This is a genomic window from Pedobacter rhodius, assembly GCF_027213645.1.
Taxonomy (GTDB): Bacteria; Bacteroidota; Bacteroidia; order Sphingobacteriales; family Sphingobacteriaceae; genus Pedobacter; species Pedobacter rhodius.
Genome location: NZ_JAPWGL010000001.1, coordinates 519,044 through 749,729 on the forward strand (window position 1 = coordinate 519,044; position 230,686 = coordinate 749,729).

Below are 230,686 nucleotides of genomic sequence, written 5' to 3' on the forward strand. Positions count from 1 at the left end.
GTTTGTTTTACTATGCTCCGGATTCTTTACCGAAAGATACTTATGCTAAAGATATCAATTTTAAAACCTGGTCGGCATGGCCAAAAAAGGAGGCTGATAATTTAGGGCGTTCATACAATTATCCTCACGTTGCTGCGGCACACTGGATAATGTATCGCCTGGCTCGTAATTATAAAGGCTTTGTTAATGAAACAAGCTGGAAGCAACACCTGCTCGATGCCGCTGAAACAGGGTTGGCGATGGTTAATATTGCGCCTTACTATGCGCAGTTCGGGCAAATGGAAGGTACAATTTTTTACCTGATTTTAACAGATCTCAAAAATGAGGGTTTAACTGAAGAGGCCGTTAAACTTGAAAATGAAATGAAAAAACGCGCCAACCACTGGCGTTCGCTCGATTACCCTTTTGGCAGTGAAATGCCATGGGACTCTACCGGGCAGGAGGAAGTATATGTATGGTCTAATTATTTCGGTTACCAGGATAAGGCGAAGGTAACGCTCGATGCGATTTTAGCCTATATGCCTGTTGTTCCGCATTGGGCCTATAATGGAAATGCCCGCCGGTATTGGGATTTCTTATATGGTGGGAAACTAATGCGAATCGAACGCATGATTCATCATTATGGCTCGGCCCTGAATGCCATCCCGGTTTTAATGGATTACCGTAAAAATCCCGATGATTTTTATTTACTACGCACCGGTTATGGTGGTTTAATGGGTTCTATATCGAACATTACTAAAGATGGTTTTGCACCTGCAGCATTTCATGCTTATCCATCTACCTTAAAAAATGACGGCATCACAGGCGATTACGGCTCCGGGTTTTTCGGTTATGCCGTAAATACCTCATCCTATATTATAAAACATAAAGAATTTGGCTGGCTGGCCTTTGGCGGGAATTTAAGCGTTAAAAATAATATCATAAATGTTAAGCTAACAACAGCCGCAAAATCTTCCGTTTATATAGCACCTGCCGGACTTTGGATTACCCTGGATGCAGGAACGATTGATGAACTTAGTTATCACGCTGCGAATGGAGAAATTCATTTAAAGCTGAACAAAGCCGATGAACATACGCCAAAAGCAATATTAAGAATAAATCAACCGGCAAAATTAAATGGTATTGGCAAATATTCAGTTAAAGATAAAAGTATTGGTGAGCGAGGCGCATATGAGGTTCAGTTATCCAATCAAAATACAACTGAGGTAATATTATCTAGATAGATATCGAATGGTTTCGTTTTTCTACGACATTTTTTAAATTCCCTATAAATGTTATTTTAACGTTTATTATTTTATTTTTGTTCTAACCATTGTAAGCCTAACGCGACTTGTGCACATTTGTTCGGTATTGTTGGCAGTAAAGGCGAGTGAGCAGATATGGAAACCGTTTCCGGGAAATAACCGGGGTTACTGATAACCATATTTGCATTAATATGATTCCGTTAATTATACCTCAATAACCAAATAATGAAATTAAACAGTATAAAAATTTTAATTTTTACATTATTTTTTCTTCAGACCATTAACCTCTCCGCACAGCAAAAAACGAAAGCTTTTTTATGCGCTTATATGGATGGAAAGGCCGAAGATCTTCGCTATTTTGTAAGTTCCGATGGCTACCACTTTACGAATGTGAACGATGGAAAATCAATATTAAAATCGACAGTGGGCGGTAAGATTCTGCGAGATCCCCATATTATTCAAGACAAAAAAGGTGTTTATCACCTCATCGCTACAAATGCCTGGAAGGGAAGGACATTTTCAATCTGGGATTCAAATGATCTAATTGAATGGAAAAATGAAAGGGCTATTGAGGTAAGTCCTTTGGATGCTGACAAGACCTGGGCGCCAGAAGCTATTTATAACGAACAGGATAAAAATTATGTTTTTTACTGGACATCTTCATTAGCGGATAATAATAAAAGCTGGAGTATATATTACGCTACGACCAAGGACTTTCAACATTTTTCAAAACCAAAAATATTGATGCGTTCGGGAGGTATTATTCTTGATGCCAACATTGTAAAGTACAGTAACAAAAAATACTACATGTTTTACAGGTATGAAAACAAGATATGGAGAAAAACATCCGATCGGCTGCTTGGCGATTATCGGGATTCTACAATCGTGATTGATGCGAATGTGGAAGGCCCTTTCGTGTATAAAACTTCAGCTAAAAAGTGGAACATGATATGGGATTATTATGGAGGAAATCAAGGTAAATATGGTATGGCTGAATCTGTAAATCTAATCGATTGGAAATGGCTGACCGACAAGAATCCCCCATATTATAATAGTAATGTATCTTTTCCTGATGGCGCCAGACATGGTTCTGTTATCGCTATATCTACATTTCAAATGGATGCTATTCTTAAAAAATATCCCAATAATTCAGCGAGATAAAGAAATGTTGTGTTTGGGCGATGTTATTTTTCTGTGGCTGTCTGATAAATACGAAATGTCAATCCTGAGGGATAATTTATTTCATAAAAATGAATATAAGTGACGTCGTCATCCGATAGCTATCGGATTCGACCGCAGTAGAGAAATCTTTGTACCTGAAAAAATCAAATTTAAAGATCTCTCCATTCCGTTACGCTACATCCGATAGCTATCAGATCGAGATGACGACTTTTCTTTTGATCTGTCAATGGTCGCCTGTCGAAGGATTGGCTCGTCCTGAATTTTAAGGGTTCCCCTTTATCACCCTAACGCCATAAACCGGACCTGCACTGTTTCTGGTTTTGGGAAATAACTTAACCGTTACTTTGCTTTTTCCTTTGGTTACTTCTGTTGGGATTTTATAAGAAATGTCGTAAAAACGACTTTCCTTATACCGGTTTAAATCCTCTGTTGCGATGTTTACACCGTCTACCAGCACATCAAAAATTCGGCCTCTGTTATCCATTCCCCAATAGGAAGCTATAATCGTATTTTGTGCATTTGGATCTACCTTCACATCAAATTGTAAAAAACCTTCTTCTCCTGCCAAACGCCATTTGCGCCCATGCTCTTCACCCATAGATTCTTTTGCGGCGGTAAAATTGTGATCTCTTTCCGGCTGCATTTCACCAAAACGAAAAATATCAGTTGTTTTATCTTCGAGTTCTTTTTGTTTACGCTTCTGCTCGTCGTAGATTCTTTGCTGAACTACCCATTTTTCAGGTGTAAAAACATCCCAGTAAACACTGTAATATTGGTTTTTGGTTTGGTAAAAAGGAATCATGGTTACCTCCTGTGGTTGTGCAGTGTTAACCGTTTGAAACTTTAATTCCTGTTGATTTACCACGCTTAACCAATCTTTGGGATCGTTTGTGGCGCTTACAAACACGGGTACGCCCTTTACCGGGTCGGGCTCTGTTGCGCCTAAAACGCCTGCCAATAAAACCGGACCGTAAAAAACAGCTCTCCGGTCTGCATTATCGGGCATTGCTTCAGTGTGCAATTTTTCAGGTGTTATGTAAGTTATTTTATCATTGTTTTTCCAGTTGCGGTTGATTACATAATAGCCGGTTTCATCAGGATTAATTTTTTGTACCACACCATTTACGGCGATAGAAGTTCCTTCTGACCATTTTGGTTTCCTTAAACGGATGGAAAAGTTTGAAGCCTTTGTAATATTTATAGTTAGTTCTGTTTTATCTCCCTGAGGCAAAGCAGTTTGCTGTGTTATTTTAATGCCTTTTTCCTTCCAGTTTAAAATAGAGGGGATAAAAAGATTAACATATAAACTGCCATCACTTCCTCTGAAATAAATGCTTTCATTGTATTTAACATGGTTTTCCATGCCTGTACCTACGCAACAAGTAAAGGTGTTAAATTTATCGCTATATTCTTTTTTTCCACCCATACGCAGGGGTACGAAATAGCAAGTCATGCCATCATCGTGGTTTTGCGAAGCCAGAATATGATTGTATAATGCTTTTTCATAAAAATCGAACAATTCTGCAGAAGGATTTTCTGTGAATAAATGTCCCGTTAATTTGAGCATGTTATACGTATTACAGGTTTCGGTCGTGTTTTCGGTAAGTTTATCGTTTAATTTATCAGGCTCGCTTAAATATTCATAATTACTGTTGCCACCGGTTACATAGGAGTGATGGTAAACCACCGTTTTCCAGAAAAAATCGGCAATGGCCTTGTCATTTTTATCACCTGTGATTTCGTGTCTTCTGGCACTGGCAATAATTTTTGGTATTTGTGTGTTAGAATGTTTTCCCGGCAAAATATCCTGTTGCTTTGCCAGCGGATCAAGAATGCGCTTATCATAAAACTTGTACGATAAATCTAAAAACTTCTTTTCACCCGTTATTGCATAAAGATTTACCAATGCATCGGCCATGCCACCATATTCGCAGAACAGCATTTTTTGCAATAATTCATCATTCAGACCACCGATTGTTTTCTGCGTCCAGTTGGCCATTTCAATGCATTCATGGAGGGCTTTTTTGTTTCTGGTATAGAGGTAGGCATCAAGTAAACCGGCCATTACTTTGTGAACTGTATACCAGGGCGACCAGCCACCATTTAAATCGAAACCGCCTGATTTAATATTGCCTTTGGCTACTTCGCTCCAGATGGCATCTTCTTTGGGAATCGCACCAATATAACCCGTTTTTCTGGCCTTTTGGCATTCTTCCAGCTGGTCGACGATGTAGTTAACCTTTTGAAGAAATAGCGGGCTTTTAGTTGAAGCATACTGCATGGATAATGCTGAAAGGTAATGGCCTAAACTGTGGCCAGCCAGCCCGTCAGATTCCCAACCGCCATAAATCTCTGCCTTCGGCTGCAACCCTGCATTTTTCCTGAAACCGGATAATAACCTGTCGGGTTCTATTATCGTTAAATAAGCCTCGTCAGCTTTCATGGCTGTTTTAAATGTACTTTCCAATAAACTTACCTGCGATAAATCGAAAGCATAGGCATTAATTGGCGTAACATTTTTAACTTTCATCCTGCTGTCGCCGAATTGTGGCAAATAGTTTTGAGCCTGCATATTTATCGAATACAGTATGGAGCAGGCTAATAAACTTTTGGCAATAATCTTATTCATATTTTATAACGAATTCTTAATCTTCAGAAAAACTAAAATTATTTAAAAATGGATTCTTGGAACAACTTTTAATTTGCAGCTATTGTGCGGATTTTACCTTTATTTTCTTGGAAAAGGAGATTTTTTGCGATTTTTATACTATATACTAGCTTATAATTTGCAGATACCCCACATATTTTAGCCATTCATCTTAAAATTTATCGGATGAAGCACACTTTTGGGATATTTGTTTAACATCAAAAATATGTTTGATAAAGAAATTTACATCGAGAGAAGAAAAAAATTAAAATCTAAATTTGAATCGGGACTATTGCTCTTTTTGGGTAACGAGGATAGTCCGATGAATTATGCAGATAATGCCTACCATTTCAGGCAGGACAGCACTTTCTTATATTATTTCGGAATCAGCGAACCTGCGTTAGCTGCTGTTATTGATATCGATGAAGCGGAGGTAATTCTTTTCGGGAATGAAATGAGTATCGATGATATCGTTTGGATGGGCAGGCAGAAAACTTTGAAAGAGAAATCAGAAGATTCAGGTCTGACCAACGTTCAGTCTTCCGATAAACTGGAAACGTTTTTAAATCAATGCCAGCAAAAAAACAGGGCGATTCATTTCCTGCCACCTTATCGTCCGGAAAATAAAATAAAACTCTCTAAGTGGTTTGGTTTACCGGTTGATGCGCTTGAGCATTCGGCATCGTTATCTTTTATTAAGGCGGTGGTTTCACAACGTTCAGTTAAATCTACCGAAGAAATTGTTGAACTCGATAAAGCTGCGGCAGTATCTGCAGATATTCATTTAATGGTGATGCAGCAGGCAAAGCCGGGTATGTATGAACGGGAGCTTGCCGCAAAAATTCAGGAGGCTGCTTTAGCGTCCGGCGGAAACCTTTCTTATCCGGCTATTTTGACGATTCGTGGCGAAATATTGCACAACCATTACCATGGCAATATGTTAAGAGAAGGACAGATGGTGCTTAATGATTCCGGCGTTGAAACCGCTTTGGGTTATGCCGGCGATCTTACCCGTACTTTTCCCGTGAGTAAAAAGTTTAGCCCGGTACAGAAAGATATTTACGACATCGTACTTAATGCCTATACAAATGCTAAAAATGCGCTGGCGCCAGGTGTAAGGTATTTGGACGTGCATTTAACATCGTGTAAAACTTTGGCGCAGGGTTTAAAAGACATTGGTTTAATGCAGGGCAATGCAGATGATGCTGTGGAGGCGGGTGCGCATGCCATGTTTTTTCAATGTGGCACCGGCCACATGATGGGGCTGGATGTTCATGATATGGAAGATTTAGGTGAACAATATGTAGGGTATACCGATGAACTTAAAAAGAATACTTCACAATTTGGCTTAAAATCTTTACGCCTGGGTAAAGCGCTCGAAACAGGGTACGTTTTAACTGTAGAACCGGGTATTTATATCATTCCGGAACTAATCGACCGGTGGAAGGCTGAACAAAAATTTGCTGAATTTATAAATTACGATAAACTGGAGCAGTTCAGGAATTTTACAGGAATAAGGGTTGAAGATGATTTTCTCATCACCAAAAATGGCAATAGAATGCTTGGTAAACACCTTGCACAAAGCATAGAAGAAATAGAAGCCATAAGGGCTGAAGCTTATTAATAAAAATAAACATGAAAATTTTAACCCCTGCAGCGGCACTTTTAGTTTTTGTATTTTTCGCCAATACTGTTTTTGCGCAAAGTAAAAAGGTTTATACGTTGGCCGATACCCTTAGGGGAACACTAACACCCGAGCGTACCTGGTGGGATGTACAGCGTTACGAACTTTCGGTAAAACCTGATTATAACGATAAAAGCATAAGGGGTTCGAATCAGATTGTGTACAAAGTTGTTGGTGCCAATACTGGCAAAACCCGTATGCAAATCGATTTGCAGGAGCCGTTAATGATTGACAGCATTCTTTACAATGGTAAATCGAAGTTAAAATTTGAACATGTAGGTAGTGTCTGGTATGCACATGTTCCTGCTCAAAAGCTATCGGCAACAAACAACGTAAATATTTTTTACCATGGAAAAGTGCATCAGGCAAAACGTGCGCCATGGGATGGCGGCTTTATCTTTACCGCCGATTCGCTCGGCCGTCCGTGGATGACTGTTGCCTGCCAGGGTCTGGGTGCTTCAATCTGGTATCCGAATAAAGATCATCAAAGTGATGAACCAAATCTAGGCGCTTCGTTAACCATGACTGTTCCTGATACCTTAGTTGCCGTTGGTAATGGCCGTCTGGTTTTTAAGAAAAATAATAACGATGGTACGGCAACTTACAAGTATAATGTCGTAAACCCGATTAGTAATTACTGCATTATTCCATACGTAGGCAAATATGTAAATTTTAAAGAGCAATATGCCGGTGAAAAGGGACCGCTTGATGTAAACTACTGGGTACTTGATTACAATTATCCAAAGGCCAAAACGTACATGCCGGATCAGGTGCATAAAATGATGAAAAGTTTTGAGTATTGGTTCGGGCCATATCCTTTTTATGAAGATGGCTACCAGCTTATCGATGCCTCGCACACCGGAATGGAACATCAGTCGGCCGTATCTTATGGCAACTGGTATAAATTTGGCTATCGCGGAAGAGATATGTCAGGCGATGGCTGGGGTTTAAAATGGGATTTTATCATCATCCATGAAAGTGGTCATGAATGGTTCGGTAACAATATAACCAGTAACGATTTAGCGGATATGTGGGTTCATGAGGGCTTTACAAATTACAGTGAAACGCTGTTTGTTGATTATATTTTTGGCAATAAGGCCGGGAACGAATATAATTTCGGCATTAGAAAAGGCATCAAAAATGATTATCCTGTTATTCCGCCCTATGGTGTAAACGCACAGGGCAGTGGCGATATGTACCCGAAGGCCGGAAATATGCTGCACGCCATTCGCCATGGCCTCAATAACGATGAACTCTTCAGATCAATATTAAGAGGTTTGAGTAAAACTTTTTACCACCAAACGGTTACGACAAAGCAGGTTGAAGATTATGTTTCTAAGCAAGCGGGGTTTAATTACGGTAAAGTTTTCGATCAGTATTTACGTACCGTTCAGATTCCTTCTTTCGAATATTACCTGAAAGATGGAAAGGCATTTTACCGGTATGCAGATTGTGTTAAAGGATTTAACTTGCCGCTGGTATTAAAAAATGACGGGCTTAAAACAATCAAAATTATTCCGACCGAAAATTGGCAGGAACTTGCCTTAGCACCCGGACAGGATGCTTTATTCAGCACGAAGGCTATCGAATTTATGTATTATATCCAGGTAAAAAACGTAAAGTAGTTGTAGTGTTTTTCGGTATATTTTTAGCTTAAATCGGTTAAAATCTAATAATACTTCAGTTAACAGATGGCTTAACTTTGAATCCATAAATAAAAAGGAATAATTAAATAAAAAATACAATAATGAGTATAAAATGGACCGGGGTTTTTCCTGCTGTTACCACCAAATTTACAGCAAACGATGAATTGGATTTTGAAACTTTTGATCTCAATATAGAAGCTCAACTTGAAGCTGGTGCTGAAGGAATTATTTTAGGCGGTTCGCTTGGAGAGGCCAGCGTATTAACGGATGATGAGAAGTTCGGCTTGCTTTCTCACACTTTAAACTTAGTGAATGGTCGTGTTCCGGTTTTACTGAACATTGCAGAATCTACGACTAAAAAAGCAATTGAAGTGGCTAAAAAGGCCGAATCATTGGGTGCAAACGGGTTAATGTTACTGCCACCAATGCGCTATAATGCTGCTGCTGATGAAACTTTAGCCTTTTTTGGCGCTATTGCTGAAAGTACTGATTTACCAATTATGATTTATAACAATCCGGTTGATTATAAAATTGAAGTCACCCTTGATATGTTCGAAGTTTTAACGAAATATCCCAACATTCAGGCAATTAAAGAATCAACGAGGGATGTGTCAAATGTAACCAGGTTGATTAACCGTTTCGGCGATCGATTTAAAATATTTACCGGTGTAGATCCATTGGCAATGGAAAGTATCGTAATGGGCGCGCACGGATGGGTTGCGGGTTTGGTAGACGCTTTTCCAAAAGAAACCGTTGCCATTTTCAGGTTAATAAAAGAAAACAGAATTGCCGAAGCATTAACGATTTACCGTTGGTTTTTGCCTGTCCTTGAGTTGGATATTCATCCAAAACTGGTTCAGTACATTAAACTTGCCGAGGTAGCAACAGGTTTGGGTACAGAAGCTGTACGTGCACCTCGTTTGCCGATTCAGGGCGCAGAGCGTGAAAAAGTATTAAAAATTATAAACGATGCGTTGGCTACTCGTCCTGAATTACCTGCCGGTAGTTGGGGAAAATAGTGCCATGAAATAAATATGAATGGAAAAAATATAGTTGCTTCAACGTATGTAGATGCGAACGAAAAGAGCCTAAAAGCCATTGATGCGGCTTCAGGATTGGCTATAGAAGGCGATTTTTTTAAAGCAAATGAAAGCTTGGCAGATGAAGCGTTAAACCTGGCAACAGAAGCGTTTCAGTTTTACAGGCATGTAAATAAAGATTTAAAAGCGGCTTTTTTGAATGCCATTGCAGATGAAATTGCAGCCATAACGGATGAATTGGTTAAAAGGGCATCAGCAGAGAGTGGTTTGCCTGCTGCCCGTTTGCAGGGTGAGGTTGGTCGTACAACCGGCCAGCTCCGCTTATTTGCAAATCTGGTGGCGGAAGGCTCGTGGGTTAATGCAATAATCGATACCGCACAACCCGACAGGAAACCTTTACCCAAGTCAGATATCAGGAGGATGATGATACCGATTGGCCCTGTTGTTGTTTTCGGCGCAAGTAATTTTCCGTTGGCGTTTTCGGTAGCTGGTGGCGATACCGCTTCGGCACTTGCTTCGGGTTGTCCGGTTGTCGTAAAAGCGCATCCCGCACATTATGGAACAAGTGCTTTGGTTGCCGGGGCAATTATAAAAGCCGTTGAGAAAACAAACATGCCGAAAGGTGTTTTTTCCATGCTTTATGATAATGGATATGCCATTGGTTCAGCTTTAGTTAAACATCCGCTAACGAAGGCTGTAACTTTTACCGGCTCGTTTAAAGGTGGTATGGCTTTAATCAAACTTGCAGAACAAAGGGAAAATCCGATTCCTGTTTTTGCCGAAATGGGCAGTATAAATCCGGTGATTTTTCTGCCGCAGGCACTAGAAAATCAGGCAGAAGAACTGGCGAAAAAGTATGCGGCCTCTATAACCTTGGGTGCAGGGCAGTTTTGTACAAATCCGGGTTTAATGCTTGCGATACAATCTCCCGCACTTGAAAAATTTAAGCAAACTTTAGCTGAAGCCATTTCAGCAATTCCATCGGCAACAATGCTTACCGAAGGCATTGCACATAATTATTATAAGCTGACTACAGAAATCGTTAATGAGGATAAGGCCTCCATTCTTAGTATTTCAAACCTTAAAAATAAGGATCTGAAAAATCAATCGCAGGCTTTAGTTGTCGAAGTTAGTGCTGTGGACTTCATCAAAAATCCGAAATTCAAAGAGGAAATTTTTGGTCCTTATTCGTTATTGGTTGTGGCAAAAGATTTGGCTGAACTGGAAATTGTAATTTCTAATTTGGACGGACAGCTAACGGCGACATTAATGGCGGAAAAAGATGAACTCAAAAGCTATAACGCTCTGATAAATAAATTAACAGATAAAACCGGTCGAATAATTTTGAATGGCGTACCCACAGGTGTGGAAGTTTGCGCTTCCATGCAGCATGGCGGCCCTTTTCCGGCAACTAACGACAGCCGTTTCACGTCAGTAGGGTCAACAGCCGTTTATCGTTTTGTTCGCCCATTGGCTTATCAGGACTGGCAGCAGGATTTATTGCCTGATGAATTAAAAGATGGAAATCCATTGCAGATTTTCAGAACAGTTAATCAAAAATTAACAAAAACGGATGAGTAAAACTTTTTTCTGTGTAGATGCACATACCTGCGGTAATCCCGTTCGGCTGGTTGCAGGTGGAGGACCTCAGTTAACGGGCGCCAACATGAGCGAAAAGCGTCAGCATTTTTTGAAGGAATTTGATTGGATCAGAACCGGACTAATGTTCGAACCCCGCGGTCACGATATGATGTCGGGAAGTATTCTTTATCCACCGCATCATCCGGATAACGATGTTGCTGTTTTATTTATCGAGACCAGCGGTTGCCTGCCCATGTGCGGTCACGGAACAATCGGAACCATAACCATCGCTATTGAAGAAGGACTTATTCAGCCAAAAATCCCGGGTTTAATCCGAATGGAAGCACCGGCAGGATTGGTTTTAATTGAATACAAGCAAGAAGGAAAGAAAGTTAAATCGGTAAAATTAAAGAATGTTGCTTCTTATCTTGCTGCCGAAAACCTGGAAGTAGAATGTCCTGATTTAGGCTTACTCACTTTCGACGTTGCCTACGGCGGAAATTTTTATGCGATAGTTGATCCACAGGAAAATTTCCCGGGACTGGAAAATTATACCGCATCGCAGTTAATCACCTGGAGCCAGGTCATTAGAAAGCGCATTAACGAAAAATATAAATTTGTACACCCGCTTGATGAAACCATTAATGGTTGTAGCCATGTACTCTGGACAGGTAAAACACTCGATCCAACTTCTACGGCGAGAAATGCCGTTTTTTACGGCGATAAGGCAATTGATAGATCACCTTGCGGAACGGGTACCTCAGCGCGCATGGCACAATGGCATGCAAAAGGCAAGCTTAAAAAAGGTGAAGATTTTATCCACGAAAGCTTTATCGGAAGTAAGTTTACCGGAAGGGTAGAAGAGGAAGTAGATTTAAATGGGTTTAAAGCGATTATTCCGAGTGTGGAGGGTTGGGCGAAAGTTTATGGTTACAACACGATAAAAATAGATTCGGAAGATGATCCTTACGCTTATGGTTTCCAGGTTATCTAGTTAAAGAATTATAGCAGGTACGATTCATTGTTTTGAATCAAATTGTTAATATAAAAAAGAAATGTCGAAGGTTTTAATTATTGGTGGTGGTATTGTAGGTTTAAGTTCGGCTTATTATCTTCATAAAAAGGGATATGAGGTTACAGTATTGGATAAAGGCGATGTGGCAGATAATTGCTCTTTCGGAAATGCCGGTATGATTGTGCCAAGTCATTTTGTACCCTTGGCGGCACCGGGAATGATTAGCCAGGGCATTCGGTGGATGTTTAACAGTAAAAGCCCCTTCTATGTTCGTCCCGGTTTAAATTTAAATCTGGTAAACTGGGGTCTAAAATTTGTAAAGCACGCAACTTCGAAACATGTTGAGCAATCGGCAGAACCATTACGCGATTTATCTTTATTAAGCAAAAAGCTTTATGAAGATTTATCTAAAGAGTCCGGGTTCAATTTTGAACTGACAAATAAAGGTATCCTGGCCTTCTATAAAACAGAAAAAGCAGGCGAAGAGGAAGCGCATTTAGCTGAAAAGGCTAATGAACTAGGCTTGGATATGGCTGTTTTAGATGCAGCAGCTTGCAAAGCCCTGCAGCCGGAACTGGAACTTGATGTTTTAGGTGCCGTGCATTACCGCTGTGATGCGCACCTGTATCCCGGCAAATTAATGCAGGATTTACTCCGATACCTTGAACAAAACGATGTAAAAATTGTACGCAATAAAGAAGTTGATAGAATTGAATCTGATTTGAACCGGATTACAAAGGTTTTTACAGGCAGCGATGTTTGGGAAGCCGATGAATATGTTCTGGCAACCGGCTCCTGGTCGCCCGCAGTTGCCAAAATGGTGAACTTAAATATTTCATTAATGCCAGGTAAAGGTTATTCATTTATGGAGTCCGAACCCAAAAACCGGGTGACCATCCCGGCTTTGCTTTGCGAGGCACGAGTAGCGATAACACCGATGAACGGAAGTATCCGGTATGGCGGTACAATGGAACTTGATAAAATAAATACTAGGATAAATATGCAGCGGGTAAAAGGTATTGTACAATCTGTACCTAAATATTTCCCGGATTTAAAACCGGATTTGCCTGCCGAAGATAAGATTTGGTATGGTTTCCGTCCTTCATCGCCTGATGGCTTACCTTACATTGGAAGAAGTGCTCAAAAGAAAAATTTAATAGTTGCAACGGGCCATGGTATGATGGGATTAAGCTTAGGGCCGGCTACGGGGTTACTGGTTAGTCAAATTATTGCAGAACAACCAACCGAAATAAAAATTGATGCTTTTTCAATCCGCTAGGACATTACCTAGTTGATAAAGTTTGCTTTAAGATTTCCGCCTTCGCGGAAAAGACGGATAGAGTAGAAGTGGTTCGATGCTTACTGTTCGTATAAATAGGTCGTCATTCCCTGCCCGACAGAATCTTGATGTATTATTGCTTGCGCTCGTTTTTAATGAGTGCAGAATATAAGCGATTTTGCTAATCGCGGATTAATTATCGTGAAACACGATATACTATTACACGCTCGTTTGAAACGAGCGTGAGCTGGACATAATTGGTTCGATGCTTACCGGTCATATCAATAGGTCGTCATTCCCTGCCCGACAGAATCTTAATGTATTATTGCTTGTACTCGTTTTTAACGAGTGCAAAATATGAGCGGTTTTGCTAAATGCGGATTAATTATCGTGAAACACGATATACTATTACACGCTGTTTGAAACGAGCGTGTGCCGGAAACTAGAGCATAAGCGCTTTGATAGGCTTAATTGTTATCTCAATAGGTTTTCATTCTCCAACTGATTGGAAACCATAACATATCCTAATTTTCTACTATGCCGTGAATGAGCTAAAATTCTTTAAATATTATCAGCTATTGACCGTATTTTAACTCAATTTAAATATTATTGTGATTAATGGGTTAATATTTATACATTCAGTTGTGAATTGAAAATAATATAACCAAACATGAAGGTATTACCATTTACAATGCTTGTTCCTGATGATAAGAGTGTTATATCAGAACACATTGAACTTCCGTTTTTTTACCAGTACCTGCACAGACATGATGAATGGCAGATTACTTTTATTGAACGTGGTGAAGGGACATTAATTGCAGGGAATGACATGCATCCTTTTCGTTCCGGCGATGTTTTTTTAATCGGTGCAAAGTTGCCGCATCTTTTTAAAAGTAATCCTGAATACTTTTCTAACAATAAAGAAAAAACAGTAAAAGCCTGTTCGGTTTACTTTAACGCTAACGGTATTTTAAGTGCATTGTTTAATTTACCGGAGATGAAGCTGGCCAGTTCTTTTTTGCAAAAGAATAAGCATGGTTTTAAAATTCCGGAACCATTTAACAAGAACATCGTAAAAAAAATGTTTGATGTACACCAGGCGTCGGGCGCTGATGTACTTTTCAACTTTTTAAAGCTTGTTAACAGCTTACAGGATTTAAACGAAAATGTACTGCCGCTTTGTTCGGATATGTACTCATCAAACGTAACCGAAAATGAGGGCATGAGGTTAAGTAAGATCATTAATTTTATTACAGAAAACTATAATAGTCAAATCTCGCTTGAAGATGTTGCAAATGCTGCTTTTATGACTCCACAGGCATTTTGCAGGTATTTCAAAAAGCATACCGGCCATACTTTTGTTTCATTTTTAAATGAAGTAAGAATAAACGATGCCTGCAAAAGCCTCATCTCCGGAGAAAAAGCCGATTGTATTTCAGGCGTTGCCTATAAAGCGGGTTTTAATAGCATAACCAACTTTAACAGGGTATTTAAAAGCATTATTGGCCAATCGCCGAGAGCTTATATCGATACGTATAATCACGTAAGTAAAGTGAATTATACAAGCGCCTTATAGTTTTTAACTATTGAAACGGTATCTGGAATAAGAATTTTATCTACGTAACTCATATAAAACTGTATATTCGCTAATACCAAATATCTACCGCCTTTCTATACTATGTACTCCTCTAATCTCAAGGTTTTTAACTGTTTTATAACCTGTTTTTTGCTGAGTATAAATTTTAGTTTCTCACAAATACCTTCATTAAAATACCTGAGTGTAGAAAACGGCCTGTCAAACAATGTTGTCAATTCTTTATATCAGGATCATTTCGGTTTTATCTGGGCAGGAACCTATGACGGTTTAAACCGCTACGATGGTTACAACTTCAAAGTTTTCAGAAATAATTGGGATGAAGACAATTCCTTGATAAATAATCATATTACGGTTTTAAATGGTGATAACCTGAACAGAATTTGGGTTGGTACTCAAAAGGGCATTTCCTATTACAGTTATGCTGATTCTAAATTTCACAAGCTATTTTATGCCGACAGCGGCAAAAATCTCGTTCTAACAGCTTCCGTGAACTCTATAACAACAAATTCAGCCCTGACTGTTTTTGTAGCAACTGATGAAAATGGCCTTTTTGAGCTTAAAAAAGGAAAGTCTATAGCAAAAAGAGTACTGTTTAAAGAAAACAAAAATTACACCGTAAAAGCCTTATGTGTTGATGAGTCGGGAACCTTATGGCTTTTTATAAAGGATTTTGGATTATGCAGGTACGATGCTGTCGAAAGTGAAATTAAACTGGTAAAGCAAGCGGTTAAAAATGTAACCAGCATTATAACCGGTTCGAATAATTCGCTTTGGATTGGTACTGAACAAGGCCTTTATCAATTTGATAAAAAAAATAACTCAATTGCTAAACCCGGGCAATACCAGGATAACGACAACATCATGAACCTGATGTTGGATAAACAACAGAAGCTATGGGTATCTACAGACGGGGCCGGAATTGTTGTGTTTGATACCAGGAATAAAAACATTAACCGCTTATCAACCGGAACAGGAAAAAGCTTGTTGAGCAGCAATTCCGTTGCCCAGGTTTACGAAGATAATGCATCCAGAAAGTGGATAGCAACTTTGAGGGGCGGTATAAATATCATCGATCAGCAAAGTGCACAATTTCAAAGTGTAAGGCGGGATGCAATGAAAAGTAATTCTCTGGTCAACAATTTTGTACTTTCTTTTAGTGAAGATGAGCATCAAAACATTTGGATTGGAACCGATGGGGGTGGTTTGAGTTTATGGAACCGAAAAAAGAATACGTTTACCAATTATGTTAAAACAAGCGACCCAAACTCCCTCAAGAGTAATTTTATAACGAGTATTTTAAACGATTCTAACAGTAATGTATGGATTTCGAGTTTTAGTGGCGGTATCGACAGGTTTGATAAAAAGGCGCAGAAATTTATTCACTACACTTGTTATAATAGCATTAAGGGTGTAGATGATGTAAACATTTGGAAACTTTACCAGGATAGGGCGAAGAACTTGTGGGCAGGCACAACTAAAGGCGGCGCACTTTACCGGTATAATAAACTTAAAGATAAATTTGATCTTTTTGATAATAACCTTAAAGATATCCATACCATTTTCCAGGATGCAGCAGGTAATCTTTGGGCGGGTAATTATACCGAGTTAATTAAGGTTGATTTAACTAAAAAGAAACATGATTATATTAAAATTAATTATGCCATAAGGTCTATTAATGAAGATTCCAGGCATCAGCTTTGGATTGGCACGGAGGGCGGTGGGTTGATTGAATTTAATCCCAAAACCAGGAAAGCTAAACGATACCTTCAGCGTGATGGTTTACCAAGCAGTTCTGTATTGAACATTTTGGCCGATTTGGAAGATAATCTTTGGTGCAGCACATATAACGGATTGTCAAAGTTCAATATTAAGACACAAAAATTTAAAAATTACTATACATCAGATGGTTTGCAAAGCAACCAGTTTAATTACAACGCAGCTTTAAAACTAAAAGATGGCGCGTTTTTATTCGGCGGTATAAATGGCTTCAATCTTTTTTATCCAGATAGCATCAAAGAAAATAAAAGGATTCCGAAAATTGTACTGACCGATTTCAGGATTAATAATGTGCCGCTTGATGAAGATTCCAGCTACAGGAACACATCAATTGTTAATCTTCAAAAAATAGAAATTCCGTATAATGCCGCTGTAATATCGGTTAATTATGCAGCCATTGAGTTTTCATTTCAGGAACAGATTTCTTATGCCTATTACCTGGAAGGATGGGATAGAGACTGGAATTATGTGAATAAACTTAATACAGCTTACTATTCCCGGTTAAATGACGGAGAATATAAATTACATATTAAAAGTACTGATACTGAAGGTACCTGGAGCAATAATGAAAAGATAATTATAATCAGGATTTTGCCGCCCTGGTACAGAACCTGGTGGGCTTATGGAATTTATCTGTTTCTTTTTACAGGCGCATTTTATTTATTCCAGACATATAGAAACCGACAAAGAAATTTAAAACACGAGGTTGAAATTACCAACCTGAAAATGGAGCGTGAAAAAGATTTAAACGAAAAGAAATTAAATTTCTTTACCAATATTTCTCACGAATTGAGAACACCTTTAACATTAATTGTAAATCCGATTAAGGATATTTTAAATCATAAAGAATCGGGGCAGGAAAAAAACGATTTGAATGTTGTTTACCGCAATTCGAGGCGATTACTCAGCCTGGTTGATCAGCTGCTTTTGTTCAGGAAAACCGAAAGCGAGAACGATGCGCTGAATATCGTTAAAATTAACCTGTATAAATTTGCCAAAGAAATTTTTCTGTGCTTTGGCTACCTGGCAAAAAACAATAACATTGATTATACTTTCGAATGCGATAACGATGAAATTAACTTATATGGCGACAGGGATAAACTGGAAATCGTTTTCTTTAACCTGCTATCAAATGCGTTAAAATTTACGCCAAAAGGCGGTTTTGTCAGGTTAAAAATAACAAACTTCCAGGATGAAGTAAAAATTGAAGTAAGTGATAGTGGTCCCGGAATCCCTGAAAATATCGGGGAAAAACTGTTCGATAAGTTTTATAAAGTAATGAGTAAAGAATCGCTGAAAATGGGATTCGGAATAGGTTTATACCTGGTAAAAAGCTTTGTCGAATTACATAAAGGAAAAATCAGCTTCAAATCAGATAAAGATACAGGAACAAGTTTTTTCATAGAAATGCCTCTGGGCGAGCCGATTGGTTCAGTTGAAAACTGTGCAATTGAAAATGAATTAACTTATGTAAACGAATTAATTGCGCAGGAAGAACTCGAGGAAGAACTCGCTGATAAAAATAATGTAGGAAACCTTGAATTGCTGATATCAGATCTGAATTCCATTTTGGTTGTGGATGACAATGCGGATATTGTGGATTACATCAAACAGATTTTTCAGGATAATTTTAAAATATACAAAGCCACCAATGGCATTGAAGGTTTTAATACTTGCAAAGAATTTTTGCCCGATGTGGTTATTTCGGATGTGAATATGGATGGAATGAGCGGTATAGAGCTTTGTAAAGCTATTAAAGATGATACTACGCTAAGCCATATTCCGGTTATTCTGTTAACAGCCGATCCAACAGCAGAAATCCGTTTAAAGGGGATAGAAGTTGGTGCTTATGATTTTATAAGCAAGCCTTTTGATAAGGAATTGTTTACAGCAAAGATTAATAGTGTAATCAAAAACCGGACAAATCTGCAGGCGTATTTTTATAATGAAATTACCCTTAAATCTGATACGCATAAAGTGTCGCAGGAAGATAAAGGCTTTCTGTTAAAATGCATTACCATAATTGAGGATAACCTGACGGAAGATGATTTTAATGTAAAAACACTGGCTTCTGAATTGGGTATGAGTCACTCCAACCTGTATAAAAAAATAAAAGCGACCTCTGGTCAATCGGTCAACGGATTTGTTCGTTTTATAAGGTTAAGGAAAGCAGCCGAATTGCTTATCAACACGAATTTAAATATCAATGAAGCGGCTTTCAGGGTAGGTATAAACGATATAAAATATTTCAGAGAGCAGTTTCAGAAGCTTTTCAAATTAACACCTTCAGAATTTGTAAAAAAGCACCGCAAAACTTTTCATAAATACTACAGCATCAGCCCGGTTATTTAAAGCGTTATGTTAAATTATCCCCCTTTTTTTATGATTTGACCCCGCTTATAAGCGCATTAAATTTGGTATTTTAGGTGCTCAGAGCGATAATAAAGAAAACTTTACGGCAGTAAAATAATATGAAAACAGCAATTAAGATTATCCTTTTAACCATACTTTCAATTCCTGTTTTTGGACAACAAAAGCTTCAGGCATTCAAGTTAAATGAGTTGATTTTACTCGATGGACCATTTAAAAATGCACAACAAACCGATTTAAAATACATTCTGAAGCTTAATCCCGATAGATTATTGGCGCCATATTTAAGAGAGGCCGGCTTAAAACCCAAAGCAGCATCGTATGGTAACTGGGAAAATACAGGGTTAGACGGGCACATGGCCGGACATTATCTTTCTGCGCTTTCATTAATGTATGCTTCAACCGGAAATATGACGCTAAAAAACCGCATGGATTATATGCTATCTGAAATAAAAAGGTGTCAGGATGCGAATGGCAGTGGTTATGTTTCAGGCATTCCGGAAGGAAAGAAAATGTGGGCAGAAATTAAAAACGGAGACATCAGGGCTTCGTCTTTTTCATTAAATGATAAGTGGGTGCCGCTGTATAATATCCACAAAATTTACGCAGGCTTATACGATGCATATGCGGTAACCGGTAATTTAAAGGCGAAAAAAATACTCATCAAATTAACCGATTGGTGTGTGGATTTGGTTTCCGGCCTGTCAGATAAACAAGTTCAGGAAATGCTTAAAAGTGAACAAGGAGGCTTAAACGAAGTATTTGCAAATGTTTATGCGATAACAGGTGATAAAAAATACCTTCAGCTGGCAAGGAAATTTTCGGATAACCGCATTCTGGAGCCGCTCTTACAAAATAAAGATGCTTTAAATGGTCTTCATGCAAACACGCAAATTCCAAAAGTTATCGGCTATGAGCAGGTAGGTATCGTAGATAAAGATTCCAGCTGGAGCAATGCTGCGGCTTTTTTCTGGAATACGGTTGTTAATAACAGAACCGTCGCCATTGGAGGAAACAGTGTAAGGGAACATTTTAATCCCGCAAATGATTTTTCATCCATGATGGAGTCCAGGGAAGGACCCGAGACCTGCAACTCCTACAATATGCTGAAACTAACGAAACAGCTTTTTCTTTCGTCACCATCAGCAAAGTACGTCGATTATTACGAAGAAACACTTTATAACCACATCCTTACTTCACAAAACCCGAACGGCGGTTTCGTTTACTTTACACCGATAAGGCCTGGCCATTACCGTACGTATTCCAATCCGCAGGAAAGTTTTTGGTGTTGTGTAGGTTCGGGGCTTGAAAATCATGGTAAATATGGCGAAATGATTTATAGCCACGATACAAAAGCTTTATTTGTAAATCTTTACATCCCTTCGATTTTAAACTGGAAGGAAAAAGGCATACAACTTTCGCAACATACCGGTTTTCCGAATCAGGAAACATCAAAATTAACTTTAAAACTCAAAGAAAGCAGTCGTTTTGATATCAATTTCCGTTACCCATCATGGGTAGAAAAAGGTACAATGACAGTTTATGTAAATGGTAAAATGCAGGTTGTTAAATGTAATGAATATGGTTATGTAATTTTAAACAGGGTTTGGAAATCAGGCGATGTGATTGCGCTTAAGCTGCCCATGCATACAAAAGCCAATTTCCTTCCTGATGGTTCTGATTGGGTTGCTTTTACCCGTGGCCCGATAGTTCTGGCTGCTGAATTAGATACACTAAGCCAACCCAATCTTATCGCTGATGGCAGTAGAATGGGGCATATCGCAGTCGGACCTTTGTTGCCGCTGAACAATGCGCCGCTAATTGCAGGCAACAAAGCCAGTCTTGCAGATGCAATAAAACCGGATAATTCGGCTTCTATGACATTCAGCGCTGCCCAAATAATTTATCAGCCTAGGTATAAAAACCTAAAGCTTACGCCCTTTTATAACCTCAGCGGGAAGCGTTACGTAATTTACTGGCCTTACACGAGTAATGAGCACTTAGCAGAACGGATAAAAAACATTAGTGTTTACGAAGCAGAGAAAATAAAGCTCGAAACCGCAACCGTTGATTTAATTAATACCGGCGAGCAACAGCCTGAAACAGATCATAATTTTAAAGGCGAACAAACAGATAACGGCCTTTTTAAGGAACGCCATTACAGAAACGGAAAAGGGTGGTTTAGTTACCGTTTAAAGAATAACAATTTGCAGGGAAACAAACTCTCGATAACCTTGGCTAACGAGGATAAAAACAAGATATTTTCCATCTTTATCAATGGTAAGTTTATACAAAAGATAGAACTTGATGACACAAAAGACACCGGTTTTTATAATGAGCAAATCGAAATCCCAAAGGAACTGTTAACTGCTGACATGGAATTAAAATTTGTCGCCGAGCCGGGTTCATCAATTGCAAATATTTATGAGATAAGGCTGTTGAAATAGTTTTAATGGTGTTTAAAAGTTAACTGGAGAAGTTCAATCATATTAACCGCAAAGGACATTAAGATTTTCGCAAAAGCATTCAAAGTTTTTTATCATATAAGGCACAGAAGAATATAAGATAGTTATAATTATCGCTTGAAATCAGGTAACATATTTTCTTAGATAAATTAAGGTGTCTTAGGTGGTAAATTATTAACTGCAAAGACACTAAGATTTTTTGTAATCAAAGTAATCTGGCGTTTATCTATCGAAGGTAATCTTATTATTACCGACTTCGCCACAAGCCAAACCAACTAAAAACCTTAATTTGCATTATTAAATCACCCCCCTTTAATTATGATTTACCCCCCTAAGCAACTCTATGAAATTCCGGTACTTCGGCCAACCAAATATTTTAAATTGAACACCTTGAACTTTAAGCCACAATCTGCATTTGCCCTTCTATTATTTATATGCCTGTCCATTCTATCTGCAGATTTTGCTTCGGCACAGCAAACAGAAATCAGTACCGTTGCCGAAAATGGCTGGGCAAAAAATTCCGTTAATACCGTTATTTTTCGCAAAAATGCATTGGTTACATTTAATAATTACCAATACGCTGCGTATTATGATTCAGAACAATTTGTTGTTTTGGGCAAGCGAAAAACCGGAGGTAAAACCTGGCAAATTCAGAAAACCAATTATAAAGGTGATGCAACCGATGCGCATAAATCCATCAGCATTATTATTGATGGTTCCGGTGTTTTGCATGTTGCCTGGGGTCAGCACAACAATAATTTAAATTATGCCAAAGGCATTTCTTCCGGTTCGCTGCAACTTGGCGAAAAATTAGCTATGGTTGCCGAGAAAGAAAACAAAGTAAGCTATCCTGAATTTTATAAACTTCCGGGCGGCGATTTACTTTTCTTTTATCGCGATGGTGGTTCAGGAAATGGAAACCTGATGATTAACCGGTATTCCGTTAAAAGTAAATCGTGGCAACGCATACAGGATGGCATGATTGATGGGGAAGGCAAGCGTAATGCGTACTGGCAGGTGGCCATCGATAAATCTGGCGCGCTTCATCTTTCGTGGGTTTGGCGTGAAAGTCCTGACGTGGCCAGCAACCATGATATGTGTTATGCAAAATCTTTAGATGGTGGTATAACCTGGCAGAAATCTACCGGAGAAAAATATAATTTGCCTATCATCGAATCGAATGCAGAATATGCTTTAAAAATCCCTCAAAAAAGCGAATTGATTAACCAGACGTCGATGTATGCCGATGCAAACGGAAAAGTATTTATCGCCGGTTACTGGCGTGACAGGCCAGATTCAATTCCACAATACCATATCGTTTTTAATGATGGACAAGGCTGGAAAGTAAATGCTTTATCATTTCGAAAAACGGCGTTTAGTTTAAGTGGGGGCGGCACCAAGAAAATTCCCATTTCCCGACCGCAGATTATCGTCTGGCCAAATGGGAAGCAATATGCTGCAGGTATCTTATTCAGAGATGCGGAGCGTGGGAGCAAGGCTTCTATAGCCATAAATCAAAATATCCGCACCAATAACTGGCAAATTGAAGATTTAACAGTCGAAAGCGTAGGCGACTGGGAACCCAGTTACGATACCGAGCTTTGGAAAGATAAAACAATTCTGAATCTTTACCTTCAAAATGTAATCCAGGTAGATGGCGAAGGAAAAGCTGATACAAAACCAACTACAGTTAACGTTTTACAGTGGAAACCGAAACTGAAAAACTAGTATGAAAAATTTAACAATGCAAAAACAGTTTAAAGCCACTTTTTACTTATGGCTTTGCATAAACGTATTTTCATTTCAATTATTTGCAAAAAAAAGTGTAGCAACGGCGCAAAAAAATACGGGTTATCTTTTTGTGTATTTCACGGGGAATGATAAAAAAGAAGAAGCCATTCACTACGCCATAAGCAATAACGGTTATAATTTTTATGCTTTAAATCATGATGAACCAATTCTTGCGTCTGAAAAAATAAGCTCAACAGGTGGCGTTCGCGATCCGCATATCTTACGCGGTGCCGATGGCAAAACATTTTACATGGTGGTAACCGATATGGAATCTGCAAAAGGCTGGGACTCCAACCGGGCAATGGTGCTGCTAAAATCGACCGATTTAATCAACTGGACTTCATCAGTAATCAATATTCAAAAGCGTTTTCCAGGCAATGAGAGTCTGTTGCGTGTTTGGGCACCCCAAACCATTTACGATAAGACGAAGCAAAAATATATGGTTTACTGGTCTATGAAGCATGGAAAAGATCCTGATAAAATTTATTATGCCTATGCTAACGCAGATTTTACGGATTTGGAAACTGAACCCAAACAACTCTTTTTTAGTCCGACAAACGGCTCCTGCATTGATGGGGATATCATATACCACAATGGAAAATACAACCTGTTTTTTAAAACCGAAGGCAATGGGAATGGCATCAAAAAAGCCGTTTCTGATAAACTTACAGAAGGCTACGTTTTACAGGATAAGTATTTACAACAAACTACAGATGCTGTTGAAGGTGCAGGTGTATTTAAACTCAACAACAGCGACGAGTATATCCTCATGTACGATGTTTACATGAAAGGTAAATACCAGTTTACCCGAAGTAAAGATTTAGCACAATTTAAAGTAATCGACCAGGATGTTACGATGGATTTCCATCCGAGACATGGAACGGTTTTGCCAATCAATAATGCGGAAATGGAGCGGCTGGTTACAAAGTGGTATACTGCAGAATCTGTTTTAAAGTCTGCTCAAGCTGAGTCTATAAAGAAAAACAATATTGTTTTAGATAGTGTAAATAAAAGACTTTTTCTGCCGGTCGATTATGGCATCAATCTTAAAAGTTTCGACCCCGAATTTCCCGGGTTTCCTGGCCTTAACATTGCTCCGAAAGGTAATTTAGATTTCTCTGCCGGAACTAAGAAAATTAAAGTTACCATCGCCGGTAAACCTCCGGTAATTTACGAGGTTGAGGCGAGTGTGAATAACAACCCGGTTTTAAAAGGCTACTATGCCGATCCGGAAATATTGTATGCTAACAAGACAAGGAAATACTATTTATACCCAACAAGCGATGGCTTTACAAGCTGGAGTGGTACCTACTTTAAAACTTTCTCTTCTGTTGATTTGGTAAACTGGAAAGATGAAGGTGTACTATTGGATTTGGTAAAAGATGTAAGTTGGGGAAAGAGAAATGCCTGGGCGCCTACAATTACCGAAAAGAAAATCAACGGTCAATACAAATATTTCTATTATTTCACCGCTGCTCAGAAAATTGGTGTTGCCGTAGCTGATAATCCGGAAGGGCCATTTAAAGATAGCGGGAAAGCATTAATTGCTAAAAAACCATTGGGTATTAAAGGCGGACAAGAAATCGATCCGGACGTTTTTACCGACCCAAAAACCGGAAAAAGTTATTTATATTGGGGTAATAGTTATATGGCCGTTGCGGCTTTAAATCCGGATATGGTTTCCATCGATACCAATTCTATAAAAGTAATAACCCCAAATAAAGATTTCCGCGAAGGAACAGAGGTTTTTTATCGTAAAGGTAAATACTATTTCCTGTGGTCGGAAGATGATACGCGAAGCGAAAACTACCGGGTTCGCTATGGCTATTCCGATTCGCCAAACGGAAAAATTACCATTCCTGAAAATAACCTGATTTTAACTAAGGATGTACAAAAAGGTATTTATGGAACCGGTCATAACAGCGTGATCCAGGTTCCTGGAAAAGAGGAATGGTACATCATTTACCATCGTTTTACACGCCCTGAAGGCATCACTATGGGTAGTGCTGCAGGTTACCATCGCGAAGTTTGTATCGATAAAATGGAATTCAACGTGGATGGAAGCATCAGAAAAATAATACCAACACTTACCGGAATTAAATCTGTAAAATAATGATTAATAAAATTTCTATCAGTTTTTTGCCGCTGTTTTTTGCTGCAATTAGCTTAAAAGCGCAAAGCCTTCCTTCTAAAAAAGAAGTGCTTAGCATTATCGATAAAGCAAATACCTATTGGCAAACCAATAATAAGCCTGAAGTTCGTTCCTTTTGGGATCACGCAGCTTATCATACCGGAAATATGGAAGTGGTTGCACTTACAAAAAATGAAACCTATCGTAAATATTCTGAAGATTGGGCGAATTACAATAAATGGATGGGTGCGAAATCGACCGATAAAAGTCAATGGAAATATAAATATGGCGAAACGGATGATCATGTTTTATTTGGCGATTGGCAAATCTGCTTCCAAACCTATATCGATTTATACCATTTAAACCCGGAAGATTATAAAATTGCAAGGGCAAAAGAGGTGATGGAATACGAAATGAGCACCACACAAAACGATTATTGGTGGTGGGCCGATGGTTTGTATATGGTTATGCCGGTGATGACCAAACTCTATAAAACAACAGGAAACAAGCAGTACCTGAATAAATTATATGATTATTTTATGTATGCCAACAGCATTATGTACGATAAAGAAGCGAAGCTTTATTACCGTGATGCAAAATACGTTTATCCGCAGCATAAAAGCGTAAATGGTAAAAAAGATTTTTGGGCCAGAGGCGATGGATGGGTTTTTGCCGGTTTAGCCAAAGTACTTAAAGACTTGCCAAAAAATGATAAACACAGAGCAGAATATTTAACAAAATATAAAGGCATGGCCGAAGCGATTTTGAAAAGCCAGCAAGCGGAGGGTTACTGGACACGCAGTATACTTGATGCCGAACATGCGCCAGGGCCTGAAACCAGTGGAACAGCCTTTTTCACTTATGGACTGTTATGGGGAATCAATAACGGTTACCTGAACAAGAAAACTTATTTCCCTGCTGCATTAAAAGGCTGGAATTATTTAACCAAAACGGCTTTGCAGGAAAATGGTAAAGTTGGTTATGTTCAGCCGATTGGGGAGAAAGCCATCCCCGGACAAATTGTAGATGCAAACTCAACATCTAACTTTGGCGTTGGTGCTTTTCTTTTAGCCAATTGCGAAATGTATAGATATTTAAAGAACTGACCGAACAAATAAATGAAAATTTTTACCAAAACACTGTCGCTAACCTTTTTAATGTTGGCATTGAGTACCGTTTTTGCATCTGGCCAGAAAAAAAGGCATAATGCGAAACAGCAGGTTTTAACCGACCGGCAATTCTGGCTTCAGCAAATGGATAAAATGGTTAAACCTGTTTTATACAACCTGGCAAAAGACAGTCTGCGTATAAATATGCCCAAGGTTACGTCTATACATATTGATAATAAGGAACATCGGATTAAAGTGCAGTATGTTGAAGTTTTGGGTAGGGTACTCAGTGGTATTGCACCATGGCTGCAGCTGGAAGGCGGCGACGCAAAGGAAGTTACCTTGAGAAAACAATACCGTGAATGGGCCATTCAGGGTTTAAAAAATTCATTGGATTCGAACGCTAAAGATTTTATGAATTATGATATTGGCGGACAACAACTTGTAGATGCCTCCTATGTTGCGCTCGCCTTTATCCGTGCGCCCTGGTTATGGGAAAATCTGGATAAAAAGAACCAGGAATTAATGATGAAATCCATTATAACCACCAGGCGATTTAAACCGGTTTTTTCAAACTGGCTGTTGTTTTCGGCAATGAACGAAGCATTTCTGGCTAAATTCGGTTATACCTGGGATCCGATGCGTGTTGATTATGCCCTGCAACAACTTGAACAATGGTACGTTGGCGACGGCATGTATCAGGATGGCAGTACCTATGCTTTTGATTATTACAACAGCTACGTGATTCATCCATATCTAGCAACAATATCGAACATTATAGGCACTAAAACCAAGGATTACAACAGCATGTTCGAGAAAATAAAAAAGCGTAACGAACGCTATGCCATTATCCAGGAAAGGTTAATCAATGCGGATGGAACCTATCCGGCAACCGGTCGTTCAATTATTTATCGTGGTGGTGCATTTCATCATTTAGCAGATATGGCTTTCAGAAAAGCATTGCCAAAACAGTTGAGTGCCGAGCAGGTTCGCTGCGCTTTAACAGCTGTTATCAGAAAAACTTTAGAAAGCCCGACAACTTATAAAAACGGGTGGCTAACCATTGGTTTATATGGTGCCCAACCGAATTTAGGCGATTTCTATAACAATCAGGGTAGTCCGTACATTTGCACCAATATTTTTCTGCCTTTGGGTTTACCTGAAACAGACGCCTTTTGGGCAAATCCGGCGGCTAAATGGAGCGCGCAAAAAATCTGGAGTGGAGAAAACTTCGAAAATGACCATAGCGTAGGCTTAAGGTAGACCGAGCAGGCTTATATATTTAAATCAGGCTCTGCCCTATAATTGATGTTAATTAGTGCATGATAACAGTGATTAATTACCTGGTAAATTGGCTTTTTCTGAACCAATACCCCAATTTATACCCAGTATGGCAATCGATTTGCTTTGAGATTCGAAATTTTTACCAAAAGCACCGTTTAAAAAAATGTTATCGGCTATTTTATAATTTATAACACCAACCGTTCTGTTTTCGGCATTTCCTTTCCCGTTTACATAACGGTACAGGGTTTCTACACCGACAGATAGCTGGTCGAATTCTAAAGCAGCTTTGCCGCCAACATCGATGTTATTGTTTTTGGTAATTACACCTAAATCATTTTTACTGAAGTTATCCCTTAGGTAACGCAGGGAGGCGTTGAGGTTAAAGTAATTTTTAATGGCTTTAGCATTGGCTGAGGCCAAGGGAATGTATGTTGAAAGGGTTGTCCAGGCACCAACTCTACCCGTTTGCCAGTCTTGATCTTCGATTCCGTAGGTGGCATAAGCACCGGCAAAATCCCATGAAAATTTAGGCTTTTGCTGGATAAGTTCTGCAATTTCATCAGCAAGGGCACCACTCTTTTGGGCGTTTTTTTCAGCAAGTTTTTTGGCTTGTAGATCCAGGTTTTCCTGGCTCGCATCAATGGCAATAGCAAGTTGATAAGCTTCCAGATCTTTTTGAGCAGCAATATGCCATTCGTCAATCAAACCTTTCATTTTTTTTGCATAGCCATCTTGCTGAACTTTAATAAAAGTAGCTCTGGCACCTACGGCAAATACTTTCTGCGATAAATCTACACCATCGGGAATGAGATCTTTATTGATAAAACCTAAAGATATACTTGTAAATTTAAGGCCTGAAAATATATCTTCTTTATTTAAAATTTTAAAGTTTCCATCATCATCCGTTTTAGTTTTTAAACCCACCGCCGCATACACATTTTTACCCTCCGAACTGGTAAGCCAGTAAGGTGCAAACTCTGCAGCGTAATTTTCAGGAAAGCCTGATGACGACTTATCGAAAGATTGCGCCAAACCAAGCACAAATTTTTTAGGGCTGTTCGGATTTTGGATTAAAGTTGGTGTGATATCTGTTAAAATAAAAGCAGGTGAATTTGGAACAGCCAAATCTTTTAGTTTAATACTTTGCTGTGCTTTTAGCGTAACGTTAATAAGCAGAATGCCGAAAATCAGGGTTATTTTTTTCATACTCAAATCAAATCAATAGGTTGGTGGATTAAAGCAGTTTTATATTTGGCATCGACACTTTTTAACGGCGTATTAAATGTTACGGACCCATCTGTACCTCCACTAAGCACATAATTTGCTGTAATGTTATTATACTGCGCCTTACGCTGCTCTAAATCACTATCCAGTAAATCCACCTTGGTTAGAATTGACAGCCTACGGTTTTGCAAACCATTTGAAGTTCCGATAATTTTTTTTGCGATATCGCCCGTAGCATTTTCTGAATGCGCAACAGCTTTGGCAGAAGAAGGATCGCTGATTAGCAACACAATTGCTCTTGATGCGGCAAGCCCAAGTGTATTAATATCTACAGAAAGGCTGATTTCGGTTTGCCCATCCCCGGTTTTATAAGTACCCATAACAAAGAGAGATTAGTTTATTATACAAAGCTGGAATTAAAGCCGCTATTTTACAATACCTGATATCAGGTATTTTTATGCCTTCAGGCGTGTTTAAATTTTATGTGTTTTCCGGCTTAGTATCGGAACATACATCCGGCCAGGCATAATTTTCTTTTTTTACTTTAAAGCCTAAAATTCCAAACTAACCCTTTTAAATCGTTAAAATAACAATTTATCCCCTATTTATTACCGTATTACCCCTTACTTCACGTTCATTTTTTATGTTAATTTGCTTTGACCAAAGTATAAATAAGTATGAGCAAAAACGAAAACAAGAAGTTTATTCTATCCTAAGCAGCTGTTTCAAAACGAAGTTAAAACAAACAAAAATCAACAAACCAAAGCTTTTATAAGCCGCATCTTAAACCAACCAAATTTAATATGATTAAAAATTTACGCTTAAAGATTTAACTCAAATCTTTCACTTAGCCGGTTTCCGTTTCTTTAGCGTACCTATAGAAATAAATCAAACCATTACGGCAAACCCATTACAAACTAATTTTGGTTTAGCAGCAGTTTATCCAAAATTAACTAATCACAATCAAATTCATTTGGTATGCATGACAAACCATGTATATGCAAGTGTGACTAACCTTTATAACTGATTATGAGTGAAAAAAAATTATTTAAGAATTTAAGGCTATTCTTTACATTCCTGACCTTATTGTTTCTGAGTGCCCAGGGTTTTGCAAACCAGGCTACTCCGCCGTCAATACAAGACAGCAGCCAGTTAAAGTCCATCAAATTTATTGTCTTAGACGAAAATGATATTCCTGTAAAAGGAATACGTCTTAACAATCTCAGGGTTAATATTTCTGTACAGACAGACAGTTTAGGCATGGCCCAGATTAACGGGATATTGAACGATGAAATTCGGGTTAGTCTGAATGATGTTTTCTTAAGAAAGTACGTTGTTGGTACCAACCAATCGCAGATTATTCGTGTGGATGGAAAAAATCCGCTGATTATGAAACAAAAAGCTGTAGTATTAACTAATGATATACTGGTTTCGCCAAATATGACAACAGGGTCTACGCAGGCCGTATATAATAATGATTTAGTTAAATTTCCGGTAACCAGTGTAAAAAATGCACTTATCGGCAGGTTAGCGGGTCTTTACACCAATCAAACCAGCGGCAGGCCGGGAGCAGATGAAGTAAACGTATCTTTAAGAGGGCAGAACCCAATTGTCTTGGTAGACGGTATTCCAAGAGACTTAACCCGTATCGACCTTGAAGAAATAGAATCGGTAACGGTTCTGAAAGATGCCGTTTCTACCGCGATGCTTGGCATGCGTTCTTCGGGTGGCGTGTTGGCCATTACCACAAAAAAAGGTGTTGCCGGAATGCAGCAGATTACCTTAACCGCCCAAGGAGGAATTCAAAGCAATATTAAAACACCTAAAGTGCTCGATGCGTATAATTATAGCCTTTTGTATAACGAAGCAAGGGTAAATAGCGGCGATTTGCCGGTTTATACGCAGGCAGATCTGGATGCTTATCGCACGGGTTCTGATCCGATAGGGCATCCAAATGTAAACTGGCAGGATCAGGTTTTAAAAAATAAATCCTGGTTTAACCGCTACGACCTTAACTTTCGTGGCGGTGGCACCGTTGCCCGCTACTATGTTGGTTTAGAATATCAAAATCAAAAGGGACAATTTGTAGAGAGCGATATGAATGCCTATTCGACCAATAATAACTTCAGTAATTATACGGTTCGCTCGAATGTCGATATCAATTTAACGCCAAAAACCACTTTAGGATTGCATTTATTCGGGCGAATTATCAACAGTTCGCAGCCCGGAGCCAACGCTGATAATATTTTTACATCGATATTGAATACGCCAAACAACGCCTATCCCGTATATAATGAAAACGGCAGCTACGGCGGCACAACACAGTTTCAGAATAATATCTATGCACAAACTGTTAATTCTGGCTACCGCTTAAATTACCGGAGGGATATTATTACTGATTTAACGCTTCGCAGAAGTTTGGATGAGGTTACTCCAGGTTTGTGGGCGCAGGCACTCGTTTCCTTTTATTCAGGCCTTTCAGAAAATACCGACAGAAGTAAGTCTTTTGCCGTTTACAAACAAACGGGTTCAGGTTCAACAGCCACTTACCAGCTTTATGGTACAAATGGAACCCAGGCCAATTCAACAGGTACGGAATACCAAAACAGACAATCGTACCTGGAAGGCGCTATTGGCTACAAGAGAAGTTTTGGATTGCATAATATTGATGCTCAAATCAGGGCTACAAGCGATAATGTGAACAGTGGAAGCGAACTGGGTTTAAATTACTATGGCGGCTCAGGACGTGCTTCTTATAATTTTGACGAACGCTATACCGCTGAAATTGCTTTTGGACTAAACCGTACAAACCGGTATCCTAAAGGTTCCCCAATGGGATTCTTCCCTGCAGCAGGTTTAAGCTGGGACATTACCAAAGAGAAATTTATGCCAAAGTTATCCTGGCTTAATGATTTGAAATTGTTTACGAGTTATGGCCGTACAGGAAATGATGCAGCCGGTTATTTCGTTTTCCAGCAATTTTATGTGGGTAGCCCGAGTTCCTACTTTTTTGGCACCAGTGCATCAAGTAGTGCAGCACTACGTCAGGATGTTTTGGCCAATCCAAATGTTACCTGGGAAAAATCTGATAAATTTAACATCGGTTTAAAAACAAACCTGTTTAAAAACCATCTTTTTATACAAGCTGAATATTTTAATAACAAGTATTCTGATCTCTTAACATCAGCAAACCTATCCTCAATTGTAGGTACAACCGTAAGAAACCTAAATATTGGTATAAACCGTTATACCGGTTATGAACTTCAGTTAAACTTTCAACAATCTTTAGGCAAGTTCAGCTACTTTGTATCAGGTAATGCCAGTACACTTCAATCGAAAGTAATTTTCCAGAATGAGATTTTCCGAGAATACAGCTATCAAAGCAGAACAGGTTTACCGGTTGGGCAGCCTTTCGGGTACATAGCAGATGGACTTTTCCAATCACAGGCTGAAATCAATAGTTCAGCTAAAATTGCCGGCTATGCGCCTGTTCCCGGTGATATCAAATACAAAGATTTGAACAGTGATGGCATAATCGACCAGTTTGACCAAACCAAATTAGGCACTTCAAAACCACTGGTTTATTATGGAGCAACGTTAGGGTTCGCTTTTTCCGGATTTGATTTCAGTGTTTTACTTCAGGGTGTAGCAAATCGTAATTTATTGCTGACAGGTAACAGTGAATGGGAATTTCAGAACGGCGGATTCGGACAAGCTTATGAACACCATCTCGATCGCTGGACGCCCGCTACCGCTGCAACAGCAACTTATCCAAGACTTACCGTTGGTAATAATTTCAACAATGATATCGTATCATCGTTCTGGATGCATAGTGGTAATTACCTGCGTCTGAAAAATGTTGAATTAGGTTATACCATAGCATCTTCTTTTACCAGAAAGATTAAAGTTTCTTCCATACGCTTATTTGTGAATGGGACCAATTTGCTAACCAGCTCTTCCTTTGACCGGGTAGATCCGGAAACGTATGGTGGTGTATATCCGATTCAACGTGTCGTGAATGGTGGTTTAAGTGTTAAATTTTAATGTCTGAAAGATGAAAAATAAGGTAATAATTTTTATGATTGCCATGACCTTTATGGCATCATGTAAAAAATATGAAGAAACCCCGTTACAGGGATTGAAAAAGAATAATATTTATGATCCACTGGATAAAAATGGTGATTACGCCAGGCAGGTATTGTCTGATTTGTACACTTCACTGCCTGATGGTTTTAACCGCGTAAAGGCCGATGGCGATGGATCTGCTGGCGATTTTTTAGATGCAGGAAGTGATGATGCATTACCCTCCAGGTTAAATAAAGTTGTAGAATATTTTAGTAATGGCCGCTTAAACTCAACCAACAACCCGGATGATAATTGGGCCAATGCCTACAGGGCCATCCGTTCGGCAAATGATTTCCTGGCCAATGTTGATGTTGTACCCGTTGATGCAAATGCACCAAATACGATCAAATACTGGAAAGCGGAAGCCCGCTTTATCAGGGCAATGAACTATTTTGAAATGATTAAACGGTACGGTGGTGTACCTTTAATTGGCGACCAGGTTTTAAGCCCGGATAGCGATCTTCAGATACCTCGTAGCACCTTTGCCGAATGCGTAAATTACCTGATAAGTGAATGCGATGCGATAAAGGGACTTTTACGGACTGAACCAGTGGCCGATTCTGATTTAGGCAGAATTACCCGGGGCTGTGCCTATGCATTGAAAGCACGTGTATTGCTATATGCCGCAAGCCCATTGTACAACGGAGGTGGCATTGCTGCCGATCCGGTAAAGAAAGCGCTTGCAGGTTATCCTGCCTATGATGCTTCACGCTGGACTACAGCGTTGAATGCCGTTCAGGATCTGATTAATTTAAACGTTTATTCTTTAACAAGCACATTTAATGGTGTATTCATTGCCCGCAAGAATACAGAAGTAATTTTAGCCAAACAAAGAGCTAAAACATTTGATATCGAAACCAATAATGCGCCGGTAGGTTATACTACGCCTTTGAGCAATGGCTTTACAAGTCCGACGCAGGAACTTGTTGATGCTTTCCCGATGGCAAATGGTTTAAGTATTACCGATCCGGCATCCGGATATAGCGCAAGCAATCCATACGTTGGCCGTGACAAAAGATTGGACAACACAGTTTTCTATAATGGAATGAAATGGTTGAATACGAGGAATGTGGAAACGTTTGAGGGTGGAAGAGATAAGCCCGGAGGTGTTGCTGTTCAAACCCGGACCGGATATTACCTGAAGAAATATATGGCCGATTTTTCTACAGCTACCGCTTACGCTACGCAAGATCATAACTTTATTATTTTTCGTTACGGAGAAGTATTACTGGACTATGCTGAATGCCTGAATGAGGTGGGACGTACTGCAGATGCCTATGCACCGCTTATTGCCTTAAGAACAAGAGCAGGAATAACTGCCGGAACAGGCGCAAATGCTTATGGAATAAAAACAGGTTTGAGCCAGGCCGATATGAGGGCATTTATTCAAAATGAGCGCAGGATTGAAATGGCATTTGAAGAGCAACGGTTCTGGGATATACGACGCTGGAAAACTGCAGGCCAATTGCTTAATGGCGACTTACATGGAAACCGGATAACCAGGGCTACAAGCGGCGCTTTAACCTATGTGCCTTATACGGTGGCAACCACCACTTTCAGCCCTAAGTATTACATCATGCCAATTCCATATGCTGAAATTGTCAGAAACAGGAAGCTGGTACAGAATGAAGGTTGGTAACATTGTCGAATAATTAGAACTGAAAGAATTTATGAAACCATCATGGTTTTCCAAAACACATAGCGGAATAATAAAACCATGATGGCTTCATCGCCATTAAAAACAATTTTATACAGATGAAAAAAATTATATTTTTTTTAGCATTTACCATTTTGTCGAAGATGCTCTTTGCACAGAATGTTACCATCACTGGACAGGTTAGGGAACGGGATGGTGTTGTACCTGCTGCCAGCATTATTGAAAAAGATGTGCCTGGAAACGGTGTATCAACTGGAGTAGATGGAAAGTTTACACTAACGTTAAGGGGTAAAAGTCGTGTCATAATTGTTAAAGCTATCGGCTACCTTTCTAAAGAGGTTAGTGTTGGGCAATCAACAAAAATCGATGTTGTACTCGAATCAGATACCAAAGGATTAGAGGAAGTGGTGGTTGTAGGTTATGGCACAACCAAAAAAGCAACCTTAACCGGCGCAATAAGTTCTGTATCGGGTAAGGAAATTAGACGTAATCCTTCGGCAAGTTTACAAAATACATTGGCCGGCCGTTTACCGGGATTTAGTTCTCAGCAAACCAGCGGACAACCGGGATCTGACGGCGCTACGTTTTTCATCCGTGGTACAGGTTCATACACCGGCTCGAACCAACCTTTGATTATTGTGGATGATATCGAATTTACCTATGCACAATTTGCACGCTTGGATGCCAATGAAATTGAAAGCTTAAGTATCTTAAAAGATGCATCGACGACAGCAGTATACGGCATAAAAGGTGCTAACGGTGTTGTGCTGGTTACCACCAGACGCGGAACCGTTGGTCCGCCATCCATTACCTACAGAACAGAATATGCACTATCGCAGCCTACAAGATTACCGAAATTTTTAAATGCTTACGAATCCGCTAAATTATACAACCAGGCCAGGATAAATGACGGGCTTGCGGTTCAGTACAGCGATGCTGATTTGGAGCACTGGCGTACAGGCGATGACCCATACGGACATCCGGATGTAGATTGGAAAGAGGTACTTTTTCGTAAGTACAGTTACCAATGGCGTAATAATTTCGACATCAGCGGCGGTTCAGAAGTAATCAAATATTTTGCGTCATTAGGCGCCATAACCCAAAACGGTATCTTAAATGATTTTGGTAAAAATGAGGATGTAAACAACAATTTTTATTACAAAAGATATAATTACCGTTCTAATATCGATATCAAGGCAACTAAAACATTAAATATCAAAGTAGATTTATTTGGAAACATAGGGGAGAGAAACTCGCCGGTAATTCCTAATATAAATGGTATTCAGAACATCTTTTATTTTTACAATAGTTTCTTAACGCTTGCGCCTTTTGCCTATCCAATCACTAATCCTGATGGTAGTTATGGTTACAGTTACAATCAACCGAACCGTTACAGTTCTCCTAATATTGTTCAGGCCTTAACATTGGGTGGTTACAGCAGGGATTTTGAAAATAATATGAATTTTAATGCTGCCGGAACCCAGCAACTGGGTTTTATTACCAAAGGCTTATCTTTAAGGGCTTCCATTGCTTATGGCAGTACCTACACGTATACACGCGGCTTATCCAGAGGAACCTATCCGGCATTTATATATAACCCGGCTAATGGTACTTATACCCCAAAAGACCCGAATGTTTTCCGGGTTGGTACTTATACGTTAAATTATAGTCCAGAATCGACTACAAGAATTATTAATCCACAAGCCTCATTAAATTATGATAGGACGTTTGGCAGTCATCACGTTTCCGCACTTGCATTGTACAATTCACGCAGCTACTTCGGATATAGGGATGCTAACAATTATAATAGAATACTTAACTTCATTCCTATACCGACAAGTGGTTTCTCCGGTCGTGCAGGGTATGATTACAAAGGAAAATACCTTGCCGAATTTAACGTAGGTTATAACAAATCGGAAGTATTTGCATCAGGAAAGAAATATGGGTTTTTCCCGGCCGGTTCAATAGGCTATAATATTTCTGAAGAATCATTCTTTAAAGATAACATCAAATTTGTAGACCGGTTGAAATTCAGGGCATCATATGGTTTGGTGGGTACCGATGATATTGGAAATTATGCTTATGCTTACCTTCAAACTTATAACAACAGCGGTAACGTTTCTTTTGGTACTTCGCATAATGCATATGGAGCCATATATGAAGGGCGATTGGCCAATCAGGATGTAACCTGGGAAAAAGTTAAAAAGTTAAATATCGGTATGGATTTAAGTATGTTTAAAGGACGAATTACATCCTCTGTAGATGTTTTTAATGATGACAGGTATGATATTTTAACCACCAGAGGTACCGTATCTTATCTGTTCGGTCAGTCATTACCTCCGGTAAACCTGGGTAAAACAAACAACAAAGGTTTCGAGGTTGAGTTGTCTTATAATGATAAAATTGGTAATGATTTTAACTACAGGATAGGTGGAAACATATCTGTTGCAAAGAATAAAATTGTTTTCCAGGACGAAGCGATTCCCTTATTTCCATACCAGCAATACACTGGCAATGCGATAAATACGCCTAAGCAATATAAATTTGTTGGTTTTTACCAGGATGCTGCTGATGTTGCAAGCAGTGCCAAGCCGCTCAATGGTGCGAAACCGGGAGATATTAAATATGCCGATCTTAATGGCGACGGGGCCATTACCGATGCTGACCAGTCTTACTTCGGATATTCTAACACCCCGAACACAATTTTTGGTTTTAACTTGAGTGCAAACTATAAAACATTGAGTTTAAATGTTCTTTTTCAAGGGGCACTTAATTTTAATGTTGCCGGGGTACGTGAATCTATCCAGGCATTTGGCTCAAACCTGCAGGCGATACATCAGCAAAGCTGGACGCCGGAATTGGGGAATAATGCTAAATACCCGATTTTATCCACTTCACCAAATGCCATTTCCATTCCAACTTCTCCATCCGATTTTTGGAATGTCAGGGGAGATTATGTTCGTCTGAAATCGGTAGAACTTAGTTATGGTATTCCGCAAAACTGGGTAAATAAAGTGCATTTAAAAGGCGCCAGGATATATGTAAACGGTACAAATTTAATTACCTGGACAAAACTTGGTTCTTTGTATGAATATGATCCGGAAATATCGAGCAACAACACCAATACCAATTATCCGCCGCAAAGGCTTTACAATTTAGGCTTATCTGTAACATTTTAAGTATAAGGTTATGAGAAAATACATTTTAATCATTTTAATTTTTATAGGATTAGCATCTTGTAAAAAAGCAGGCAGTTATTTAGATCAGCAAAATGTTGGTCAGGATGCAAACGTCGTATTCACGGATAGTGTAAGGACTTTAGGTTTCCTAAACGGTATTTATGCGGGACGCGGTTTTTCTTTCAACAAAGGCCGTTGGGATAGTCATGGTAATCTTGAGGAAGCAACCGATGATGCAGAATACCGCTATAGCGGCGCCGGGCAATATGCGGTAATTCTGTATTCAGGAAATGTTAGTCCGCTTAATGTGGTGAAAGGCACAAATACCGATTTTTATGTTCAGCCATACTTACAGATTCGTGCTGTAAATTTATTCTTGTCAAAATTACCGACAACACCATTGGCTCAATCTACACAACGCCGTGTAGCCGCCGAAGCCCGCTTTTTGAGGGCATGGTATTATCATTATCTGGTGAAAACTTTTGGCGGGATTCCTATCTTGGGCGATAAGATATTTGATAAGGACGACATCATAGATATCCCAAGGAGTAATTACGAAGATTGTGTTAACTATATTGTAAGCGAATGTGATGCGGTTGCGGCAATTCTACCGGTAGACCAATTGGACCAGGACTACGGCCGCATTACAAAAGGGATGTGCCTGGCCCTGAAATCAAGGGTTTTACTTACTGCTGCAAGCCCTTTATTTAATGGTGGCGGCATTGTAAGTACAGGGCCGATAGCATCAATAATTGCCTATCCAACTTACGACGCGAGCCGTTGGGCAAAAGCCGCGCAGGCCGCTAAAGATGTAATTGATATGAATAAATATGCGCTGGTTGTAGATAACACGACTGCCCCGGGATATGGTTTTTACAAAACTTTTATCTCACGCGCAAACAGCGAAATGATATTCACTTTTACGCAGGCGCCTAATAAGGATTTTGAAGGTCATTTTTTACCTCCTTCACGCAGCGGGGGATTTTACTCCACCCCAACGCAAAACCTGGTTGATCAGTTTGATATGTTGAATGGCAAACAGATTACCGATCCCACATCCGGCTATAATCCGGCCAATCCATACATTAACCGCGATCCGAGGTTTGGCTATACTGTAATTTACAATGGTTCATCGTTCGCAAATAATAGTAATGCACAGGCGCCGGTTTTCACTTACGTAAATGCACCAAGTGATGGCAATGGAATCGGAACAACATCAGGTTATTACGGGCGTAAAATGTGTGATGTGAACGTATCGTATGGCGGTAGTGCAAATGCCGATAGAGGCTATCCATTACTCAGGTATGCCGAAATTTTGTTGAACTATGCCGAAGCACTTAATGAAATGGGACAAACGGCAGATGCCTTGGCCAACATCTTCAAAATAAGGGAACGGGCAGGTATTCTGGCCGGTAGCGATGGACGCTATGGCATAAAAACCGGCGTTACGCAAGCCGAACTTCGTACCTTGATTCAAAAAGAACGCCGTACAGAAATGGCTTTTGAAGATGTACGATTTTATGACGAACGCAGGTGGAAAATTGCGGAAATAACGGAAAATGGCTTCAATAAAATTATGCTTGTAACACCAAAAACAGGAACAACATCCACATCTACTGATGGAAGTACCTATAACTATCAGATTACATCTTCCATCCGTAAGCACAATTTTCGCCCGGCAAATTATTTAATGCCGATTCCACAAAGTGAGATTTTAAAACTTCCTTCATATTTACAAAACCCGGGTTATTAATACGCTTCTTAAATTTCGGGTCGTCTTCGGATGACCCGATTATTAATCTAAACACAATTTGCTATCTTACAGTCTTATTTAACAAATATTCAGGCGTTATGTACAATCGTTTATCCCTTATTTTTAGTTTAATTTTTATAGGTTGCCTGGCAGGTAGTCGGGTTGTTGCTCAGGAAACTTATCAGGATTTTACACCTGGTAAAATCTGGAAAGATAACAATGGTATCCATATCAATGCACACGGTGGCGGGATTGTTTACAGCAAAGGGTTGTACTATTGGTTTGGCGAACATAAAATTGAAGGCGAAAAAGGAAATACGGCACAGCTGGGTGTTCATTGTTATTCATCAAAAGATTTATATAACTGGAAAGATGAGGGAATTGCACTGTCGGTTTCTGAGGATTTAAAAAGTGATATTGCTAAGGGCTGCATTTTAGAACGTCCGAAAGTAGTGTACAATAAGAAAACCAAAAAATTCGTCATGTGGTTCCACCTGGAACTGTTGGGTAAGGGTTATGCTGCGGCCCGTGCCGGTGTTGCCATTGCTGATAAAGCAACCGGTCCATATACTTTTATTAAGAGTTACCGACCTAATGCCGGTATAATGCCTTTTTATGCAGTTGGAACCCCGGATGCTGAGAAAGTAAACTGTGAAAAACCTGCAAATAAAAGTGATGGTTTTTTCTGTCGCGATTTACCCGGCGGACAAATGGCAAGAGACATGACTGTTTTTGTTGATGACGATGGTAAAGCTTATCATATATTTTCATCAGAGGAAAACTTCACGTTGCATTTAGCAGAATTAACGCCTGATTACTTAAGCCATACCGGGAAATTCATCAGGATTTATGTTGGCCAGCAAACGGAAGCACCGGCCTTATTTAAAAAAGATGGAATCTACTACATGATTGGTTCAGGCTGTACCGGTTGGGCGCCAAACCCGGCAAGGTGGTTTAAAGCAAAATCTATTTTTGGTCCCTGGGAATTTATGGGTAATCCTTGTGTTGGGCCGGGTTCAGATAAAACATTTGGCGGGCAAAGTACTTATGTGCTTCCGGCGCCGGGCAAAAAAGGTTCATTTATTTTTATGGCCGATAAATGGGTGCCTAAAAATGCAATTGATGGCCGCTATTTGTGGTTGCCAATACAATTTGAAGATGATAAATTAAAAATCGAGTGGTCGGATAAATGGAACCTGAGTTTCTTTAAGTAAGTATAACAAACCAAAATTTTCAATATATACAGCATGAATAATCTGCGTTATCAATACGCTTATGCAGGTTTCTTTTGCCAAAAAAACGTTAAATCATCTGCCAAAAATTTTAAAATGAAAAAAAATATATTACTAATAATCTGCCTTTGCTGTGCATTAAATGGTTTTAGTCAGCAAATTAAGCATACTTTTGAGCTTGGTAAAAGCGCTTTTCTGCTTGATGGAAAACCGTTTCAAATTATTTCGGGCGAAATCCATTACCCTAGAGTGCCAAAGGAGGCGTGGCGCGATCGCATGAAAATGGCTAAAGCCATGGGACTTAATACCATTGGTACTTATGTGTTCTGGAATTTGCACGAACCTCAAAAAGGGAAATTCGATTTTTCGGGTAATAACGATATTGCAGAATTTGTAAAAATCGCAAAAGAAGAAGGGCTTTGGGTAATTTTAAGACCAAGCCCGTATGTTTGTGCCGAATGGGAATTCGGAGGTTATCCATATTGGTTGCAAACTGAAAAAGGCTTGGTGGTTCGAAGCAAGGAATCGCAATACCTCGACGAATACAGAAAATACATTAATGAAGTTGGTAAGCAGTTAGCTCCGCTACAAATTAACCACGGGGGTAATGTGCTTATGGTGCAGGTAGAAAACGAGTATGGTTCTTATGCGGCCGACAAGGAATACCTGGATATAAACAGAAAAATGTTTATTGCCGCAGGTTTTGATGGATTATTGTATACCTGCGACCCGGAAGCCGACATTAAAGGTGGCTACCTTGCCGGTTTATTACCTGCGATAAATGGCCAGGATAACCCGGAACGGGTTAAAAGCATGATAGATAAATACCATGACGGAAAAGGACCGTATTTTATTGCCGAATGGTACCCGGCCTGGTTCGACTGGTGGGGAACACCACACCATACCGTTCCGGCAGAAAAATATACGGGTAAATTAGATTCGGTTTTAGCAGCAGGAATTTCCATTAACATGTATATGTTTCATGGTGGTACCACAAGGGCATTTATGAACGGGGCAAACTATAAAGACATTTCGCCTTACGAACCACAAATCAGCAGTTATGATTATGATGCACCATTAAATGAAGCCGGAAATGCAACAGCGAAATTCAGGCAATTCAGGGCAGTAATTGAAAAATACCTTCCAAAGGGTAAAAGCTTACCGCCGATACCTGTGGCAAAACCAACCATAACCGTTAAACCATTTAAATTAACAAATAAATTCAATCTGTTTAGTGTATTGCCCGCTGCGGTTAAAAGCGAAAAACCATTAACCTTTGAAGATTTAAAACAAGATTATGGCTATATGTTGTACCGCACGAAAATAACAGGTGGCAAAAAGGGTTTACTTCAGGTTAAACAATTGAGAGATTATGCACTGGTTTTTGTTAATCAGAAAAGAGCCGGCATTTTAGACAGAAGGACACTTTCAGATAGCCTCGAATTACAATTACCCGAAGGAGAAGTTACACTGGATATTTTTGTTGAAAATATGGGCAGAATCAATTTTGGTAAATACCTGTTAGAAAACAAAAAAGGTATTACAGAGCAGGTTTTATTTGCAGGTAAAGAAATTAAAAACTGGGAAATGTTTAGTTTGCCGTTCAGCGATATTGCTGGCTTTACCGCAAAGCGATCGTCTTCGAAAATTGGCGAAGGGCCATCCATTCAAAAAGGTACTTTTACCCTTACAAAAGTTGGCGACACTTATCTGGATATGACCGATTGGGGAAAAGGCGTGGTTTGGCTTAATGGACATAATTTGGGAAAATATTGGGGAATTGGTCCGCAGCAAACACTTTATGTACCTAAAGAATGGCTGAAAATCGGAAAGAATGATATTGCTGTTTTAGAATTGTTAAAACCTCAGCATGATGTTTTAAAGGCAGTTAATACACCAATACTGGATAAATTGTCGAACTAAAATTCTACAAAATGAAACTGAAGTATTTTTTATCGTTTTCTGCGTTTATTTTATTCGTTGTAAATTCGGTAAATGCGCAGCAAGTTGCCGGAAAATATGCTAAAGAAGGTTATAAACTGGTTTGGTCTGATGAATTTGAGAAAGATGGCATGCCCGATGCAAAAAACTGGACGTATGAAAAAGGTTTTGTAAGGAACGAGGAGTTGCAATGGTATCAGCCCGAAAATGCTTTTTGTAAAAGTGGCTTGCTTATTATTGAAGCCCGTAAAGAACAGAAACCAAATCCTTTGTTTGAAGAAGGAAGTAGTAATTGGCGTAAAAAATCTAAAAATATCGAGTATACTTCTGCTTGTTTAATAACCAAAGGCTTGCAAAGTTTTCAATATGGAAGATTTGAAATGCGTGGCCGTATTGATATTTCAGCCGGTCTTTGGCCAGCCTTCTGGACTTTAGGCGACAATGGCAACTGGCCCGCCAATGGCGAGATAGACATTATGGAATATTACAGAGGTAAATTGCTGGCAAACATTGCATCACTTGGGGCCAATAAAAAGCCAAAATGGTTTAGCAATACAAAATCAACTGAGGCGCTGGGCGGCAAAAAGTGGGTAGCAAAATTTCATGTCTGGCGGATGGATTGGGATAGTGAAGCCATAAGTTTATATGTAGATGATTTGCTGTTGAATAAAACGCCAATGGCGCAATTGAAAAATGACGACAGCACAGGTATTAATCCCTTTATGCAAAAACATTACATCCTTTTAGATTTGGCAATGGGTGGTTTAAATGGCGGCGATTTAAATGATACCAAATTTCCTAACCGGATGGAAGTAGATTATGTAAGGGTATATCAAAAATAATTTAAACACATGGTAAGGATAGCATTTAAAATGAAGCTGTTTTCCGGTTACGAACAGGAATATAAAAAGAGACATCAGGAAATCTGGCCCGAATTAGCCGCATTACTAAGCGAGACTGGTATCATGGATTATTCAATTTTCCATGATGAAACCACAAACGATTTGTTTGCAGTTTTAAAAGTCGCAAATCCCAAACTCATGGAAAATTTACCTGCACAACCAGTTATGCAAAAATGGTGGGCATTTATGGGCGATATAATGGAAAGCAACCCGGATAATTCGCCGGTTACAATACCACTTGAAGAAGTTTTTTATTTTCCTTAGTGCTGAAATAATTTAATTTCTGTTTGGCAAAACAATTTCTCTGATAGTCGTGTTAAACCATTACATCTACCTTATTAATTAATTTTAGAACAGACGCTGCTACACAGGGTCTGTTTTCTTTTTAGCTTATTTCACTTTTTTTTGATGAACTAATGCTTAAAAAATTATAATCTTCACGCATATTCTTTTACCTGCAAATAAAATTGTTTGTACAGTAAAACCATCTCGTAATTTCTGTGTTACCTAGAATAATTGATAAACTAAGCAAATAAACAACCCGAATAATCAGCATTGTTTAGCCATTTATTTAATTATTCTTCTAATTTTAAAGGTTAGTAAATAGCACATTATATATTTCTCTTAAAATAAAAAAAATTGACAACAACTGAAAAAGCTGACAAGAAGCAAAATCCAATTTTGCCTAAATTTTTGTTAATACTGTTACTGACCATATTGTTATGTGGAGAAGGCTTTTTTGCTTACCGGTTACATATCCTTTCCGCTGAGCAGGAACAAATTAAAGAAGACTATTCAAACATCAATAACATCACCTTTGGACTCTTCTCTGTAGGCCAGTGGCATGATAAAGTAGCAGGAATCATCAACCACCAGGTGCGCAACTTTACCATGACACCCAGGCAGAAGAAGGAACTTCAAACAGAGGTTGAACAAATTATGCTAGCCTTAATTGATAAGGCAGAAGCAATGGTTAATAAACCTAAAAAAACGCTTGACGGAAAAATCAAGAAATTCGTGATTAATACTTTTGTAAATACCGATAAGATTAAAGCCCAGGTTCCGGTTTTTGCAAAAAATATTATTGCCCAGGTAGATAACCCCGCCAATAAAAAGAAGATGAGTAAAATGGCAATGGGCAAGTTTACCGAATTGGAAAACAGTGGCAGTATTGATAGTACTTTAAATATCACGAATATGGCGACGAATAATATGTATAAAAAATACAATGTTTCCTCGGCCGAAGAACTAAACAATAAGCTTACCTCTTCATTAGCCAACATCAGAAAAGCGACTTATACTTACTGCTTTGGAATGCTTGGCTGTATTGTAGTGGTTCTTTCCTTGTGGTGGTTATTCAGAAAAAGGGTTGAGTTGCATAGTACGTTATTTATCATGTCGTTACTTTTTGCCTTTATCCTGCTTGCAGTTGGTTTAACCGCATCGATGATAGAAGTTGATGCGAGAATTAAATCACTTGATTTTGTACTGCTTGGAGAACACGTGATATTTAAAGATCAGGTGTTGTTTTTTCAGAGTAAGAGTATTATGGATGTGGTTATGGTGCTGATAGGACAACCTGGGATAGATTCTATTCTGGTTGGCGTGTTAATCCTTGTTTTCAGTATTCTCTTTCCGATTATGAAGTTAAGTTCTACGGGAATACACCTGCTCGGCAACCGGAAACTGGCTGAAAATAAGTTTATTAAATATTTCGCTTTTCAATCGGGCAAATGGAGTATGGCCGACGTAATTGTAATCGCTATATTAATGGTTTACATAGGGCTCAACGGCTTACTGGAAAGCCAGCTTAAAAGTTTGAATATTAAGAGTGATTTATTAACAATTATTACCACTAATAACACAGCACTGCAACCGGGTTATATCGTATTTATCAGTTTTGTTTTGTATGGATTAACCCTGTCAACAATATTGAAGTTCATTACACCTTATGATTCCCATTAGGAAATTTAACACATTCATTTCAATCATATAATTTGCGCAGCATTGAAAAAAAATAATCAACACCCCGATAAAAGAAAAATAAGTTTTGCTAATATTCTGCTTATCGCAGGCTTAAGCCTTCTGCTTTGCGGAGAAGTCTATTTTGGCTATCGTCTGCATGTGTTATCGAATGAACAGGAACAGATTAAAGAAGATTATAGCGTGGCGAACAGCATCACTTTCGGTATTTTTTCGGTCGATCAATGGCGGGATAAATTATCGGATGTAGTTGGTCGCCAGGTTAATGGGTTCAGTATGACCCAAAAACAGAAAATTGAATTGCAGAAACAGGTACAGGATCAGCTTAATGGATTAGTAGACAAAACGGTTTCGCAAATTAATAAACCTCAGAAAACGTTGGGTGGGAAACTTAAGAAACTGGCTTTTAACAGTTTTGTAGATGAAGAGGAGTTACATGCCATGGTTCCGGCCTTCGCCAAAACCATTATTACCAGGATTAACAGCCCCGCCAGTACAAAAAGGCTGAAACGTATTGCGAATAGCAAAATGGATCAGCTTGAAGAACAAACATATGACAATACCTCTGAAGCCATTAATGCCATAACACGTCATATGTGCGCTAAATACCATGTTTCTAACGCAGCCGAATTTGATAAATCGATAAGTAAACATTTGGCTGATATCCGTATACAGACTTATAATTATGCTTATGCCATGCTGGGTTGTGTATTGTTTGCACTGGGTCTTTGGTTCTTAATGAGAAAACAAGTTTATTTTCAAACAACACTTTTTATCATGTCGATTTTATTTGCGCTGGTACTTCTGGCATCGGGTATAACCACAACAATCATTGAAGTGGATGCCCGCATACAATCATTGAATTTTAAGCTGCTTGGCGAAAATATTGTCTTTTCAAATCAGGTTTTATTTTTTCAAAGCAAAAGTATTTTAAGTATTGTCGAAACTTTGATAAGACAACCTAAGCCTGATGCGATTGTGATAGGCGCACTCATTATGTTGTTTGTTATCATTCTGCCTGTATTAAGGCTGCTTGGAAAAGGTATTCACGTATGGGGGAAAGATAGGTTTGCCGAAAATAAGGTCGTTCGCTATTTGGCTTTCGAATCCGGTAAATGGGATATGGCCGACGTTATGGTGGTAGGCATTGGCATGACTTATATCGGCCTTAACGGTATTTTGAAAAGTCAGCTTTCTAATTTAAATATGAACACCGATGTGCTGAAAACGGTAACTGAAAATAATAGCTCACTGCAACCCGGATTTATAATCTTTGTTGGCTATGTGGCATTCGCCATGCTCCTTTCTTTTATTCTGAAGCGGATTACCCATCCTCATGAAAAGAAACCTGATGTATTGGATGAAGAAAATGTTCCAGCCTAGCATCAGTTAGGGTTTTTAAGATATAACTGATGTTTTTAAAACCGACCATGAAGTTATCGTCAGTGTAAAAGAAGCATCACCATTATCAATAATTGACTATTTATGAATTGATGGTTAGACATAATTAAATTACTTGTTTGTAAATTGATAATGAAACCAGTCGAAATCTACAAAACCTTTATCATTTATATCGTTTAAACTAAACAAACCAATTTTAGCACCAAGATAATTTCCAAAATTGGTTATCTGATAGGGGTGGCCCAATGGAAAAAATTTTATCCCATCCGTGCTGAAATGAAAATTAGCCATACCAGAAAGATTCCATGATGTTTTTAACCAGATACTGGTGGCATCATTTTTTACAACAGGTCCTACATTAATTTTGCCAGTATCGTTAAAATAAAAACACGCTTGTTGTGGTTTTGTGAAATACCAATAAAGGCATACGTTTTACCAAATAAGGTCAATCCTGCAATCTGGCCATTAGCCATGTTATGAATATCTAATTTTAAAACGACAGTATTGTGTTTTTTTCTTAATGGCCGTTGCGTTAGTACATTAGGTATTTTATCTGGGCCTGTTTTAAATAATGGTTTGCTGGAATACATCCGTAAAAAGCCCGGGCGTTCTTTTAAAGACCATTTTTTATCGTCAGGCTGAAAATACCATTCCCATTGAGGGGCGATAACCTTTTGATTAAATTCATCGCTGGTTTGCAGTCTGTCTGTTTTACCGTCGGGAGTTATGCCCGACCATACCATATTACCAATACCATCCCGACCTGCATTGCCCCAAACCGGCCAGCCATCTATCCACGTCACAGGCAACAAACTGGCCTCACGCCCGCTCCAATAAGATTGCCCGTGATGGGTAACAAAATACCATTTCCCATCAGGAGTATTTATCATGCCCCCTTGATTAGGCTCCGCTTTTGCTTTGTGAATTAGTTGTCGCCTTTCCTGGTAAGGACCGTAAATATTTTTTGCCCTCGCCATAAAAGGTATACGCCCCTCCTTAGTTACTTCGCTGTAAAAATGATAATAGTAACCATTTATTTTATAAAGTTTATTAGCCTCGCTGCCTTCACTTTGATGGATTATTTTACCGCTATCGGTTAAAACTTTACCATCCTGACTTAAGCGGAAGAGATAAATTTTATAGTTATCTGCGAAATTGGTCATTGCCAGATAAGCTTTTCCATTATCGTCCCATAGCGGACAAGGATCATCCCAACCTGGCCCTTTTTTTAGTATTTTCAAAGGTGCCCATGGCCCGGCCGGATGCTCGGCGGTTGTAACAAATAATCCCTCGTCGGGATCCGTAAAGTATACATAAAACTTTTTATTATAATAACGGATGGCTCCGGCCCAAATGCCCCGGCTTTGTCCTTCCATTATATCATAATTATAGCGCGGGTTGATTTGTGTAATATCAGCTACTGCGTGACCAATAATTTTCCAGTTTACCAGGTTTTGTGAAGACATGATCATCATGCCTGGAGATAGTTCCTTGGTTGCTGAAATGTAGTAATACTTGGTTCCTACGCGTATTACATCTGTATTTTGAAAATCACCTGGTAATATTGGGTTGCTATAACGCTTCGATAGGTTATGTTTTTTTGTTTTTTTATAATTTTTATTAAGGTTGCCAGAAACCTGGGCAAATAAATTAACGCTCCAAAATACAGATAGAAAAATTATAAAATACCGTTGCGAAAAATTGTTTGGGTTCATTGTGTTGAATCAGCTAATGCTTTTATATCAATGCATCGTTTATAATCTTTAAATAGTCAAGCTATAATTTTGTGAGCATGGCTTTCCGGTTATTTGCCGTAAGTGTAGTGAAAATAGTCTACATCAATATAACCCTCATCTGCAAGGTTATTATAACTGTAAATCGCTATCCGGTCGCCACGATATGAGCCCCATTCCATTTGATAAGGCTTTCCGAAAGGCATGTATTTTTTACCGTTTATGCTATAATAGAACTGGCTTTTGCCGTCCAGCCCCCATGTCGATTTTAGCCAAAGTTTTTTACCCTTTAATACCGGGCCTTTTGTGATTTTTCCTTTTATATTAAATTCTAAATAGCTTATTTTATCTTCACATGCAATACCCAGCGTGGCATAAGCAGGTGATCCAAAGTGCGACAGTCCAGCTTTTTGGCCATTGGCGATTCCGCTGAAGTCTAATTTTATGATAACCTCATTTGTTTTTGTGCGATAGGTACGCTGTGTTAGGGTATTTCCGGCTTTTAACAGATTATTTGTCTCAATAGGCTTAAACGCGTGAAGCCTTAACCAACCGGCTCTTTCTTTTAACGACCATTTTTCTGTTCTTGGATGATAATTCCATTCCCATTGTTGCGGCAAATTAGATTGGCTAAACTCATCACTTGTTTGCGGTGCATAAAATACACCGGGGTTAACTGGTTTTTTGCCCGACCAAACCATTGAACCTATTTTATCCTGACCAACCTTTCCTATAATTGGCCAGCCATCAATCCAATTTACTGGCAGCAAACTCATAATCCGCCCCGACCAGTCGCCGGTACCATGATGGGTTAGGAAATACCAATCTCCATTCTGAGTCTGTACCATACCACCCTGGTTGGGTTCATTGAAATTTTTTTCAGCATGACTTAACTGTTTCTCCTCTGTATAAGGACCGTAAATATTATTGGCCCGCTCCATCATAATCGCCCGTCCTTCAGGTTTTACCTCACTAAAAAAATGATAGTAAATACCATTAATTTTATACAGTTTATTGGCCTCACTTCCTTCCGATTGATGAATAACTTTATCAGAACCTTCAATCAGTTCTTTGCCATCGGCTGTCATTTTAAAAAGATGGATTTTATACCCATCGCTGAAATTCGTTCCAACTAAATATCCCTGCCCATCATCATCCCAAAAAGGACTGCAATCATCCCAGCCCTTTTTAGCCAATACCTGATGAAGCGGTTGCCAGGGGCCTTCGGGTTTTTCGGCAGTCGTCATAAAATAGCCTTCATCGGGTGTGCCAAAATAAATCCAGAATTTTTTATTGTGGTACCGTATAGCACCTGCCCATATTCCCTTTCCATACCTGTTCATTTTATCCCAGTTCATTTCCGCAGAAATTGAAGTGATGTCGTTTACTGCATGGCTTATGATTTCCCAGTTCACCATATCTTTTGAGTGGAGGATTACAAATCCTGGCGAATACTGGAATGTAGATGACACCGCATAATAATCAGTACCTACACGAATACAATCGAGATCGCTGTAATCGGCAGGCAATACCGGGTTGTTATAAGTTCCATTTCCGGTATCTCCCCAATTTTCCCATTGCCCCCAAATGGGTGTCTGATTATTTATTTGGGCAAATGAATGTGTGTTGGCAAAAATAAATACGATGAAGTATATTAAAATAGTACGTTGCATAATTTATTGATGGTGTATTTTTAGGTTAAAATCAGTTTGATGTCCCGGTATTACGCTGTTATACTTAATAAAACAATCACCTGGAAAATTATGATATTTTTCAGATTTGTCATCTTTAATGAATCCCCATGATTTAATTCGGCACGATCATATTCGAAATGAATCGGGAGATGCTTAAAATCCATTTAATGCCTAAAGTTCTGCTAGCTTGACCTGTCTTTCAATAATGCTGTTGATTACCATACTCGCAACCCCCAGAATACAGGAATCCTGACCAAGTGCTGAAGTATCAATTCTGGTGTTTTCTCTGATTTCAGTCATGCTATAAGTATTAATTGCCTGTATGATTGGAATGGTGATGTATTGCTTTGCCTCAGCCATTTTGCCGCCTAAAATGATAAGTTCAGGATTAAATAGCTGTACCAATGTTGCGATACCTTTACCAAGGTTATTACCCACTACAGACAAGATACTAATTGCATATTGATCACCCCGGTTGGCTGCATCAATCACCAAATGAGGTTCAATTTTTTCAACTTCATAATCTGATAATTCATTCAGCAGGGAATGTTGGCCAGATTTTATGCCTTCTTTCGCCATTCTTGCGAGTGCAACACCCGAAGCGACAGTTTCCAGACATCCCTTTTTACCACAATAACACAATGCGCCTTCATCCATCAGTGGAATATGGCCAACTTCCCCGGAAAAGCCTCTGCTGCCCTTACGCATTTTACCATCCATGATTATGCCTAGTCCGACACCCCAATCCATCAATACCACAAGCGCATCGCTAATGCCCTTTGCCAGTCCATATTTACTTTCTGCAATGGCAGCACATTTCACATCATTTTGCAGAAATACCGGATAGCCGAAGGCTTCTTCCAGTACCTGTTGCAACGTTTTTTCTTTATGCTTTGGCTGTAAATAGGTATAGTTCGTTCCCCCTTCTGCATCAACCAATCCTGGCATTGAGATGCCTATGCCAACCAGCCTGCTTTTATCAATTTGAGAAGAAGTTATCAGTTCGTTAATAAAAGTATAAAGGTCTGTAAGCGTCGACTCATCTTTGCTGATTCCCTTACCCAAAGTATGTATTGTTGTGATGAAATTATTGTTATTATCCAGAATAACGGCCCTTGTCCTGAACTTTTCCATATCGATACTAACAATATAAAAGGTTGCGTCTTTCAACAAATAGATATCCGGCTTTCTGCCGCCTATAGATTCCCCTTTACCATTTTTTTCCAAAACATTATCCGCAATCAATTCATGAAGGAGAATTAAGCAAGTGGGTGAACTAATTCCGACAGCGTTGAAGATTTCACTAAGCGTTGCAACCTCATTCTGGTAAATATATTTGAGGATTTTAATTTTTTGAAGATATTTTTTTCTCTCCAGATTGCTTAATTGACGAAGCCGTTCTTCATCAACAGAAAAGTAGTTAGGCCGAAGTAATGTTCCCATATTGGTTGCGTAGTTAAATAACTATAACAAAAATAGCTTTCTTTTATTAAATTTTATAAAAAGAATTATTGTTTTTATAAAAAAATAGATAATAATAGTTTATTTTGATAAAAAAAACCAAATATTTTTATTTTATGTAATCTTTTTACATAACTTTAAAATAAGAAGTAATTTTTAACGAATAAATCGTACTGCCTTTTCAAATAAAATAAACTGTTGCAGGCAAATTAACTGTTTTTATCGACCACATCCATATATACAACTTTCAAAAATTAAAAACCAAACAATGAAAAAGACCTTCACCTCAGATTCGTAACCGGGCTTTGACAAGCCAGAAAGACATTGCGCTTTACAAGGAAAAAATAAAATTATTCATTATGCTGATGTGATAAATCAGGGCAGACTAAATGCTCTGTATATCGTATAGTATTCAAACAAACTATTTGATGAAACATTTACAAACGATTTCCGCATTTTTAAATGCCAGCCTCTCGTTTAAGTTCTACAAAACATTTAAGGTAGTAATCATATTATTGGTACTGCTTTCTTTACAGTTCCAAACTTCCTTTGCACAATCGCTAATAAAGGGAAAAGTTACGGATGCAAAAGGAGTTACGATTCCTGGAGTGAGCGTAAAATTACAAGGCGCTGCTATCGGAACAACCACTAACGATAATGGAGAGTTTTCGATTAGCGCTCCCGGTGATGGTGTTCTTGAATTTAGTTATATCGGTTACCAGAAAACAACTGTGCCGATTGGTGGTAAATCGGTAATTACGGCAATACTATCAGAGGATAATCAAAAACTGAACGAAGTAGTGGTAGTAGGTTACGGTACGACGAAAAAGGTGGATGTTACCGGATCTATTTCCAGTGTTAAAGGTACAGATATTCAGAACCTGCCTGTTGCTTCCGTTACACAAGCTTTAGACGGTCGTGCCGCAGGGGTTAACATATTACGTAATGATGGTTCGCCCGGGGCTGCGCCAAGTATCAGAATCCGCGGTACAGGAACCATTAACGATGCCAACCCTTTGGTGGTAATCGACGGCGTTCCGTCCAGCAATCCTGATGCACTAAGTGATGTAAATCCTAATGATATTGCCTCGGTAGAAATTTTAAAAGACGCATCTTCGAGTGCCATTTACGGTACAAGGGCCGCAAATGGAGTGGTATTGGTAACGACAAAAAAAGGCACCTATAGTCAGAAATTATCGACATCGGTAAACGCCTATACAGGTTTTTCCAATACTACCCGTTATATTGACCTGTTAACCGCACCAGAGTTATATATGCTAAAAAGGGAGCGCTATACTAATGATGGTGCTGCCATAGAGGCACCATGGGATGATCCATATTATGCTACACAACGTACCGACTGGCAAAAAGCAATTCTCGGCACAGGTAAAGTGAACAGCGGCGATGTAAATATACAGGGCGGAAACGAAACGTCTACCTATTATTTTGCAGCTTCCATGTATGATGAAAAAGGAGTTATTGATAAAGCGAGATTTAAACGTTACAGTACCCGCATTAATTCGGAACACAAAATAAAATCGTGGTTGAGGGTAGGAGAGAACATACAGGGTACTTATACAGAGAGTAATTCATTTAACAATAATGATTCTCAGGCTGGTTTAATTTTCTCAGCCCTACGTTTTAACCCGGCAATTCCGACGATAAATGATGACGGTAGTTTTGGGACTTCCAAGGCTTTTGCCAATCAACTTGGAGACATCAATAATCCCTACGCGACCATTCAGCAAACAGATGCTTACACCCGAAAATACAGGTTGATTGCGAATGCATTTGCTGAGGTAAATATCATGAAAGATTTGAAATTCCGTGCAAACTACGGCTTTGACGGAACGATTGGCAGAGGTTACAATTTTAGCGTTCTGGATGTAAACCAGGCAAGACCCACTACTAATTCGACTTTGACCCAATCCGAGTCTGAAACGTATTCAAATTTACTCGATCTATTCCTTACTTATGATAAAACGATTAATAAAAACCATATCACAATAACAACTGGTTATTCCAAACAAAACTTTCAGGGAAGCAATTTCAGTGCAGCAAGAATTGGATACGATAACACCAGTTTCGATCAACGCGTTTTAAATCAAGGCAATACCTTATTAACGGCATCTGGCACAGCAGATGACCCTACCGCTTTAGAATCGGTATTTGCAAGAGGTTTTTATGATTATGATGGCCGGTTTCTGGCTACCCTGACATTTAGAGCTGATGGTTCATCCCGGTTTGCACCAGGTAAACAATGGGGATACTTCCCGGCGTTCTCTGTGGGATGGAGAATCTCTAACGAAAATTTCATGAAAGATATAAGCTGGATCAGCAATTTAAAAGTAACAGGTGGATGGGGCGAATTGGGTAACCAAAACGTAACGCCATTTCAATATGTAAGTTCAATTCTGGTAGGAAATACATATGGAACCAACGGTTATACTTTTGGCGGTGCAGGCTATAATGGTGCAGCAATCATCAAAACAGCTAACCCTAATATTACCTGGGAACGTTCGGCAATGACGAATGTAAGTGTCGAAGCCGGGTTTCTCCAGAATAAATTGAATACAACCATAACTTATTTTAATAAAGATACCAAAGAAATGCTGATTCCGGCTGTACAAGTGGGTACGGCAGGTACAACAATTGCATCGGATGTGAATGCCGGAGAGATGAACAACCGTGGTATAGAGGCCGAAATTAATTACAGTGCCGGTGATGCGGTAAAATATTCTATTGGTGTAAATGGTGCTTTCATCAAAAACAAAATCACCAAACTTTACGGAGAAAGTGCCTATATTTCTTCTAAAGTTTACGGCCGTTCCAGCCAGGAAATTTCCAGAACATACGAGGGACAGTCAATTTCTTCTTTCTATGGATGGAAAACAAATGGCTTATATCAAACACAGGCTGAAATTGACAACGATGCCGCTTTGGCGAATGATTCGCGGAAAAGTTCCATCAAACCGGGCGATGTTCGTTTCCTTGATGTAAACGGAGATGGTTTAATTGATGGAAAAGACCGTACTTACCTGGGTAATCCAAATCCTAAAGCCACAATGGGCCTTCAGGGAAGTGTATCTTACAAAAACTTCGATTTATCGGCAAACTTTACCGGTGTATTTGGTATCGACTTGTACAATGCCGACCGGATGCAGGGTATAGATCCAACCTATTCTTTCAATTTATATGGTGAAACCATTGGAAGATGGACCGGGCCGGGAACGAGTAATACCATTCCAAGAATGTCACTCGACCGTTCGAATGATAACTATCGCACATCGGATTTATTCATTGAGAATGGTAGTTATTTCAGCTTAAAAAACATCACGCTAGGTTATACTTTCCCATCAACACTGATTAAAAAGACAACTTTCAGTAGCCTGAGACTATATGTAACCGGACAAAATGTATTTATGCTTACAAAATATACCGGCTATACCCCGGAATTGGGTTATACCGATGGCAACAGACAAAGAGGTGTTGACGTGGCGCAGTACCCATCAGTACGTTCATTTACATTTGGTTTAACCCTTAAATTATAATCCTATGAAAACGAAAATAAATATTCTTGTACTAACAGCGATTGTATTTTTAGCTACAGCCTGCAAGAAAAATCTTGATCTTGATCAGAAAGGTGTTTACAATACCGACAATTATTTTAGAAATGAAACCGACGCTGTAAATGCAGTTTCGGGAATATACAGCCTGCTGGAGCAGGAAGATTATATCAGCCACGCCGAAACTACTTTTGATGTGGCTTCTGATGACTACTGGCGTTCGGGCGACCATTCGGAAGATGAAGCGATAGAAAATTTAACTTACGATGCATCGAACCCTCAGGTAAGATACAGCTGGACCTATAAATACGAAACGGTTAACCGTTCTACCAATGCAATTATCAATATTCCTAAAATTGCAATAATGAATGAATCCGTTCGAAAGAGAAGTATGGGCGAAGCATATTTTATGCGTGCTTTTGGCTACTGGCGCCTGATGTTAATTTATGGAGACGTGCCTATCATTTCTGAATCGGATTTTACAAACAAAACCTTTAATAAACCAAAATCGAGTATTGAAGACGTAAGGAAACAGATTGAATCTGATTTATTAAAAGCGGTTGACATGCTGCCTGAATCTTACAGCGCAACGGATAGGGGTAGGGTGAGTAAAGGAACTGCTTTGGGATTGCTTACGAAACTTTACATGTACTGGGAAAAATTACCGGAGGCCATTACCACGGGTCAGCGTTTAATTGATAACCCGAATTATAATTTAGCAGCTACCTATAAAGAAAACTTTACCCGGGCAAACGAAAATAGCACCGAAATTCTTTTTTCTGTGCAAGGCTTACAAAATGTTGTACAGAACGATTATACTATTTATTACATCCCAAGAGCGTGGGGAGGTTACGGCTTTAGCCAGCCACTACAAGGTTTGGCCAACGAATTTGAAGCAAACGATTCACGCAAGGCGGCTACACTGCTTAGTGTTGGCGACAAAATCAACATTGGCGATGGTGTAAATGATCAAACTTTTACAAGCAGTTTATCTTCTACAGGATTTGCATTTCGCAAATATGCCGTATTCTATCCATTTGGTTCTACCGAAGGTAATGGTGTTGATCACAATTATGCTGTTCCGTTGATGCGTTCTGCAGATATTTACCTTTTGGTTGCCGAAGCCAAAATCCGTACGCAGGGTGCAGGCGCCGGAGATGCACTCATTAACCAGGTTCGCCGCAGGGCTTCAACGTTGTTACCACCTGTAAGTGGTGCCGGAATGACTCAATTGATTCATGAAAGACGTGTAGAACTGGCTGGTGAAGGGGAAAGACATCAGGATTTAATGCGCTGGGATAAAAAAGGTCTTGTTAATATTGCCGCAATCTATAACCTTGCAGTTTCAAAAGCACCGATAGACCAGGGAAAAACCGTTACATTTATTCGTCCTAAACATTATTATTATCCCATCCCACAAGTAGAAATCGACAAGGCTGGTGGTGTATTGGTACAAAATCCCAATTATTAGCAATTATGATGCACAGGTATCTTACTTTATTGTTTCTGGCAGTTGCAGCAGCTGGTTCAACAGCTATGGCCCAGGTAGACCAGCAAAATACGGCTGCTTTTTTAAAACGCATAGTATCCAACCGGGCAGAAGCATTTATCGTAGAAGAAATTCCAAAGGAAAATGATAAAGATGTATTTGAAATAGAATCCATAAACAACAAAATTGTGCTTCGCGGAAACAATGGATTATCCGTTGCTTCCGCATTGAATTATTACCTTAAAAACTATTGTTCGAGTGATATCGGCTGGAATGGTACTAACCTGAATATTCCGGCCATCTTACCGCAATTGCCTGTCAAAATCCATAAGAATACGCCTTACAATTATCGTTATTATTTAAATTATTGCACTTTCAACTACAGCATGGCCTGGTGGGATTGGGAACGTTGGCAGAAAGAAATCGATTGGATGGCACTCAACGGGATAAACATGCCTCTTGCCATTACAGGCGAAGAAGCAATATGGAGAGATGTTTACCGTTCAATGGGCTTTACCGATAAAGAGCTGGAAGGCTTTTTTAGCGGTCCGGCTTATTTTTCGTGGCTATGGATGGGCAATATTGATGCCTGGGGCGGTCCGCTGCCACAGCACTGGATGGATTCGCATAAAGAATTGCAGAAAAAAATTCTCGAACGCGAACGATCTTTCGGTATGAAACCTGTTTTATCTGCTTTTACCGGCCATGTGCCACCAACTTTTAAAGATAAATTCCCTGGTGCTAAAGTAAAAAGAACAAACTGGGATGCCGGCTTTCCTGATGTGTTTATTCTTGATCCAGAAGATGCCTTGTTCGAAAAAATAGGAAAACAATACATTGAAACGCAGACTAAAGAATTTGGAACAGACCATCTGTACTCTTCTGATACCTTTAATGAGAACATTCCGCCAACCAACGACTCTACTTATCTGAGCGACATGAGCAAAAAGGTTTTCCATTCTATGGCCGCCGCCGATCCTAAAGCGATTTGGGTAATGCAAGGGTGGATGTTTCATTACAACAATAAATTCTGGCAACCACAGCAGGTAAAAGCTTTATTAAATGCAGTTCCTGATGATCAAATGATTATTCTCGATTTGTATAGCGATGCCAACCCGGTGTGGAACCGTACGGATGCCTATTATGGCAAACCATGGATCTGGAATATGCTCCAGAATTTTGGAGGTAACATCAGTCTCTTTGGCCGAATGCGTCATGTGGCAGCTGACCCTTCAATTGCACTGCACGATCCTGAATCGAAAAAGATGGCTGGCATCGGGCTGGCGCCTGAAGGAATTGAACAAAACCCTGCATTATTTGGCCTGATGCTTGAAAATGTGTGGAGAGATACGCCGATTGATGTGGAGGCATGGCTGAAAGATTACGCAAAACGCAGGTACGGCAAACAATTACCGCAACTGGATGAAGCATGGACTATTTTACTGAACACGGTTTACAGCGGAGGACTAACCGAAGGTGGAAATGAATCGATTATTGTAGCCCGCCCCACATTTGAAAAGAAGATTGACAGGGTACTGACGGGATTATCTTATGATCCGCTTCAATTGGTTAAAGCATGGGGACTGTTTACGGCCAATGCAAATGAACTAAAAAACAGCGATGGTTTCGAATATGACCTGGTGGATGTAACCAGGCAAGTGCTGGCCAATTATGCAAGTCCGCTACAACAGAAAATGGCAGCAGCTTATCAGGCCAAAGATCAGATTGCCTTTAAAAAATACAGCAAAGAATTTCTGGAACTATTAGACGATATGGACCTGCTGTTAGCTACCCGCAAAGACTTCCTGCTGGGAAAATGGATCCATGAAGCAAGGGCAAACGGCATTACCGAAAAAGAAAAGAATTTATACGAATTTAACGCCCGAGACCTTGTTACCTTATGGGGTGATAAAGAGAGCGGTTTAAGGGAATATTCTAACCGCCAATGGGCAGGGTTAATTAAAGGATATTATAAACCAAGGTGGGAAATGTTCTTTAACACCGTAGAACAATCGTTTAAAACAGGAACAACCGTTGATTTAAAAACATTCGATAAAAATGTAAAAGATTGGGAATGGAAATGGGTTAATCTGCATGATAATGCCTATTCTGACAAAATAAAAGGTAATTCGTTTGAAGTAGTGGCAAAATTGTATGCTAAATATAACGATACGATAAAAGCAGCTTATGCGAAATAAAAACAGCATAAGGCCAATCCGTACTTCTTATATGATGAAATACAGCAGATTTTTACTTTTACTGCTGCTTGGCCTTTCTGCTTTTACATTTACCAGTGCGCAGGAAGTTGTAAATGATCATATGTTTCATGGACTGCCTGAAGCAAAAAACTTTAGTGATTTCGATAGTAAAGGCTTTCTGATTAATCAGAAAAGAACGTTTATTGTTTCGGCCGGCATGGAATATGCGAGGGTGCCGCATCAGTTGTGGCGTGAGCGTTTGCTGCAACTTAAACGGGGCGGCTTTAATTGTATTGAGATATATACCATCTGGAATTATCATGAACCTGTAGAAGGGAAATTTGAGTTTAGCGGAGATCAGAACCTGGATCAGTTTCTGGCTTTAGTTAAAGAACTGGGCCTTTATGCTATTGTGCGTGTTGGCCCTTATTACTGCGCCGAATGGGATCAGGGTGGATACCCTACCTGGCTTCGGTTTAAACCGGGCTTGCGGGTGAGAGAAGATAATGCAGAATTTGAAAAATATGTAGACCGTTTCTTTGATCGGCTGCTGCCTATAGTAATGAAACACCAGATTACCAAAGGTGGCTCTGTGATTTTGATACAGCTGGAAAATGAACATCCGAAAGGCTGGGGAACAGATATGCCTAACGGTTACTTTAAACACCTGCAAAGCAAATCGCTGGCCATGGGGATGGAAGTGCCTTACTTTTTTAGCGGCTTACACCATGCTAATGATCCTGCGGGAAAGGGAAAACTGGATGATTCAAAAAGACCTAATCCCTGGTTTTCTACAGAATTCTGGAGCGTTTGGTATTCACAATATGGTGCTAAACCAACAGATGCATCACTTTACGATCGCCGTACCTGGAAAATCATTGCCCATGGCGGCAACGGCTATAACTTTTACATGGCCCATGGCGGGTCTAATTTTGGATATACCAATAACGATGAAGATGCAGCCTCATACGATTATGGTGCTGCGGTTGGGCAGGCAGGCGATTTGCGCCCGCTTTATTTTACTTTTAAACGTGCGGGTTATTTTGCACGCAGTTTCCAGGAAATTTTAGAAAACAGTACCGATGCATCTACAGCTTACCAATACTTAACACAAGATACGGTACTCAAAATTAGTGCGAGGAAGAGCGATGCCGGAACATTGATTTTTCTTGATAATCCGGCTGAAAAACAGCTAACTAAAACATTTACTGTTAAAGGTTTACCCCCTTTTACCATTAACTTATTGTCAGGCGAGATTCATCCGATTGTACATCAGTTTAAACTAAATGATAAAGTAGCATTAAATTGGGGACTATCTCGTATATACGGTGTTGTTAAACAACAGCATACAACTACTATTTTGGTAGAAGCGAATGCTGGCAACCCAATATATCTGAATTTTATGACGACTGTAAAAGCTATCGTCAAATCCGCTGTTAATGCCGGCGACCTGAAAGTAAAGGGCAAAAACGTTACTTTAAATACGGTATTTAAACCAAAGGGGCAACCTTCCCATTATCTTTTTAAAACAGATGATCAACTAATCCGGATTCTGGTATTGGACAAAGCAGCGGCTGATAAAACATGGATTGCAGACGAAACAGAAAAAGAAGCGATTGTTACCGGTGTTTCTTATCTTGGTGAAACGAAATTGAGTAGCACAGGCTTTCAGGCAGCGGCAACCTTTCCAATAGCCGCCACAAGAGATACCTGCACAATGCTTTACCTCGAAGAGGGATTAAAAAAAATGACTGTTGTCCCGGTTCAGGATGTTAAAATAGATACTTTACTTCATTTAACACCCTGGGAAAATAAAGATGCTGCAATTTTTGCATCTTCAGATTTAGCTCATGGAAAGTGGGTTTCAAGTGAAAATCCTTTACAAATGGGCGAAGATGGCAACCTGACCAATTCGGCCTGGTACCGCACAAAATTTAACGCAGCCGTAGCCGGTAATTATACATTACAGTCTGACGGTGGCGACCGTGCAACTGTATTCGTAGATGGAAAGCTGGTAACCAATTGGAAGATCAGAAGCGGCGAGCTGACCCTCGTATTGAAAAAGGGCATGCATAACCTTGCTTTTTTTACCGCCCATGATGGCCGTGATAAACTTGCAGCTTACCTTGGCCCGATTACAGAGATCGATAAAAAAGGGCTTTCGGGCATTACCCTCATTAAAAAAGGAGGACCTTTTATCTCTACGCTTGATAAATGGTACTTCAGCGCTGCGCCAGATTCCATCGCTATTAAAAGTGGTCCGCCATTACTTGATACGCTCAAAGCGGCCCCATATAAAATTGGCTCAGACGCCTTCAACCTAAAAGAGGGCTATGGCTGGTTTCAAACCATTATTAAAGCCCAACCAGGCCTGCCGAAGCTAATCATCAGTTTTAAAAGCACTGATGAAAACGCAACTTTGTTTATTAACGGTAAAAAAGTATTAAGACACGAAGGATGGAATATTCCTTTTGAGTATACGATCACAGACACAGCTATTTTAGCGCATCCTATCCAGCTATCTGTTTTTATAGAAAACGTAAGTAACGAGGGCGGCATCGATCAACCTGTAAAAATAAATACCATAGGAAGTGGAACCATTTTAAACGGTTGGAAAATGAAAGATGGCCCGGACATTGAAGATGCCTCCGCAAGCTGGAAAATTCTGGCAGGTATCGATTCGCTTAATGGACCACAATGGTACCGTTCCACTTTTAATCAGCAAAAAATAGCCAACAGGAAATTGGTTTGGCGGGTTCATCCTTATGGTATGGGACATGGTTCGGTTTGGATTAACGGGCATAACCTGGGACGTTATCCGGAAAAAATCGGCGATATCGGTATGTATATTCCTGAACCCTGGCTAAAAGAAGGCCTGAATGAAATCATCATTTTTGATGAAGATGGTAAAAATCCTGGTCAAGTGAAGATAAAGATGGAAACCGCATCCAGCAAAATCACTTATACCCTGCAGACAGACGACATTAAATAACAGCATAATCCCAATAACACCCAATAAGACCATTATGGAATTATCAAACAATAGATTTACCACGCTCGACATATTCAGGGGAATAACCATCTGTTTCATGATCATTGTAAATTCTCCCGGGTCTGGTGCAGTGGTATGGTCACCTTTGGATCATGCCGCCTGGTTTGGCTTTACACCCACCGATCTCGTTTTCCCGTCTTTTCTATTCGCAGTTGGAAATGCCCTAAGTTTTTCTAAGAAAAAGTTCGAAAGCAACTCTGCTTTTTTAGCCAAGATATTTAAGCGCACACTCATCATTTTTTTACTGGGTTACCTGATGTATTGGTTTCCTTTTATGCATCGGGATCATGATAACTGGGTATTTAATTCCTTAGGTCACACACGTATTATGGGTGTGCTGCAACGAATTGCTTTATGTTATTTTTTTGGTTCCTTAATTGTACATTATTGCTCAAAAAAAACGGCGGTGATCATTTCTATAGTGCTGCTGCTGCTGTATTGGGCATTTTTGCTGCTATTCGGGGCAGCCGGAGAAGAATACAGCATGTTGGGCAATGCCGGTACCAAGCTCGACATTTTCATCCTCGGCGACGCCCATTTATACCACGATCATGGCGGGCCGGTAGCTTTCGATCCCGAAGGATTATTGAGTACCATCACGGGTATTGTTAATGTTATTGGCGGCTATCTGGCAGGTGCTTATATCCAGCGAAAAGGGAAAAATTTTGAATGCATAGCCAAACTATTGATGATGGGCGCATTACTGATTGGAATAGCGCTATTTTGGGGACAATTTTTCCCGATTGCTAAAAAACTATGGACCAGCTCTTTTGTATTACTCACTATCGGGCTGGATTTAGTGATACTTGGTCTACTGATTTATGCCATCGAACTCAAAAACATTAAATGGGGAACAAATTTCTTTTTAATTTTTGGGCGAAATTCTCTGGCTATTTATCTTTTATCAGAATTGCTGCTTGTAATCTTTCAACTGGTTCATGTTCAGCATGGTCTGAGTTTCTATAACTGGATCAATAATGTTTTTTACCAGGTAATTTTCCCGGGCGCATTTGGTACCCTTGTATTTGCGGTGAGTTTTATGCTGCTCTGCTGGTTTGTGGGCTACCTGATGGATAAAAGAAAAATTTACATTAAAATCTAATCCCGGATGTTTGTTAAATTCTCCCGTTTATCCTGCGCAATACTATTGCTGCTTTCGTTGTCTATGGCAGTTTATGGCCAAAAGCAGTATAATCAGTCAAGTGCAAATACGATTTATGTTGACCCCTTTATTGGTACCACAAAAAGTAATGTACTAACCAGCTGGGGAGGTAATGGCGGCACCTATCCGGGTGCCGTTGCGCCATCAGGCAATATTCAGTTAACACCAGAAACGAGGGTTACCGGGGCAAAGGGTTATGATTACAGCGATAAACAGATTTTCTTTTTCAGCTGCTTTAAACACTTCAGCGGTTTCCCGGAAGGATCTTCCGGACAGGCATTCATCCTCCCGGTAGAGAAAGGAAAAAACTTTGAACCCGGAAAATACAACCGCCCTTTTAGTCATACGCAGGAAGAGGCAACACCAGGTTATTATAAAGTGGTATTTGCCGATAACAACACCATTGCCGAAGCCGCAACGAGCGCCCGATCAGGAATTTTAAAATTTACTTTTCCTGCAAAGGTAACCCCGCAGATATACATTGGGGAAGCCGGGAATATTAGCTTAAAGAGCAAACGTCTGGTTCATGGATCTTCGGGCAACACTGTAATCAACCTGTCATCCAACATCATTGAATCCGATACTGTTAAGGGCGGCTATTTATTAACCTTTGAGAAATCAGATACGGCAGCGAAAATGATCATGCTTAAAATCAGTTCTTCTTCCGTAAGTTTTGAAAGCGCGCAACATAACATCGATACAGAAATTGGCCAAATTGACTTTGAGACATTCCGGGAAAGGACGGCTAAAGAATGGGATAGGCAATTGGCTACAGTCGATATTAAAGACCCTTCATCCGCAAATAAAAAATTTTTTTATACCGCACTTTACCATTCATTGCTAATCCCTTGGGTTATCTCTGATGCAGATGGGAAATACAAAGGAGCTGACGGTAAAATCCATCAGACGAAAGGACAAAATCAATATGGCGGTTTTTCACCATGGGATACTTTTCGTTCTTTACATCCTTTGCTCACTTTACTTTATCCCGAAAAGCAAAATGATGTAATTCTATCGATGCTTGATGTATATGAGCAAAGCGGATATTTGCCGACTGAAACCATGACAGGGAACCATGCCGTCCCAATTATTGTGGATGCCTACCTGAAAGGGATTACAGGCTATAACCACGACCTTGCTTATAAAGCAATGAAAAATAGCATTGTAGATGGCCCTTTCATTAAAAATGATATGGACATATACCATCAGCTGGGGTATGTGCCATTTTCCAGATCAGAATCGGTAACCAGGACCGTTGAATATGCCTACGATGACTGGGCACTGTCGCAGTTCGCAAAAATGGTAATGAAGAACAAGCCAGATCAGCAATTGCTGGAAAAAAGAGGCTTAAATTACAGGAACCTTTTCCATCCTTCAGATTTATTTATGTTGCCGCGACAAGGCAATCAATTTAAGTTAAATCCAGGCACGACGGGTTATAAGGAAGGCAACAAATGGACCTACACCTATTTTGTTCCCCATAATGCGAAAGACCTGATTAATTTACTCGGTGGCCCGGAAATTTTTTCAAACCGTTTAGATTCTGCGATGGCCAACAACGTCATTCTGTATGATAATGAAACCGTGCTTCATTTGCCCTACCTTTTTAATGCGGCCGGGCGGCCGGCACGCACGCAAGAATGGATTAGAGATATTATGATCAGCCGTTTCTCTGCAACACCGGGTGGTCTGCCAGGAAATGACGACCTTGGCTCCATGTCCAGTGCCTATATTTTTAATGCCTTCGGGCTCTTTCCAATCAGTCCTGGAAACCCATCCTACGCTATTGGTGCACCCTTATTTGAATCCGTTACGCTGCACTTGTTCAACAAAAAAGATTTAGTGATTCAGGCGCAAAATCAATCTGCTAAAAACAAATATGTTCATACCTTATCTGTGAATAATCACTTATACAGTCAGCTGGATATTTCACATGAAATGCTAATGAAAGGCGGCCGGCTAAACTTTGTGATGAGTCCGGATGCTATCCAGTCCTGGCCAAAAGACAGGGACCCAATTTCGCTCTCTGCAACTAAAGTAAATGCCAATATTAAACTTCTTCATTACAGCATCAGCACTAAACAAGTAAGGCCTGATGAAACCTTTCAGATAAAATTCACCTTAAAAAACGAAGGAAGCCTGGGCACCAGGCGCATCATTGTTTACGCTGACGGGAAACCCTGGTTATCTAAATATTGTCTTGTAGATTCGGGCGTAACCGTAACCGACTCCATAAGCGGTCGATTATACAAACCGGGGAAAGTGAAAATCGGCACTAGCCCATCAGCAACTACAGTGATTAATGTGGTTAATCCTTTAAAACCTGTTGCACAACCTTTCCTAATCTCCGGATTGAAGGTGAAACCCATTTTAAGACTAAACACGCAACAGGAAGTCACCTACCGGATTAAAAATATCACGGGAATTGCCCAAACTTTTAAACCCAATGTAATCCTTTCTAAGGATTTTAATAATAAGGAAATACTACTTTACACGGATCAGGTTTACCTGTTGCCAGGACAGCAAAAAACGCTAAATCACCGATTTGTTGCCAATCAAACAGGCCTGCAAACAATCAGAACAGGAAATATACAGGCGATATTCAAAGTCTACGAAACACCTTCAACAGCTTTGCTGTTAAATCTGGAGTTTAAATACCTGAAAAACAACCAGGTTGCAGATCAATCCGGGTTTCACAACAATGCATTATTGATTGGCGGCGCAAATGATTCTAAAAAACATATTCCTGAAATAGGGGATAGTACTTATCTGGAAATTCCAAATGCGCCTAGCCTGGATCAGATGGGAAATAACCTCAGTATGATGGCTTGGGTTTATCCAACCGGAGACGAAAAAGGTTTGACTGACATCATCACAAAAGGTGATAGCCACGTCATTCAAACGACTGATAATAAAACCTTAACATTCTTTGCCGGTGGTTGGGGAAGAGGAGATTGTACAGTTAAATTACCTGCCAACTGGAAAAATAACTGGCATCATATTGCCGGCGTTTGTGAGGGCGATTTACTAAGCGTTTACCTGGATGGTAAATTAGCAGGAAGTACAAAAGTTGAAGGCATCAGCAACCTTTCTAACACCAGCCGATGGCAGATTGGCCGCAATGAAGAATTTCCTTCAGAAAGAATCTTTCACGGACAAATCGACCAAATTAAAATTTACGGACAGCCACTATTGGCAAAAGAAATTGAAGCTTTGTTTAAAAAGGAAAAAGACAAGTATTAGGAATAATTAAAATAGCTTATATATTATGAAGAAAAAGATTTTGATTTTCTATATTTGCAACCTTATTGCTCCCGTAGTTCAATGGATAGAATTATGGTTTCCGGTACCATCGATATGAGTTCGAATCTCGTCGGGAGCACCTTACGAGACAAATCAGTTTTTCACTATTTGTCTCGTTTTTTTTTATGTATATCAGTATTAATCAAATATGCATAAAGGATAAAAATAAGTCTAAAAAGCTCCTTTCCCGAAATCAAGAATTTTATCCAGTCATATGGCTTATCCAGTTTAGTAGAATTCTAAAATACGTGGCGTCTTATAATCCAAGTCATTAACATGGCTGTATAAACCAATATATTTGTTCGTTTTCTATAAATTAATAAATAAATGACGCAATTTCCAACAGTTTATACATTGTTGTTTTAAAAATTCCTTGGTTTTAATAAGCTTAAATATCATTTTAATTACCGGATTAAGTTTTAACCAAACCAAAAACATATCCGGTTTTTGCTTATCCAGAAATCAGCTAAATCTGCGGGAGAAACAACGATGCATTTAATAAATAATGCAACAAGATTCCCCGCATACATGAGAATAACGACTTATGGAAACCATACCATCTGCGGAAAATCAGCGAAATCTGCGGGAGAAATACGGACACATTTAATGAAGTAGTGCATTAAGATTCCCCGCATGCCTGAGAATAACGACTTATGGCGACCATACCATCTGCGGAAAATCAGCGAAATCTGCGGGAGAAATACGGACACATTTAATGAAGTAGTGCATTAAGATTCCCCGCATACATGAGAATAACGACTTATGGACACCATGCCATCTGCGGAAAATCAGCGGAAAAAATTATTTATACATATTCCTTTATAAAAGATCAAAATTGGCTTTTTAGAAAATAAAAACGCACCTTTGCGAACCGTTTATAAAGATTTAGGCATGTAATAAAAAATTAGTTATTTATGGAAGAATTGGTTGTAGAAGAGATTCAGGAACTGCTTGAAAAAGAGAATGATAAAGCTTTAAAGCGTTATCTTGATGAGCTGAATATCTCTGATGTTGAACAACTGATTGATGAACTTCCGCAATATGCAGCTAAATTTATCGAAACAATTTCCCTAAACCGGGCGGTAAATGTCTTCCGGATTCTGGATTTTCCTACACAAGAACGGATTATTAAAAAACTTTCAGGCAATAAGTTAAATCAGATTATAAAAGATTTGCCACCTGACGATCGTACAGCACTTTTCAGTGAATTAAAGGGCGATGTGGTTAAAAAGATGATAACGCTTTTACCGCCCGAAGAACGGAAGGAATCACTGGCACTTTTAGGCTACAAAGAAGATAGTATCGGTCGTTTGATGACGCCGGATTATATTGCTGTAAAGCCTGAATGGTCTATTTCTAGAGTGCTTTCGCACATCAGGCGTTATGGTAAAAATTCTGAAACCATTGATGTTGTCTATGTAATTGATAAAGACGGTGTTTTGCTTGATGACATCAGAATCCGTGAAGTTTTGTTAGCAGATCCTGAGGCAATAATTGGCGAACTTACAGATAAACGTTTTATTGCCTTAAAAGCGAACGACCCTCAGGAAGATGCCATCAATATCTTCAGGATGAATAACCGTGTAGCGTTGCCTGTTGTTGATGAAAATAATATCCTTTTGGGTATCGTAACGGTTGATGATATTCTTTGGATCGCCAACGAAGAATATACCGAAGATATGCACAAGATTGGTGGTACCGAGGCACTTGATGAACCTTATTTAGATACATCGATTTTTAACCTTGTAAAAAAACGTGTAGGCTGGCTGGCCATTTTAATGATTGGAGAAATGCTTACGGCAACTGCGATGGGTTTTTTTGAAGGTCAAATTCATAAAGCTACTGTACTTGCATTATTTATTCCGCTGATTATTTCCTGTGGAGGAAATAGCGGTTCACAAGCATCAACATTAATTATACAGGCAATGGCTTTAGGTGAGGTAACCATAAAAGATTGGTGGTTAGTGATGCGCCGAGAAATAACTTCGGGCTTTTTGTTAGGGATTTGTTTAGGATTAATAGGTTTTCTCAGAATTTTGGTTTGGCATGTAGCTGCACCGAATGTTTATGGTCCGCACTGGATTTTAATTGCAGCAACAATTAGTGTTTCACTTGTATTTGTTGTTTTGTGGGGCTCCTTAAGTGGCTCAATGCTTCCTGTTTTGCTTAAAAAATTAGGTGCCGACCCCGCAACTTCTTCTGCACCTTTTGTAGCTACACTTGTTGATGTTACCGGTTTAATAATTTATTTCAGCTTTGCCGTTTTATTTTTAAAAGGCGTTTTACTTTAATTTTATTTATGCAAAAGATTACCACATTATTTACCGATATCGGTGGCGTATTATTGACCAATGGCTGGGACAGGCAGGCAAGGGGAGAAGCTTCGGTATTATTTAATCTTGATTCGGTTGATTTGGAAGAGCGTCATCACCTTACCTTCGATACCTATGAAGTTGGTAAGTTAACACTTGACGAGTACCTGGAAAGAATTGTTTTTTTTAAGGACCGTTCTTTTTCGTACGATGATTTCAAAGAATTTATGTTTAGTAAATCTTTGCCTTATAAGGATATGATCACCTTAATCTGCGATTTGAAGAAGAAATATAACCTTAAAGTCGCTGTAATTAGCAATGAAGGGAGAGAGTTAAATCAATATCGGATTAATACGTTTAAGCTTAATGAATTTGTAGACTTTTTCGTATCGTCGAGCTTTGTTCACTTTCGTAAGCCTGATGCAGACATTTTTAAGGTTGCCATCGATATTTCTCAAAGTGATGTCGCCACGAGTTTGTATATCGATGACAGAATGCTTTTTGTACAGGTTGCTGAAGGTTTAGGTTTACAGGGCATTCATCATACAAGTTACGAAGATACTAAAATGCAGTTGGCGGGTTTTGGATTGGAAATATAGGTTTCCATAAGTCGTTATTCCCGCGCAGGCGGGAATCTATTTCGTTATTTCAAGTTTCCGTGGCAAAACAAAATAAAAGCCGCCCTTTTGAGGCAGCTCATATCTTTTATACTTTTTAAAGCCCCTTCAGGGGTTTGGGCTGTTACACATTAAACCTGAAGTGCATAATATCGCCATCTTCTACGACATACGTTTTTCCTTCAACACCTAATTTGCCGGCATCTTTACAAGCATTTTCAGAACCTAAGGTTACAAAGTCGTTGTATTTAATAACTTCCGCACGGATAAAACCTTTTTCGAAATCTGTATGGATTACGCCGGCCGCCTGCGGTGCGGTAAAACCTTTGGTAATGGTCCAGGCCCTAACTTCCTGTACACCAGCAGTAAAATAAGTATAAAGATTTAATAATTTATAAGCAGCACGAATTAGTTTATTTACGCCGGATTCTGTCAAGCCTAAATCAGCTAAAAATTCCTGGCGCTCTTCATAACTATCTAATTCGGCAATTTCCGATTCAATTTTAGCAGAGATAACCAGCACTTCAGCATTTTCATCAGCAACATTTGCTTTAACCAAATCAACATATTTGTTTCCTGTAATTACAGATGCTTCATCAACATTACAAACATACATAACCGGTTTTTGGGTAAGCAGACCTAAATCTTCAATAAAATCGAAATCTTCTTGTGATAATGGTGCCGTACGGATAGATTTTCCACTTTCCAGATGAGATTTTACAACGGTTAAAATTTCATAAGTTCGTTTAGCATCTTTATCGCCACCTGTTTTAGCCATTTTCTCAACTTTCTGAATACGTTTATCAACCGTATCCAAATCCTTTAACTGTAGTTCAGTGTCGATAATTTCTCTATCACGAATCGGATCAACAGAACCATCAACGTGTATCACATTTCCATCGTCAAAGCAACGTAAAACATGGATAATGGCATTTGTAGCACGAATATTTCCTAAAAACTGGTTGCCTAAGCCTTCACCTTTAGATGCACCTTTCACCAAACCGGCAATATCAACAATTTCAATTGTATTCGGCTGTACTTTATTTGGTTTAACCAACTCGGCAAGCTTGGTTAATCTATCATCCGGTACGGTAATTACGCCAACATTGGGCTCAATTGTACAGAAAGGGAAGTTTGCTGCCTGCGCCTTCGCATTTGATAGACAGTTAAAAAGAGTCGATTTACCTACATTTGGTAAACCTACTATACCACATTGTAATGCCATTTATATATTAGTATTTGTTAATTCGTTTTCCGTCATCCATCGTCCATCGTCCATCGTCCATCGTCCATCGTCCATCGTCCATCGTCCATCGTCCATCAATCTTTGAGGCCGCAAAGATAAACTTTAAAATCTTTATTTAAAGACCGGAATTTGTAGCAGCTAGATATTTTATCTAAGTTTATCCAAAATTCAGCGAATGGACATGGAAAATTTAGAACAGGAACCTCAGGAGATAAAGTTAATCGTTACGGAGGAAATGAGAAGTTATATTTATGAGATTTCTAAATGGGCAAGGTTTTTATCCATTATCGGATTTATATTATCGGCTTTTTTAATTATCGGTTCTTTCGGAATAGGTGCTGCATTAACTTCAAACCCTGCTATGCTTGCGCAGCTCGGACCGTTGGCAGGTGCCGGAGCGATGGGGATTACACTGGTTTATCTGGTATTGGCCCTGCTGTATTTTTATCCGAGTTTATTGCTTTTCAGGTTTTCTAACAAAGGCAAACAAGGTATTTTATATGGTGATCAGGAAAGTTTAAACGATGCGATGCTGAATATGAAATCGTTGTTTAAATTCTGGGGTATATTTACGATCGTAATCATGATTTGCTACTTCCTTTTTGTGTTGCTTTTCGCAGCAAGCATGGCAGGGGCATAATTATTTGAAATATTTTTGCATGCCTTCGGGCTGTTGCCAGCCGAAATTTGGTTCATAATAATTCCATAAAAGATTACTGAGTTTTCGGATAATAGTCCAGCCTTCATTATCATAATTCCATGAAGTATCTTTCTGGTTTTTAGTTGTAATGCAGAAAACAAAGTCGCCATGGGGTGCATTTACGAGTAAAACTTCTGAACGTGCAGCATCAACCGCACCTGATTTTGAGGCAACCTGAACCGTTGGCGGAATTTGTGAAAGCGCTTCGCTATCCCAGTAAATGCGAATCAGGTTTCTGTAAATTCGTTCCGAAGCAGCCGGATTTATCATTTTGCCATCCCTGATTAACGTTAAAAGCGTTGCCATTTCTCTGGGCGTGGTTTGTCCCCAACCGTATTTTTTTTGATTATCCTTTCGTCCGGGTGTTCGCGAATTTACCCTGGTATTTTGTAAACCATGGTTAGCCATTACTTCATTTATCGCTGTTCCGGTTCCGGCCAGCAATTGCGCCCACAAACTCGCTGTGTTGTCGCTCGTGGTTATCATCAGCATTAAAACCTTGCTCAAAGCAATCTTTTCGCCATCCTTAAACGAACCTAAAATATCTTCTCCTGCGTACAATAAACTATCACAATACATTAATTCAGTATGATAATCTAACGTACCTTTTTCTATTTTATTAAATATGCCACAGGTTATGGGTACCTTTATCATGCTGGCAGTTGGAAAAATGGTATCGGCATTTATCGAGGCAGTTTTACCCGTTTTCAGATTTTTTACATATACACCAATATCGCCGTTAAAGCCTTTAACCAATTCATCTAATTTCGATTGCAGTTTTTTATCAACTTTTTCTTGCGCATACGATGAAAGAAATGTGAAAATGATAAGCAGTATAGGTATGATTTTTTTCATGGTAAAGGAAATTTGCAGCAATTTAAGCATAAAAAAAGTCCCGGTGAAAACCGAGACTTCGTATTGAAATTATATTTACTTAAAAAGAAAAATCGTCGTTTGCTTTGGTGTTGTGCTCAGCGTTTTCAACGTATTCATAGCGTTTTTCAACAACATCCTGGTGTGTTTTAATGTATTCGACAGTTTCCGTAAGGCCTTCTGCAAATTTCTCGAAATCTTCTTTGTATAAAAAGATTTTATGTTTTACAAATACACCGTCTTCTAATCTTTTCTTGCTCTCGGTAACTGTTAAGTAATAATCACCTGAACGAGTAGCCTTCACGTCGAAAAAATAAGTTCTCTTACCTGCTCTTACTTTCTTTGAAAAAACTTCTTCTCTCTCTTTATTGTCGAATTCTCCCATGGTTGGTATTGATGTTGGTTTTTGGTTTCGGTAAATATAAAGCAAATATTTAAAGTTCAAAATAGAATTTAACAGAATTTAACTTGTCCGGCTTTCTTCTTCTAAAAGTTGGTTGTTATAAAGTTCAGTATAACTGCCATTTAAACTAAGTAATTCATTATGTGTACCTTGTTCAATGATTTCTCCATCATCCAGCACTAAAATTTTATCAGCGTTTTTGATTGTCGAAATTCTATGCGCAATCAGAATACTCGTCTTGCCATTCATAATTTTACCAAGGTTTTGCAGAATTTCTTCTTCAGTTTTGGTATCTACAGCCGAGAGGCAATCATCAAATATTAAAATTTTAGGCGATTTAATTAAGGCTCTGGCAATAGATACCCGTTGTTTTTGTCCGCCTGAAAGTGTAATTCCGCGTTCACCAAGCATGGTTTCAAATTTTTCTTCAAAATTTATAATGTTATGGTAAACAGACGCATTTTTTGCAGCATCATAAACTTCTTCGTCCGTTACGGCATCTAAACCAAAGGCAATATTATTCTTAATCGTATCAGAAAAAAGAAAAACTTCCTGTGGTACAAAACCTATCTGACCGCGATAGTTTTTAAGGTTCAGCGATTTAATATTGTCACCATCGATGTGAATTGAGCCGTTCTCCACATCATACATCCGCATAATCAGGTTGGCCAGGGTCGATTTTCCGGAACCTGTTTTTCCGATAATGGCTACAAATTCGCCATGTTTGATTTCGAAATTTATCTTTTTTAGTGCCTGTATGCCCGTATCCGCGTAGGTAAAACTCACATCATTAAAACTAATGGCACCTTTTAATACTTTTTCTTCTTTATTGGCCGATTGAATATCGGAAGGTATATCCAGAAATTCGTTAATCCTTTTTTGTGATGCAGCAGCCCGCTGGATTAACGATGTAACCCAACCCAGCATGGTCACCGGAAAAGTTAACTGGTTAATGTAAATGATAAATTCTGCAATATTTCCTGCGGTAATGCTTCCGTTCATCACCTGAATACCACCAATATAAATTGTTAAAATGGTGCTTAATCCAATTAACAGCAGCATAGTCGGATAAAATAAAGCAGAAACTTTCACCAGGCTCATCGAATCTTTTTTGTATTCATTGCTTTGGATTTCGAACATGTTTCTGGTATAATCTTCCCTGACATACGATTTTATTATCCGGATACCCGAAAAACGTTCCTGAACGAAGGTTGATAAGTTGGAGAGTCTTTCCTGAATTTTTCCGCTTTTCTTGAAAATTAACGTATTTACATAATATATAATGACCACCAACACAGGAAGAGGTAAAAGGCAATAAATAGCAAGCTTTGAATTTACGTCAAACATCGACCAGATAATTAATACCGATAAAACGAAAGTATTTATGGTATACATAATTGCAGGACCAACATACATCCTTACGCGGTTTACATCTTCAGTTGCCCGGTTCATTAAATCGCCGGTATTGTTTCTACGATAGAAACCCAAACTTAATTTCTGATAATGCTGATAAATATCGTTTTTCATGTCAAATTCGATATGCCTCGACATCAGGATGATGGTTTGCCGCATGAAAAATAAGAACAAGCCTCTTAATATATAAAGTACAATAACCAAAAGGCCGAAATAAAGCAGGCTGTTGCTAAAAATATCATAAACAATTTGTTTGCGGCTAAACCCGTCGAAAAGGCTGTAAACCTGTATGTTTTCGGTAATTAAATCAAAAGCATAGCCAATAACCTGGGCTGGAACAACACCGAAAATATTTGAGATGATAACAAAAATACTCCCAGGAATGATCCACCATTTATATTTAAGGAAGTATTTATTTAAGCGACTCAGGTGTTTCATACGACACAAACTTAGCCAATGCGAAACAAATTTTGTTATAGTTTAGTTAAAATCGTGTAATAATGGTTTTTTATTTTAATTTTGCAGCAGCTTAGCCGAACGTTCATTATGCCAGCAAATTCTTCGTCAGATTCATCTATTTTAGAGCAACTAAGTGCTTATGGGCATAAAAAGTTGATTTTTTGTAATGATCCCGACTCTGGTTTAAAGGCAATCATTGCCATTCATGATACTACGCTGGGTCCGGCCCTGGGCGGAACGCGTATGTGGAGTTACTCAACAGAAAGTGAAGCCCTGGAGGATGCCTTGCGTTTATCCAGAGGGATGACTTACAAATCTGCAATTACCGGTTTAAACCTGGGTGGCGGAAAAGGTGTAATCATAGGCGATTCCAGAAAGGATAAAACAGAATCTTTAATGCGAAGCTACGGCAGGTTTATCAAAAACCTGAATGGCGAATTTATCACCGCAGAAGAAATGGGAACGAATACCCGTGACATGGAATATATCCGCATGGAAACCAGTTACGTTACAGGCGTTCCTGAATCGATTGGCGGTGCCGGAAACCCGGCACCATTTACTGCTCAGGGTGTTTACTTAGGTATTAAAGCCAGTGTTAAAGAAGTTTTCGGTACAGATATGCTTGCCGGCAGAACAGTTGTTGTTCAGGGAATCGGCAACGTTGGCGAACACCTTGTCGCTTTGCTTAGAAAAGAAAATGCAGAGGTTTTAATCAGCGATATCAATCAGGAGCAATTAACTTATGTTGCCCGTAAATATAAAGCAAAGCCGATTGATGCGGATAAAATTTTCGGAGTAGATGCTGATGTATATGCGCCATGCGCCATGGGATCTACCGTAAACAGTAAAACCATCGAGCGTATGAAATTCGCAATTATTGCGGGTTCGGCAAATAATCAGTTGAAAGACGAGGTTCTGGATAGCGAGTTACTGCTGAAAAAAGGAATTCTCTTTGCACCGGATTACTTAATCAATGCAGGCGGATTAATTTCCTGTTACTCGGAATTAACTGGCTTCGGGAAAAAACGGACCGTTCAGCTTACAGAACATATTTACGAAGCAACCAGAAATGTTATCAAGTTAAGTAAGGCAGAAAAAATACCAACAAATATTGCTGCTAACCGCATTGCAGAAAAACGTATAGCAGATATCAAAAAAATTAAATCAACATATTAAATATTTATTAATCGGTTCATAAACCAAACTCGTTCTTACATTCATGTTAAACAGAAGGCACTTAAGAATTAAAGCTTTGCAAAACATTTTTGCATGGCACATGGCAGATAAAAAAGACATTAAAGGTGATCTTAAAACTTTAATGCAAAGCATTGATAGTGTGTACGAAATGTACATCTGGATGCTTTCTCTAATGGTAGAAGTTACGGAGTTTACAGCCAACGATGCTGCGGAACGGGCAAACAAACACTTAAAAACTGCAGAAGACATTAACCCGAACATGAAGTTACTGCATAATAAATTCAGTGTTTTAATGCAGCAAAATCCGGAATATGTTTCAGCAATTAAAAAATATAAGGTAGACTGGGGTTTTGATCCCGAAATCCGTAAAACAGTTTATAACGCTTTAAAAGCATCAAAAGAGTATGCTGAATATCTTGCCGATCCGAATGAAAGTTTAGAATCATCAAAAGATATTATCAAATACATTTTCAGAAAAATCATTTTGAAAAACCAGGGCATTATTCAGGTTTTTGAAGAGAAATTTATCAACTGGCAAGTTGATCATGAAGTTATGAAAGGTATGGTTGCTAAAACCCTCAAAAACTTCACTTCTGATGATCCATTCAAAAATAAACTGACTGAGATTAGTGCCGATTGGATTGAAGACAGCAAATTTGTTCAGGATTTATTTGTACATACTTTGCAAAATGATGCTAAATATCAGGACATGATCGCTGAAAGGACAAAAAACTGGGAATCGGAACGTATTGCTTTAATGGATACGATTTTAATGAAAATGGCGATTTGTGAGTTATTGAATTTTCCTTCCATTCCGGTAAAAGTTACCATTAACGAGTACCTGGAGTTATCAAAAGATTACAGTACACCGAAAAGTAATTCGTTTATAAACGGTATTTTAGACAAAATTTTAGGCGACTTAAAGAAAACCAATACGATTAAAAAAATTGGTCGCGGATTAATTGAAGAATAAAATGAAAAAGGTACTCTTATTTGCTATCGCTGCGGTAGCTTTTGCAGCATGCCGTAATGCAAACAATAGCGCTACAGAAACATCTAATGTTTCAGTTGGAGCCAATACATCGAAAGTTATTCCTGCTGATGCACCTGTAATTACTTTTGAACGCGATATTTTCGATTTCAAAAAAATTAAACAGGGCGAAAAAGTACAGCACGAATTCAAATTTAAAAATACCGGGAAAAGCCCTTTAATTATTTCAAGTGCCAGCGCTACTTGCGGCTGTACCGTTCCTGAACCACCAAAAGAGCCGATTTTACCCGGTAAAGAAGGCGTAATTAAAGTTGTTTTTAATAGTACTGGTAAAATGGGTATGCAGGATAAAGTGGTTACCGTAATTTCAAATGCGAATCCGAATGCAACTACTGTTCATTTGGTAGGTGAAGTACTTGAAAAAAAATAATTTGGTTTATGTACAATGGCTGATGGTTAATGAACCATGGCCATTAACGAATAAACATTAACTATTCACAAAAAACAAATAAATAAGAAATGATATCAACAGTAATTTTACAAGCAGCAGGTGGTGGTATGTTAGGAACAATCGTACCAATGGTATTAATCATGGTCGTTTTTTACTTCTTCATGATTCGCCCGCAGGTTAAAAAAGCAAAAGACCATAAAAAATTAGTTGCCGAACTTGGCGTTGGGGATAAAATTGTGACAACGGCAGGTATTCACGGTAAAATTGTTGGCGCTAACGACACCACTTTTTTAATAGAAACTGAAGGTGGCGGTAAAATCAGATTTGATAAATCTGCAATTTCATTAGATGCGACAAAGGCCTCTACTACACCGCCGAAAGCATAATTTGCTTTAATAAAGGATTAAAGAGCAGTCCCGAATGTTTTCGGGACTGTTTTTGTTTTACTACATTTGATTAAATGACATTTTAATTTATTTATGCCCTTTATTAAGTTAACAAAAATTGAAAGAAGACGTGTATTCAGTCTATTAGCTTGCTTATTGCTGGCGATAGCTTCATGGTTCTTTATGGCATTAAATAATAAATATGTGTATACGGCTAAAACCGTTTTAATTTATAAAAATTTTCCGCAACGACGGGCTTTTCATCCTTTACAATCAGATACAGTTGATTTACAGGTAGAAGGAACAGGATGGCAATTGCTTTTTGCCAGGTTAAGAATTAATCCGCAATTTATCTCAGTAAGTTTAAATCAGTTGAACACGAAAGAATTTGTTGTATTTTCTGATCAGTTAGCTAATGTAAACAGGCAACTCGAAAGTTCGCAAAAAGTTATTTCTGTAAAACCAGATACACTTTATTTCGATTTTACTAAACGAACAGTTAAAAAGGTTCCGGTCAGGTTGATTCAAAAAATAGATTTTGTTAAGCAATATGGTGTGGCCAGTGAAATAAGGCTGAATCCAAAATTCGTTACGGTTACCGGGCCGATAGAAGAACTCGATAAAATAGCAGCCTGGCCTACTGATACTTTGAAACTGAATAAAGTTCAAAGTGGCACCACAGTCAGGGTTAATATGCAGCACAGCACGCATAAAAATGTTAACATACTTCCATCAACAGTTGAGGTTAAAGTACCGGTGGATGAGTTTACGGAAAAAACACTGGAAATTCCGCTAAAAATAATAAATAACAGAAATTACAGCAGCATTAAGTTATATCCAAAAAAGGTGAAGGTTACTTTTTTGGTGGCTTTAAGTTATTTTCAGCAGGTTGATGAAAATTTTATAACAGCAACAGTTGATGTTGATGAATGGTCTGTTCTGCATCATAATAAATTCACCGTAAAGCTTACTGAGTTTCCGGATTATTGTAAACTGGTGCGCATAAATCCGTCTAAAGTAGATTTTGTTGTCGAGAAATAATGTATAAAGTTGGCATAACCGGTGGAATTGGCAGTGGAAAAACCACTGTTTGCAAAGTTTTCGAAGTTTTGGGCATTCCTGTTTTTTACGCGGATACAGAAGCAAAAAGTATCATGATTAAAGATACATTGTTGATTGAGGGCATCAAATCAACCTTTGGAAAGGCAAGCTATTTTGAAGACGGAAAACTGAATAATAAGCACCTGGCAGCCCTGGTTTTTAATAATGAAACGGAATTAGCCAAACTTAATGCTCTGGTTCATCCTGCTGTTTTCAGGGCTTATGCTAGCTGGGAAGAACAGGTTAACGCTAAAGTTCCATACACTTTAAAAGAAGCCGCCTTGCTCTTTGAAAGTGATTCTTATAAAATGTGCGATACATCCATTTTAGTGACTGCGCCTTTAAATATTAAGATAAACCGGGTGATGCAACGTGATAACGTAACCGTCGAACAAGTAAAAGCAAGAATGAATAAACAATTAAGTGATGAACAGAAAACTAAAATGGCAAATCATTTTATTATAAACGATGAAGCACATTCCATAATTGAACAGGTTTTAACTTTGCATCGGCTTTTTTTAGCAGCTGCTGCTGATGCACCGATTTCTAAATGATCTTCAATTATTAGCCTATTTAAGTTTATCTAACCAGTTAAAATCCTGCCTTAACCTTATATCATACAAATCTTTACAGCTTAATTTTTATAAATAAATGTTTAATCAGCTAAAATCCTGGTTTATCCTTAAATCTTACGAATCATGATCTTAGACGACTTTATCACCATCACACCAACAGGCCTATATTGTGTTTACGGCGATTTCTATTTAGACCCGCAACAGCCCGTGAAAGAAGCGGTAGTTTCTCATGCGCATGGCGATCATGCTGTCGGCGGGAGTCAGAATGTTTATTGCACCGCTGCAACTGAAAGTTTTATGAAACATCGCTACCGCAAGTTTGCAGCGGTCGATTTTCATGCCAAAAAATACCACGAAACGTTTAAAATAAGTGAGGTTGCCATCACATTCTATGCTGCCGGGCATATTTTAGGTTCTGCGCAGGTATTAATGGAGTATCAGGGCGTTAGATACCTTTATACCGGCGATTACAAGATTGAACCGGATAGCAGTTGCGAACCTTTTGAATTTGTTCAAGCCGATGTTTTGATTACTGAAAGTACATTTGCAAATCCAGAAACTAAACATCCGTCACCAATCGATGAAATTAAAAAGCTAAATGAAACCAATTCGAATATCATGCTCGGATCCTATGCTTTGGGTAAGAGTCAGCGGATTATTCAGTTACTTAATGAGTATTGTCCAACCAAAAATGTGATGGTTCATCACAGCATTATGCCTTTCGTAAAAATCTACGAAGATTATGGAATAAAAATCGGCAATTACAAAATGTACGATAGAAAAGTAATGAAGAATAACCATGAACATCAGGTTTATCTGGTACCTCCGATGGTTTTCCATAGCTACCATAAAGCCATAAATGTGGTTCGGGCTTTTGCTTCGGGCTGGAAAAACCTGCAACAGCAAAACGGAATTTCACTTTACATTTCCGACCATGCCGATTGGGCTGCTATTTTAGAAACCATCGAAAAAGTAAAACCGGAGCAGGTATGGACTTTACATGGAGACGGCAAGCAATTAAAAGAATATTTTGAGGGTAGGTTGGAAGTGAAAATCCTTAACTAAGGAGCAGGATTTACAAGATGAATGGATTTGCAAGATAAAAGTTAATATACATCAACTCAACAATATCGCAATTTAACAATTTTAAAATTCAGTAACGGCAGGATTTAAGGATTTTCAAAATAAAAGCACCAGCTACAATTTAACAGTTAAGCAATACAACAATTTTAAATTCTCTAATTTACCTGATCAAAACTTACTCATTTTACATATGAAAGAAGGAGAAGACTTTTATTTTAACGAAGAAGGATTGATGGTTTTTACTGAAGTCTATCATTTAAAGCGTGGTTATTGCTGTAAAAATAAATGTAAACACTGTCCGTGGGGTTATGGGAAGAAGAAAGAAAAGAAATAATCAGTTCACAGTTTTTAGTTTTCAGTTTGCTTAAAATGAATGCGGTTGTAAATATCACTTAATGCCATCTCAAAACCCATTGAAACAAAATTTAATGAATCGCCTGTTTCTTTGTATTCGATGAGTTCCCAACTTTGTTTTTCGTTAATGTAAAAAGCCTCAACCGATATAGATTCAGAATCAATTAGGATATATTCTTTTAGCGTGGAAATGTCTTTATAAAGATCAAATTTGTGACCCCTGTCGTAGTTTTTGGTTGATGGAGATAAAATTTCGATAATAACTGTGGGTTCAACAAAACTTTCGTCGTCAACATCACTTTGTTTTGCATCATTACAATAAATGGAAATATCAGGGTAGGTACATAAAGTATTTTCGGGAATGTGCATGCGCATGTCGCTGCCAAAAGGTTCACAAGGTTTTCCTTTAAGTTTATTTCCAATAGCAACAAATAAATTACTGAATATCCTGTTATGAATTGTGCTGGCACCAGACATTGAAAATATCTCACCTTGAAAATATTCATGCTTTTCCTGCGATGCCTTTTCCATCTCTAAATATTCTTCAACTGTGAAATGTCTTTTCTTACAGGCTACACTTGGCTCATTTACAATTTCTTCCATATACCAATTTACCTAAATTTTCATTGCCGTTGAAAAAAAATAAACGATTAAACGTTTAAAATGGTTAATCGATTAATTCTTTCAGTTGGTTAATTAAAAATTGTCAACTGCCAACTGAAGACTGAACTAATGCCCTGCGAAAAAACCAATTAGCGCAACACAAATTCCCAATAATACGGCAATCATTTTGCGGGTATTAATTTTATGGTCGGCGCTTGATTCGAATAAAATGGTGGTCGAAATGTGCAGGAAAATACCAATCACGATACCCATTATTTTATTAAAATAGGCATCAATGCCGCCAATGCTTCCATTGCTCAAGCCAATACTTACATAAAAACCAAGCGGAGCCATAGCAGCGAAAATAAGCAGGTACATAATAATGCTTCCCTTTTTGAAATGGTTTTGCAATAAAATGCTCGCCAAGGCAAATGCCGCAGGAATATGGTGAAGTGAAATCCCGAAAATAAGTTCGTTATGTTGGTCTTTTGCAAGCGGCATGCCCTCTAAAAAAGCATGTAAACAAAGGCTAATCATAATTCCGAATGGAAAAACATGGCCATCATGATGTTTGTGGATGTGTCCGTGTTCTACGCCTTCGGAAAACTGCTCTAAAAATATTTGCAATAAGAAACCAATAAGAATAAAAATTCCGATTTCTCCCTTGTCGGGGCCGCTGTAGGCATCTGGAATTAGGTGTAAAACCGTTATGGCGAAAAGGTACGCACCACTAAAAGACAATATCAGTTTTAGTAGTTTCGATTTATCGCTCTTAACCAAAAATATGGCTGAGCCGCCTAAAAAAGCGCAGAAAAAAAGTACGGCAAATTTCCAGGCTTCCATTAAAATTCAGGTTGTAGTTTTTTAAAAATTCTTGAACAGATAAAACCGATTATTGTTCCGATTATTGCCCCGGTAATTACATCAACAGGGTAGTGTACGCCAACATATACCTGCGCAAAACTAATAATTGCTGCCCAGAAAATTCCTATCGGCAAAATTGTTTTCCAGCGGCTGTAAAAAACGCAAATCAAAAACACTGCAATGGCAAAGTGATTTGTAGCATGTGCAGATGGAAAACTTAGCCCGCTTCCGCACGGAACACGGTGAATAATGTAACTTGACAAACTTAAATCGTTACAAGGCCGAACCCTTTCAATTAAAGGTTTTATCAATCTTGATGCAATTAAATCACCCGTGGCGAAAGTAAAAAGTACCACCCCGATTAGGTAATAACCTTGTTTTTTATATTGCTTAATGCAAAAAACAATGATAAAGAGATATAGTGGCGACCAAAAAAAACGATTGCGCAATAAAGGCATCAGCCAATCGAAAAAGCCATTCGAAAGCCCACGGTGGATTTTCAGAAACAGCTCAACATCAAATTGCTGTATGCTTTCCATCATGCTTTTTTACAAATTAAAATTAACCGGTCAGAATTCGATTCGTCAAAGTCATCAAGCGAATAACTCCCAAATGTTTTTTGAATTACCATGCCGGCCTTGGTCAGCATCCGCTCAAAATCCTCAAAACTGAAAGCCTGAACGCGTTCTTCGAAATTATATATTTTACCATGGTCTTCGAAATTTATCTTTTTGATAATTTTTCCCTCAACCACATTTTTAGTGATGTTGAATATAATTCCATCAAGTGATTTAGATTCGCAATGATTTAAATTTCTGATGATTTTTTCCGTATTAAAGTAATCAACAACTAAAGTTCCGTTAGCTTTTAAACACTTTCTGAAAGTTTTTAAGGCATTTACATGATCTTTTTCTGTATCAAAATACCCGAAACTGGTAAATAAATTCAAAGCGATATCGAAATAATTTATGTAGAACAATCTACGCATATCGTGTACCAGAAAATGCAGTTTATTGTTTTCGAACTGTTTGGCGTACTTTATACTTTGTTCCGATAAATCGATTCCCGTAACATCGAAACCCTTCTTGTTCAGGTAAATGGAATGTCTGCCCTTACCGCAAGCAATATCAAGCATTTTTGAATCGGTATCCGGACTAAGGTATTTTGTTAAATTATCGATAAAAAATTCGGCTTCGGCATCGTTTCTTTGTTGGTAAAGAATATGATAATATGGCGAATTAAACCAATATTGAAACCACTTGCGCTGCATATTAAAAGCCTTTTGTTTTGGAATCTGCAAACTTAGATAAAATTGGTTTAAACAATGTATATTAATTTCACAGCTAAGCAATTTTATAGCTTTATGTAATGATCAAAGCGTCTGTTTATTTATCTTGGAAATGAACGTTAAGCATTTCATCGGAAACTTTAGTCCCGCCATTCGCTATAGCCCCGATAGAAAAATCGGGGGCTGCCGCTGCTGTCGGGTTTAAAAAACAAAGGTTTGTATTAAGGCATCGTACTTGCAAGGAACGAAGCAATCTTAAAGCTATGGGTTAAATGCAAAGATAAAGCTTAATAGGATGATGCTTCCTGTTTCGCAAAAGAAGGTAATCGTTTTTGGTTTTCCCGACACTCTAATTTCTGTGACCCCGACTTAGTGGAGAACCCAAAAGAGAGAAAATCAGTCACACGTTTGACTAAAGCCCAGCCCCAATTTCTATTAAATACATCGTATAAATAGATATAAAAACAATGTAAATTAACGCTCAAAGGCAGCTTAAAATAGCTGCTATCTTGTTTTTTTTCTTATTTTTGAACCTCAAATAAAATACACAAAGTGACTTTAATAAAATCGATTTCAGGGATAAGGGGAACCATAGGCGGACAAGCTGGAAATGGCCTTACACCGATTGACATAGTAAAATTTACAGCTGCTTTTGGCAGTTGGGTTGTACAGAAAACGGGAAACAGCAGAATTGTTTTAGGCCGCGATGCGCGTATTTCGGGCGAAATGGTTAATAATCTCGTTATCGGAACCTTGCAGGGTTTGGGTATTGAAGTTATCGATTTAGGCTTATCGACCACGCCAACTGTAGAAGTTGCTGTACCTGATGAACAGGCTGGAGGCGGCATTATTTTAACGGCCAGCCACAACCCAAAACAGTGGAATGCCTTGAAATTATTAAATGCTAATGGCGAATTTATCAGCGATTCAGATGGTAAAGAAGTTTTAGATTTAGCTGAAAATGCGAGTTTCGAATTTGCTGATGTAGATAAATTAGGTAAGGTTGTAAAAAATGATACTTACCTGCAAAAACATATTGATAAGGTTTTAGCCTTGCCTTTGGTCGACGTTGAAGCGATTAAAAAAGCAGATTTTAAAGTGGTTATCGATTGTGTAAATTCTACAGGTGGTATTTTCATTCCCGCTTTGTTAAAGGCTTTAGGTGTTAGCAGGGTTACCGAATTGTATTGCGAGCCGAACGGGCACTTTCCACACAATCCCGAACCCTTACCTGAAAATTTAACAGAAATATCAAAAGAAGTGCAAAAACAAAATGCCGATTTAGGCATAGTGGTTGACCCCGATGTCGACCGTTTGTGTTTCGTGAATGAAGATGGAAGCATGTTTGGCGAAGAATATACTTTAGTAGCGGTTGCGGATTATGTGTTGAAAAACACACCAGGCAATACCGTTTCTAATCTTTCTTCAACACGTGCACTACGCGATGTTACAGAAAAATCTGGCTCAGAATACAATGCATCGGCAGTTGGCGAGGTAAATGTGGTTAACAAAATGAAAGAAACCAATGCAGTAATCGGCGGTGAGGGTAACGGTGGAATTATTTATCCGGAATCGCATTACGGTAGAGATGCTTTGGTTGGAATTGCTTTGTTTTTAACGCACCTGGCTAAATTTGGTAAGTCTATTTCTGTTTTACGCAGCAGCTATCCTCAATACCATATCTCGAAAAATAAAATTACCCTTACGCCAGAAATGGATATCGATAATTTATTGAAACAGGTAGAAGAAAAATATAAAAGCCAGCCTTACAGCACAATCGATGGTTTAAAAATCGAGTTCGATAAAACATGGGTGCATTTGCGCCGTTCTAATACCGAACCGATTATTCGAATTTACAGTGAGGCCGAAAATGAAACTGTTGCCGAAAGTTTGGCCAACAAAATTATTTCTGATATAAAAGAAATCCTTAAATTGAATTAGCACATGAAAAGAGTTTATTTAGATAATGCAGCTACAACGCCTTTAGATGCGGCTGTAATCGCTGAAATGACAAACGTGATGGAGAACTATTTTGGTAATCCATCGGCTATTCATGCGCTTGGTCGTGAGGTTAGAACCTTGGTTGAGAAAGCCCGTAAAACGGTTGCAAATCTTTTGGGTGCTTCACCGTCAGAAATTTTCTTTACTTCAGGCGGTACCGAAGCGGATAATACGGCCATTCGTTGCGGTATATCTGCTTATGGGATTAAACATGCCATCACTTCAAAAATTGAGCACCATGCAGTTGAGCATACGCTAAATATGATGCTTAAAAATGGAGAAATTGAGAAGTTAAGTTTCGTTAACATCGATGAAAAAGGTAATGTAGATTACGCCCATTTAGAAGAGTTATTGCAAAACAACGAGCGTACTTTTGTATCGTTAATGCATGCGAACAACGAATTGGGCACACTAACCGATATGATTAAAGTTGGCGATATCTGCGAAAAATATAACGCGATTTATCATGCAGATACCGTTCAAACCATGGGACATTATGTACATAACGTGCGTGAGTTAAAAGCGCATTTCATTGTTTGTGCAGCACATAAACTTCATGGCCCGAAAGGTGTGGGTTTCCTGTATGTAAACAGCAACATTAAAATTCCACCGATGATTTATGGTGGCGCACAAGAGCGTAATATGCGGGGCGGAACGGAAAATGTTTACGGCATTGTTGGTTTAGCTAAAGCTCTGGAAATTGCTTACGCGGAGATGGAGCAACACCAAAACCATATTCAAGGACTAAAAGATTATTTGAAAGAGGCTTTAGTTGCAGAAATTCCGGGTATTGCTTTCAATGGTGAAACCGATGCAGATAAAAGTCTTTATACGGTATTAAACGTATCTTTCCCTGAAATGGATATGGCCGATATGTTGTTGTTTAATTTAGATATTAACGGGATTTGCGCTTCAGGCGGAAGTGCCTGTTCGTCAGGATCGAACATCGGTTCGCATGTTTTAAATGGCATTAAAGCCGATCCAAATCGTCCGTCTGTTCGTTTTTCCTTCAGCAAATTCACTACAAAAGAGGAATTGGATTATGTAATTGAAAAAGTTAAAATGGTGGTTAAGCAGAATGCTTTAGCCTAAAATATCATTAACCAAATAGGAACAGTCTCGGAGCAATTCGGGACTTTTTTTGTGGAGTTTTTTTTAAAGTATCTCCCTGGTTGGTGGCCCACCAACCATAAATATTGGCCGGTTAAAAGCTCGTAGAAGTGCTCGGTTTTGTTTCTTTTTATCAAGAAAAAAGAAAGAGTCGTTCCGGCGGCGAGGTAAATAAATACGCCCTTGCATATCAACGCCATGGTTGGTGGCCCATCTCCCTGGTTGGTGGCCCACCAACCATAAATATTGGCCGGTTAAAAGCTCGTAGAAGTGCTCGGTGTTGTTTCTTTTTATCAAGAAAAAAGAAAGAGTCATTCCGGCGGCGAGGTAAATAAATACGCTCTCGCATATCAACGCCATGGTTGGTGGCCCACCAACCATAAATATTGGCTGGCCATACATAAAAATGTTATTAAAATCTATCTCTGTAGTTAGTTAGAATTTTAAATTCATCAACGCCATTTTCATAAAAAGTAGCGGAAGACCACCGATAATCTTCAGGCCGAGTCACTAAATTCCACCTTTCTTGAAGCGGGTTATTATGCATGTAGTTTAGTTTTTGTTCTAAAACATGAATATTAAACAGGTCTATTGCAAGTGGATCTCTTTGCCATATTCTATAGCTTCTGTCAGACTCGCGAACCAAAAAGTGTTTTAATATTTGGGGATAGTTTATAATTAAATCTTTTTTTAATTCGTGAGAAGTTTCTTTTAGAAAACTCGAAGTTGGCTTTTCCTTTCCATTTGGTTTTATAGGTTTTAAAATAATATGAATATGATTTGGCATAATCACAAAACCATAAACTTCAATAAATTTATGGTCGACGAGTTTTTTTAATGAATCGATCACAATTTTTTTGTACGGCTCTGGATTGAGTAGCTTTTTCCAGTTCTTAATAGTACATGTCCAAAAATAAGTTTCGTTGTATTCCAGGAATGATTTTCTTCTATTTTTAAAAATATCAGAATTCATATAAATACATTTTTACTAATATAATAAAATATGGCATTTCTTGGAGAGGTTGGTGGGCCACCAACCACGGATGGAGAGATTTTTTTGAAAGTGTCTCCCTGGTTGGTGGCCCACCAACCATAAATATTGGCCGGTTAAAAGCTCGCAGAAGTGCTCGGTTTTGTTTCTTTTTATCAAGAAAAAAGAAAGAGTCGTTCCGGCGGTGAGGAATAAAAATACGCCCTTGCATATCTCAAAATAAAGCCTTAAATTTAATTAAGATAAAGGCAATCCAATTTGCCAATAAAATATAGGTCCTAAACGAAACCTTATCAAAAAAACCCATGGTATAAGGTTAAGCAAATTTCACAAGAGCTTTTTGATTTCTTGAAAGGAGAGTCAATATAAATTTGTTTTAAAATTATTAAACCCACGAAAGCAATCAAAGCTTTCTATAAATCTTATCGTTATGGAAAATTATCAAACCAATCCGCAATCAACAAATGTTGAGACTGGAAAACTATTCGCAGAAAGAAAGCATATCTATAAATTCATTTTAGCACCGTTTTCGTTTGAATCTTCACATCACTTTAACAAAATTCATAAACGAAAATTTAATTCTTTCGGCTGTATACATGAATTGAGGAAATTGTCGGGCTCAATGCTTTAAGCTTTAATTCAGAATAGCTATTGCAATCTTTTTTTGGAAAGGAAAAGGAATTGTTACGCCTAAACCCATTCCCAAAAGAACTAATAAAAACAATATTATTTTTCACTTGTTCATTTAATATATCAAATTGAAAAACCATGGAAAATAATAAAGAAAAAGGTAAAGTTGTTGAGAATGACTTGCTAAATAGAACCGCAGAAGATATTAAAGAAGATAGAACGCTTGATGAAAACAAATCGTCTAAAGTTGGAACTAACTTATTTAACAAAGATAAAGGCCGTAAAAATAATTCTTTTGGCCCGGGTCATGAGCCAGGTACAACACCAGGTTCAGGTATATAGGAACATATTAAATTACGAGCGAAAATTATTAAATTTAAGCCACAGCATTTGTTGTGGCTTTTTAAGTTAATCTCAAAATGGAAAGAAGAAATTTTATCAAAAATTCGGCCTTGGCAATGGCCTTGCTATCAATTTATAAAACAGATGTTTTTGCGCAGCAGGAAATACTTCGGGCATATAATTTCAAGCCTTTAAGAAATAACGTCGGCATTTTTACCGAACAAGGCGGAACCATCGGCTGGCTCAATTCATCAAATGGTTTTGTTGTGGTTGATGCACAGTTTCCAACTTCGGCTCCGCATGTTATCGAGGAGCTTAAAAAACTTGGAGAAAAACCATTCAGATACTTAATTAATACCCACCATCATGGCGATCATACCGCAGGAAATATCGCTTTTAAAGGTTTAGCTGAAAAAGTAGTAGCGCATCAAAATTCACTGGTAAATCAAAAAAAAGGCGCAGAGCAGGCGAATAATTTAGATAAGCAATTACTGCCCGATACGACATTTGGTACCGGTTGGAAAGCAAAGGTAGGAAACGAAAAAATCAGTGCTTATTATTATGGTTCCGGTCATACCAATGGGGATGCAGTTTATCATTTCGAGGATGCAAATATCGTTCACGTTGGCGATTTAGTATTTAACCGTAGATTTCCATATATCGATAGAGAAAACGGCGCACATATCGGTAATTGGATTACGGCGTTGGATAAAATCCAAAATCAATTTGATAAAGACACGTTGTTCATTTGGGGACATAGTTTAGACCCCGAAAAAGTAACCGGAACAAAAGCAGATGTAAAGGCGTATCAGGATTATCTGAAAAACCTGATGGCTTATGTTGGCGGTGAAATTAAAGCAGGAAAATCGAAAGAAGATATTCTGAAAGCAACTACAATTCCAAATGCTCCGGAATGGCAGGGCGATGGGATTCAAAGAAGCTTAACCGCTGCTTATGATGAATTGAAAGGGGTTTAACATTTAGCTACAGATTCGCAGATTTCAAAAATAATCTGTGAATCTGTGGCAGCATTCCTCCAAATTTTTCTTCAATTTATAAACATTCTATATTTAAAATAAATCTAAACAGCCGTTCCAAAACTGTTACAAGCTAACCCTTATCTGCTATATTTGTGTTAAACTAAATCCAATAGCAGATATGGATGATTTTTTAGCAGCCCGCTCCCAAATGGCCTTATCATTAGGCTTTCACATTATCTTTTCCTGCATCGGTATGGTTATGCCTTTTTTCATGGCCGTTTCACACTATAAATGGTTAAAAACTAATGATGAGGTTTATAAAAATTTAACGAAAGCCTGGAGCAAAGGTGTAGCGATTTTCTTCGCAACGGGTGCAGTATCCGGTACCATGTTATCTTTCGAACTGGGTTTATTATGGCCAAAGTTTATGGAACATGCCGGTCCAATTTTCGGGATGCCATTTTCGCTTGAGGGAACTGCTTTTTTTATTGAAGCAATCGCTTTAGGATTTTTCCTTTACGGTTGGAATAAACTGAATAAATGGTTTCATTGGTTTACCGGGATGGTTGTTGGTGTAAGTGGTTTAGCATCAGGGATTTTAGTTGTTGCAGCAAATGCCTGGATGAACAGCCCGGCAGGCTTTGACTTTGTAAACGGAAAATATTTGAATATCGACCCAATCCAGGCAATGTTTAACAAGGCCTGGTTTTCGCAGGCATTGCATATGTGTTTAGCAGCATTTACGGCAACGGGCTTCGCGGTTGCAGGCGTTCATGCGCTTATGATTTTAAGGGATCAGAATAAGGAATTTCATTTCAAAGCATTTAAAATAGCCGCAACTTTTGCTTGTATTGGCGCATTATTGCAGCCTTTAAGCGGCGATATTTCAGCTAAGGATGTTGCTGAAAGACAGCCGGCTAAGCTTGCCGCTATGGAAGCGCTTTACAAAACAGAAAAGCCTGCACCGCTTTTAATTGGTGGAATAGTAAACGAAAAAGATAAAACCGTTAAAGGCGCAATTAAAATACCGGGGGCACTCAGCTTTCTTGCACACGGCGATTTCAAAGCTGAAGTAAAGGGATTGGATAAAATTCCGGAAAATGAACATCCACCTGTGGCGGTAACACACTATGCATTTCAAATTATGGTAGGGATAGGTACATTACTTGCTTTAATTTCACTTGTATACTTCATCAATTTAATCAGGAAAAGATCACTTTTAGAGAAACGCTGGTTACTTAAATTGTTTGTATTGGCCGTTCCTTTGGGATATATTGCACTCGAGGCCGGCTGGGTTGTAACTGAAGTTGGGCGCCAGCCCTGGATTATTTACGGTATTATGCGCACTAAAGATGCCGTAACGCCCATGCCCGGGATAGCCTATTCATTTTATATTTTCTCGGCGATTTATTTATCACTGAGTTGCATTGTAACCTTTTTGCTTTACCGTCAGATAAAAATGGTTCCGGTACTTTACAATAAAACAAACCACAATGACCAATAACCAAATTGCAATAATCAACTGGAGTAACATGTTAAAATCGGTGTAATTATCTAATCTGTGTAATCATTTTCATAATATGGAATACGTTGTAATCACCTTTTTATGTTTGGGAATTTTGCTTTATTTCCTTTTAGGAGGAGCCGATTTTGGTGCCGGTATTATTGAGTTATTTACCTCAACAGAAAACCGGAGCAGAACACGTAAAACCATGTATCAGGCGATTGGTCCGGTTTGGGAAGCGAACCACATGTGGCTCATTATTGCTATTGTTATCCTCTTTGTAGGTTTTCCGCACATTTACACAACCATGTCGGTTTATCTCCATATCCCTTTGCTCATTATGCTCATAGGCATTATTGCCCGCGGTACAGCCTTTGTTTTCCGCCATTACGATGCGGTTAAAGATGATATGCAGTGGCTTTACAACCGGATTTTCAGGTATTCCAGTTTCGTTACACCTTTATTTTTGGGTATAATCGCAGGCAGTGTAATTTCCGGTCATATCGATACCGATGCAAAAGATTTTCTATCCGCTTATATTTACAGCTGGTTGAACTGGTTTTCTGTTGCTGTGGGTTTATTTACGGTTGCATTATGTGGGTTTCTTGCTGCTATTTACCTTATTGGTGAAACAGATAACGACCATGATAAACGTCGTTTTATTAAAAAAGCAGAATACATGAATATCTCGGCGGTAATTTTTGGTGCGATGGTTTTCATCGCAGCACAATTTGATAATATTCCCCTAATCGACTGGGTTTTCAGAAATACAGTTGGCGTAACAGCAATCATTTTGGCAAGCTTTTCGCTGATTTTGCTGTGGTACCTACTAATTAAAGGCAAAACTAAAGTGTTAAGAATTTTGGCAGGTTTCCAGGTTACGATGATTTTAGTAGCCATTAGTTATGCCCACTTTCCAAACTTTATCAGATTAAAAAACGGGAGCGCAATTTCACTTTTTGAAACCGTGGGGCCAGAGAAAACGATTTATAGTTTAGGATTGGCTTTGCTACTGGGTAGTGTTTTGATTTTGCCTTTTCTTGGCTATTTGTTTTACAAGTTTCAGAAGAAAGAGGAGTAGATTTTATAATTAGACATCAATTGTTAAGTTTCAATAAAAAAGCGTCGTCATCTCGACTGGAACGCAGTGAGATGAAGAGATCTACCTAGTTTGATTTCTCGGCTGCTTTGCACTCCGCTCGGAATGACGATGCATATAAGTATTATTCAAACGGAAAAGAGCATCTGTTTGCAAATGCCCTTTTCTAATTTATTCTTGATTTTTTATTTACAATCCGCCTTTTCTATTCGATTTCGTTTGAACAGGCCATTCTGCAGGTTTTCCTGTGCGAGGATTCGGAGGTAAATCTGTCGCCTTCTCATTAGAAGTTTTCTCCGGATCTTCACAAGCCATGTAGACCATAATTGCAGCTAAAATTACATTGCTCCGAATTTCATCAAAAACTAATTTATCATAGCTGTCGCGGTTGGTGTGCCAGGTATAAGTTCCATAATCCCAGCTGGTGGAGCTTAAAGAATAACCCAGCGCGCCCGCAGCTACAAAAGATGCAAAATCAGAACCGCCTGCACCTGGCATGCCAGGGAAACTGGTTTTAATTTGATTTTTAATTGTATCCGGAACGGCCGACAACCAACGGGTGATATAATCTTTTGATTTCGCAAATCCTTGTCCGCCAATGTTAACTACGCGGCCAGTTCCATTATCCTGGTTAAATAAAGCTTGTAAATTGCTTACAATTTCAGGATGGTCTTCTACAAAAGCCCTTGAACCATTTAAACCTTGCTCTTCACTTCCCCAGTGGCCAACTAAAATGGTACGTTTTGGGTTAGGATAAAACTTCTTTAAAATACGCATGGCTTCCATCATTAAAATAGTACCCGAACCGTTATCTGTTGCGCCGCTAGCTGCATCCCACGAATCAAAGTGAGCCGATAGCATTACATATTCTTTCGGTTTCTGCTTACCTTTAATTTCTGCAATGGTGTTAAAAGTTGGCACAATACCTAATTCTTTCGATTCAGATTCGATTTTTAACATCGGTTTGTTGCCGCTTGTGGCTAAACGGTAAACCAAACCGTAATCTTCAACCGATAAATCTACTGTAGGAATTTTAGTCGTATTGGCACCAAAAACTTTATCTACGCCAAAACCTTGCGACCAGTTATTGATAATAATACCCGCTGCACCTGCATTTTCGATAGCTAAAGCCAGGTTCTTTGCATTTAATCCTGTTTTTGCGATTCCTGCAGCCCATGCTTTTGCAGCATCAGCTTTCTCTTTTTTATATTTTTCAAACAAATCTTTTGTAGCAAATTCTTCCCAGTTTTTTTCAGGGCGGCCAGATATTTGGTTCATTGAAATTAAAACCAGTTTGCCTTTTACGCCTGGTAACCACTTTTGGAAAGAAACAGAATCGGTCATTGCAGGAAGAACAATGGCTTCTGCGTTAATGGCTTTTCCATTTGTTGATGGGCTCCAGGCTAATTGTGTACCCTCTAGCGTTCTTAACCGCGGACTAATCAAATCAATATGCGTAACGCCTCGTTCCCAACCACGCCATTCGCCCCATTTTTCATTCTTCGCAGAAATACCCCAGTCACTGTATTTTTTAACAGCCCAGTCATTAGCCTGTTTCATTTGTGGCGAACCAACTAATCGCGGTCCGACAACATCTAAAAGCTCGTGAGCAAGTTTTTCTAACTGTGAGTTTTCATTTACCTCCTTAACGATATTATCGATAACTTTTTTGTCTTGTGCAAAGGCAAAAGAAGACGTAAAGAGGAGTAAGGTTGGGAGTAGTAGTTTTTTATTCATTTCAGTTTGCTTAATTGACAGGCTAATTTAAGTAATAACGGGATGGGAGAGGTGATGTTAATGGAAATGTTGCAGATACAATGTTACTCGTCATTGCGAAGCGATTTTTCATCGCTGTGGCAATCTCTTACTTGGTGGGGTTGCTTTGTGTTAGCCAGACAGGCTTTCCATTTTTTCTTGATAAAAATTGGCGCAAAATCGATCCGATTTTTCATCGGGAGAGCTCATGAATGCAATTAAAACAATGATTAGCGAGGAATAAATCAAGACTTGAATCTGATTTTTGGAAAAATTCGTCAAATCGTTATCGAAAAAAATTTGAGGCCTAATGTCTTTGCCGTTTTGCCATTACACAAACTGCAAATTCTTTTGTTCAGTGAGTTTTTAAAGATTGGGCAAACTGTTTCAACGCTCTTTCTTAAAATCATCTGCTATGCCGTATCCTTTCTTCGAGAAATTTGTGGTATGCTGAAAGTTTGTTTGAAACACTGTCCAATTCCCCTCCTTATTTTCAAGTAGGGGTTGGGGGTGGTTTTTAACTGCCATTCATAAAAATTACAAAACCCGCATAATCTAAACCTGATTGACGTGAAAAGCCCACAGCGTAGCGATGATTTGAAACAAAAAGCAGGACTGAAATAACCGAAGTCATTCAAGCCCTGCTTTTCAAATAGCAATTAAACAGTTAAACAGTTAAACGATTAAGCCGAAAAATTAATTATTCATCATTTTAATAAAAGAACCAAGTTTAGCTTTCATAGCCCTTCTATCAACAATAAAATCAAGAAATCCGTGTTCCAAAACGAATTCAGAAGTCTGGAAACCTTTCGGTAAATCTTTTTTAATGGTTTCTTTAATAACCCTCGGACCGGCAAAGCCGATTAAGGCGCCCGGTTCAGCAATGTTAATGTCGCCAAGCATGGCGTAAGATGCTGTGACACCGCCGGTTGTAGGGTCGGTTAATAAGGATATGTAAGGGATTTTAGCCTGACTTAATAGTGCTAACTTTGCAGATGTTTTTGCCATTTGCATTAGTGAAAATGCGGCCTCCATCATACGTGCCCCACCTGATTTCGAAATCATCAGGAAAGGAATTTTATGTTTAATGCTGTAATCGATTGAACGGGCAATTTTTTCGCCGACAACCGAACCCATAGAACCGCCAATGAAAGCAAAATCCATACAGGCAATTACTAAATCCTGGCCTTCAATTTTACCAACACCAGCACGAATGGCGTCTTTTAAACCGGTTTTAACCTGACTTTCTTTAATTCGGTCGGTATATGGTTTATTATCGTTAAAGTTCAGCGGGTCGCCTGATGTGAGGTTGGCGAAAAGTTCTTTGAATTCGCTATTATCAAATAAAACTTCAAAATATTCTTTAGAACCTACCCTCAAATGATAGTTACAGTAATGGCAAACGTATTTGTTTTCCTGTAATTCTGTCTGATGTAGCGGTTTTTTGCAATTCGGACACTTATTCCACACGCCATCAGGTGCCTCTTTCTTCTGGTCGGTGGTAGTAATGATACCTTTATTTTCTCTTTTAAACCAAGCCATATAATTTTTTAAAGAATTGGATTGCAAAGAAACGAAAAATAATATAAAGATTAAGAATTACCCATAACCAAATTCGTTTAACGCCCGGCATTATTTGATAATTGCAAACTAAAAACCGCAAATTGAAATTTGGATATTTTTTACATTGTGTTCTTTATACACTAAGGATAATGTCTTTTTTACACTAAATAGCCTTTATTTGATTGTGAGGCAAATAATTCTGTTGTTACAAAAGCTTTAAATGTTATTTTTTTTTATAACTTCGGACTTAATAAAAATTAACAAGAGATGAGTTTAAAAGGCTACAAAGGCGTAATTTACGGAGATGCCGTTCAAGAATTGTTCGAACAGGCTAAAAAACATCAGTTTGCTTTACCAGCAGTAAACGTAACCGGAACAAATACGGTTAATGCGGTATTGGAAACTGCTAAGGCAGTAAATTCGCCTGTTATGATTCAATTATCTAATGGAGGTGCGCAATTTTACGCGGGTAAATCTTTAGATAATGAGAAATTGCAGGCATGTATTTTAGGTGCAGTATCGGCAGCTAAACATGTACATTTATTGGCAGAACATTATGGTGTTGCCGTGGTTTTACACACCGACCACGCCGCTAAAAAATTGTTGCCTTGGATTGATGGCCTTTTAGACCACGGTGAAAAATTCTTCGCTGAAACAGGAAAACCCTTGTTTTCATCGCATATGTTAGATCTTTCGGAAGAGCCGATTGAAGAAAACATGGAAATTTCTGCAAAATATTTTGCCCGCATGGCAAAAATGAACATGACTATCGAAATCGAACTTGGGGTTACAGGCGGCGAGGAAGATGGTGTGGATAACAGCGATGTAGACAGCTCTAAGTTATATACTCAACCAAGCGAAGTTGCTTACGCTTACGAAGAATTGAGTAAAGTTTCTCCTCGTTTTACGGTTGCTGCGGCATTTGGTAATGTTCACGGGGTGTACAAACCGGGCAATGTAAAATTACAACCGGTTATTTTAAAAAACTCACAGGATTTTGTCAAAGAGAAATTTAATTTGACTGCAGAGAAACCAATCAATTTCGTTTTCCACGGTGGTTCAGGTTCTTCTCAGGAAGAAATCAGAGAAGCTATTTCTTACGGCGCCATCAAAATGAATATCGATACGGATATGCAATGGGCATTTTGGGAAGGTATTTTGGAATATTATAAAAAGAACGAAGCTTATCTTCAAGGCCAGATTGGTAACCCTGACGGCGAGGATAAACCAAATAAAAAATACTATGACCCACGTGTTTGGTTGCGTAAAGGTGAAGAAACTTTTGTTAAGCGTTTAACTACAGCATTTGAAGATTTAAATTGCATTAATGCAAACGATAAGTTATAAGAGATTGGAATGTTGAAAAGTTGCAAGGTTTTAACGTTGCAATAATTCTAACCCTAAAACATTCCAAATTTTCTGAGATTACAACGAACAACAAAAGCGCCATAGGTTAGAAAACTTATGGCGCTTTTGTTTGTTTTATGCTATATTTAAGCAAACGAAATGTGATGACAAAATCTAAAACCGATACCAAAAAAAATAATTTTTTTGAGAAGTTTGCTAATGCCGCAACTAAATTTACCGGCAGCTCGGTTGCGTTTATTTCTGCCACAGCAATAGTAATCATTTGGGCAGTTACTGGCCCGCTGTTTAACTATTCTGAAACCTGGCAATTGGTTATCAATACGGGCACTACAATTATTACTTTTCTGATGGTTTTCCTGATTCAGAAAGCACAGAATAAGGATGGAAAGGCGATTCAGTTAAAGTTAAACGAACTTATTGCCGCCCAACAAGGCGCAAGCAACCGCATGGTTGATATTGAAGATTTGAGCGAAGATGAATTAGATCAGTTACATAAATTTTATGTTACGATTGCCACACTTGCAAAAAAAGAGGCCGATATTCATTGCTCGCATTCAATCGATGTGGCGAAAGATTTGAACGAAAAAAAATTAAAAACGAATAAACACTTTAAACATCATAAATAATGAGTCTGCTAGTTCAAAAAGTTAATCATCCAGAAGATTTAGATAAGGTATTTGCTATACGTAAAATTGTATTTGTAGATGAGCAGAATTGTCCGCCGGAATTGGAATGGGAGCATGAAGACGAATCTATTCATTTTTTAGCTACCCAAAACGGACAGCCCTGTGGCGCTTGCCGCTGGCGTAAAACAGATGCTGGCTATAAGTTAGAGCGCTTCGCAGTTTTAAAAGAATTTAGAGGGCAGGGTGTGGGCAGGGCTCTAATAGCAGAAGCACTTTCTGATTTGCCTGAAAATGCACATTATATTTACCTGAATTCACAGTTGGATGCGATGAGCTTATATGCAAAATTTGGCTTTGTAGCAGAAGGCGAACAGTTTGAAGAAGCGGGTATTCAGCATTTTAAAATGGTGAAGAAGATTTAATTAAACCCTCCGTCATTGCGAGGCATGAAGCAATCTTAAAGCGTTCGCTATAAAAGTGATGTCTTCAACAAATTAAAATCCCACCCATAGTTGTAGGATTGCTTCGTGCCTTGCAATGACGACTATTATGAGTTTAATTGCAAAGAACGCGTGCCCGCCGCAAGCAGACAATTTAAGAGCATTCGCCATTTTAAACATATAAAAAATGGAAAGAGGGGGCTGTGTTTACATCATGACAAATTCTTTTAACAACGTTTTATATGTTGGAGTAACTTCAGATTTACGAAGTAGAATTTGGCAGCATAAGAATAACGAATTTCCAAAAAGTTTTACTTCTAAATATAAATGCTATAAGCTTGTATATTTTATGTTTTTTCCGACAATAGAGGATGCTATTGCTGAAGAAAAAAGAATTAAAGGAGGAAGCCGTCAGCAAAAAATTAATTTGATTATTGGCTTAAATCCAAGTTGGAAAGATTTTTATGACGAATTGGATTAAGTTTACGTCATTGCGAGGTACGAAGCAATCTTAAAGCGTTCGCTAGAAAAGTGATGTCCTCAACAAATTAAAATCCCACCCATAGTTGTAGGATTGCTTCGCGCTCGAAATGACGACCTCCCGAAAAGTGACCGAATTAATTCAACTAAATATCTTGGCCGATAAATTTATCGCTTCATTCCATTTATCCATATTCAGATTTAAGTCTGCTCCTTTAGAATTTAAAAAGCTTATCACATCCTCCGTTGCAATATTTCCGGTTAAATCATCAGCAGCCATCGGGCAACCGCCAAAGCCTTTCAAGGCAGAATCTATTCTTTTTACTCCTGAATTGTAAGCGGCTTCAATTTTTTCAAAGCGTTCGTTAGGAGTGGAGTGCAAATGAATGCCAATCTCTGTATTGCTAAACCCGGAAATCAGTTTTGGCAGGATGTCTTTGATTTTTTCAGGCGTAGAAACCCCAACCGTATCTGCCAAAGAAAGCATTGTAACACCTTTACCGACTAAAGTATCGGCCCATTTTTCTACAATTTCGTAATTCCATTCATCGCCATAAGGATTTCCAAAACCCATTGATAAGTAAACAACAGCTGTTTTGTTATGCTTTGCACAAAGGGAAAGCATTTCTTCAACAGTTGTTAAAGACTGGTCAATGCTGGAATTAGTATTTCGCTGTTGGAAGGTTTCAGAAATAGAAAAAGGAAACCCAAGGTAGCTTATCTGTTCATATTTAATAGCTTCTTCAACGCCTCTTAAATTAGCTACAATAGCTAAAAGTTTGGTTGAGGTGTTGCGCAGATCTAAATTAGCCAAAACTTCTGGCGTATCGGCCATTTGTGGTATCGCCTTGGGTGAAACAAAACTTCCGAAATCAAGCGTGTCAAAACCAACCTGTAACAACAAATTCAGATACGCTGTTTTTAGTTCCGTTGGAATGAAATCATGTAAGCCCTGCATCGCATCTCGCGGGCACTCCACTAATTTGAATTTATTTTGGCTCATCTTATTCGGTTTTAACCGCAAAGTGCGCAAAGTTTTTCGCAAAGAAAAGAAGTAAATAAAAACAATTATATAGTGCTTAAGTTGTCCTAAACGCTAAACGCTAAACGCTAAACGCTAAACGCTAAACGCTAAACGCTAAACAACCTCCTTAACTTCCTCCCTGTAATCTACACTTCTATCCTTCGCAAAGGTTCTGATAATTAACCTCGTTCCTCTGTCGTAACTAAAATAACTCCAGAGCCAGTTTATGAAAACAATAATCTTATTTCTGAAACCTACTAAAGTCATCAGGTGCACAAACATCCAGGTAAACCATGCGAAAACACCTTGAAAACGGATTTTGCCAATATCTACAACGGCTTTATTCCGGCCAACTGTTGCCATAGAACCTTTATCAAAATATTTGAACTTTTCTAAAGGCTTGTTTTCTTTAATGTTAATTAAGTTTTTAGCCAAATGATGGCCTTGTTGAATGGCGGCAGGTGCAACACCAGGATGGCCATTTGGTGTTTCTTCATCAATTATCGCAGCAACATCGCCAATGGCGTATATATTTTGATAGCCAACCACTAAGTTTTGCGTATCTGTTTTTAATCTTCCCCCGCGAACAATTTCGGCATTAGATAAGCCTGCCAAAACTTCACCCTTAACACCCGCACTCCAGATTACTGTTGAACTTAAAATTGGCGCTTTGTCTTGTAGTGTGAGTACCTGGCCATCATATCCCAATACCCTGGTATTATTCATCACCTGAACGCCCATTTTGATTAAAAATTCTTTCGACTTTTGTTGTGCCTGGGGTGACATCGGACCTAAAATTTCAGGAGAATTTTCGATTAAATAAATATTAACCTTATTCAAATCCATTTCCGGATAATCGTTTGGTATAACGTGCTTTTTAAGCTCCGCAATTGCACCAGATGTTTCCACACCGGTTGGGCCACCACCCACCACAACAAAATTCAATAAAGCACTTTTTTTATCAGCATCGTTCTCGATAAGCGATTTTTCAAAATTCTGTAAAATCAAACTTCTTAAATCCAAAGCCTCAGGAATCGACTTCATCGGCATCGAGTTCGCCTCAATTTCCTTATTGCCAAAGAAATTACTCGTAGAACCCGTAGCGATAACCAGGTAATCATAATTAATTTTACCAATATCAGTTTGCAAACAATTTTCAGCGGCATTAACTTCCTGCACTTTTGTAACGCGAAAAATTAAATTCTTTTGTCCCTTGAAAATTTTACGAAGTGGAAAAGCAATGGAATCGGCCTCTAAGCCGCCAGTAGCCACCTGGTAGAGTAGTGGTTGAAAAGTATGGTAGTTGTGTTTATCCAACATAACTACTTGAAAAGGCTTATTTTTTAATCGTTTTGCTAATTCAATCCCGCCAAATCCACCACCAACGATAACTACTCTCGGGTATTCGCTTTTAGGAAGTTGTAAATCCATTTTATATTGGTTTATCTGTTGTTAATGTAACAAAAAGATAGCCAAAAGGTTTAACAATCGAGATTTTGGACACTATTTTACCTGATTGATAATTATATAACGCCGGTATGACGAAGGTGGTTTTTTACAGCTTTCTAGCACTGCCTTAAATTAATTAAATCTGATAGGAATGGAAACCCTATTTAATTTGCAGTAGCCCTGAACTTTTTGTCATGCTGAGGTAAGAAGCATCTGCAAGTGATGGAGCAGATGCTTCTTACCTCAGCATGACAGTACTTAATTAAAAAAGATTGAAATGTATAGCAGGACTATCAGAACAGAAGAACTACTGTTTTTGCTTTCCAAAAACAAAAATAGAGTCCTTTGGCCTTAGTTATAAAAAGGATATAAAAAAACGCCCTCCCGATTTATCGGGAGGGCGTTCAATATTTAAGAATCTGAATTCTCTACTTTTTCTTCTCAGCAGAGCTACCCAAATCGATTACGATAGGCGTAGAGATACATAATGAAGAGTACGTACCGATGATACGACCGATTAACAAGGCGAAAATAAATCCGCGGATGCTGTCGCCACCAAAGATAAAGATGACCAATAACACGAAGAATACCGTTAACGAAGTCAAAATGGTACGACTTAATGTACTGTTCAATGCGAAGTTAATTAAGTTGTTACGCTCTTCGCCATGTAAATCATCTTTACCGGCTTCTTTCAGTTTCTCACGGATACGGTCGAATACAACAACAGTTTCAGTCATGGTATAACCCATTACCGTTAAAATCGCTGCAATGAAATCCTGGCCAATTTCTAATGAGAAAGGCATTACACCATCTAAAATGGTGTAGAAAGACAATACCATTAGAACATCATGGAATAATGCGATAACCGCACCTAAACCATACTGCCATTTTTTGAATCGGATAACGATGTAGATAAACATGAATAAACATGAAATCAATACGGCGTAAAAAGCACCATTTACGATATCACTGGCGATAATCGGTGTTACTTTCTGCGAGCTCACAATTTCATATTTAGAACCTGCTAAACCTTTGTTTAAAGCATCTTCAACAACTTTGTCCGTTTTAGGATCCTGATCTTCAATGTGGAAAGTAGTTGTAATTTTTACCTGGCTGTCTTCGCCCGCAGTTTTAACCTCTGGTGTTTCGTTACCAAAAACAGGGTTTAACTTTGTTTTTAAATCTTCAGTATTAACAGCTTTATCAAAGTGAACCAAATAAGTTCTGCCACCTTTAAAATCGACACCTAAGTTTAAACCACCGTTTTTGAAATACATACCAATACCAGCAATAATAATTATTGAAGAGATGATGTAATAAATTTTACGGCGACCAACAAAGTTGAATGCTAAGTTTTTAAATGCATTACGGGTAAAGTTATTATCGAAACTAACGTCAACCTTACGGTTTAACAATGAATCGAAAACGACTCTTGAAATTGCAACAGCAGCAAATAATGATGAAAGAATACCAATACACAATGTTGTTGCGAAACCTTGAACCGGGCCGCTACCAAAAACATAAAGGATAGCACCTAAGATGAATAAGGTAACGTTTGAGTCAATAATCGATGGCATTGCATGTTTAAAACCTTCTTTAATCGCAGCTGCGGTGTTTCTACCATGCGCAAGTTCTTCACGTACACGTTCGAAAATCAGGATGTTCGCATCAACCGATAAACCGATGGTTAAAACGATACCCGCAATACCAGGCAATGTTAATACAGCACCTAACGATACCAGGATACCGATGATGAAGAATAAGTTTAATAATAAAGCGAAGTTAGCAACCCAACCGGCACGGTGATAATACAATGCCATGAAGATTAAGATTACAATAAATGCAATTACAAAAGAAATTAAACCATCGTGAATGGCTTGTGCACCTAAGGTAGGACCAACAACGAAGCTACCCGCAATACGAGCCGGAGCAGGTAATTTTCCGGCCTTTAAAATGTTCGATAAATCTTTAGTATCTTCTTGTGTAAAGTTTCCTGAGATAGAAGAAACACCATTTGGAATTTCGTTCTGAACCGTAGGCGCAGAATAAACCTGGTTATCTAATACGATAGCGATAGATTTTTTATTTTGAGGATCCGCAGAAGCTTCAGCAGTAATTTTTTTCCACTTCGCAGCACCTTCGCTGGTCATGTACATGGTTACTTCCGGTTTACCTTTCTGGTCAAAGTCGTTACGGGAATCACTAACAGCCTCACCACCTAAATCCGGTTTACCATCAGCGCTTGTAACTTTAATCGCATATAGTTCGAAAACTTTAGAGCCATCCATTGGTTTAACGCTCCACATAAACTTCATGGTAGAAGGAATGGCAGCAGCAACCTCAGGCATTCTGAAATATGAATTTACCTTTGCAGTGTCTTTTTGAGCAACCCAACCAACAATCGGTCCCGGACGTAAGGCCGGCTGACCATTTTCGCCCTGGTAAGTAGGAATACTTAAAACTGAAAATAAAGGATTAGATTTTGCAAGCTCAGCTTTAGCCGCAGTCGAATCTTTTTTACCTAAACCTGCGAGTTTTCCACCTTTGGTCGTATCAGTAGCAGCTTTCTCTAAGCCAGCCAATTTACCACCCTTAGCAGGCGCAGCAGTTGTATCTTTAGCAGCAGGAGCAGTTTCTTTTAATGTAGAAGCTAAGGTTTTGTTGATGTTTTCAAGTAAAGAAACAACTTCCTGTACCTGATAAACTTGCCAGAACTGTAATTCTGCCGAACCTTGTAGTAATTTATAAACACGCTCTTTATCCTGAATACCCGGCATCTCAATTAAGATACGGTTACTACCAGGTTGTTTTTGCATGTTCGGACTCACCACACCAAAACCATCAATACGAGAACGTAAAATTGTAAATGAACGGTCGATTGCGCTTTCAGCTTCTTTTGATAAAAAAGCCTGAACTTCACTGTTCGTTGCATTTGGTTTTAATTGCGATGCGTTATCCTGATTAGAGAAATAATCTGCAAGTTTTACACCAGGACTTAATTTTTCGAATTCATCAACAAATAATTTGATGTAATCTTTGCCGCCGGCGTTTAGTTGGGTTTGTGCATTTTGCAATGCTTTGTTAAAATTAGCATCATTTGTATTATCTGCTAACGATTTAACCAATTCCGATAACGATATTTCCATCGTTACGTTAATACCGCCCTTTAAGTCAAGACCTAAATTGATTTCTTTTGATTTAACCGACTGGTAAGTAAAGCCCAAAACCGGGTAAACTTTTTCGGTACTCATCGAATCTAAATAAGCCTTCTCTTTAGCTAAATCACCTTTCGCATAGTTTTTTGCGTCTTTTTCCACTTTGGATGCGACCAAAGTAAAAGAAAGTGCATACGCACAAACGATAGCCAATACTATCGCTATAAACTTAATAAAACCTTTTCCTTGCATTGTTTGTTTAAAATAATTTGTCTTTCGCTGTTTTTTAACAAGTCGGCAAATCTAATTAAATTTTTAAATTATAGAACCCCTTAATTGATAATTTATTAAGATTAATTTTTAACACAAAGAAATCTGAGTTTTTTAATGATAAACCGCAAAGTGCGCAAAGAAAAAAGGCGCAAAGCACACGAAGCGTATTTTGCGACAAAATGCAAATGGAGCACTAGTACAACTGGAAATAAATCGGACTATAATTTAATTAGACAGTTACGCTAGCAATAGAAAGGCTTTTAAATTTTGGCATACTTTGCGAAAAGCTTAGTAATCTTTTCGGTTAAAACTAAGGGTTTTTTCGTTTAAGTACCTCAAAAGTATAATCGTATTTATTCTTCTCATCAGCTTGATGAGGTTCAATACTTACAGTTTCCCATTCATTTCTATCGATTTCAGGGAAGAAAGTATCTGCTTCGAAAGTATGATGAATAGTAGTTAAATAAAGCGTATCTGTTTTTGGTAAAGCCTGGCGATAAATTTCTGCCCCGCCTACAATAAAAATTGGCTTTTCTTCATTTTGCTTAATCTTCAAAGCCTCATCTAGGCTATTCACTACTTCAACACCTTCAATCTTTAAAGTTGAATCTCTGGTAATCACGATGTTTCTGCGATTCGGTAATGGTCTGCCAACGGAATCAAAGGTTTTGCGACCCATCACAACAGTATGTCCCGAAGTAGTTTGTTTAAAAAACTTCAAATCAGCAGGCATATGCCATAAAAGCTGGTTGTTTTTGCCGATAGCGAAATTTTCGCCTACTGCAACGGCTATGGAAAGCGGTTTTGGTTCATTAGTCATTAGTTTCATTAGTTCATTGGGTTCATCCGTTCATGATTTTGTGCAATAATAGCCCTTTCCAATATATTTTAAATAATCATTAAGCTTAATGTGTATTGTTTCTAGCTTGTTGAAAAGTTGGGCGTAAATTTCTTCGCTAACCAAACCTCTATGCCGCATTTTCCTCAAAAAAGACTTAGTCTCCAAAATTGAACCTCTGCTATAGTAACAGAAATTTTTATTTTCCTTAAAATGAAAACGTCTGTAACCCTCTGCTATGTTGGCACTAATTGAATCTGCAGCTCTGCAAATTTGTTTACCTACAGTATCTTTAGCAAAGAAATCCCATTTTGTAGTAATATCCCATATTTCATTTGATAAATCTTCAGCAAGCATATAAACTTCTAAATCTTCAATGCGATTATAACTCATAATTAGTTTGTTTACATATTAATTACAAGGGATGAATTTAGAATAGAGATTTTGCCAATAAACGTTTAGATTAATTATACCAATGAACAAATGAAACTAATGAACTACACCGCCACCACACCTTTAATATGTGGGTGCGCTTCGTAATTTTCCAAAGTAAAATCTTCAAACTTAAAATCGAAAATGCTTTTTACATCAGGATTAATTTTCATTGTGGGCAATGGTTTTGGCTCACGGCTCAATTGTAAATGTGCCTGCTCTATGTGGTTATTATATAAATGCGCATCGCCTAAAGTATGTACAAAATCGCCGGCGGCTAAGCCGCAAACCTGTGCAACCATCATCGTTAATAAAGCATAAGATGCAATATTAAAAGGAACACCCAGAAAAATATCAGCACTGCGTTGGTATAATTGGCAGCTTAATTTACCATCAGCAACATAAAATTGGAAGAAGGCATGGCAGGGAGGTAAAGCCATATTTTCAATTTCCGCCACGTTCCATGCCGAAACAATAATTCGACGGGAATCAGGATTATTTTTAATGGTGTTGATGATATTTGTAATCTGGTCGATGTGTTGTCCATCAGGTGTTGGCCAGCTTCTCCACTGCGAACCGTAAACAGGCCCCAAATTTCCATCTTCATCAGCCCATTCATCCCAAATGCGAACGCCATTATCTTTCAGGTATTTGATATTGGTATCTCCAGTTAAAAACCAGATTAATTCGTGTATAATAGATTTTAAATGCAGTTTTTTCGTTGTAACCATCGGAAAGCCCTCCTGCAAGTTAAAACGCATTTGATAACCGAAAACACTGATGGTTCCAGTTCCTGTCCGGTCGTGTTTTTGTGCGCCGTTATCCAGCACATGCTGCATTAAATCTAAATATTGTTTCATAAACCCAAACCCTGAAAGGGGCTTTTTTAAATGTAAATTGTAATCAATTACAAATATGTGAAAAATCTTAATCCCGAAATTTTTTAGTTTTCTACATTATCAGATTTTTAAACAAGCCTGACTTTTGTATGTTTGCGAAGTGTTGTCGCAATAAAAATAAAATCCTGATACGCATTACCTGATACCTGATACTCTTAACTTGATACTCACTACTTGATACTTGATACTCACTACTCGATACTTGATACTCACTTGATACTTTAAAGAATGTTATCCTTTCCAAACGCAAAAATAAACCTGGGTTTAAACATTACCGAAAAACGTAGAGATGGCTATCATAATCTCGAAACCGTTTTTTATCCGGTTAATATTAAAGATTCAGTTGAAATCACGGATGCAGCATTTACTTCGTGCAGAATTCATGGTATCGATATTCCTGGCGATGCAAACGATAATTTGTGCGTAAAAGCTTTCAATCTCGTTAAACGAGATTTTGATGTTCCCGCACAGCAGATTAATTTATTAAAAAACATTCCGGTAGGAGCAGGGCTTGGTGGAGGCTCGGCCGATTGTGCTTTCCTCATTAAATTGTTGAATGATAAATTCAGCTTAGGCCTATCCGTAGCCCATATGGAAGATTATGCTCGTCAGCTCGGTGCAGATTGCGCATTTTTTATCGAAAATAAACCGGTTTATGCTTTTAATAAAGGAGATGAGTTCGAAAAATGTGATGTAGATTTGTCAGCCTTGTTTAAAGTTTTGGTAAAACCGCCTGTACATGTCAGCACGGCCGATGCTTATGCCTTAGTAAAACCTCAAAAGCCTTTGCAATCCTTAAAAGAAATCATACATTTGTCGCCGACAACATGGAAATATAAGGTTATCAACGATTTCGAGTCATCGGTATTCGTGAAGTATCCCCAAATTCATCAAATAAAAACCAGTTTATACGATGCAGGCGCAACATTCGCTTTAATGAGTGGCAGCGGTTCGTCGGTTTTTGCAATTTTTAACGAACCTGTTAAACTGCCCGAACTGGAAAAAAACAATTTAGTTTACTATAATATTTAAAGAGCTGAAAGGTAAAAGCATAAAGACTAAAGCAAATTGTGTCTTGATACTTGATACTAATATACTTGATACTATAAAATGAATATAAATCTCATCCGCAAAAGCGGAAAGTTTAATTTCGAGGCAGAAAATGAGAATGGTTTTACTGTCGAATTAGATGCAAAAGCTGCTATTGGGGGCGAAGGCAAAGGTTTCAGGCCGATGGAAATGCTTTTGGTTGGGCTGGGCGGATGCAGTGGAATCGACATGGTAAATGTGTTAACCAAACAAAAGGAACCGCTTGATGATATCAAAATCGCGATTAATGCCACCCGTAAAGAAGAAGAGATGCCGCCGATTTTCGATGAAATTGATATTCACTTCGATTTATATGGTAACTTGAGCGCCGCAAAGGTTGAACGTGCTTTATCTATGACTTTCGATAAATATTGCTCCGTATCGAACATCTTAGGCCGCTCTGCGAAAATTAATTTTACTTACAAAATACATAGTATCAAGTAGTAAGTATCAAGTATCAAGAGCGAAATTGCATATATTCATTTTTACTTTTGATAGGGACTTGATACCTGATACTAAAATCTTGATACTTGATACTCAAATCTTGATACTAAAAAAAATGAAATCCGAAAATTTTGAAACGATAGCCATACGCACCCAAGTTGAACGCAGTTTGCATAAAGAGCATTCAGCACCCATTTATTTAACATCGAGCTATAAATTTGATGATGCCGAAGAAATGCGTGCGCTGTTTGCCAATGAAAAAGAGGGTAATGTTTATAGTCGATATGCAAATCCGAATACTTCAGAATTTATAGAAAAAATGTGTCTTCTGGAAGGTGCTGAAGATGGTTTTGCTACCGCAACAGGGATGGCCGCCATTTTCACAACATTCGGGGCATTCTTAAAAAACGGCGACCATATTATTTCAAGTCGTTCCGTTTTTGGATCTACACACCAATTGTTGACTAATGTTTTTTCTAAATGGGGCGTAACTTTCGACTATGCCGATTTAGATAAACCTGAAAATTGGGAGGCTTTGATAAAGCCAAATACAAAAATGATTTTCGTTGAAACACCATCAAATCCTGGCATCGACATTATTGATTTAGCATTTTTAGGCGATTTGGCAAAAAAACACAATCAACTTTTGGTGGTTGACAACTGTTTCGCAACGCCGTATCTGCAACAGCCACTTGCCTTGGGTGCTCATATCTCCATTCACTCGGCGACGAAATACATCGACGGACAAGGTCGCGTTTTGGGTGGCGTAATTTTAGGTTCAAAGGAATTAATTACCGAGGTAATGAATTTCGCACGTCACAGCGGACCATCTTTATCGCCTTTTAATGCCTGGATTTTATCGAAAAGTTTGGAAACCTTAGCCGTTCGCATGGACCGCCATTGCGAAAATGCTTTAAAAGTTGCTGAATACCTGGAGAAACATCCAAAAATTAAGCTGGTAAAATATCCATTCTTACCCTCGCACCCGCAATATGAAATTGCCAAAAAGCAAATGAAACAGGGTGGCGGTATCGTAACCATCGTTGTTGAAGGCGGTGTTGAGGGCGCCAGCAAATTTATGGACGGTTTGAAAATGTTTTCCATCTCTGCAAACCTGGCCGATACCCGTTCAATAGCCACGCATCCGGCTACGAGTACCCACAGTAAACTAACAGAAGAAGAACGCAATATCGTCGGCATAGAGCAGGGTTCTGTTCGTTTATCCATCGGTTTAGAACATATAAATGATATTCTTGCTGATATTGAGCAGGCTTTGGTATAGCTGTTCCGCCTTCCGGAGTTTGCCTTGCCCAAACCATTGAAACTTCGGAAGGCATCCACGCACGTCTTATGAACGACATCGATTTTATCCTTTCCGAACTTAAATCCATCAGTGAACCTGAATATTTAAAGAAGATGGCCCATTTTGGAATCGACGTTTCCAAAGCATATGGCATTCGGGTGCCCAACGTTCGTAAGCTGGCCAAACAGATTGGAAAGAATCAGGAATTATCTTTATCCCTATGGGACACCGGATTTCATGAGGCTCGGCTTTTGGCAACCTTTATCGGCGATTATAAACTCGTTACAGCATCGCAAATAAACGCGTGGACAAAAGATTTCAGTTCATGGGATATATGTGACCAGGCCTGTGGAAATCTTTTCGTTAAAACGCCTTATTTTAAATCAAAAGTTTTGGAGTTTGCAAAAGCTGAAGAAGAGTTTGTAAAACGAACGGGTTTTGTTTTGATGGCCGAGGCTGCCGTTCATCTTAAAAAAGAATCTGATGAAACTTTCTTAAGTTTCCTGCCAATCATCGAGAGCGAGGCTTCCGATAATAGGAATTTCGTTAAAAAAGCAATTAATTGGGCCTTAAGGCAAATCGGTAAAAGAAATGCATTCCTACATCAACATGCTATCGATACAGCAAACAATATTTTATCTCAAAATAATAAAAAAGCAAATTGGATAGCTTTAGATGCGCTGAGAGAATTCAATAGTGATACAGTTTTAGCAAAACATAAGCTATTAAAAATCTAAGCCATAATCTAGAAAATCTTATAACCCTGTAATTCTGGTCTAAAACCTGATATTACTTACCCTACATCAATGCAGAGGTTTCAAACTTGCTGTAAATTTGTATCATAAACAAGAAAGGAAATTTATGTCACAGTTTATTTTGCACAAAGAAAACACCAGAGGTCATGCAGATCATGGTTGGTTGAACGCTCACCACTCATTCAGTTTTGCAAATTATTACAATCCTGAAAGAATGCATTTTGGCGTTTTGCGGGTTTTAAATGACGACTTGATTGATGGGGGCATGGGTTTTGGAACGCATCCACACGATAATATGGAGATTATTACGATTCCATTAGCCGGAGCCATTGCACATAAAGATAGCATGGGTAATTCAGCCGTAATTAAAAGTGGCGAGATCCAGGTGATGAGCGCCGGAACAGGCGTTAGCCACAGCGAGTTTAATGCGTTGGCAGATAAGCAATTGAATTTATTGCAGATTTGGTTATTTCCTAACAAGAAAAATGTTACGCCACGCTACGACCAGCAGTCTTTAGATGTTGAAGCAATGCATAACAATTTTCAACAGATTTTATCACCGAGCGCTGATGATGCCGGCGTTTGGATTCAGCAGGATGCCTGGTTCTCTTTAGGTAAATTTGATGAGGGTTTTGAAACGGAATACAAAATCAAAAAGGCAGGAAACGGTGTTTATGCTTTCGTTATCAGTGGAGAAGTTACCATTAACGGCCAAACTTTAAGCAAAAGAGATGGTTTAGGTATTTGGGACACTGACAGCATTAGTTTTAAAGCAAATACAGCAGATGCCGAAGTGTTGTTAATGGATGTTCCGATGGAATTGAATTAGTTTTTTTATCGATAAATTAAATTTGTCGTCATTTCGACCGCAGTGGAGAAATCTTTAAACTTGCTATAACAGTGTTGTACAAAGATTTCTCCATTTCGCTGCGCTTCAGTCGAAAGGACGAGGAATTTATTTATTTTACTTTCGTTATAAACTTAAATATTATGCAAACCACCATACTTTATATCGGCCGAGATACAGAAATTACTACTGTGATGAACCGATTGCTTAATGCCCGGCCGGAATGGAAAGGGATTTGTGTTTGTAATGATGAGGAGGCAATCGCAATTTGCCAACAGCAAAAAATTGATTTGGTATTGCTTGGCAACGGAATAAACCATGAAGAAGAAGTTCAGTTAAAAGGCAAAATCCTTGCTTTGATGCCGAACGTAAAAATCATCCAGCATTATGGTGGCGGAAGCGGATTACTTTACGGGGAGATTATGATGGCACTGGACTAGGATTTTTAAGATGATAGGATTTCAGAATTATTTTGCTTAAACATCTTTAATACTAAAATGATGTAATCCTTTTATCCTAGTTTTTGTTGTCCGGATGCTTTGTATTATAAACCCTTTTAAAAGTCAAACTCCTGCTTCCAAAATTGATTAATAGTCCAACTGGCAATTTGTATGCCTCAAGGTAATTGATTGCTTGAGCAAGGTGTATGTCATTTAGTTCAATTACCGCTTTAAGCTCGACCATGATATTGTCCTCAACAAAAAAATCAACTCGCCTTGTTCCAATTTTCGTATCGCGATAATAAATAATCATCGTCATTTCTTCGTGGTATGATAAATATTCTAATGACATTTCAATACCTAGAGCTTTTTGATAGATCTTTTCGGGAAAACCAGAGCCTAAAAAAGAATGAACTTTCATTGCACAGCCGATAATTCGACCAGTTAAATCGCCATATTTCATAATAAATAAAATTTACGGTAAGAAATAGGGATTTGCTTGAAACTAAATTAAGATATTAAATTATGAAATCCAATAATTTTAAATATAACAATTTTGAAACTGGTAATCCTAAAATCACATAATCCTAAAAATCCTAGTTAATGTAGTCCCTGTCCTCATCACTCAATTCCTTTTTAACGGAAACAGGTTGATTTTTCTCAATCTCATCATCGTAGCTGCTTACTGTTTTTCTTGGTCGGCCGGTTATGAAACCAATGATAAAACCGATTAGTACACATACACCTATTACAAGGAGCTTGGATACAAGAACATCACTCACTACGATAAAATTGAATGATACTTCATCGCTATTTAAAAATAGGAATGCGGTTAATAATGCTGTTAGGATGATGATGAAAATGGTTTTTCCGCTCATGGGTTTAAAAGCTATAATTAAATGAAAACTCTAATATCGGATTTTGATTGTAAATCTTGTTAACGAGAACCAATCTCGCTCCAACATCAACAACAGGTTGATACCTCAAAATGTTTAAACTACTATTCAATTCTACACCATAAGTTTTAGGTTCGCCGATATTGGTGTCTACACCGATGTTTTCGTAATGGCAAAATAAACCAGCCCTGAAATTGCGTATATAGGCCAGTGAACTAAGTTCCCAATCGGGAAAAGCGAAAGGGAAACGGTAGTTGAAAAGCATGCTGTTTTGCAATTTGCTTTTCGCAAGGATGTTGTTGTAGCCGTAAACGGTTGTAATTTCAGTAGCATATTGATTTACACCGCTCGCTTTTTGATAATTGAAACTTGCCAGGAAAGAATGGTTTTTCGCAAATCCCGGAAAATATAAAAAACTTTCTAAAGCCAGAATTTCGCCGCCAAGGTTCTTATCAAAAGGTTGGTGGTTATAGGTGGCCCTGAAAACCTGCGCCCATTTAGGAGCAATATCTCTTTCGGTTGTTCGCACACTGTGATTGAAAGTAAGATTGTATTCCAACGGAAATTTAAGCGTTCGAATGAAATTGACTGGCATAGTTTCAGCCATATAACGTTGCGTAAAACTCGTCGCTGCGTTTAATGTAAAAGAATAGTTTTGATTCCTGGCATTAAACGATAACGGTACTGATGCGTTAAGTTTGATATAGTTCTCGCGCCAATCGCCTTGTTGTGTAACGTTTTTAGCCCGATAGAACGTTCGTTTTGGTCGGTTCCGGTATGCAACACTAAAAATCGGGTAAAGTGCTTTATAGCTGACGTCTGCTGTGTATTCGAAACGCTTTATATCCCTATGGTATTTTGCGCCGGTGTAGAAATCCATCGTGTTCAATAAATTATTTGATTGGAGTTCAAGACCGAAAAGATATTCGTTATCGATAACCGGAATAATACTGTGAAAACTAAAAAGATTTAAACCCTGGTAAAAGCGTTTAGATTGGAAAGTATTTTCGGGAATATGATTGAAAACATTCCCAGCATTTTCCTGCTTTTCTGCTGCAGAAGAAAAGTCTACGAAACTAAGTTTTCCAACCGGCCTTTCTACAATTTCTTTTTCTGCAATTTCATAACCATTAATTTTATAATCGTTAAAAATAATTTTTCCATCCTCGGTTTCTGCCGGATTAAAAGCACCGTATTCTGAACTGCTTAATGCGTTGATTTTTTTAGATTGTATATCTAAACTGTAAATATTATCAATGCCGTTGAAGTGCGCATTAAAAACAATTTTATCGTCTATAAAAATAGGTCTGCTCAATTGTTGCCTGCTATTCGAAATAAGTCTCGTTTTTTTTTCGCCCTCCATCAGCCACAAACTCTTTCCCTTCTCACTTACGCTGATGTATGCAATCCGATTTCCGGTTTTGTCAAAATCTGGTGTTTGCAAAATTTCGTTTTCAGGATTAGGATAAGATTTTAAAATCTTGCCCGATGAGGCATCGATTTCTACGAGGTTAAATTGATTGTTAATTTCGACTTTGGCAGCGATAATTTTCTTTCCGTCTTCCGATAGGTTGGGAGAGAAGAGCCGGCTTTTACTACTCAGTTTTTTGAATTTTTTAGTCTTTAAATTGTACGAACAAATTACGCTGTAACTACGCTGTTTGTACCTCGGGTCATAGCGAATTTCGTCCCAAACCAAAACGTCGTTCTTATAGCTAAACCAAGGCTGTTCTTGGTAGCCGATTCCAAATAATTTTTTCTCTGTTTTATCTTCGTTTATAATGACAAAAAATCGGGCATCTTGCTTACTTTCTTTGAGCGCTAAAATCTGATTTTTATTTAATCGAACAGGCAGAAAATAATTCGTGGCAAGCGAAGTTTTCGAATTCAAGCTCTCATAGTTTTCGGTCTGAATTTTCTCTTTTTGTGCCTCCCATTTTTCTGCTAGTTTTTCTTGTACAGAGTGAAAATATTTTTTCGTGTTTTCGCCGGTGAATTTTTTCAGGCTTTGTGAAAAAGGATAAAGCCGTAGCGGCCTTTTTCTGATGTCGCCAAGTAAGCTATCTGAAATGAACTTACCGTATTTTTCTTTCATGTCGGCTACCATTAAATAACCCGTTTGGTAGTAGCCCGGCGTAACATCTTTATTCGATCCGAAATAGGCTTTGCTGTAAGAGAATTTTTTACCCTCTAAAATCGACGTCCGAAAAGGCATTATCCATTTTGGTTGTCGGCCGCGACCAGACTCTGTCAGAGCCGTCTCGTTCACGACAGCATCTCCCTCGAAAAACCAAATGGGTATGCCTGCCCCGAAATAAGCAAAGTAAACCAATTCCGGAAACGGATGTGTTTGCCCGTCTGTCAATTTGTCAAACTGTGCGATGTGCCGAAGTTCATGAACAGCCAGGTTGTTCAGCCAATCCTGACTATCGAAATATTGGGGTGGTGTTGTGTAGAATTCAGACTTCTTTGGTCCAAGCTGCACAAAGCCATTTGCAATGGTACCACGGTTCTGTAATAGGAGGGGAATAGAGGTGTTTTGTTGCCTTAGGCTCAGGCCAATTTTAGGGTAAATAGCAGGTAGCGTATTCGCCATTCTTTGAGCATCTTTTTCGAGTTCCCGTGGATAGATGATTTTAAAGCCGCCAGATTCAATATAACTCCATCGTACACTAAGTGGGTTCTGTGCAGTGCTGAAAATTTGACCAAAAATTGATTGTGAAATAAAACTTAATGTAAGTAGGCTTAAGTATTTGATATATAGTATTTTGTTTGATATAATTAACTTCATTCGCTTCTGATGCTAAAATATTTAGTTTTTTATGTTTTTTAAACTTTATTTTTTGTGTAATTTTAATTTACTTAAAATTATATAAGTAATTGATTTTTAAAATCATATATTATTTATTTAATTTCATTTTTTATACAAAATGATGGTTTTTAAAATAAGGTTTTGCCCTTTAAATCTTAATTTTATCTGCCTGATAGACGCCATTAAATAAAGGCTTTAATTTACACTTATTAATCCAAATTCCAGGCTAAAATTTTCTTAATAAAATAATATTGTATACCGGAGGACTTAAAATTTAGCAGGAAATATCTTGCATATCAAACTTAAATTCTGGTAAAATAAGCGGGATTTGACTTCAACTTTTAGCAGATAAATTAATTGATTTATCACGCGTTTAGTTGACAATATTGATGTCTATTGCCCTGATGTTTTTAGGTTAATTCTGTAGTAATTAATTTTTCGAAATATGCAGTTTAGCATGCTAACCGGATTAACATACAATATCGATACTTTATAGTTGTGACAAAATGTCTTTATTTTTTGTTTTTCTAAGCTGATGATTTTACTATATTATTTATTTCTGTTTCAATTTTGTACCTAAATTCCTATTTCTTTTATCTTATTTATAGCGAGATTATTTATGTTTTTTGACCTGGTATTATCCATTTCCATAAGGGTTTTTAGCCTCAATTTTTAAAGTTAATCGTGGTTAAAAAATTAGAATTTGTTTAAATTTTTGTTCAAAAACGTGTGGTTTTTAATCAAAAACCGCCTTGATAAAGGGGCTAGAGTTGGATATTCAGCAGTAAGTAGAAAAATATTTACAATTCAGAAAAATTATAATTTCAATTAAAAAAGGGGCTTAATAGTGTAATGGGCCCGCTTTTTGCCATGTTTAATTTATTAGCCTATGATAACTGGCATAGAAGGATTGTTCTGTTTTTAGTTGCTGTTTTGAGCTTATTTCCTTTGAAATTTAAATGTCTTTCCGGTGTATTTAGTGTTTAGGTAAACTAATTTTTTAATCCATTCACACTTAATTATCATACGAATTGTGAACCTTCCTTTAGCTGTTTTTGATAATTTATTTGGAAGCGATCACATTAAAAGATGGTCGCTTTTATAGTTGAAATTAGGATAAAAAGCTACATGAAAATCAATAAAAATGTTAGGCTTTTATAAATTATTTTTCCTGTTTTTATAGATGGGATAGAGAAAAATAGAAGCAAGAATTATTGTTGCACCGATGTAAAACCCACCTGTCATTTGCTCTTTGTCTTTGAAGAAAATGAACGCCAAAAGAATGCCATAAACGGGTTCCAGATTTGTTACTAGGGCGGTTCGAAATGCCGATAATGTTCGCATTACAGATACCCCGGCAACGTAGGCAACAGAGGTGCAAAAAGTTCCTAAGATGGCAATATAAAACCAATCTTTAGCGCTTAAATTAAAAGGCATATTTAGCAGAGATCCATCATATAATCTGTATAAAGTTATCCAGAATAAGCCACCTACTAGTTCATAAAATCCGATGATTGACGGCTCACTTTTTTGTACAAAAGTAGAGTTGATCGTAGAGAAAAGACTCGCGGCAAATGCGGCTGAAAGACCGAAAATGATACCCAAAGTGTATTGACTTTCGAACTTAAATATCATATAAATCCCCAGGATAATCAGCAAACCGATTAATATATCGCCAATATAAATCGGTTGTTTTTTTATTAGTGGTTCAAGTATTGCCGTAAATAAAGTAAAAGATGAAAGGCAAACCAGCGTAACGGATACCGTTGAAACTTTAATGGCATGAAAGAAAAATATCCAGTGAATGGCTACAATTCCCCCTGTTAAAAAGAACTGGATAAATTGCTTTTTGGTAATTTTAATGTTCTTTTTTGTGAGCGTAAACCAGGCGAATAGTGTGACACTGGCGATTAAAACGCGGTACCAAACCATAGGTACCGCATCAATTGAAATTACCTTTCCGAGTACTCCGGTAAAGCCCCATACGAAAACGGTAAGATGGAGGATTAAAAGGTTTTTTTTAGTAACGTCCATTATTATTTTGGGGCACGTTTAAGCAAGTAAAATCCTAAAAGACCAAATACAATTGTGGGTGATAAAACGGCTATAAAAGGAGGTAATCCGCCCTTGGTAGAAAACATTTGTGTGAACTGATTAAACACGATGTAGGCGAAGCTAATGAATATGCCGATACCTAAAGATACACCTACACCTCCACGAACTTTACGAGAGGAAAGTGCCACCCCAATCAATGTTAAAACAAATGCCGATAAAGGATGAAAATACCTTTTATAACGTTCAAATTGCAGGTCGTTCATAATACCTGTTCCTCGAACTTTTTCTTTTCTGATTTTTTCTGTCAATTCGCTTGTAGACAGGTTTTGAACCACATTGTCGTAGGCCGAGAAATCATCAGGACGCATATCTAAAATGGTATCTTTTAACTTGCCGCTGCCATAAATCATGGTTTCTTTTAAGCCATCTATTTTCCGGATAGAATAGTTACTTAGCTGCCATTTACGCTTCGTAGAATCCCATTTAATATTATCGGCGATAATTTTTTTAGTTAATACATCACCATTAAAGTTATCCAGCGAAAAACGATAGCCATAATTGGTTTTATTGTCGAAACTTTGAATGTAGATATACGTCCTGTCATCCAGTTTCATGTGGATATTTGATTTTGTTGATGGGTCGTTTCGTTTAACGTAGGTGTTTTCGAAACTGTTTTTTAATGTATTTGTGTAAGGAAGAATATATAAGTTAGAAACTAAATTAGCCGAAAATATAATACTTGCTGAGATAAAATATGGCCATAAAAAACGGTTGAAACTTACGCCACCGCTCAAAATGGGTACAATTTCAGTTTGGTCCGCCATTTTTGCGGTGAAGAAAATTACCGCGATAAAGTTAATTAAAGGCGAAAGCATGTTGATGTAAAAGGGAATCGAACCGGCATAATACTTCGTAATTACACCCCAGAGGCTTAATCCGCTTTTCAGGAAATCATCGAGTTTTTCTGATAAATCGAATACAATTATGATAATCACAAAAATTGCCAGTGTATAGATAAATGTACCCAGGTATTTGCCGATGATATAACGATCGATGATTTTTATGTTGCCCTTAATTAAATTCATTCTATAGCTTATTGCCCAATACTTTAACCATTTGGTTTTTCCATTCGTAAAATTCGCCGCTGATTATCCTTTCTCTCGCCTCTTTAACCAGCCAGAGGTAAAAATGCAGGTTATGCAAAGTAGCAATTTGTGCGCCAAGCATCTCTTTACTATGTACTAAGTGACGTAAATATGCCTTGCTCGTAACTAAATCAACATGCAGGTCGCTATCAGGTTCTATCGGAGAAAAATCATTTTCCCATTTTTTATTACGGATATTGATAATGCCGTTTTTAGTGAATAACATCCCATTTCTGGCATTTCGCGTAGGCATTACGCAATCAAACATATCTACTCCTAGCGCAATGTTTTCCAAAATATTGATCGGCGTACCTACCCCCATTAAGTAACGTGGTTTTTCGTAAGGTAATATATCGCACACAATTTCTGTCATCGCGTACATTTCTTCGGCAGGTTCTCCAACGGATAAACCGCCGATTGCGTTGCCTTCACGTTCCATACTGGCAATAAATTCTGCTGATTTTATCCTTAAATCTTTATAAACAGAACCCTGAACAATCGGAAATAATGTTTGATCAAAGCCATATTTCGGTTCCGTATTGTCGAAATGCGTGCAGCATCGCTTTAACCAACGGTGTGTCATCTTAATCGATTCAGCAGCATAAGTGTAATCACATGGATAAGGCGTGCATTCATCAAAAGCCATAATAATATCGGCTCCGATGGTCCGCTGGATATCCATTGCATATTCCGGCGTAAATAAATGTTTAGAGCCATCTATATGCGAATTAAAGGTAACACCTTCTTCCTTAATCTTACGAACTTTACTTAATGAATATACCTGATAGCCACCGCTATCCGTTAAAATAGGCCTGTCCCAACCAATAAATTTATGTAGGCCACCAGCTTTTTCTAAAATATCCAGCCCTGGCCGTAAATAGAGGTGATAGGTGTTTCCTAAGATAATCTGGGCATTTATATCCAGTTCAAGTTCACGCTGGTGAACCGCTTTTACCGTACCTGCAGTTCCTACAGGCATAAATATAGGTGTTTGTATTTCGCCATGGGCTGTTGTAACCGTTCCGGCTCTGGCTTTAGATAATGGATCTTTAGCCTTTAAAGTAAATTTCATAATCCTGTTTTCTCGTCACAAAAATCAGCCAAAAATAAGAAAATAAGAGGGTATATTTTTGTTTAAATTTTTATCAACATAAAGGGGTATTACAGATTAAAAATGAGAAATTTGCGCCTGTTTATTTTAACGTTGTGATACTAACCCAAGTCGAAATCTGTTTGATTTCTTTTTTTGCCTTTTGCCTGTTTGTACAATTGTATTATGTACTTTTTGTACATTTAAAGCTGGCTAATGCTGCTGTTGAAGCTGTTCCGGAATTAGCTAAATCACCGCTAAGTATTATTATTTGTGCAAGAAATGAGGTTTCAAATCTAGAAAAATATTTACCGGCTATTCTAAATCAAAGTTATCCTGAATTTGAAGTTGTTGTGGTAAACGACAGATCGTGGGATGGGACTGAAGAATTACTGGAACAGTTTGAAAAGCAGTATGCGAATCTTAAAATTGTAAAGATTTTAGATAACGATAAGTTTATCGCCGGTAAGAAATTTGCTGTAACAATGGGCATTAAAGCTGCAAAACATGAGTGGCTGGTTTTTACAGATGCGGATTGCATACCCGAAAGCAGTAATTGGTTAATGTATATGCAACAACCTGCAAATGAAAATACCGAAATACTGTTGGGATATTCTCCTTATTTAAAAAACGAAAGTTTATTAAATGCACTGATTCGTTTTGAAACTTTTTTTACAGCAGTTAACTATCTTTCTTTTTCATTAAAAGGTATGCCATATATGGGGGTGGGACGAAATATGGCTTACAAAAAGGCTCTTTTCTTTAAAAATAAAGGTTTTGCGGCGCACATGCATATCCCTTCGGGTGACGACGATTTGTTTGTAAATGCCCATGCAACATCTTCAAATACGGAAATTAGAATTAATAAGGATAGTCATGTTTGGAGTGAACCCAATCGGAGCTGGGCTGGTTATTTACGCCAGAAAAAACGTCATTTCGGGGCCGGAAAGTTCTATAAACCTAAACACAAGTTTATTTTAAGCCTGCAAATCATATTTCAGTTTTTATTCTATGTTGGTTTTGCAGCTTGTATGTTTTTTAGTTTAGAAGCCAAATATATTGCTGGCGGCATATTTTTATTAAGCATTATCATTAGATGCTTTGTATATCCTAAATTGTTAAACCGATTAAATTATAAGGATTTACGTTGGTGGTTCCCGATTTTAGATATACTTTTGTTCTTCTTTTTGACCTTAAATGGATTTTTATCCATGTTCGGAAAGAAAAAAGTAAACTGGAAATAAACACAATTGAAACCAATACCATGTCTGAAGTGAAACCTGATATCATTCTTAAATATTTTCCCGATTTATCAGAAAAACAACTTGCTCAGTTCGCCCAATTATTTGATTTATACAGTTTCTGGAATGCACAGATTAATGTAATCTCCAGAAAAGATATTGAAGAACTATATGAACGCCACGTGCTGCACTCATTGGGTATAGCAAAAGTCTGCGCATTTAAAGCAGGTGAAACGGTTTTGGATGTAGGTACAGGAGGCGGATTCCCGGGTATTCCGTTGGCTATATTATTTCCGGAGACTAACTTTTACCTGGTAGATTCAATCGGAAAAAAAATAAAGGTCGTTAAAGAAGTTTCTTCGGCACTTGGATTAGAAAACTTAAAAGCTGACCATTTAAGGGCAGAGCAAATCAAAGAGAAGTTCAATTTTATAATCTCAAGAGCCGTAACGCGTTTGGGTGAATTTTATCCCTGGATTCAAGGTAAGTTCAAGAAAGATTCGTTAAATGCCATTCCAAATGGTATTCTTTACCTGAAAGGCGGCGATTTGGCGGAAGAAATAAAGGAATCAAAACTGAAAGCAGAATTGTATCCGCTTTCAGCTTATTTTGAGGAAGATTTTTTCGAAACTAAATACGTGGTTTACGTGCCGCAGTAGGTTTTTTAAGAGCCTGGGATAACTTCTTCATAAATTATGTCATCTTTTTCGTAATTTTTCTTTTTTGAAGGCTCAACGGGTGGTGGAGGCGGGCTCAATCTTATCTCTAATACTTCACCTTTGGCAGGTTTAGGTTCAACCGGCGGGGGCGGAGGTGCAACGCTTTTCTTCGGTTTTTTAACACTTTTTGTTTTTGGGGCAGGTTCAATTGGCGGCGGCGGAGGTGCTAATTTTACACCATTTACTTTTTTTACTTGCGGAACAGGTTCAGCAATTACAATTTCTTTTACCCTGTTCGCTTTTTGAACGGGTTCGGCAATCCTAATTTCTTTTACTTTTACTTTCTTGGTTGTATCCTGAAATGTATTTTCATTTTTTGGAAACAAATCGACAACGCCGTAATCTTTTGTAAAGGCCATGGTTGAGGTACAAAGCATCCCGCCAACTACAGGAAGTACCAATAACAATCTGAGCCTGGCCCATTTTGCTGATTTCTTTTGATTTAACATGCTTATTCTTCTTTTTAATATGGATGAATTAAATATTTGATTAGTTAACTGAACAGTCTGGCCAGCATAAGTATTCTGAATCAGGAATATTGCATAATCGTATTTTTCTATTCCTTTCCTCGTCGTTTCTTCATCAGCGAGATATTCGTGCAAAAGTTTGATATCATTTTTGAGGAGGTGCGTAATTGGATTGAACCAACTTAAACTCCTTATTATTTCGAAAAGCAAAATATCAATGCTGTGTTTCTGATGAATATGAGCCATCTCATGTTTCAGGATTGTGTTTTTCTGAGGCAAATCCGGATCGATAAAAAGCATGTTGAAAAAGGAAAAAGCCGTTTTGGTATTTGCTAATTCAATTATTGTAATGCCATTTTCGACGGTTTTATTGGGTTTCTTTAATAGTTTGAAAATATGCCTGAATCCCCAAATTATTTTTGAAATGAACATTAAAGCGACCAGCAAATAAAGAAGCAGCAACATATTCTCCGTGTTTAATAAAGATTTTTCAACCTGAATTTGCTGGTAAACGGGTTGCTCGATTATAATAATATCTTTTGATAAAAACCCCAGTTGAAAGAATGGAATTAGAAATGCTATTAAAGAACTTACTATTAAGTAATATCTGTTTAGTGCATAAAAGGTTTCTTTATGCAGGAGTAACCGGTAAAATCCGTAAAATAGAATCAGATACAGGTTTGCTTCGAGTAAATAATATAGCCAGTTCATCATTTATCTTTTTTAAGTTTTTCAGCCAGTTGAATAATTTCATTAAGCTCATCGTTGCTCATGTTTTTGTCTTTCACCAGAAAGGAAACCAAGCTTTCGTAAGAGTTTTCGAAGTAATTATTCATCACTTTGTCTAATGCAAAACGTTTGTAATCAGCTTCTTTAATAATGGGGAAATAGATATAGGTATTGCCAATAGCTTTATGATCTACAAAACCTTTGCTTTCCAAAACCCTAATTACCGTGGAAACTGTATTATAAGCCGGTTTTGGCTCATTCATCTTTTCAATTACATCTTTTACCAATGCCTCTTCCATTTCCCAAAGGATAAGCATTACCTGTTCTTCTGCTTTCGTGAGTTCTTTTATCATTGTAACTATTTTTATAGTTCGGTTAAATGAAGTTACTACTATATTTATAGTTTGCAAACTATTTTTGTAGTTTATTTATTAATGTATTGGTAATCAGTTAAATAAATTTACGTGTAGAAATTTTTGACATAAAAAAACCTGCCGGAACGGGCAGGTCTGGTCATTTTTATAAAGAAAAATTAAAATTTCTTTCTCGAATCGTCCATCATCAACATTTTATCTTTTAAGGATTGTTGCAAGCCAGTTTGTTTATCTACATTCTTTACAACCTCTAAAACTGTATTCGCAGCATCGCTGAAGAATTGTTTCGTGATGGTAGAATACTCATCTGTCGCTTTATGGTAATCCTTATGGTCTTCAACACCAAAGTACAGGAAGGGTATATTTTTAGCATTGAAAGCACCCTGGTCACTTTGGTTTGTCCAGTCATCGTGGCCAAGTTTAGGATCGTCGTGACCTAATATCACTTTGATGTCTTTTCGCGTAGTATCAATATATTTCTTCAGGTTAGGATATTTGAATGTACCTGCTACATAAAGTTCACCTTTATCGCTGTGACTAATCATATCCATATTCAGATCGATTGCAATGGTATTGATGTTAACAGGTGGATTAGCTACAAATGCTTTTGCGCCTTGTAAACCCATTTCTTCAGCATCGAAAGCAGCAAAGATAATGGTGTTGTTCGGTTTATTTTTGGCAAAATAGGCGGCAATTTTCATCAAACCTGCAGTTCCCGATGCGTTATCATCGGCGCCATTAAAAACTTCATCTTTTACGACACCCAAATGGTCGTAATGGGCTGAAACCACAATTACATTTGTGCCTTTGCCAGGGATGTAGCCAATAATATTTGTGCCGTTTACCTTTGCCCCGCCTCTTGAATTAAATGTAAATTCCTGTGCGTAGTTTACATTTTGAGGGTAAGATTTTAAACCCAGTTTTTGGAAACGTTCAATAATATAAGCTCTTGCCATTTCAGCACCTTTAGTTCCGGTTTTTCTGCCTTGATAAGCATCTGACGATAATACTTCAACATCTTTTAAAAGCTGGGTATCTAATTTTCCTGAACCAGTAGTGGAACTTTGGTTTTTCACGGATGAACAGCAGCTTAGCATCATAGCTAAGGGAATTATATATAGGATTTTCATGTTTAGATCTATTAATGCCAGAATAGTCTTAAAATATCTGGATAAAGTTTAAATTTTTCGTCTGCAGACAATAATGTTGCATCTTTTTGTATTGCTGAAGAAATTAATAACCTATCGAACGGGTCGCGATGCACATCTAACAGAGGGATATTTAAGTGCTTGAAAATTGAAGAGTTTTCTATTGGAAGAAAAGTAAATCCATCCGCTAAAGCTTGATTAAAAATATCTTCAATTGCAACATCTAAATGCGATAATTTATCAATTGATTGTTTTATTGAAATTTCAAAAAGACCTATTTGACTAAAATAGATAACGTTATTGATGTTCTGAATAACATCCATAACCTGTTTAGGCATTTTTGGATTATCCTCCTGAAACCAGATTAAACAATGTGTATCTAAAAGATAATGATTAGATGCCATTACATGTAATCCTTTAAATCATCTAAAGGCTCATTAAAATCGTTAGGTAAGGTTATTTTTCCTTTAAAAGCACCAGGTATTCGTTTCGAATGCTGAGGGTTTTTATCTGTTAAAAAAGTGACTATAACATCAGTTTTTGATTGTACAGGAGCCTTTTCCTCTAAGATAATTTTCCCTTTTTCGCAATATCCTTTAACCGTTGCTAACATAGTTTTAACTTCTTAAACAAATATACATTTTTCGTTACATTATTCAAACGTTGTTTCTTGACGCTGTATTGTGTCTTTAACCTGATGAGAACGTAAACTCGTTTTCAGATTTGAAAACTTTTTTATAGCACATGCCAATTAAAGTTTTCGACTCTATATTTTAAGCTTTCTGCTTTAAATTTTGCTAAGCCGCAACCTCTCTCAAATCTACAGCAACAACCCTCGAAACCCCTTGTTCAACCATCGTAACGCCATAGATAATGTCGGTACTGGCAATGGTTCGTTTGTTATGGGAAACGATAATGAACTGCGATTGGCCGGAGAATTTCCGGATAATATTGTTGAATTTATCAATGTTCGTATCGTCCAATGGCGCGTCAACCTCATCGAAAATGCAGAACGGTGCAGGTTTTAACAGGTAAAGTGAAAACAGCAGGGCGGTAGCCGTTAGTGTTTTTTCTCCACCGGATAACTGATTGATAGACAAAGGCCTTTTTCCTTTTGGACGGGCAATAATATCAATATCTGCCTCCAGTGGATTATTTACATCAGATAAAATTAAGTCACAACTGTCTTCTTCATTAAAAAGCGATCTAAAAACAACAATGAAATGCTCACGGGCTTGTGTAAAAGCCTGCATGAATTTGTCTTTCGCGGTATCGTCAATCTCTTTAATGGTCTGCAAAAGGTCGGTTTTGGCTGCGTTGAGATCTTTTTTCTGGTTTTGAATAAAGGTATAACGTTCTTCCATTTCCTTAAAAGCTTCCATCGCCATAGAATTAATCGCACCAAATTCATCCAGCTGGCGTTTCATTTTCTCTACTTTCTGGCGGATTTCAAATTCACTTTCCAAAGCATCAACCTCAGTCTCCGTTTCTAAAAGGTCGTTAATGTCAATGTTGAATTCGACGGCCAGACGTTCTTTCAGCGAGTTTAAATCTATTTTTAAAGTGTTCTTTTTATCCTTGATTTCGGTTAAAAGAAAATCAGTTTCCTCACGGTTTTTGCGGATATCGGTTAAATTATGCTCTACCTCGTTAATGTTGCCTTTACTTTCAAAATATGCTGCCTCAACTTCAGCAAGACCTTTTTCCATCTCTTCACGCTGCTGATACATTTCTAAAAGTGTATCATCGCTCAAATCGGCATGTTGTAAGGTTTCTGTAATTTGGGCAAGCGTGTCCTGAAGCTCTTTTTCGTTTTGTGCGATTCGCTTGTTCAAAGCTTCTTCCTGTACAAAACGGTAATCCAAATCTTTCTCCAGACCCGATAATTTATTTTGTTGCTGATGGAAGCGGATATTATCCTGATTATATTTTCCGGCAGATTCATTAACCTGGTCGGCCAGTTCCTGATAATTCAACTGCTGTTCCTGCAAGTTGACATGGTCGTGTTGTTGCTTTTTCTGCAGTTCAACCAAAGCGGGCAGCTTTTCAGATAATGATTTTTCTATCGAAACAATTTTTTGCGCAATATCAGTTTTTCGGTTTTCACTGGTGGTAATAAACTCCTGGTATTGGTCGCGACGTGTTTGAACCGAAATCTGTTCATTTATAAAACGATTCAACTCCTGCTGCAAAGTATTTATCTGATTGATTTTTGAAGCTTCTTTCAGATTAAAAATACTATCAGTTTCCGCTACAATCGCTAAATTATATTGATTAATCAGTGATTCAGATATTTTGATTTCTTTTGCTAAATTCTCTAAATTTTTAGCACGGCCGATTCTTTTTCCCTCGAATAAGCCTACAGAACCACCCGCTAAAGTGAATTTTGTTTGCGCATATTTTCCGTTTTTTGCCAGAATAGTCAAACTTTCTGTTGGTGTTTCTTTGAATATATTTTCTTGTTCTGCAATGGCGATGTACACATTCTGCAAAAGCAAATTGCAAAGTTGCTGGTACTTTTTATCAACTTCAATAACCGATAAAGCTGAAATTAAGCCCTCATGCGTATTAAGCGTAGGGTTTTTATCCGGAATGTTTTCTAAAATAAAAAAGTTCGCCCGCCCTCGACTGGCATCTGTTAACAGGTTGATGGCCTGAACGGCATCAGCATATTTATCAACCACATAATGGTTCATTACAGGTTCCAGATAATTTTCGATGGCGATTCGGTAATCCTCGTTACAAAATAGAATATCTGATAGGAGTAAGGCACTTTTTGCAAATGCACTGTTCTTCTTAAGAAACCGAATGGATTCAGGGAAACCTTCCAGACTATCTACAAGCGATTTTGTGAGGTTATATTCATTTTGTTTGGCATCCTTTTTACGGTTTTCGGCAGTCAGTTTTTCCTTATTCGAGTTTAAATTAACTTCTGATGCTGCCAGCTTTTCCTTTAATATCTCTTCAGCTTCCTTAAGTTGTTTGATACTGGTCTGCTTTTCTGAAACCTGAATATCAAGTTCAGCCAAAGCATGATCAAAAGCTTTTAATTCTGATGTTTTGGTTTCAGTATCATCAACATTTCTGTTCGTTTCCTGTACTAAAGCATCTTTTTGAATATTTAAAATATCAATTTCTTTTTGCGACTGATAAACCTGGTTCTGCAAGTCGTTAACTGATTTTACCAGGTTATCAATTCGATTTTTTTCTATCTGCTGTTGCTCACGAAGTGTATCAAGCGATGATTTTAAAAGTTTTAAATCGGATTCAACTTTATTAAAAACTTCCGTTTCGGTTAAAACTTCTTCATTTAATCGCTTGATGTTATATTTAATGTGGTTAACCTGGTTTTTATCTTTTTCCAGCTCCCCCGATAAGCGTGTCTCTTTTTCCTGCAAGAAACGCATTTGTTCGTTTTTTACTTTCTTTTCACTTTCATATGCACGGATTTTTGAAACCAATTCATTGGTTGCTTTCTGCTGGATGGACAGGTTTTTCTCCTGATTGATGCTATCCAGTTTAAGTTTTTGGAGTTCAGCCTCCTGCGTATCAATTTTGGTGCTTAACGCTGTCCTCAGAACCTGCTGACTTTGTTCCTGGGTTTCTAAAGCATGTAGATCGGTGCGAAAAAAGGCAATTCGATGGGTCGCCAATTGAACGCTCAATTCGCGGTACTGCTCTTTTAATTTATAGTAACGCTCGGCTTTACGGGCTTGATTTTCGAGCGTCTTTAAATTCTTTTCGATTTCGAAAAGTAAATCTTCCACTCTTTCTAAATCAGCTTCAGTATCTTTTAATTTATTGAACGTTTGTTTCTTGCGAAGTTTGTATTTCGAAATGCCTGATGCCTCCTCGAATAGGGAACGGCGACTATGTTCTTTATTGGTAATAATTTCATCTACCATTTTTAGCTCAATAATCGAATAACTATCGGAGCCAATTCCGGTGTCGAGGAATAAATCGGTAATGTCTTTCAAACGGCATTGAACATCATTTAAACGATATTCACTGTCGCCATTCCGGTATAATTTTCGGGTAACCGTAACCTGGGAATATGCTGTTGGAAGAATGTTTTTGGTATTATCAAAACTCAAAGAAACCTCAGCCAATTGGGCCTGTTTACGGTTTTTGGTTCCGTTGAAAATGATATTTTCCATCTTTTCAGAGCGTAAAGCTTTAGTACTTTGCTCACCCAAAACCCAGCGCATGGCATCAATAACATTCGATTTCCCACAACCATTCGGACCCACAATGGCTGTAACACCCTCATTAAAATTGATGGTCACTTTGTCGCCAAAACTCTTAAATCCTTTAATTTCTAATCGGGTAAGCTGCATGGTTTGTTTGTGGGAGAACCGAATCCAATATTAAGGATTATTTCGGGGTTTTTCAAACCAGATTTTTAGGGATTTTACCACAGAGCGCACAGAGATTTTCACAGAGCACACAAAGGTTGATAAAGGGAAGATTTATGAATTTATCCTCTGTAAAAAACCTGCCGGCGGCAGAATCGAGTCAAATATTAAGGATTATTTTGAGTTTTTCAAACTAGATTTTAAGGGTTTAACCGCAAAGGGCACAAAGTTTTTCGCAAAGGATGCAAAGCGTTTTTACCACAGAGCACATAGAGATTTTCGCAAAGGATGCAAAGTTAATTTTACCATATAAGGCATTTAATGAATATAAACAAATCCACTATAAAAGCCTCAAATGAGCAAGGCCTTCTAAGGTGAACTAAGGTGTCTCAGGTGGTTAATCTTAATTGGTTTATTAACCGCAAAGGGATTTTACCACAGAGCGCACAGAGATTTTCACAGAGCACACAAAGGTTAATAATGGCAGGGCTTTTAAATAAGGCCGCCACGGAAACATTGAACACACAGGAAATTCTGAGAGTTGAACACCTTTTCCGTGTCAGATGAATTTGTTAAACTGCAGAGATTTAGCAAAAAGTATAAAGAAAAAATATTTGTGTCTTCGTGGTAAAAAACGTGTGAAATTATAAAACATAATCTGCATCTACTTTACGATCATTAGCTTCGCAAACTTGAGCAATAATTGTTTGTTACCCAGGCCCTGAAAGAAAACTGTTGCTTTTACATCGGGTAAATTTCCTTCTAAACTAATAATCTTACCAAAACCAAATTTCTCATGTTCTACTTCCATGCCACCCTGAAATTCATGTGCTTGTGAAGGTGTAAAACCAGGGGTTGGAACATGTGCCTTCGCCAATAATGAGGTCGTTTTCGGACGCGGTGGCGGGGCAGAAGTAGTGCTTGCAGGTTTTGGTTTGCTAAAGAAATCCCTCGGTTGCGACGTCCATGTTTTGCGTTCATCATCGAAATTGCCTTCAAAAACATTGCTTTTTGCAGGTTTAACATCCAGCTCTAAAAACTTCGGATTAATCTCGTTAATAAAACGGCTTGGTTCACAATTAGTTAAGGTTCCCCAACGGTAACGTGAAGTGGCATAGGTAATTGTCAGTTTTATCTCTGCCCGGGTAATCGCTACATAAAACAAACGACGTTCTTCTTCCAAATCCGAGCGCGAACTAACCGACATCTGCGATGGGAAAAGGTTTTCCTCCAAACCAACAATAAATACATTTTTAAATTCCAGGCCTTTGGCCGAGTGAATCGTCATTAAAGAAACTGTATCCTTGTTTTTGTCGCCATCCTTATCATCGTTGGTTAAAAGTGCAACGTCCTGCATAAAAATATCCAGACCTTTTTCTTCGATATCTTCACGCTCCGCAAATTCTTTTATACCATTTAATAACTCCTGAATATTTTCATATCTGGAACGACCTTCAACACTGTCATCTGTATACAATTCTTTTAAGATACCGGCATGTTGAGCGATAAATAATGCTGAATCATAAGCATCAAGTTTTTTTGCTTCCGCCTGGAAACTTTGAATCATCATCGAGAAATCGTTCAGTTGGTTGGCCAAACGACCATCAACATACTGATGTGCATTAGAAATTACATCCCACATGGTGATGTTATTCTGGTCGGCCGCTACAATGATTTTATCGATGGATGTATCGCCGATTCCACGTTTTGGATAGTTGATTACTCTTTTTATCGCTTCTTCATCCTTTGGGTTAAAAGTTAAACGGAAGTAAGCAATTAAATCCTTAATTTCTTTACGCTGATAAAAGGAGGTGCCTCCATAAATTTTATAAGGAACATTAAGCTTACGCAAACCTTCCTCCATTGCCCTGCTTTGTGCATTCGTACGATACAAAATGGCAAAATCATGGTATTGGTAACCTTTTAAACCACGTTCCTGGATAATTGATTCGGCGACCAGTTTACCTTCCTCATTGTCAGTAAAAGCACGGGAAACCTTAATCCTATCGCCCTCAACATTTTCAGAAAATACATTTTTCTCCAGTTGATTTTTATTGTTGGCAATGATACTGCTTGCAGCATCGACAATATTTTGGGTAGAGCGGTAATTTTGCTCCAACTTATACACTTTTAAATCAGGATAATCGCGTTCGAAGTTCAAAATGTTCTGAATATTCGCCCCGCGGAAAGCGTAGATACTTTGCGCATCATCACCAACCACGCAAATATTCTGATAAGCAGCAGCCAGTTTTTTTACAATTGTATATTGTGAAAAGTTTGTATCCTGGTACTCATCCACCATTAAATACCTGAATTTCTGCTGGTATTTGTTTAAGACATCCGGATGTTCTTTTAATAAAATATTGGTTTTGAAGAGCAAGTCGTCGAAATCCATTGCACCAGCCCTGAAACAACGTTTAGCATATTGCTCATAAATTTGCCCTAATAGCGGGCGTTTATTTTGAATATCTTCTGCCTGAATCTGGTCGTTTGCCTGGTATTCGCCCCATGAAATCAGGTTGTTTTTAGCCGACGAAATTCGGCCATAAACAAAATTTGGGGCGTATAATTTATCATCCAACTGCATTTCTTTCAAGATGGCTCGGATAACACTTTTACTATCGTCGGTATCGTATATCGTAAAGTTATTCGGATAACCGATTTTCTCGGCCTCCACACGCAAAATCTTTGCAAAAACAGAGTGAAATGTACCCATCCAGATGTTTTTCGCCTCAGCACCAACAACTTTCGAAATCCGCTCACGCATATCCTTACTCGCTTTGTTGGTGAAGGTTAAAACCAGGATATTAAACGGGTCGGTTCCGGTTTGAATCAGATGCGCCACGCGATACGTAATTACACGTGTCTTGCCCGAACCAGCACCCGCTACAATCATTACCGGTCCTTTTGTATTCTCTACTGCTGCTCTTTGTTGTGGGTTTAATCCTTCTAAATAATCCAAATCGGCTCCTGTTTTTTTGAGTTTCAAAAATAACAATTCTCAGGTCTTTTTGCGAAAGGTGTTGGTAATTAGTTTCACGTACTGCCAAAATTACACGCAGCGCTATTTGGGAATAGAATTTGATATATCTTGACCATGGAAGATAAAAAAATAAACAAAAACATAGAATTTACTGACATTCCGGAGGGTGCAACAACAGATATTTATGCCAATCTTAAAGAGAAATTGGAAAGTGTGGAGCGGTTCCCTGGTATATATAATTTTAAATTTATTATAACCGGAGGACTTGATAAAATACAAGAATTACGTGCAGTTTTACCTGATGATGAGTTTATCGAGCAACCATCAAAAACTGGTAAGTATGTGTCGATTACGGTAAAAAAAGAAATGCAAAATGCAGATGATGTAATTGCTATTTACAAACAAGCCGGAGCCATAAAAGGTATAATGACGCTTTAATTTAACAGAGTGCATTGATTACAAAGTGAATTAATCAGATAAAATTTTTCTATTACGTCTACCTGGCTACGATAAATTTCTTAACTGAATTGTATTGTCCTGAATCTGAAGAAATTTTAAAGAAATAAATGCCGGGTGCGAAGCTGGTTGTGTTAATTTCGAGTGTATGCTTACCGGTATTTAAATATTCGTTTACCACTGTTTTGGTCAGCCTTCCCATTAAATCATAAATTTGGACCGTAATTTTATCAGCTTCTGGTAAAACAATATCAATAAATGTTTGGGTTGATGCCGGATTCGGATAATTCTGTGTAACAACAAACAGCAAAAATTTATCAAAGATAGCCTTGTTAATCGCATCAAAAATTACATAACTTATTAATCTGTATCCCCGCGCATTAGGGTGAAAAGAATCCTGGTAAAGTGTAAAATCACGACGCATTGCTGCATTTACATCCGCCAGGTACAATTTATATTCTGTAACCAGTTTCCTGTAAATGGTATTTATCTGGCGAATTGTCGTATTAACTGCCGTTAAATTTTTGTTTGTTCGGTCATCAACATTTTGTAAGGTACATAAAACAGGTACTAATTTTTGCTTTAGGCTGGTTGTTATTAACAACCTCATATTCGCTTCCGTTTCTGCAATACTCCCTTTTCCCGCATTAATCGCCAGGGCATCGTTTATGCCCATAGAAATTACAATAAAACCTGTTCGGTTCTTTATTGCATTATCAATTCTTAACAAACCTTGTAAAGTTGTTTGTCCGCCAATGCCCTGATTGGTAATGTTTATCACTTTGCCGGAATAACAGTTAACAAAATTACTTTCAAGCATGGTTTGAAAACCAAGTCCTTTAACACCTTCAACGGTGCTGGCTCCAAAGGTTACAATATTAATGCTGTCTTTTGAGTAATACTGAGCAGCTTCGGGGCAACTAATTTTTGTATTTGTTTGGGAGAAAGCTATTGCAGGCATTAAAAATGAAAATAGCAGCAGAATATGCGAACCAAATGCGCTCAATTTCATTGATAACTTTCTTATTTTGAGATTTCTAATCTTGTGTTTAAACGGTGCAATTTATGAAAAAATCAAAACAATACTGTGGTCAGAACAAAAAAAAATAATATTCAACACTTAAATTACATAAACATAAATCATAAAACTTGTAGTGATACTAATACTATAAAAGATATGATTAAATAATGGTAGGAAGAGCTTCATTTTCAGTTGAATTTTAAATGGCTTTTATATGAAAAGCCTATATTTGCCCAAATTCATTTTGTTATGCAAGAGATTAAAAATTATGTAGAAACGCACAAGCAACGATTTTTAGATGAGTTGTTCGATTTGTTGCGCTTCCCATCGGTTAGCGCGGATCCGAAATATAAAGAAGATGTTTTAAAAACTGCAGATTATGTTGCTCAAAAGTTAAAAGACGCAGGAGCAGATAATGTTGAGATTTGTGCCACAGCTGGTTATCCGATTGTTTATGGCGAAAAAATCATAGATGCTTCTTTACCAACAGTTCTAGTGTATGGCCACTACGATGTACAGCCTGCTGATCCATTAGAATTATGGCATACGCCGCCATTTGAACCAACCATTCGAGACGGCAAAATTTACGCACGTGGTGCCTGCGATGACAAAGGGCAATTTTATATGCATGTGAAAGCATTTGAGCTGATGATGGAAACCGATACTTTAGCTTGCAATGTTAAATTCATGATAGAAGGTGAAGAGGAAGTAGGTTCTGCAAACCTTGGCATTTTCGTGAAAGCAAATGCAGAACGCTTAAAAGCTGATGTTGTTTTGATTTCAGATACATCCATGATTAGTATGGAAAACCCATCGATAGAAACTGGTTTACGTGGTTTAGCTTATATGGAAGTAGAGGTTGTCGGTCCAAATCGCGATTTACATTCTGGTGTTTATGGTGGTGCCGTGGCAAATCCGGCTGCAATTCTTTGCAAAATGATTGCTTCATTGCATGATGAAAATAACCACATTACTATTCCGGCTTTTTACGATAAAGTTGTTGAATTAACAGATGATGAAAAAAGAGCCTTAAATTCGGCACCTTACGATGAGGAAGAATACAAAAAGGATTTAGATATTAAAGAGGTTTGGGGCGAAAAAGGCTATTCTACTTTGGAGCGCACGGGCACTCGTCCTACTTTAGAGGTAAACGGAATCTGGAGTGGTTATATTGGCGAAGGTGCTAAAACCGTATTGCCGAGCAAAGCCAATGCAAAAATTTCAATGCGTTTGGTTCCAAATCAAAGTTCAGAAGAAATCGCTGAAATTTTTACCAAACATTTTGAAAGCATTGCGCCTGCAAATGTTAAAGTTAAGGTTACACCGCATCACGGTGGCGAACCTGTTGTTACGCCTACTGATAGCGTTGCCTATCGTGCTGCAGAAAAAGCCATTGAAATTAGTTTTGGCAAGAAAGCAATTCCAACCCGCGGCGGCGGTAGCATTCCGATTGTTGCTTTATTTGAAGATGTTTTAGGCATAAAATCGGTACTTTTTGGTTTTGGTTTAGATAGCGATGCCCTTCACTCTCCAAACGAAAAATACGATATCTATAATTACTATAAAGGAATTGAAACTTTGCCTTTGTTTCATAAATTCTATGCAGAATTGAGTAAATAATTGTTGCGGAAGATTTTATAAGATCTGCTAGTGATAAAAACGCTTGCAGATTTTTTTTTAAATTCCCGCTGATTCTACAGCTTTTTATCATGATGTTTAGTCGTTCCCTCGGATTACGCTAATTAAGCAAATACTGGGCATTAATAAATTGGTAGCTAAAAGAATAATTTGCGGGAGTCATTTTTAATCTGCGGGAAACCAACATTAAACATTTTTTCATAAATTGTACGCATGAAATATTTATGCTTATCTCTTTTATTTTTTTCGGGAGCCTTTTCTTTTGCTCAGAGTAGTAAAACGATTAATCAATCTGGAAATCCAATTTTTAAAGGTTGGTATGCTGATCCTGATGCAGCAATTTTTAAAAATAAGTATTGGATTTATCCTACTTATTCAGCTAAATACCGGGAGCAGGTTTTCTTAGATGCCTTTTCGTCAGAAGATTTGATCAAATGGCAAAAGCACGAGCATATCTTAGATACGGCAGCTATCAAATGGGCAAATAAAGCCATGTGGGCACCTGCAATTGTAGAGAAAGACAAAAAATACTATTTATTTTTTGGCGCAAATGATATTCAAAGTGATAATGAAGTTGGCGGTATTGGTGTTGCGGTTTCTGATAAACCCGAAGGACCATTTAAAGATCATTTGGGTAAACCCTTAGTTGATAAATTTTACAACGGTGCACAACCTATAGATCAATTTGTTTTTAAAGATAAAGATGGCCAATATTATTTAATTTACGGTGGATGGCGTCATTGCAACATCGCAAAACTGAATAAAGATTTTACGGGTTTTCTGCCTTTTGACGATGGAATAATTTTTAAGGAAATTACCCCTGAAAAATATGTAGAAGGCCCATATATGTTCATTAGAAACGGAAAATATTATTTCATGTGGAGCGAAGGCGGTTGGACTGGTCCGGATTATTCTGTGGCCTATGCCATTGGCGATTCGCCTTTCGGACCTTTTAAAAGGGTAGATAAGATTTTAAAGCAAGACCCATCAATTGCAACAGGTGCAGGACATCATTCGGTTATCATCAACAAAAAAAATGATAAGTATTACATCATTTATCACCGCAGGCCATTAGGCGATACGGATGGAAACCACCGTGTAACCTGCATTGATGAAATGCATTTTGATGCAGAGGGTAATATTTTACCTGTTAAAATTACAAATGAAGGTGTTAAAGCGCAGCAATTAAAATAAATTTTTCGGGTGGAAGCAGGTCTTCCATTCGAATTTAACTGGTTTCTAATATCGGCGTCGCTTTCTTATTGCTCATGATACTAAAACCATACGTGCATAATAACAGCAAACAGGCCAGCCCAATCCAAAGCCAGTTATAACCAAAATGTTTGGCAATAAAAAATCCGGCGAAAGGACCAATTACTTGCGCGAAAGACCAGCTCAAAGTATATCCGGCAGCATATAAGCCGCGGTTATGTTCATTGCTTCTGCTGATTACAATTGTGTTTATGAAAGGCAATGCAAACATTTCTCCTCCTGTAAAAATAATAATGGTGAGTATTGCTGCGGTAAGATGAAAGCTTACCGGCGCACTTAAAATTAAATATGAAACCGCAAAGAAAACCGAACCTATAACTATAAAATACATTGGTGAGCGTTTCTTCTCTATTTTGTTTATCATTATCATTTCAAAAAGCGCAATTATGGCGCCGTTTAAGCCAATAATAATGCCAATTGCAAACTCATCAATATGCCATTGTTCCTTAAAAAACACAGGTACTACCCTGAACATCAGGAATGCACAGGTAATGAAAAGGGTAGTTAGCAGCATGAATTTCACATAAAAAGAATCCTGCCAGGGCTTCGTAATGGTTAGTTTATGCGCATTTTCTTTTGCCAGCTTCATAAAACCTTTAACGTTCGGTAGAAAAGACAAGATTAATAGCCCAACAATTATACTTACACCACCTTCAACAATAAAAAGTAGTTTATAATTTATTGAAGCAATAATTCCTGCCAAACTTATACCAACAGACCAGCCAATATTTACAGCCAACCTGTTTAAAGAGTAAGAACGGGTTATGGTTTCTGGCGCTGCATAATGTGCAACTGCTGTAAAATTTGCAGGACGGAAAGCTTCTGAGAAAAAACTGATTACTACAGCCAAAATACATAAAGCAGAAAAATGGGTTATTGTAGAAAACAGCATAAATAATATTCCGCCGATAATTGATGAAAGAATCTGAACTGGCCTGAAGCCAATCATATCAGTCAGTTTTCCGCCAGTTGCAGAACCCAGGATAGAACCTACACCAAATAAGGTGATGATTAAGCCCGCATCCATTTCAGAACGGTGTAAGCTTTGCGTAACATATAAGCCCATAAAGGGAACGGCCATGCTGCCGCAACGATTAAACATCATTACAATACTTAAAAGCCAGGTTTCCCGGCTCAATCCGCTGAACGAAGTTTTGTAGGTGTTGTAAATAAGTTTAAACATTATATTGGTTTGGTTCGCGAAATTACCAAAAAACAAAAAGAATGTTGAAGGATTATGCGGATAAAACGATTTGAATAGAAAGCTAAACATCCAAATTTTTTATCAAATTTGTAATCGAAACCATTCAAATGCCACCAATAAAAAGAAAACCTGCCATAAGAAAAACACCCGCTCGGAAGAAAAAAACTAAACCCTTCCCAACACAATGGAAAGTCGCTATTGCTGGATTACTTTTGATTTTGCTTTCTCCATTTTATTATGGCTATGTGGTAAAGGGATTTGTGGCAACCTGGCGATGGGTTAAAGATTGGGGACAAGATCCAAATTACCGAACTTACGAAAGCTTCAATATTAAAATCCCAAAAAACTATACGATTCACGGAATCGATGTTTCGTACTACCAGGGAAAAATAAACTGGCAAAAAGTTAAATCAATGAAGGATGATGATGTTAATATTCGATTTGCATTTATAAAGGCTACCGAGGGTGTTTTACAAGTCGATCCTTATTTTCAAAGAAACTGGCGTGAAGCGCCGAAGGCAGGTATCATTTGTGGCGCTTATCATTTTTTCAGACCAAAACGAAACGGTAAAACGCAGGCAAAATTTTTTCTGCAGGTTGTAAACCTGGAAAAAGGCGATTTACCTCCAGTTGTCGATATTGAAACACTTGATGGCGTTTCGGCTTTAAAAATGAGGGCAGAGCTTTCTGATTTCCTTAATTATGTGGAGTTGAAAACTAAAATCAGGCCAATTATTTATACCGGACTAAAGTTTTACGAAGATTACCTTGAAGAAAATTTTGACGAATACCCACTATGGGTTGCGCATTATTATCAACCTAAATTAAGGTTGGATAAAAGCCGTTGGACATTTTGGCAACATTCAGATAAAGCTAAAATCAATGGCATCGGCCATGTTGTCGATTTCAATGCATTTAATGGCGATAGTACGGATTTAGCTGAAATAATTTTAAAATAATTTTAACGCTTTGTAGTATTTAGTATCTTTATTTTAAACGCAATCCAATGTCTGCACTGAAATATGTCTGGTTTACAGCAAGCTCGCTTTTTAAATGGCCTGAACGTACTTTTGCATATATCGTTAATCGCCTGGGTGATGAACAGAAAAATCTTTTAATGGGCATTTACCTAACTGTTAATTGGTTAAATGCATTGGTTATTACTAAACCTGAAAAAATTCTTGAGTTTTTTCTGGGTTCTTGTTTCATCTTGCCAATATCTTTTTTTGTATTACTTTTCGTATATAAAATCGGCTCAACAATTTTGGTTTTTTTAGTTGATAGATTTGGTGATAAAATTGATGATTTTAACGCCGAATTGGTTGTTATTTATTCATCATTACCGGTATGGATTTGTTTTTCCATACTGGCGCTTCCATTAAAATTAATTGATCTCGATAATGAAATTTTTGTAATAATTCCACTAATCTACCAAGGTTATCTTCTGTATAAAGGAAGTTTAACATTAACAAATCTAAGTCAGAAGAATGCGGTTTTTGTTAGTTTTATCTATGTTACCTTACCGTTTTTATTGCATGGATTATTAACTGTTGTTGTGCTTAAAGTCTGGAATTAAACCACCCAGCTTTCACATTTTTCCAGAAAAAACTCATCCGCTTCGGCGCCGATTCCGGGTGTTTCCGGAATGTCTAAAAAGTAACCGTCGTAGGTCAATCCATCCACAACCGGATCAACCAAATGGCCAAGCAGGGCGGTGTCTAAATCAAAAAACACAATATTCGGACTGGCCAAAGCAAAATGAAGATTGGCACTTAATGCGATTCTACTTTCGAGCATGCTTCCAATCATACATTTCACACCCGTTTGCAAAGCTTCTTCGTGAATTTTTTGTGCTTCTAAAATTCCACCTGATTTAGAGAATTTTATATTTAAATAAGTTGTCGATTGGCTGTTAATTAATTTCCTGGCATCGTGGTGATTATAGCAACTTTCATCTGCCATTAATTTAACAGGAGCGTTTACATTTAGTTCAGGTAATTTATCATCGTACCAGGTTCTCATTGGTTGTTCACAAAATTCAATGTTGTATTTTGCCAGTTCGCCCAAGGCAAATAAGGCTTCATCAAAACTCCAGCCCTGGTTGGCATCTAAACGCAAAATTATTTCTTCACCAACCGCTTCACGAATGTATTTTACGCGTTCAATATCATCATGGACCTGCTTACCCAATTTAATTTTTAAAATTCTGCAACCTTTATTTTTATATTTTAAAGCTGTCTTTGCCATGCCTTCCGGCGAATCAATCCCGATAGTCATATCGGTTTCAATGGTGCGCCTTGTGCCGCCTAAAAATTTGTAAAGCGGTAAGCCGGCATCTTTAGCCGCAATATCAAACAACGCCATATCGAAAGCACTTTTTATGGTACTGTTATGGTCGGCATAGCCTAGCAAATCATTCATTCTTTCCGGAATTTCTAAAGGATTTTTACCTTTTAGAATTGCTGCAAAATCTTTAGCCATGGCAATACAGGTTTCCTGGGTTTCGCCAACAATCATTGGGAAGGCCGAACATTCGCCGATGCCATGAATACCTGAATCTGTATAAATCCTAATCAACACATTCTGGGCGAAGTGCATGGTTCCGGTGGCGATAACAAATGGTTCCATCGGGATACTAAAGCGAAATATTTCGGTATGAGTGATTTTCATTTTATGTTTCAGATTTAATAACTAAAGTATAAAAACAAAACTAAAACCGAATAGCATTGTAGATAATTTATAGCTTTATGGTTTCAATTTTCATATTCATATCTCCATGTCAAACGCACATTCAGAATCCAACAGTTTAATCAACGCCTCATCTCCATATCTATTGCAACACGCCTATAATCCGGTTCAATGGTACGAGTGGGGTACTGAAGCTTTGGAAAAAGCAAAAGCGGAAAATAAGTTGATTTTGGTAAGTATTGGCTATTCTGCATGTCATTGGTGTCACGTGATGGAGCGCGAAAGTTTTGAAAATCATGAGGTTGCGGAAGTTATGAACCGACATTTTATATGTATAAAAGTAGATCGGGAGGAACGACCTGATATCGATCAGATTTATATGTATGCCATCCAGTTAATGACCGGTAGTGGTGGCTGGCCTTTAAATTGCATCTGTTTACCCGATCAGCGGCCAATTTACGGCGGAACCTATTTTCGGAAAAATGACTGGATTAACATCCTTGAAAATGTAGCGGGCCTATGGGCAAATGAGTCGGACAAAGCCATTCAATACGCAGAACGATTAACTTCAGGCATCCGCGACAGCGAAAAAATAATTGCTGTTGATGTTAAGGCGGACTATACTGAACAACATCTGACAGAAGTTATTGAACCCTGGAAGCGCCATTTTGATATCGGCTTTGGCGGGTACAACCGCGCGCCAAAGTTTCCCCTTCCTAACAACTGGGTTTTCCTTTTGCGTTACGGCTTTTTAAAAGATGATGAATCTGTTTTCACTGCAGTTTGCCATACTTTAGAAGAAATGGGCCGGGGCGGGATTTATGACCAGATCAGAGGTGGTTTCGCCCGTTATTCGGTTGACGATAAATGGCATGTACCTCACTTCGAGAAAATGCTCTATGATAATGCACAATTGATTAGTTTGTATGCAGAAGCTTATCAATGCACAAAGTTCGACTCTTTTAAGCAAACAATAGTTGAAACGATCAATTGGGTTTTTGATGAAATGACTGCTCCTGAAGGATTGTTTTATTCAGCTCTTGATGCAGATAGCGAAGGTGTTGAAGGTAAGTTTTATGTATGGGATAAAGCGGAATTTGATGACGTCCTGGGCGATGATGCTAATTTAATGGGGGAGTATTACAACATTACTGGAGATGGAAACTGGGAGGAGGAGCAAACCAATATTCTGCGGAAAACGATTTCGGATGATGATTTGATTGCGAAATATGATATCAATATTGAAATACTTTATGATAAGGTAAAATCGGCCAAAGCGAAATTGCTTGAGGTCAGAAATAAAAGAATCGGACCAGGTTTGGATGATAAATGTTTAACCGCCTGGAATGCGATGATGATTAAGGGTTTAGCCGATGCGGCAACAGTGTTAAATCATAACTTATATTATGAAAGTGCTTCGAAAGCGGCGCACTTTATCCTTAATAATTTAAGAGCTGAGAACGGTGGATTGCATCGCAATTATAAAAATGGAAAGTCTTCTATAACTGGTTTTTTAGATGATTATGCTTTTTTAATTGATGCTTTAATAGCATTATATGAATACGATTTCGACGAAAAGTGGTTAGATGAAGCAAAGACCTTTACTGATTATGTGTTGGCGAATTTTACAGATACTGATTCGCCGATGTTTTTTTATACATCTGCAGAAAGTGAAAGCTTAATTGCCCGCAAACACGAGGTTATGGACAATGTAATTCCTGCTGCCAACTCGGTAATGGCACAAAATCTTAAAAGATTAGGCTTGCTTTTCGATATGGAAAATTACCTGGAAAAAGCGGCAGAAATGCTTGCTGCAGTCCATCCAAAAATAAAAACTTACGGTTCGGCTTATTCGAATTGGGCCATTCAACTGCTGAATGAGGTTTACGGAATCAACGAAATTGCGCTTACAGGTTTAGAAACCGATGTTGTTAGGTTGGAATTAAGCATTCATTACATTCCAAATAAAATTACATTAGGCGGAACAAAAAGTAACTTACCCTTGTTAAAAGGTAAGCAAAGCAATGAAACAAAAGTTTATATTTGCCGAAATAAAGTATGCCAGTTGCCGGTTAAAACTGTTGAGGAAGCATTAGCGTATTTACAATAAATTAATTTAAATGAATATTTCACCAAACTCAGTAGTGGCATTAACTTATGAATTGCATACTACTAACGAAGAAGGACAACAAGTTTTTGTTGAAAAAGCTGATGAGCAAAATCCTTTAGTATTTTTATATGGCGTTGGCATGATGTTGCCAAAGTTCGAAGAACATTTAACTGGTCTTAAAACTGGTGATGAATATAGCTTTGAATTATCTGCTGCTGATGGTTATGGAGAGTTAGATCCCGGCGCTTTTGCAGATTTGCCAAAATCTATGTTTACTGAAGCAGGAGGAGAAGTTCCAAATGTAGGCGACGTTATACCTCTACAGGATAACCAGGGTAATCAATTCAGGGCTGGTGTAACTGCCGTACATGATGAAACTGTTGCGGTAGATTTAAACCACCCAATGGCTGGTAAAAACCTGATGTTTGCCGGAACTATTTTAAATGTTCGCGAAGCAACGCAAGACGAGTTGGCGCATGGTCATGCTCATGGTGCTGATGGTCATTCAGGTCACTAGTTCAGTTGGCAATCGTCAGTTTGCAGTTGGTGTAAACTAAAAATATAAGCTTCGGGAATTTTCCGGAGCTTTTTTGTTAATCTTTAAAAACGTCTTCCAGATCTAGTGAAAACCCGGGCATAATAGGGGTAGTTACTTCTGCTCCGGCAGTTAGCAGCTTAGTGGGTTGAAATTTACCTTTTTCATCCAGAATATATCTGAAAAAGGTTTTTTCTGTAGAACTAACAATCCAGTATTCCTTTACGCCAGCTTCTTCGTAAACTTCATATTTGTTTATAAGTTCTTTTTTATTATTGCCTGGCGACAAAATTTCAACTACAATATCCGGTGCAACAATACATCCGCGTTTATCCAATTTCTCCGGATCAAAAATTACCACAATATCAGGCTGAACAACCGTAAAAACTTCTCTATCACTATATGTTTTCTTAGCCAGCCGTACATCGAAAGGCGCGGTATAAACACGGCATTGTTTTCCTTTAAGAATATTATAAATTGGGCCGAAAATATTGGTCAATATTTCTTGATGAATTCTGGAAGGCGCAAGACTCATTTTAAATAAATGCCCTTTGATGATTTCCAATCGTTCGTTAAATGCAAAACGCATATAATCTGCATAACTGTAACTGGCAGAAAAGTCTATCTCATTGAGTGTTTCAATTAAGGGAAGTTCTTCTTCAGTTGGATATGGCTTTACGCTTTTCATTTACTAAGTTTATACGTAAATATAATAAAACCTTTAAGAATATCAGAAGCCTTTTAATCCATAATTAAAAATCAAACTTCAACCGCACACCACCATTTGTAAGGTTGAGGTTATCGTTAGAGAATGTCTTCATCGGAAGCCTTAAAAACGGTTCAACAGCGAAATTATTTTTCTTAGAAATTTTTTGTTTATAACCTAGGGAGAAATTATAAAAGCCTATATATTTATCAGATGTGGCTGAAGATTCATTTTGAGGTTCAGAAACTCTTTCTGTAACCAAAAGCATTTTTTGCTCCGAAACACCCATTGTATTTGCAACGGTGGTATTTTGTGCGCTGCTAACCAAATAATTGTTGTTTTGCTTGTTATTTAATACCGCAAGTGCAGAAACGCCGATTCCTGTGTAAAACTTGCTGTTAATATTATATCTTAGCTCAAGTGGGATGTTAATACCTCTAACATTGGCATTAACAGATTCGAGACTTTTAGATGCGCTTGAGTAAGCTACGCTTTTCGCACTGAAATTGGCGTTTGGAGTTGCATCGCTAATATTACTGTTGCCTGCTGATGGATTACCAGTAGTGCTTAATGCAGCATAAGCAATGCCTGAACTGATAGATAATTTATCAGCCAGGTTATATGATAAGGAGAAGCCATAGTTCATATTCACTTTGTTATCGTTCCCCATCGAAGGTGCAACGAAAATACCTGGTTCCCATTTTGCAGATGATTTAGATTTTTCATTCTTGACTAAACTGTTTTGATGGCTGTCTTGTTCTAAAAGCTGCTCAAAAGTAATTTTAGCAGGATATGTTTTTTTCTTTTCAGGAGAAATTTCAACCTTATTGATAATCATATTTGAAGAAATTCTATCCGAATAAACTTTTCCCAATAAAATGGATTGGTTTTCTAAAACATTTGTGTCATGTAAGCCGGCCGCAATAGCCGGGGTTATATCAGTTAAATTATTGGCTAAACCATTTTTTTGCTCAAAAGTTAAAATCTGGCCCTGAGGAATGCTATTCGATTCAATTTCAGGAGAATTTCCAGTATCCGGATTAATTTCTCCTGGTAATTGACCAGCTAAAATGGTGGCTTGCGGCGATTGTTCTTTAATTACAGATTTTTGTTGTTTAATTTTTTGCTTTGACGTTTTAACGATACTTTCATCCTTCGATAACCTGTTATATTGCAAGAAAAATACGCTGCCGGCAATTAAAATTATAGCCGCCGCCGACCATAGCGGCCAATAAATAAAACCGCTACGTTTTTTTTCTTCCTGTACAGAAAAACGCTCCCAGGCACCGGGTGCATACGCCTCTTCATGTGCCTGAAGATTATCTTTTATATGGTCAATTAATTCTTTATCCATTTTTCTCATACGAATTAACCAGTGTTTTTGAATACAATATTCGCAGCTTATTTTTTGCCCGGGTTAAATATACCCTGCTCGTACTTTCGGGAATATTCATCATTTTCGAAATCTCATCATGAGCAAATCCTTCAATTTCATAAAGGTTAAAAACCAGTCTTTGGGTATCTGGCAAATTATTCAGCAATTTTAATATATCCTGCACATGTAAATCGGAAGCAATTGAAACCTGACTAACCGGGTGCTCATTTTCAGCTAAATCATCTATATAAGATTGGTTTTTCAATGTCCGGATTTTATCAATTGCTGTTCGGGAGGTGATTTTTGCAATCCACCCTTTAAACGTCTTTTGTAAATCCGCAGGGTTATTTGGTGGCTGAAAACTTTCTATGTTTTTAAAAATTTTTATAAAACAGTCATTTACAAGTTCTTCACTATCGTAACTATTATTCACATAACGTAAAATAATGCCCATTAAATAGCCATAAAATGATTTATACATCATTTCTTTACAGCTGTTATCGTTCTTCTTGCAGCCCTTTATAATTTCCTCAATACTAAGTATTCTTTTTATCAACCCTTCCGAACTTAATTGAGATTAGTTTTTATAGCAATCAAATTTAATGAAAATGATACCATCTGATTCACAGATGGCATCAAATTCGTTTCATATGTAGGTGTTATTTGTTCGTAAGTATTGCTAATCCGAATTTTGTACTATCCGTTTTGCTTTTTAGTCCTTTAGTCCATAAAGTATAAATTTTACCAGATTCGATTTTTGTTGCAGGTAATGTAGCGGTAACGTTATTACTTTCCTTAATTTGAAAATTATAACTGACCGAAGGGTCAATAGATATAAATGTCGAAGCTTCCTTATATGCTTTTGCGGTAATTAAAGGGGTACTTGTTCCTTCAATAGCTAAATCCAAAGCTGGTGCGTCAGGGCTTAAATTGATAAAACGAATTTTAGCTTTGCCGGTTTCAGGTGCCTTTAAATCATCTTGTACAAGCAATATGTTTGGTGATGGAAGCACATCGATAACAAAAGCTGAATAAAATAAACCGGATTGCAAGGTTACATTGGTTTTTACAAGGTATTTTAAAGAGTCTTTTTTAGTTATTCCAAATAATCTGGAACCCGGATAAGCACCAAAGTAACCTAAATCTTTAGTATATGTAAAGTCTTTATTGTTTACTTTTTGATTATCAACAATAAAATCTATAGCACCTGTTCCTGGCGATGCGTGCACAAAGCCAATTCCTGCTACGGTAACTGAGCCAGAATCTCCCCAGTCTTTTTTACAGGCCGATATAAATAATGTTAAAGCAATTAGAGCGTATATAATTTTAGGTGTCGTGTTAAAGTTTTTCAGTGTAGTTTTCATTTTAATGCTTTAAGTCAATTTTTAAACAAAATTGGTTAATGGCCATTAACAATTTTCTGATAAAACGATGGTAGAATTAGAAACGCTACATTATGTCGGTTTTTTTTGGGAATATTTAATCTACTGTTAATTTACCCTGGAAAATCAATCGGCTTGCAACTGGTTTTCCGTTTAAGTATGCAGGCACAAAATCGAGATCTTCAAGCCTAAGCTTTTTTAAAGGGATTTCTTCAGTTCTTTTAAGGGTACCCTGACCTGTTTCGGTTTCATACTTTATAAGCTGGCCATTTTCATTAATGTGAAAAATCAGATTAACCTGATGAACACCTGCATATGCCCTAAATTCTTTTGACGGTGAAAATTCTTTAATCAAAAAGCGTAGACTGGTATAATAACCACCAATTTTTGCAGGATAAATAATTTTATCCCCCTTTTTTAAAGAATCTATTTCGTAAACTATATTTTTAGCTGTATGGTTGTATTCCAGTTTTTTCGTGGTATAATTATAAATCTGTTCTAAAGAATCAGGACCTTTAAAGAAACGCCATCTACCATAGCGTTCTCAATCTTTATATAAACCTATCGCAAATAAAGCTCTTCCAACTTTTATTTCCGATTCACCATTCTTAATGTAGCGTTTTGATTTTAATTCCGTAGAATGTTCAATCATTCCTCCTCGGATAATTTTGTAATGTGTATGGGTAGAATCGCTTTTCTGGGCTGATGCTGAAAAGCAAATTATAGATAAGAGGAGTGATGCAAGCGTTTTCATAATTCAGTTTAGTGTATAAAGAAAAAGAGTTTTGATATTATATCAAAACTCTTTCAAAATTATATTTTAACCAATGATTAAGCGTACATTTCTTCACGAAGTTTAGCCACATCCGCGTTGTTAATATATTCGTCGTAAGTCATTAATTTATCAATGGTACCTTTTGGCGTAATTTCAATAATTCTGTTTGCAACGGTTTCCGTTAACTGGTGATCCCGTGAAGTAAATAAAATAGCACCTTTGAAATCCTTCATGCCGTTATTTAAGGCTTCGATCGATTCAAGATCAAGGTGATTGGTTGGTTCATCAAACATTAATAAATTTGCTTGTTGTAACATCATTCTTGAGAACATGCAACGCATTTTCTCACCACCTGAAAGCACCTTTACGTTTTTCAAAACTTCTTCGCCCGAGAATAGCATACGGCCTAAAAAGCTGCGTACAAATTGCTCATCGGCATCCGTTCCGGAGTATTCACGTAACCAATCGACCAGGTTTTCATCTTTGCCTGCAAAATATTCAGAGTTATCGTTGGGTATATCTGCCGTGCTGATGGTAACACCCCATTTAAATTCGCCTTTATCAGCAGGGGTTCTGCCGGTTAAAACATCATAAAATGCGGCGGTAGCCAAGCTGTTTTGAGATAAAATTGCAATTTTATCCCCTTTGTTTACCATAAAAGTAACTTTGTCGAATAATACGCCATCGTTTCCCGATTTGCCCAAATTCTCAACCTGCAAAATCTGGTCGCCGGCCTCACGGCCGGTATTGTTGAAAATAATTGCCGGATATTTACGGCTTGATGCCTTAATCTCAGTGATGTCGATTTTATCTAAAGCTTTTTTACGTGAAGTTGCCTGCTTTGATTTTGATGCATTTGCACTAAACCTGCGGATAAATTCCTGCAACTCCTTCACCTTATCTTCCATCTTCTTATTCTGGTCGCTGCGTTGTTTTAATGCCAGCTGACTGGACTCGTACCAGAACGTATAGTTACCGGTATAGATACTCATTTTTGCAAAATCGATGTCTACAATATGCGTACAAACCGCATCTAAAAAGTGCCTGTCGTGACTTACAACCAATACAATATTCTGATAATCAGCTAAAAAATTTTCTAACCAGGCAATGGTTTCAATGTCCAAATCGTTGGTAGGCTCATCGAGTAATAATATATCAGGATTACCAAACAGCGCTTGCGCCAATAACACACGTACTTTTTGTGTATTATCAAGTTCCTTTAATAATTTATAGTGGTTATCTTCTGTAATACCTAGGTTGCTTAACATGGTTGCAGCATTACTTTCCATGTTCCAGCCATCCATTTCAGCAAAAAGATTTTCCAATTCTCCGGCCCGTTCGCCATCTTTTTCGGTAAAATCTTCTTTCATGTAAATGGCATCTTTCTCTTTCATGATTGCATAAAGTTCTTTATGGCCAATCATTACGGTTTCTAATACCGAAAACTCATCGAATTCATAATGGTTTTGCTTTAAAACCGCCATTCGCTCGCCTGGCGTAAAAGCCACGCTACCTGAAGTCTGACTAACTTCTCCTGATAAAATTTTCAGGAAAGTAGATTTACCTGCGCCATTTGCCCCAATTACACCATAGCAATTGCCTTGAGTAAATTTTAAGTTAACATCTTCAAATAATGTGCGTTTACCGTATCGTAACGATAAATTAGAAACTGAAATCATACTGTAAATAGAATAAGCCGCAAAGATACTTAAAAAGGTTGAGGGTAAAAAGGCAGATGCTAAAACGTTAAGATTAATAATTGGAAATTTAATCTCAGCATCGTGTTCTGAAATGCAACAACAGCGAAATCTTTAAACAAGAATTTTGCAGTTAAGGATTCTATTGTTTCCTTCGAAGTGATGCTGTTTTGACTAATGCTTGATCTTGAGCGATAAAAGCTATTGATGCGCTCCAGTTATCAGAATAAGTCTTTGGCTAAACAAGCCCCTGATACCTTAATATTAAAATAAACATACAATCTATTCAAATAAATCGGTTAAATTTGACGTTCACGATAGCGTATATAATTCACATGGCTAAAACTATAGAAGCTAAAAAACCGAGTGTTTTTAGTTTGCTTGCATCTTATAAAGGCTTAATTTTCCTGTTGATTTTGTTCGCATTATTAAGCAACGGAATCAACCTGGTATTACCCAAAATCATTGCACATGGGATTGATTCTTATACCAATAAAACATTTAACTTAAATTCTATTTTACTTCAGTTTGCATTGGCAATTTTATTGGTTTTTATCTTTACTTACTTACAAAGTATTGTGCAAACTTATGCTTCTGAACGTGTGGCAAGGGATTTACGGACAAAATTATCAGACCAGATTTCCCGTCAGAGCCATGCATATATCATTCAGGCAAATCCATCTAAACTCCTTACCAACCTTACTTCAGATGCCGATTCAATAAAAATGTTCGTATCGCAGGCCATTGTTTCCCTTGCATCTTCTATTTTTCTAATTGTAGGCGCCAGCATTTTGCTTTTAATGATTAACTGGAAACTGGCACTTTGCGTTATTGCGATTGTGCCGATAATTGGCGGTGCATTTTTCTTCGTTTTGAAAAAGGTTAGGGCGCTGTTTATTAAAAGTCGTGAAGTTATCGATTGGCTTAACAAGGTAATTAGTGAAAGTATTCTGGGTTCTGCATTAATCCGCGTAATCAATTCGCAGCAACTCGAATATAATAAGTTTATCGATGCAAATGCTAAAGCAAGAGATATAGGTCTTTCTATCCTTCGCTTGTTTGCGGGGTTAATTCCGATTATTGTGTTCGTGTCCAACTTATCAGGATTAACCATTTTAGTGCTCGGCGGTCATTTTGTGATTAACAATACCATGACTTTGGGCGAATTTGCCGCTTTTAGCAGTTATCTGTCCTTAATTATTTTCCCGATTCTGGTTATCGGTTTTATGAGCAACGTAATTGCGCAGGCAACCGCATCATTCCAAAGAATTGAAAGTGTATTAAATGCGGCTGAAATTAAACATCCGGGTACCTTAACCGGAGCAATAATCGGTGAAGTAGAGGCAAGAGACATTTCGCTCACCATCGGGCAGAAACCAATTTTGAAGAACATATCATTTTCGGCCCAGGCCGGTTCCAAAACAGCCATTATTGGCCCTACGGCTGCCGGTAAAACCCAATTGCTTTATATTTTAACGGGGCTAACCGAATCAAATAGCGGAGAAATTCTTTTCGACAATAAGGCACTTAAAAATTATAATCAGGAGAATTTTCACAAACAGGTTGGTTTTGTTTTTCAGGATAGCATTATGTTTAACATGAGCATTCGTGAAAATATTGCTTTCAGTGATACTGTTACAGATGAATCTTTGGAAAAAGCCATTCAAACAGCCGAGTTGAAAGATTTTATCGATAATCTACCAGAAAAACTCAACACCATTGTTTCGGAACGCGGAAACAGCCTGTCTGGCGGTCAGAAACAACGAATCATGCTGGCAAGGGCGTTGGCGGTAAATCCGAAAATATTGTTACTTGATGATTTCACCGCCCGCGTTGATACCAATACCGAAAAGCGGATCCTGGACAACATTCAGCAAAATTATCCGGGCTTAACTTTATTATCGGTAACTCAAAAAATTGCATCTGTTGAAAATTACGAAAAGGTTATTTTACTGATGCAGGGCGAAATTATTGCAGCCGGAACACATCAGGAGTTGTTAAAAAGCAGTCCGGAGTATGTTCAAATTTACAATTCACAGCAGAGCACAAGCAATTATGAACTACAATCTTAACCAGCTCACATCCAAGGAGGAAAAGCAATCTACCTACCAGGCGCTTAAAAGATTGTTAAAGCTTATTTCCGGTGAACATAAAAATCTTTGGCTGGCATTGATTGCAATTCTGGTGAACTCGGGTTTGCTTTTGCTCGGACCGCTTTTGGTTGGTCACACCATCGATACCTACATCAGAACGAGGCAATTTCATGGGGTTCTGGTTTTTGGCGGAATTCTATTGGTGATGTATCTGATTGCCATGATTACCGGCTATACGCAAACAAAATTGATGGGTGGTGTAGGGCAGCGGATGCTTTTTATTTTAAGAAATGCAATTTTTAATAAACTGCAGGAATTTCCGGTTTCTTTTTTTAATCAGAATAAGGCAGGCGATTTAATTTCAAGGGTAAATAACGATACGGATAAGTTAAACCAGTTTTTCTCACAATCGCTGATGCAATTTGTGAGCAGTATTGTTACCATGATAGGGGCAGGTATTTTTCTTTTATCAATTAACCTGGAGCTTGGTGCTGCGGCACTGTCGCCGGCAGTTATAATTGTACTTTTTACAATTGCATTATCTCCGTGGGTAAAACGCAGGAACGCTAAAAATTTAAAAAGTGTTGGTGGAATGAGTGCTGAAATCCAGGAAAGTTTAAATAATTTCAAAGTTATTATCGCTTTCAACCGTCGCGATTATTTCAGGAAACGTTTTGACGAAGCAAATAAGGAAAATTATAAAACGGCAATCGGAGCAGGCTTAGCTAATAATATTTTTGTTCCCGTTTATGGTTTGCTTTCGAGTTTGGCTCAATTAATTGTGTTGCTTTTTGGAATTTACCTGATTTCTACCGGTAACTTTTCTTTAGGTTTATTAGTGAGTTACATTTCTTATTGTACGAATTTTTATAATCCTTTAAGACAACTCGCGGCACTATGGACCAGTTTTCAGGTTGCAATGGCAAGTTGGGACAGGATTTCTCAGATTCTTTTATTGGAAACAAATTTAACCCAGGTAGCGGATGATAAATTAACCACCTCTGACGCACTGCTCGAATTTAAAAATGTGCATTTCTCTTACGATGATTCCAGGGAAATTTTACATAACATTAATCTAAGATTTGAAAAAGGAAAAACTTACGCATTAATTGGCCCAACTGGTGGCGGAAAAACCACAACAGCATCGCTGATTTCCCGGTTATATGATGCAACAAAAGGTACTGTTTTACTGGATGGAAAGGATATCCGCTCTTTCAGTGCCGAAGAACGCACGCAGAAAATCGGATTTATTTTGCAGGAGCCATTTTTATTTACCGGAACGGTTAAAGAAAATATTCTTTATGGTAACAGCCGGTATAAAGAGGTAAGTGATGATGCACTTAAGAAAATTATTCAGGATGCCAACCTCGATGCGCTTTTAGCCATTTTTGATGAAGGATTAAATACGAAGGTTACATCAGGTTCTGATGATATCAGTTTGGGCCAAAAGCAATTAATCGCTTTTATGCGAGCCGTTCTCCGTAATCCTGAATTGCTGATTTTAGATGAAGCAACAGCAAATATCGATACCATTACCGAACAATTGCTGAGCAGTATCTTAAATAAATTATCGAAAGAAACGACACTGGTTATTATCGCACACCGGTTAAACACCATCGAAAATGCCGACGAAATTTATTTTGTAAATGAAGGCGAAGTACAAAAGGCAGGCACATTAAACGATGCACTGAATATGTTACTGAAAGGTAAGCGGGTGAGTTAAAATTTGGTATACAAGCTTTGCTTTAACGTATTTGTTATTCTCCGCCTATAAAGACCAAAAAAAAGGCCCTGAATAATCAGGGCCTTTTATACAAGAATAATCCGTTAAGGTTTTATTTTTTATTTGTACAGATAATTAACTGCAATTATATCGTTCGAATTAAAGGTGCGGTTACCACCATTAGAACAAGCCAGCATGAAAGATTCTGCATCAGCAGTAGATGGTGTACCCGGAATACGAACAGCACCAACATTAGAAGCACCTTCGTTTGAAGCTGCACCACCACAAGAATAAGCCCTGTTCATATAATCTGTATGGCGGAAACCGATACAGTGACCTACTTCATGTTGTAAAACAGAAGCTAAATAAAGCAAGTTAGGGTTAGTACCATAAGCTGCTGCGTTGGTATTCATTTTAATCTGGCTGTAAGGGTTTCCGCTGGATGTTGGAAAACCTGCCGAGCCTAAAGTAATATAGCCACCACTAGGACCTTCATTAAAGCCAATCACATCGATACTTCCTTTAGCAGTACCGCTGGCTCTCTGGAAAGTAATACGTAAACCAAGAGAATTATACCTCGAAATCATGGTGTTTACCGCATCGCTATACACCTGTGGTAAATTGGTAACTGAAACAGTAATTATCCTTGGTAAAGATTTTACAGTATTTGTGGTTCGGTACTGTTCTGTTTCGGCAATATTTAAGTTTGTACTGTTCGAAGTTTCAGTAAGGTTTGCGTCAGTTAAAAGAATATCGTTTTCAACAAGATAGCCACCTTCAACTTTACGTGCCTGGTCTACACTGAAACCTAAAGATTTAATTTTTGCCAATGTACTTGCTGAAATTTCAGTTTTTGTTTCAGGAGTGATGGATTCTGTATTATTATTCTTACATGACGTAGTAAAAACGATTGAAAAACATAAAGCAGATAGGGTTAAGAAATTAAAATTTTTCATACTAGTTAAAATTAGTTAGTTTTAGTCAGAATTAAGTTAGTTAATAATGTTAACAGATTACCTTGTTAACCCTAATTTAACGACTTCTACGGTGTAAACAAAATTTTACAATAAAAATATTATTTGAAAGTCAAGGTCATACATATTGTCATATTAATTTGTCTGTCTGTACAAGCTTTAAAAGCACAGGTACAACCTGCAAGAATTGAAAAAAAGTTTCAGAAATATATCGATCGATCTGAAATTACAGGTAATAATCAAGCTGAAAATTTAGTTTTGGTTAATTTTAAGCGCATTTTAACGCCTGCAGAAATTGAGCAGTTAAAGCCAAGAAAAAGCATTTCGGCAACCTGCTTTATTGTTGAAAAACCATTTGTTTTAAGCCTTTTAAATGAGACAAATTTCGAGGCAAAAGCAAACGGACTTTGGAAGGCAAGCGATCAGTTAATTAAATTGCTGGAAAAAGAATTTAAAAAAGAAGATTTGATACTCGTAAGGCTTGCACTTAAGACCCAAGGCAATCAACCACCTGATTTTTTAAATCCTTATAAAATAGCGCAGTTTGATGCAGAAAACCGACTGGCCAAAATTTACATCAATCCAAACGATTTAATACAATTATTGTTACGGGAAGAAATTTTATATGCAGATGTAGAGCAGCTGGCAAAACCCGATGTTGTAATTAATGGAATAGATTTAGGATTAAACCAGGTATCTAATACGCGTGTAGCTTATCCGGCAATAAATGGAAACGGGATTAACGTTTCATTTAAAGAGGGGATGTATGATACAAAAGACCTGGATCTGTTGGGTAAAACAATTCCGGGGAGCTTGATCGGAAGTCCGGTTACCACGCATGCCACCATTATGGCGACACTGGCTTTAGGAAACGGAAATTCTTTTATAAGGGGTACAGGAGTTGCTCCATCGGCAAAATTAGCTTTTTCCAGTTTTGCTAATTTAATGCCTGATGCCGTTACAGATCTTAAATCCTTAAATATCCGGGTGCAAAATCATTCTTATGGAACAGACCTGGATAATGTTTATGGTATTGAGGCTGCCGCTTATGATAAGCAGATTTATGAAACAGATACATTAATTCACGTATTTTCGGCGGGTAATAAAGGTACATCAACCCCTGGCTCAGGTTTATACAAAGACTTGGCAGCCAAAGCCAATTTAACTGGTAATTTTAAGCAGGCTAAAAATCTGCTGGTTATCGGGGGAATTAACCGGGAAAACCTTTCTGAAACATTAAGCAGCAGAGGTCCGGCATACGATGGGCGGGTAAAGCCGGAACTGGTTGCGTTGGGCGAGGATGGAACTTCAGGATCTGCTGCAGTTACGAGTGGTGTTGTCGCTTTGTTAGAACAATACCATCTGAATAAAACTGGTAAGATTCCTTCTTCAGCTTTAGTAAAGGCCGTTTTAATTAATAGTGCCGAAGATTTGGGTACCCCACAGGTAGATTATACGTATGGCTATGGAAAACTTAATGCCTTTCAGGCTTTGAAAACTTTAGAGGAAAACAGATTTTTAGGCAAGGAAATACAAGCCAACCAGAATCTGGTTATTCCGTTAACTATTCCTGCCAATGTTTCGGAAGTTAAGGTAACGGTAACCTGGAACGACCCGCCGGCAATCGTAAACGATGCGAAAAGTTTGGTTAACCGATTGGAAATGAATTTAGAAAATCCGGCCGGCGGATTAACACTACCGTGGGTACTAAGCAGTTTCCCCAATTTAGATTCTTTAAACAAACCAGCGACTCAAAAAATAGATTTGCTGAATAATGTCCAGCAGATAACCATAAATGAACCCTTAAGTGGTGATTATAAAATTAACATTAAAGGTGCTGAAATAAAACAAGGCAATAGTCAACGTTTCTATTTAGCCTACAGTTACAAATTAAAAAATACATTCAGCTTTATCAGTCCGGAAAAAGATGAATTTCTCTTTGCAGGCGAAGATAATTACATCCGTTGGGACAATACTTTTCCTGTACAAACGGGTGCGCTATCTGTAAGTTATGATGAGGGCAAAACCTGGAACCTGCTTAATGCCAATGCAGATTTGAGCAATGGTTTCTACCGTTGGAATGCACCGAATCTTTTCTCAAAAGCAATGATAAAAATGGAGGTAAGCGGAAATATTGTGTACAGTAAATCTTTTGTGCTGTCTGCCCCCCGTAATCTAACAGTTGGTTACGCCTGTACGGATGCCGTGGCATTGAGTTGGAATCCACAGCCAAATGCAAAAGATTATACGATTTTTACATTAGTTAACGACAAATTATCACCCTTAATAAATACTACCGATACGATTATAAAGTTTGACAGGCGTACGTTAACCAGCAATTATTTTGCTGTAGCAGCAAATGGCCAGGATTTCTCCGGCTTAAAAAGTTACACCATCGATTATACCCAGCAAGGAGTTTCTTGTTATACCCGAAGTTTATCTGCATTCGTAACTTCTGATCAGAAAATTCAACTCGATTTAAGTATAGGCACTACGCTTGACCTGAAAAATATTATTTGGGAAAAACAAACCGGTGTGAATACCTTCACCACATTGAAACAGACTACAGTAAACGGGAACCAGCTTAGCTATTCTATCTTCGATGATAATCCTAAAAACGGTCTTCAGTTTTACAGAGTTACCTTTGAAACCAATAACGGGAAAGTTGTCAGTGATTTGGCATCTGTTGTTTACTTGAAACCCGATGATTTTTCATTCTATCCAAATCCGGTTAATGATTACCTGACCATATTGAGTGGTTCTTTCGAAACCTACAGTTTTGCCGTTTTTAATATCCTGGGGCAGAAAATATTCGAAGATAGTGCAACCAGTTCAAATAAATTTGATTTAAGCAAACTCTCCGCAGGTGTATATGTTGGGGTTATTATTAAGAACGGGCAACAATTAAGCAAATTTAAAATTATTAAGAATTAAGAATTTTTATATTGGGAAGTATTCCTTTAAGGATATTTCTTTGTAATTTTCTAAAAACAGATTTTATGAAAAAACATATAGCACTTGCAGGTTGTGCCCTGATATTCTTTGCTGCTTGTAAACAAGAAATTAAAAATGATGCTTCTTATGCATCGCCCGATTCTTTGGCAATAAAATCAATTAACGATTCCAGCCTCACGAAATATTTATCCGTAATTGCGGCCGACAGTTTAGAAGGCAGAAAGCCCTTTACAAGCGGAGAAAGAAAAACTATAAATTATTTAAAGGCGGAGTTTGAAAAACTGGGATTAAAACCCGGGAATGGCAATAGCTATTTCCAGGAAGTGCCAATGGTCGAAATAAAATCCATTCCTGATGAAAAAATGGTTGTTAAATCAGGTTCGAAAGCGATTTCGTTAAATTACCTTACAGAATTTGTGGCCGGTTCAAGAAGGGTTCAGGATGAGGTAAACATAAAAAATTCACCTTTGGTTTTTGCAGGTTATGGCATTGTAGCACCCGAATATGGCTGGAATGATTATAAAAATCTGGATGTAAAGGGTAAAACCGTTGTCGTGCTGATTAACGACCCAGGTTTCGCTGATTCGACTTTGTTTAAAGGAAAGAACATGACTTATTATGGTCGCTGGACTTACAAATTTGAAGAAGCATCGCGGCAGGGTGCCGCCGGAATTTTAATCGTCCACGATACGGAGCCTGCAGCTTATCCCTGGACGGTTGTTCGCAGTGGCTGGTCTAAATCAAAATTAACATTACAATCAGAAGATAACGGCATGAACAGAACGGTTGTTGAAGGTTGGATAGGTTTGGATGTTGCCAAAAAAATATGCGCATTAGGCGGCCAATCATTCAGCACTTTGGCAACAAATGCCCGCAAAAAAGATTTTAAAGCAGTTGATTTAAATTTAACGACTTCGCTTACCGTCAAAAATAAAATTAAAAAATCGGTTACTTATAATGTATTGGCATCAATTCCTGGCGATAAGTTGAAAAACGAGGCGATCATTTATTCAGCCCATTGGGATCATTTAGGTGTTGGAGAAAAAGTATTGGGCGATTCGATTTACAATGGCGCAGTTGACAATGCAACAGGTGTTGCCTCGCTATTCGAAATTGCATCTGCTTTTAAAAAGTTGCCAAAAAACCCGGATAGAACAATTCTTTTTATTTCGTATACGGCAGAGGAGCAAGGTTTGCTGGGCTCAGAATATTATGCTAAACATCCTGCTTTTCCATTAGATAAAACCGTAGCAAATATCAATATGGATATGATGGGGCTTGCCGGTAAAACAAAAGATATTGTAGTGTATGGTTATGGGCAGTCGGAATTAGAGGATTATGCAGCAGCCTCCGCAAAGAAACAAAACCGGGTTATCGTTCCGGATCCGGTTCCATCATCAGGTTTATATTATCGTTCTGATCATTTCAACCTGGCTAAAGTTGGAGTTCCATCTTTATTTACCGGTTCTGGTGTGGATAATATTAAAAATGGCAGGTCCTGGGGTTTAAAGCAAGTTGCTGATTTCACGAAGAACCGTTATCATTCGCCGCAAGATAATTTTGACGCCAAAACCTGGGATTTATCCGGCATTATAGAGGATGTTCGGATGTTATTTGACATGGGCTATCGTTTGAGTAATGAAAGTACTTATCCAAAATGGAAAGATGGATCGGAATTTAAAGCCATACGGGAAAAGAAGTAAAACAAAAAGCAACAGATTTGCAGATTAAATACAATCTGCAAATCTGTGGCGCTTTAATATAAAATTAGAACCGGTTAAAAAAGAATGTAAATTTTAAAGCCTAAATTATTTATAAGCCCCTGGCTGCTAAAATTGAATGATGTGTTTTTAGTTTTATAAGAGGTTAAATTTGTACCCTGTGTTTGTTCTGAAGAGTTGTAAGCTATATCTGCGGATAACAGGCTTGTTTCTAAAGCAAATCTTTTCCCTAAAAACCAGGTAACACCACCATAAGCACCTAAAGAATAACTATTACTTGTATAATCTTGCGATAGGTTATTTGAATTTAAAGGCTGCGACTGATTCTGAGTTCCGTAAGCATAACCTGCTCTACCACCAGCATAGGCAAACAAAGTTTTTACTATCGGAAAATACTTTTGATAAGATAAGCTCGCCCCATAAGTTTTAAAGGTTTGTTCAGTAAGGCCAGTAGAATTAATGGTGTTTTGACCATAAGTTGCGTCGATACCGATTTTACTATCGTCTTTAATAAAATACCCGTAACCTAATGAAAATAAATTACTTTTTTGTTCAGTTTTTTGTTCAGTTTGATTTGGGTTGATGTAACTGTTTTTGCTGGTTGTTGCATTAATACCAAAACTAAGTGCATTGGTTCCTTTGGTTTGTGCAAATCCGGTCATGCCAAGGCATAATACTGCCATAGCAGTAATTAATAATTTTTTTTTCATTTGTGTGTTTTTTTATGTGTATGTAATAATAAATAAAAAAACACTAAAGAACTATTAGTTTAGTTGACTTGTGTTTAAGTTATTGTAAATCAGCATTAGATTTTATGCCTGTAAGTAGAATGTTACTTTATTTCGGGTTTTAGGGGTTTTCAGTTTAGATATAGCCCTTAAAAAAGAAGCCGCAGGTTCGCAGATTAAATCATAATCTGCGAACCTGCGGCGCTTTAAATATAAAAATTAGAATTACTTATTCTGATTTAAAAACACGAAGTTATTATCAAACATATCAAGTTTTATCTTGCTGTCCTTATCAACCTTTCCGGCTAATATTTCTTTCGATAACTCATTCAAAATACGTTTTTGAATAACCCTTTTTAATGGTCTTGCACCAAACTGAGGGTCGTAACCCAACTGTGCCAGCCAATCTAAAGCTTCTGCTGATGCATCCATTTCGATGCCCATCTCCGCTAACGTTTGCTGTACGTGTTTAAACTGAAGCGATACTATATCTCTGATTTCATTACGGTTCAATGGCGTAAACATTATCAATTCATCGATACGGTTTAAAAACTCCGGACGGATGGTTTGTTTCAATACCTCGAACAACTCATTTTTAGTTTTCGCGATTACTTCATCTCTGTTTTCATCACTTAAATCTTTAAAATTATCCTGAATTAAGTGCGCACCAATGTTTGAGGTCATGATGATAATGGTGTTTTTAAAATTCACCGTTCTGCCTTTGTTATCTGTTAAACGACCATCATCTAAAACCTGAAGCAGAATATTAAACACATCAGGGTGTGCTTTTTCGATCTCATCAAGCAATACCACTGAATAAGGTTTACGTCTAACCGCTTCTGTTAACTGTCCGCCTTCATCGTAACCAACATAGCCCGGAGGCGCACCAATTAAGCGGGAAACCGCGTGGCGTTCCTGGTATTCACTCATATCAATTCTGGTTAACGCATTTTCATCATTAAACAAAAATTCTGCAAGTGCTTTCGCCAACTCCGTTTTACCCACACCGGTTGTACCCAAGAAAATGAACGAACCGATTGGTTTACGTTTATCCTGCAAACCTGCCCGTGAACGACGGATGGCATCAGAAATAGCCTCGATGGCTTCATCCTGTCCGGCAACGCGTTGGTGTAACTCCACTTCGAGGTTTAATAGTTTCTCGCGTTCACTTGCAATTAATTTGGTAACCGGAATACCAGTCCAGCGGCCCACAACGCCGGCAATATCATCGGCAGTAACTTCTTCCTTGAGCATTCTGCTATCACTTTGCTGATTTTCTAAATCTGCTTTAAGCTTTTCGAAACTATCTTGTGCTTCCTTGATTTTTCCATAGCGGATTTCTGCAACTTTACCATAATCACCCGCACGTTCAGCTTGTTCGGCTTCTAATTTATATTGCTCAATAAGCTCCATTTGCTTATTTAAGTTATCAACCAAATCTTTCTCACCCTGCCACTTAGCCTTTAACTCATCGCGTTCTGCTGATAAATTTGCAATCTCTTCGGAAAGTTCCTTAACCTTTTTATCATCTTTTTCGCGTTTAATGGCTTCGCGTTCGATTTCCAAACGCATAATCTCTCTATCCAGCGCATCCACATTTTCTGGCACGCTATCCATCTCCATACGTAATTTTGAAGCTGCCTCATCCATTAAATCGATGGCTTTGTCCGGTAAAAAACGGTCGGAAATATAACGCTGACTCATTTCTACAGCCGCAATAATGGCCTCATCTTTAATCCTTACCTTATGGTGCGTTTCATAACGTTCTTTCAAACCACGAAGTATAGAAATGGCATCTTGTGTATCTGGTTCTTCAACCATCACTTTTTGAAAACGGCGCTCAAGGGCTTTATCTTTCTCTAAATATTTTTGATATTCATCTAAAGTAGTTGCACCAATTGCACGCAATTCGCCACGCGCTAAAGCAGGTTTTAGAATATTGGCGGCATCCATTGCGCCTTCGCCACCACCGGCACCAACTAAAGTATGTATCTCGTCAATAAACAAAATAATATCGCCATCACTTTGCGTAACCTCCTTAACAACTGCCTTTAAGCGCTCTTCGAATTCGCCTTTATACTTGGCTCCTGCAATAAGGGCCCCCATATCCAAGGAGTAAACGATTTTGCTTTTCAGGTTTTCAGGTACGTCGCCTTTAATAATTCTAAAAGCAATTCCCTCGGCAATGGCGGTTTTACCAACACCCGGCTCACCAATTAAAATCGGGTTATTTTTTGTTCTGCGGGATAAAATCTGAATCACACGCCGAATTTCTTCATCACGGCCAATAACCGGGTCTAACTTTCCGCTTTCTGCATATTCATTTAAATTACGGGCATATTTACCTAATGCCTGATAAGTCGCTTCTGCATTCTGATCGGTAACACGATTATCGCCGCGTAGTTCTGCAATGGCTTTTTTAAGATCTTTTTCGTTAACCCCCTGCTCTTTTAATAATTTCGAAGTGCTATCGTTAACGGCTAAAATTCCCAGTAATAAGTGTTCCACAGATACGAATTCATCCTTAAATTCCTTTAAAAATGTTTGTGCTTTTTGTAAAACGTTATTGGTATTTGATGACAAATAGACATTACTTCCACTCACTTTCGGGAATTTGGCAATTTCGTTATCTAAGTTTTGATTTAAGGAATTAAGATTAACGTTCAGCTTCTTTAAAACATAAGAAACCACGTTTTCATCAACAGTAAGCAAACCTTTAAGCAGGTGTGCGGTCTCAATAGCCTGTTGCTGGTTGCCTTGAGCTATTTCGGAAGCCTGTTGAATTGCTTCCTGGGCTTTTATTGTAAAATTGTTGAAGTTCATATAAGCTTTTAGTCAAAACAAATGCCACAGCCATTTTGATTTTCTAATCGGAAATTTTGTCGGTAAGATTGTTTTGTTTATGACTAATTTACTGGTTATTAGTGTTTTGTAATGAAAATTTGTCGTGATTTTGATTTGAAAAGCACTTGCAGTATCATTTATGATTTTGCAGCCCCGCTTTCTGCTATATCCCCAATGAAAAATTGGGGGATGCCGCTCCAATCGGGTTTAGGTGGCCTGATTTCTGCATCTATTTAAGAAAACCAAAGCGCATAAAAAAGCATCTGCGTTTTACCTGCAAATGCTTTATATGTGGTGTGTTGTCTGTTACCTGTTTGTTTAAACAGTTTGGCAATTCGACAATAGTTTACCCCAAAATTTCTTTCAGTTTTTCTGTCTGATGGTCTGCTAATTTTTGAAGCGGGCCGGATGCCAACATCTTCATCATCATATTTAAATCAGCAGAAATAATATGTTTTGCGGTTGTCGTTCCGTTGCCATTATCAGTAACCGTCCATTTTAATTCTACATCAAAAGGTGCTTTTTCGGTCGGAATAGCAGTAAGCTCCTGATTTTCTATACGACTGGAAATTTTAATGGCCAATTTAGCCATGTTTTGAATGGTAAACCGGGCATCATCTTCAGTTGATTCCCAATTGTATATATTTTCGGGCATCAACTGCTGATGATTATTCATATTTGACAGAAACGCATAAACCTCATTTACAGGTTTATTAACTTCTGCCGCGCTTTCAATAATTGTCATTTTAAGTAAATATTTAGGTTAGAGGATTTTCGTATAAAAATTAGGTATTAAAGACCTGGCTTTGTCCCCATTCAGATGGATTTAAGCGCCATTTACTTAATAATTCCATATCACTTTTTGCGATAATGCTATGTTCGGCAGCATAATCAATTAAAGCTGCGTAGTTTGATAAGGTTATATAACGACATTTTGCCGCTGCAAAATTTTCATCAGCTTTTTCAAAGCCATAAGTGAAAATTGCCGCCAAACCAGCAACGGATAGACCAGCCGCCCTTAATGCATCAACCGCCTGCAAACTGCTTTTTCCGGTTGAGATTAAATCTTCAATTACCATTACACGCTGGCCTTCTACAACTTCACCTTCAATTAAACTTCCGGTGCCGTGTTCTTTAGCTTTTGCTCTGACATAGATAAAAGGTAAACCAAGTTCCTGAGCAACCAGAACACCTTGGGGAATTCCCGCTGTTGCTACGCCGGCGATAACATCTACCGAGCCAAATTCTTCCTGAATGGCCTGTGCTAATTTCTGACGAATGTAGGTTCTAACCTGAGGATGGGAGAGGGTAATTCTGTTATCGCAATAAATCGGCGACTTCCAACCCGATGCCCAAGTAAAAGGATTATTAGGTTGTAATTTAATTGCCTTTATTTGTAATAAAAATTCCGCTACCTTTAATTCAATATCACTTTTATTATACATGGCCCAAAATTACAGAATTTATATTAACGATAACACCCTCTTTATCTCAGATGTTTTGCCGGAACAAAAAGAAAAAATTCAACAGCTTGAATTTCAGGATTTTGATTTACAAACATTTTACAAAAAATTAAAAAATGGGTCTAAAAAAAGCTACATTTTTTTAACTAAGAATCCAAAAGAAACCTTTAAGAAGTTAAAAAAGAACTGTGAAATCATAAAGGCCGCAGGCGGATTGGCAGAGAGCGCTAATGGTAATTATCTATTTATTTTCAGGAATAAAAAGTGGGATTTGCCAAAAGGCAAACTCGAAGACGGTGAAAATATGAAAGAAACTGCTGTTCGGGAAGTGGAAGAAGAGTGTGGTATTAAGATTGCCAAACGTGAAGAAAAGCTTTGTAAAACCTATCATGTTTATCCAATGGGTTCAAAAATGGTCATTAAAAAAACCAATTGGTATAAAATGAAAGTAAAAGGCGAACCAAAATTAGTTCCCCAGAAAGAAGAAGGTATCAGTGAAGCGCTTTGGCTGGATAAAAACCATATTAATCCGGTTATAAAAAATACTTTTCCGTCTATTATAGATGTGTTAAAAGCAGGCGGTTTACTGTAATTCCTAAATTTGTAAATAATAATCATGCTGTATTGACTTTTTTGTTTCAAAAAAAATTACATCAACCAGGGTATTTTTTACACAAAAGATAATTTTTTATATTAAAAAGTGTTAATTTTCTGTTGACCTCTTTCGTGGTATATTCATTAATAGTATATTGCCTTTCTATTTTTAAATAAAAAATGCAAACTATTTCCGGTTTAAACTAATACAATGGGCAGGGCGGCATTATTAGTTTTTGTTATTCTTTTTTTTTCGTTTACCGAAAAAGTATCGGGGCAGAATGTTTCGAATGAAGGAACAGATTTCTGGGCAGTTTTTCCAACGCATGTAGCAAATAGTCAGACTGGTACAACAGCTACTAATCATGCAGAATTATCGGTATTTGTGACATCGAAATTAAATTCAGAAGTTACTGTAAGTTGTCGAAATTACACAGAAACTAAGACTATTCCCGCCAATACAGCTGTGGAATTTAAAGTAACTTGGGCAGAAGCCTATATCTCTCAATTTAATTCGGGATTGCCGGCAGAAGCAAACCAGGTTTTAACAAACAGGGGTATTCATATAAAAGTAGCGGATGGCAAACCTAAAGTTTCTGCATATGCGCACATTTACGCCGGTAATCGTTCCGCTGCTTCATTAATTTTACCTTATGAAACATTGAGCCAGCGATATTATTCGATGAACTACACCCAAAGCAATGGAGCAAATAATTTCCTTGCTATTGTTGCCGCAGAGGATAATACGACTGTTTTGCTTCATGAAAAAAATGGTAATGTTCAAACAATAACATTTGCTAAAGCTGGAGATGTTTATGAATACATGTCGGGGAATACTGATTTAACAGGTGTTTATGTCGAAACCGACCAAAGTACTTCTTCATGTAAAAGATTTGCAGTATTTTCCGGTTCATCCGCTTTAAGTATTGCCTGTACAATGTCTCAAGACCCACTTTATCAACAATTGTATCCTACAGTAAGCTGGGGTAAGAATTACGGCATTGTGCCTTTTGCAAAAAGAAGGTATATCTTGAGGATTTTAGCACAGGAAGACAACACTAAAGTTACTTATGACGGGCAAACTTATACAGTTAATAAAGGACAATTTATAGAAAGTGCACAACTAACAGAATCTACATTTATTAATGCCGATAAACTGATAAGTGTTGCGCAGTATTCTTTAACTCAGGCATGTTCTTCTATAGCTGGAAACAACATCATTGGCGATCCGGAAATGGTGATGTTAAACCCGGTAGAATTTAACATTAAAAGTGTAACGGTTTTCTCATCCACTCTTCAGAATGTTACTGAACGGTATATTAATGTATTAATGTTAACCAGTAAGTCTTCAACTTTTAAAGTAGATGGTGTTGCACCGTCTACACCATGGGAACTTGTAAAGGGCAATACGTTATACTCTTATAATCAGATTCCGGTAACAGGAACCTCTGGTAATTCGACTTTTAAAAGTCTGACTTTAACCGCTGATGATGGTTTTAATGCCACGGCTTATGGTTTTGGTACTACAGAATCCTACGCTTATTCCGCCGGTACAAATTTATCTTCGAACAATTATTTAACGGTTGTTAATGAAGCTAAAAATGAAGAAAGTCCTAATGGATGTATTGGTCAGTTAGTTGATTTTAAAATTAATTTACCTTATCAACCAGATAAGATTACCTGGACATTGGATAATGAACCCGTGGTAACCACAACAAATCTTACACCTGAAACAAAAACTCTGAATGGGCAAACCGTTTACGTTTACCGTTATCCGGCACAAAAAACATATACAACCTCTGGAGAATACCATTTGAATGTTGTTGCGCATGTTCCCAACAATGCATCTAACTGTCAGAGCGGAGATTTGGAAACCAATTACATTTTTACAATTTATGATTTACCAACTGCTAATTTTGATTTAGCCGCGAGTAGTTGTGCAAAAGTTGATATTACTTTTACCGATAAAAGCCTGTCTAATTCAAGCGATTTCGCGGTAACCAATTGGTTATGGGATTTTGGTGATGGCACAACCTCAACTGAACAAAATCCGAAGCATCAATATGCTGCTGAAGGCACCTACACCGTTAGCTTATCGGTTAAATCGGGCACCGGATGTTTTTCTGATGCGGTAACTAAACAAGTGAAAATATTTCCTTTACCGGTTTCAAAATTTTCAGCCAGTTTAAATACGTGTATAAACACCGATTACCTGGTAACTGACCAATCATCAATAAGCTCTCTTAAAAGTCCCAATACGATTACAAAATGGAGTTGGGATTTTGGCGACGGAACTAAAGTAGATAAATCAGACAAAATACCTTTTACGCATCAATACACAACTGTTGGCACATATACGGTTTCACTTATAACAACCTCTGCCGAAGGATGTGTTAGTACAGCATTTACTCAAAATGTTACCGTAACTGATTTGCCTGTAGCTGATTTTACCATACCTGATGTTTGCCTTTCAGATCCTTTTGCATTGTTTGTAAATAAATCTGTTGATGCATCAGGTGGTTCAGGCATTTTTAACTATGAGTGGGATTTTGGTGATGCTGATTCAACTCCCGCCAATCCAAATAAATCAACAACCAAAGATGGTAAACATCAATATATCAAAGCAGGTATCTATAATATAACATTGAAAATAACAAATGTAAATGGTTGTTTTTCAACGAAGACGTTACCTTTTACTGTAAATGGTGGTGTACAGAAAGCCGAATTTACAGTTCAAAATGAAAGTAATCTTTGCAGCAATCAGGTTGTTATTATTAATAATACATCTGTTGCCGCATTTGGCAAAATAACAAAAATTGAAATATATAAAGATTACGAAGGTACTCCTTCATCCTTTGAAACAATTACTTATCCTACTTCTAATGATATCCAATTAACATATACTCCTTTTGGCGGCTCAATAACTAAAAATTATACCATAAGATTAGTTGCTTATTCAGGGGAAACCTGTTTTAAAGAAACAGCTAAAGTTATTACACTTAAACCATCGCCAATATTGGAATTTTCGGATATTCCGGCAGCTTGCCAGAACGATGGTTCTGTTGTTATTAATCAGGCTCATCAAAAGGAAGGAGAGGAAACTCCGGGTTCAGGTATATATTCTGGTGATGGTGTTGATGCAGAAGGTAATTTTAACCCAAAATCTGTAAATGTCGGTCAGCATGTAATTACCTATACTTTTACCGCCACAAATGGTTGTTCGGAAGTAATTACAAAAACAATCGATGTGTACAAATCTCCTACTGCCGATGCGGGACCAACAATTTATATTCTTTCGGGTGGGCAGACTACAATTCCTGCGGTAGCTGATGGTTCTGGCCTTAAATATAAATGGACTCCATCGCTCGGATTAGATCATGACGATGTCTTAAATCCGGTTGCTTCACCAGAAAAAGATACAGATTACACCTTAATTGCAACTACTGATGAGGGTTGTACAGTTACCACTTCCGTTACCATAAAGGTTTTACAGGCTTTGGTACCTCCAAATTCATTTACCCCAAACGGTGATGGTGTTAATGATGTCTGGAATATTAAATATTTAGATAGTTATCCTAACGCCACCATCGAAATTTTTAACAGAAATGGTAACCGGGTATTTTTTAGTAATGGATACAAAACCCCTTTCGATGGAAATTATCAGAATTTACCTTTACCCGTAGGTGTTTATTACTACCTCATCAACCCAAGAAACGGCAGAAAAACAGTAACCGGCCCTTTAACTATAATCAGATAAAATTGAAAAAGTATATCATTTTATTCGCACTATTTTTGAGTTTTAAAGGCTTTGGTCAGCAAAAGCCACAATACACGCAATATATTTTTAATCAATATTTGTTAAACCCGGCCCTTTCGGGAATTGAAAATTATATTGATTTTAAAGCCGGTTTCAGGAAGCAATGGTCGGGAATTACCGATGCGCCTCAAACCTCTTTTGTTTCTGCACATTGGGCACTTGGCGATAACTACCTTTGGAGTAATGCATTAACCTCCTTCGCTGAGCAATCGGGCGATCCGATGGATAGAAACTATACGCAGAACTATACCGCTTCTCCGGCGCACCATGGTATGGGCGTTACAGTTGTTCAGGATAAGGCCGGACCACTATCCAGGCTGGATGCAAATTTAACTTATGCTTACCATTTGCAGTTAAGTAATACGTTCAATTTATCAGTTGGAGCAGCTGCGGGTGTTTCAAGTATTAAACTTGATGTTAATTCTTTAACCTTTCCTGATAGCCAGACGGATCCCGCACTTTCAAATACAATAGTTAGCCAGCTTAAACCAGATCTTAGCGTTGGCATTTGGTTGTACGGGGCCAGGGTTTTTGCAGGTGTATCTGCACAGCAAATTTTAGGGCAGAAATTAAATTTTACAAATTCTGATAATTATAATATTGGTAAGGAAGTAACTCATTTTTTTGCAACAGCAGGTTATAAGTTCTTTTTAGATGAACAAATTGCTGCAATCCCTTCTGTCATGGTTAAATATGTGCAACCTGCCCCGGTATCTTTTGATTTGAATATGAAGGTCGCTTTCAAGGATAAAATCTGGTTGGGCGGAAGTTATCGTAAAGACGACTCGTTTTCAGCAATGGCCGGCTTTAATATCGGTAAAATGGTTAATTTAACCTATTCCTATGATTTTACAACCTCCGATTTAAATACAGTTAGCAATGGTAGCCACGAAATCGTTTTAGGCTTACTGCTAAATAATATTTACAAAGTACCGTCTTATATTAAAATGTGGTAATTCAGTTGGCAGTAAACAGTTTGTAGTTTTCAGTACGAATTGCCAACTGAAACTGCAAACTGAAAATTGCGAACTGAAAATTGCTTAAAGTTCCTTCCTTAACCTCGCAACCGGGATATTCATCTGTTCGCGGTACTTCGCAACCGTTCTTCTGGCAATATTATACCCACGTTCTTTAAGTATCTCCGTCAGTTTTTCATCTGCAAGCGGTTTGCGTTTATCTTCATTGCCAATGCAGTCTTCCAAAATCTTTTTAACTTCTTTATTCGATACTTCTTCACCATTTTCGGTTTGTATGGCTTCGGAAAAGAAAGATTTTAAAAGAAAAGTGCCGAATTCTGTTTGAACATATTTTGAGTTTGCAACCCTGGATACCGTAGAAATGTCCATATCAATCTTATCGGCAATATCTTTCAAAATCATCGGACGCATTTTACGTTCATCAGCTGTTAAAAAATATTCATACTGATAAAGCATTATGGCGTTCATCGTTTTTAGCAAAGTTTGTTGTCTTTGCTTGATCGCATCGATGAACCATTTTGCCGAATCGAGTTTTTGCTTCACAAACTGAACCGCTTCCTTTAATTTTTTATCTTTTGAAGAAGCTTTGTCGTAATGCTCAAACATTTCCTGGTAAGAACGGCTTACTTTTAATTCAGGGGCATTTTTTGAATTTAACGTTAAAATTAAAATACCATCATTGTTGCTGATGTGAAAATCAGGAATGATTTGCATTTGTTTGGTGGTAACCTGATTGGCATCTCCCGGCTTTGGATTTAAACGAAGAATTTCATTTACAACTTCTTTTAATTCTTCACTGTCTAAACCTAAACTTTTTTCCAGTTTATCGTAATGTTTCCTGGTAAATTCGTCAAGGTAATTTTCAACAACATTCGTTGCTTTTATGATAATAGGATTATTGGTGTCTTTTCGCTTTAACTGAATTAATAAACACTCTTTCAAGTCCCGTGCCCCAATACCTGGAGGATCGAAACTTTGGATAAGCCTTAACATTTCTAAAACATCTTCCTCTTCAACCATTACATTTTGAGAGAAGGCCAAATCATCAATCATGGAACTTAGCGGGCGACGCAGATAACCATCATCATCTAAACTGCCTATTATTTGTTTTCCGATGATAAAATCCTGGTCGGAAAGCGGGATCAGGTCTAATTGTTCCTGTAAACTTTCGAAAAAGGTACTTTCAATCGCAATTGGTGTTTCTTTCTTCTCTTCATCGTCATCACCATTGTTGTAATTTGTACTATAGTCGTTGGTATTGTCGTCCTGAAGGTAATCGTCTACATTAAACTCATCCATATTACTGTCTTCTGACGATTTTTCATAATCATCAGGACCATCGTTTAAATCATCATATTCACCTTTAGGTTCGTCTGCAGTCATTAAACTAGGATCTTCCAGCGCCGGATTTTCTTCGAGTTCTTCTTTTACCCTGGTATCTAAAGCAACAGTGGGTACCTGCAACAACTTGATAAACTGAATTTGTTGAGGGGATAATTTTTGTAATAATTTTTGCTGTAGGTGTTGCTTTAACATATTTTAAATAAAAAATTAGGGCAAAAATAAACAAATCATCTCAGATATTTTTTAGAATTGGTATTAATGCACCATAATAATAATTCGATAAACGTTTGTTTGAAAGCTAATGTTTGTTAAATTCGATATAAAATCATTCAAAACTTAATTAAAATAATATGGGCTTTGTAAAAGAATTTAAGGAATTTGCCATTAAAGGCAATGTTGTCGATTTAGCAGTCGGTGTAATTATCGGTGGTGCTTTTGGAAAAATTGTTCAATCTCTAGTCAATGATTTGATTATGCCGCCTGTCAGTTTGCTTATTGGCGATAAGGGTTTCATAAATTTTTATATTCCTTTAAATGATAAGGTACGAAGTGCTTACGAAGCAAATCCCAGTCTGTCATTAGAAGATGCAAAGAAATTAGGGCCTGTTTTTGCCTGGGGTAATTTTGCTACTGAAGTAATTAATTTCATTATACTCGCTTTTATTATCTTTTTAATGGTTAAGGCAATTAACAAATTAAAGCGTAAAGAAGAAATTGCACCATCCGTACCACCTGCACCAACAAAAGAAGAAGTTTTATTAACCGAAATAAGAGATTTGCTTAAAGCTAAAGCATAATGTACTAAAGGGTTTGCAAATGTTGCAGACCCTTTAGTTTAAAAACTTCTTTTAATTTTTGGATTTGTAATAATAATATAATCTCCGAGATTTTTAAATTTTTCCCAATCCGGATTATCAAAGCTTTCGTCCGAAAATGATGAAATGTTTAATATCTGTAATTTCGGTGCATATTTTTGAAGTTTTGCTAGTGTTCCGAGCTTTTCATCACTGTGGAATCTGCCATTGAGCTGAAAAACTTTAAATCCGCTATGTTCTTTTACAAATTTTGCAATAGACCAGGCCATTGTTGCATCCCAGAGGTTCTGGGTTTGATAAATTTTCATTGCCCCCATATGGCCACCCATCGTTTCTGAAAATTTCTCGTTGTATCGTCCGGTGGCAGTATCAATGGGTAGAGGCGGAAGAAAAGCCAATGATGTTTTCGGAAAACTTTTTAGTGCTTCTAAACCATCTTTTGTTACGGCATTGCTGTACCTGGTGGCCGCATTTGCACCAATAACCTCAATTTTATTTTCCTTTGCGTATTCTATTAACGGACGATAATCTTTATAATTCGGCCACGCGCGACCTTCTTTAATAAAGTTTTTTTCTGAAATTAAACCTGCAAGGTATTCATTTACAACAGGCTGCGTATCGGTATGGAACATCTCCAGTGATAAGGCCGTTTTTTTGGGGTATTTTTCATTTAACTTTTTTAAAATTTCGGCTTCCAGGTAATGCCCGATAGAATCATTGTGATCTTCGCCATAAAATAAAACGTCAGCTTTATTCATGTCTGTAATCATCTCATCCAGGGAAATCGTTTTGTGTTTTTTAACATCAAATATTTTATAGTTGTTGCTGTTATGCTGCGCTAAAAGAATCGCTGGAATAAATAAACCTATGATAAATAATGAAAATTTCATGGCCTTAAAATACTAAAATATTTTTCACCGATAAAATATGGAGATTTACCGATTTTTAACCTTTTTTGGAAGGAGCAGATGTATACATTACCTATCATTATAAATACTTTTGATTATTAATAATTACACAAATGGAAAATTCAAATGATAATATAACAGTTAACCGCTCTGGCAGAATGTTAAGCGGTTTGGTAATCGTACTAATTGGACTGGCTTTTCTGTTAAATAACATGGGCTTCGATATTCCGCATTGGGTATTCAGCTGGCATACGTTTTTAATCGTAATTGGAATCTTCGTTGGGGTTAGACGAAATTTTAAAGGTGCAGGCTGGTTAATAATGATTTTAATTGGTGCTTATTTCACTATAGATGATATAACCGGTATCGATTTCGATGCATCAAAATATGCTTTAGGTGTTGGTCTCGTAATTTTAGGTGGATATTTAATTATAAAACCTAAAGGCAGCTGCAAAAGCAGGAAACGGAACCGCTTCTCTGAAGGATTTGATGCGGATGGGAACGTTAATCCAATTCAGGATAAACATGTAAATAGTCAGGATTTTGTAGAAGCAACGGCCGTTTTTGGGGCAAGTAACCAGGTGGTGTATTCAAAAAATTTTAAAGGTGGCGATATCACAGTGGTTTTTGGTGGAGCTGATATCAATCTGACGCAGGCAGATTTTTTAGAAAATGCGGTGTTCGATATTACAGCAATATTCGGCGGTGTTAAATTAATTGTTCCGCCAAACTGGATAATTAAAACGAATGGTACGCCAATATTTGGAAGTATAGAAGATAAAAGAGGTCATTTAATTCCAACCGGAGAAATACAGAAAACATTAATTATAGACGGCACCGTGATGTTTGGTGGAATAGAAATTAAAAGTTTTTAGCAGAATGAAAACGGTTTGCGGTTAAATGTATTTACCGGATTATTGCGGTAAAGGCAAACATGCAAAAAATGAAACACCATTCGAAAATAGTGAAAGAAATTGTTGAACCGGATTTTGTTAACATTGACGCGATAGGAGAGATAGAAATACCTGAGATGGAACACAAGTAAGTTCAAAGATTTTGGAATCAAAACCGATTGATGCTTACCTGAGAATTAAAACACCGAATTAAAACTTTAACTGAACTAAATAAATAAGTTTTGACAAGAAGACCTTTATCAGTCCCTCAAATTCAAAAAAACGCTTTGGGCATCGCTGTTGCATGGACTATTCTGTGTGCAGTCGGTTTTCACTATGTTGTAAATTTTTCGTGGATAATTTCATTTACAGATAGTGTAATTAATAACCTTCTGTTAGCTGTAGCTTGCATCACTATCAGTAACATGCTTGGTTACTACCAGCCCAAAAATGAGCGGATTTTATATGTCCTGATCATTACGCTTGCACTAACATTTGTAATTATTTTTATGGCAAAATATGCGCTTCTATACATTTTTGCTGATTTTAAAAATTACCAGGATTTTTACAGCTTTTCTTTTCCCTTTCGCGGGCTCATTTCATTCATGTGTTTGGGCTGGTGCGCCTTGGCAAATATTTTATGGTACAGGCTTGAAGAACAATCAGAAACACAAGACAGGCTTTTAACTGCCCAAACGCTGGCTAAAGAGGCCGAATTAAATAAGTTAAGACATCAGTTACAGCCACATTTTCTTTTCAATAGCTTAAACTCTGTATTTGCTTTGACGATGGTTAACCCTAAGGAAGCGGGTGTCATGATTACCAAACTCGCTTCTTTTTTACGCGGGACTTTAAAGCGTGATGATGAACTCTGGGTTTCTGTAGAGGAAGAAATGGAATATATTCAGCTTTATTTAGATATCGAAAAAGTTCGTTTCAGCCATCGTTTAAATATTGAAGTTAATGTTGAAGATGATACACTTAATTTATGCCTGCCCGGCACGTTATTGCAACCTATTGTAGAAAATGCAATTAAGTTTGGCCTGTATAATACATCATCTGCGATTACGATAAAAATAGATGTAAAGGTTGAACAAAATGTTTTACACCTGAAAGTACAAAATCCATTTGATCCGGAGATGAAGGCCACGGGTGGAACGGGTTTTGGTTTAACGGCCATAAAACGCAGGCTATATTTATTATTTGCAAATCCGCATTTACTGCAAACGGAAATTGAAGCAAATAATTTATATATTACCACCCTAAAAATTCCTCAAAAAAATGATCAGGACCATACTAATTGATGATGAACCTTTAGCCAGAGATGTTGTTAAGTTTTACCTTTCAGAACATAAGGAGATAGAAATCGTTGCTGAATGTTGTGATGGTTTTGAAGGTTTAAAGGCAATAACCCAGCACAAACCTGATTTGATTTTCCTGGATATACAGATGCCAAAAATCAGTGGCTTTGAAATGCTCGAATTGGTAGAGGATAAACCAGCGGTAATTTTTACAACGGCCTTTGATGAATATGCTATCAAGGCTTTTGAGGTTAATGCAGTTGATTATTTGCTTAAGCCGATAGACAAATTGCGATTTGATGCTGCCATTAAAAAGTTGCCATCCAGATTAAATCAAACTGAAAATACAGAAGCTGTTTTGGATGCAGCGGCTAGGAGTCCGGCGCAAAACAATAGAGTAGTCGTAAAAAAAGATGGTATAATTAAAATTATCCCGGTTGCCGATATTAACTATCTTGAAGCTGATGATGATTACGTTAAATTAAGTACATCCGAAGGTGCATTTTACAAAAATAAAACCATGGCATTTTTCGAGCAAACGCTTGATTCGGGTCAGTTTATCCGTATACACCGTTCATATATTATTAACCTGGCACAAGTAACTAAAATTGAGCTTAAAGAGAAAGACAGTTATGTTGTACTCCTCAAGTCAGATATCTGGTTGCCGGTTAGTAAAACGGGCTACGTTAAATTAAAAGCAGCTTTAGGCCTTTAATTTTAAGAATATAATTAGAAAATATAGATTTGGCTTATTTTGTTATATAAAGTATATCTACTTTATTGTGTTCCAAACAATGTATTTTAATGTTCATACCCTGAAACATCTCATAGAAGTTTAATTCCGGTTTAAGAACAGAAACAGACCAGGAATCTATAATCCTGTAATCTGTATAAATCGTAAACTTTAATCCTTTGCTGGTCATGCGATTTTCTATATCAGTAATTTTAGTTTCAACAACTATTTTTTCTTTACAGGATAAATTTCTGCAGGAATTTAGATAAAATGGAATTACGAATCTTTTAGTTAAATAAATAATACTCAATACGAAAATAATTCCAAAAATAACCATTGCACGGAATTGCCTGGAAAGTATTTCCTGGATAATAAAGTAGGTCATAACCGTTGTTGCTAAAATAAGTGGTAATCCAAATATAATTCCAAACCATAGCCTGATTCGATATGCCCTGCTTAATAATTTCAGGTCGTTTTCCGAAAGCGGAACTTTTGTAATGATCATTGGTACGAATATACTCAGAAGCTGTTTAAATTTAGATTAATATATTTAACAGGTTGGTCTTGGCCTGTCGAGACTTTTAATTTTAGCCTAACTTAACGACCTTGCTCCACATGAAAATCTGAATAAATGATGAATGAAGTTCAAGCAATTTTTTAATAAAACTTTTCTTGTTCCATTTCTTAAAAGATTTGTAAATGAATATTAATGGCAGGGAATTATTTAAATGATGCTGATGCTAACGTCAGGAGCTAAGGAAACTGATTTTAAAAAGAATGATTACATTTGCTTTTTAAATAAAAAATAAAATTAAACACGCTTGCAATTGTAGAGAAATCGCTTTATATTTGCACCTCTTAATTTTGAAATTACAATAAGATAATATACAGTCATGAAAAGAACATACCAACCTTCGCAAAGAAAGAGAAGAAACAAACACGGCTTCCGCGAAAGAATGGCAACAGCTAACGGCAGACGAGTATTAGCATCACGTCGTGCTAAAGGAAGAAAAAGATTAACAGTTTCTGACGAACGCAAGCATAAAGCATAATTTTTGATTGCTTTTCCGGTAAACCGGAATCGGCAGATCAAAATCTGCAATTATCAATCAAAAATATATGTATACATTCAGTAAAGAAGAACGGTTATGCAGCAGAAAACATTTGGATCTGCTGTTTAAGAACGGTTCTTCTTTTTTATTATACCCATTTCGCATTTCTTATATCTTTATTGATTCGCCGGCCGAAGTTCAGGTGCAGGTTGTAATCAATGTTCCGAAGAAGAGGTATAAAAGGGCAGTTGATCGTAACCTCCTAAAGCGTCGCATCCGCGAGGCATATCGACTTAACAAGCAAGAAAACTTATATAAAAAGCTTCCGGCTGATAAAGGTTTACTTTTATTTTCAATCCAGTTTGTTGGAAAAGAAAAATACGATTTTTCGTTTATCGAGAAAAAACTAATCGTGACATTTAAACGCTTTTACAGTTTAATTCTACCCGATGAAATTGATAAATAATATATTCGGCTGGTTTTTTTTAGGCTTGATAAAAGTTTATCAGTACGCCATTTCGCCGATGCTGGGTGCAAATTGCAGATTCACGCCAACCTGCTCTCAATATGGAATCGAAGCAATAAAAAAATATGGACCTTTTAAAGGTGGCTGGCTGGCCTTGAAACGCATAGGCCGTTGTCACCCCTGGGGGAAACATGGTCACGATCCGGTACCTTGAGGCTTTTTAAGTTGCGAGTTAAAGGTTACGGGTTACATGTCATAAGCAAAGAAATAGAAAATTTTAAACAGATTAAACCTTCCCTCAAAACAAATTCTAAACCAATAACCAATAACCAATAACCAATAACCAATAACCAATAACCCAAATAACATGGCTAAAATACTCTTAATAGAAACTGCAACTGCTTTTTGTTCGGTTGCAATATCAGTTGATGGGAAGATAATCTCTTTAAAAGAAGAAAGCGGTCAGAATCTGCATGCCAGCAATCTTACTTTATTTATAGAAGAAGTAATCAAAAAATCAGGTATGAGTTATGGCGATTTGGATGCAGTAGCAATAAGTAAAGGCCCGGGTTCTTATACAGGTCTTAGAATTGGAGTTTCTACGGCAAAAGGCTTATGTTATGCATTAGAAAAACCTTTAATCGCTATCGAAACCTTAGAAATGATGGCTGCAGGTTTTTTAAGTCAAAATCCGGGTTACGATGGATTAATCTGCCCGATGATAGATGCGAGAAGAATGGAAGTTTACACTTCGGTTTATAATGCAGAATTAACTTTGTTAGAACCAACATCTGCTAAAATCATCGATGAAAATAGCTTTAGTGACTTACTATCAGAAAATATAATCACTTTTTTAGGCGATGGTTCCGCAAAATGTGCAGAAACATTAAAACACGTTAATGCACTGTTTAGCGATGTCAACTTTAATTCAGCAGCTAACTTATCATTATTAGCAGAAAATGCCTTTAATAATACTATTTTTGAAGATGTAGCTTACTTTGAGCCATTCTACCTTAAAGATTTTGTGTTAACACAGCCAAAGAAAAGGGTTTAGCAATTACTTTCTTTTGAAAATAGAAAACAGGTTTTTGAAAAAGCTGCCGCCATCATCATCTATGCCTGGCATTACATCGCTAAATTGTGGGTGATTTACAATATTTCCGAACTTAATGCCTACACCCATATAAAATGAAGCACCGTTTGGTCCGCTTCCTATTGTATAATCATTTTTAAGAACAGATGAAGCTGTGCTTGCTGTTGAAATTAAATTATCAGTACCCATAAAAACTTCAAAATTCGGCGTCTGATATTTTCCCTGTAAACCCACCATAAATACGTTATTCAGGCTATAAAGGGGCGTAACACTTCCCGTTAAATCATTGTATTTGAAGGTGTTTATAAAAGCGATATCACCACCCTTGTAAAATAAGTTTTTTGAAACCGCTATTGCCGGTTTATAGAAGCCATAAGATTTTGATAAGTAAACATCAGCTTTTGCATTTGTTAATGCAGTAAATTTATCAGTTTGTTCTTCGAGTTGAAAAATGTCTCTTATTTGTTCGTTTGTATTTTTCTGACTAATTGCAGCATCAATGGTTTTAAGCGTATTCACAGTTGTACTATGCGTATTATCCCGCCACCAAATAAAGCCCAAGTCCTTAATGTTCGCCATTAAAAATAAACCTTTTTTTGTTGTATAATTTGTACTGAATCCAAGTGAAACACCCGGGTTTTTGAAAGTAGGCATTACAGTGTTTCGTGTTACCTTATTTTCTTCATTAAAATTGCTGGAGTAGGTTCCTGCCAGCCCGATATCAAATGAATTGGTTTCAGGATTAACATATAAATATGAATCAGCTATATTTAAATCGTTATAAATTATACCGCTCAATAAACTTGCCTTTACTCCAAAAGCTAATCTCTTATTATAATTTTCCCGATAGGTGAAGCTGAACTGGTGATAAGACTGCTGATAGCCTTTTGTATTAAAAATATCATTCAATGCAGTTTGCTGCGGAAACCTTTTATAAGAATCGAAAATGGCGAGCGTTTCATTTGTATAATCTATTTGCGAATCTGACCGGATTTGCCAGGCAAATCCCATCTCTTTTTGGTATTTATAAGACTGAAATATGCGTAAGGTTAATACGTAAATATTACTGTTCTGGTAAAAATTATTCAGCCTTACTGTTCCTATAGGCAAGGTTCTGGTATCATTAACACCATCTACAATCATCCTCCGAATTACAGATGCTGCATCACCTCTGTTTGCGCCGTTCACGCCGAAATAAGGTAGAAAGAAATTTGAAGAAAACCTTCTTGATGAATCTAAAGTAAACGATTTTTGAGATGGGTTTTCAAATGCATCGAACATTGTTTTTGTTCCAAATAATGCATATTGCTGTGCGAAAGAAGTAGTGAACGATACGAACAGAATGATTACAGGTAGAAGTTTCTTCATTTATTTGCGTTTCCTGGTTTTGATATTAACGGTTGGTAAGTGAGTCTGGTATTTCTGCTTTTAAATATTTGTTTAGAAGCATGTTAGTGATAAATTTATTTTTATCTGCACTCATTTGATAATAAAAGGTGTCAAAACTTTTCAGGCCGCTATCTGCCCTTAAGTGTTTGTAATAAGGTAATAAAACACTGTTTCTGAAAAGCTCGGCAGAATTTTTCGAGTTAATGTAAAAACCAATATTTGATGTGGTGGAAAGTTGATTCAATGCATCCTGGTATTGCGCTGCATTAATTAATAACCGGTTATTTTTGTAACTATTCAGAAATGACTGCAACGTGCTGGCGTTATTTGCAAAAACCAAATTATTATCGATTATAGTATAATAAGGGCGACGGAATTTTTTAAACGGTTCGCCAAAAAAACTATATAAAATATCTTGCGATTTAAATATCTTAATCTCTTCATTATAGTCAGCACTAACATCTAAAAGAAGTTGTTTAACTTTTTCACCATTTAATAAGGCAATTGCCCCTAATTTTTCGGCCGTGCTTAGTTGAAAAGTGATAAATTGATTTTTTACGTAAGTACCAAAAATTAAATTCAAATCAACCCTATATTCATTCCTGATAGATTTAATTATAGTCTCTGTTTTAACTGATTCTTTTTTTTGTGCTTGCCACACTAAAAGCTTTTTAAACCAATTTGTATAATTGTCATAAGCAAACAGGCTGTAATTAGCTGTATTATAAGGTAATATATTGGTTATGTTTATTGTTTGTGAGGGGGTGTTTTCAAAAAGCCTTAAATAGTTATTGCCTTCTTTTAATTCGGTATTTCCATTAAAAAGAATCCTTTCTTTACTAAAATTATAATTTAAGGAAGCAAAACTATTTTGCTTATTAAATACCGTTAATTCGCCGTTTATGTTACCCGCCAATATATTTTTCAAGAGTAATGGTGCCTGATTGAAATTAATGTATAAATGTGCCAATACACTTTTGTTTAGCAAATTATTTTCTTTAATATATGCTGTAAATGGGTTTTCATTTAGTCTGATGGCAGCATCGCTGAGTAGTTTTTTAGAAGTAGAAATCGTAAGAACCTTATCTTTTACACCGACAAAAAAATCAATGCTGTCACCAAGTTTTATGGTGTAAGCGTCTTCTTTGTTTTTAATAAAAGATTTTTTAGTCTTTAAATAATCGTAAAATTGTTTGGCGTTTTTTTCTTCCTGAATCTGAATGGTAATTAAAAAATTAAGCTTGTTTTTTTCATCAGGAAGAACACTTAAATAAACTTGTTGATCTGCGAAGTAACTATTTAGAATATTATCATCAATTATATTTTCTTTCAGGCGCTTTAACAGGTTTAACTTTTCTTTACCCAAAACTTGTTGGAGCAAATCCTGTCCTTCTATAATCTGGTAAAAACTTTTGTCGTTTTGAAAAGCAAAAATTATTGCGGCATTATTCGTCGCTGATTGAAGCGCCAAATCCTTCGCATCGTTCTCGTTATTTAATTTAGAAAAATAGATATAGGCCAGGAATGCAACGCCTGTAATTAATGTAATGACTAGAACTAATATTTTTCTCATCTGTTGTGAACAAATTTAAATTATTACAACCATTTGTACGAAGTTCCTGCTCATTTTATTAATTTAGCGATTGCCTTAAGCTAAAACTTTATGAACAAACGTATTATTCTTACTGCTTCTTTCTTCGGTGCTGTTGCTGTTTTATTGGGGGCATTTGGTGCCCACGGTTTAAAAGCTCTGATTGATGCACCTTCTTTAGAAATTTGGCAGAAAGGCGTTGACTATCAATTCTATCATACATTTGCGCTTTTATACCTGTCTACTTTTGCCCGCTACAGAAATAAACTTATAAATATCGCTTATTTTTGCTTCACCTTTGGAATATTACTTTTTTCAGGTTCTTTATACTTCCTGGCAACCAGAAGTATATCAAACCTCGGTTTTGCTGATGTTTTAGGTCCAATTACCCCGATAGGCGGGCTTCTTTTCGTGCTTGGTTGGATAATGTTATTTTTTGCGGCTGTAAAGGATAAATAATGAATGGATTTGAACCTGATATCTTTACGGAAAGAGAAACACTTTTTATAGAGGTTATTTTGCCACTGTCTCTGGCAAAAAACTACACTTATCGGGTGCCTTTTGATTTGAATGAACAGATTGAAATAGGTAAAAGGGTAGTTGTTCAATTTGGAAAGCATAAAATTTATACCGCTTTAATCAGTGGTATAACGAAGAATCCGCCTGCGGCTTATGAAGCTAAATACATTCTTGACGTTGTGGATTCATCTCCGTCTGTAACATCAACCCAGCTTAAATTCTGGTCATGGATGACAGATTATTACATGTGTAACGAAGGTGATGTTATGGCGGCAGCATTACCGGCAAGTTTAAAATTGGCTAGCGAAACCATATTAATTCTTCGTGAAGATTTTGACGATGCCGTAGAACTTTCTGAAAAAGAGGGCATCATAATTAGCACATTAAAAAAGCAGCAAAAACTTACAGTAAATGATGTTTCCAAGCTCTTAGGGCAGAAAACGATTTATCCGATTATTAATCACTTATTGGATAAGGAACTTATCCTGGTTGCTGAAGAAGTAATTCAGAAATATAAACCGTTACTGAAATCGTTTATTATTCTGAATGAATTTTACAATGAAGAAGAAAACCTGAAACAGCTTTTCTCCATTTTAGACAGGGCACCTAAACAGCTCGATGCACTGCTGGCTTATTTAAAATTAAATAAATTGGGTTTGCCAATTGCTAAAGAGCAGCTTCTGGAAGAAAGTAATTGTGGCGCTGCAGCGTTAAAGTCTTTAACAGATAAAGAAATTTTTACAGTATTAAAACGTCCTGTAAGTAGACTTGCAGCAAATGACGAGGATTTTAGCATCAATTTTGCCTTGAATGAAATTCAGCAAAATGCGTTGGATAAAATTAATTTAGCTTTCGAAGATAAGGATGTAGTGCTGCTTCATGGCGTTACGGCCTCAGGAAAAACACAGGTTTACATCAGGCTTATTGAAGAAATTATAAACAGCAGCGATGGGCAGGTTTTATTTCTCCTTCCCGAAATTGCATTAACCACCCAGATTGTTGAACGAATAAAAAAATATTTCGGAAACCTGATCGGGGTTTATCATTCAAAATTTAACAATAGTGAACGTGTTGAAATCTGGAATAAAGTTAAGCACGGCGCTTTTAAAGTTATTTTAGGTGCCCGCTCAGCCGTATTTTTGCCTTTTCAAAATCTGAAATTAATTGTTATTGATGAAGAGCACGAACCTTCATATAAGCAATACGATCCCGCGCCCAGGTATCAGGCGAGAGATTCGGCCATCTACCTGGCGCATTTACATGGCGCTAAGGTTATTCTCGGTTCTGCAACGCCATCCCTTGAGAGTTATTATAACGCGTTGAATGGTAAGTATGCCCTTGTAGAAATGAAAGAACGTTTTGGAGGTGTACAATTACCAAATCAGCAAGTGGTTAGTATATCGGAAGAAACCAAGCGAAAAACAATGGTTTCTTACTTTTCCAGCGTATTGATAAAAGATATTGATCTGGCTTTGAGTAAAAAAGAGCAGATTGTTCTTTTTCAGAACAGACGGGGGTATGCAACAATTCTAATTTGTGCAACCTGCGGTTATACGCCTAAATGTGTCAATTGTGATGTAAGTTTAACCTATCATAAAAGCAGCGGTAAATTACATTGCCATTACTGTGGCTATCAGCAAAGCAGTGTTAACATTTGTCCGGCTTGTGGTTCCGTACATGTAGAGCAAAAAGGTTTTGGTACCGAGCGGATAGAAGAAGAACTAAAACTGCTATACCCTGATGTTAGCATTGCCCGGTTAGATATGGACACCACCAGAACAAAGAATGGCCTTCAACAAATTTTAACCGATTTTCAGGATAAAAAAACTGATATTCTGATTGGTACACAAATGGTAGCAAAAGGATTGGATTTTGACAATTTAAGCCTTATCGGTGTAATTAATGCCGATACTTTATTGGGTTATCCCGATTTCAGAGCCTATGAGCGAAGCTATCAATTATTAGCGCAGGTTGCGGGAAGGGCCGGAAGAAGGGCCGACCAGGGAAATGTTTGCATACAAACCTATGATGCTGAAAATAGGATTATTAAACAAGTTGTTGATAATGATTACTTAGGAATGTACAACGATGAAATCACTGAACGGGAAAAGTTTTCATATCCGCCATTTTCAAGAATGATTTTCATTGCCGTTAAACACAAAGATGCCAACGTGTTGGATAAAGCTGCCCTGTTTTTAGCACAAACATTAAAGGGAAAATTCGGACAAAGAGTTTTAGGGCCGGAGCAACCGTTAATCAGCAGAGTCAGAAACCTCTACATTAAACAAATTATAATTAAAGCAGATAAGCATACCGCAATACAAAAGGTTAAAAATGTATTAAGAGAAACGCTTACCGACTTTAATGCGATGAAAGAATTTAAAAGTGTGCTGATACAGATAGATGTAGATCCGTATTAGTTTTTGCTGTTAAAATTAAATTGGATACCTGCAGAAACCGGGTTTAATAAAAATTCCCATTTTCTATATGTATTTACAGTTCTTCCTGTTAAATTAGGTTGCGTGATGTCTTGTTTTTCGTATGAATAGTTAAAATCCAAACTACTTTCAGCGAATACCGATAAATTAGGGATGATATTGATTTTAAACCCTAATGTTGGTGTCATCACCAATCCGTTTTTGCTCGCATCGGCAGATTGACTTGTAGAGCCAACTATAGGATTAGCGGGGGAAAGTGTTCCGGTAAACCTATTTGAGCGGTAACCAAGATCGAATGCAAAATAAGGCTGAATTCTCGAATAATTAAAGTTTTTTTCAAATCCAATTTTGAAAGAGTAGTCAGTTACCTTTCCTTTTGCGATTTCGCAGGTTTCGCAAGTATTTTGGAACTGGACATCTGTATCACGAAAATAATTTCCACTTATTCTATAACTAATTTGATTATCATTAAATTTAAGTATAGCACCGTTGCCAACCATTTTCGTGTAATCCTGGGTATTTGTTTGATTTAATATTTTTGGTAATTGCATCATGCTAAAACCCCTAACCGCAATGGAGTAGTTGTAATCGGCACTGGTTTGAGCGAAAGTTTTTGTTGTAACAGCAATGCATAGAATTAATATGCCAAGTAGTCCTTTTTTCATTTAAGAGGAGATAGATAATGGATAAAATTTTTCAGTGTTCAAAAGTAGAAATAATCATTAATAACGAACAAATAATATTATAAGCATAAACTATACCATATTCTTTTAGTTTTGATTCCCTGTTACTTACAATCATAATAAAATTTTTAACTTGTATCACTGCATAAAAAACCTACTTTTGAGACTTTATGGCCTATAAATTTGTTGATAATTACCGGGAAAGGGGAGCTAGGAAAAAGCTTGTAGAATTATTAAAATCTCGTGGTATAGAGGATGAAAACGTATTGAAAGCAATAGGTAAAGTTCCGAGGCATTTCTTTTTTGATGAAACATTCTGGAATCAGGCTTATAAGGATATTGCCTTTCCGATTGGGGATGGACAAACGATATCTCAGCCTTACACGGTTGCTTATCAAAGTGAATTGCTTCACATCAAAAAAGGTGATAAGGTTTTAGAAATTGGTACAGGCTCTGGTTATCAAACCTGTATTTTAATGGAAATCGGGGCGAAGGTATTTACTATAGAAAGACAAGAAAATATTTTTAACCGCACCATTCAGGTTTTACCGGGGATGGGTTATAAGCCAACCTTTTACTGTGGTGATGGTTCGAAGGGTATTGCAGAACACGCACCTTATGATAAAATAATTGTTACCGCTGGCGCACCGCTAGTTCCTGAAATTTTATTGAAGCAACTAAAAGTCGGAGGGATTCTGGTCATTCCTGTTGGCGACGAAAATACGCAGAAAATGGTGACTGTGTTACGGGTTAGCGAAACCGATTACGAAAAAATTGTGCTCGATACCTTTAGGTTTGTGCCTTTAGTAGGCGATCAGGCCTGGTAGAATGGTTCATTAGCCACTTATTTATTGGTTCATTCGTTGATTAGCAATTGATTTTGTTTGGCCACATGCCTACAAATGAACCAATGACTGGAGAACTAATGAATCAATAAACTACCTCTTCATTGCTCTATCCATTTCTCTTTTCATGTCTTTATCTTTTAAGCTATCGCGTTTATCGAATTCCTTTTTACCTTGTGCCAAAGCAATTTCCATTTTAGCGAAACCACGCTCGTTTACAAAAATTCTTAATGGAACAATCGTGTAACCCTTTTCTTCTCCTTTAGCCTTTAATTTTCTTATTTCTCTTTTTTGAAGCAATAAAGCACGATCTCGTTTAATGTCATGATGGTAAAAAGAACTATGGCTATACTCCGAAATATGCAGGTTACGTACATATAGGTTGCCCCCTATAAACATGCAGAAAGCATCCGTCATGTTCGCTTTTCCCTGTCTTATCGCTTTTATTTCTGTACCTAAAAGTGCTATTCCGGCTACATATTTATCAATTAAATTGTAATCAAAATAAGCTCTTTTATTTTTTATGTTGATATCGTTTTTCAAAATTTGTATTGTATTAAAGCCGTAATTTTCATCTGAACAAGTCAATTCAAAAATTGCCGGGGCTGCAAATATCTTAAAAAATGCCTGAATATTATTTTTTAATTAAATCATCCCAGTCTAAATAGGAAGATTTTTGTTCATCTTATGTAAAACCTAAACTATAATTACTTTGTTCGCGTTAAAAAAATTAAGTTTGAATTTATTTTATTCAATATGAAGTTAAGAAACCTGTTTTTAGCAATCATCTTATTATTTGCTTTAAATGCAAATGCGCAGCAACCAGCTTTTTTGCCACAGTTTAAATTCTTTAAACTGGACGGAAAACCATATTCAAATGTAAATATCAATCAGTCGAAGAAAACACTGTTTATCTTGTTTGATTGCACTTGCGAACATTGCCAGAGAGAAGCTAAAGAACTAAATAGTGTATACAGTAAGCTGAAAAATATCAATATTTTAATGGTAACATTTGATGAATCAATTTCAATTCAAAAGTTTTTTGGTTCTTATGCACCTGGTTTAAACCTGAAACCAAATGTTACTGTGCTTCAGGATAAAAACAAAACATTTATCCCTACCTTCCTGCCTTCCCAATATCCGGCGATGTATCTTTATTCTACTGCCGGTAAGTTATTGGTTTACAACAGTGGCGATGGCGGCATTAAAAAAGTGTTAAAATCTATCTGATAATTAAGACCGGAATATTCACTTTATGTCTTACAGAATCGACTGTGGTACCGAAAATTAAGTCCTTTAAACCTTTGTGCCCATGAGCACCCATTACCAATAGTTCCAGTTTATTTTCATTACTGATGGTTGCAATGGCTTTTGCGGTGCCGCCGAAACCAATAAATCCCGTCGCATCGTAGCCCAAATCTGCGAGATTTAACTTATACTTATCTAAATTTTCAGCATCACTTTTAGTTTCATGATCCATTACAATTGCTCCGTGATAACGTGCAGCAGCGGTTTCCACAACATGAATTAAGTAATAATGTGCATCTTTCCCTCCCTGAATTAAAGCATGCCTTATGGTATTTCTATCATTTTTCGAAAAGTCTACTGCAATACCAATTCGTTGGTAGCTAATCTTCTCGATTTTGCCGATATCAATCGCGTTACCATGAGGAACCATTTGCCTGTGCAGACTTCGTTTATCTAAAAGCGGATGGAAAAATACGTATAGCAATAATAAAATAATCAACGCTACTGCCGGAAGCACAAAAACATAAATCCACCAGGTATTTGAATCTTTAGTCCAGCCGGAAATTTCCTCGATAACCAGTTTTACGTTCAATGCAATAATTAAGGAGGCACTTCCCCAGGCTAATACTTTTACCCAGGTTTTAATGGCAAAATCCTTCATCAGTTTTTTATCTGATGTAAAATGAATAAGCGGAATTACTGCAAAACCAAGTTGTAAGCTTAAAACCACCTGACTGAGTACCAATAAACTGCCCAATGCGTCATTGCCATAGTGAAGAATCGTAAAAAATGCCGGGATAATCGCTAATAAGCGTGTTATTAATCTTCTTAGCCAGGGTTGAATCCTGAGGTTAATATGACCTTCCATGATGATTTGTCCGGCTAAGGTACCGGTTACGGTAGAACTCTGGCCTGCAGCAATTAAGGCAATAGCAAACAGGGTTGGGGCAACATTTCCAAAAATATTTGACAGCAATTTATGTGCATCCTGTATTTCGGCAACTTCATGTAAACCGTTTTTGAAAAAGGCTGCTGCAGCTAAAATCAAAATGGCGGCATTTACAAAAAAGGCCAGGTTCAATGCGACAGTGGTATCAATTAAATTAAATTTTAGGGCCTCCTTAATGCCTTTATTTGTCCGTTCTATTTTCCGTGTTTGAACTAATGAGGAGTGTAAATAAAGATTGTGTGGCATTACTGTTGCACCTATTATACCGATTGCAATATAAAGTGCATCACCACTTAATAAAGACGGCTCAAATCCTTTGGCCACTTCTTTAAGAGATGGCTCAACAATAAACATTTCAACAAGAAATGAAATACCGACAATAAAAACCATTGATACAATAAAACCTTCCATGGCCCTCATGCCTTTATTTAAAAGGAAAAGCAACAATATTGTATCGAAAATTGTTATAGAGATGCCCCATATTAACGGCAGGCCAAAAAGTAACTGTAGCCCTATTGCCATTCCGATTATTTCAGCTAGATCGCAGGCAATTATGGCCAGCTGGGCCAATCCGAATAAGGGGATATTTGCCCAGCGGGGATAAGCATGTTTTGATGCCTGAGCCAGATCTAAACCACGAACTATGCCTAAACGGGCACTCAGTGATTGTAACAGAAGCGCAATCAGGTTCGACATTAATAATACCCATATTAACTGATAACCAAATTTACTTCCACCGGCTAAATCTGTAGCCCAGTTTCCGGGATCCATGTAGCCGACACTGATTAAATAGGCCGGGCCGATAAAAGATAAAATCCTGCGCCAGCCTTTTCGCTTATTGGTATTTACGCTCTGATGTACTTCACTTAGCGATTCAGTTTTTGCCATTACTGCTGATTAAAATATGTTTTGCAACTTCCCTGCTAATGTTAATTTGTTTATTGGCTACCAAAATTTCTACTGAACCATCGAAGTCCGTAACATCAGAAATTTGTATTTGTTTGCCCAATGTTAAACCGAGTTTTTCCAAATGCTTTAAAAAAGCAGAACTATGCTGACTCACACCTGTAATCGTTCCGCCATCACCGATTTTAAGTTCAATCAGTTTTATGAATTGTGTTTTGGCAAATCTTCCGTTTTTATCCGGAATTGGGTCGCCATGGGGATCTGATTTTGGAAAACCAAGAAATTCATCAAGCCTTTCAATTAAATCAACCGACTTTATATGTTCCAATTCTTCAGCAACATCGTGAACTTCATCCCATTTAAAATTAAGTTTACTAACCAAGAATACTTCCCAAAGCCTATGTTTGCGCACAATATCTACAGCAGCTTGTTTGCCTTTCTCGGTCAAAGTAACGCCCTGATATTTCACATAATCAACTAAGCCTTTATCTGCAAGTTTTTTAATCATATCCGTAACTGAAGCTGGCTTGGTCTGCATCTGTTCCGCAATAGCATTCGTTTGAACATTTGCTGTTTTTTCTGATAGATGATAAATTATTTTAAGATAATTCTCTTCTGTAAAACTTTGCATTTATATTTATCTAAGTTTATTTTTAGGTAAATCTAAAAATTATTCTTTAAAATATATATGATAAATTATGTTAAAATTTAGAATATAATTTGGTTATGTTTGTATTCTCAATACCTTTAGACTTATATGGCATCTGAATTAGACAAAATTGATTTTAAAATTTTAAGAATCTTACAAGAGAATGGTAGAATTACCAATCTTTTATTATCGCAGGAAATTGGCCTCTCACCAGCGCCAACTTTAGAGCGGGTACGTAAACTTGAAATGGCCGGGTATATTAAAAGTTATCATGCCCTGGTTGATGAAGAAAAACTTGGTTTAGGTATTAAAACGTTTATTCAAATTCAGCTCGATTTTCATAAGAATAATACCATTCAAATCTTTTTGGATGAAGTAAATCAGATTAAGGAAATTACGGAATGTCATCATGTTACCGGCCAGGCAGATTTTCTTTTGAAGGTTTATGTTAAAGATATTAAATCTTATGAACGCTTAATTATGGATAAAATAAGTAAAATATCCGTTGTTAAAACCTTCCAGACCATGATGATAATGTCGACTACAAAAAAAGAGCCAATTGTGCCGCTGGAATATTAAATTCAAACTGATTTTTTTCGGGGAAGTCCTCATTGCGAATTTCTATTTTTTACCACCTTAGAGCACTAAGTTAGGCGTAGAAATTGTACATATATTGATTTACTAAGGTGCTTCTGCCATATTAAATCATATATAAATCAATCAAGTTTAAATTTTTTTGGGAATATTTAAAATGATTTGCTAAGGTTATCTTAGGTGTCTAAGGTGGTGAGCTTACTGAATTTTACGTTAGACCGTCATTGCGAATTTCTATTTTTCATCGAAGTGTGGTAATCTTTTCATCTAGAATTAGTTTGCTAATGAGTGCCGAAATTTCATTAGCCTTTTGATAAACCATAAAGTGTGTTCCGCCCTTAATTGAAAAATCAGGTTCTACTTTATTTGTATATAAGATTTTGTCATTCGTACCATGGATTTGAAAGAGTTTTTTAGGCTTGGTGTTATTCTTCCAACTTAAAATACTTCCAATTGCCCACTTTAAAAAATGAGCATCTGTATCTTCAATAATGTTCTTAAGTAGTTCTCGTTCCTCTTTTAACTTCGTTCCGAAAAAATAATTTTGTATTATGCTGTTACTCGATTTCAATATATTAGCAGGAACAATTTTAATTAAGCCAAGTTTACCTGCTAACCTGTAAATAAAAGGTAAATGCTTGCTTAGTAATGTGCTAGATATAATTATTGTTACTTTAGGTTCAAGAAGCTTGGCCAGTTCAACTGCAATCATCCCACCAAAAGAAACACCTACTAAAGAAAATGGTTTAGATTGATCTATCGATTTACTTAATCGTTCAGCATAATTTTTTAATGATTCATTTTTATGAAATGCTATCCAATTTAAATGAATAATGTTCAACTTATTATCCAATTTAATTTTAGAAAATATTCTTTTATCTGCGCCTAATCCGCTAATGAAATAAACATTCATTTAACCGGAAATTTTCCAATCAATAGGTGCCAAATTATTCTGTACAAGCAATTGATTTGCCTTCGAAAAATGCTTCGATCCAAAAAAACCATAGTAAGCTGAAAAAGGCGAGGGATGGGCAGCAGTTAATACGTAATGCTTTTTCTGGTCGATTAAGGCTGCCTTTTGTTGCGCATATTTACCCCATAATAGAAATATAATATGCTCTCTTTTCTCAGAAAGTGCTTTAATAATTTCATCTGTAAATATTTCCCAGCCGTGGTTCTGGTGCGAACCAGCCTCTGAGGCACGCACCGTTAGCGTGGCGTTTAATAATAAAACGCCTTGTTCTGCCCATTGTATTAAATTGCCATGCTGGGGTGTTTTAAAATCTTCGATATCAGTTTCGAGTTCTTTATAAATGTTTTTTAATGATGGCGGAACGGCAACGCCTTTTTGTACCGAAAAAGATAAACCATGCGCCTGATTAACACCATGATAGGGGTCTTGCCCTAAAATAACAACTTTAACTTTATCGAATGGCGTGGTGTTTAATGCGTTGAATATATCAGCCCCTTTTGGATATACTTTATGCCCTTTTTCCTTTTCTTCCAATAAAAAGGATTTAAGGCTTTTCATGTAATCCTTTTCAAATTCTTGTTCTAAAACAGCTAACCAGCCGGGTTCCAATGCAGCAGACATAATATTATAATGATGGATGATGTAAAATGGATAATGTAATTCAATTTAGATCCAGAATTACAACCGATTTTAATCAGAAAAGTTTAATATTTCTTTTTTAGTATCATAAGAAAATCGCCTTCCAGAGTCGTTTTAGGATGCTCTACGATACGGCCCAATTCCTTACCTTTTTTATCATAGATTATAAAAGTTGGTACTTTTTCAATATTCAAACCGTTAATCAGGCCATTCTCTGCCTTCTTATGACCGTCCACTGCTATGATAGCTACATTTTTTTCTTTGAATTGTAACGCATCCAAAACCTTAAAAAAATTGGGCACATTTACTTTACTATCGCTACACCAGGTTCCGAAAACAATTTTGACATGTTCTTTTTTTACCAGTTTTTTCAATTCAATCATCGTTGCAGCATCTGGTATATAAGCGGCGTACAACGGATCGTACATTTCTTTAAATTCAGGAAAACTAACAATGCCTTCGCGGGTACATGTATTAATTAAAATCTCTTTATTGTGGGCTTCGTCGTGGATTTTTTTATTTATTTCTTGTGCAGAAACATTCATAGCAAGCATAATTAGGGTTATAGACAGCAGATATTTCATGTTAGCAAATTGCTTTTTTTAGACTTGTAAATTTTTAATGAAATTATTGTTTTAAAATCTAATTTCTGCTATTTAAACACGATATTTGCAAAAAAATAATTTAGAATAAAATTTATGCCAAATATTATCAGATTAATAGCGGGGTTTGCATTATTGGGTGGCGCTGTAGCTTTATTTATTTTCGGTTTCTGGCCTTGGGGAATTTTTGCCATTCTATTAGGAATAATAGTGCTCGTAACCTATTTCTTCAACGAGAATATGCTTTTAGCACAATGGTTTCTAAGGAAAGATAATATGCCAAAAGCAAAGATGTATTTAGATAGAATTACGAATTATGAAAAGCAACTTATCAAACTTCAGCACGGTTATTATAATTTACTTGTTGGTTTAATTGAAAGCAGGACTGCGCCAATGAAATCAGAAAAGTATTTCAAAACAGCACTTAGCCTCGGTATGCAAATGGAACACAACATTGCACTGGCTAAATTAAGTTTAGCAGGTATTGCAATGGCAAAGCGAAATAAACGTGAAGCCACGATGTATTTGGCAGAAGCCAAAAAAGCAGATAAAAATAAATTGCTGGCCGATCAGATTAAACAAATGAAAGATCAGATGGGGATGATGGACAAACAGCAGCAAGTTCGTTACAGATAAAATATAAGCCATTTCCATAAGAGATGGCTTTTTAGTTTAATAAGAATTTAATTTCAGGGATGATCTCTTCCGATAAACCGTTCCTTACCTAAAAGAAATTGTATAGCTCTTTTAACATTCCTATCAATTGAATCTTCCGTTTTCAAGTTAGCAATATATCTTATAATCTCTTTTTGTAAATAGGGTGCCAATTGCTCAAAAACCACTTTTGCTGCTGTGCATTCTTCTAATGCCTCAATTAATTTTGGAGGCATCTCAATTGTTCTTTCAATTGAATCAAACATAACTTCAAAAGTTGCCAGCTCACCAACATCTTTACCAGCAGCTTTTCTCATTGGTGTATTAAGATATAATCGCCAGTTACCGGCATATTTTACTAGTGTTTGTTTAAAATCATGGCCATCAATTTTTATTTTAACCGGAATTTTACCTTTATCTTTTCCTGCTTGTTGAAAAAGACATTTTAACTGAATTTCCGGGACAAATACAAAAGGATTTATGCCGATAATATGTATTTCTGCTTCGAATGAACTGAGTTTGATTTCTTCCATAGTAAGATTGACAGTTAAAATTAGCATTTTTAATAACCGGCTAAAAATATTTATTCCTGTCAGGAATGTGCTTTTTCAATTCTTTAAAACCAAATCAATTTAAGGATTGTAGTGTATAAAAACTTTATACCTATGGCAACATCACAAGAAGGAAGTACTAACAATACTCAGGAAGAAGACAACATTAAAGATTTAGGCGGCAAAGAAGCTGTAACCAAACTTAAGGAATTAGCCGAAAAGGCGGAAAGCTGTTTCTTTTGTACAAATATCAAAACAGGCCTACCTTTATCTGTAAGGCCAATGGCTATTCAGCAGGTTGATGAAGAGGGAAACATCTGGTTTATGAGTATGAAAGACAGCCATAAAAATGAGGAAATTGCATCAGACCCTTTTACCCATTTATTTTTTCAGGCAAGTGCCCACTCCGGGTTTGTAAATGTTTATGGTATTTCTGAAATCAGCCGGGATCAGGCTAAGATTGACGAACTTTGGACGCCTATAATTAAAACATGGTTTCAAGGTGGAAAAGACGACCCGAATATTACTTTGATTAAAGTTATCCCATCAGAAGCTTATTATTGGGATAACAAACATGGAAACGCTGTGGCATTTCTGAAAATGGCTGCTTCTGTTATAAGCGGAAAAACGATGGATGATTCGGTAGAGGGAATTTTGGATATTGATTAAAAAGGATTTTGTTTATAATCGGTTAACTGGTCATTATAATTGCAGACAATTAGCGCTAAACTGGTTATTGTTTAGGCCTTAGTAAGCCAATTGCAAACTGTTAACTGCAACCTGTTTTATTTATCACCTAAATAATCAAATCCTTCGAATTCTTCTCTTTGATTTCTTTTAGATAAGATATCATCTTCTTCGGCTTCAGCTCTTTTAAAGAAGAATGCTTCTGCTTGGATTCTTTTGATTAGCTGATGAACCAAAGATAAATCGAAGGCTTCTTTACTCAACTTAATGCAGTATTCTCTTTCGGTGATTTCTAAACTTGAAGTATTCATAACGCAATGATTTTATTGTCGATTGCTGTAAATATAGAAAAGGCTTGCTAAATAATTGTTAGCAAGCCTTTTAAGTTTATGTTATGCTTTTGTTAATACCTTAACCTATTTATGAGAAAGGAATAGGCCATCATCCGTTTTGGCAACCTTTAAAATTCCTTTTCCGGTTAAAGCTTTTAAAGTGGTGTCCCACTTTTTATTGCTCCAATCGGTTAGTTTCGCTTTGACGTCAGTTAACAAAGCTTGTTCTCCTTCTTTAACTAAAGTATATAATTCAGTCTCTTCAGGTGTTAACTCTAATTTCTTTTTCTCCGGACGCATTTGCGGGAAAAACAAAACTTCCTGAATGGTACTTTGATTCGTCATTAACATCACTAAACGGTCGATACCAATGCCCAAGCCTGAAGTAGGCGGCATGCCGTATTCCAGCGCACGAACAAAATCATCATCCATTGCCATTGCTTCATCGTCGCCACGGGCAGCGAGTTTTAACTGATCTTCCAGGCGTTCTTTCTGATCAATCGGATCGTTTAATTCCGAATAAGCATTGGCGATTTCTTTACCATTAACAAATAACTCGAAACGCTCAACCAAGCCTTCAGCAGAACGATGCTTTTTGGCCAATGGAGTCATTTCAATCGGGTAATCGGTAATGTATGTTGGCTGAATTAAGTTTGCTTCGACCTTTGCACCGAAAATTTCATCAATTAATTTACCACGACCCATTGTAGAATCGATTTCAATGCCCATTTCATTACATTTTACAGCAATTTCATCTTCGGTCATTGCTGAAACATCGACGCCAGTATATTTTTGAATCGATTCGTACATGGTCAGTTTTTCGTATGGCCCTTCAAAATTGATTTCGTTAGCACCAACTTTAACTACAGCAGAACCATTTGTCGCAATCGCAACTTTTTCTAAACATTCTTCAACCATGGCCATCATCCAGATATAATCTTTATAGGCTACATAAATCTCCATTGAAGTAAATTCGGGATTATGTGTACGGTCCATACCTTCGTTGCGGAACATTTTACCGAACTCGTAAACGCCATCAAAACCGGCAACGATTAAGCGCTTCAAATACAATTCATTTGCAATACGCAAATAAAGCGGCATGTCCAGCGTATTATGATGTGTTGCAAACGGACGCGCCGCCGCGCCGCCATGAATGGGCTGAAGAATCGGTGTTTCCACTTCCATCCATCCCTGATTATCAAAATAACTGCGCATGGTATTAATAACCTTGCTGCGTTTAATGAAAATCTGTTTGTAATCCGGATTTACGGTTAAATCGACATAACGCATGCGATAACGCAGTTCAGGATCCGTAAAGCCGTCATAAATATTTCCATCATCATCACGTTTTACCACCGGTAAAGGGCGTAATGATTTTGCCAGAACTGTAAAATCGGTAACATGAACAGAAATTTCACCGGTTTGAGTGGTAAAAACATAGCCTTTAACGCCAATATAATCGCCAAGATCCAACAACTTTTTAAAAACAGTGTTGTATAGCGTTTTATCTTCATCAGGACAAAGATCATCACGCTTTAAATAGAGTTGAACACGGCCGGTAGAATCCTGTAATTCAGCAAAAGATGCACTGCCCATAATCCGGCGTGTCATTAATCTTCCTGCAATGCTGATGGTCTTATAAGCGGTTTTATCTTTTTCGTAGTTTGTATTAATATCTGCAGCATATGCATTAACTTCATATGATTCGGCAGGATAAGGCTCAATGCCCAGTTCGCGTAATTGTTTCAGCGACTCACGTCGCAATATTTCTTGTTCTGATAATCCTATACTCATTTCGGGTATTTTTTGCAAAAGTAATGAAAATCCTCCGTCATTGCGAGGCACGAAGCAATCTTTATAATTTACAAGTTCTTTTATGATAAGATTGCTTCGTGCCTCGCAATGATGAGTTTAATTATGATTCCGCTTCTACGCCTTCTTCGTACATTCCGTTGATCGCATCCGCATATTTCTTTTCTACAATCCGGCGTTTGACTTTTAGCGTTGGCGTAATTTCGCCTTCATCAATATTGAAAGGGTTACGTTTAATTCTAAAGTTTTTAATACGCTCGAACTTGGCCAGTTCATTAGAGATTTTCTTAATGTCTTGCTCCATCCAGTCGATAATTTCAGGATTGCTGATAAATGGATCGGCTTCTTCGAAAAATGATGGTTTTAAATGGAAAGTTTCCTCCAGAGTTTCCCGGTTTGGAATGATAATGGCTGTTATAAATTCCCGTTTATCGCCAATCAGAAACAACTGGTCGATTTTTGGGCTTTTTAGGTAAATGTTCTCTACTGGTGTAGGATAAACATTTTTACCGTAAGCATTTACAATCATATTTTTTAAACGATCAGTAATTTGAAGATTACCCTTGTAAAAACGGCCAATATCCCCTGTATGAAACCACATATCCTTATCGATAGCTTCGGCGGTTTCGGCAGGTTTATTGAAATAACCTTTCATGACACAATGACCGCGAACAATTACTTCGCCTTCTGCGCACTCAAATTCTTCGTTAAAAGTTTCGTGAGTTTGAATATTAATGACTGCTTTACTTTCTACATCCTGGATGCCAATTTCAATACCCGGAATAACCCTTCCGACAGTTCCGTAAACCTGCCTGTGGTATTCTGTTACCGACATCACCGGAGAAGTTTCTGTTAGGCCAAAACCTTCCAGTATTTTGATACCCAAATCACCGAAAAACTCCCCGACATTTTTCGGTAACGCAGCGCCACCGGAAATCATAAATTTTAACCGGCCGCCGGTTTTCTCTTTTATTTTACTAAATACCAATTTTTCTGCGATTCCTTTCTTGGCCGATAAAATCAGTCCGGGATTTTTACCTGCTTCCTTCGCCACCCGGTATTTATTTCCCGTTTCCAACGCCCAGGTAAATATTTTAGCTTTTGTTCCACCGCCAGCTGTTCCCGATTTTATTGCCTTATCGTGAATACGCTCCAATAGTCTTGGTACGCAGCTCATCACCGTTGGACGAACTTCACCCATGTTTTTGGCCAGTAATTCTAAACTTTGTGCGAAAGCGATTTTACAGCCTTGAGCACAACAAACATGGTAAGTTGCCGTACGTTCAAATACGTGAGACAATGGCAAAAACGAAAGGAAAGTTTCAGTCTGGTCGATTACCGGAATTTGTTGTAAACAAACCTCAACGTTTTTTACAAAGTTGTAATGTGTTAACATAACGCCTTTGGGTGTTCCTGTTGTACCAGATGTGTAAATTAATGAGGAAACATCGCTCGGTAAAACTAAGCTTCTGCATTGTTCAATTTCTGCTTTTTCAGCAGCTGTAACCTGGTGTTTAAGTGCCAGAATATCAGAAAAAGCAATTACTTCAACATTAACATCAGCAGGTACGGTTACTTTTTCAAAATCTTTAAAAGCCGGGATAATATATTTTAATTCTTTACAATTGGCTGCGACTTTTAATACTTTACGATATAAAAAGTTATTGCCGACAAGTATTCCTTTTATGCCTGAATCATTAATTATGTAGGCAACTTCCTGCTCAGAAAGCGTAGGATAAATAGAAACATTAATTACACCAATTTGCTGAATACCCTGGTCATAATAAACATATTCAGGTGAATTCTCAATCATCAGTCCAAGGCGATCACCTTTCTTTATTCCTTTCTCTAAAAAGTAGGCAGAAACAGCATCAGCTCTCTTCAATGTATCTTCGAAGGAAATCTCTGTCCATTCCGCACCTTGTTTGTGTATTAAAAAAGTTTCTGTTGGTTTGTGAATATTTTTTACAACATTCCTTAAAAGGGTAGGGATGGTTGAAAATTCGTTAATTAATGGCATTGCTCTTTATTTGGTATTCGTTATAATCAACAATTATAATGCTTTTTGGTTTAAAAATGCAAATTGATACGTTTTCAATAGATTAAAAGCAGTATAATAGTTCCCGTAGATTACAAGATTTTCGCAGATTTAAAAGGAAGTAGATCTATAACTCTGTAAAATCTACTGATATTTTCGGAAAAATCTTTTTAACTGTAAAAAAAAAGGCCCCATTAAATGGAGCCTTCTAAAATTATTTACAGATCTTAAACGGAGAAACTTTCGCCACAACCGCAAGTACGGCTGGCATTAGGGTTTACAAAATTGAAACCCTTTCCATTTAATCCGTCTGTAAAATCTAATTCAGTTCCGGCTAAATAAAGGAACGACTTCATATCTAACGCGATTTTGATTCCTCTATCTTCAAAAAACTGATCGCCTTTTTGCTCTTCATTATCAAAATCTAAATTGTACGATAAACCTGAACAGCCACCACCTTTCACAGAAACGCGTAAAAAGTAATCAGAACTCATTTCAGAATCCTGCATCAGGTGATCAATTTTTTCTTTTGCTTTATCGGTTATAGTAATCATAGTATCGAGATTTGAGTATCGAGTATCAAGTATCAAGTATCAAGATTTGAGTAGTACATCTTGATACTTATATCTTGCTACTTTGTTCTAATGGTGTGATTTCTCTAAAACAATTGCTTCTAAACCATTTTTAACACGATAATCGTTAATGGCCGATTTAATTGCATCTTCTGCTAATACCGAACAGTGAATTTTAACAGGAGGTAAAGCCAGTTCCTCAACAATATCCATATTGTCGATAGTTAAAGCTTCATCAATTGTTTTTCCTTTTAACCATTCTGTAGCTAAAGAAGAAGATGCGATAGCTGAACCACAACCAAATGTTTTAAATTTAGCATCGGTGATAACGTTATCTTCTCCAACTTCAATTTGCAAACGCATTACGTCGCCACACTCAGGTGCACCAACTAAGCCTGTTCCTACAAATTTACTGTCTTTATTTAATGTACCTACATTACGTGGGTTATTGTAATGGTCAATTACTTTTTCTGAATATGCCATGTCTTTATTTTTTTAGCCTTCTGTGAAGGGGATTATTAATTTTTTGCTTAAAGCTTAAAGACCAAAGTCTAAAGCGCTTAGCTTTTCGCTTTTATCTTTCTGCTTTAGTCTTTTTGCTTAGTGTTCTGCCCACTCAATTTTACTCAAGTCAATTCCTTCTTTAAACATTTCCCAAAGTGGAGAAAGTTCTCTCAGGTGATTAACCGCTTTTTGCGTAATTTCTATGGCGTGGTCAATATCTTCTTCAGTAGTAAATCTTCCTAAACCATAACGGATTGAAGAATGTGCTAAATCATCAGATAAACCTAAACTTTTTAATACATAAGACGGTTCTAATGATGCAGAAGTACAGGCCGAACCTGAAGATACAGCTAAATCACTCATCGCCATCATCAAACCTTCACCTTCAACGTATTTGAAAGATATATTTGCTACATGTGGTAAACGGTGTTGGGTATTACCATTAACATAACTCTCTTCCATTTTATTTAGAGTCGATTCTAACCTGTCGCGTAAGCCGGATAATCGAATGGCCTCACTTTCCATTTCTAAACGGCAAAGTTCGCAGGCTTTACCCAAACCAACGATACCCGGAACGTTTAACGTACCCGAACGCATTCCACGCTCGTGGCCACCGCCATCCATTTGTGAAGTTACTTTAACCCTGGGATTTTTTCTGCGAACGTAAAGTGCACCAACACCTTTCGGACCATACATTTTATGTGCTGAAAAAGCCATTAAGTCAATTCCATCTGCATTTACGTCAACAGGGATTTTACCAACCGCTTGTGTCGCATCCGTCATAAATAGTGCGCCATGTTTATGTGCGATTGCCGAAATTTCTTTTACGGGTTGGATAACCCCGATTTCGTTGTTTCCGTACATGATACAAACCAGAATAGTTTCCGGTGTCATTGCCGCTTCTAATTCAGCCAAATCAATTAAACCATCTTCTTTAACGCCTAAATAAGTTACCCTGGCGCCATTTTTTTCAAGGTGTTTGCAAGTATCCAGTACAGCTTTATGTTCAGTAACCGCAGTAATGATGTGGTTACCTTTTTCTTTATACATCTCGAAAACGCCTTTAATACCTAAGTTATCCGCTTCGGTAGCACCGGATGTAAAAATAATTTCTTTATCAGTACAGCCGATTAATTTGGCTACCTGCTCACGGGCATAATCTACTCCCTCTTCGGCCACCCATCCAAAAGCGTGATTACGACTTGCGGCATTTCCAAATTTCTCAGTAAAGTAAGGTAGCATTGCTTCCAAAACCCTTGGATCTAAAGGCGTGGTTGCATTATTATCTAAATATATCGGCTGTTTCATCTCTATTCTGTTAATTATGATTACAAAGATACGAAAAAACTTATTTAACAATTATAATTAATAGCTATGACCTTATCATTAAAACCTGCATTTTTACATTCACATAACCTTATAATCTATGAACAAGATAGAACACATCGGCATCGCTGTGAAAGACCTGAACAGTTCGATAGCTATTTATCAGAAATTACTCAATACCGACTGTTACAAAACGGAGCAAGTTGCATCGGAGTCGGTAAATACTGCTTTTTTTAAAACAGGTGATAACAAGGTAGAATTACTTGAAGCAACATCAACAGATAGTGCAATTGCCAAATTTATCGCAAAAAAAGGAGAGGGTATTCATCATGTTGCATTTCTGGTAGATGATATTCTGGCCGAAATGGAACGTTTGCATCAGGAAGGATTTGTTTTGTTAAGCGAATCACCTAAAAAAGGTGCTGATAATAAAATGGTTTGCTTTGTGCATCCGAAAGACACGAATGGGGTACTGATCGAGATTTGTCAGGAGATTAAGTGGGTTTAAGGGATGGAAGATGGGTGAGGTAAAATGGAAGACAGGTATTTAATTTCCAATACCGGTCATCCTCGCGTATGCGTGGATCTTAAATCAGTAAGCGTTCAATTTTTTATTTGAAAACGAACGGTTCTGTATTTCATCGCTTTCAGCAGCCCTGCTAACCGCTTTACGCCGCGATCAGCTGAAAAGGCTGCTGCTTCGTGTCCGCTATTATCAGGTTTATTTAACTTAGTTTTGTGGTTCCTGGATTAAAAAATAGTTAACATAATCCTAAAAATCCTTTAATCCTGCAAATCCTGGTCCGTGTCACTACTAAAAATCATCAGCAAAGATTTCGATATCCCTGAAAACATTTCAGAAGGCGAATTACGCCGGGCAATGGTTGATGCTTTTGCTTATCTGGTCGATAACGATTTTCCAAAATTGATTCAGATACTTTATAAGGCTGATGTTGACCAATATAAATTAAAAGAATTACTCGAAACCACCGAAGACAGAAGTGCTGCGGAAGTTATTGCAGACGCTTACATTGCACGGCAACTCGCTAAAATCGAAACCTGGAAAAAATACAGTAAATAGAGACTAAAAGCTAAAGCTGAAAGACCCAAGCAGACTTAGTTTTGCCAAATTTGCCTCCGGGAAAAGACTAAAACTTTTTAAAAAAAAATTACAATATTTTGGTCATAAAAAACGGTTTTTCTGTGGCAAATGATTAAACGCCTGATGAAAAATTAGATGATTTTATAAATTTAGGCGCGCTTCGATGTTTCGTTGCCTGCTCGTAGGCAAAAGCCATGGCCAGAACCTTTGGTTCTTCATAAGCCAATGCCATAATAGATAGGCCTACAGGTAATTCGTAAATTTTTCCCATCGGAACCGTAATGTGTGGGAAACCTGCCATCGCCGCAGGCGAACAGAAGTAAAATCCATTACTGTAATCGCCATTAAATAAATCAATGCCTGATGGGATACCATAACTCGTTCCGGCAATGGCGTCCAATTTGTTTTTTGCCATTAAATCCGAAATAATTTTTCTTGAAGATATTACCTTTTCAACTGCTTCCTTGTATTCCTTGCTGTTAATATCAGGTGCCTTATCGCTGCTTTCTGAAGTCTCCTGCTTAAAATAGGGCATGGCTGTGCTTTCATTTGCTTTATTGAAGGCAATAACATCGCTTAGTGTTTTTACCTTTGCATTTGCTTTCGATAGGTAAGCGTTGACGCCATCTTTAAATTCGCACTGCAATACCGTAAAACTGGCTGAGCCGATAACCCTCATTTCTTTCAAAAGTTCGATTTCTATAATTTCAGCACCTGATTCTTTTAATTTACTTATCGCATTTTTATAAAGCGCAACAACACCTTCATGCCCGGTTAAGAACGACTTTTCAATACCTATTCTTTTCCCTTTTAACGCGTCTGTTTTAAGAAATTTGGTGTAATCCTGCGCTGTTTTGCCATCGCTGTTTTTTGTAATTTCATCGTTTGAATCAACACCGGTTAAAACGGACAGCAAAATTGCCACATCGGTAACATTTCTGCCCATCGGGCCGGCAGTATCCTGTGTTTTAGAAATCGGAATAATTCCGCTTCGGCTTAGTAAACCAACTGTTGGTTTCAGACCTACTATGCCATTATAAGAAGAAGGTGCAATTACAGAACCGTTTGTTTCCGTTCCGATAGCAATGGCGCATAGGTTTGCAGAAACTGCAGAACCGGAACCTGAGCTCGAACCACTCGGACTTCTGTCCAGGATAAATGGATTTTTGGTTTGTCCGCCACGGCTGCTCCATCCGCTGCACGAACGAGTGGAACGGAAATTTGCCCACTCACTCAAATTTGTTTTACCTATAATGACTGCACCTGCTTCACGCAGTTTTTTTACGATAAAAGCGTCTTCACTTGCAATGTTTCCTGCTAAAGCAAGCGAACCCGCTGTAGTTTGCATTTTATCGCCTGTGTTGATATTATCTTTAATTAAAACCGGAATACCATGCATCATTCCTCTGGTTCTACCCGCTTTCCTTTCCTCATCCATTTTTGCCGCAATCTCTATAGCATCAGGATTTAATTCAATTACGGCATTTAGCTTTGGACCGCTTTTATCTATTTTTTCAATTCTTTTTAAATACAGCTTCGTAATGGATTTTGAAGAAGCTTGTCCGCTTTGCATTCGTTTTTGTAATTCACTGATGGTAACTTCATTTAATTCGAAATCATCTTTAAATGCTGTTATTACATCATCGCTGGCTATTACTACTGCCGATGCAGGTAAGCCAATTGTTGTAATTAAACCCGCGGCAGAACCGCTTTTAATAAAATTTCTTCTGTTCATTAGGATGGTTAAAAAGCTTGAAGCAATAAATATAGATTTTAAATGTTTTACTTCAACAGATTCTAAAAAATCTTATAATATAAAATTTTGTTTAACACTTGTATTTCATAAATAAAATTAAGATATTTGCATCCTCTAAAATAGAGGTAGAAAGACTAATAGAAAGGTCATAAGCGTTGTTGCCAGCAAATTGCAAAAATGTTCTTGATGCTTTCACATAAATAACTAAAATAATATTCAAATGAAAAAAGATTTGCACCCATCAAGCTACAGACCAGTTGTTTTCAAAGATATGTCTAACGAATATGCTTTCTTAACAAAATCTTGCGTAGATACTAAAGAAACGATTAAATGGGAAGATGGTAATGAGTATCCTCTTTACAAATTAGAGATTTCTCATATGTCTCACCCTTTTTATACCGGTAAAATGAAATTGGTTGATACTGCAGGACGTATCGATAAATTCAAAAACCGTTACGCTAAGAAATAATTTTAGCCGTAAAAAAGCATTTTTTAAAGTCCCTTTGCCAAAAGCATCGGGACTTTTTTTATTTTTGTTGCTTATGACAATCAATCTGTTTGATGATTCCAGTTGGGAATCATTACGTCCGCTTACTTTTACCAGGCCAGTAGCCGATTTACGCATTGGCATTCTAACCATAGCCGAAAAATGGGCAAAGCATTTAAATGCCGATTTCGGTTTCAGTACTCAAGATTATCTTTCTGTAAAATACCCGTCAAAAACGACCAATGTCTTTATTAATGGCGCCATTTGTCCGGATGATGCCTTATTAAATGCCGTAAACAATCTTAAATCCGGTGAAGTTTTACTTAAACAAGAGCTAATAATTGCTTTTAATGCCGATAAATTTGATTTAGAATCGGCGAAAACTTTAAAGCCTGTTCATTTCGATGGAAGCTTTACACATTTAGTTTATCCAAACGATATTTTTACGCATAACGGAACAGAAATAAAAAAGGATTTTGACCTGTTAACGAAGGGAAGAACCTCTGCACGTTTAAGTGCTACAAATACTTTTTTAGGCGATAATATCTTTGTTGAAGAAGGTGCAACAGCCGAGTGTTCAGTTTTTAACAGCTTGCAGGGCCCAATTTATTTAGGTAAAAATTCACAGGTTTGGGAAAGTACTAATATTCGTGGTTCCTTTGCTTTGGGTGAAGATTCTTCGGTGAAAATGGGGGCTAAAATTTATTCAAATACGACGATTGGACCGCACAGCAGGGTTGGTGGTGAAATCAATAACGCCGTAATCTGGGGCTACTCTTCAAAAGGTCATGAAGGTTATTTAGGCAATGCGGTTATGGGGCAATGGTGCAATATCGGTGCTGATAGTAACAATTCGAACCTGAAGAACAATTATGCTGAAGTAAGGCTTTGGGATTACAGTAAAGAAAGTTTCCGCAAAACCGGTCTGCAATTTTGTGGTCTGATTATGGCCGATCATGCTAAATGCGGTATCAATACCATGTTTAATACCGGAACGGTTGCTGGGGTTAGTGCAAATATCTTCGGACCTGGTTTCCCGCGTAATTTTATTCCTGATTTTGCCTGGGGTGGCGCTCAAGGTTTTGAAATTTACAGCTTAAAAAAGATGTTTGAAACCGCGGAGAAAGTTTATGCAAGAAGGGATCTGCCTTTTGATGACACTGAGAAAGCCATTCTGAACAAGGTTTTCGAATTAACACAAGAATTTAGAAGATTTTAAATTGGTCGAAATGTTTAATAGTTGGAATGTTCCAACGTTGCAAAATTTCAACCTTAAAACAATAAACAATGAGAAAAAAAATAGTTGCAGGAAACTGGAAAATGAATTTAGACTATAACGAAGGCATTTCGTTATTCAGCGAAATTGTAAACATGGTAAAAGATGAGCGCAAAGGCGATCAGCTTGCTATTATATGCGCTCCCTTTATTCATTTAAATAGCCTGGCAAAATTGGGTGGTACTGATGTAACTATCGGTGCTCAAAATATTCACGATAAAGAAAACGGTGCGTATACAGGCGAAATTTCTGCTAAAATGGTTAAATCTGTTGGTGTAGAATATGTTATTTTAGGTCACTCCGAGCGCAGGCAATACCAGGCAGAAAGCGATGAATTATTGGCTGCAAAAACCAAAATCGCTTTGGCTAATAATTTAAAACCTATTTTCTGTATCGGCGAAACTTTGGATGAGCGTAACAACGGGAGCTATTACGAAGTTTTAAAGAAACAATTGGTAGAAGGCCTTTTCAGTTTGACAGAAGACGATTTCAGAAAAGTTGTTATTGCTTACGAACCGGTTTGGGCTATTGGTACGGGTTTAACGGCATCGCCAGAGCAAGCGCAAGACATTCATGCATTCATCCGCAGTGAAATTGAAGCCAATTATGGTTTTAATGTTGCTGACGATACCACGATTTTATATGGCGGCAGCTGTAATCCGGGTAATGCGGCAAGTTTGTTCGCTCAAAAAGATATTGATGGCGGATTAATTGGTGGCGCATCCTTAAAATCACGCGATTTTACAGATATTATTAAAGCTTTAAACAGCTAATGCAATACATAAAAGCAATATTTAAATTCGAAAGTATTGAAGACTATCAGCAGGATTTGTTAATCAGCGACCTTGCAGATTTGGGCTTTGATACTTTCGAAGATAGTGAGAACGGATTTACAGCTTTTATAATCGCGGCTAATTTTAACGAGCAGGAGTTGAAAGAACTACTTGCTAATTATGCTGAAGATTTTCAAACAAGTTTTACCTTGGAAGACGTAGCTGATGAAAATTGGAATGCAGAGTGGGAAAAGAATTTCAGTCCGTTGATTATTGATGATGTTTGTTATGTTCGGGCTACTTTTCATGCGCCTCAGCCATCTTATCCTTACGAGATTGTAATCGACCCGAAAATGGCCTTCGGAACTGGCCATCACCAAACCACAACAATGGTAATGCAGTATATTCTGACGGCCGATGTAAAAGACAAAGCGATTTTAGATATGGGCTGCGGTACAGGTATTTTAGCCATTCTCGCGGCTAAACTTGGTGCCAAAAGTTTAATGGCCATTGATTACGATGATATCTGTTATCAAAGTACTATTGAAAATGCTGCATTGAATAATGTTAAAAATCTGGATGCTTTATGTGGAAGCAAGGAAATTATTCCTGATGAGGTCTACGATATTATTCTGGCCAATATCAACAGGAATATTTTGCTTGATCAAATTAGCCGGTATGCAGAAGTTCTGAAGCCTGAAGGCAAAATCTTTTTCAGCGGCTTTTACCTCGACCCTGATTTGGGAATGATTACGGCCGAATGTGCTAAATATGGCATTAAATACATTGATCATAAACAAAATGGCGACTGGGTAGCGGCGCAGTTTGAAAAGAGGTGAAATGTAAGATGTAAAGTGGATGAGGTGAATAGCTCCTGCCATTACCCAAAATTTTAACTATAGGTTGGTGTCTCACCGACCGAAACTTAATTTGGTTGTTGAGACACCAACTAATATAAAGTGAGAACAAAGGTTAATTGATTTGTCTTTAATCCTTGTTCATTGTCCTTTTGTCTAAATAATTCTTTATCTAAAAAAAGATAAATATGCGTATACATTTTATTGCGATAGGAGGAAGTGCAATGCACAATCTGGCGATTGCACTTCATAAAAAAGGGTATCAGATTTCAGGTTCTGATGATGTGATTTTTGAGCCAGCAAAATCCCGGTTGGATAAATATGGTTTGTTACCAGCCGAAATGGGTTGGGATGAAAACAGCATATCCACAGATTTAGATGCTGTGATTTTAGGGATGCATGCCAGAATTGATAACCCTGAGTTGATGAAAGCACAGGAGCTGGGTATTAAGATCTATTCTTATCCTGAATACATTTACGAGCAAAGTAAAGATAAATTGCGTGTTGTAATTGGTGGCAGTCATGGTAAAACAACTATTACCAGTATGATTTTGCATGTGTTGAATTATTATAGCCGTGATTTTGATTATTTAGTTGGTGCGCAACTTGCAGGTTTTGAAACGATGGTTAAAGTTACCAAAGAGGCACCTGTTATGATTATCGAAGGCGATGAATATTTATCATCGCCGATTGACAGAAGGCCGAAATTTCATTTGTACAAAGCCAATGTAGCCGTAATAAGTGGTATCGCCTGGGATCACATAAATGTATTTCCGACCTATGCGGATTATACTGCTCAATTCGATAAATTCATTAATACGATTGAAGCAGGTGGCACTTTAATTTACTGCGAGGCTGATGCGGATTTAAATGAAATTGTCGAGAAATCTGAAGCAAGGATTACGAAAATTGGTTACGCGATTCCGGAGCACGAAATTAAAAACGGCATAACCTATTTACTTCCTGAAAAAACTGCGCTGAAAGTATTTGGCGATCATAACTTAATGAATATGAACGCCGCTAAGTTGGTTTGTAAGCAATTGAATATTAGTGAAACTGAATTTAATGAGGCTATTTCTTCATTTTCAGGGGCAGCCAAACGCTTAGAAGTAATTTCTGCCGATGAATCGACAAATGTTTATAAAGATTTTGCGCATTCACCGTCAAAGTTGAAGGCGACAATTGAAGCTGTAAAATCACAATTTACGAATCGGAAATTGGTTGCTTGCATTGAGTTACATACTTTCAGTAGTTTAAATAAAGATTTCCTGAAAGAATATGCAGATTCAATGGATAAAGCAGATGAAGCAATCGTTTTCATCGATTTAAAATCATTTGAACAGAAAAGGATGGAGCCTTTCTCCGAGCAGGATGTTCAGGACGCCTTTTCAAATCCGAAGCTGAAATTTTTCAATGATGCTTCAAAACTAAAAACGTATCTGCTAAGCTTGAATTATAAAAATTCAAACCTGCTTATGATGAGCTCTGGTAACTATGCAGGCTTTGATTTGCCGGAATTGGCCGCTGGGCTGTCCCGATAGTTTTGCCACAGATTTACAGATTATTTTGGAGTTAATATCATGAAAAGTATTGGAGCGAATATCAAGCAGAGTAGGGTGGCGCTTGGCTTAAGCCAGGCCGATGCCGCAAAAAAGCTTAGTATTTCTACACCTGCTTTTTGTAAAATAGAAACCGGACAAACGGATTTGAACGTGTCGCGTCTGCTTCAAATTGCTAAAACTTTTAAGGTTTCAGTTAATCAGCTTCTTTCTGGTGATTCTGGTCGTGAAGACTCATTGGAAGAACTATCTATTTTAAAACAAGAATTATCAGCAAAAGAAGAGGAAGTTAACAAACTTCGGAAGAAGGTTATTGAGCTCTATGAGAAGTTAGGGATGTAGTAGGTGTTGTCATTCTGAACGCAGTGAAGAATCCCCCTCAAAAAGCTCGTTTCTAAAATAAACCAATGAATTATTTAAGTTAGAGCTCATAATACATAGATTCTTCACTGCGTTCAGAACGACAAAAATAGAGTTATTAAAAATTGCTTCTTCGTTCGTGCCTTGCAATGACGAGTTAGCTATTAAAAAATCTTTCGCATCGTTAAATGCTTTTTACCAAACGTTGCGCCGGTAGCTTTGTGTATGGCTATCATTTGTTCGTTAAAATCGCCAACCCAACTTAATTCCAATTCTTTATATTGATTTTTTGGAAGTACGTATTCCCCCAGCCTGATAAATAAAACGGATTCTAAGCCATGTTTTTGAAATTTTGGCTTGGTTCCCATAACAATTGCACGCATACGGGTAACGCCAACCCAGCGGCGATAAGCAAACCTTAATTTTTCGATTATACCCAGCCTTCCGTTAAAACCTTTAATCATTTGGTTTGCATCGGGAATAAGTACGACGAAAGAAGCCGGTTCGCCATTAAAATATGCAAATTGGATTAAGTGCTCGTCCATAATGGGTTCCATACTTTTAAAACTCGCTTCTAAAGTTTCTTTTTTTATGGGAACAAAATTTTCAAAATCCTGCCAGCCATCGTTGTAAATTTCCATTAAATCGGCAATGTATTTCGCTGCATTCTTTTTGCTGAAATATTCAAAAGTATAGCCGGGCTTATTTCTTACCCAGTTGGCAATTTTTGTAAATCTTTCGGGAAAGGGGATGGTTAAATTGATATGATTGGTTAGTTGTTCGTACGCTGTTACAAAACCGTAAGCCTCGAAAAATTTTTTATAGTATGGAAAATTGTAATTCATACCGAAAGACGGGGGTGTAAAACCTTCAACTAATAATCCCCAGAAACTATCGTTTTCTCCAAAATTGATTGGTCCGTCCATAGCCTTCATACCATTCTCAACCAGCCATGTTTTGGCAGTATCAAATAACAAAAAAGCTGCCTTTTCATCATCTATACATTCGAAAAAGCCCATTCCGCCGGTTGGCTGTTCGTAATTGAATGCTTTTTTTTCGTTTATAAAAGCGGCAACTCTTCCTATTAATTTGCCGCCATCATCTTTCAAAATCCAGCGGGTACATTTACCATGGTTAAAGAAATGGTTTTTTTTAGGATCGAAAACATTTTCTACTTCCGAATCTAAAGGACAAATCCAGTTTTTGTCGTTTTTATAAAGGATTTTTGGAATTTCTAAAAAATCGTTTTTTAATGAAGAATTGGTAACCTGTATAATTTGCATGGGCAGATTTTAAAAATAAAAAGCATCCAACCAAACGGGCGGATGCTTTTCAAATATATAGTTTTTTTAAAAATTAGTAATCGTCGTCGTCATCATCAAAGTTGTCGAAATTATCTAAATCATCCAACGGTAAGTCAAAATCATCTTCGTCTTCATCTTGAGGTTTCTTTTTTGTTGTTTGAATATCGTCATCTTCAAGATCATCATCTTCGTCTACCTGTTTTTTGGTAGTTGGTTTAGTAGGGAGTTTCTTTGGCGCTTTCATAACACAAAAATAAAAATTGCTTTTATAGTTTAAAAATACGAAAAAACTTTTTCTAATAACAAACTGGTTTTAAACAAATTAAAATTAATTTATTCGGCAGCTTCTCCTATTGTATTTTCTTCTTTAGCAATGTCTTTTAACTGCGGGAGCTGAGACAGGTTATTTAAGCCGAAATAATCCATAAATAGGCTGCTTGTAGTATATAAAATTGGTCGGCCAGGTGTTTCTGCCTTTCCATCAATACTTATCAGTTCTTTTTCCAACAACCGCTGAACGGAATAATCAGAATTTACGCCCCTGATTTGTTCTATTTCCAGTTTGGTAATGGGTTGGCGATAGGCAATGATGGCAAGCGTTTCCATAGCCGCCTGACTTAATTTTTTCTTTGAGCGGTGTAGTTGAAGTTGATTTACCGTTTCGTGGTACGCTTTTTTTGTTAAAAACTGATAACCGTTATTAAGATTAACCAGTTCTATTGCAGTGTTATTGCTGTTGTATTTTTGCATAATTTCATCCAGGCTTTCAAAAACCTGGGTTTCGATAATTTCTTCCTCAAAAACAGCGTTTAAGGCTAAAATAATTTCTTGTACATTAATGCTTTGAACGGATGAAAATATCAGTGCTTCAATATGTCTGGTGATGGTATCCTTGGGCATAAACAAAAGTAGAAAATTTGGGCAAAAAAAAGCGGTCTCGCTTTTTAAAAAACAAGACCGCTTTTAACACACAAATGAAACCTGAATTAAGATATAGTTTTAGGTTAGGTTATTAAATATCTATATCAATTCTATAAGAACGTTTTGATAAACACTATCGTTTATTTCTAGTACAAGTTTAAGGCTAAACTCGATGCAACGTTATTTCTATTTAGTGAGTGGTATTAATAATTGAGTAAACGGTAATATTTCTATTTTAAAGGTATAGAAATAAATACGGTTGTACCATTTTCGGCGTTTTGGTGCACATCTAACTGTATAGGTTTTGCTTCAATCTGGCCTAAAAGATTCAGCCGTTCACGGGTTAACTGCATCCCTTTACTGATGTGTTTGTCTTTTTTTTCTTTTAAGGAGTTTTCAATACCGACACCATCATCAATAATTTTGATATTAAGATAATGATCACCCTGCAAACGGATATCGATTTCAATTTTTCCTCCGGTTTCTTTGGGCATTATACCATGCCATATTGCATTTTCAACATAAGGTTGTAAAAGCATCGACGGAATCAGGGTTTCATCTCTGTCAATATCATCATCTATATTTATTGTATATTGAAATTTATCACCAAAGCGGTTTTTTTCAAGTTTGAGGTATAAATTTAAGTATTCAAGTTCTTCTTCAATAGTGATGTAGCTTTTCGTACAAATTTCCAGGTTTTTTCTTATTAACCTGGCAAAGCCAGTTAAAACCTTATTTGCTGATGTAGTATTTTGGGTGTTAATATAATGCTGAATGGAATTCATCACATTAAAAACAAAATGTGGGTTCATCATGGCTTGCAGCGCTTGCTGCTCAAGCATTAAAATCCTGTTTTTTAAGCGCAGCTGTTGCTGTTCTTTATCTTTTTGCCTGCGGGTGATGTAAACGGCCAGTTTATAAAAAACATAACCTACAAGAAGAATTAAAATAGACAGAAACCAAAGGCTTTGCCAAAAATATTTTTTTATTGTGAAGGTAATTTTCGCCGATGGTCCCCAGTCGTTGTTCTGGCTTTTAGCACTTACTTCAAAAAGATAATCTCCGGCTTGCAATGCGGAAAAATCCAGCCGACGGGTACGGGTTTCAATCCATTTCGAATTTTCGTTTAAGCGATAGCGATAGGTGATGTCGCTTGTTGTAAAGTCTACCGCGCCAAAAGTAAAAAATATGGTATTGTTCCCGCTTTCAAAGGTGAAATTATCTTTGTTAACCGGTAAACGCTCCCCATCTTTAATAATGGATGTGATGTATACTTTCGGAAGGCTGCGCGTAGCATTATTGTTAATGTAGTTAAATAGGATTAATCCTTTATTTGTTGCAAAATAAGCGGTACTGTCATCGATATACAGGTTATTAACATCTTCGGTTAACAAATCTTTACCATAATCGAAGTTTATCACTTCGGTTCTGTCGGTATAACCCGAAATCTTATTAACACCTTTATTGGTAAGTGCCCAGATTTCATTATTTTTTATAAATAGTTTTGTACAGATGTCATTTGTTAAGCCATTTTTCTGGGTAATTTGCTTTATAATCTTATTATTTTTATAAAATAAAATTCCATAGCCATCTGTCGCTAAAATTAAGGTGCCATCCGGTAGCTGCTGAATATCATTTATCCTTTTAGTAAGCAGTACATTATTTTTAAAATGTTGAATTAACCTTCCATTTGCAAATTGAGATAAACCATTAACATTCGAAAACCACAAGCCACCGTTTCTGTCATAGAAAACGTGATAGGATCTGTCTTTAAAGAAATCTTCTTTTTCGCGGTATTTTAAGGAATTAAATTCAAGCTTCTTTATCCTGTCGGATAGGAAAACAACGCCCGATGAAAGTGCCAAAGCCAGTTTATGGTCTGTTTCGCTCAAACTGAAATGTTTAATAACAAACATGGAGTTGTTGGTTTCTTTGAGGTATTTAACATCATCTCTGGTTTTGTAAATGTTTTTGAAAACACCCAGGCCGTAGTCAGATGAAAAGTAAACAGATTCATTTTTCGAATCGAAAGTAATTTGTTTTATTGTTTTATATTTTTTGTAATCATCCAGCCCGACTTCGTCAATTTCATAATTTTTAATATTCAGGATATCAATTACAGCATCATCGGTGCCAAGCCAGAGCCTGTTTTTAGCATCTTTTGTAATGCTTTTAATTACATTGCTGCTTAAGCCGGATTCTGCATCAATAATCGATAGTCTGGAGTTTACATTTGGCAGCATATAAATCCCCTGATTTGTGGCAAACCACATGTTATCATTGCTATCTTTAATAGATTGATTTACCGAGATTCCCTGTAAATACATTACGGTTTTGCCACTTTGGTTCATCACCAACGCACCATTATTACTTGCCAGCCATACTTCTTTACCTTTATAATCATAATAAAAATAACCGGCCATATTTTTTAAAAGGTTATCAGGAATGGCAATCAGGCTTATTATCTTATTCTGCTTGTATTGTTTTAAGCCTTTTTCATCCAGGTAATAAAGTGAGCGATCTGGCGCATTACAAGCCGTCATATATGACAACGGATTAACCTGGTTATTTGTTAATTTAAAGCTTTTACCATCATATTTTTGCCTGCTTAAATCGCTATAAGCATAAATATTTCCAAATTCGTCTTCATGCAGAAATGCGTTTGTAAACTGTTCATTTACCTTCGGTGAAATAAATTTTTTAACGGATTTTCCGTCCCAGAGGATAATTAGGTTAGCATTTGTTCCCAGCCAGATTCTGCCTTTTTTATCTTCGAGAAAAGAAACAATTACCGTATTAGAGTTTAATTCTTTTAAAAGCTTGTTGTTGTTTCGGTTATAAAATTTACCATCTTTTAAATAGCTTAACTGACCGTTTAGTGCCAGAAACCAAAGCCGTTCTTCTCTGTCTTCTTTAATTTGTAGAATTTGTGTATCAGGTAAGCCATCTTCGATGCTGAAATTCTGGAAATTAGTGCCGTCGAACCGACTTAAGCCGGCATCGGTCGCAATCCAGATGAAGCCTTTTTTATCTTGTAAAATATAATAACAATTATTGCTTGCAAGACCATTTTTTGATGTATAATGTGGTAGGTATGTGGTTTGTGCAATAGCAGATTTCGATACAGTTAGGGTTAACAAAAAAAGTAAAAGCAAAAGCCGGAACACATTTTTTGTGTTAAAATATCGGATGTCATCCGAGAAGCCGGCTAAAATGTTTTTACTAATGCTCACCGTTGGATTTTGTAAATAGTTTTATTTTTTCGAAAAAATCGCTCGCCCTTCTACGCGATACGTTTATACTATCACCATTTTTCAGAAAGGCCTGTAAACCGTTTTTAGAATTATATTCTTTTAAATGATTAAGATTTATGATACTTGATTTATGTATGCGGACAAATTGCTCGGAAGGCAAAAGTTCTTCAAATTCGCGAAGTACTTTAGATACCGTTATTTTATCGTGATTACTTAAATGGAAAACCGAGTAATTGCTGTCGGCTTCTATATATATAATGTCATCCACATCAATCATTTTAAAACCCTGTCCGTAAGGAAGCGTTAGCTTTCTTATATCTGTACGGTTATTTAAGCTGGATGCCAGGTTTGTAATGCGTTCATCCTTTTTATCGAGTGTTTTATGCAAACGTGTATATTCAACAACTTTATCGACTGCGATTTTTAACTCATCAATATCTATCGGTTTTAAAAGATAATCCAATGCGTTTGCTTTAATTGCTTTTAATGCATACTGGTCATAAGCCGTAGTAAATATTACAGCCGCATTATGTTGTTGCGCATCAGGAATAAGTTCAAAGCCGTTACCGCCGGGCATGGCAATATCCAGAAAAATTAAATTGATAGAATGGTGTGCCAGAATATCCTTTGCTTCGGCAACAGAGCGGGCTATTCCGGTAATTTCTACCTGCGGACAATTCTGCTGCAGTAAAAAGAAAAGAGATGAGCGTGCAAACTCCTCATCATCAACAATAATCGCTTTTAGTGTGGTCATAGCAATAGGTTTGTGAATGTATTAAAAACGAGTTGTAAAAAAAAATCAAAAAGCAAAAAACCGCTTACAGAATTGTCACGTATATATCAGCAAAACCGAGATTTAAAAATCCATAAACGTAAAAAAATATGAAAAACAATGAACTAGAAATTAAAGATGAACTTAAAGAGAAAAGTTTATTTAATGGTAGTTTAGGCCGCAGGTCTTTTCTACAGTTTGCCGGTGCTAGTGCTGCCGGAATGGCTTTGGTTGCTGCCGGTTGTAAAAAAGATCGTGGTTATCCTGATATGAATGCAGGCGCAACTTTAGATTTTAAAGATGACTTTGGTGTATTGAATTATGCTTATGCTTTAGAGCAATTAGAGGCTGCGTTTTATGTTAAAGTAGCTTCTGCTCCGCCATCATCCTTTACCGCTGCTCAGAAAGCGTACTTCCAGGATATTCAGTTTCATGAAATTGCGCACAGAGAGTTTTTCAAAAATGCTTTAAGTACTGCTGCTATCGGAAGTTTGGAAGTTGATTTTTCTTCGATAGATTTTACAAGCGCAACCAGCGTTTTAGGTGCTGCTATGACTTTTGAAGATTTAGGTGTTGCAGCTTACAATGGTGCAGGTGTACGTATAAAAACTGATGCTTATTTAGTTTTGGCAGGTAAAATTGTTTCTGTAGAAGCTCGCCATGCCGCTTATATTAGAGATATTATTTCAAATGGTTCTTTTGCTGATTTGAATAGTTTAACTGCTTTAGGTGCAAATAATGCAGCTGGTTTAGATGGAGCATTAACACCTGATAAAGTTTTAGCAGCAGCAGGTAAATACATCAAAACAAAAATTAACGTAATTAATCTTTAATCTTAATCTCCTGAAATCATGAATATCGTAAATATATTAGAAGAAATTGAAAAAGTTGACGGTGAAATCTATGAAAGATTAAGCCCGAGAAGATCTGCAATGAAAGATTTTTACTCAATGGGTAAAAAGATCGCTTTCGCAGCAGCACCACTTGCATTAGGTTCGATGTTTACAAAAGCTTATGGCCAAACTTTGCCAACTGCAGTTGTTAATACATTAAACTTTGCTTTATCATTAGAGTATTTAGAATATCACTTCTATAACCATGCGTTATTAGGTACTGATGTTACTTTTGCTTATCCAACTACTGCGGCTAAGGCAGCGATTACTACAATCCGCGATCACGAATTAGCTCACGTAAATTTATTAAAAGGCGCTTTAGGTACTTCTGCAAGAGCTGAAATTACTTATGCAATGACAGATTTTACCGCTAGTGGTACTTTTGGTGATGTTTATCAAAACTATTTGACTTTCTTGAAAGTTGCTTTAGGTTTTGAAGATACAGGCGTTAGAGCTTATAAAGGCCAGGCAACTGTATTGAAAGGTTTATCTGTTTTAACAACAGCTTTACAAATTCACTCTGTAGAAGCCCGTCACGCTTCACATATCCGTCAGATGCTTGCAGCAGCAGGTGCTTCAATTAAACCTTGGATTAGCCTTGGTGCTGGTGGTATTGCTAACGATACAGGCGTGCCTCAAGTAGACCCGGTTTATGCAGGTGAGAGTTTAGATGTACAGGCTGGCGTAACCATTACAGGTATTAATGGAAACACAGGTGTTACTAAAGCAGCTGCTGTAGAATGTTTTGATGAGCCGTTAGACGGTGCCAGTGTAGCCGTAATCGCAAACTTATTCCTTAGAACAGGCTCTAAGCTTTAATTTTAATACGGAGAAGATCTACATTATTTTGAGTAGGTAATGTTTAGTTTAAGGTAGGGAAGTAGGACTTAGGTTTTACTTCCCTTTTTTTTAAGCCCAGGATTTAGGGATTATAAGATTTACAGGATTATAATCAGGGTTTTTAAGATTATAGGATTGGTTTGTAAAATAAGTTTTCTTTTACTTCATCCCTTTTTAGACCAGGATTTTAGGGATTATAAGATTTACAGCATTACAATCAGGGATTTTTAAGATGATGGGATTTTAAGATTGGTTTGTAAAATAAGTTTTCCTTTACATCATCAGTTTTCCATATAATAAGCGGTTATTCCCGGCCATCTGTGTCTCCATCTTCCATCCCACATTTTCCATCCCACATCTTCCATCTCCCATTTTCCATCTTACGCCTATTAATAAGTAATCACCTGTTCTTCTAAATGCTCAGGTAAATCGCGGTAATTGTATTTTTGTCCGCGGAGTTGTGGCTCGAAACCGGCAGCTTTTATCGATTGCTGGATTCCATTCGCTGTAAATCTATGTGGTGCACCTGCAGCAGAGACAACGTTTTCTTCAATCATAATTGAACCAAAATCGTTTGCACCTGCATGTAAGCATAATTGTGCTGTTGTTTTACCAACGGTTAACCAGCTTGCCTGTATGTTTTTAATGTTTGGCAACATGATTCTGCTTAATGCGATCATACGGATATATTCATCGGCAGTAACTGTGTTGCTGATTCCTCTAAGTCTTTTCAATAAAGTGCCGTCATCCTGGAAAGGCCATGGGATGAATGCTAAAAATCCATTTGCATCTGCCGGTTTTTCACTTTGAACCTGACGAATCCAAACCAAATGTTCAAAACGTTCTTCAATGGTTTCTACATGGCCGAACATCATCGTTGCAGAAGTTGTGATATCCAGCTGATGGCAGGCCCGCATAACGTCAAGCCATTCCTGTCCGCCACATTTGCCTTTAGAAATCAGTCGTCTTACACGGTCGTTCAAAATTTCTGCACCGGCACCTGGTAGCGAATCCATTCCGGCTTCTTTCAATGTTTTTAAAACCTCGGTATGGCTGATGCCTTCCAGTTTTGCGACATGGGCAATTTCCGGCGGACCTAATGCATGCAGTTTTAAATCAGGATATAATTCTTTTAGTTTTTTAAATAAGTCTGCGTAGAAAGCCAAGCCTAAATCGGGATGGTGCCCGCCTTGTAATAACAATTGGTCGCCGCCTAAGCGGAAAGTTTCTTCAATTTTAACTTTATAGGTTTCAATATCCGTAATGTAGCTTTCATCATGCCCAGGACGGCGGAAGAAATTGCAGAATTTACAATTGGCAATACATACATTAGTCGTATTTACATTCCTATCAATTTGCCAGGTAACTTTACCACTCGGAACCTGAATTTTTCTAAGTTCATTGGCTACAAACATCAAAGATGCTGTATCCGCATTGTGGTAAAGATGTACACCTTCTTCAATGCTTAAAAAATCGAAATGTAATGCCCGTTGTAATAAATCCGCAGTTATCATAAAGCAAAAATACAAGAAATATATAGCCCTATAATCACAGATTTATAAAAAAGCAAGATATGCCTTGGAAATGGTTTAAATTTCGACATCTTTTTAACATATTGAATTTTAAAATTCATGGCATTAAGATTCCCGTCTGCGGTAGGCAGTTGCGAGCATGACGACTAGTGGAGAACAATCTGCGGTAATCCGTAAAATCTGCGGGAGCTTTATAAGATTTGCCACGAACACGAAGGTACGGAAATTACAAGATTTTTAAATTTATGGGATTAAGATTTCCACCTGCGCGAGAATGACGGCTATTGGAGAACAAATCTGCGGGAACTTTAGCTATGTAAGAACAGCTGCTTAATTCTGTTTGCCGGTATCAACTTTTTTCTTAAATAAATTTCGAAAATCATTTGCCTGTTTTTTCATTTCATCGATACGTTTTTTTGTTGTATCTCTTACTTTGGTTAAATCTTCATTGGCCTTTGTCACATTTTGTTTAACCTGTTTTTCACCATCAGTTACCGCATCAGAAACTTGTTGTATTTGTTTCTGGCTTGTAGCTATCGCATCGGAAGCTTGCTTTATTTTTTTACTGGCCCTGAATGTGCCACTGTCTATAATTTTTTTTGCAGCTAGCAAAGGTTCTTTTTTTAAATCGTTTTCATATGTTGCTGCTCCTAAGGCCGGCGCTACAGTTGTTGTATCGTTAGGCGCTTTACCCAGGGCGGTGTTGGTTTTGACCAGCAATTGCTCATATTCCGGTTTTACGATACCACCATTTTCGGTATAGTAAGTCTTGCTTTTTAAGTAACCGGTTTTCGCCGCTTCTAATTGTACTTTCGCCGCGGCTATTCTGGTTGTATCGTTGCTCGCCACAGCAGCATCATAGGCTAGCTGGGCATCGGTCAATGCCATCGCAGCGGTTTCATAAGATTTTGTAAAATCTATTTTTTCATCTTTTTTTGTTGCTGTGTTACACGCAGTTAAGCTAAAGGCCAGGAAACAAATTGCAATTATATATCTCATCTTATTTGTTATTTGGAAGTGGTAAATTGGTCAACTATTTTTTTTAAGGATGCTGTTTCCTGCGCTTCATCAATCTTGCCGTCTAATCTTTCAATTTCCAGATTATTGATGCTTTTGGCAAATTCTAAATATTTCAGGTAGCTGTTCAGCACTTCAATTTTTGTTCCATTATTGTCCTGATCTGCATTATTAAGATTTTTTACAAATGTTCCCATGTTATCGATACACACAATATAAGCCTGAAAGGCGTTCGGGCTGAAGTAATCATTAACCATATTATTGGTTTCCAGCTGTGGATATAGCTTGGGCAATTCAACAGGTGTTTTCTTTAAAATTTCGGTTAAATTTACTCCTGAACTTGCCGTATTCAGGTACATTCCTTTGGTTTTCATCTGACAGTTTTCTATTGCCAGATTTGTCGTATTCAACAACTTAATTAAATTGTTTTTCTGATTAATGTTATCCAGGAAAGTGTTTACGGATAAAGCAATAAATAATCCGATAAATGTCGAAATGAGCGAAAGAAGAAAGCCAAATGTTTCGCCATTATTTTTGCGCCATTGACTCTCTTTTCTGAAATTAAGCATAAAAAGGCTTAAACTAACCAATATCAGAGCTATTATACTGTATGTAAGCATATATTTTTGGATTTTATTTTGTTAAAATTAATTGATTTTCGCCAAAAAAAGAATCCATTAGCTTATTGATAAAAAATGAGTCACCCGTGGCGAATTATCATAAATCGGGCAATTTAATAATGAAACAATTCCGCAATTCAACAATTCATTTATCTTTGTTGCCTATGGTAGATTTTAATCGCTTTACGTTGTCCAATGGTTTAAGAGTTTTAGTTCATGAAGATGCAACTACTCCAATGGCTGTTTTAAATATATTATATGATGTTGGTGCCCGTGATGAGGATCCCGAAAAAACAGGCTTCGCTCATTTATTTGAACATCTGATGTTTGGAGGTTCAGTCAATATTCCGAGTTACGATGAACCACTTCAACGTGTGGGTGGCGAAAATAATGCGTTTACGAGTAATGATATAACAAACTATTACATCACCTTACCCGCGGAGAACTTAGAAACCGCTTTTTGGCTGGAGAGCGACAGGATGTTAAGTCTTGCATTTTCCGAAAAAAGCCTTGAAACTCAAATTAATGTGGTTAGCGAAGAATTTAAACAACGCTATCTTAATCAACCTTATGGTGATGTCTGGTTGAAATTGCGTCCGCTGGCGTATAAAACACATTCATATCGCTGGGCCACAATCGGTAAAGAGCTTTCTCATATTGAAGATGCGAAAATGAGTGATGTGAAAGCCTTCTTTCATAAACATTATAACCCAAAAAATGCAATTTTAGTTGTAGGCGGAAATGTTAAAACAGAAGATGTAAAAAAATTAGCTGAAAAATGGTTTGAACCGATTCCTTCGGGAGAAAAATATTTGAGAAATTTACCTCAGGAAGAAAACCAAACAGAAGCCAGGGTTGAAACGGTTAGGGCGAACGTTCCGCTTAATGCCATTTATGTTGCTTTTAAAATGCCCGGCCGGTTAAGTAACGATTATTATGCCTATGATTTGTTATCTGATATTCTTTCGGGCGGAAAATCTTCCAGGTTGCACAATAGTCTGTTAAAAGAACAACAGCTTTTCAGCGATATAAACGCATATATTTCAAGTAGTTTAGACCCGGGTTTATTTATTGTAGAAGGAAAGCTTGTTGAGGGCGTTTCGATTGAAAGGGCAGAAGCCGCAATTTGGGCAGAACTCGAAAAAATAAAAACCGAACTTGTTGCCGCAGATGAATTAACGAAAGTAAAAAATAAAGTTGAATCTGTTTTGGTGTTTTCTGAAATGAACCTGCTTGATAAGGCGATGAACCTGGCTTATTATGAATTACTTGGCGATGCAGATATTTTGAATAAGGAAGCAGCCCAATATTTAAAGGTTGAGGCAGAAGATATCAAAAGAATCTCTAAGGAAACTTTCGAAAAAAATTCATCATCTACATTATATTATTTAACTGACGAACATGCTTAACCGTACGCAAGCGCCTGATTTTAAGCAGGTATCAACCATAAATTTTATTCAACCTGAAAAAACGTTTTTAGATAATGATATAGCTGTTTTTACCACTTATTCAGGCGAACAGGATCTGGTGCGTATAGAATTTATATTCAATAATGTAAACTGGAATCCGGATAAACCTCTACAAGCGATTGCCGTGAGCGCAATGCTTAACAATGGAACTAAAAAATTCAGTTCTAAAGAAATTGCAGAAAATATTGATTTTTATGGGGCATTTTTTCAGACCGAATATGGGCAGGATCAGTCTACGGTAACACTATATTCCCTAAATAAACATTTAGCATCAGTTTTACCCATCGTTAAGGATGTACTCTCCGATAGTCAGTTTCCACAGAAGGAACTTGATATTTATATTCAAAATCAAAAACAGAAATTACAGGTTAACCTGCAGAAAAACGACATTTTATCCCGTAAAGAATTCTCACATGCTTTATTTGGAGACACGGCTTATGGTGTCGATATTCAGTTAAAACATTACGATGCTGTAAAACGCGATGATTTATTAGACTATTTTAAAGCGGCCTATCAACCGGATAATTGTACAATTATTGTTGCAGGAAAGTTTAATGAAGAAAGTTTTTCGTTATTGAATGCGCAGTTTGGAAAAAACTGGGAAAAAAGTGAAGCTGTTAAAAATAATTTCAGCTTTGAACCTTCAAAGCGAACTGAAGTTTATAAAGAAAAGTCAGAATCGCTGCAATCTGCCATTCGCATCGGTCAATTAGCGGTTAATCGCAAACATGAGGATTTTGCCGGTTTGCAAATTCTAAACTGTGTTTTGGGTGGCTATTTTGGGTCTCGCTTAATGAATAATATCCGTGAGGATAAAGGTTATACCTACGGCATTGGATCGGGCATCGTTTCTTTAAAAAATGCTGGCTATTTCTTTATTGCAACCGAAGTAGGTACTGATGTTTGCTCAGCAGCATTAACTGAAATTTATAAAGAAATAAATTTGTTAAAAAATGAGTTGGTTGAAGAGGAGGAACTTGAACTGGTTAGAAATTATATGTTGGGCTCCATGCTTGGCAGCCTTGAAAATGTTTTTTCGCATGCTGATAAATTTAAAAATATTTATTTTGCAGGGTTGGATTATAGTTACTACGAAAATTATATTAATAAAGTAAAGACAATTTCAGCAGAAGAAATTAGAAATTTAGCTAATAAATACCTTAAAACGGAAACCTTTACTGAGGTTATTGTAGGCAGGAAGTAGTTCAATTGGTAGTTGCCAGTTTGCAACTTTAAACTGATTAAATAGGGGTAGAACTGCAATGTCTACGCCTATTTTTTTTATCTGTACTGACATAAATATACAGTTTGAACTTCCGTTTTTACTTTGAATGATGAATTTGCGGAGACTTCAAAACATGTTCCTGCCGGAAATATTTTCCATTCAGCACTTTCCGGAATCAAAGCGGATAATTCACCTTCAATTACATTCATAATTTCTTTTTGAGCCGTTCCAAACTCATATTCGCCCGGATTAATAATGCCCACAGTTGATTTCCCTTCGGCAGTTTCATAGCCTAGAGACTTTACATTTCCATCGAAATATTGGTTTTCGCTTATCATAATTAATATCCTGAATAGTTAACGTTTATGGTGCTTTCGCTAAAACAGCTTTTTGCTTGTCGGCCTGATATATTTTTTTATAAAAATCTACGTATTCGTTATATTTTTCTGGTGGATATTTTTTATCATTCATCATTTGGGTACGGGTATAAACAATGATATTGTCTTTAGATGTGAACTTTGCCGTGTAAGACCCAAACTCTGAGTTAATTGCAATATCCTTGGGAATAAATTCTACCTTGAATCCATTTGGCAAAGCATAAGTTATTTCATCTTCATCAGTATAACTGAACGGTACTGCGAAATATGTTTTTCTATTTTCAACTTTAGGCGGAATACTTTCTTTTCGATTAACCTGATTGAGCATTAAAAAGAACCTATCACCACCTTTTGTTAAAATCTGATTACTTTTTAAATTTATCTCTTCAGTCATCACCGGAAGATTTCTATTTACCTGTTCATATTTAAAGGTAGTCAGTTCAGCTCCGGGGATATCATTTCTTTCGATTAAAATTTTTCTTTGTTCAATGGGTTCTTTTAATAGCATGGTGAAATTATCTTCGAACTGCGCATTTCCATATAAAGATTTTATGCTTATATCGGCAATACCGTCTTCGGAGAAATTTATTTTAGTTTTTCTGATTTGGTAATTGTCTTTAGCTGAATAAGCAGGCGTATGTACAATTTTTCCTCCGGCATCGGTAATCATTAGAACATTTCTGTCGGCATTATCATAGCCAATAAATCCCATAGGTTTATATTGACTTGTACACTCTAAATATGTTGTGTCTTTTGGCAAGGGTACGCATAAAATCATATGATTTGCCTGGCCTATACTTGAATAATTTTGGTTTAAGCTGGGCATTCCGTTGCCGATGACAATAAGATTAGAAGAAATTCCAACTTCATTTAATAATGCTTTCATATAGTTAGATAATGCCTTACAGTCACCATAATTCACCTGCGCTACTTTTTCAGCTAAAATAGGCCTGAACCCACCAACGCCCAGTTGTACACTTACGTAACGTGTATTTTGTTGTAAGTAATTGTATAGAATTTGAATTTTCTCTTTTGGCGTTTTGGCATCTTTTACCAGTTTTTGTAACAGGGCCCTGGTCACATCGGGCAACCTGTTTCCGCCTTCATTTAATTTATAAATCCAGGCACCAAAATTTTTCCAGTTATTAAAGTTCCCTGTTGTATTATCAAATTCAAATTCATTTGGTGATGCTTTAACCCAGGCTGAGATATTGTCTACACCAACGGCCATTGGTTCTCTTGTAACCGCCTGAACATTGTTGCTTTTCCAGCTATATTTAACTTTATCGCCAATGGTTACAGAATCTGTTTTTAAATCTGTGCTGGTTAAATATCTAAGCTGATAAAATTTGTTTTTCTGGATGGTATAAGCTGATTGTTCTACCGAAATATCAAAGCCTTTTATAGCTCTCCATGAAGGTAAGTTTAGCAGTCCGTTAAAATTTTGGGTAAAACTATATTCAATAGTGTATGGATAGCTATTGCTTATGAATTTTAATAATTTCACGCGATTGTCTTGGAATAGAGAAAAACCGTCAGAAGCCAGCTGGTCTCGGATATCAGATGATTTGTAATCTCTTATTTTTTTTCCCGCTGCATCGTACATCGCCGCTTTAATATTCGAAATATTCGAAAAGTTATCATAAACTTCTGCCATTTCAGCTAAGTCATCACCGGCTTTATTTAAAACAGTTATGGCAATTTTATACTCGTATTGAGCTGAGCCTATACTTTTAATATCGAAAAACTGCTCTTCATTCCTAACGACAGCAATAGCGTCTTTTTTTAAATTTTCAGGTATTTTTGCTACATCATAAATTCCCTGGGCTGATGTGGTATAAAAAAATGAAACTAATAAAAATAAACTAAGTAAATTCTTCATCCTATACCTTCTTTTTAAATACAATTTGTTCTGCCTGTTTTTCTACTATTGTATTGAAAAGTGCTTTAAGATCAAAATATTCTTCTGGCGAGTATAATGACTTATTTATATTTATCGTGCTTTTTACCATCAACATTTTACCTTCAGTTAAATAAGTTATGGTAAATGTTCCATTATCATCTGGTAATTTATAGGCTGCACTTTTTGGTAATTTGTCGATTTCGTAATCTTCAGGGAATTTTAAGGTGATGCGGTAAGATTCTTTTATTGGGTGAGCAAAATCAACCGGGAATTTTCGCTCCTCATACTTAAAAATATTCTCCTTTGTTTTTTCATAAAGGAGTGGGTTAAAATACACCAGGTTGCCCGCTTCTTCAACGTTATCTTCAATTACCACAGACATAGATTCTGTTAAAATTTCATCCAGTTCATCAAGATGTTCGATTTTATAATTAGAAAGTTCAAGTCCTGTTTTGTCTTTTTTAAAGTTTTTTAAAAATTCGGTTTCATTATTGGTCTTTCTGTAACTATTCCTCAATCCTAAAGCTGCATAGCCTTTAGCATATTGACTTATCTGACCTGTAAGCTTATTTTCTTTGTCTAAAGTAAGGTTGTAATTAAATATTTTTTCACGCGCATATTCTGGTTCTGTTGAAATCCAATTACCGGCAATGTTTTTTAAATCGACATAAAATCCCTGATGGCTTAGATTTTCATAATCGACCATGCCCAAAGGTAAATCCTTATCAGTAGCATCCATAAAGTAGGTTTTATTACCCACCATACTTATGGCAATTACGTTGTCAAACTTGGAAATAATAGGATAGCCAGGATGTGCGCCATTATCTCTGGTGCTTATCAGCACTGGGTAAGCAGGTATTTTTGCTTCTTTTAATAAACTTAACAGTGAAAGATTTATATCGGCAGATGAACCTGTCTTTTTATCAAAAACAGCTTTTGGATTGGTTACTGTTGCATATTTTGAGTAATCGTCATTCCATTTGATGTTATTTTTTACATAGTTGTAAATCAGTTTAATGCAGGCTAACGTATCTTTTTCACCTTTTAAAATTTCAGGAAGAACAGCTTTCGCATATCCGCTTTTATTGATAAAAGCGCCGAAGTTTTCATCGGTAGATAAGCTTGTTATAATTTTAGGCCAGGTTCCGGTATAATCCTGATGCATTTGATTAGGAAATCTTGTTGCCTGTAATTCAAAAGTTATTTTAGGAATATAATCATCGAGGGTTGTGATAAAAGCTTCGTCTTTTAAAGCAGGAACATTTTCGGCGGTATACTGGTCGTGCATAGCATTAGAGGCCACACCATTTACATAAGTTGCACTTTCACTTTGATGTAAGGTATGTGTAATGGCATAATAGCCACTTAGATCTGTTTTATAAGAAAGGTATTCGGGAATGCTGACATTATATTCTGAATACAATGTCGGGATGTCTGTCTGAAACCGCCAGCCTCGCAGTGTGAAAATAAAGTCTGATTTAATTTTGTATTTAAATTCAATGATTGAGCCTTCTTTTACGTTTGGTAAAGCAAATTTTTTAAATACATAATTTTTATTAAACTCTTCTGTAAATTTAGCATCCTTGTTAAGCTTGCTGGTTACCATTTTACCATCAACCATATTATAGGTCGCGGCATCCATATAATTTAAATCTTCTTTTGAAGAATTACTGCTTTTATAAAGCTCTATTTTAAAATTGGCTAAATCATAACCGTTTTTATTTAATATTTTATACCTGATGTGCCGCTCAAAAACATATATAAAACCGCCCGATGTAGGACTGATGTCAAAATAGCAATTGCCAACATCAAATAATTTAATAGCAGCAGCTGATGAATCTTTTCCAGTTGCCTTAGCGTTAAATTCCGTTGGTAAAACTTTACCGAATTTAAATTCTTTTTTTTCAGTTGATTTTGTTTGAGCGCTGACATTTAGTACCCAAATGCATAGCACAAGCGACACCAGTGCGAGAACGTTTTTTTGCATGAATTTTTTAGTTGTTTGGTTATTGCAATAATAGAAACATTCTTTTAATATCAAAACACTTTGTAAGATTTAATTTACGTTGTAGCTGTTTATTGAAATTTAATCATTTCTATTTGTCAGCACAACTCAATATTTATCCATTTTTAGCTTTGCACTTTTATTTTCCTGGTTTTTTTGTATCTTTGCCTGGCAAATAATAAATCGTAATTTATTTGCTATGCAACTCGACTCCACAAAATTTATTGCTACAGGATTAACTTATGACGATGTACTTTTAGTACCGGCATATTCCGAAATTCTGCCTCGCGATGTAAATACAGCCACTTTCTTAACAAAAAAAATTAAGCTCAATGTTCCATTGATTTCTGCAGCAATGGATACCGTAACCGAAGCTGAACTGGCAATTGCCATTGCACAAAACGGCGGTATCGGTATGTTGCATAAAAACATGACCATCGACAGGCAGGCAGAAGAAGTTAGGAAGGTAAAACGTTCGGAAAGCGGAATGATTCAAGACCCGGTTACCTTATTGGAAACTGCGGTGGTTGCCGATGCTTTCAAAATCATGAAAGAACATAGAATTGGTGGTATTCCGGTAGTAAGTAGTGATAATAAATTAGTTGGCATTATAACCAACCGCGATTTGCGTTTCCAGAAAAATATGGCAAGACCAATTGCCGAGGTAATGACGAAAGAAAATCTGATTACAGCGCCGGAGGGAACAAACCTTATACAAGCCGAAGAAATTCTTCAAAATCATAAAATTGAAAAATTACCGGTGGTTTCAAAAGACGGCTATCTAAGTGGTTTAATTACTTTTAAAGACATTTCAAAGGTTAAAAACTATCCCGCTGCCTGTAAAGATGAGCGTGGTCGTTTACGCGTGGGCGCTGCGGTAGGGGTAACCGCCGATACTTTACAACGTGTTGATGCTTTAGTTCATGCAGGCGTTGATGTAATTACGATTGATACTGCTCACGGCCACTCTAAGGGCGTAGTCGATAAATTAAAAGAAGTAAAGGCAAAATATCCTGATTTACAGGTTATTGTTGGTAACATTGCAACCGGTGCAGCAGCTAAATTTTTAGCTGAAGCCGGTGCTGATGCCGTTAAAGTCGGTATTGGTCCGGGTTCAATTTGTACAACCAGAATTATTGCCGGTGTTGGGGTTCCTCAGTTATACGCCGTTTACGAATGTGCTAAAGCATTAAAGGGCACAGGCGTTCCTGTCATTGCCGATGGCGGCATTAAGCATACGGGGGATATTGCTAAAGCTATTGCATCTGGCGCCAGTACAGTAATGGCCGGTTCATTATTCGCCGGTGTTGAAGAATCGCCGGGTGAAACCATTATCTACGAAGGACGAAAATTTAAATCTTACCGTGGTATGGGTTCTATCGAGGCGATGGAGCAGGGTTCTAAAGATCGTTATTTCCAGGATGTGGAAGATGATATCAAAAAATTAGTTCCTGAAGGGATTGTTGGCCGTGTGCCTTTCAAAGGTACTTTGGCTGAAGTTATGTATCAGTATATTGGTGGTTTACGTGCAAGTATGGGATACTGTGGCGCCGCAAATATAGAGGCTTTACAGGAAGCACAATTTGTTCAGATTACAGCAGCCGGTATGCGTGAAAGCCATCCTCATGATATTACAATTACGAAAGAAGCACCAAATTATACGAGATAACTCAATCACCCGTCGTTTCGAGAAACGAAGCAATCTAATTAAAAAGCTAAAAGCGAGGTATCGGTTAAGATTACCTCGCTTTTTTTTGAAATTAAATTCTAAAAGCTAACTTTTAGAATAAGAGGCTAATAGCTTGTCATTCAATCATATTAAGATTCCCGCCTGCGTGGGAAAGACGGGTTGAAGGAGAATTATTCTATATGCATTATTTAACCTCAAATCTTCCTTGTTGATCTGTGTTTCTGAGACAATAAACCCTAACGCTTCATTCTAAAAATTAAATTATACAAAATAAAATTTGGCAAATACTTTTTTTTAATATATTTGTCGACTAAATCTATAGATTTAATATAATTAAGATGAAACATAATATTGAAATCCTGTTAAACAGCTGTTGTAGCGGTCAAAATTCACTAATAAAACAATTCCGAACGAGGCCATAATTTAAAATATCTAAACCCAATACATTAAAAACAATCATGAAACAAAGTTTACTCATTTTATTCTCTTTAATACTTTCTACAGGTTCTGTATTCGCTCAAAATATAGTAACAGGTGTAGTTAAAGGTGCCAACAATGTTAATATTCCGGGTGCAACCATAACTGTAAGGGGCGCAAATATTGCGACGGTTACAGATGCCAATGGCGCTTTTACCATTGATGCAAAACAACAACCGCCATTTTATATCCGGATCAGTTATGTGGGCTATAAACCACAGGATTTTCAAATTTTAAAATTACAGGATACGCCTGTTGAACTTACTTTAGTTGAAGATACGCAGCTTGATGAAATCGTGGTAACATCAAGACGCCGATCGGAAGTGCTGCAGGATGTACCTATTCCGATTACCGTTATTGGCGGGCAGGCGGCTGAAAACGCAGGTGCCTTCAATGTAAACCGCTTAAAAGAACTGGTTCCGTCCGTACAATTATATGCTTCAAATGCCAGAAATACGACTTTAAATATCAGGGGCCTGGGTTCTACATTTGGTTTAACTAATGACGGGATCGACCCGGGCGTAGGATTTTATGTCGACGGCGTTTATCACGCCCGTCCGGCAGCCACATCTACAGATTTTCTTGATATCGAACAAATCGAAGTTATCCGCGGTCCGCAGGGTACACTATTCGGTAAAAATACGACTGCCGGGGCCTTTAACATCACAACGACAAAGCCAACACAAACACCAACGGCTAAAGTTGAAATGAGTGTCGGAAATTATAACTTTCTTCAGGCAAAGGCATCTGTTTCCGGCGGACTGGCTAAAAACCTCGCTGCGAAAATATCGTTATCAGGAACACAACGTGATGGTACAATCTGGAATACCAGAGAAGAGCGCAGATACAGCGGACAAAACAACCTTGGTTTTAAAGGTCAGCTATATTTCACGCCATCCGATAAATTAAAAATTTTATTAAGTGGCGATGTGAGTGTTCAACATCCGGCAGGTTATCCGTTGGTTATTGCAGGTGTTGCAACCACAGAAAGAAGTGCTTACCGTCAGTATGCCAGGATAATTTCTGATTTAGGTTATCAACAACCAAAAATAGACCCCTTTTCAAGGGAAATAAATACCAACACCCCATGGAAACATAACCAATCAATAGGAGGCATATCCTTAAATGTTGATTATAAAATTGGCAACGGAACACTGACCTCTACTACAGCATGGAGATTCTGGAACTGGGATCCGACTAACGACAGGGATTTCTCTGAATTATCTGCACTGACTAAATCTCAGGGTAATTCCCGCCACGACCAATACTCACAGGAAATCAGGTATGCAGGTAATATAACTGAAAAATTGAGTGGTGTAATCGGCATATTTGCGCTTGCTCAGGATTTAAAAGGTTTAGACCAGACAGAAGAAGTAGGTAAAGACCAATGGCGATTTGTTCAAACCAGTAATACAGGCACGCAGGCATTATATTCAACACCCGGTTTATTAGATGGATTTGGTATTAAAACAAATTCAACCATTAAATCGCTTAGTGCTGCAGTTTTTGGTCAGGTGGATTGGGAAGTTGTAGAACATCTGCATGTTTTACCAGGTTTACGATTTACATATGATAAAAAAGATGTTGATTACAATAGAAATACTTATGGCGGTTTGCAAACAGCAGATGCCACGCTATTGGCGCTCAAAGCTGCTGTTTACAGCAATCAGCAATTCAATACAAGCACTAATAATAACAATCTTTCGGGAAATATTACGCTTTCCTATCGTCCAACGCCCAGGTTAAATGCTTATGGAACTTTTTCTACAGCTTATAAACCAGTTGGTGTAAACGTAGGTGGTTTGCCAACAACTTCTACCGGTGCAGCTGATTTATCTTTAGCCGTCGTAAAACCAGAATATGTAGAACATTATGAATTAGGGGTTAAAACAAAACCTTTTAAAGGCGCCATATTAAATGTTACGGCTTTCAATACCGACATAAAAGATTACCAAACGAATGTTCAATCGCCGCAACTGGGTGTAAATAGAGGCTACCTTGCAAATGCGGAGAAAGTAAATGTTAAAGGTTTAGAAATTGACGGAACCTATCAACTGGAAAGATTTTTGAGTTTAAATGCTGCTTTATCCTATCTAGAAGGTAAATATGTCACTTTTACGAATGCTCCTTTGCCATTAGAAGAAACCGGACATACGGAAACGATTAATGGTGTGGCCACTCAGGTCGCTTTTAAAGATGCTTCGGGAGGCAGGTTACCAGGGATTTCTAAATGGAATATTTCCGGCGGTTCCGAATTCAGTACGCCGGGTAATCTGGCCACAAAAGCCGGCCGGTATTTTATAGCCGGTGATGTTAGCTACCGTTCAGACTATTCTTCAAACGCAACTCCATCCGCTGTGCTGAATGTTGCCGGCTATGCTTTATTTAATGCCAGATTAGGATTCAGGTCTGAAAAATTCTCAGCCTTTATTTGGAGCAGAAATATTGGAGATAAGAATTATTATGAACAATTGCAGGCTGCTGCAGGTAATTCCGGCTTGTATGCAGGCGTACTTGGCGACCCGAGGACGTATGGCGCAACTTTAAGGTTTTCCTTTTAATTTATACTTTTTTTAATCTTTTCTCTCTTTTATATTTGGTTAAAAGGCGTCGGGTTATCCGGCGCTTTTTTGTTTTTAATTTGCAGGTTTTTAAAACCTTTAAGGTTTATTTTTTTTAAAAATTTAAGGAAAGCCGATA

The 230,686-nt window shown here is 37.5% G+C and carries 187 protein-coding genes and 1 tRNA gene (1 of these 188 only partly in view); 104 read left to right on the plus strand and 84 right to left on the minus strand.

Features of this window, described 5'->3' with window-relative positions; genetic code table 11:
* Both O0931_RS02460 and O0931_RS02465 read left to right on the plus strand, forming a co-directional pair.
* Nucleotides 1–1,223 carry the end of a DUF5695 domain-containing protein gene (locus tag O0931_RS02460; protein ID WP_269413962.1) on the plus strand. Its footprint begins 1,537 nt before the window's first position, so 1,223 of the gene's 2,760 nt are visible here — the last part of the coding sequence; its start codon lies beyond the left edge, outside the window; the stop codon is at nucleotides 1,221–1,223.
* Nucleotides 1,224–1,469: 246 nt separating this feature from the next.
* Nucleotides 1,470–2,405: a glycoside hydrolase family 43 protein gene (locus O0931_RS02465; protein ID WP_269413963.1), complete on the plus strand. Its 936-nt coding sequence runs from the start codon at nucleotides 1,470–1,472 to the stop codon at nucleotides 2,403–2,405.
* Between the two features lie 283 nt (nucleotides 2,406–2,688).
* Here the strand turns inward: O0931_RS02465 and O0931_RS02470 are convergent, their stop codons facing one another.
* Nucleotides 2,689–5,055 (minus strand): glycoside hydrolase family 127 protein, encoded by a 2,367-nt coding sequence (locus O0931_RS02470; RefSeq protein ID WP_269413964.1) that lies wholly within the window; start codon nucleotides 5,053–5,055, stop codon nucleotides 2,689–2,691.
* 244 nt (nucleotides 5,056–5,299) lie between these two features.
* Between O0931_RS02470 and O0931_RS02475 the strand changes: the two genes are divergently transcribed.
* The 13 genes from O0931_RS02475 to O0931_RS02535 all read left to right on the plus strand — a co-directional run bounded on the left by O0931_RS02475 (nucleotide 5,300) and on the right by O0931_RS02535 (nucleotide 27,820).
* Nucleotides 5,300–6,697 carry an aminopeptidase P family protein gene (locus O0931_RS02475; RefSeq protein WP_269413965.1) on the plus strand — a complete coding sequence of 466 codons (1,398 nt, stop codon included), beginning with the start codon at nucleotides 5,300–5,302 and terminating at the stop codon, nucleotides 6,695–6,697.
* An 11-nt stretch (nucleotides 6,698–6,708) separates the two neighbouring features.
* Nucleotides 6,709–8,382, plus strand: coding sequence for a M1 family metallopeptidase (locus O0931_RS02480; RefSeq protein ID WP_269413966.1), 1,674 nt, complete (start codon nucleotides 6,709–6,711; stop codon nucleotides 8,380–8,382).
* A gap of 122 nt (nucleotides 8,383–8,504) precedes the next feature.
* Entirely contained in the window at nucleotides 8,505–9,422 is a 918-nt protein-coding gene (locus O0931_RS02485) for a dihydrodipicolinate synthase family protein (RefSeq protein ID WP_269413967.1), read from the plus strand.
* Nucleotides 9,423–9,437: 15 nt separating this feature from the next.
* Nucleotides 9,438–11,024, plus strand: a complete 1,587-nt coding sequence (locus O0931_RS02490) for an aldehyde dehydrogenase (NADP(+)) (protein ID WP_269413968.1) — start codon at nucleotides 9,438–9,440, stop codon at nucleotides 11,022–11,024.
* On the plus strand, nucleotides 11,017–12,018 hold the full coding sequence (locus O0931_RS02495) for a 4-hydroxyproline epimerase (RefSeq protein ID WP_269413969.1): 1,002 nt from the start codon (nucleotides 11,017–11,019) through the stop codon (nucleotides 12,016–12,018). Before O0931_RS02490 ends, O0931_RS02495 begins: the two co-directional genes overlap by 8 nt.
* Before the next feature lie 61 nt (nucleotides 12,019–12,079).
* On the plus strand, nucleotides 12,080–13,318 hold the full coding sequence (locus O0931_RS02500; RefSeq protein WP_269413970.1) for an NAD(P)/FAD-dependent oxidoreductase: 1,239 nt from the start codon (nucleotides 12,080–12,082) through the stop codon (nucleotides 13,316–13,318).
* A gap of 670 nt (nucleotides 13,319–13,988) precedes the next feature.
* Nucleotides 13,989–14,894 carry an AraC family transcriptional regulator gene (locus O0931_RS02505; RefSeq protein ID WP_269413971.1) on the plus strand — a complete coding sequence of 302 codons (906 nt, stop codon included), beginning with the start codon at nucleotides 13,989–13,991 and terminating at the stop codon, nucleotides 14,892–14,894.
* A 150-nt stretch (nucleotides 14,895–15,044) separates the two neighbouring features.
* Nucleotides 15,045–19,043, plus strand: a complete 3,999-nt coding sequence (locus O0931_RS02510) for a hybrid sensor histidine kinase/response regulator transcription factor (RefSeq protein ID WP_269413972.1) — start codon at nucleotides 15,045–15,047, stop codon at nucleotides 19,041–19,043.
* A 119-nt stretch (nucleotides 19,044–19,162) separates the two neighbouring features.
* A complete protein-coding gene (locus O0931_RS02515) occupies nucleotides 19,163–21,508 on the plus strand; it encodes a glycoside hydrolase family 127 protein (RefSeq protein ID WP_269413973.1) in 2,346 nt (781 codons plus the stop codon).
* Nucleotides 21,509–21,844: 336 nt separating this feature from the next.
* Nucleotides 21,845–23,254, plus strand: a complete 1,410-nt coding sequence (locus tag O0931_RS02520; RefSeq protein ID WP_269413974.1) for a BNR repeat-containing protein — start codon at nucleotides 21,845–21,847, stop codon at nucleotides 23,252–23,254.
* A 1-nt stretch (nucleotide 23,255) separates the two neighbouring features.
* Complete coding sequence (locus O0931_RS02525) at nucleotides 23,256–25,430, plus strand: glycoside hydrolase family 43 protein (protein WP_269413975.1); 2,175 nt, start codon at nucleotides 23,256–23,258, stop codon at nucleotides 25,428–25,430.
* Nucleotides 25,430–26,554: a glycoside hydrolase family 88/105 protein gene (locus O0931_RS02530; RefSeq protein WP_269413976.1), complete on the plus strand. Its 1,125-nt coding sequence runs from the start codon at nucleotides 25,430–25,432 to the stop codon at nucleotides 26,552–26,554. Before O0931_RS02525 ends, O0931_RS02530 begins: the two co-directional genes overlap by 1 nt.
* Before the next feature lie 12 nt (nucleotides 26,555–26,566).
* A complete protein-coding gene (locus O0931_RS02535) occupies nucleotides 26,567–27,820 on the plus strand; it encodes a DUF2264 domain-containing protein (RefSeq protein WP_269413977.1) in 1,254 nt (417 codons plus the stop codon).
* Between the two features lie 72 nt (nucleotides 27,821–27,892).
* On the opposite strand, the gene O0931_RS02540 is transcribed toward O0931_RS02535, so the two are convergent.
* Complete coding sequence (locus tag O0931_RS02540; protein ID WP_269413978.1) at nucleotides 27,893–29,047, minus strand: hypothetical protein; 1,155 nt, start codon at nucleotides 29,045–29,047, stop codon at nucleotides 27,893–27,895.
* A 2-nt stretch (nucleotides 29,048–29,049) separates the two neighbouring features.
* A complete protein-coding gene (locus O0931_RS02545) occupies nucleotides 29,050–29,445 on the minus strand; it encodes a hypothetical protein (RefSeq protein ID WP_269413979.1) in 396 nt (131 codons plus the stop codon).
* A gap of 649 nt (nucleotides 29,446–30,094) precedes the next feature.
* On the opposite strand from O0931_RS02545, the gene O0931_RS02550 reads away from it, so the two are divergent.
* The 10 genes from O0931_RS02550 to O0931_RS02595 all read left to right on the plus strand — a co-directional run bounded on the left by O0931_RS02550 (nucleotide 30,095) and on the right by O0931_RS02595 (nucleotide 47,220).
* Nucleotides 30,095–33,109, plus strand: coding sequence for a SusC/RagA family TonB-linked outer membrane protein (locus tag O0931_RS02550; RefSeq protein ID WP_269413980.1), 3,015 nt, complete (start codon nucleotides 30,095–30,097; stop codon nucleotides 33,107–33,109).
* Nucleotides 33,110–33,119: 10 nt separating this feature from the next.
* Complete coding sequence (locus O0931_RS02555) at nucleotides 33,120–34,829, plus strand: RagB/SusD family nutrient uptake outer membrane protein (RefSeq protein ID WP_269413981.1); 1,710 nt, start codon at nucleotides 33,120–33,122, stop codon at nucleotides 34,827–34,829.
* A gap of 116 nt (nucleotides 34,830–34,945) precedes the next feature.
* Nucleotides 34,946–38,026, plus strand: a complete 3,081-nt coding sequence (locus O0931_RS02560; protein WP_269413982.1) for a SusC/RagA family TonB-linked outer membrane protein — start codon at nucleotides 34,946–34,948, stop codon at nucleotides 38,024–38,026.
* Between the two features lie 10 nt (nucleotides 38,027–38,036).
* Nucleotides 38,037–39,779 carry a RagB/SusD family nutrient uptake outer membrane protein gene (locus O0931_RS02565; RefSeq protein ID WP_269413983.1) on the plus strand — a complete coding sequence of 581 codons (1,743 nt, stop codon included), beginning with the start codon at nucleotides 38,037–38,039 and terminating at the stop codon, nucleotides 39,777–39,779.
* A gap of 98 nt (nucleotides 39,780–39,877) precedes the next feature.
* Nucleotides 39,878–40,993, plus strand: a complete 1,116-nt coding sequence (locus O0931_RS02570) for a glycoside hydrolase family 43 protein (RefSeq protein WP_269413984.1) — start codon at nucleotides 39,878–39,880, stop codon at nucleotides 40,991–40,993.
* Between the two features lie 114 nt (nucleotides 40,994–41,107).
* The gene (locus O0931_RS02575) at nucleotides 41,108–42,934 is read left to right on the plus strand and encodes a glycoside hydrolase family 35 protein (protein WP_269413985.1); all 1,827 of its coding nucleotides are present in this window, start codon (nucleotides 41,108–41,110) and stop codon (nucleotides 42,932–42,934) included.
* A gap of 11 nt (nucleotides 42,935–42,945) precedes the next feature.
* Nucleotides 42,946–43,794, plus strand: a complete 849-nt coding sequence (locus tag O0931_RS02580) for a glycoside hydrolase family 16 protein (RefSeq protein ID WP_269413986.1) — start codon at nucleotides 42,946–42,948, stop codon at nucleotides 43,792–43,794.
* Between the two features lie 9 nt (nucleotides 43,795–43,803).
* On the plus strand, nucleotides 43,804–44,118 hold the full coding sequence (rhaM, locus tag O0931_RS02585) for an L-rhamnose mutarotase (RefSeq protein WP_269413987.1): 315 nt from the start codon (nucleotides 43,804–43,806) through the stop codon (nucleotides 44,116–44,118).
* A gap of 429 nt (nucleotides 44,119–44,547) precedes the next feature.
* Nucleotides 44,548–45,819 (plus strand): paraquat-inducible protein A, encoded by a 1,272-nt coding sequence (locus O0931_RS02590; RefSeq protein ID WP_269413988.1) that lies wholly within the window; start codon nucleotides 44,548–44,550, stop codon nucleotides 45,817–45,819.
* Nucleotides 45,820–45,861: 42 nt separating this feature from the next.
* Nucleotides 45,862–47,220: a paraquat-inducible protein A gene (locus tag O0931_RS02595; RefSeq protein WP_269413989.1), complete on the plus strand. Its 1,359-nt coding sequence runs from the start codon at nucleotides 45,862–45,864 to the stop codon at nucleotides 47,218–47,220.
* Nucleotides 47,221–47,349: 129 nt separating this feature from the next.
* Here the strand turns inward: O0931_RS02595 and O0931_RS02600 are convergent, their stop codons facing one another.
* The 4 genes from O0931_RS02600 to O0931_RS02615 form a co-directional block, all read right to left on the minus strand.
* Complete coding sequence (locus O0931_RS02600; RefSeq protein WP_269414557.1) at nucleotides 47,350–47,601, minus strand: beta-xylosidase family glycoside hydrolase; 252 nt, start codon at nucleotides 47,599–47,601, stop codon at nucleotides 47,350–47,352.
* Nucleotides 47,592–48,953, minus strand: coding sequence for a glycoside hydrolase family 43 protein (locus O0931_RS02605; protein ID WP_269413990.1), 1,362 nt, complete (start codon nucleotides 48,951–48,953; stop codon nucleotides 47,592–47,594). Before O0931_RS02605 ends, O0931_RS02600 begins: the two co-directional genes overlap by 10 nt.
* A gap of 89 nt (nucleotides 48,954–49,042) precedes the next feature.
* The gene (locus O0931_RS02610) at nucleotides 49,043–50,644 is read right to left on the minus strand and encodes a glycoside hydrolase family 43 protein (RefSeq protein WP_269413991.1); all 1,602 of its coding nucleotides are present in this window, start codon (nucleotides 50,642–50,644) and stop codon (nucleotides 49,043–49,045) included.
* 192 nt (nucleotides 50,645–50,836) lie between these two features.
* The gene (locus O0931_RS02615; RefSeq protein ID WP_269413992.1) at nucleotides 50,837–52,108 is read right to left on the minus strand and encodes an ROK family protein; all 1,272 of its coding nucleotides are present in this window, start codon (nucleotides 52,106–52,108) and stop codon (nucleotides 50,837–50,839) included.
* A 446-nt stretch (nucleotides 52,109–52,554) separates the two neighbouring features.
* Between O0931_RS02615 and O0931_RS02620 the strand changes: the two genes are divergently transcribed.
* The 9 genes from O0931_RS02620 to O0931_RS02660 all read left to right on the plus strand — a co-directional run bounded on the left by O0931_RS02620 (nucleotide 52,555) and on the right by O0931_RS02660 (nucleotide 69,807).
* On the plus strand, nucleotides 52,555–55,677 hold the full coding sequence (locus O0931_RS02620) for a SusC/RagA family TonB-linked outer membrane protein (protein ID WP_269413993.1): 3,123 nt from the start codon (nucleotides 52,555–52,557) through the stop codon (nucleotides 55,675–55,677).
* A gap of 4 nt (nucleotides 55,678–55,681) precedes the next feature.
* Complete coding sequence (locus O0931_RS02625; RefSeq protein ID WP_269413994.1) at nucleotides 55,682–57,163, plus strand: RagB/SusD family nutrient uptake outer membrane protein; 1,482 nt, start codon at nucleotides 55,682–55,684, stop codon at nucleotides 57,161–57,163.
* 5 nt (nucleotides 57,164–57,168) lie between these two features.
* Nucleotides 57,169–59,379 (plus strand): alpha-N-acetylglucosaminidase, encoded by a 2,211-nt coding sequence (locus tag O0931_RS02630; protein WP_269413995.1) that lies wholly within the window; start codon nucleotides 57,169–57,171, stop codon nucleotides 59,377–59,379.
* Nucleotides 59,369–62,371, plus strand: coding sequence for a beta-galactosidase (locus tag O0931_RS02635; RefSeq protein WP_269413996.1), 3,003 nt, complete (start codon nucleotides 59,369–59,371; stop codon nucleotides 62,369–62,371). Before O0931_RS02630 ends, O0931_RS02635 begins: the two co-directional genes overlap by 11 nt.
* A 34-nt stretch (nucleotides 62,372–62,405) precedes the next feature.
* Nucleotides 62,406–63,533: an acyltransferase family protein gene (locus tag O0931_RS02640; protein ID WP_269413997.1), complete on the plus strand. Its 1,128-nt coding sequence runs from the start codon at nucleotides 62,406–62,408 to the stop codon at nucleotides 63,531–63,533.
* Between the two features lie 6 nt (nucleotides 63,534–63,539).
* Nucleotides 63,540–66,836: a GH92 family glycosyl hydrolase gene (locus O0931_RS02645; protein WP_269413998.1), complete on the plus strand. Its 3,297-nt coding sequence runs from the start codon at nucleotides 63,540–63,542 to the stop codon at nucleotides 66,834–66,836.
* A 67-nt stretch (nucleotides 66,837–66,903) separates the two neighbouring features.
* Nucleotides 66,904–66,975, plus strand: a tRNA-Arg gene (locus tag O0931_RS02650).
* Nucleotides 66,976–67,810: 835 nt separating this feature from the next.
* Complete coding sequence (gene mgtE / locus O0931_RS02655) at nucleotides 67,811–69,187, plus strand: magnesium transporter (RefSeq protein WP_269413999.1); 1,377 nt, start codon at nucleotides 67,811–67,813, stop codon at nucleotides 69,185–69,187.
* A gap of 8 nt (nucleotides 69,188–69,195) precedes the next feature.
* Nucleotides 69,196–69,807, plus strand: a complete 612-nt coding sequence (locus O0931_RS02660; RefSeq protein ID WP_269414000.1) for an HAD hydrolase-like protein — start codon at nucleotides 69,196–69,198, stop codon at nucleotides 69,805–69,807.
* A 142-nt stretch (nucleotides 69,808–69,949) separates the two neighbouring features.
* On the opposite strand, the gene ychF is transcribed toward O0931_RS02660, so the two are convergent.
* Entirely contained in the window at nucleotides 69,950–71,050 is a 1,101-nt protein-coding gene (gene ychF, locus O0931_RS02665) for a redox-regulated ATPase YchF (protein ID WP_269414001.1), read from the minus strand.
* Nucleotides 71,051–71,252: 202 nt separating this feature from the next.
* Here ychF and O0931_RS02670 point away from each other — a divergent pair, with 202 nt between their 5' ends.
* Nucleotides 71,253–71,711, plus strand: coding sequence for a DUF5362 family protein (locus O0931_RS02670; RefSeq protein WP_269414002.1), 459 nt, complete (start codon nucleotides 71,253–71,255; stop codon nucleotides 71,709–71,711).
* On the opposite strand, the gene O0931_RS02675 is transcribed toward O0931_RS02670, so the two are convergent.
* The 3 genes from O0931_RS02675 to O0931_RS02685 all read right to left on the minus strand — a co-directional run bounded on the left by O0931_RS02675 (nucleotide 71,712) and on the right by O0931_RS02685 (nucleotide 74,898).
* Entirely contained in the window at nucleotides 71,712–72,626 is a 915-nt protein-coding gene (locus tag O0931_RS02675) for a serine hydrolase (RefSeq protein WP_269414003.1), read from the minus strand.
* Nucleotides 72,627–72,705: 79 nt separating this feature from the next.
* Nucleotides 72,706–73,029: a DUF3276 family protein gene (locus O0931_RS02680; RefSeq protein WP_269414004.1), complete on the minus strand. Its 324-nt coding sequence runs from the start codon at nucleotides 73,027–73,029 to the stop codon at nucleotides 72,706–72,708.
* A 78-nt stretch (nucleotides 73,030–73,107) separates the two neighbouring features.
* Complete coding sequence (locus O0931_RS02685) at nucleotides 73,108–74,898, minus strand: ABC transporter ATP-binding protein (protein ID WP_269414005.1); 1,791 nt, start codon at nucleotides 74,896–74,898, stop codon at nucleotides 73,108–73,110.
* Nucleotides 74,899–75,006: 108 nt separating this feature from the next.
* Here O0931_RS02685 and O0931_RS02690 point away from each other — a divergent pair, with 108 nt between their 5' ends.
* From O0931_RS02690 to O0931_RS02725, 8 genes are all read left to right on the plus strand, one after another.
* Nucleotides 75,007–76,095, plus strand: coding sequence for a Glu/Leu/Phe/Val family dehydrogenase (locus O0931_RS02690; RefSeq protein ID WP_269414006.1), 1,089 nt, complete (start codon nucleotides 75,007–75,009; stop codon nucleotides 76,093–76,095).
* Between the two features lie 43 nt (nucleotides 76,096–76,138).
* Nucleotides 76,139–77,089 (plus strand): transcription antitermination factor NusB, encoded by a 951-nt coding sequence (gene nusB / locus O0931_RS02695; RefSeq protein WP_269414007.1) that lies wholly within the window; start codon nucleotides 76,139–76,141, stop codon nucleotides 77,087–77,089.
* A gap of 1 nt (nucleotide 77,090) precedes the next feature.
* On the plus strand, nucleotides 77,091–77,537 hold the full coding sequence (locus O0931_RS02700; protein WP_269414008.1) for a DUF1573 domain-containing protein: 447 nt from the start codon (nucleotides 77,091–77,093) through the stop codon (nucleotides 77,535–77,537).
* 89 nt (nucleotides 77,538–77,626) lie between these two features.
* Nucleotides 77,627–77,944 carry a preprotein translocase subunit YajC gene (gene yajC / locus O0931_RS02705; RefSeq protein ID WP_269414009.1) on the plus strand — a complete coding sequence of 106 codons (318 nt, stop codon included), beginning with the start codon at nucleotides 77,627–77,629 and terminating at the stop codon, nucleotides 77,942–77,944.
* Between the two features lie 183 nt (nucleotides 77,945–78,127).
* Nucleotides 78,128–78,985, plus strand: coding sequence for a YbbR-like domain-containing protein (locus O0931_RS02710; RefSeq protein ID WP_269414010.1), 858 nt, complete (start codon nucleotides 78,128–78,130; stop codon nucleotides 78,983–78,985).
* Nucleotides 78,985–79,599 carry a dephospho-CoA kinase gene (gene coaE, locus O0931_RS02715; RefSeq protein ID WP_269414011.1) on the plus strand — a complete coding sequence of 205 codons (615 nt, stop codon included), beginning with the start codon at nucleotides 78,985–78,987 and terminating at the stop codon, nucleotides 79,597–79,599. The genes O0931_RS02710 and coaE overlap by 1 nt, the downstream gene beginning before the upstream one ends.
* A gap of 144 nt (nucleotides 79,600–79,743) precedes the next feature.
* Nucleotides 79,744–80,685, plus strand: a complete 942-nt coding sequence (locus O0931_RS02720; RefSeq protein ID WP_269414012.1) for an exonuclease — start codon at nucleotides 79,744–79,746, stop codon at nucleotides 80,683–80,685.
* Between the two features lie 208 nt (nucleotides 80,686–80,893).
* Entirely contained in the window at nucleotides 80,894–81,037 is a 144-nt protein-coding gene (locus O0931_RS02725; protein WP_269414013.1) for a C1orf53 family protein, read from the plus strand.
* A gap of 14 nt (nucleotides 81,038–81,051) precedes the next feature.
* On the opposite strand, the gene O0931_RS02730 is transcribed toward O0931_RS02725, so the two are convergent.
* From O0931_RS02730 to O0931_RS02745, 4 genes are all read right to left on the minus strand, one after another.
* Nucleotides 81,052–81,660, minus strand: coding sequence for a Uma2 family endonuclease (locus O0931_RS02730; protein ID WP_269414014.1), 609 nt, complete (start codon nucleotides 81,658–81,660; stop codon nucleotides 81,052–81,054).
* A gap of 126 nt (nucleotides 81,661–81,786) precedes the next feature.
* The gene (locus O0931_RS02735; protein WP_269414015.1) at nucleotides 81,787–82,503 is read right to left on the minus strand and encodes a ZIP family metal transporter; all 717 of its coding nucleotides are present in this window, start codon (nucleotides 82,501–82,503) and stop codon (nucleotides 81,787–81,789) included.
* On the minus strand, nucleotides 82,503–83,066 hold the full coding sequence (locus O0931_RS02740; protein ID WP_269414016.1) for a phosphatase PAP2 family protein: 564 nt from the start codon (nucleotides 83,064–83,066) through the stop codon (nucleotides 82,503–82,505). Before O0931_RS02740 ends, O0931_RS02735 begins: the two co-directional genes overlap by 1 nt.
* The gene (locus O0931_RS02745) at nucleotides 83,063–83,794 is read right to left on the minus strand and encodes a class I SAM-dependent methyltransferase (protein WP_269414017.1); all 732 of its coding nucleotides are present in this window, start codon (nucleotides 83,792–83,794) and stop codon (nucleotides 83,063–83,065) included. Before O0931_RS02745 ends, O0931_RS02740 begins: the two co-directional genes overlap by 4 nt.
* Before the next feature lie 570 nt (nucleotides 83,795–84,364).
* Between O0931_RS02745 and glmM the strand changes: the two genes are divergently transcribed.
* Both glmM and O0931_RS02755 read left to right on the plus strand, forming a co-directional pair.
* Nucleotides 84,365–85,753: a phosphoglucosamine mutase gene (glmM, locus tag O0931_RS02750; protein ID WP_269414018.1), complete on the plus strand. Its 1,389-nt coding sequence runs from the start codon at nucleotides 84,365–84,367 to the stop codon at nucleotides 85,751–85,753.
* 3 nt (nucleotides 85,754–85,756) lie between these two features.
* A complete protein-coding gene (locus O0931_RS02755) occupies nucleotides 85,757–86,905 on the plus strand; it encodes a cysteine desulfurase family protein (protein WP_269414019.1) in 1,149 nt (382 codons plus the stop codon).
* 63 nt (nucleotides 86,906–86,968) lie between these two features.
* Here the strand turns inward: O0931_RS02755 and O0931_RS02760 are convergent, their stop codons facing one another.
* Nucleotides 86,969–87,325, minus strand: a complete 357-nt coding sequence (locus O0931_RS02760; RefSeq protein ID WP_269414020.1) for a hypothetical protein — start codon at nucleotides 87,323–87,325, stop codon at nucleotides 86,969–86,971.
* 10 nt (nucleotides 87,326–87,335) lie between these two features.
* A complete protein-coding gene (locus O0931_RS02765; protein ID WP_269414021.1) occupies nucleotides 87,336–87,896 on the minus strand; it encodes a transposase in 561 nt (186 codons plus the stop codon).
* Nucleotides 87,897–88,682: 786 nt separating this feature from the next.
* Between O0931_RS02765 and O0931_RS02770 the strand changes: the two genes are divergently transcribed.
* The 4 genes from O0931_RS02770 (at nucleotide 88,683) to O0931_RS02785 (ending at nucleotide 92,451) form a co-directional block, all read left to right on the plus strand.
* Nucleotides 88,683–88,886: a hypothetical protein gene (locus tag O0931_RS02770; RefSeq protein ID WP_269414022.1), complete on the plus strand. Its 204-nt coding sequence runs from the start codon at nucleotides 88,683–88,685 to the stop codon at nucleotides 88,884–88,886.
* A gap of 77 nt (nucleotides 88,887–88,963) precedes the next feature.
* Nucleotides 88,964–89,863 carry an MBL fold metallo-hydrolase gene (locus O0931_RS02775; RefSeq protein ID WP_269414023.1) on the plus strand — a complete coding sequence of 300 codons (900 nt, stop codon included), beginning with the start codon at nucleotides 88,964–88,966 and terminating at the stop codon, nucleotides 89,861–89,863.
* Between the two features lie 181 nt (nucleotides 89,864–90,044).
* Nucleotides 90,045–91,370, plus strand: coding sequence for a cytochrome ubiquinol oxidase subunit I (locus tag O0931_RS02780; RefSeq protein ID WP_269414024.1), 1,326 nt, complete (start codon nucleotides 90,045–90,047; stop codon nucleotides 91,368–91,370).
* 76 nt (nucleotides 91,371–91,446) lie between these two features.
* Nucleotides 91,447–92,451 (plus strand): cytochrome d ubiquinol oxidase subunit II, encoded by a 1,005-nt coding sequence (locus O0931_RS02785; protein WP_269414025.1) that lies wholly within the window; start codon nucleotides 91,447–91,449, stop codon nucleotides 92,449–92,451.
* Nucleotides 92,452–92,658: 207 nt separating this feature from the next.
* On the opposite strand, the gene O0931_RS02790 is transcribed toward O0931_RS02785, so the two are convergent.
* Both O0931_RS02790 and accD read right to left on the minus strand, forming a co-directional pair.
* Nucleotides 92,659–94,206: a M20/M25/M40 family metallo-hydrolase gene (locus O0931_RS02790; protein ID WP_269414026.1), complete on the minus strand. Its 1,548-nt coding sequence runs from the start codon at nucleotides 94,204–94,206 to the stop codon at nucleotides 92,659–92,661.
* A 714-nt stretch (nucleotides 94,207–94,920) separates the two neighbouring features.
* Nucleotides 94,921–95,766, minus strand: a complete 846-nt coding sequence (gene accD / locus O0931_RS02795) for an acetyl-CoA carboxylase, carboxyltransferase subunit beta (RefSeq protein ID WP_269414027.1) — start codon at nucleotides 95,764–95,766, stop codon at nucleotides 94,921–94,923.
* Between the two features lie 288 nt (nucleotides 95,767–96,054).
* Between accD and fbaA the strand changes: the two genes are divergently transcribed.
* The 4 genes from fbaA to O0931_RS02815 all read left to right on the plus strand — a co-directional run bounded on the left by fbaA (nucleotide 96,055) and on the right by O0931_RS02815 (nucleotide 98,702).
* Nucleotides 96,055–97,134 (plus strand): class II fructose-bisphosphate aldolase, encoded by a 1,080-nt coding sequence (gene fbaA, locus O0931_RS02800; protein ID WP_269414028.1) that lies wholly within the window; start codon nucleotides 96,055–96,057, stop codon nucleotides 97,132–97,134.
* A 164-nt stretch (nucleotides 97,135–97,298) separates the two neighbouring features.
* Complete coding sequence (locus O0931_RS02805; protein WP_269414029.1) at nucleotides 97,299–97,781, plus strand: low affinity iron permease family protein; 483 nt, start codon at nucleotides 97,299–97,301, stop codon at nucleotides 97,779–97,781.
* Nucleotides 97,781–98,203, plus strand: a complete 423-nt coding sequence (locus O0931_RS02810; RefSeq protein WP_269414030.1) for a GNAT family N-acetyltransferase — start codon at nucleotides 97,781–97,783, stop codon at nucleotides 98,201–98,203. The genes O0931_RS02805 and O0931_RS02810 overlap by 1 nt, the downstream gene beginning before the upstream one ends.
* A 205-nt stretch (nucleotides 98,204–98,408) precedes the next feature.
* Nucleotides 98,409–98,702: a GIY-YIG nuclease family protein gene (locus O0931_RS02815; RefSeq protein ID WP_269414031.1), complete on the plus strand. Its 294-nt coding sequence runs from the start codon at nucleotides 98,409–98,411 to the stop codon at nucleotides 98,700–98,702.
* A gap of 141 nt (nucleotides 98,703–98,843) precedes the next feature.
* Here the strand turns inward: O0931_RS02815 and O0931_RS02820 are convergent, their stop codons facing one another.
* The 6 genes from O0931_RS02820 to O0931_RS02845 all read right to left on the minus strand — a co-directional run bounded on the left by O0931_RS02820 (nucleotide 98,844) and on the right by O0931_RS02845 (nucleotide 106,732).
* Nucleotides 98,844–99,704, minus strand: coding sequence for a hydroxymethylglutaryl-CoA lyase (locus O0931_RS02820; protein WP_269414032.1), 861 nt, complete (start codon nucleotides 99,702–99,704; stop codon nucleotides 98,844–98,846).
* A 135-nt stretch (nucleotides 99,705–99,839) separates the two neighbouring features.
* Nucleotides 99,840–101,156 carry an NAD(P)/FAD-dependent oxidoreductase gene (locus tag O0931_RS02825; protein ID WP_269414033.1) on the minus strand — a complete coding sequence of 439 codons (1,317 nt, stop codon included), beginning with the start codon at nucleotides 101,154–101,156 and terminating at the stop codon, nucleotides 99,840–99,842.
* A 446-nt stretch (nucleotides 101,157–101,602) separates the two neighbouring features.
* On the minus strand, nucleotides 101,603–104,581 hold the full coding sequence (gene secDF / locus O0931_RS02830; protein WP_269414034.1) for a protein translocase subunit SecDF: 2,979 nt from the start codon (nucleotides 104,579–104,581) through the stop codon (nucleotides 101,603–101,605).
* A gap of 331 nt (nucleotides 104,582–104,912) precedes the next feature.
* The gene (locus O0931_RS02835) at nucleotides 104,913–105,422 is read right to left on the minus strand and encodes a dihydrofolate reductase (RefSeq protein ID WP_269414035.1); all 510 of its coding nucleotides are present in this window, start codon (nucleotides 105,420–105,422) and stop codon (nucleotides 104,913–104,915) included.
* A 30-nt stretch (nucleotides 105,423–105,452) separates the two neighbouring features.
* The gene (locus tag O0931_RS02840) at nucleotides 105,453–105,833 is read right to left on the minus strand and encodes a four helix bundle protein (RefSeq protein ID WP_269414036.1); all 381 of its coding nucleotides are present in this window, start codon (nucleotides 105,831–105,833) and stop codon (nucleotides 105,453–105,455) included.
* 104 nt (nucleotides 105,834–105,937) lie between these two features.
* Nucleotides 105,938–106,732 (minus strand): thymidylate synthase, encoded by a 795-nt coding sequence (locus O0931_RS02845; protein ID WP_269414037.1) that lies wholly within the window; start codon nucleotides 106,730–106,732, stop codon nucleotides 105,938–105,940.
* Nucleotides 106,733–106,999: 267 nt separating this feature from the next.
* Here O0931_RS02845 and ispE point away from each other — a divergent pair, with 267 nt between their 5' ends.
* From ispE to O0931_RS02875, 6 genes are all read left to right on the plus strand, one after another.
* Nucleotides 107,000–107,803, plus strand: coding sequence for a 4-(cytidine 5'-diphospho)-2-C-methyl-D-erythritol kinase (gene ispE / locus O0931_RS02850; RefSeq protein WP_269414038.1), 804 nt, complete (start codon nucleotides 107,000–107,002; stop codon nucleotides 107,801–107,803).
* Nucleotides 107,804–107,881: 78 nt separating this feature from the next.
* On the plus strand, nucleotides 107,882–108,304 hold the full coding sequence (locus tag O0931_RS02855) for an OsmC family protein (protein WP_269414039.1): 423 nt from the start codon (nucleotides 107,882–107,884) through the stop codon (nucleotides 108,302–108,304).
* A gap of 115 nt (nucleotides 108,305–108,419) precedes the next feature.
* Nucleotides 108,420–109,586, plus strand: coding sequence for a trans-sulfuration enzyme family protein (locus O0931_RS02860; RefSeq protein WP_269414040.1), 1,167 nt, complete (start codon nucleotides 108,420–108,422; stop codon nucleotides 109,584–109,586).
* 68 nt (nucleotides 109,587–109,654) lie between these two features.
* Nucleotides 109,655–110,344 (plus strand): DNA alkylation repair protein, encoded by a 690-nt coding sequence (locus tag O0931_RS02865; RefSeq protein WP_269414041.1) that lies wholly within the window; start codon nucleotides 109,655–109,657, stop codon nucleotides 110,342–110,344.
* Between the two features lie 124 nt (nucleotides 110,345–110,468).
* Entirely contained in the window at nucleotides 110,469–111,191 is a 723-nt protein-coding gene (locus O0931_RS02870; protein WP_269414042.1) for a pirin family protein, read from the plus strand.
* 161 nt (nucleotides 111,192–111,352) lie between these two features.
* The gene (locus tag O0931_RS02875) at nucleotides 111,353–111,649 is read left to right on the plus strand and encodes a hypothetical protein (protein WP_269414043.1); all 297 of its coding nucleotides are present in this window, start codon (nucleotides 111,353–111,355) and stop codon (nucleotides 111,647–111,649) included.
* A 76-nt stretch (nucleotides 111,650–111,725) separates the two neighbouring features.
* Here O0931_RS02875 and O0931_RS02880 read toward each other — a convergent pair whose 3' ends face one another.
* From O0931_RS02880 to tgt, 6 genes are all read right to left on the minus strand, one after another.
* The gene (locus O0931_RS02880) at nucleotides 111,726–112,112 is read right to left on the minus strand and encodes a GxxExxY protein (protein WP_269414044.1); all 387 of its coding nucleotides are present in this window, start codon (nucleotides 112,110–112,112) and stop codon (nucleotides 111,726–111,728) included.
* Between the two features lie 133 nt (nucleotides 112,113–112,245).
* Nucleotides 112,246–112,527, minus strand: a complete 282-nt coding sequence (locus O0931_RS02885) for a LapA family protein (protein WP_269414045.1) — start codon at nucleotides 112,525–112,527, stop codon at nucleotides 112,246–112,248.
* A gap of 4 nt (nucleotides 112,528–112,531) precedes the next feature.
* Entirely contained in the window at nucleotides 112,532–115,336 is a 2,805-nt protein-coding gene (locus O0931_RS02890; RefSeq protein WP_269414046.1) for a TolB family protein, read from the minus strand.
* A 1,176-nt stretch (nucleotides 115,337–116,512) separates the two neighbouring features.
* Entirely contained in the window at nucleotides 116,513–117,391 is an 879-nt protein-coding gene (locus O0931_RS02895) for a DMT family transporter (RefSeq protein WP_269414047.1), read from the minus strand.
* A gap of 2 nt (nucleotides 117,392–117,393) precedes the next feature.
* Nucleotides 117,394–118,497 carry an LptF/LptG family permease gene (locus O0931_RS02900; RefSeq protein ID WP_269414048.1) on the minus strand — a complete coding sequence of 368 codons (1,104 nt, stop codon included), beginning with the start codon at nucleotides 118,495–118,497 and terminating at the stop codon, nucleotides 117,394–117,396.
* 1 nt (nucleotide 118,498) lies between these two features.
* Nucleotides 118,499–119,629 (minus strand): tRNA guanosine(34) transglycosylase Tgt, encoded by a 1,131-nt coding sequence (tgt, locus tag O0931_RS02905; protein WP_269414049.1) that lies wholly within the window; start codon nucleotides 119,627–119,629, stop codon nucleotides 118,499–118,501.
* A gap of 134 nt (nucleotides 119,630–119,763) precedes the next feature.
* Between tgt and O0931_RS02910 the strand changes: the two genes are divergently transcribed.
* Nucleotides 119,764–120,891, plus strand: a complete 1,128-nt coding sequence (locus tag O0931_RS02910) for a glycosyltransferase (RefSeq protein WP_269414050.1) — start codon at nucleotides 119,764–119,766, stop codon at nucleotides 120,889–120,891.
* A gap of 20 nt (nucleotides 120,892–120,911) precedes the next feature.
* Nucleotides 120,912–121,547 (plus strand): 16S rRNA (guanine(527)-N(7))-methyltransferase RsmG, encoded by a 636-nt coding sequence (rsmG, locus tag O0931_RS02915; protein ID WP_269414051.1) that lies wholly within the window; start codon nucleotides 120,912–120,914, stop codon nucleotides 121,545–121,547.
* 5 nt (nucleotides 121,548–121,552) lie between these two features.
* On the opposite strand, the gene O0931_RS02920 is transcribed toward rsmG, so the two are convergent.
* From O0931_RS02920 to O0931_RS02950, 7 genes are all read right to left on the minus strand, one after another.
* Nucleotides 121,553–122,788: a M56 family metallopeptidase gene (locus O0931_RS02920; protein WP_269414052.1), complete on the minus strand. Its 1,236-nt coding sequence runs from the start codon at nucleotides 122,786–122,788 to the stop codon at nucleotides 121,553–121,555.
* Nucleotides 122,785–123,156, minus strand: a complete 372-nt coding sequence (locus O0931_RS02925; RefSeq protein WP_269414053.1) for a BlaI/MecI/CopY family transcriptional regulator — start codon at nucleotides 123,154–123,156, stop codon at nucleotides 122,785–122,787. Before O0931_RS02925 ends, O0931_RS02920 begins: the two co-directional genes overlap by 4 nt.
* A 179-nt stretch (nucleotides 123,157–123,335) precedes the next feature.
* Nucleotides 123,336–124,307, minus strand: coding sequence for a M28 family peptidase (locus O0931_RS02930; RefSeq protein WP_269414054.1), 972 nt, complete (start codon nucleotides 124,305–124,307; stop codon nucleotides 123,336–123,338).
* Between the two features lie 11 nt (nucleotides 124,308–124,318).
* Nucleotides 124,319–124,729: a type II toxin-antitoxin system VapC family toxin gene (locus O0931_RS02935; RefSeq protein ID WP_269414055.1), complete on the minus strand. Its 411-nt coding sequence runs from the start codon at nucleotides 124,727–124,729 to the stop codon at nucleotides 124,319–124,321.
* The gene (locus O0931_RS02940; RefSeq protein WP_269414056.1) at nucleotides 124,729–124,938 is read right to left on the minus strand and encodes a DUF2281 domain-containing protein; all 210 of its coding nucleotides are present in this window, start codon (nucleotides 124,936–124,938) and stop codon (nucleotides 124,729–124,731) included. The genes O0931_RS02935 and O0931_RS02940 overlap by 1 nt, the downstream gene beginning before the upstream one ends.
* Nucleotides 124,939–125,122: 184 nt before the next feature.
* The gene (gene smc, locus O0931_RS02945) at nucleotides 125,123–128,662 is read right to left on the minus strand and encodes a chromosome segregation protein SMC (protein WP_269414057.1); all 3,540 of its coding nucleotides are present in this window, start codon (nucleotides 128,660–128,662) and stop codon (nucleotides 125,123–125,125) included.
* A gap of 682 nt (nucleotides 128,663–129,344) precedes the next feature.
* On the minus strand, nucleotides 129,345–131,642 hold the full coding sequence (locus tag O0931_RS02950; RefSeq protein ID WP_269414558.1) for an ATP-dependent helicase: 2,298 nt from the start codon (nucleotides 131,640–131,642) through the stop codon (nucleotides 129,345–129,347).
* A 135-nt stretch (nucleotides 131,643–131,777) separates the two neighbouring features.
* Between O0931_RS02950 and O0931_RS02955 the strand changes: the two genes are divergently transcribed.
* Nucleotides 131,778–132,101: a DUF493 family protein gene (locus tag O0931_RS02955; protein WP_269414058.1), complete on the plus strand. Its 324-nt coding sequence runs from the start codon at nucleotides 131,778–131,780 to the stop codon at nucleotides 132,099–132,101.
* Nucleotides 132,102–132,159: 58 nt separating this feature from the next.
* Here O0931_RS02955 and O0931_RS02960 read toward each other — a convergent pair whose 3' ends face one another.
* Nucleotides 132,160–133,131, minus strand: coding sequence for an SGNH/GDSL hydrolase family protein (locus tag O0931_RS02960; protein ID WP_269414059.1), 972 nt, complete (start codon nucleotides 133,129–133,131; stop codon nucleotides 132,160–132,162).
* Nucleotides 133,132–133,389: 258 nt separating this feature from the next.
* Between O0931_RS02960 and O0931_RS02965 the strand changes: the two genes are divergently transcribed.
* A complete protein-coding gene (locus O0931_RS02965) occupies nucleotides 133,390–134,760 on the plus strand; it encodes a dipeptidase (RefSeq protein ID WP_269414060.1) in 1,371 nt (456 codons plus the stop codon).
* A gap of 231 nt (nucleotides 134,761–134,991) precedes the next feature.
* Complete coding sequence (locus tag O0931_RS02970) at nucleotides 134,992–135,972, plus strand: glycoside hydrolase family 43 protein (protein ID WP_269414061.1); 981 nt, start codon at nucleotides 134,992–134,994, stop codon at nucleotides 135,970–135,972.
* Nucleotides 135,973–136,006: 34 nt separating this feature from the next.
* On the opposite strand, the gene O0931_RS02975 is transcribed toward O0931_RS02970, so the two are convergent.
* Nucleotides 136,007–137,233, minus strand: a complete 1,227-nt coding sequence (locus tag O0931_RS02975; protein ID WP_269414062.1) for an MFS transporter — start codon at nucleotides 137,231–137,233, stop codon at nucleotides 136,007–136,009.
* Between the two features lie 128 nt (nucleotides 137,234–137,361).
* Between O0931_RS02975 and O0931_RS02980 the strand changes: the two genes are divergently transcribed.
* Nucleotides 137,362–138,213 (plus strand): glycoside hydrolase family 25 protein, encoded by an 852-nt coding sequence (locus tag O0931_RS02980; RefSeq protein ID WP_269414063.1) that lies wholly within the window; start codon nucleotides 137,362–137,364, stop codon nucleotides 138,211–138,213.
* A 47-nt stretch (nucleotides 138,214–138,260) separates the two neighbouring features.
* Nucleotides 138,261–138,830 carry a YIP1 family protein gene (locus O0931_RS02985; protein ID WP_269414064.1) on the plus strand — a complete coding sequence of 190 codons (570 nt, stop codon included), beginning with the start codon at nucleotides 138,261–138,263 and terminating at the stop codon, nucleotides 138,828–138,830.
* Here the strand turns inward: O0931_RS02985 and O0931_RS02990 are convergent.
* Nucleotides 138,827–139,924: a mandelate racemase/muconate lactonizing enzyme family protein gene (locus O0931_RS02990; RefSeq protein WP_269414065.1), complete on the minus strand. Its 1,098-nt coding sequence runs from the start codon at nucleotides 139,922–139,924 to the stop codon at nucleotides 138,827–138,829. The two genes, O0931_RS02985 and O0931_RS02990, sit on opposite strands and share 4 nt — an antisense overlap.
* Nucleotides 139,925–140,030: 106 nt before the next feature.
* Here O0931_RS02990 and O0931_RS02995 point away from each other — a divergent pair, with 106 nt between their 5' ends.
* A complete protein-coding gene (locus tag O0931_RS02995; RefSeq protein WP_269414066.1) occupies nucleotides 140,031–142,052 on the plus strand; it encodes a thioredoxin domain-containing protein in 2,022 nt (673 codons plus the stop codon).
* 10 nt (nucleotides 142,053–142,062) lie between these two features.
* Entirely contained in the window at nucleotides 142,063–142,569 is a 507-nt protein-coding gene (locus O0931_RS03000) for an FKBP-type peptidyl-prolyl cis-trans isomerase (RefSeq protein ID WP_269414067.1), read from the plus strand.
* A gap of 76 nt (nucleotides 142,570–142,645) precedes the next feature.
* Here the strand turns inward: O0931_RS03000 and O0931_RS03005 are convergent, their stop codons facing one another.
* The 7 genes from O0931_RS03005 to O0931_RS03035 all read right to left on the minus strand — a co-directional run bounded on the left by O0931_RS03005 (nucleotide 142,646) and on the right by O0931_RS03035 (nucleotide 148,504).
* On the minus strand, nucleotides 142,646–143,275 hold the full coding sequence (locus O0931_RS03005; RefSeq protein WP_269414068.1) for a Uma2 family endonuclease: 630 nt from the start codon (nucleotides 143,273–143,275) through the stop codon (nucleotides 142,646–142,648).
* 64 nt (nucleotides 143,276–143,339) lie between these two features.
* Nucleotides 143,340–144,647: a hypothetical protein gene (locus O0931_RS03010; protein ID WP_269414069.1), complete on the minus strand. Its 1,308-nt coding sequence runs from the start codon at nucleotides 144,645–144,647 to the stop codon at nucleotides 143,340–143,342.
* The gene (locus O0931_RS03015; protein ID WP_269414070.1) at nucleotides 144,640–145,224 is read right to left on the minus strand and encodes an RNA polymerase sigma factor; all 585 of its coding nucleotides are present in this window, start codon (nucleotides 145,222–145,224) and stop codon (nucleotides 144,640–144,642) included. Before O0931_RS03015 ends, O0931_RS03010 begins: the two co-directional genes overlap by 8 nt.
* Nucleotides 145,225–145,327: 103 nt before the next feature.
* A complete protein-coding gene (locus tag O0931_RS03020; protein ID WP_269414071.1) occupies nucleotides 145,328–146,032 on the minus strand; it encodes a DUF4397 domain-containing protein in 705 nt (234 codons plus the stop codon).
* A gap of 115 nt (nucleotides 146,033–146,147) precedes the next feature.
* Nucleotides 146,148–146,405, minus strand: a complete 258-nt coding sequence (locus O0931_RS03025; RefSeq protein ID WP_269414072.1) for a hypothetical protein — start codon at nucleotides 146,403–146,405, stop codon at nucleotides 146,148–146,150.
* A gap of 189 nt (nucleotides 146,406–146,594) precedes the next feature.
* Nucleotides 146,595–146,804 carry a hypothetical protein gene (locus O0931_RS03030; RefSeq protein WP_269414073.1) on the minus strand — a complete coding sequence of 70 codons (210 nt, stop codon included), beginning with the start codon at nucleotides 146,802–146,804 and terminating at the stop codon, nucleotides 146,595–146,597.
* Nucleotides 146,805–146,881: 77 nt separating this feature from the next.
* The gene (locus O0931_RS03035; protein WP_269414074.1) at nucleotides 146,882–148,504 is read right to left on the minus strand and encodes an ABC-F family ATP-binding cassette domain-containing protein; all 1,623 of its coding nucleotides are present in this window, start codon (nucleotides 148,502–148,504) and stop codon (nucleotides 146,882–146,884) included.
* 353 nt (nucleotides 148,505–148,857) lie between these two features.
* Here O0931_RS03035 and O0931_RS03040 point away from each other — a divergent pair, with 353 nt between their 5' ends.
* Both O0931_RS03040 and O0931_RS03045 read left to right on the plus strand, forming a co-directional pair.
* A complete protein-coding gene (locus O0931_RS03040) occupies nucleotides 148,858–150,594 on the plus strand; it encodes an ABC transporter ATP-binding protein (RefSeq protein WP_269414075.1) in 1,737 nt (578 codons plus the stop codon).
* On the plus strand, nucleotides 150,539–152,338 hold the full coding sequence (locus tag O0931_RS03045) for an ABC transporter ATP-binding protein (RefSeq protein WP_269414076.1): 1,800 nt from the start codon (nucleotides 150,539–150,541) through the stop codon (nucleotides 152,336–152,338). The genes O0931_RS03040 and O0931_RS03045 overlap by 56 nt, the downstream gene beginning before the upstream one ends.
* Before the next feature lie 119 nt (nucleotides 152,339–152,457).
* Here O0931_RS03045 and O0931_RS03050 read toward each other — a convergent pair whose 3' ends face one another.
* Nucleotides 152,458–153,294, minus strand: coding sequence for a M57 family metalloprotease (locus O0931_RS03050; RefSeq protein WP_269414077.1), 837 nt, complete (start codon nucleotides 153,292–153,294; stop codon nucleotides 152,458–152,460).
* A gap of 123 nt (nucleotides 153,295–153,417) precedes the next feature.
* Between O0931_RS03050 and O0931_RS03055 the strand changes: the two genes are divergently transcribed.
* Nucleotides 153,418–156,246: a S8 family peptidase gene (locus tag O0931_RS03055; RefSeq protein ID WP_269414078.1), complete on the plus strand. Its 2,829-nt coding sequence runs from the start codon at nucleotides 153,418–153,420 to the stop codon at nucleotides 156,244–156,246.
* A gap of 65 nt (nucleotides 156,247–156,311) precedes the next feature.
* Nucleotides 156,312–157,970: a M28 family metallopeptidase gene (locus O0931_RS03060; RefSeq protein ID WP_269414079.1), complete on the plus strand. Its 1,659-nt coding sequence runs from the start codon at nucleotides 156,312–156,314 to the stop codon at nucleotides 157,968–157,970.
* 74 nt (nucleotides 157,971–158,044) lie between these two features.
* Here the strand turns inward: O0931_RS03060 and O0931_RS03065 are convergent, their stop codons facing one another.
* The 4 genes from O0931_RS03065 to pyrE all read right to left on the minus strand — a co-directional run bounded on the left by O0931_RS03065 (nucleotide 158,045) and on the right by pyrE (nucleotide 163,005).
* Nucleotides 158,045–158,698 (minus strand): porin family protein, encoded by a 654-nt coding sequence (locus tag O0931_RS03065; RefSeq protein WP_269414080.1) that lies wholly within the window; start codon nucleotides 158,696–158,698, stop codon nucleotides 158,045–158,047.
* A 243-nt stretch (nucleotides 158,699–158,941) separates the two neighbouring features.
* Nucleotides 158,942–161,539 (minus strand): ATP-dependent chaperone ClpB, encoded by a 2,598-nt coding sequence (gene clpB / locus O0931_RS03070; protein WP_269414081.1) that lies wholly within the window; start codon nucleotides 161,537–161,539, stop codon nucleotides 158,942–158,944.
* A gap of 367 nt (nucleotides 161,540–161,906) precedes the next feature.
* A complete protein-coding gene (locus O0931_RS03075) occupies nucleotides 161,907–162,305 on the minus strand; it encodes an SRPBCC family protein (RefSeq protein WP_269414082.1) in 399 nt (132 codons plus the stop codon).
* A gap of 40 nt (nucleotides 162,306–162,345) precedes the next feature.
* A complete protein-coding gene (gene pyrE / locus O0931_RS03080; RefSeq protein WP_269414083.1) occupies nucleotides 162,346–163,005 on the minus strand; it encodes an orotate phosphoribosyltransferase in 660 nt (219 codons plus the stop codon).
* Between pyrE and O0931_RS03085 the strand changes: the two genes are divergently transcribed.
* From O0931_RS03085 to O0931_RS03095, 3 genes are all read left to right on the plus strand, one after another.
* Complete coding sequence (locus O0931_RS03085) at nucleotides 163,004–163,615, plus strand: NUDIX hydrolase (RefSeq protein ID WP_269414084.1); 612 nt, start codon at nucleotides 163,004–163,006, stop codon at nucleotides 163,613–163,615. The genes pyrE and O0931_RS03085 overlap by 2 nt on opposite strands.
* A gap of 213 nt (nucleotides 163,616–163,828) precedes the next feature.
* Nucleotides 163,829–167,374, plus strand: a complete 3,546-nt coding sequence (locus tag O0931_RS03090; protein ID WP_269414085.1) for a PKD domain-containing protein — start codon at nucleotides 163,829–163,831, stop codon at nucleotides 167,372–167,374.
* 2 nt (nucleotides 167,375–167,376) lie between these two features.
* Nucleotides 167,377–168,390, plus strand: a complete 1,014-nt coding sequence (locus O0931_RS03095; protein WP_269414086.1) for a PorP/SprF family type IX secretion system membrane protein — start codon at nucleotides 167,377–167,379, stop codon at nucleotides 168,388–168,390.
* Between the two features lie 84 nt (nucleotides 168,391–168,474).
* On the opposite strand, the gene rpoN is transcribed toward O0931_RS03095, so the two are convergent.
* Nucleotides 168,475–169,947 carry an RNA polymerase factor sigma-54 gene (gene rpoN, locus O0931_RS03100; protein ID WP_269414087.1) on the minus strand — a complete coding sequence of 491 codons (1,473 nt, stop codon included), beginning with the start codon at nucleotides 169,945–169,947 and terminating at the stop codon, nucleotides 168,475–168,477.
* Between the two features lie 158 nt (nucleotides 169,948–170,105).
* Here rpoN and mscL point away from each other — a divergent pair, with 158 nt between their 5' ends.
* Entirely contained in the window at nucleotides 170,106–170,552 is a 447-nt protein-coding gene (gene mscL / locus O0931_RS03105; protein WP_269414088.1) for a large conductance mechanosensitive channel protein MscL, read from the plus strand.
* 38 nt (nucleotides 170,553–170,590) lie between these two features.
* Here the strand turns inward: mscL and O0931_RS03110 are convergent, their stop codons facing one another.
* Nucleotides 170,591–171,460, minus strand: a complete 870-nt coding sequence (locus O0931_RS03110) for a ChaN family lipoprotein (protein ID WP_269414089.1) — start codon at nucleotides 171,458–171,460, stop codon at nucleotides 170,591–170,593.
* 131 nt (nucleotides 171,461–171,591) lie between these two features.
* Here O0931_RS03110 and O0931_RS03115 point away from each other — a divergent pair, with 131 nt between their 5' ends.
* The 3 genes from O0931_RS03115 to O0931_RS03125 all read left to right on the plus strand — a co-directional run bounded on the left by O0931_RS03115 (nucleotide 171,592) and on the right by O0931_RS03125 (nucleotide 174,387).
* Nucleotides 171,592–172,353, plus strand: coding sequence for a LiaF transmembrane domain-containing protein (locus O0931_RS03115; protein ID WP_269414090.1), 762 nt, complete (start codon nucleotides 171,592–171,594; stop codon nucleotides 172,351–172,353).
* A 260-nt stretch (nucleotides 172,354–172,613) separates the two neighbouring features.
* The gene (locus O0931_RS03120; protein WP_269414091.1) at nucleotides 172,614–173,675 is read left to right on the plus strand and encodes a sensor histidine kinase; all 1,062 of its coding nucleotides are present in this window, start codon (nucleotides 172,614–172,616) and stop codon (nucleotides 173,673–173,675) included.
* Complete coding sequence (locus tag O0931_RS03125; RefSeq protein ID WP_269414092.1) at nucleotides 173,653–174,387, plus strand: LytR/AlgR family response regulator transcription factor; 735 nt, start codon at nucleotides 173,653–173,655, stop codon at nucleotides 174,385–174,387. Before O0931_RS03120 ends, O0931_RS03125 begins: the two co-directional genes overlap by 23 nt.
* A gap of 34 nt (nucleotides 174,388–174,421) precedes the next feature.
* On the opposite strand, the gene O0931_RS03130 is transcribed toward O0931_RS03125, so the two are convergent.
* On the minus strand, nucleotides 174,422–174,910 hold the full coding sequence (locus O0931_RS03130) for a hypothetical protein (protein WP_269414093.1): 489 nt from the start codon (nucleotides 174,908–174,910) through the stop codon (nucleotides 174,422–174,424).
* A 388-nt stretch (nucleotides 174,911–175,298) separates the two neighbouring features.
* Here O0931_RS03130 and rpmH point away from each other — a divergent pair, with 388 nt between their 5' ends.
* The 4 genes from rpmH (at nucleotide 175,299) to tsaB (ending at nucleotide 176,977) form a co-directional block, all read left to right on the plus strand.
* Nucleotides 175,299–175,457 carry a 50S ribosomal protein L34 gene (gene rpmH / locus O0931_RS03135; RefSeq protein WP_010601723.1) on the plus strand — a complete coding sequence of 53 codons (159 nt, stop codon included), beginning with the start codon at nucleotides 175,299–175,301 and terminating at the stop codon, nucleotides 175,455–175,457.
* Between the two features lie 67 nt (nucleotides 175,458–175,524).
* Nucleotides 175,525–175,923, plus strand: a complete 399-nt coding sequence (locus O0931_RS03140) for a ribonuclease P protein component (RefSeq protein WP_269414094.1) — start codon at nucleotides 175,525–175,527, stop codon at nucleotides 175,921–175,923.
* Complete coding sequence (gene yidD, locus O0931_RS03145) at nucleotides 175,907–176,137, plus strand: membrane protein insertion efficiency factor YidD (RefSeq protein WP_269414095.1); 231 nt, start codon at nucleotides 175,907–175,909, stop codon at nucleotides 176,135–176,137. The genes O0931_RS03140 and yidD overlap by 17 nt, the downstream gene beginning before the upstream one ends.
* 153 nt (nucleotides 176,138–176,290) lie before the next feature.
* Nucleotides 176,291–176,977 (plus strand): tRNA (adenosine(37)-N6)-threonylcarbamoyltransferase complex dimerization subunit type 1 TsaB, encoded by a 687-nt coding sequence (tsaB, locus tag O0931_RS03150; protein WP_269414096.1) that lies wholly within the window; start codon nucleotides 176,291–176,293, stop codon nucleotides 176,975–176,977.
* A gap of 3 nt (nucleotides 176,978–176,980) precedes the next feature.
* Here tsaB and O0931_RS03155 read toward each other — a convergent pair whose 3' ends face one another.
* Together O0931_RS03155 and O0931_RS03160 are read right to left on the minus strand one after the other, a co-directional pair.
* Nucleotides 176,981–178,384: a DUF5723 family protein gene (locus tag O0931_RS03155; protein WP_269414097.1), complete on the minus strand. Its 1,404-nt coding sequence runs from the start codon at nucleotides 178,382–178,384 to the stop codon at nucleotides 176,981–176,983.
* Between the two features lie 25 nt (nucleotides 178,385–178,409).
* Complete coding sequence (locus tag O0931_RS03160; RefSeq protein WP_269414098.1) at nucleotides 178,410–179,978, minus strand: DUF3352 domain-containing protein; 1,569 nt, start codon at nucleotides 179,976–179,978, stop codon at nucleotides 178,410–178,412.
* Between the two features lie 90 nt (nucleotides 179,979–180,068).
* Here O0931_RS03160 and O0931_RS03165 point away from each other — a divergent pair, with 90 nt between their 5' ends.
* The gene (locus tag O0931_RS03165; protein ID WP_269414099.1) at nucleotides 180,069–180,455 is read left to right on the plus strand and encodes a DUF423 domain-containing protein; all 387 of its coding nucleotides are present in this window, start codon (nucleotides 180,069–180,071) and stop codon (nucleotides 180,453–180,455) included.
* Nucleotides 180,455–182,935 (plus strand): replication restart helicase PriA, encoded by a 2,481-nt coding sequence (gene priA / locus O0931_RS03170; RefSeq protein ID WP_269414100.1) that lies wholly within the window; start codon nucleotides 180,455–180,457, stop codon nucleotides 182,933–182,935. Before O0931_RS03165 ends, priA begins: the two co-directional genes overlap by 1 nt.
* Here priA and O0931_RS03175 read toward each other — a convergent pair.
* Entirely contained in the window at nucleotides 182,932–183,618 is a 687-nt protein-coding gene (locus O0931_RS03175; RefSeq protein ID WP_269414101.1) for a hypothetical protein, read from the minus strand. The genes priA and O0931_RS03175 overlap by 4 nt on opposite strands.
* Nucleotides 183,619–183,806: 188 nt before the next feature.
* Between O0931_RS03175 and O0931_RS03180 the strand changes: the two genes are divergently transcribed.
* On the plus strand, nucleotides 183,807–184,463 hold the full coding sequence (locus O0931_RS03180) for a protein-L-isoaspartate(D-aspartate) O-methyltransferase (RefSeq protein ID WP_269414102.1): 657 nt from the start codon (nucleotides 183,807–183,809) through the stop codon (nucleotides 184,461–184,463).
* A gap of 111 nt (nucleotides 184,464–184,574) precedes the next feature.
* Here the strand turns inward: O0931_RS03180 and smpB are convergent, their stop codons facing one another.
* Nucleotides 184,575–185,024 (minus strand): SsrA-binding protein, encoded by a 450-nt coding sequence (gene smpB, locus O0931_RS03185; RefSeq protein WP_269414103.1) that lies wholly within the window; start codon nucleotides 185,022–185,024, stop codon nucleotides 184,575–184,577.
* Between the two features lie 213 nt (nucleotides 185,025–185,237).
* Here smpB and O0931_RS03190 point away from each other — a divergent pair, with 213 nt between their 5' ends.
* On the plus strand, nucleotides 185,238–185,711 hold the full coding sequence (locus tag O0931_RS03190) for a TlpA family protein disulfide reductase (RefSeq protein ID WP_269414104.1): 474 nt from the start codon (nucleotides 185,238–185,240) through the stop codon (nucleotides 185,709–185,711).
* Here O0931_RS03190 and O0931_RS03195 read toward each other — a convergent pair.
* Both O0931_RS03195 and O0931_RS03200 read right to left on the minus strand, forming a co-directional pair.
* Nucleotides 185,704–187,566, minus strand: coding sequence for an Nramp family divalent metal transporter (locus O0931_RS03195; RefSeq protein WP_269414105.1), 1,863 nt, complete (start codon nucleotides 187,564–187,566; stop codon nucleotides 185,704–185,706). The two genes, O0931_RS03190 and O0931_RS03195, sit on opposite strands and share 8 nt — an antisense overlap.
* Nucleotides 187,553–188,215, minus strand: a complete 663-nt coding sequence (locus O0931_RS03200) for a metal-dependent transcriptional regulator (protein WP_269414106.1) — start codon at nucleotides 188,213–188,215, stop codon at nucleotides 187,553–187,555. The genes O0931_RS03195 and O0931_RS03200 overlap by 14 nt, the downstream gene beginning before the upstream one ends.
* 126 nt (nucleotides 188,216–188,341) lie before the next feature.
* Here O0931_RS03200 and O0931_RS03205 point away from each other — a divergent pair, with 126 nt between their 5' ends.
* Nucleotides 188,342–188,812, plus strand: a complete 471-nt coding sequence (locus tag O0931_RS03205; RefSeq protein ID WP_056090420.1) for an Lrp/AsnC family transcriptional regulator — start codon at nucleotides 188,342–188,344, stop codon at nucleotides 188,810–188,812.
* A 256-nt stretch (nucleotides 188,813–189,068) separates the two neighbouring features.
* Here the strand turns inward: O0931_RS03205 and O0931_RS03210 are convergent, their stop codons facing one another.
* From O0931_RS03210 to O0931_RS03220, 3 genes are all read right to left on the minus strand, one after another.
* Complete coding sequence (locus tag O0931_RS03210; RefSeq protein ID WP_269414107.1) at nucleotides 189,069–189,740, minus strand: alpha/beta fold hydrolase; 672 nt, start codon at nucleotides 189,738–189,740, stop codon at nucleotides 189,069–189,071.
* Nucleotides 189,741–190,421 carry a uracil-DNA glycosylase gene (gene ung, locus O0931_RS03215; RefSeq protein ID WP_269414108.1) on the minus strand — a complete coding sequence of 227 codons (681 nt, stop codon included), beginning with the start codon at nucleotides 190,419–190,421 and terminating at the stop codon, nucleotides 189,741–189,743.
* Nucleotides 190,422–190,504: 83 nt separating this feature from the next.
* Nucleotides 190,505–190,984 (minus strand): thioredoxin family protein, encoded by a 480-nt coding sequence (locus tag O0931_RS03220; RefSeq protein WP_269414109.1) that lies wholly within the window; start codon nucleotides 190,982–190,984, stop codon nucleotides 190,505–190,507.
* A 153-nt stretch (nucleotides 190,985–191,137) separates the two neighbouring features.
* Here O0931_RS03220 and O0931_RS03225 point away from each other — a divergent pair, with 153 nt between their 5' ends.
* Nucleotides 191,138–191,677: a DUF2892 domain-containing protein gene (locus O0931_RS03225; protein ID WP_269414110.1), complete on the plus strand. Its 540-nt coding sequence runs from the start codon at nucleotides 191,138–191,140 to the stop codon at nucleotides 191,675–191,677.
* A gap of 53 nt (nucleotides 191,678–191,730) precedes the next feature.
* Here O0931_RS03225 and O0931_RS03230 read toward each other — a convergent pair whose 3' ends face one another.
* Entirely contained in the window at nucleotides 191,731–192,228 is a 498-nt protein-coding gene (locus O0931_RS03230; RefSeq protein ID WP_269414111.1) for a YdeI/OmpD-associated family protein, read from the minus strand.
* Nucleotides 192,229–192,360: 132 nt separating this feature from the next.
* On the opposite strand from O0931_RS03230, the gene O0931_RS03235 reads away from it, so the two are divergent.
* On the plus strand, nucleotides 192,361–192,915 hold the full coding sequence (locus O0931_RS03235) for a pyridoxamine 5'-phosphate oxidase family protein (protein WP_269414112.1): 555 nt from the start codon (nucleotides 192,361–192,363) through the stop codon (nucleotides 192,913–192,915).
* Nucleotides 192,916–193,031: 116 nt separating this feature from the next.
* On the opposite strand, the gene O0931_RS03240 is transcribed toward O0931_RS03235, so the two are convergent.
* The 6 genes from O0931_RS03240 to O0931_RS03265 all read right to left on the minus strand — a co-directional run bounded on the left by O0931_RS03240 (nucleotide 193,032) and on the right by O0931_RS03265 (nucleotide 199,499).
* A complete protein-coding gene (locus tag O0931_RS03240; protein WP_056090401.1) occupies nucleotides 193,032–193,244 on the minus strand; it encodes a hypothetical protein in 213 nt (70 codons plus the stop codon).
* Between the two features lie 105 nt (nucleotides 193,245–193,349).
* Nucleotides 193,350–195,059 (minus strand): lysine--tRNA ligase, encoded by a 1,710-nt coding sequence (gene lysS / locus O0931_RS03245; RefSeq protein ID WP_269414113.1) that lies wholly within the window; start codon nucleotides 195,057–195,059, stop codon nucleotides 193,350–193,352.
* 121 nt (nucleotides 195,060–195,180) lie between these two features.
* Entirely contained in the window at nucleotides 195,181–197,097 is a 1,917-nt protein-coding gene (locus tag O0931_RS03250; protein WP_269414114.1) for an AMP-dependent synthetase/ligase, read from the minus strand.
* A 245-nt stretch (nucleotides 197,098–197,342) separates the two neighbouring features.
* Nucleotides 197,343–197,669, minus strand: a complete 327-nt coding sequence (locus O0931_RS03255; RefSeq protein WP_269414115.1) for a HesB/IscA family protein — start codon at nucleotides 197,667–197,669, stop codon at nucleotides 197,343–197,345.
* An 87-nt stretch (nucleotides 197,670–197,756) separates the two neighbouring features.
* A complete protein-coding gene (gene iscU, locus O0931_RS03260) occupies nucleotides 197,757–198,170 on the minus strand; it encodes a Fe-S cluster assembly scaffold IscU (protein ID WP_109924825.1) in 414 nt (137 codons plus the stop codon).
* Between the two features lie 117 nt (nucleotides 198,171–198,287).
* Entirely contained in the window at nucleotides 198,288–199,499 is a 1,212-nt protein-coding gene (locus tag O0931_RS03265; protein ID WP_269414116.1) for an IscS subfamily cysteine desulfurase, read from the minus strand.
* Nucleotides 199,500–199,617: 118 nt separating this feature from the next.
* Here O0931_RS03265 and mce point away from each other — a divergent pair, with 118 nt between their 5' ends.
* Nucleotides 199,618–200,025: a methylmalonyl-CoA epimerase gene (gene mce / locus O0931_RS03270; RefSeq protein ID WP_269414117.1), complete on the plus strand. Its 408-nt coding sequence runs from the start codon at nucleotides 199,618–199,620 to the stop codon at nucleotides 200,023–200,025.
* Between the two features lie 297 nt (nucleotides 200,026–200,322).
* Nucleotides 200,323–200,598 (plus strand): hypothetical protein, encoded by a 276-nt coding sequence (locus tag O0931_RS03275; protein WP_269414118.1) that lies wholly within the window; start codon nucleotides 200,323–200,325, stop codon nucleotides 200,596–200,598.
* Between the two features lie 133 nt (nucleotides 200,599–200,731).
* Here the strand turns inward: O0931_RS03275 and O0931_RS03280 are convergent, their stop codons facing one another.
* Nucleotides 200,732–202,354, minus strand: a complete 1,623-nt coding sequence (locus tag O0931_RS03280; RefSeq protein ID WP_269414119.1) for an amidase — start codon at nucleotides 202,352–202,354, stop codon at nucleotides 200,732–200,734.
* Nucleotides 202,355–202,595: 241 nt separating this feature from the next.
* On the opposite strand from O0931_RS03280, the gene O0931_RS03285 reads away from it, so the two are divergent.
* The 6 genes from O0931_RS03285 (at nucleotide 202,596) to O0931_RS03310 (ending at nucleotide 207,669) form a co-directional block, all read left to right on the plus strand.
* Nucleotides 202,596–202,844 (plus strand): type B 50S ribosomal protein L31, encoded by a 249-nt coding sequence (locus tag O0931_RS03285; RefSeq protein ID WP_056090378.1) that lies wholly within the window; start codon nucleotides 202,596–202,598, stop codon nucleotides 202,842–202,844.
* 73 nt (nucleotides 202,845–202,917) lie between these two features.
* The gene (locus tag O0931_RS03290; protein ID WP_269414120.1) at nucleotides 202,918–204,081 is read left to right on the plus strand and encodes a putative sugar nucleotidyl transferase; all 1,164 of its coding nucleotides are present in this window, start codon (nucleotides 202,918–202,920) and stop codon (nucleotides 204,079–204,081) included.
* 68 nt (nucleotides 204,082–204,149) lie between these two features.
* Nucleotides 204,150–204,911, plus strand: a complete 762-nt coding sequence (tpiA, locus tag O0931_RS03295) for a triose-phosphate isomerase (protein ID WP_269414121.1) — start codon at nucleotides 204,150–204,152, stop codon at nucleotides 204,909–204,911.
* Nucleotides 204,911–205,750, plus strand: a complete 840-nt coding sequence (gene prmA / locus O0931_RS03300; RefSeq protein ID WP_269414122.1) for a 50S ribosomal protein L11 methyltransferase — start codon at nucleotides 204,911–204,913, stop codon at nucleotides 205,748–205,750. Before tpiA ends, prmA begins: the two co-directional genes overlap by 1 nt.
* A 206-nt stretch (nucleotides 205,751–205,956) precedes the next feature.
* Entirely contained in the window at nucleotides 205,957–207,309 is a 1,353-nt protein-coding gene (locus tag O0931_RS03305) for a UDP-N-acetylmuramate--L-alanine ligase (RefSeq protein ID WP_269414123.1), read from the plus strand.
* Between the two features lie 39 nt (nucleotides 207,310–207,348).
* The gene (locus O0931_RS03310) at nucleotides 207,349–207,669 is read left to right on the plus strand and encodes a helix-turn-helix domain-containing protein (RefSeq protein ID WP_269414124.1); all 321 of its coding nucleotides are present in this window, start codon (nucleotides 207,349–207,351) and stop codon (nucleotides 207,667–207,669) included.
* 182 nt (nucleotides 207,670–207,851) lie between these two features.
* On the opposite strand, the gene O0931_RS03315 is transcribed toward O0931_RS03310, so the two are convergent.
* From O0931_RS03315 to O0931_RS03335, 5 genes are all read right to left on the minus strand, one after another.
* Nucleotides 207,852–208,970, minus strand: coding sequence for a GNAT family N-acetyltransferase (locus O0931_RS03315; RefSeq protein ID WP_269414125.1), 1,119 nt, complete (start codon nucleotides 208,968–208,970; stop codon nucleotides 207,852–207,854).
* 73 nt (nucleotides 208,971–209,043) lie between these two features.
* Nucleotides 209,044–209,235 (minus strand): hypothetical protein, encoded by a 192-nt coding sequence (locus tag O0931_RS03320; RefSeq protein WP_056850291.1) that lies wholly within the window; start codon nucleotides 209,233–209,235, stop codon nucleotides 209,044–209,046.
* A gap of 89 nt (nucleotides 209,236–209,324) precedes the next feature.
* Nucleotides 209,325–209,891 carry an SMC-Scp complex subunit ScpB gene (scpB, locus tag O0931_RS03325; protein WP_269414126.1) on the minus strand — a complete coding sequence of 189 codons (567 nt, stop codon included), beginning with the start codon at nucleotides 209,889–209,891 and terminating at the stop codon, nucleotides 209,325–209,327.
* A 251-nt stretch (nucleotides 209,892–210,142) separates the two neighbouring features.
* Complete coding sequence (locus O0931_RS03330) at nucleotides 210,143–213,145, minus strand: sensor histidine kinase (RefSeq protein ID WP_269414127.1); 3,003 nt, start codon at nucleotides 213,143–213,145, stop codon at nucleotides 210,143–210,145.
* On the minus strand, nucleotides 213,135–213,920 hold the full coding sequence (locus O0931_RS03335) for a LytR/AlgR family response regulator transcription factor (RefSeq protein WP_269414128.1): 786 nt from the start codon (nucleotides 213,918–213,920) through the stop codon (nucleotides 213,135–213,137). Before O0931_RS03335 ends, O0931_RS03330 begins: the two co-directional genes overlap by 11 nt.
* A 128-nt stretch (nucleotides 213,921–214,048) precedes the next feature.
* Here O0931_RS03335 and O0931_RS03340 point away from each other — a divergent pair, with 128 nt between their 5' ends.
* Complete coding sequence (locus O0931_RS03340; protein ID WP_269414129.1) at nucleotides 214,049–214,771, plus strand: ferritin-like domain-containing protein; 723 nt, start codon at nucleotides 214,049–214,051, stop codon at nucleotides 214,769–214,771.
* An 18-nt stretch (nucleotides 214,772–214,789) separates the two neighbouring features.
* Nucleotides 214,790–215,650 (plus strand): ferritin-like domain-containing protein, encoded by an 861-nt coding sequence (locus O0931_RS03345; protein WP_269414130.1) that lies wholly within the window; start codon nucleotides 214,790–214,792, stop codon nucleotides 215,648–215,650.
* A gap of 410 nt (nucleotides 215,651–216,060) precedes the next feature.
* On the opposite strand, the gene O0931_RS03350 is transcribed toward O0931_RS03345, so the two are convergent.
* From O0931_RS03350 to O0931_RS03360, 3 genes are all read right to left on the minus strand, one after another.
* The gene (locus tag O0931_RS03350; RefSeq protein ID WP_269414131.1) at nucleotides 216,061–217,185 is read right to left on the minus strand and encodes a CofH family radical SAM protein; all 1,125 of its coding nucleotides are present in this window, start codon (nucleotides 217,183–217,185) and stop codon (nucleotides 216,061–216,063) included.
* A 348-nt stretch (nucleotides 217,186–217,533) separates the two neighbouring features.
* On the minus strand, nucleotides 217,534–218,202 hold the full coding sequence (locus O0931_RS03355) for a hypothetical protein (protein WP_269414132.1): 669 nt from the start codon (nucleotides 218,200–218,202) through the stop codon (nucleotides 217,534–217,536).
* Nucleotides 218,203–218,210: 8 nt separating this feature from the next.
* Nucleotides 218,211–218,840 (minus strand): hypothetical protein, encoded by a 630-nt coding sequence (locus O0931_RS03360; protein ID WP_269414133.1) that lies wholly within the window; start codon nucleotides 218,838–218,840, stop codon nucleotides 218,211–218,213.
* 164 nt (nucleotides 218,841–219,004) lie between these two features.
* Between O0931_RS03360 and O0931_RS03365 the strand changes: the two genes are divergently transcribed.
* Together O0931_RS03365 and O0931_RS03370 are read left to right on the plus strand one after the other, a co-directional pair.
* Nucleotides 219,005–220,249, plus strand: a complete 1,245-nt coding sequence (locus tag O0931_RS03365; RefSeq protein WP_269414559.1) for a M16 family metallopeptidase — start codon at nucleotides 219,005–219,007, stop codon at nucleotides 220,247–220,249.
* Nucleotides 220,242–221,513 (plus strand): M16 family metallopeptidase, encoded by a 1,272-nt coding sequence (locus tag O0931_RS03370; RefSeq protein ID WP_269414134.1) that lies wholly within the window; start codon nucleotides 220,242–220,244, stop codon nucleotides 221,511–221,513. Before O0931_RS03365 ends, O0931_RS03370 begins: the two co-directional genes overlap by 8 nt.
* Nucleotides 221,514–221,590: 77 nt before the next feature.
* Here O0931_RS03370 and ppnP read toward each other — a convergent pair whose 3' ends face one another.
* Genes ppnP through O0931_RS03385 form a run of 3 tightly spaced genes read right to left on the minus strand, consistent with a single transcriptional unit; the run spans nucleotide 221,591 to nucleotide 225,801 of the window.
* Complete coding sequence (ppnP, locus tag O0931_RS03375; protein ID WP_269414135.1) at nucleotides 221,591–221,872, minus strand: pyrimidine/purine nucleoside phosphorylase; 282 nt, start codon at nucleotides 221,870–221,872, stop codon at nucleotides 221,591–221,593.
* 25 nt (nucleotides 221,873–221,897) lie between these two features.
* Nucleotides 221,898–223,793 (minus strand): DUF3857 and transglutaminase domain-containing protein, encoded by a 1,896-nt coding sequence (locus O0931_RS03380; protein ID WP_269414136.1) that lies wholly within the window; start codon nucleotides 223,791–223,793, stop codon nucleotides 221,898–221,900.
* Nucleotide 223,794: 1 nt separating this feature from the next.
* Nucleotides 223,795–225,801, minus strand: a complete 2,007-nt coding sequence (locus tag O0931_RS03385) for a DUF3858 domain-containing protein (protein ID WP_269414137.1) — start codon at nucleotides 225,799–225,801, stop codon at nucleotides 223,795–223,797.
* 217 nt (nucleotides 225,802–226,018) lie between these two features.
* Here O0931_RS03385 and guaB point away from each other — a divergent pair, with 217 nt between their 5' ends.
* Nucleotides 226,019–227,488: an IMP dehydrogenase gene (guaB, locus tag O0931_RS03390; RefSeq protein ID WP_269414138.1), complete on the plus strand. Its 1,470-nt coding sequence runs from the start codon at nucleotides 226,019–226,021 to the stop codon at nucleotides 227,486–227,488.
* A 479-nt stretch (nucleotides 227,489–227,967) separates the two neighbouring features.
* Nucleotides 227,968–230,547, plus strand: a complete 2,580-nt coding sequence (locus O0931_RS03395) for a TonB-dependent receptor (protein WP_269414139.1) — start codon at nucleotides 227,968–227,970, stop codon at nucleotides 230,545–230,547.
* Nucleotides 230,548–230,686 lie beyond the last annotated feature (139 nt).

Bases quoted from the DNA above. Each gene is read 5' to 3' on its own strand.
- O0931_RS02465 (WP_269413963.1), top strand. From the start codon at position 1,470: ATGAAATTAAACAGTATAAAAATTTTAATTTTTACATTATTTTTTCTT.
- O0931_RS02470 (WP_269413964.1), bottom strand. From the start codon at position 5,055: ATGAATAAGATTATTGCCAAAAGTTTATTAGCCTGCTCCATACTGTAT.
- O0931_RS02475 (WP_269413965.1), top strand. From the start codon at position 5,300: ATGTTTGATAAAGAAATTTACATCGAGAGAAGAAAAAAATTAAAATCT.
- O0931_RS02480 (WP_269413966.1), top strand. From the start codon at position 6,709: ATGAAAATTTTAACCCCTGCAGCGGCACTTTTAGTTTTTGTATTTTTC.
- O0931_RS02485 (WP_269413967.1), top strand. From the start codon at position 8,505: ATGAGTATAAAATGGACCGGGGTTTTTCCTGCTGTTACCACCAAATTT.
- O0931_RS02490 (WP_269413968.1), top strand. From the start codon at position 9,438: ATGAATGGAAAAAATATAGTTGCTTCAACGTATGTAGATGCGAACGAA.
- O0931_RS02495 (WP_269413969.1), top strand. From the start codon at position 11,017: ATGAGTAAAACTTTTTTCTGTGTAGATGCACATACCTGCGGTAATCCC.
- O0931_RS02500 (WP_269413970.1), top strand. From the start codon at position 12,080: ATGTCGAAGGTTTTAATTATTGGTGGTGGTATTGTAGGTTTAAGTTCG.
- O0931_RS02505 (WP_269413971.1), top strand. From the start codon at position 13,989: ATGAAGGTATTACCATTTACAATGCTTGTTCCTGATGATAAGAGTGTT.
- O0931_RS02515 (WP_269413973.1), top strand. From the start codon at position 19,163: ATGAAAACAGCAATTAAGATTATCCTTTTAACCATACTTTCAATTCCT.
- O0931_RS02520 (WP_269413974.1), top strand. From the start codon at position 21,845: ATGATTTACCCCCCTAAGCAACTCTATGAAATTCCGGTACTTCGGCCA.
- O0931_RS02525 (WP_269413975.1), top strand. From the start codon at position 23,256: ATGAAAAATTTAACAATGCAAAAACAGTTTAAAGCCACTTTTTACTTA.
- O0931_RS02530 (WP_269413976.1), top strand. From the start codon at position 25,430: ATGATTAATAAAATTTCTATCAGTTTTTTGCCGCTGTTTTTTGCTGCA.
- O0931_RS02535 (WP_269413977.1), top strand. From the start codon at position 26,567: ATGAAAATTTTTACCAAAACACTGTCGCTAACCTTTTTAATGTTGGCA.
- O0931_RS02540 (WP_269413978.1), bottom strand. From the start codon at position 29,047: ATGAAAAAAATAACCCTGATTTTCGGCATTCTGCTTATTAACGTTACG.
- O0931_RS02545 (WP_269413979.1), bottom strand. From the start codon at position 29,445: ATGGGTACTTATAAAACCGGGGATGGGCAAACCGAAATCAGCCTTTCT.
- O0931_RS02550 (WP_269413980.1), top strand. From the start codon at position 30,095: ATGAGTGAAAAAAAATTATTTAAGAATTTAAGGCTATTCTTTACATTC.
- O0931_RS02555 (WP_269413981.1), top strand. From the start codon at position 33,120: ATGAAAAATAAGGTAATAATTTTTATGATTGCCATGACCTTTATGGCA.
- O0931_RS02560 (WP_269413982.1), top strand. From the start codon at position 34,946: ATGAAAAAAATTATATTTTTTTTAGCATTTACCATTTTGTCGAAGATG.
- O0931_RS02565 (WP_269413983.1), top strand. From the start codon at position 38,037: ATGAGAAAATACATTTTAATCATTTTAATTTTTATAGGATTAGCATCT.
- O0931_RS02570 (WP_269413984.1), top strand. From the start codon at position 39,878: ATGTACAATCGTTTATCCCTTATTTTTAGTTTAATTTTTATAGGTTGC.
- O0931_RS02575 (WP_269413985.1), top strand. From the start codon at position 41,108: ATGAAAAAAAATATATTACTAATAATCTGCCTTTGCTGTGCATTAAAT.
- O0931_RS02580 (WP_269413986.1), top strand. From the start codon at position 42,946: ATGAAACTGAAGTATTTTTTATCGTTTTCTGCGTTTATTTTATTCGTT.
- rhaM (WP_269413987.1), top strand. From the start codon at position 43,804: ATGGTAAGGATAGCATTTAAAATGAAGCTGTTTTCCGGTTACGAACAG.
- O0931_RS02605 (WP_269413990.1), bottom strand. From the start codon at position 48,953: ATGAACCCAAACAATTTTTCGCAACGGTATTTTATAATTTTTCTATCT.
- O0931_RS02610 (WP_269413991.1), bottom strand. From the start codon at position 50,644: ATGCAACGTACTATTTTAATATACTTCATCGTATTTATTTTTGCCAAC.
- O0931_RS02615 (WP_269413992.1), bottom strand. From the start codon at position 52,108: ATGGGAACATTACTTCGGCCTAACTACTTTTCTGTTGATGAAGAACGG.
- O0931_RS02620 (WP_269413993.1), top strand. From the start codon at position 52,555: ATGAAACATTTACAAACGATTTCCGCATTTTTAAATGCCAGCCTCTCG.
- O0931_RS02625 (WP_269413994.1), top strand. From the start codon at position 55,682: ATGAAAACGAAAATAAATATTCTTGTACTAACAGCGATTGTATTTTTA.
- O0931_RS02630 (WP_269413995.1), top strand. From the start codon at position 57,169: ATGATGCACAGGTATCTTACTTTATTGTTTCTGGCAGTTGCAGCAGCT.
- O0931_RS02635 (WP_269413996.1), top strand. From the start codon at position 59,369: ATGCGAAATAAAAACAGCATAAGGCCAATCCGTACTTCTTATATGATG.
- O0931_RS02640 (WP_269413997.1), top strand. From the start codon at position 62,406: ATGGAATTATCAAACAATAGATTTACCACGCTCGACATATTCAGGGGA.
- O0931_RS02645 (WP_269413998.1), top strand. From the start codon at position 63,540: ATGTTTGTTAAATTCTCCCGTTTATCCTGCGCAATACTATTGCTGCTT.
- mgtE (WP_269413999.1), top strand. From the start codon at position 67,811: ATGGAAGAATTGGTTGTAGAAGAGATTCAGGAACTGCTTGAAAAAGAG.
- O0931_RS02660 (WP_269414000.1), top strand. From the start codon at position 69,196: ATGCAAAAGATTACCACATTATTTACCGATATCGGTGGCGTATTATTG.
- ychF (WP_269414001.1), bottom strand. From the start codon at position 71,050: ATGGCATTACAATGTGGTATAGTAGGTTTACCAAATGTAGGTAAATCG.
- O0931_RS02670 (WP_269414002.1), top strand. From the start codon at position 71,253: ATGGAAAATTTAGAACAGGAACCTCAGGAGATAAAGTTAATCGTTACG.
- O0931_RS02675 (WP_269414003.1), bottom strand. From the start codon at position 72,626: ATGAAAAAAATCATACCTATACTGCTTATCATTTTCACATTTCTTTCA.
- O0931_RS02680 (WP_269414004.1), bottom strand. From the start codon at position 73,029: ATGGGAGAATTCGACAATAAAGAGAGAGAAGAAGTTTTTTCAAAGAAA.
- O0931_RS02685 (WP_269414005.1), bottom strand. From the start codon at position 74,898: ATGAAACACCTGAGTCGCTTAAATAAATACTTCCTTAAATATAAATGG.
- O0931_RS02690 (WP_269414006.1), top strand. From the start codon at position 75,007: ATGCCAGCAAATTCTTCGTCAGATTCATCTATTTTAGAGCAACTAAGT.
- nusB (WP_269414007.1), top strand. From the start codon at position 76,139: ATGTTAAACAGAAGGCACTTAAGAATTAAAGCTTTGCAAAACATTTTT.
- O0931_RS02700 (WP_269414008.1), top strand. From the start codon at position 77,091: ATGAAAAAGGTACTCTTATTTGCTATCGCTGCGGTAGCTTTTGCAGCA.
- yajC (WP_269414009.1), top strand. From the start codon at position 77,627: ATGATATCAACAGTAATTTTACAAGCAGCAGGTGGTGGTATGTTAGGA.
- O0931_RS02710 (WP_269414010.1), top strand. From the start codon at position 78,128: ATGGCATTAAATAATAAATATGTGTATACGGCTAAAACCGTTTTAATT.
- coaE (WP_269414011.1), top strand. From the start codon at position 78,985: ATGTATAAAGTTGGCATAACCGGTGGAATTGGCAGTGGAAAAACCACT.
- O0931_RS02720 (WP_269414012.1), top strand. From the start codon at position 79,744: ATGATCTTAGACGACTTTATCACCATCACACCAACAGGCCTATATTGT.
- O0931_RS02725 (WP_269414013.1), top strand. From the start codon at position 80,894: ATGAAAGAAGGAGAAGACTTTTATTTTAACGAAGAAGGATTGATGGTT.
- O0931_RS02730 (WP_269414014.1), bottom strand. From the start codon at position 81,660: ATGGAAGAAATTGTAAATGAGCCAAGTGTAGCCTGTAAGAAAAGACAT.
- O0931_RS02735 (WP_269414015.1), bottom strand. From the start codon at position 82,503: ATGGAAGCCTGGAAATTTGCCGTACTTTTTTTCTGCGCTTTTTTAGGC.
- O0931_RS02740 (WP_269414016.1), bottom strand. From the start codon at position 83,066: ATGATGGAAAGCATACAGCAATTTGATGTTGAGCTGTTTCTGAAAATC.
- O0931_RS02745 (WP_269414017.1), bottom strand. From the start codon at position 83,794: ATGCAGCGCAAGTGGTTTCAATATTGGTTTAATTCGCCATATTATCAT.
- O0931_RS02755 (WP_269414019.1), top strand. From the start codon at position 85,757: ATGAAAAGAGTTTATTTAGATAATGCAGCTACAACGCCTTTAGATGCG.
- O0931_RS02760 (WP_269414020.1), bottom strand. From the start codon at position 87,325: ATGTATGGCCAGCCAATATTTATGGTTGGTGGGCCACCAACCATGGCG.
- O0931_RS02765 (WP_269414021.1), bottom strand. From the start codon at position 87,896: ATGAATTCTGATATTTTTAAAAATAGAAGAAAATCATTCCTGGAATAC.
- O0931_RS02770 (WP_269414022.1), top strand. From the start codon at position 88,683: ATGGAAAATAATAAAGAAAAAGGTAAAGTTGTTGAGAATGACTTGCTA.
- O0931_RS02775 (WP_269414023.1), top strand. From the start codon at position 88,964: ATGGAAAGAAGAAATTTTATCAAAAATTCGGCCTTGGCAATGGCCTTG.
- O0931_RS02780 (WP_269414024.1), top strand. From the start codon at position 90,045: ATGGATGATTTTTTAGCAGCCCGCTCCCAAATGGCCTTATCATTAGGC.
- O0931_RS02785 (WP_269414025.1), top strand. From the start codon at position 91,447: ATGGAATACGTTGTAATCACCTTTTTATGTTTGGGAATTTTGCTTTAT.
- O0931_RS02790 (WP_269414026.1), bottom strand. From the start codon at position 94,206: ATGAATAAAAAACTACTACTCCCAACCTTACTCCTCTTTACGTCTTCT.
- accD (WP_269414027.1), bottom strand. From the start codon at position 95,766: ATGGCTTGGTTTAAAAGAGAAAATAAAGGTATCATTACTACCACCGAC.
- fbaA (WP_269414028.1), top strand. From the start codon at position 96,055: ATGAGTTTAAAAGGCTACAAAGGCGTAATTTACGGAGATGCCGTTCAA.
- O0931_RS02805 (WP_269414029.1), top strand. From the start codon at position 97,299: ATGACAAAATCTAAAACCGATACCAAAAAAAATAATTTTTTTGAGAAG.
- O0931_RS02810 (WP_269414030.1), top strand. From the start codon at position 97,781: ATGAGTCTGCTAGTTCAAAAAGTTAATCATCCAGAAGATTTAGATAAG.
- O0931_RS02815 (WP_269414031.1), top strand. From the start codon at position 98,409: ATGGAAAGAGGGGGCTGTGTTTACATCATGACAAATTCTTTTAACAAC.
- O0931_RS02820 (WP_269414032.1), bottom strand. From the start codon at position 99,704: ATGAGCCAAAATAAATTCAAATTAGTGGAGTGCCCGCGAGATGCGATG.
- O0931_RS02825 (WP_269414033.1), bottom strand. From the start codon at position 101,156: ATGGATTTACAACTTCCTAAAAGCGAATACCCGAGAGTAGTTATCGTT.
- secDF (WP_269414034.1), bottom strand. From the start codon at position 104,581: ATGCAAGGAAAAGGTTTTATTAAGTTTATAGCGATAGTATTGGCTATC.
- O0931_RS02835 (WP_269414035.1), bottom strand. From the start codon at position 105,422: ATGACTAATGAACCAAAACCGCTTTCCATAGCCGTTGCAGTAGGCGAA.
- O0931_RS02840 (WP_269414036.1), bottom strand. From the start codon at position 105,833: ATGAGTTATAATCGCATTGAAGATTTAGAAGTTTATATGCTTGCTGAA.
- O0931_RS02845 (WP_269414037.1), bottom strand. From the start codon at position 106,732: ATGAAACAATATTTAGATTTAATGCAGCATGTGCTGGATAACGGCGCA.
- ispE (WP_269414038.1), top strand. From the start codon at position 107,000: ATGTTATCCTTTCCAAACGCAAAAATAAACCTGGGTTTAAACATTACC.
- O0931_RS02855 (WP_269414039.1), top strand. From the start codon at position 107,882: ATGAATATAAATCTCATCCGCAAAAGCGGAAAGTTTAATTTCGAGGCA.
- O0931_RS02860 (WP_269414040.1), top strand. From the start codon at position 108,420: ATGAAATCCGAAAATTTTGAAACGATAGCCATACGCACCCAAGTTGAA.
- O0931_RS02865 (WP_269414041.1), top strand. From the start codon at position 109,655: ATGAACGACATCGATTTTATCCTTTCCGAACTTAAATCCATCAGTGAA.
- O0931_RS02870 (WP_269414042.1), top strand. From the start codon at position 110,469: ATGTCACAGTTTATTTTGCACAAAGAAAACACCAGAGGTCATGCAGAT.
- O0931_RS02875 (WP_269414043.1), top strand. From the start codon at position 111,353: ATGCAAACCACCATACTTTATATCGGCCGAGATACAGAAATTACTACT.
- O0931_RS02880 (WP_269414044.1), bottom strand. From the start codon at position 112,112: ATGAAATATGGCGATTTAACTGGTCGAATTATCGGCTGTGCAATGAAA.
- O0931_RS02885 (WP_269414045.1), bottom strand. From the start codon at position 112,527: ATGAGCGGAAAAACCATTTTCATCATCATCCTAACAGCATTATTAACC.
- O0931_RS02890 (WP_269414046.1), bottom strand. From the start codon at position 115,336: ATGAAGTTAATTATATCAAACAAAATACTATATATCAAATACTTAAGC.
- O0931_RS02895 (WP_269414047.1), bottom strand. From the start codon at position 117,391: ATGGACGTTACTAAAAAAAACCTTTTAATCCTCCATCTTACCGTTTTC.
- O0931_RS02900 (WP_269414048.1), bottom strand. From the start codon at position 118,497: ATGAATTTAATTAAGGGCAACATAAAAATCATCGATCGTTATATCATC.
- tgt (WP_269414049.1), bottom strand. From the start codon at position 119,629: ATGAAATTTACTTTAAAGGCTAAAGATCCATTATCTAAAGCCAGAGCC.
- rsmG (WP_269414051.1), top strand. From the start codon at position 120,912: ATGTCTGAAGTGAAACCTGATATCATTCTTAAATATTTTCCCGATTTA.
- O0931_RS02920 (WP_269414052.1), bottom strand. From the start codon at position 122,788: ATGATGAACTGGCTATATTATTTACTCGAAGCAAACCTGTATCTGATT.
- O0931_RS02925 (WP_269414053.1), bottom strand. From the start codon at position 123,156: ATGATAAAAGAACTCACGAAAGCAGAAGAACAGGTAATGCTTATCCTT.
- O0931_RS02930 (WP_269414054.1), bottom strand. From the start codon at position 124,307: ATGAAAATCCTATATATAATTCCCTTAGCTATGATGCTAAGCTGCTGT.
- O0931_RS02935 (WP_269414055.1), bottom strand. From the start codon at position 124,729: ATGGCATCTAATCATTATCTTTTAGATACACATTGTTTAATCTGGTTT.
- O0931_RS02940 (WP_269414056.1), bottom strand. From the start codon at position 124,938: ATGTTAGCAACGGTTAAAGGATATTGCGAAAAAGGGAAAATTATCTTA.
- smc (WP_269414057.1), bottom strand. From the start codon at position 128,662: ATGCAGCTTACCCGATTAGAAATTAAAGGATTTAAGAGTTTTGGCGAC.
- O0931_RS02955 (WP_269414058.1), top strand. From the start codon at position 131,778: ATGGAAGATAAAAAAATAAACAAAAACATAGAATTTACTGACATTCCG.
- O0931_RS02960 (WP_269414059.1), bottom strand. From the start codon at position 133,131: ATGAAATTGAGCGCATTTGGTTCGCATATTCTGCTGCTATTTTCATTT.
- O0931_RS02965 (WP_269414060.1), top strand. From the start codon at position 133,390: ATGCAAGAGATTAAAAATTATGTAGAAACGCACAAGCAACGATTTTTA.
- O0931_RS02970 (WP_269414061.1), top strand. From the start codon at position 134,992: ATGAAATATTTATGCTTATCTCTTTTATTTTTTTCGGGAGCCTTTTCT.
- O0931_RS02975 (WP_269414062.1), bottom strand. From the start codon at position 137,233: ATGTTTAAACTTATTTACAACACCTACAAAACTTCGTTCAGCGGATTG.
- O0931_RS02980 (WP_269414063.1), top strand. From the start codon at position 137,362: ATGCCACCAATAAAAAGAAAACCTGCCATAAGAAAAACACCCGCTCGG.
- O0931_RS02985 (WP_269414064.1), top strand. From the start codon at position 138,261: ATGTCTGCACTGAAATATGTCTGGTTTACAGCAAGCTCGCTTTTTAAA.
- O0931_RS02990 (WP_269414065.1), bottom strand. From the start codon at position 139,924: ATGAAAATCACTCATACCGAAATATTTCGCTTTAGTATCCCGATGGAA.
- O0931_RS02995 (WP_269414066.1), top strand. From the start codon at position 140,031: ATGTCAAACGCACATTCAGAATCCAACAGTTTAATCAACGCCTCATCT.
- O0931_RS03000 (WP_269414067.1), top strand. From the start codon at position 142,063: ATGAATATTTCACCAAACTCAGTAGTGGCATTAACTTATGAATTGCAT.
- O0931_RS03005 (WP_269414068.1), bottom strand. From the start codon at position 143,275: ATGAAAAGCGTAAAGCCATATCCAACTGAAGAAGAACTTCCCTTAATT.
- O0931_RS03010 (WP_269414069.1), bottom strand. From the start codon at position 144,647: ATGGATAAAGAATTAATTGACCATATAAAAGATAATCTTCAGGCACAT.
- O0931_RS03020 (WP_269414071.1), bottom strand. From the start codon at position 146,032: ATGAAAACTACACTGAAAAACTTTAACACGACACCTAAAATTATATAC.
- O0931_RS03030 (WP_269414073.1), bottom strand. From the start codon at position 146,804: ATGAAAACGCTTGCATCACTCCTCTTATCTATAATTTGCTTTTCAGCA.
- O0931_RS03035 (WP_269414074.1), bottom strand. From the start codon at position 148,504: ATGATTTCAGTTTCTAATTTATCGTTACGATACGGTAAACGCACATTA.
- O0931_RS03040 (WP_269414075.1), top strand. From the start codon at position 148,858: ATGGCTAAAACTATAGAAGCTAAAAAACCGAGTGTTTTTAGTTTGCTT.
- O0931_RS03045 (WP_269414076.1), top strand. From the start codon at position 150,539: ATGTTCAAATTTACAATTCACAGCAGAGCACAAGCAATTATGAACTAC.
- O0931_RS03050 (WP_269414077.1), bottom strand. From the start codon at position 153,294: ATGAAAAATTTTAATTTCTTAACCCTATCTGCTTTATGTTTTTCAATC.
- O0931_RS03060 (WP_269414079.1), top strand. From the start codon at position 156,312: ATGAAAAAACATATAGCACTTGCAGGTTGTGCCCTGATATTCTTTGCT.
- O0931_RS03065 (WP_269414080.1), bottom strand. From the start codon at position 158,698: ATGAAAAAAAAATTATTAATTACTGCTATGGCAGTATTATGCCTTGGC.
- clpB (WP_269414081.1), bottom strand. From the start codon at position 161,539: ATGAACTTCAACAATTTTACAATAAAAGCCCAGGAAGCAATTCAACAG.
- O0931_RS03075 (WP_269414082.1), bottom strand. From the start codon at position 162,305: ATGACAATTATTGAAAGCGCGGCAGAAGTTAATAAACCTGTAAATGAG.
- O0931_RS03085 (WP_269414084.1), top strand. From the start codon at position 163,004: ATGGCCCAAAATTACAGAATTTATATTAACGATAACACCCTCTTTATC.
- pyrE (WP_269414083.1), bottom strand. From the start codon at position 163,005: ATGTATAATAAAAGTGATATTGAATTAAAGGTAGCGGAATTTTTATTA.
- O0931_RS03090 (WP_269414085.1), top strand. From the start codon at position 163,829: ATGGGCAGGGCGGCATTATTAGTTTTTGTTATTCTTTTTTTTTCGTTT.
- rpoN (WP_269414087.1), bottom strand. From the start codon at position 169,947: ATGTTAAAGCAACACCTACAGCAAAAATTATTACAAAAATTATCCCCT.
- mscL (WP_269414088.1), top strand. From the start codon at position 170,106: ATGGGCTTTGTAAAAGAATTTAAGGAATTTGCCATTAAAGGCAATGTT.
- O0931_RS03110 (WP_269414089.1), bottom strand. From the start codon at position 171,460: ATGAAATTTTCATTATTTATCATAGGTTTATTTATTCCAGCGATTCTT.
- O0931_RS03115 (WP_269414090.1), top strand. From the start codon at position 171,592: ATGGAAAATTCAAATGATAATATAACAGTTAACCGCTCTGGCAGAATG.
- O0931_RS03125 (WP_269414092.1), top strand. From the start codon at position 173,653: ATGATCAGGACCATACTAATTGATGATGAACCTTTAGCCAGAGATGTT.
- O0931_RS03130 (WP_269414093.1), bottom strand. From the start codon at position 174,910: ATGATCATTACAAAAGTTCCGCTTTCGGAAAACGACCTGAAATTATTA.
- rpmH (WP_010601723.1), top strand. From the start codon at position 175,299: ATGAAAAGAACATACCAACCTTCGCAAAGAAAGAGAAGAAACAAACAC.
- O0931_RS03140 (WP_269414094.1), top strand. From the start codon at position 175,525: ATGTATACATTCAGTAAAGAAGAACGGTTATGCAGCAGAAAACATTTG.
- yidD (WP_269414095.1), top strand. From the start codon at position 175,907: ATGAAATTGATAAATAATATATTCGGCTGGTTTTTTTTAGGCTTGATA.
- tsaB (WP_269414096.1), top strand. From the start codon at position 176,291: ATGGCTAAAATACTCTTAATAGAAACTGCAACTGCTTTTTGTTCGGTT.
- O0931_RS03155 (WP_269414097.1), bottom strand. From the start codon at position 178,384: ATGAAGAAACTTCTACCTGTAATCATTCTGTTCGTATCGTTCACTACT.
- O0931_RS03160 (WP_269414098.1), bottom strand. From the start codon at position 179,978: ATGAGAAAAATATTAGTTCTAGTCATTACATTAATTACAGGCGTTGCA.
- O0931_RS03165 (WP_269414099.1), top strand. From the start codon at position 180,069: ATGAACAAACGTATTATTCTTACTGCTTCTTTCTTCGGTGCTGTTGCT.
- priA (WP_269414100.1), top strand. From the start codon at position 180,455: ATGAATGGATTTGAACCTGATATCTTTACGGAAAGAGAAACACTTTTT.
- O0931_RS03175 (WP_269414101.1), bottom strand. From the start codon at position 183,618: ATGAAAAAAGGACTACTTGGCATATTAATTCTATGCATTGCTGTTACA.
- O0931_RS03180 (WP_269414102.1), top strand. From the start codon at position 183,807: ATGGCCTATAAATTTGTTGATAATTACCGGGAAAGGGGAGCTAGGAAA.
- O0931_RS03190 (WP_269414104.1), top strand. From the start codon at position 185,238: ATGAAGTTAAGAAACCTGTTTTTAGCAATCATCTTATTATTTGCTTTA.
- O0931_RS03195 (WP_269414105.1), bottom strand. From the start codon at position 187,566: ATGGCAAAAACTGAATCGCTAAGTGAAGTACATCAGAGCGTAAATACC.
- O0931_RS03200 (WP_269414106.1), bottom strand. From the start codon at position 188,215: ATGCAAAGTTTTACAGAAGAGAATTATCTTAAAATAATTTATCATCTA.
- O0931_RS03205 (WP_056090420.1), top strand. From the start codon at position 188,342: ATGGCATCTGAATTAGACAAAATTGATTTTAAAATTTTAAGAATCTTA.
- O0931_RS03210 (WP_269414107.1), bottom strand. From the start codon at position 189,740: ATGAATGTTTATTTCATTAGCGGATTAGGCGCAGATAAAAGAATATTT.
- ung (WP_269414108.1), bottom strand. From the start codon at position 190,421: ATGTCTGCTGCATTGGAACCCGGCTGGTTAGCTGTTTTAGAACAAGAA.
- O0931_RS03220 (WP_269414109.1), bottom strand. From the start codon at position 190,984: ATGAATGTTTCTGCACAAGAAATAAATAAAAAAATCCACGACGAAGCC.
- O0931_RS03225 (WP_269414110.1), top strand. From the start codon at position 191,138: ATGCCAAATATTATCAGATTAATAGCGGGGTTTGCATTATTGGGTGGC.
- O0931_RS03230 (WP_269414111.1), bottom strand. From the start codon at position 192,228: ATGGAAGAAATCAAACTCAGTTCATTCGAAGCAGAAATACATATTATC.
- O0931_RS03235 (WP_269414112.1), top strand. From the start codon at position 192,361: ATGGCAACATCACAAGAAGGAAGTACTAACAATACTCAGGAAGAAGAC.
- O0931_RS03240 (WP_056090401.1), bottom strand. From the start codon at position 193,244: ATGAATACTTCAAGTTTAGAAATCACCGAAAGAGAATACTGCATTAAG.
- lysS (WP_269414113.1), bottom strand. From the start codon at position 195,059: ATGAGTATAGGATTATCAGAACAAGAAATATTGCGACGTGAGTCGCTG.
- O0931_RS03250 (WP_269414114.1), bottom strand. From the start codon at position 197,097: ATGCCATTAATTAACGAATTTTCAACCATCCCTACCCTTTTAAGGAAT.
- O0931_RS03255 (WP_269414115.1), bottom strand. From the start codon at position 197,669: ATGATTACTATAACCGATAAAGCAAAAGAAAAAATTGATCACCTGATG.
- iscU (WP_109924825.1), bottom strand. From the start codon at position 198,170: ATGGCATATTCAGAAAAAGTAATTGACCATTACAATAACCCACGTAAT.
- O0931_RS03265 (WP_269414116.1), bottom strand. From the start codon at position 199,499: ATGAAACAGCCGATATATTTAGATAATAATGCAACCACGCCTTTAGAT.
- mce (WP_269414117.1), top strand. From the start codon at position 199,618: ATGAACAAGATAGAACACATCGGCATCGCTGTGAAAGACCTGAACAGT.
- O0931_RS03280 (WP_269414119.1), bottom strand. From the start codon at position 202,354: ATGAACAGAAGAAATTTTATTAAAAGCGGTTCTGCCGCGGGTTTAATT.
- O0931_RS03285 (WP_056090378.1), top strand. From the start codon at position 202,596: ATGAAAAAAGATTTGCACCCATCAAGCTACAGACCAGTTGTTTTCAAA.
- O0931_RS03290 (WP_269414120.1), top strand. From the start codon at position 202,918: ATGACAATCAATCTGTTTGATGATTCCAGTTGGGAATCATTACGTCCG.
- tpiA (WP_269414121.1), top strand. From the start codon at position 204,150: ATGAGAAAAAAAATAGTTGCAGGAAACTGGAAAATGAATTTAGACTAT.
- prmA (WP_269414122.1), top strand. From the start codon at position 204,911: ATGCAATACATAAAAGCAATATTTAAATTCGAAAGTATTGAAGACTAT.
- O0931_RS03305 (WP_269414123.1), top strand. From the start codon at position 205,957: ATGCGTATACATTTTATTGCGATAGGAGGAAGTGCAATGCACAATCTG.
- O0931_RS03310 (WP_269414124.1), top strand. From the start codon at position 207,349: ATGAAAAGTATTGGAGCGAATATCAAGCAGAGTAGGGTGGCGCTTGGC.
- O0931_RS03315 (WP_269414125.1), bottom strand. From the start codon at position 208,970: ATGCAAATTATACAGGTTACCAATTCTTCATTAAAAAACGATTTTTTA.
- O0931_RS03320 (WP_056850291.1), bottom strand. From the start codon at position 209,235: ATGAAAGCGCCAAAGAAACTCCCTACTAAACCAACTACCAAAAAACAG.
- scpB (WP_269414126.1), bottom strand. From the start codon at position 209,891: ATGCCCAAGGATACCATCACCAGACATATTGAAGCACTGATATTTTCA.
- O0931_RS03335 (WP_269414128.1), bottom strand. From the start codon at position 213,920: ATGACCACACTAAAAGCGATTATTGTTGATGATGAGGAGTTTGCACGC.
- O0931_RS03340 (WP_269414129.1), top strand. From the start codon at position 214,049: ATGAAAAACAATGAACTAGAAATTAAAGATGAACTTAAAGAGAAAAGT.
- O0931_RS03345 (WP_269414130.1), top strand. From the start codon at position 214,790: ATGAATATCGTAAATATATTAGAAGAAATTGAAAAAGTTGACGGTGAA.
- O0931_RS03350 (WP_269414131.1), bottom strand. From the start codon at position 217,185: ATGATAACTGCGGATTTATTACAACGGGCATTACATTTCGATTTTTTA.
- O0931_RS03355 (WP_269414132.1), bottom strand. From the start codon at position 218,202: ATGAGATATATAATTGCAATTTGTTTCCTGGCCTTTAGCTTAACTGCG.
- O0931_RS03360 (WP_269414133.1), bottom strand. From the start codon at position 218,840: ATGCTTACATACAGTATAATAGCTCTGATATTGGTTAGTTTAAGCCTT.
- O0931_RS03365 (WP_269414559.1), top strand. From the start codon at position 219,005: ATGGTAGATTTTAATCGCTTTACGTTGTCCAATGGTTTAAGAGTTTTA.
- O0931_RS03370 (WP_269414134.1), top strand. From the start codon at position 220,242: ATGCTTAACCGTACGCAAGCGCCTGATTTTAAGCAGGTATCAACCATA.
- ppnP (WP_269414135.1), bottom strand. From the start codon at position 221,872: ATGATAAGCGAAAACCAATATTTCGATGGAAATGTAAAGTCTCTAGGC.
- O0931_RS03380 (WP_269414136.1), bottom strand. From the start codon at position 223,793: ATGAAGAATTTACTTAGTTTATTTTTATTAGTTTCATTTTTTTATACC.
- O0931_RS03385 (WP_269414137.1), bottom strand. From the start codon at position 225,801: ATGCAAAAAAACGTTCTCGCACTGGTGTCGCTTGTGCTATGCATTTGG.
- guaB (WP_269414138.1), top strand. From the start codon at position 226,019: ATGCAACTCGACTCCACAAAATTTATTGCTACAGGATTAACTTATGAC.
- O0931_RS03395 (WP_269414139.1), top strand. From the start codon at position 227,968: ATGAAACAAAGTTTACTCATTTTATTCTCTTTAATACTTTCTACAGGT.